Annotated in this window: 247 protein-coding genes, 1 other RNA gene, 3 pseudogenes and 5 riboswitches (1 of these 256 running past the window's edge); of the genes and pseudogenes, 121 read left to right on the forward strand and 130 right to left on the reverse strand. The window is 41.9% G+C overall.

Features of this window, described 5'->3' with window-relative positions:
- The first annotated feature begins 303 nt into the window (after window positions 1-303).
- The 3 genes from NQ095_RS02390 to NQ095_RS02400 all read left to right on the forward strand — a co-directional run bounded on the left by NQ095_RS02390 (window position 304) and on the right by NQ095_RS02400 (window position 3,425).
- The gene (locus NQ095_RS02390) at window positions 304-486 is read left to right on the forward strand and encodes a YkvA family protein (protein ID WP_309137599.1); all 183 of its coding nucleotides are present in this window, start codon (window positions 304-306) and stop codon (window positions 484-486) included.
- A gap of 145 nt (window positions 487-631) precedes the next feature.
- Entirely contained in the window at window positions 632-1,060 is a 429-nt protein-coding gene (locus tag NQ095_RS02395) for a DUF4395 domain-containing protein (RefSeq protein WP_258261916.1), read from the forward strand.
- Between the two features lie 433 nt (window positions 1,061-1,493).
- Window positions 1,494-3,425, forward strand: a complete 1,932-nt coding sequence (locus NQ095_RS02400) for an endonuclease MutS2 (protein ID WP_258261917.1) — start codon at window positions 1,494-1,496, stop codon at window positions 3,423-3,425.
- Window positions 3,426-3,491: 66 nt separating this feature from the next.
- Here the strand turns inward: NQ095_RS02400 and NQ095_RS02405 are convergent, their stop codons facing one another.
- Window positions 3,492-4,220 carry a ZIP family metal transporter gene (locus NQ095_RS02405; RefSeq protein WP_258261918.1) on the reverse strand — a complete coding sequence of 243 codons (729 nt, stop codon included), beginning with the start codon at window positions 4,218-4,220 and terminating at the stop codon, window positions 3,492-3,494.
- Window positions 4,221-4,348: 128 nt separating this feature from the next.
- Between NQ095_RS02405 and NQ095_RS02410 the strand changes: the two genes are divergently transcribed.
- Complete coding sequence (locus NQ095_RS02410; RefSeq protein ID WP_258261919.1) at window positions 4,349-4,864, forward strand: YhcN/YlaJ family sporulation lipoprotein; 516 nt, start codon at window positions 4,349-4,351, stop codon at window positions 4,862-4,864.
- A 110-nt stretch (window positions 4,865-4,974) separates the two neighbouring features.
- The gene (locus tag NQ095_RS02415; RefSeq protein ID WP_375162804.1) at window positions 4,975-6,195 is read left to right on the forward strand and encodes an MFS transporter; all 1,221 of its coding nucleotides are present in this window, start codon (window positions 4,975-4,977) and stop codon (window positions 6,193-6,195) included.
- A 665-nt stretch (window positions 6,196-6,860) separates the two neighbouring features.
- Here NQ095_RS02415 and NQ095_RS02420 read toward each other — a convergent pair.
- A complete protein-coding gene (locus NQ095_RS02420) occupies window positions 6,861-8,153 on the reverse strand; it encodes an NCS2 family permease (RefSeq protein WP_258261921.1) in 1,293 nt (430 codons plus the stop codon).
- Window positions 8,154-8,234: 81 nt separating this feature from the next.
- A riboswitch (purine riboswitch) is annotated at window positions 8,235-8,335 on the reverse strand.
- 215 nt (window positions 8,336-8,550) lie between these two features.
- Between NQ095_RS02420 and NQ095_RS02425 the strand changes: the two genes are divergently transcribed.
- Entirely contained in the window at window positions 8,551-9,408 is an 858-nt protein-coding gene (locus NQ095_RS02425; protein ID WP_258261922.1) for a CvfB family protein, read from the forward strand.
- Between the two features lie 54 nt (window positions 9,409-9,462).
- Here NQ095_RS02425 and NQ095_RS02430 read toward each other — a convergent pair whose 3' ends face one another.
- Window positions 9,463-10,686: an MFS transporter gene (locus NQ095_RS02430; protein WP_258261923.1), complete on the reverse strand. Its 1,224-nt coding sequence runs from the start codon at window positions 10,684-10,686 to the stop codon at window positions 9,463-9,465.
- Between the two features lie 224 nt (window positions 10,687-10,910).
- Between NQ095_RS02430 and NQ095_RS02435 the strand changes: the two genes are divergently transcribed.
- Window positions 10,911-11,972 carry a C45 family autoproteolytic acyltransferase/hydrolase gene (locus NQ095_RS02435; RefSeq protein WP_258261924.1) on the forward strand — a complete coding sequence of 354 codons (1,062 nt, stop codon included), beginning with the start codon at window positions 10,911-10,913 and terminating at the stop codon, window positions 11,970-11,972.
- 172 nt (window positions 11,973-12,144) lie between these two features.
- On the opposite strand, the gene NQ095_RS02440 is transcribed toward NQ095_RS02435, so the two are convergent.
- Window positions 12,145-13,260 carry a glycosyltransferase family 2 protein gene (locus NQ095_RS02440; protein ID WP_258261925.1) on the reverse strand — a complete coding sequence of 372 codons (1,116 nt, stop codon included), beginning with the start codon at window positions 13,258-13,260 and terminating at the stop codon, window positions 12,145-12,147.
- A 172-nt stretch (window positions 13,261-13,432) separates the two neighbouring features.
- Window positions 13,433-13,954, reverse strand: a complete 522-nt coding sequence (gene msrA, locus NQ095_RS02445) for a peptide-methionine (S)-S-oxide reductase MsrA (RefSeq protein WP_258262200.1) — start codon at window positions 13,952-13,954, stop codon at window positions 13,433-13,435.
- Window positions 13,955-14,183: 229 nt separating this feature from the next.
- A riboswitch (cobalamin riboswitch) is annotated at window positions 14,184-14,383 on the forward strand.
- A 137-nt stretch (window positions 14,384-14,520) separates the two neighbouring features.
- Between msrA and NQ095_RS02450 the strand changes: the two genes are divergently transcribed.
- From NQ095_RS02450 to NQ095_RS02500, 11 genes are all read left to right on the forward strand, one after another.
- Entirely contained in the window at window positions 14,521-15,486 is a 966-nt protein-coding gene (locus tag NQ095_RS02450; protein ID WP_258261926.1) for an ABC transporter substrate-binding protein, read from the forward strand.
- Window positions 15,449-16,507, forward strand: coding sequence for a FecCD family ABC transporter permease (locus NQ095_RS02455; RefSeq protein WP_258261927.1), 1,059 nt, complete (start codon window positions 15,449-15,451; stop codon window positions 16,505-16,507). Before NQ095_RS02450 ends, NQ095_RS02455 begins: the two co-directional genes overlap by 38 nt.
- A complete protein-coding gene (locus tag NQ095_RS02460; RefSeq protein WP_258261928.1) occupies window positions 16,504-17,973 on the forward strand; it encodes an adenosylcobinamide amidohydrolase in 1,470 nt (489 codons plus the stop codon). The genes NQ095_RS02455 and NQ095_RS02460 overlap by 4 nt, the downstream gene beginning before the upstream one ends.
- Window positions 17,974-18,004: 31 nt before the next feature.
- Window positions 18,005-18,559, forward strand: a complete 555-nt coding sequence (locus NQ095_RS02465; RefSeq protein WP_258261929.1) for a bifunctional adenosylcobinamide kinase/adenosylcobinamide-phosphate guanylyltransferase — start codon at window positions 18,005-18,007, stop codon at window positions 18,557-18,559.
- A complete protein-coding gene (gene cobS, locus NQ095_RS02470; protein ID WP_258261930.1) occupies window positions 18,556-19,344 on the forward strand; it encodes an adenosylcobinamide-GDP ribazoletransferase in 789 nt (262 codons plus the stop codon). The genes NQ095_RS02465 and cobS overlap by 4 nt, the downstream gene beginning before the upstream one ends.
- Complete coding sequence (locus NQ095_RS02475; RefSeq protein ID WP_258261931.1) at window positions 19,314-19,931, forward strand: histidine phosphatase family protein; 618 nt, start codon at window positions 19,314-19,316, stop codon at window positions 19,929-19,931. The genes cobS and NQ095_RS02475 overlap by 31 nt, the downstream gene beginning before the upstream one ends.
- Window positions 19,883-20,311 (forward strand): bifunctional adenosylcobinamide kinase/adenosylcobinamide-phosphate guanylyltransferase, encoded by a 429-nt coding sequence (locus NQ095_RS02480; RefSeq protein ID WP_258261932.1) that lies wholly within the window; start codon window positions 19,883-19,885, stop codon window positions 20,309-20,311. The genes NQ095_RS02475 and NQ095_RS02480 overlap by 49 nt, the downstream gene beginning before the upstream one ends.
- 14 nt (window positions 20,312-20,325) lie before the next feature.
- On the forward strand, window positions 20,326-20,913 hold the full coding sequence (locus NQ095_RS02485) for a cob(I)yrinic acid a,c-diamide adenosyltransferase (protein ID WP_258261933.1): 588 nt from the start codon (window positions 20,326-20,328) through the stop codon (window positions 20,911-20,913).
- The gene (locus NQ095_RS02490; protein WP_258261934.1) at window positions 20,906-21,391 is read left to right on the forward strand and encodes an ECF transporter S component; all 486 of its coding nucleotides are present in this window, start codon (window positions 20,906-20,908) and stop codon (window positions 21,389-21,391) included. The genes NQ095_RS02485 and NQ095_RS02490 overlap by 8 nt, the downstream gene beginning before the upstream one ends.
- Window positions 21,388-22,116 carry an ATP-binding protein gene (locus NQ095_RS02495; protein WP_258261935.1) on the forward strand — a complete coding sequence of 243 codons (729 nt, stop codon included), beginning with the start codon at window positions 21,388-21,390 and terminating at the stop codon, window positions 22,114-22,116. Before NQ095_RS02490 ends, NQ095_RS02495 begins: the two co-directional genes overlap by 4 nt.
- Before the next feature lie 163 nt (window positions 22,117-22,279).
- The gene (locus tag NQ095_RS02500) at window positions 22,280-23,233 is read left to right on the forward strand and encodes an LCP family protein (protein WP_258262201.1); all 954 of its coding nucleotides are present in this window, start codon (window positions 22,280-22,282) and stop codon (window positions 23,231-23,233) included.
- A gap of 14 nt (window positions 23,234-23,247) precedes the next feature.
- Here NQ095_RS02500 and NQ095_RS02505 read toward each other — a convergent pair whose 3' ends face one another.
- The gene (locus NQ095_RS02505) at window positions 23,248-23,520 is read right to left on the reverse strand and encodes a hypothetical protein (protein WP_258261936.1); all 273 of its coding nucleotides are present in this window, start codon (window positions 23,518-23,520) and stop codon (window positions 23,248-23,250) included.
- A gap of 172 nt (window positions 23,521-23,692) precedes the next feature.
- Between NQ095_RS02505 and proC the strand changes: the two genes are divergently transcribed.
- The 3 genes from proC to NQ095_RS02520 all read left to right on the forward strand — a co-directional run bounded on the left by proC (window position 23,693) and on the right by NQ095_RS02520 (window position 27,116).
- Complete coding sequence (proC, locus tag NQ095_RS02510) at window positions 23,693-24,538, forward strand: pyrroline-5-carboxylate reductase (RefSeq protein WP_258261937.1); 846 nt, start codon at window positions 23,693-23,695, stop codon at window positions 24,536-24,538.
- Window positions 24,539-24,660: 122 nt separating this feature from the next.
- A complete protein-coding gene (gene proB, locus NQ095_RS02515) occupies window positions 24,661-25,770 on the forward strand; it encodes a glutamate 5-kinase (protein WP_258261938.1) in 1,110 nt (369 codons plus the stop codon).
- 83 nt (window positions 25,771-25,853) lie between these two features.
- Complete coding sequence (locus tag NQ095_RS02520) at window positions 25,854-27,116, forward strand: glutamate-5-semialdehyde dehydrogenase (protein ID WP_258261939.1); 1,263 nt, start codon at window positions 25,854-25,856, stop codon at window positions 27,114-27,116.
- Between the two features lie 58 nt (window positions 27,117-27,174).
- Here the strand turns inward: NQ095_RS02520 and NQ095_RS02525 are convergent, their stop codons facing one another.
- From NQ095_RS02525 to NQ095_RS02560, 8 genes are all read right to left on the reverse strand, one after another.
- Complete coding sequence (locus NQ095_RS02525; RefSeq protein ID WP_258261940.1) at window positions 27,175-27,921, reverse strand: 3'-5' exonuclease; 747 nt, start codon at window positions 27,919-27,921, stop codon at window positions 27,175-27,177.
- Window positions 27,921-29,837 (reverse strand): DUF294 nucleotidyltransferase-like domain-containing protein, encoded by a 1,917-nt coding sequence (locus NQ095_RS02530; protein ID WP_258261941.1) that lies wholly within the window; start codon window positions 29,835-29,837, stop codon window positions 27,921-27,923. Before NQ095_RS02530 ends, NQ095_RS02525 begins: the two co-directional genes overlap by 1 nt.
- Before the next feature lie 166 nt (window positions 29,838-30,003).
- Window positions 30,004-32,160 (reverse strand): MMPL family transporter, encoded by a 2,157-nt coding sequence (locus tag NQ095_RS02535; RefSeq protein ID WP_258261942.1) that lies wholly within the window; start codon window positions 32,158-32,160, stop codon window positions 30,004-30,006.
- A gap of 152 nt (window positions 32,161-32,312) precedes the next feature.
- Window positions 32,313-32,849 carry a D-glycero-alpha-D-manno-heptose-1,7-bisphosphate 7-phosphatase gene (locus tag NQ095_RS02540; RefSeq protein WP_258262202.1) on the reverse strand — a complete coding sequence of 179 codons (537 nt, stop codon included), beginning with the start codon at window positions 32,847-32,849 and terminating at the stop codon, window positions 32,313-32,315.
- Window positions 32,850-32,994: 145 nt separating this feature from the next.
- On the reverse strand, window positions 32,995-34,188 hold the full coding sequence (locus NQ095_RS02545; RefSeq protein WP_258261943.1) for a class I SAM-dependent rRNA methyltransferase: 1,194 nt from the start codon (window positions 34,186-34,188) through the stop codon (window positions 32,995-32,997).
- A gap of 110 nt (window positions 34,189-34,298) precedes the next feature.
- Window positions 34,299-35,135, reverse strand: coding sequence for an alpha/beta hydrolase (locus NQ095_RS02550; protein WP_258261944.1), 837 nt, complete (start codon window positions 35,133-35,135; stop codon window positions 34,299-34,301).
- A 225-nt stretch (window positions 35,136-35,360) separates the two neighbouring features.
- The gene (locus NQ095_RS02555; protein ID WP_258261945.1) at window positions 35,361-36,593 is read right to left on the reverse strand and encodes an aminopeptidase; all 1,233 of its coding nucleotides are present in this window, start codon (window positions 36,591-36,593) and stop codon (window positions 35,361-35,363) included.
- A gap of 709 nt (window positions 36,594-37,302) precedes the next feature.
- Window positions 37,303-37,470, reverse strand: a complete 168-nt coding sequence (locus tag NQ095_RS02560) for a hypothetical protein (RefSeq protein ID WP_258261946.1) — start codon at window positions 37,468-37,470, stop codon at window positions 37,303-37,305.
- 220 nt (window positions 37,471-37,690) lie between these two features.
- Between NQ095_RS02560 and NQ095_RS02565 the strand changes: the two genes are divergently transcribed.
- On the forward strand, window positions 37,691-38,725 hold the full coding sequence (locus NQ095_RS02565) for a threonine aldolase family protein (RefSeq protein WP_258261947.1): 1,035 nt from the start codon (window positions 37,691-37,693) through the stop codon (window positions 38,723-38,725).
- Between the two features lie 48 nt (window positions 38,726-38,773).
- Here NQ095_RS02565 and NQ095_RS02570 read toward each other — a convergent pair whose 3' ends face one another.
- Entirely contained in the window at window positions 38,774-39,115 is a 342-nt protein-coding gene (locus tag NQ095_RS02570) for a YckD family protein (protein WP_258261948.1), read from the reverse strand.
- A gap of 132 nt (window positions 39,116-39,247) precedes the next feature.
- Between NQ095_RS02570 and NQ095_RS02575 the strand changes: the two genes are divergently transcribed.
- The 12 genes from NQ095_RS02575 to NQ095_RS02630 all read left to right on the forward strand — a co-directional run bounded on the left by NQ095_RS02575 (window position 39,248) and on the right by NQ095_RS02630 (window position 49,845).
- The gene (locus tag NQ095_RS02575) at window positions 39,248-39,652 is read left to right on the forward strand and encodes a sporulation protein (RefSeq protein WP_258261949.1); all 405 of its coding nucleotides are present in this window, start codon (window positions 39,248-39,250) and stop codon (window positions 39,650-39,652) included.
- A gap of 203 nt (window positions 39,653-39,855) precedes the next feature.
- Window positions 39,856-41,595 (forward strand): carbon starvation CstA family protein, encoded by a 1,740-nt coding sequence (locus NQ095_RS02580; RefSeq protein ID WP_258261950.1) that lies wholly within the window; start codon window positions 39,856-39,858, stop codon window positions 41,593-41,595.
- Window positions 41,596-41,665: 70 nt separating this feature from the next.
- A complete protein-coding gene (locus NQ095_RS02585; RefSeq protein WP_258262203.1) occupies window positions 41,666-41,923 on the forward strand; it encodes a cory-CC-star protein in 258 nt (85 codons plus the stop codon).
- Window positions 41,924-41,942: 19 nt separating this feature from the next.
- Complete coding sequence (locus tag NQ095_RS02590; RefSeq protein ID WP_258261951.1) at window positions 41,943-42,902, forward strand: ArsA family ATPase; 960 nt, start codon at window positions 41,943-41,945, stop codon at window positions 42,900-42,902.
- A 131-nt stretch (window positions 42,903-43,033) separates the two neighbouring features.
- Window positions 43,034-44,287 (forward strand): M24 family metallopeptidase, encoded by a 1,254-nt coding sequence (locus tag NQ095_RS02595; RefSeq protein ID WP_258261952.1) that lies wholly within the window; start codon window positions 43,034-43,036, stop codon window positions 44,285-44,287.
- A gap of 674 nt (window positions 44,288-44,961) precedes the next feature.
- Window positions 44,962-45,222, forward strand: a complete 261-nt coding sequence (locus NQ095_RS02600) for a metal-sensitive transcriptional regulator (RefSeq protein WP_258261953.1) — start codon at window positions 44,962-44,964, stop codon at window positions 45,220-45,222.
- Between the two features lie 76 nt (window positions 45,223-45,298).
- Window positions 45,299-45,526: a sulfurtransferase TusA family protein gene (locus tag NQ095_RS02605; protein ID WP_034759045.1), complete on the forward strand. Its 228-nt coding sequence runs from the start codon at window positions 45,299-45,301 to the stop codon at window positions 45,524-45,526.
- 49 nt (window positions 45,527-45,575) lie between these two features.
- Window positions 45,576-46,055, forward strand: a complete 480-nt coding sequence (locus NQ095_RS02610; protein ID WP_034759048.1) for a DsrE/DsrF/DrsH-like family protein — start codon at window positions 45,576-45,578, stop codon at window positions 46,053-46,055.
- A gap of 48 nt (window positions 46,056-46,103) precedes the next feature.
- Complete coding sequence (locus NQ095_RS02615) at window positions 46,104-46,676, forward strand: sulfurtransferase TusA family protein (RefSeq protein ID WP_229592770.1); 573 nt, start codon at window positions 46,104-46,106, stop codon at window positions 46,674-46,676.
- Window positions 46,677-46,700: 24 nt separating this feature from the next.
- Entirely contained in the window at window positions 46,701-47,828 is a 1,128-nt protein-coding gene (locus tag NQ095_RS02620; protein WP_258261954.1) for an MBL fold metallo-hydrolase, read from the forward strand.
- A gap of 78 nt (window positions 47,829-47,906) precedes the next feature.
- Entirely contained in the window at window positions 47,907-48,683 is a 777-nt protein-coding gene (locus NQ095_RS02625) for a sulfite exporter TauE/SafE family protein (protein WP_034759056.1), read from the forward strand.
- Between the two features lie 241 nt (window positions 48,684-48,924).
- On the forward strand, window positions 48,925-49,845 hold the full coding sequence (locus NQ095_RS02630; RefSeq protein ID WP_258261955.1) for a DUF1002 domain-containing protein: 921 nt from the start codon (window positions 48,925-48,927) through the stop codon (window positions 49,843-49,845).
- Window positions 49,846-49,882: 37 nt separating this feature from the next.
- On the opposite strand, the gene NQ095_RS02635 is transcribed toward NQ095_RS02630, so the two are convergent.
- On the reverse strand, window positions 49,883-51,286 hold the full coding sequence (locus tag NQ095_RS02635; protein ID WP_258261956.1) for a sensor histidine kinase: 1,404 nt from the start codon (window positions 51,284-51,286) through the stop codon (window positions 49,883-49,885).
- Entirely contained in the window at window positions 51,283-51,963 is a 681-nt protein-coding gene (locus NQ095_RS02640; protein ID WP_258262204.1) for a response regulator transcription factor, read from the reverse strand. The genes NQ095_RS02635 and NQ095_RS02640 overlap by 4 nt, the downstream gene beginning before the upstream one ends.
- A gap of 227 nt (window positions 51,964-52,190) precedes the next feature.
- Here NQ095_RS02640 and NQ095_RS02645 point away from each other — a divergent pair, with 227 nt between their 5' ends.
- The 5 genes from NQ095_RS02645 to NQ095_RS02665 all read left to right on the forward strand — a co-directional run bounded on the left by NQ095_RS02645 (window position 52,191) and on the right by NQ095_RS02665 (window position 55,862).
- Entirely contained in the window at window positions 52,191-52,568 is a 378-nt protein-coding gene (locus NQ095_RS02645) for a hypothetical protein (RefSeq protein WP_258261957.1), read from the forward strand.
- A gap of 951 nt (window positions 52,569-53,519) precedes the next feature.
- Window positions 53,520-53,831, forward strand: coding sequence for a rhodanese-like domain-containing protein (locus NQ095_RS02650; protein WP_258261958.1), 312 nt, complete (start codon window positions 53,520-53,522; stop codon window positions 53,829-53,831).
- Between the two features lie 36 nt (window positions 53,832-53,867).
- Window positions 53,868-54,164, forward strand: coding sequence for a rhodanese-like domain-containing protein (locus tag NQ095_RS02655; protein WP_258261959.1), 297 nt, complete (start codon window positions 53,868-53,870; stop codon window positions 54,162-54,164).
- Between the two features lie 128 nt (window positions 54,165-54,292).
- Window positions 54,293-55,420, forward strand: coding sequence for an MBL fold metallo-hydrolase (locus NQ095_RS02660; protein WP_258261960.1), 1,128 nt, complete (start codon window positions 54,293-54,295; stop codon window positions 55,418-55,420).
- 85 nt (window positions 55,421-55,505) lie between these two features.
- Entirely contained in the window at window positions 55,506-55,862 is a 357-nt protein-coding gene (locus tag NQ095_RS02665; protein WP_258261961.1) for a YidH family protein, read from the forward strand.
- A 43-nt stretch (window positions 55,863-55,905) separates the two neighbouring features.
- On the opposite strand, the gene NQ095_RS02670 is transcribed toward NQ095_RS02665, so the two are convergent.
- On the reverse strand, window positions 55,906-56,166 hold the full coding sequence (locus NQ095_RS02670; RefSeq protein ID WP_034759080.1) for a DUF92 domain-containing protein: 261 nt from the start codon (window positions 56,164-56,166) through the stop codon (window positions 55,906-55,908).
- Window positions 56,167-56,335: 169 nt separating this feature from the next.
- Here NQ095_RS02670 and NQ095_RS02675 point away from each other — a divergent pair, with 169 nt between their 5' ends.
- Window positions 56,336-57,217 carry an NAD(P)-dependent oxidoreductase gene (locus NQ095_RS02675; protein WP_258261962.1) on the forward strand — a complete coding sequence of 294 codons (882 nt, stop codon included), beginning with the start codon at window positions 56,336-56,338 and terminating at the stop codon, window positions 57,215-57,217.
- A 1,072-nt stretch (window positions 57,218-58,289) separates the two neighbouring features.
- Window positions 58,290-58,811 carry a type 1 glutamine amidotransferase domain-containing protein gene (locus tag NQ095_RS02685; protein WP_258261963.1) on the forward strand — a complete coding sequence of 174 codons (522 nt, stop codon included), beginning with the start codon at window positions 58,290-58,292 and terminating at the stop codon, window positions 58,809-58,811.
- A gap of 62 nt (window positions 58,812-58,873) precedes the next feature.
- Here the strand turns inward: NQ095_RS02685 and NQ095_RS02690 are convergent, their stop codons facing one another.
- Window positions 58,874-59,170, reverse strand: coding sequence for a phage holin family protein (locus tag NQ095_RS02690; RefSeq protein ID WP_051758260.1), 297 nt, complete (start codon window positions 59,168-59,170; stop codon window positions 58,874-58,876).
- Window positions 59,171-59,359: 189 nt separating this feature from the next.
- Here NQ095_RS02690 and NQ095_RS02695 point away from each other — a divergent pair, with 189 nt between their 5' ends.
- Complete coding sequence (locus tag NQ095_RS02695) at window positions 59,360-59,797, forward strand: peptidylprolyl isomerase (protein ID WP_258261964.1); 438 nt, start codon at window positions 59,360-59,362, stop codon at window positions 59,795-59,797.
- 102 nt (window positions 59,798-59,899) lie between these two features.
- A non-coding RNA gene (gene ssrS, locus NQ095_RS02700) (6S RNA) lies at window positions 59,900-60,088 on the forward strand.
- A gap of 252 nt (window positions 60,089-60,340) precedes the next feature.
- Here ssrS and NQ095_RS02705 read toward each other — a convergent pair.
- Both NQ095_RS02705 and NQ095_RS02710 read right to left on the reverse strand, forming a co-directional pair.
- Window positions 60,341-60,991, reverse strand: coding sequence for an MtnX-like HAD-IB family phosphatase (locus NQ095_RS02705; protein ID WP_258261965.1), 651 nt, complete (start codon window positions 60,989-60,991; stop codon window positions 60,341-60,343).
- 144 nt (window positions 60,992-61,135) lie between these two features.
- The gene (locus NQ095_RS02710; RefSeq protein ID WP_258261966.1) at window positions 61,136-61,432 is read right to left on the reverse strand and encodes a DUF948 domain-containing protein; all 297 of its coding nucleotides are present in this window, start codon (window positions 61,430-61,432) and stop codon (window positions 61,136-61,138) included.
- A 151-nt stretch (window positions 61,433-61,583) separates the two neighbouring features.
- On the opposite strand from NQ095_RS02710, the gene NQ095_RS02715 reads away from it, so the two are divergent.
- The 4 genes from NQ095_RS02715 (at window position 61,584) to NQ095_RS02730 (ending at window position 66,536) form a co-directional block, all read left to right on the forward strand.
- Entirely contained in the window at window positions 61,584-62,375 is a 792-nt protein-coding gene (locus tag NQ095_RS02715; protein WP_258261967.1) for an HAD family hydrolase, read from the forward strand.
- Window positions 62,376-62,540: 165 nt separating this feature from the next.
- Entirely contained in the window at window positions 62,541-62,987 is a 447-nt protein-coding gene (locus tag NQ095_RS02720) for an SRPBCC family protein (protein ID WP_258261968.1), read from the forward strand.
- 164 nt (window positions 62,988-63,151) lie between these two features.
- Window positions 63,152-65,731, forward strand: a complete 2,580-nt coding sequence (locus NQ095_RS02725) for a helicase-related protein (protein ID WP_258261969.1) — start codon at window positions 63,152-63,154, stop codon at window positions 65,729-65,731.
- 85 nt (window positions 65,732-65,816) lie between these two features.
- Window positions 65,817-66,536 carry a DsbA family oxidoreductase gene (locus tag NQ095_RS02730; protein WP_258261970.1) on the forward strand — a complete coding sequence of 240 codons (720 nt, stop codon included), beginning with the start codon at window positions 65,817-65,819 and terminating at the stop codon, window positions 66,534-66,536.
- Window positions 66,537-66,650: 114 nt separating this feature from the next.
- Here the strand turns inward: NQ095_RS02730 and NQ095_RS02735 are convergent, their stop codons facing one another.
- Window positions 66,651-67,781, reverse strand: a complete 1,131-nt coding sequence (locus NQ095_RS02735) for a CAP domain-containing protein (protein WP_258261971.1) — start codon at window positions 67,779-67,781, stop codon at window positions 66,651-66,653.
- Window positions 67,782-67,971: 190 nt separating this feature from the next.
- Between NQ095_RS02735 and speD the strand changes: the two genes are divergently transcribed.
- The 5 genes from speD to NQ095_RS02760 all read left to right on the forward strand — a co-directional run bounded on the left by speD (window position 67,972) and on the right by NQ095_RS02760 (window position 72,646).
- Window positions 67,972-68,784, forward strand: a complete 813-nt coding sequence (gene speD / locus NQ095_RS02740) for an adenosylmethionine decarboxylase (RefSeq protein WP_258261972.1) — start codon at window positions 67,972-67,974, stop codon at window positions 68,782-68,784.
- 140 nt (window positions 68,785-68,924) lie between these two features.
- A complete protein-coding gene (locus NQ095_RS02745) occupies window positions 68,925-69,722 on the forward strand; it encodes a TIGR00266 family protein (protein WP_258261973.1) in 798 nt (265 codons plus the stop codon).
- Window positions 69,723-69,903: 181 nt separating this feature from the next.
- Window positions 69,904-70,998: a PRK06851 family protein gene (locus NQ095_RS02750; protein ID WP_258261974.1), complete on the forward strand. Its 1,095-nt coding sequence runs from the start codon at window positions 69,904-69,906 to the stop codon at window positions 70,996-70,998.
- Window positions 70,999-71,262: 264 nt separating this feature from the next.
- Complete coding sequence (locus tag NQ095_RS02755; RefSeq protein WP_258261975.1) at window positions 71,263-72,015, forward strand: exodeoxyribonuclease III; 753 nt, start codon at window positions 71,263-71,265, stop codon at window positions 72,013-72,015.
- A 43-nt stretch (window positions 72,016-72,058) separates the two neighbouring features.
- Window positions 72,059-72,646 carry a branched-chain amino acid aminotransferase gene (locus tag NQ095_RS02760; RefSeq protein ID WP_258261976.1) on the forward strand — a complete coding sequence of 196 codons (588 nt, stop codon included), beginning with the start codon at window positions 72,059-72,061 and terminating at the stop codon, window positions 72,644-72,646.
- A 37-nt stretch (window positions 72,647-72,683) separates the two neighbouring features.
- Here the strand turns inward: NQ095_RS02760 and NQ095_RS02765 are convergent, their stop codons facing one another.
- Entirely contained in the window at window positions 72,684-73,238 is a 555-nt protein-coding gene (locus tag NQ095_RS02765) for a hypothetical protein (RefSeq protein ID WP_258261977.1), read from the reverse strand.
- A 97-nt stretch (window positions 73,239-73,335) separates the two neighbouring features.
- Here NQ095_RS02765 and NQ095_RS02770 point away from each other — a divergent pair, with 97 nt between their 5' ends.
- Complete coding sequence (locus NQ095_RS02770) at window positions 73,336-74,250, forward strand: phosphatidate cytidylyltransferase (protein ID WP_258261978.1); 915 nt, start codon at window positions 73,336-73,338, stop codon at window positions 74,248-74,250.
- Between the two features lie 56 nt (window positions 74,251-74,306).
- Here NQ095_RS02770 and NQ095_RS02775 read toward each other — a convergent pair whose 3' ends face one another.
- Window positions 74,307-74,615, reverse strand: a complete 309-nt coding sequence (locus NQ095_RS02775; RefSeq protein WP_258261979.1) for a hypothetical protein — start codon at window positions 74,613-74,615, stop codon at window positions 74,307-74,309.
- 173 nt (window positions 74,616-74,788) lie between these two features.
- On the opposite strand from NQ095_RS02775, the gene NQ095_RS02780 reads away from it, so the two are divergent.
- From NQ095_RS02780 to NQ095_RS02970, 39 genes are all read left to right on the forward strand, one after another.
- Window positions 74,789-75,070 (forward strand): DUF6509 family protein, encoded by a 282-nt coding sequence (locus tag NQ095_RS02780; RefSeq protein ID WP_258261980.1) that lies wholly within the window; start codon window positions 74,789-74,791, stop codon window positions 75,068-75,070.
- Between the two features lie 198 nt (window positions 75,071-75,268).
- A complete protein-coding gene (locus tag NQ095_RS02785; protein WP_258261981.1) occupies window positions 75,269-77,797 on the forward strand; it encodes a cyanophycinase in 2,529 nt (842 codons plus the stop codon).
- A 158-nt stretch (window positions 77,798-77,955) separates the two neighbouring features.
- Complete coding sequence (locus NQ095_RS02790; RefSeq protein ID WP_258261982.1) at window positions 77,956-78,153, forward strand: hypothetical protein; 198 nt, start codon at window positions 77,956-77,958, stop codon at window positions 78,151-78,153.
- Between the two features lie 136 nt (window positions 78,154-78,289).
- A complete protein-coding gene (locus tag NQ095_RS02795; RefSeq protein WP_258262205.1) occupies window positions 78,290-79,426 on the forward strand; it encodes a sensor histidine kinase in 1,137 nt (378 codons plus the stop codon).
- Window positions 79,423-80,022, forward strand: a complete 600-nt coding sequence (locus NQ095_RS02800) for a response regulator (protein ID WP_258261983.1) — start codon at window positions 79,423-79,425, stop codon at window positions 80,020-80,022. The genes NQ095_RS02795 and NQ095_RS02800 overlap by 4 nt, the downstream gene beginning before the upstream one ends.
- 265 nt (window positions 80,023-80,287) lie before the next feature.
- A riboswitch (TPP riboswitch) is annotated at window positions 80,288-80,395 on the forward strand.
- Between the two features lie 118 nt (window positions 80,396-80,513).
- Window positions 80,514-81,221, forward strand: coding sequence for a thiaminase II (gene tenA, locus NQ095_RS02805; protein WP_258261984.1), 708 nt, complete (start codon window positions 80,514-80,516; stop codon window positions 81,219-81,221).
- On the forward strand, window positions 81,214-81,792 hold the full coding sequence (locus tag NQ095_RS02810) for an ECF transporter S component (RefSeq protein WP_375162797.1): 579 nt from the start codon (window positions 81,214-81,216) through the stop codon (window positions 81,790-81,792). The genes tenA and NQ095_RS02810 overlap by 8 nt, the downstream gene beginning before the upstream one ends.
- A gap of 13 nt (window positions 81,793-81,805) precedes the next feature.
- Window positions 81,806-83,233: an ABC transporter ATP-binding protein gene (locus NQ095_RS02815; protein WP_258261986.1), complete on the forward strand. Its 1,428-nt coding sequence runs from the start codon at window positions 81,806-81,808 to the stop codon at window positions 83,231-83,233.
- Window positions 83,230-84,033 (forward strand): energy-coupling factor transporter transmembrane component T family protein, encoded by an 804-nt coding sequence (locus tag NQ095_RS02820; RefSeq protein ID WP_258261987.1) that lies wholly within the window; start codon window positions 83,230-83,232, stop codon window positions 84,031-84,033. The genes NQ095_RS02815 and NQ095_RS02820 overlap by 4 nt, the downstream gene beginning before the upstream one ends.
- Window positions 84,023-84,664, forward strand: coding sequence for a thiazole tautomerase TenI (gene tenI / locus NQ095_RS02825; protein ID WP_258261988.1), 642 nt, complete (start codon window positions 84,023-84,025; stop codon window positions 84,662-84,664). Before NQ095_RS02820 ends, tenI begins: the two co-directional genes overlap by 11 nt.
- Window positions 84,648-85,760 (forward strand): glycine oxidase ThiO, encoded by a 1,113-nt coding sequence (gene thiO / locus NQ095_RS02830; protein ID WP_258261989.1) that lies wholly within the window; start codon window positions 84,648-84,650, stop codon window positions 85,758-85,760. The genes tenI and thiO overlap by 17 nt, the downstream gene beginning before the upstream one ends.
- Complete coding sequence (thiS, locus tag NQ095_RS02835) at window positions 85,751-85,954, forward strand: sulfur carrier protein ThiS (RefSeq protein WP_258261990.1); 204 nt, start codon at window positions 85,751-85,753, stop codon at window positions 85,952-85,954. The genes thiO and thiS overlap by 10 nt, the downstream gene beginning before the upstream one ends.
- A 1-nt stretch (window position 85,955) precedes the next feature.
- The gene (locus tag NQ095_RS02840) at window positions 85,956-86,720 is read left to right on the forward strand and encodes a thiazole synthase (protein ID WP_258261991.1); all 765 of its coding nucleotides are present in this window, start codon (window positions 85,956-85,958) and stop codon (window positions 86,718-86,720) included.
- Window positions 86,717-87,739: a thiazole biosynthesis adenylyltransferase ThiF gene (locus tag NQ095_RS02845; RefSeq protein ID WP_258261992.1), complete on the forward strand. Its 1,023-nt coding sequence runs from the start codon at window positions 86,717-86,719 to the stop codon at window positions 87,737-87,739. Before NQ095_RS02840 ends, NQ095_RS02845 begins: the two co-directional genes overlap by 4 nt.
- A gap of 17 nt (window positions 87,740-87,756) precedes the next feature.
- Window positions 87,757-88,560: a bifunctional hydroxymethylpyrimidine kinase/phosphomethylpyrimidine kinase gene (gene thiD, locus NQ095_RS02850; protein ID WP_258261993.1), complete on the forward strand. Its 804-nt coding sequence runs from the start codon at window positions 87,757-87,759 to the stop codon at window positions 88,558-88,560.
- A complete protein-coding gene (thiE, locus tag NQ095_RS02855) occupies window positions 88,557-89,201 on the forward strand; it encodes a thiamine phosphate synthase (RefSeq protein ID WP_258261994.1) in 645 nt (214 codons plus the stop codon). Before thiD ends, thiE begins: the two co-directional genes overlap by 4 nt.
- Before the next feature lie 108 nt (window positions 89,202-89,309).
- Entirely contained in the window at window positions 89,310-90,695 is a 1,386-nt protein-coding gene (locus tag NQ095_RS02860; RefSeq protein ID WP_258261995.1) for an L-cystine transporter, read from the forward strand.
- Between the two features lie 176 nt (window positions 90,696-90,871).
- Window positions 90,872-91,645 (forward strand): SDR family oxidoreductase, encoded by a 774-nt coding sequence (locus NQ095_RS02865; RefSeq protein WP_258261996.1) that lies wholly within the window; start codon window positions 90,872-90,874, stop codon window positions 91,643-91,645.
- A gap of 36 nt (window positions 91,646-91,681) precedes the next feature.
- Window positions 91,682-92,911: an acyl-CoA dehydrogenase family protein gene (locus NQ095_RS02870; RefSeq protein WP_258261997.1), complete on the forward strand. Its 1,230-nt coding sequence runs from the start codon at window positions 91,682-91,684 to the stop codon at window positions 92,909-92,911.
- A gap of 15 nt (window positions 92,912-92,926) precedes the next feature.
- Complete coding sequence (locus NQ095_RS02875) at window positions 92,927-93,676, forward strand: SDR family NAD(P)-dependent oxidoreductase (protein WP_258261998.1); 750 nt, start codon at window positions 92,927-92,929, stop codon at window positions 93,674-93,676.
- A gap of 46 nt (window positions 93,677-93,722) precedes the next feature.
- Entirely contained in the window at window positions 93,723-95,318 is a 1,596-nt protein-coding gene (locus tag NQ095_RS02880; RefSeq protein WP_258261999.1) for a long-chain-fatty-acid--CoA ligase, read from the forward strand.
- 34 nt (window positions 95,319-95,352) lie between these two features.
- Window positions 95,353-95,919, forward strand: coding sequence for a TetR/AcrR family transcriptional regulator (locus NQ095_RS02885; RefSeq protein ID WP_258262000.1), 567 nt, complete (start codon window positions 95,353-95,355; stop codon window positions 95,917-95,919).
- A 78-nt stretch (window positions 95,920-95,997) separates the two neighbouring features.
- A complete protein-coding gene (locus NQ095_RS02890) occupies window positions 95,998-96,414 on the forward strand; it encodes an acyl-CoA thioesterase (RefSeq protein ID WP_258262001.1) in 417 nt (138 codons plus the stop codon).
- Window positions 96,415-96,430: 16 nt separating this feature from the next.
- A complete protein-coding gene (locus NQ095_RS02895; RefSeq protein WP_258262002.1) occupies window positions 96,431-97,513 on the forward strand; it encodes a phosphotransferase family protein in 1,083 nt (360 codons plus the stop codon).
- 13 nt (window positions 97,514-97,526) lie between these two features.
- Window positions 97,527-98,300, forward strand: coding sequence for an enoyl-CoA hydratase/isomerase family protein (locus NQ095_RS02900; protein ID WP_258262003.1), 774 nt, complete (start codon window positions 97,527-97,529; stop codon window positions 98,298-98,300).
- 88 nt (window positions 98,301-98,388) lie between these two features.
- Window positions 98,389-99,564 carry an acyl-CoA dehydrogenase family protein gene (locus NQ095_RS02905; RefSeq protein ID WP_258262004.1) on the forward strand — a complete coding sequence of 392 codons (1,176 nt, stop codon included), beginning with the start codon at window positions 98,389-98,391 and terminating at the stop codon, window positions 99,562-99,564.
- A 21-nt stretch (window positions 99,565-99,585) separates the two neighbouring features.
- Window positions 99,586-100,344 (forward strand): 3-oxoacyl-ACP reductase FabG, encoded by a 759-nt coding sequence (gene fabG, locus NQ095_RS02910; RefSeq protein ID WP_258262005.1) that lies wholly within the window; start codon window positions 99,586-99,588, stop codon window positions 100,342-100,344.
- 15 nt (window positions 100,345-100,359) lie between these two features.
- Entirely contained in the window at window positions 100,360-100,809 is a 450-nt protein-coding gene (locus tag NQ095_RS02915) for a MaoC family dehydratase N-terminal domain-containing protein (RefSeq protein WP_258262006.1), read from the forward strand.
- Window positions 100,806-101,216, forward strand: coding sequence for a MaoC/PaaZ C-terminal domain-containing protein (locus NQ095_RS02920; protein ID WP_258262007.1), 411 nt, complete (start codon window positions 100,806-100,808; stop codon window positions 101,214-101,216). Before NQ095_RS02915 ends, NQ095_RS02920 begins: the two co-directional genes overlap by 4 nt.
- 190 nt (window positions 101,217-101,406) lie before the next feature.
- Window positions 101,407-101,512, forward strand: a riboswitch (SAM riboswitch).
- 84 nt (window positions 101,513-101,596) lie between these two features.
- Complete coding sequence (locus NQ095_RS02925; RefSeq protein ID WP_258262008.1) at window positions 101,597-101,752, forward strand: YezD family protein; 156 nt, start codon at window positions 101,597-101,599, stop codon at window positions 101,750-101,752.
- A gap of 103 nt (window positions 101,753-101,855) precedes the next feature.
- On the forward strand, window positions 101,856-102,554 hold the full coding sequence (locus NQ095_RS02930; protein WP_258262009.1) for a phosphoadenylyl-sulfate reductase: 699 nt from the start codon (window positions 101,856-101,858) through the stop codon (window positions 102,552-102,554).
- A 57-nt stretch (window positions 102,555-102,611) separates the two neighbouring features.
- On the forward strand, window positions 102,612-103,634 hold the full coding sequence (locus tag NQ095_RS02935) for a sulfate permease (RefSeq protein WP_258262206.1): 1,023 nt from the start codon (window positions 102,612-102,614) through the stop codon (window positions 103,632-103,634).
- Window positions 103,635-103,677: 43 nt separating this feature from the next.
- Window positions 103,678-104,835 carry a sulfate adenylyltransferase gene (gene sat / locus NQ095_RS02940; protein WP_258262010.1) on the forward strand — a complete coding sequence of 386 codons (1,158 nt, stop codon included), beginning with the start codon at window positions 103,678-103,680 and terminating at the stop codon, window positions 104,833-104,835.
- 1 nt (window position 104,836) lies between these two features.
- Complete coding sequence (gene cysC, locus NQ095_RS02945) at window positions 104,837-105,436, forward strand: adenylyl-sulfate kinase (RefSeq protein WP_258262011.1); 600 nt, start codon at window positions 104,837-104,839, stop codon at window positions 105,434-105,436.
- Window positions 105,437-105,448: 12 nt separating this feature from the next.
- Entirely contained in the window at window positions 105,449-107,059 is a 1,611-nt protein-coding gene (locus NQ095_RS02950) for a nitrite/sulfite reductase (RefSeq protein WP_258262012.1), read from the forward strand.
- 14 nt (window positions 107,060-107,073) lie between these two features.
- Window positions 107,074-107,298 carry a DUF3906 family protein gene (locus NQ095_RS02955; RefSeq protein ID WP_060672015.1) on the forward strand — a complete coding sequence of 75 codons (225 nt, stop codon included), beginning with the start codon at window positions 107,074-107,076 and terminating at the stop codon, window positions 107,296-107,298.
- An 11-nt stretch (window positions 107,299-107,309) separates the two neighbouring features.
- Window positions 107,310-108,074: a uroporphyrinogen-III C-methyltransferase gene (cobA, locus tag NQ095_RS02960; RefSeq protein WP_258262013.1), complete on the forward strand. Its 765-nt coding sequence runs from the start codon at window positions 107,310-107,312 to the stop codon at window positions 108,072-108,074.
- A complete protein-coding gene (locus NQ095_RS02965; RefSeq protein WP_258262014.1) occupies window positions 108,075-108,830 on the forward strand; it encodes a sirohydrochlorin chelatase in 756 nt (251 codons plus the stop codon).
- Window positions 108,811-109,380 (forward strand): precorrin-2 dehydrogenase/sirohydrochlorin ferrochelatase family protein, encoded by a 570-nt coding sequence (locus NQ095_RS02970; RefSeq protein ID WP_258262015.1) that lies wholly within the window; start codon window positions 108,811-108,813, stop codon window positions 109,378-109,380. Before NQ095_RS02965 ends, NQ095_RS02970 begins: the two co-directional genes overlap by 20 nt.
- 52 nt (window positions 109,381-109,432) lie before the next feature.
- Here the strand turns inward: NQ095_RS02970 and NQ095_RS02975 are convergent, their stop codons facing one another.
- Entirely contained in the window at window positions 109,433-109,681 is a 249-nt protein-coding gene (locus NQ095_RS02975; protein ID WP_258262016.1) for a hypothetical protein, read from the reverse strand.
- A 245-nt stretch (window positions 109,682-109,926) separates the two neighbouring features.
- Window positions 109,927-110,028: riboswitch (purine riboswitch) on the forward strand.
- Window positions 110,029-110,140: 112 nt separating this feature from the next.
- Between NQ095_RS02975 and NQ095_RS02980 the strand changes: the two genes are divergently transcribed.
- The 3 genes from NQ095_RS02980 (at window position 110,141) to NQ095_RS02990 (ending at window position 113,767) form a co-directional block, all read left to right on the forward strand.
- Complete coding sequence (locus tag NQ095_RS02980) at window positions 110,141-110,731, forward strand: xanthine phosphoribosyltransferase (RefSeq protein ID WP_258262017.1); 591 nt, start codon at window positions 110,141-110,143, stop codon at window positions 110,729-110,731.
- Window positions 110,728-112,032: a nucleobase:cation symporter-2 family protein gene (locus NQ095_RS02985; RefSeq protein ID WP_258262018.1), complete on the forward strand. Its 1,305-nt coding sequence runs from the start codon at window positions 110,728-110,730 to the stop codon at window positions 112,030-112,032. Before NQ095_RS02980 ends, NQ095_RS02985 begins: the two co-directional genes overlap by 4 nt.
- Before the next feature lie 172 nt (window positions 112,033-112,204).
- Window positions 112,205-113,767: a long-chain-fatty-acid--CoA ligase gene (locus NQ095_RS02990; RefSeq protein WP_258262019.1), complete on the forward strand. Its 1,563-nt coding sequence runs from the start codon at window positions 112,205-112,207 to the stop codon at window positions 113,765-113,767.
- Window positions 113,768-113,915: 148 nt separating this feature from the next.
- On the opposite strand, the gene NQ095_RS02995 is transcribed toward NQ095_RS02990, so the two are convergent.
- The 12 genes from NQ095_RS02995 to NQ095_RS03050 all read right to left on the reverse strand — a co-directional run bounded on the left by NQ095_RS02995 (window position 113,916) and on the right by NQ095_RS03050 (window position 128,412).
- On the reverse strand, window positions 113,916-114,455 hold the full coding sequence (locus NQ095_RS02995) for a hypothetical protein (RefSeq protein ID WP_375162798.1): 540 nt from the start codon (window positions 114,453-114,455) through the stop codon (window positions 113,916-113,918).
- Window positions 114,456-114,687: 232 nt separating this feature from the next.
- Window positions 114,688-115,170, reverse strand: coding sequence for a ribonuclease H-like YkuK family protein (locus NQ095_RS03000; RefSeq protein WP_258262020.1), 483 nt, complete (start codon window positions 115,168-115,170; stop codon window positions 114,688-114,690).
- Window positions 115,171-115,972: 802 nt separating this feature from the next.
- Complete coding sequence (locus NQ095_RS03005) at window positions 115,973-116,431, reverse strand: staygreen family protein (protein ID WP_258262021.1); 459 nt, start codon at window positions 116,429-116,431, stop codon at window positions 115,973-115,975.
- Window positions 116,432-116,498: 67 nt separating this feature from the next.
- Window positions 116,499-117,263, reverse strand: a complete 765-nt coding sequence (locus NQ095_RS03010; RefSeq protein WP_258262022.1) for a hypothetical protein — start codon at window positions 117,261-117,263, stop codon at window positions 116,499-116,501.
- Window positions 117,264-117,396: 133 nt separating this feature from the next.
- On the reverse strand, window positions 117,397-118,821 hold the full coding sequence (locus NQ095_RS03015) for an alanine/glycine:cation symporter family protein (protein WP_258262023.1): 1,425 nt from the start codon (window positions 118,819-118,821) through the stop codon (window positions 117,397-117,399).
- A 260-nt stretch (window positions 118,822-119,081) separates the two neighbouring features.
- Window positions 119,082-121,520, reverse strand: coding sequence for a DNA topoisomerase IV subunit A (gene parC, locus NQ095_RS03020; RefSeq protein ID WP_258262024.1), 2,439 nt, complete (start codon window positions 121,518-121,520; stop codon window positions 119,082-119,084).
- A gap of 3 nt (window positions 121,521-121,523) precedes the next feature.
- On the reverse strand, window positions 121,524-123,494 hold the full coding sequence (parE, locus tag NQ095_RS03025; RefSeq protein ID WP_309137601.1) for a DNA topoisomerase IV subunit B: 1,971 nt from the start codon (window positions 123,492-123,494) through the stop codon (window positions 121,524-121,526).
- Window positions 123,495-123,784: 290 nt separating this feature from the next.
- Complete coding sequence (locus tag NQ095_RS03030; protein ID WP_258262026.1) at window positions 123,785-124,192, reverse strand: CoA-binding protein; 408 nt, start codon at window positions 124,190-124,192, stop codon at window positions 123,785-123,787.
- A 204-nt stretch (window positions 124,193-124,396) separates the two neighbouring features.
- Window positions 124,397-125,296 carry an ABC transporter substrate-binding protein gene (locus NQ095_RS03035; protein ID WP_258262027.1) on the reverse strand — a complete coding sequence of 300 codons (900 nt, stop codon included), beginning with the start codon at window positions 125,294-125,296 and terminating at the stop codon, window positions 124,397-124,399.
- Between the two features lie 24 nt (window positions 125,297-125,320).
- The gene (locus NQ095_RS03040) at window positions 125,321-125,977 is read right to left on the reverse strand and encodes an ABC transporter permease (RefSeq protein WP_258262028.1); all 657 of its coding nucleotides are present in this window, start codon (window positions 125,975-125,977) and stop codon (window positions 125,321-125,323) included.
- Window positions 125,974-126,957 (reverse strand): ABC transporter ATP-binding protein, encoded by a 984-nt coding sequence (locus NQ095_RS03045; RefSeq protein WP_309137602.1) that lies wholly within the window; start codon window positions 126,955-126,957, stop codon window positions 125,974-125,976. The genes NQ095_RS03040 and NQ095_RS03045 overlap by 4 nt, the downstream gene beginning before the upstream one ends.
- A gap of 174 nt (window positions 126,958-127,131) precedes the next feature.
- Window positions 127,132-128,412: a purine/pyrimidine permease gene (locus NQ095_RS03050; protein ID WP_258262029.1), complete on the reverse strand. Its 1,281-nt coding sequence runs from the start codon at window positions 128,410-128,412 to the stop codon at window positions 127,132-127,134.
- A gap of 199 nt (window positions 128,413-128,611) precedes the next feature.
- On the opposite strand from NQ095_RS03050, the gene plsY reads away from it, so the two are divergent.
- Entirely contained in the window at window positions 128,612-129,196 is a 585-nt protein-coding gene (gene plsY / locus NQ095_RS03055) for a glycerol-3-phosphate 1-O-acyltransferase PlsY (protein ID WP_229595253.1), read from the forward strand.
- A 228-nt stretch (window positions 129,197-129,424) separates the two neighbouring features.
- Window positions 129,425-130,582, forward strand: coding sequence for a CapA family protein (locus NQ095_RS03060; protein ID WP_258262030.1), 1,158 nt, complete (start codon window positions 129,425-129,427; stop codon window positions 130,580-130,582).
- Window positions 130,583-130,648: 66 nt separating this feature from the next.
- On the opposite strand, the gene NQ095_RS03065 is transcribed toward NQ095_RS03060, so the two are convergent.
- A complete protein-coding gene (locus NQ095_RS03065; protein ID WP_258262031.1) occupies window positions 130,649-130,909 on the reverse strand; it encodes a hypothetical protein in 261 nt (86 codons plus the stop codon).
- Between the two features lie 122 nt (window positions 130,910-131,031).
- Here NQ095_RS03065 and NQ095_RS03070 point away from each other — a divergent pair, with 122 nt between their 5' ends.
- On the forward strand, window positions 131,032-131,322 hold the full coding sequence (locus NQ095_RS03070; protein ID WP_258262032.1) for a HesB/YadR/YfhF family protein: 291 nt from the start codon (window positions 131,032-131,034) through the stop codon (window positions 131,320-131,322).
- Between the two features lie 48 nt (window positions 131,323-131,370).
- Here NQ095_RS03070 and NQ095_RS03075 read toward each other — a convergent pair whose 3' ends face one another.
- The 7 genes from NQ095_RS03075 to acnA form a co-directional block, all read right to left on the reverse strand.
- The gene (locus tag NQ095_RS03075) at window positions 131,371-131,676 is read right to left on the reverse strand and encodes a hypothetical protein (RefSeq protein ID WP_258262033.1); all 306 of its coding nucleotides are present in this window, start codon (window positions 131,674-131,676) and stop codon (window positions 131,371-131,373) included.
- A 63-nt stretch (window positions 131,677-131,739) separates the two neighbouring features.
- Window positions 131,740-132,156 carry an acyl-CoA thioesterase gene (locus NQ095_RS03080; RefSeq protein WP_258262034.1) on the reverse strand — a complete coding sequence of 139 codons (417 nt, stop codon included), beginning with the start codon at window positions 132,154-132,156 and terminating at the stop codon, window positions 131,740-131,742.
- A 197-nt stretch (window positions 132,157-132,353) separates the two neighbouring features.
- On the reverse strand, window positions 132,354-132,581 hold the full coding sequence (gene tlp, locus NQ095_RS03085; protein WP_258262035.1) for a small acid-soluble spore protein Tlp: 228 nt from the start codon (window positions 132,579-132,581) through the stop codon (window positions 132,354-132,356).
- A 74-nt stretch (window positions 132,582-132,655) separates the two neighbouring features.
- Window positions 132,656-132,799: an acid-soluble spore protein N gene (locus tag NQ095_RS03090; RefSeq protein WP_034759295.1), complete on the reverse strand. Its 144-nt coding sequence runs from the start codon at window positions 132,797-132,799 to the stop codon at window positions 132,656-132,658.
- 104 nt (window positions 132,800-132,903) lie between these two features.
- Window positions 132,904-133,050, reverse strand: coding sequence for an FbpB family small basic protein (locus NQ095_RS03095; protein WP_079532604.1), 147 nt, complete (start codon window positions 133,048-133,050; stop codon window positions 132,904-132,906).
- A gap of 144 nt (window positions 133,051-133,194) precedes the next feature.
- On the reverse strand, window positions 133,195-133,782 hold the full coding sequence (locus NQ095_RS03100) for a peroxiredoxin family protein (RefSeq protein ID WP_258262036.1): 588 nt from the start codon (window positions 133,780-133,782) through the stop codon (window positions 133,195-133,197).
- Window positions 133,783-133,921: 139 nt separating this feature from the next.
- The gene (gene acnA / locus NQ095_RS03105) at window positions 133,922-136,633 is read right to left on the reverse strand and encodes an aconitate hydratase AcnA (RefSeq protein WP_258262037.1); all 2,712 of its coding nucleotides are present in this window, start codon (window positions 136,631-136,633) and stop codon (window positions 133,922-133,924) included.
- Between the two features lie 320 nt (window positions 136,634-136,953).
- Between acnA and sspO the strand changes: the two genes are divergently transcribed.
- Window positions 136,954-137,103, forward strand: coding sequence for a small acid-soluble spore protein O (gene sspO / locus NQ095_RS03110; RefSeq protein WP_258262038.1), 150 nt, complete (start codon window positions 136,954-136,956; stop codon window positions 137,101-137,103).
- 172 nt (window positions 137,104-137,275) lie between these two features.
- On the opposite strand, the gene NQ095_RS03115 is transcribed toward sspO, so the two are convergent.
- Window positions 137,276-137,533 carry a hypothetical protein gene (locus NQ095_RS03115; protein WP_258262039.1) on the reverse strand — a complete coding sequence of 86 codons (258 nt, stop codon included), beginning with the start codon at window positions 137,531-137,533 and terminating at the stop codon, window positions 137,276-137,278.
- Between the two features lie 118 nt (window positions 137,534-137,651).
- Here NQ095_RS03115 and NQ095_RS03120 point away from each other — a divergent pair, with 118 nt between their 5' ends.
- Entirely contained in the window at window positions 137,652-137,789 is a 138-nt protein-coding gene (locus NQ095_RS03120) for a small acid-soluble spore protein P (RefSeq protein ID WP_098352048.1), read from the forward strand.
- Between the two features lie 44 nt (window positions 137,790-137,833).
- On the opposite strand, the gene selA is transcribed toward NQ095_RS03120, so the two are convergent.
- Entirely contained in the window at window positions 137,834-139,246 is a 1,413-nt protein-coding gene (selA, locus tag NQ095_RS03125) for an L-seryl-tRNA(Sec) selenium transferase (RefSeq protein ID WP_258262040.1), read from the reverse strand.
- 100 nt (window positions 139,247-139,346) lie between these two features.
- Between selA and NQ095_RS03130 the strand changes: the two genes are divergently transcribed.
- The gene (locus NQ095_RS03130; RefSeq protein WP_258262041.1) at window positions 139,347-139,739 is read left to right on the forward strand and encodes an Hsp20/alpha crystallin family protein; all 393 of its coding nucleotides are present in this window, start codon (window positions 139,347-139,349) and stop codon (window positions 139,737-139,739) included.
- A 62-nt stretch (window positions 139,740-139,801) separates the two neighbouring features.
- Here the strand turns inward: NQ095_RS03130 and NQ095_RS22535 are convergent, their stop codons facing one another.
- Window positions 139,802-140,041, reverse strand: a complete 240-nt coding sequence (locus tag NQ095_RS22535) for an Rdx family protein (protein ID WP_375162799.1) — start codon at window positions 140,039-140,041, stop codon at window positions 139,802-139,804.
- 177 nt (window positions 140,042-140,218) lie between these two features.
- Between NQ095_RS22535 and selD the strand changes: the two genes are divergently transcribed.
- Window positions 140,219-141,271: a selenide, water dikinase SelD gene (selD, locus tag NQ095_RS03135; RefSeq protein WP_309137603.1), complete on the forward strand. Its 1,053-nt coding sequence runs from the start codon at window positions 140,219-140,221 to the stop codon at window positions 141,269-141,271.
- Between the two features lie 30 nt (window positions 141,272-141,301).
- On the opposite strand, the gene NQ095_RS03140 is transcribed toward selD, so the two are convergent.
- The 4 genes and pseudogenes from NQ095_RS03140 to NQ095_RS03155 all read right to left on the reverse strand — a co-directional run bounded on the left by NQ095_RS03140 (window position 141,302) and on the right by NQ095_RS03155 (window position 146,336).
- The gene (locus tag NQ095_RS03140; protein WP_258262042.1) at window positions 141,302-143,542 is read right to left on the reverse strand and encodes a DEAD/DEAH box helicase; all 2,241 of its coding nucleotides are present in this window, start codon (window positions 143,540-143,542) and stop codon (window positions 141,302-141,304) included.
- Window positions 143,543-143,663: 121 nt separating this feature from the next.
- Entirely contained in the window at window positions 143,664-144,305 is a 642-nt protein-coding gene (locus tag NQ095_RS03145) for a lytic transglycosylase domain-containing protein (protein WP_258262043.1), read from the reverse strand.
- Window positions 144,306-144,452: 147 nt separating this feature from the next.
- Window positions 144,453-144,533 (reverse strand): annotated as a pseudogene (locus NQ095_RS03150) (YjcZ family sporulation protein); the annotation flags it as partial.
- Window positions 144,534-144,806: 273 nt separating this feature from the next.
- A complete protein-coding gene (locus NQ095_RS03155; protein ID WP_258262044.1) occupies window positions 144,807-146,336 on the reverse strand; it encodes a glycine betaine uptake BCCT transporter in 1,530 nt (509 codons plus the stop codon).
- A 574-nt stretch (window positions 146,337-146,910) separates the two neighbouring features.
- Between NQ095_RS03155 and NQ095_RS03160 the strand changes: the two genes are divergently transcribed.
- Window positions 146,911-147,033: a hypothetical protein gene (locus tag NQ095_RS03160; RefSeq protein WP_258262045.1), complete on the forward strand. Its 123-nt coding sequence runs from the start codon at window positions 146,911-146,913 to the stop codon at window positions 147,031-147,033.
- Window positions 147,034-147,087: 54 nt separating this feature from the next.
- Here NQ095_RS03160 and NQ095_RS22490 read toward each other — a convergent pair whose 3' ends face one another.
- Window positions 147,088-147,660 (reverse strand): 3D domain-containing protein, encoded by a 573-nt coding sequence (locus NQ095_RS22490; RefSeq protein ID WP_309137604.1) that lies wholly within the window; start codon window positions 147,658-147,660, stop codon window positions 147,088-147,090.
- A 296-nt stretch (window positions 147,661-147,956) separates the two neighbouring features.
- Window positions 147,957-148,769 (reverse strand): LysM peptidoglycan-binding and 3D domain-containing protein, encoded by an 813-nt coding sequence (locus tag NQ095_RS03170; RefSeq protein ID WP_258262046.1) that lies wholly within the window; start codon window positions 148,767-148,769, stop codon window positions 147,957-147,959.
- A gap of 393 nt (window positions 148,770-149,162) precedes the next feature.
- Between NQ095_RS03170 and NQ095_RS03175 the strand changes: the two genes are divergently transcribed.
- Window positions 149,163-149,318: a DUF8096 family protein gene (locus tag NQ095_RS03175; protein ID WP_098440347.1), complete on the forward strand. Its 156-nt coding sequence runs from the start codon at window positions 149,163-149,165 to the stop codon at window positions 149,316-149,318.
- A 46-nt stretch (window positions 149,319-149,364) separates the two neighbouring features.
- Here the strand turns inward: NQ095_RS03175 and NQ095_RS03180 are convergent, their stop codons facing one another.
- The 8 genes from NQ095_RS03180 to NQ095_RS03215 form a co-directional block, all read right to left on the reverse strand.
- Window positions 149,365-150,651: a globin-coupled sensor protein gene (locus tag NQ095_RS03180; RefSeq protein WP_258262047.1), complete on the reverse strand. Its 1,287-nt coding sequence runs from the start codon at window positions 150,649-150,651 to the stop codon at window positions 149,365-149,367.
- Window positions 150,652-150,971: 320 nt separating this feature from the next.
- Complete coding sequence (map, locus tag NQ095_RS03185; RefSeq protein ID WP_258262048.1) at window positions 150,972-151,715, reverse strand: type I methionyl aminopeptidase; 744 nt, start codon at window positions 151,713-151,715, stop codon at window positions 150,972-150,974.
- 161 nt (window positions 151,716-151,876) lie between these two features.
- The gene (locus NQ095_RS03190) at window positions 151,877-152,563 is read right to left on the reverse strand and encodes an LrgB family protein (protein WP_258262049.1); all 687 of its coding nucleotides are present in this window, start codon (window positions 152,561-152,563) and stop codon (window positions 151,877-151,879) included.
- Window positions 152,547-152,927: a CidA/LrgA family protein gene (locus NQ095_RS03195; protein ID WP_258262050.1), complete on the reverse strand. Its 381-nt coding sequence runs from the start codon at window positions 152,925-152,927 to the stop codon at window positions 152,547-152,549. Before NQ095_RS03195 ends, NQ095_RS03190 begins: the two co-directional genes overlap by 17 nt.
- A gap of 112 nt (window positions 152,928-153,039) precedes the next feature.
- Entirely contained in the window at window positions 153,040-153,678 is a 639-nt protein-coding gene (locus tag NQ095_RS03200; protein WP_258262208.1) for a type 1 glutamine amidotransferase domain-containing protein, read from the reverse strand.
- 169 nt (window positions 153,679-153,847) lie between these two features.
- On the reverse strand, window positions 153,848-156,010 hold the full coding sequence (locus NQ095_RS03205; protein ID WP_258262051.1) for a DNA topoisomerase III: 2,163 nt from the start codon (window positions 156,008-156,010) through the stop codon (window positions 153,848-153,850).
- 180 nt (window positions 156,011-156,190) lie between these two features.
- Window positions 156,191-156,634 (reverse strand): DUF6376 family protein, encoded by a 444-nt coding sequence (locus tag NQ095_RS03210; RefSeq protein WP_258262052.1) that lies wholly within the window; start codon window positions 156,632-156,634, stop codon window positions 156,191-156,193.
- A gap of 164 nt (window positions 156,635-156,798) precedes the next feature.
- Window positions 156,799-157,896 carry a M24 family metallopeptidase gene (locus NQ095_RS03215; RefSeq protein ID WP_258262053.1) on the reverse strand — a complete coding sequence of 366 codons (1,098 nt, stop codon included), beginning with the start codon at window positions 157,894-157,896 and terminating at the stop codon, window positions 156,799-156,801.
- A gap of 253 nt (window positions 157,897-158,149) precedes the next feature.
- Here NQ095_RS03215 and NQ095_RS03220 point away from each other — a divergent pair, with 253 nt between their 5' ends.
- Window positions 158,150-158,245, forward strand: a complete 96-nt coding sequence (locus NQ095_RS03220) for a putative holin-like toxin (protein WP_224940763.1) — start codon at window positions 158,150-158,152, stop codon at window positions 158,243-158,245.
- Between the two features lie 227 nt (window positions 158,246-158,472).
- On the opposite strand, the gene NQ095_RS03225 is transcribed toward NQ095_RS03220, so the two are convergent.
- From NQ095_RS03225 to NQ095_RS03260, 8 genes are all read right to left on the reverse strand, one after another.
- Window positions 158,473-158,916, reverse strand: coding sequence for a DUF4064 domain-containing protein (locus NQ095_RS03225; protein WP_258262054.1), 444 nt, complete (start codon window positions 158,914-158,916; stop codon window positions 158,473-158,475).
- 28 nt (window positions 158,917-158,944) lie between these two features.
- On the reverse strand, window positions 158,945-159,358 hold the full coding sequence (locus NQ095_RS03230; RefSeq protein ID WP_258262055.1) for an NUDIX hydrolase: 414 nt from the start codon (window positions 159,356-159,358) through the stop codon (window positions 158,945-158,947).
- Between the two features lie 493 nt (window positions 159,359-159,851).
- The gene (locus tag NQ095_RS03235; RefSeq protein ID WP_258262056.1) at window positions 159,852-161,516 is read right to left on the reverse strand and encodes a glycerol-3-phosphate dehydrogenase/oxidase; all 1,665 of its coding nucleotides are present in this window, start codon (window positions 161,514-161,516) and stop codon (window positions 159,852-159,854) included.
- Between the two features lie 173 nt (window positions 161,517-161,689).
- Window positions 161,690-163,180, reverse strand: a complete 1,491-nt coding sequence (glpK, locus tag NQ095_RS03240) for a glycerol kinase GlpK (RefSeq protein ID WP_258262057.1) — start codon at window positions 163,178-163,180, stop codon at window positions 161,690-161,692.
- 18 nt (window positions 163,181-163,198) lie between these two features.
- On the reverse strand, window positions 163,199-164,029 hold the full coding sequence (locus NQ095_RS03245) for an MIP/aquaporin family protein (protein WP_258262058.1): 831 nt from the start codon (window positions 164,027-164,029) through the stop codon (window positions 163,199-163,201).
- Window positions 164,030-164,358: 329 nt separating this feature from the next.
- Entirely contained in the window at window positions 164,359-164,916 is a 558-nt protein-coding gene (locus NQ095_RS03250) for a glycerol-3-phosphate responsive antiterminator (protein WP_258262059.1), read from the reverse strand.
- A gap of 114 nt (window positions 164,917-165,030) precedes the next feature.
- Window positions 165,031-166,272 (reverse strand): aminopeptidase, encoded by a 1,242-nt coding sequence (locus NQ095_RS03255; protein ID WP_258262060.1) that lies wholly within the window; start codon window positions 166,270-166,272, stop codon window positions 165,031-165,033.
- Between the two features lie 11 nt (window positions 166,273-166,283).
- Complete coding sequence (locus NQ095_RS03260; protein WP_258262061.1) at window positions 166,284-166,715, reverse strand: HIT family protein; 432 nt, start codon at window positions 166,713-166,715, stop codon at window positions 166,284-166,286.
- A gap of 128 nt (window positions 166,716-166,843) precedes the next feature.
- Between NQ095_RS03260 and NQ095_RS03265 the strand changes: the two genes are divergently transcribed.
- Window positions 166,844-167,347, forward strand: a complete 504-nt coding sequence (locus NQ095_RS03265) for a GNAT family N-acetyltransferase (RefSeq protein WP_258262062.1) — start codon at window positions 166,844-166,846, stop codon at window positions 167,345-167,347.
- An 84-nt stretch (window positions 167,348-167,431) separates the two neighbouring features.
- On the opposite strand, the gene NQ095_RS03270 is transcribed toward NQ095_RS03265, so the two are convergent.
- The 4 genes from NQ095_RS03270 to NQ095_RS03285 all read right to left on the reverse strand — a co-directional run bounded on the left by NQ095_RS03270 (window position 167,432) and on the right by NQ095_RS03285 (window position 170,788).
- Window positions 167,432-167,932 (reverse strand): CBO0543 family protein, encoded by a 501-nt coding sequence (locus tag NQ095_RS03270; RefSeq protein ID WP_309137605.1) that lies wholly within the window; start codon window positions 167,930-167,932, stop codon window positions 167,432-167,434.
- Between the two features lie 83 nt (window positions 167,933-168,015).
- A complete protein-coding gene (locus tag NQ095_RS03275; RefSeq protein WP_375162800.1) occupies window positions 168,016-169,050 on the reverse strand; it encodes a serine hydrolase domain-containing protein in 1,035 nt (344 codons plus the stop codon).
- Window positions 169,047-169,592, reverse strand: a complete 546-nt coding sequence (locus tag NQ095_RS03280) for a GNAT family N-acetyltransferase (protein ID WP_258262065.1) — start codon at window positions 169,590-169,592, stop codon at window positions 169,047-169,049. Before NQ095_RS03280 ends, NQ095_RS03275 begins: the two co-directional genes overlap by 4 nt.
- 182 nt (window positions 169,593-169,774) lie before the next feature.
- A complete protein-coding gene (locus NQ095_RS03285; RefSeq protein WP_258262066.1) occupies window positions 169,775-170,788 on the reverse strand; it encodes a S66 family peptidase in 1,014 nt (337 codons plus the stop codon).
- Window positions 170,789-171,049: 261 nt separating this feature from the next.
- On the opposite strand from NQ095_RS03285, the gene NQ095_RS03290 reads away from it, so the two are divergent.
- Both NQ095_RS03290 and NQ095_RS03295 read left to right on the forward strand, forming a co-directional pair.
- Complete coding sequence (locus tag NQ095_RS03290) at window positions 171,050-172,363, forward strand: D-alanyl-D-alanine carboxypeptidase family protein (protein WP_258262067.1); 1,314 nt, start codon at window positions 171,050-171,052, stop codon at window positions 172,361-172,363.
- A 103-nt stretch (window positions 172,364-172,466) separates the two neighbouring features.
- Window positions 172,467-172,859: an SET domain-containing protein gene (locus NQ095_RS03295; RefSeq protein ID WP_258262068.1), complete on the forward strand. Its 393-nt coding sequence runs from the start codon at window positions 172,467-172,469 to the stop codon at window positions 172,857-172,859.
- Between the two features lie 122 nt (window positions 172,860-172,981).
- On the opposite strand, the gene NQ095_RS03300 is transcribed toward NQ095_RS03295, so the two are convergent.
- From NQ095_RS03300 to NQ095_RS03330, 7 genes are all read right to left on the reverse strand, one after another.
- Complete coding sequence (locus NQ095_RS03300; protein WP_258262069.1) at window positions 172,982-173,803, reverse strand: EcsC family protein; 822 nt, start codon at window positions 173,801-173,803, stop codon at window positions 172,982-172,984.
- Between the two features lie 63 nt (window positions 173,804-173,866).
- Window positions 173,867-175,135 carry a hemolysin family protein gene (locus tag NQ095_RS03305; RefSeq protein WP_258262070.1) on the reverse strand — a complete coding sequence of 423 codons (1,269 nt, stop codon included), beginning with the start codon at window positions 175,133-175,135 and terminating at the stop codon, window positions 173,867-173,869.
- Between the two features lie 42 nt (window positions 175,136-175,177).
- Window positions 175,178-175,588 (reverse strand): MerR family transcriptional regulator, encoded by a 411-nt coding sequence (locus tag NQ095_RS03310; RefSeq protein ID WP_258262071.1) that lies wholly within the window; start codon window positions 175,586-175,588, stop codon window positions 175,178-175,180.
- 187 nt (window positions 175,589-175,775) lie between these two features.
- Window positions 175,776-176,258 carry a YjdJ family protein gene (locus NQ095_RS03315; RefSeq protein WP_258262072.1) on the reverse strand — a complete coding sequence of 161 codons (483 nt, stop codon included), beginning with the start codon at window positions 176,256-176,258 and terminating at the stop codon, window positions 175,776-175,778.
- A gap of 115 nt (window positions 176,259-176,373) precedes the next feature.
- A complete protein-coding gene (locus NQ095_RS03320) occupies window positions 176,374-176,892 on the reverse strand; it encodes a nucleotidyltransferase family protein (RefSeq protein ID WP_258262209.1) in 519 nt (172 codons plus the stop codon).
- A gap of 252 nt (window positions 176,893-177,144) precedes the next feature.
- Window positions 177,145-177,309: a hypothetical protein gene (locus NQ095_RS03325; RefSeq protein WP_258262073.1), complete on the reverse strand. Its 165-nt coding sequence runs from the start codon at window positions 177,307-177,309 to the stop codon at window positions 177,145-177,147.
- 81 nt (window positions 177,310-177,390) lie between these two features.
- The gene (locus NQ095_RS03330) at window positions 177,391-179,523 is read right to left on the reverse strand and encodes a peptidoglycan D,D-transpeptidase FtsI family protein (RefSeq protein WP_258262210.1); all 2,133 of its coding nucleotides are present in this window, start codon (window positions 179,521-179,523) and stop codon (window positions 177,391-177,393) included.
- 382 nt (window positions 179,524-179,905) lie between these two features.
- On the opposite strand from NQ095_RS03330, the gene NQ095_RS03335 reads away from it, so the two are divergent.
- On the forward strand, window positions 179,906-180,286 hold the full coding sequence (locus NQ095_RS03335) for a sporulation protein (RefSeq protein ID WP_258262074.1): 381 nt from the start codon (window positions 179,906-179,908) through the stop codon (window positions 180,284-180,286).
- A 40-nt stretch (window positions 180,287-180,326) separates the two neighbouring features.
- Here NQ095_RS03335 and NQ095_RS03340 read toward each other — a convergent pair whose 3' ends face one another.
- From NQ095_RS03340 to NQ095_RS03355, 4 genes are read right to left on the reverse strand one after another with little or no spacing between them, the layout of a single operon-like run.
- The gene (locus NQ095_RS03340; RefSeq protein ID WP_258262075.1) at window positions 180,327-181,037 is read right to left on the reverse strand and encodes a nucleotidyltransferase domain-containing protein; all 711 of its coding nucleotides are present in this window, start codon (window positions 181,035-181,037) and stop codon (window positions 180,327-180,329) included.
- Window positions 181,015-181,779 (reverse strand): HAD family hydrolase, encoded by a 765-nt coding sequence (locus tag NQ095_RS03345; protein WP_258262076.1) that lies wholly within the window; start codon window positions 181,777-181,779, stop codon window positions 181,015-181,017. Before NQ095_RS03345 ends, NQ095_RS03340 begins: the two co-directional genes overlap by 23 nt.
- 54 nt (window positions 181,780-181,833) lie before the next feature.
- On the reverse strand, window positions 181,834-182,004 hold the full coding sequence (locus NQ095_RS03350) for a tRNA U-34 5-methylaminomethyl-2-thiouridine biosynthesis protein (RefSeq protein WP_258262077.1): 171 nt from the start codon (window positions 182,002-182,004) through the stop codon (window positions 181,834-181,836).
- A gap of 15 nt (window positions 182,005-182,019) precedes the next feature.
- Window positions 182,020-182,223: a hypothetical protein gene (locus NQ095_RS03355; RefSeq protein ID WP_258262078.1), complete on the reverse strand. Its 204-nt coding sequence runs from the start codon at window positions 182,221-182,223 to the stop codon at window positions 182,020-182,022.
- A gap of 350 nt (window positions 182,224-182,573) precedes the next feature.
- Here NQ095_RS03355 and NQ095_RS03360 point away from each other — a divergent pair, with 350 nt between their 5' ends.
- Window positions 182,574-183,086 carry a CAP domain-containing protein gene (locus NQ095_RS03360; RefSeq protein WP_375162805.1) on the forward strand — a complete coding sequence of 171 codons (513 nt, stop codon included), beginning with the start codon at window positions 182,574-182,576 and terminating at the stop codon, window positions 183,084-183,086.
- A 64-nt stretch (window positions 183,087-183,150) separates the two neighbouring features.
- Here the strand turns inward: NQ095_RS03360 and NQ095_RS03365 are convergent, their stop codons facing one another.
- The 3 genes from NQ095_RS03365 to NQ095_RS03375 form a co-directional block, all read right to left on the reverse strand.
- On the reverse strand, window positions 183,151-183,336 hold the full coding sequence (locus NQ095_RS03365) for a hypothetical protein (RefSeq protein WP_258262080.1): 186 nt from the start codon (window positions 183,334-183,336) through the stop codon (window positions 183,151-183,153).
- A gap of 122 nt (window positions 183,337-183,458) precedes the next feature.
- Entirely contained in the window at window positions 183,459-184,094 is a 636-nt protein-coding gene (locus NQ095_RS03370; protein WP_258262081.1) for an FMN-dependent NADH-azoreductase, read from the reverse strand.
- Window positions 184,095-184,291: 197 nt separating this feature from the next.
- Complete coding sequence (locus tag NQ095_RS03375; RefSeq protein WP_258262082.1) at window positions 184,292-184,717, reverse strand: DUF1801 domain-containing protein; 426 nt, start codon at window positions 184,715-184,717, stop codon at window positions 184,292-184,294.
- 348 nt (window positions 184,718-185,065) lie between these two features.
- Between NQ095_RS03375 and NQ095_RS03380 the strand changes: the two genes are divergently transcribed.
- Together NQ095_RS03380 and NQ095_RS03385 are read left to right on the forward strand one after the other, a co-directional pair.
- Window positions 185,066-185,203: an FbpB family small basic protein gene (locus NQ095_RS03380; RefSeq protein WP_258262083.1), complete on the forward strand. Its 138-nt coding sequence runs from the start codon at window positions 185,066-185,068 to the stop codon at window positions 185,201-185,203.
- Window positions 185,203-185,589 (forward strand): sporulation protein, encoded by a 387-nt coding sequence (locus NQ095_RS03385; protein WP_258262084.1) that lies wholly within the window; start codon window positions 185,203-185,205, stop codon window positions 185,587-185,589. Before NQ095_RS03380 ends, NQ095_RS03385 begins: the two co-directional genes overlap by 1 nt.
- A 34-nt stretch (window positions 185,590-185,623) precedes the next feature.
- Here the strand turns inward: NQ095_RS03385 and NQ095_RS03390 are convergent, their stop codons facing one another.
- The 9 genes and pseudogenes from NQ095_RS03390 to NQ095_RS03430 form a co-directional block, all read right to left on the reverse strand.
- Window positions 185,624-185,761 carry a hypothetical protein gene (locus tag NQ095_RS03390; protein WP_258262085.1) on the reverse strand — a complete coding sequence of 46 codons (138 nt, stop codon included), beginning with the start codon at window positions 185,759-185,761 and terminating at the stop codon, window positions 185,624-185,626.
- Window positions 185,762-185,786: 25 nt separating this feature from the next.
- The gene (locus tag NQ095_RS03395; RefSeq protein ID WP_258262086.1) at window positions 185,787-186,230 is read right to left on the reverse strand and encodes a GNAT family N-acetyltransferase; all 444 of its coding nucleotides are present in this window, start codon (window positions 186,228-186,230) and stop codon (window positions 185,787-185,789) included.
- A gap of 154 nt (window positions 186,231-186,384) precedes the next feature.
- On the reverse strand, window positions 186,385-186,849 hold the full coding sequence (locus tag NQ095_RS03400) for a GNAT family N-acetyltransferase (protein ID WP_258262087.1): 465 nt from the start codon (window positions 186,847-186,849) through the stop codon (window positions 186,385-186,387).
- 19 nt (window positions 186,850-186,868) lie between these two features.
- On the reverse strand, window positions 186,869-187,699 hold the full coding sequence (locus NQ095_RS03405) for an alpha/beta fold hydrolase (RefSeq protein WP_258262211.1): 831 nt from the start codon (window positions 187,697-187,699) through the stop codon (window positions 186,869-186,871).
- 261 nt (window positions 187,700-187,960) lie between these two features.
- Window positions 187,961-188,830 (reverse strand): cation diffusion facilitator family transporter, encoded by an 870-nt coding sequence (locus NQ095_RS03410; protein ID WP_309137606.1) that lies wholly within the window; start codon window positions 188,828-188,830, stop codon window positions 187,961-187,963.
- 351 nt (window positions 188,831-189,181) lie between these two features.
- Window positions 189,182-189,733, reverse strand: a complete 552-nt coding sequence (locus tag NQ095_RS03415; RefSeq protein ID WP_258262089.1) for a hypothetical protein — start codon at window positions 189,731-189,733, stop codon at window positions 189,182-189,184.
- Between the two features lie 363 nt (window positions 189,734-190,096).
- Complete coding sequence (locus NQ095_RS03420) at window positions 190,097-191,779, reverse strand: acyl-CoA dehydrogenase family protein (protein ID WP_258262090.1); 1,683 nt, start codon at window positions 191,777-191,779, stop codon at window positions 190,097-190,099.
- 130 nt (window positions 191,780-191,909) lie between these two features.
- Window positions 191,910-192,262 (reverse strand): annotated as a pseudogene (locus tag NQ095_RS03425) (MerR family transcriptional regulator).
- 321 nt (window positions 192,263-192,583) lie between these two features.
- Window positions 192,584-193,132, reverse strand: a complete 549-nt coding sequence (locus NQ095_RS03430) for a 2'-5' RNA ligase family protein (RefSeq protein ID WP_258262091.1) — start codon at window positions 193,130-193,132, stop codon at window positions 192,584-192,586.
- A 239-nt stretch (window positions 193,133-193,371) separates the two neighbouring features.
- On the opposite strand from NQ095_RS03430, the gene guaC reads away from it, so the two are divergent.
- Window positions 193,372-194,355 (forward strand): GMP reductase, encoded by a 984-nt coding sequence (gene guaC / locus NQ095_RS03435; RefSeq protein WP_309137611.1) that lies wholly within the window; start codon window positions 193,372-193,374, stop codon window positions 194,353-194,355.
- Between the two features lie 51 nt (window positions 194,356-194,406).
- On the opposite strand, the gene NQ095_RS03440 is transcribed toward guaC, so the two are convergent.
- Complete coding sequence (locus tag NQ095_RS03440) at window positions 194,407-194,961, reverse strand: STM3941 family protein (RefSeq protein ID WP_258262093.1); 555 nt, start codon at window positions 194,959-194,961, stop codon at window positions 194,407-194,409.
- Between the two features lie 211 nt (window positions 194,962-195,172).
- Here NQ095_RS03440 and NQ095_RS03445 point away from each other — a divergent pair, with 211 nt between their 5' ends.
- From NQ095_RS03445 to NQ095_RS03455, 3 genes are all read left to right on the forward strand, one after another.
- Window positions 195,173-195,499, forward strand: coding sequence for a hypothetical protein (locus tag NQ095_RS03445; protein WP_258262094.1), 327 nt, complete (start codon window positions 195,173-195,175; stop codon window positions 195,497-195,499).
- 97 nt (window positions 195,500-195,596) lie between these two features.
- Complete coding sequence (locus NQ095_RS03450) at window positions 195,597-195,791, forward strand: hypothetical protein (protein WP_258262095.1); 195 nt, start codon at window positions 195,597-195,599, stop codon at window positions 195,789-195,791.
- A 45-nt stretch (window positions 195,792-195,836) separates the two neighbouring features.
- Window positions 195,837-196,019 carry a twin-arginine translocase TatA/TatE family subunit gene (locus NQ095_RS03455; protein WP_258262096.1) on the forward strand — a complete coding sequence of 61 codons (183 nt, stop codon included), beginning with the start codon at window positions 195,837-195,839 and terminating at the stop codon, window positions 196,017-196,019.
- 90 nt (window positions 196,020-196,109) lie between these two features.
- On the opposite strand, the gene NQ095_RS03460 is transcribed toward NQ095_RS03455, so the two are convergent.
- Window positions 196,110-196,910, reverse strand: a complete 801-nt coding sequence (locus tag NQ095_RS03460) for a methyltransferase domain-containing protein (protein ID WP_258262097.1) — start codon at window positions 196,908-196,910, stop codon at window positions 196,110-196,112.
- Window positions 196,911-197,092: 182 nt separating this feature from the next.
- Entirely contained in the window at window positions 197,093-200,176 is a 3,084-nt protein-coding gene (locus NQ095_RS03465; protein ID WP_258262098.1) for a GNAT family N-acetyltransferase, read from the reverse strand.
- Window positions 200,177-200,443: 267 nt separating this feature from the next.
- Here NQ095_RS03465 and NQ095_RS03470 point away from each other — a divergent pair, with 267 nt between their 5' ends.
- On the forward strand, window positions 200,444-200,788 hold the full coding sequence (locus NQ095_RS03470; RefSeq protein ID WP_309137608.1) for a DUF3889 domain-containing protein: 345 nt from the start codon (window positions 200,444-200,446) through the stop codon (window positions 200,786-200,788).
- A gap of 81 nt (window positions 200,789-200,869) precedes the next feature.
- Here NQ095_RS03470 and NQ095_RS03475 read toward each other — a convergent pair whose 3' ends face one another.
- A complete protein-coding gene (locus tag NQ095_RS03475) occupies window positions 200,870-201,415 on the reverse strand; it encodes a helix-turn-helix domain-containing protein (RefSeq protein WP_258262099.1) in 546 nt (181 codons plus the stop codon).
- Between the two features lie 300 nt (window positions 201,416-201,715).
- Here NQ095_RS03475 and NQ095_RS03480 point away from each other — a divergent pair, with 300 nt between their 5' ends.
- Window positions 201,716-202,540 (forward strand): STAS domain-containing protein, encoded by an 825-nt coding sequence (locus tag NQ095_RS03480; RefSeq protein ID WP_258262100.1) that lies wholly within the window; start codon window positions 201,716-201,718, stop codon window positions 202,538-202,540.
- A 186-nt stretch (window positions 202,541-202,726) separates the two neighbouring features.
- Here the strand turns inward: NQ095_RS03480 and NQ095_RS03485 are convergent, their stop codons facing one another.
- From NQ095_RS03485 to NQ095_RS03550, 14 genes are all read right to left on the reverse strand, one after another.
- The gene (locus NQ095_RS03485; RefSeq protein WP_258262101.1) at window positions 202,727-203,515 is read right to left on the reverse strand and encodes a serine hydrolase; all 789 of its coding nucleotides are present in this window, start codon (window positions 203,513-203,515) and stop codon (window positions 202,727-202,729) included.
- 19 nt (window positions 203,516-203,534) lie between these two features.
- Window positions 203,535-204,539: an ABC transporter ATP-binding protein gene (locus tag NQ095_RS03490; RefSeq protein WP_258262102.1), complete on the reverse strand. Its 1,005-nt coding sequence runs from the start codon at window positions 204,537-204,539 to the stop codon at window positions 203,535-203,537.
- The gene (locus NQ095_RS03495) at window positions 204,526-205,458 is read right to left on the reverse strand and encodes a C40 family peptidase (RefSeq protein ID WP_258262103.1); all 933 of its coding nucleotides are present in this window, start codon (window positions 205,456-205,458) and stop codon (window positions 204,526-204,528) included. The genes NQ095_RS03490 and NQ095_RS03495 overlap by 14 nt, the downstream gene beginning before the upstream one ends.
- 17 nt (window positions 205,459-205,475) lie before the next feature.
- Window positions 205,476-206,555, reverse strand: a complete 1,080-nt coding sequence (locus tag NQ095_RS03500; protein ID WP_258262104.1) for a mandelate racemase/muconate lactonizing enzyme family protein — start codon at window positions 206,553-206,555, stop codon at window positions 205,476-205,478.
- A 6-nt stretch (window positions 206,556-206,561) separates the two neighbouring features.
- Window positions 206,562-207,491, reverse strand: a complete 930-nt coding sequence (locus tag NQ095_RS03505) for a S66 peptidase family protein (protein WP_258262105.1) — start codon at window positions 207,489-207,491, stop codon at window positions 206,562-206,564.
- Window positions 207,492-207,584: 93 nt separating this feature from the next.
- Window positions 207,585-209,210: a peptide ABC transporter substrate-binding protein gene (locus NQ095_RS03510; protein ID WP_258262106.1), complete on the reverse strand. Its 1,626-nt coding sequence runs from the start codon at window positions 209,208-209,210 to the stop codon at window positions 207,585-207,587.
- A 42-nt stretch (window positions 209,211-209,252) separates the two neighbouring features.
- Window positions 209,253-210,266, reverse strand: a complete 1,014-nt coding sequence (locus NQ095_RS03515) for an ABC transporter ATP-binding protein (RefSeq protein ID WP_258262107.1) — start codon at window positions 210,264-210,266, stop codon at window positions 209,253-209,255.
- A 5-nt stretch (window positions 210,267-210,271) separates the two neighbouring features.
- Entirely contained in the window at window positions 210,272-211,225 is a 954-nt protein-coding gene (locus NQ095_RS03520) for an ABC transporter permease (protein ID WP_258262213.1), read from the reverse strand.
- Entirely contained in the window at window positions 211,225-212,157 is a 933-nt protein-coding gene (locus NQ095_RS03525; RefSeq protein WP_258262108.1) for an ABC transporter permease, read from the reverse strand. Before NQ095_RS03525 ends, NQ095_RS03520 begins: the two co-directional genes overlap by 1 nt.
- A gap of 15 nt (window positions 212,158-212,172) precedes the next feature.
- Complete coding sequence (locus tag NQ095_RS03530) at window positions 212,173-212,997, reverse strand: M55 family metallopeptidase (RefSeq protein ID WP_258262109.1); 825 nt, start codon at window positions 212,995-212,997, stop codon at window positions 212,173-212,175.
- Window positions 212,998-214,086: 1,089 nt separating this feature from the next.
- Window positions 214,087-214,623 carry a histidine phosphatase family protein gene (locus tag NQ095_RS03535; protein WP_258262110.1) on the reverse strand — a complete coding sequence of 179 codons (537 nt, stop codon included), beginning with the start codon at window positions 214,621-214,623 and terminating at the stop codon, window positions 214,087-214,089.
- Window positions 214,624-214,715: 92 nt separating this feature from the next.
- Window positions 214,716-214,913 (reverse strand): hypothetical protein, encoded by a 198-nt coding sequence (locus tag NQ095_RS03540; RefSeq protein WP_258262111.1) that lies wholly within the window; start codon window positions 214,911-214,913, stop codon window positions 214,716-214,718.
- Window positions 214,914-215,009: 96 nt separating this feature from the next.
- Complete coding sequence (locus NQ095_RS03545) at window positions 215,010-216,182, reverse strand: TraB/GumN family protein (RefSeq protein WP_258262214.1); 1,173 nt, start codon at window positions 216,180-216,182, stop codon at window positions 215,010-215,012.
- 278 nt (window positions 216,183-216,460) lie between these two features.
- Window positions 216,461-217,048, reverse strand: a complete 588-nt coding sequence (locus NQ095_RS03550; RefSeq protein ID WP_258262113.1) for a vWA domain-containing protein — start codon at window positions 217,046-217,048, stop codon at window positions 216,461-216,463.
- A gap of 217 nt (window positions 217,049-217,265) precedes the next feature.
- On the opposite strand from NQ095_RS03550, the gene NQ095_RS03555 reads away from it, so the two are divergent.
- Window positions 217,266-217,607 (forward strand): hypothetical protein, encoded by a 342-nt coding sequence (locus tag NQ095_RS03555; RefSeq protein ID WP_258262114.1) that lies wholly within the window; start codon window positions 217,266-217,268, stop codon window positions 217,605-217,607.
- Between the two features lie 35 nt (window positions 217,608-217,642).
- Here the strand turns inward: NQ095_RS03555 and NQ095_RS03560 are convergent, their stop codons facing one another.
- The 10 genes from NQ095_RS03560 to NQ095_RS03605 all read right to left on the reverse strand — a co-directional run bounded on the left by NQ095_RS03560 (window position 217,643) and on the right by NQ095_RS03605 (window position 225,498).
- Window positions 217,643-218,332, reverse strand: coding sequence for a hypothetical protein (locus tag NQ095_RS03560; RefSeq protein WP_061809293.1), 690 nt, complete (start codon window positions 218,330-218,332; stop codon window positions 217,643-217,645).
- Window positions 218,333-218,530: 198 nt separating this feature from the next.
- Window positions 218,531-219,604 (reverse strand): NAD(P)H-dependent flavin oxidoreductase, encoded by a 1,074-nt coding sequence (locus NQ095_RS03565; RefSeq protein WP_258262115.1) that lies wholly within the window; start codon window positions 219,602-219,604, stop codon window positions 218,531-218,533.
- Between the two features lie 151 nt (window positions 219,605-219,755).
- The gene (locus NQ095_RS03570; RefSeq protein ID WP_258262116.1) at window positions 219,756-220,430 is read right to left on the reverse strand and encodes a serine/threonine protein kinase; all 675 of its coding nucleotides are present in this window, start codon (window positions 220,428-220,430) and stop codon (window positions 219,756-219,758) included.
- A 188-nt stretch (window positions 220,431-220,618) separates the two neighbouring features.
- Window positions 220,619-221,887, reverse strand: a complete 1,269-nt coding sequence (locus NQ095_RS03575; RefSeq protein ID WP_258262117.1) for an MDR family MFS transporter — start codon at window positions 221,885-221,887, stop codon at window positions 220,619-220,621.
- Window positions 221,888-221,926: 39 nt separating this feature from the next.
- The gene (locus tag NQ095_RS03580; RefSeq protein WP_258262118.1) at window positions 221,927-222,202 is read right to left on the reverse strand and encodes a helix-turn-helix domain-containing protein; all 276 of its coding nucleotides are present in this window, start codon (window positions 222,200-222,202) and stop codon (window positions 221,927-221,929) included.
- A 641-nt stretch (window positions 222,203-222,843) separates the two neighbouring features.
- Complete coding sequence (locus NQ095_RS03585) at window positions 222,844-223,506, reverse strand: HAD family hydrolase (RefSeq protein WP_258262119.1); 663 nt, start codon at window positions 223,504-223,506, stop codon at window positions 222,844-222,846.
- A 62-nt stretch (window positions 223,507-223,568) separates the two neighbouring features.
- A complete protein-coding gene (locus tag NQ095_RS03590) occupies window positions 223,569-224,063 on the reverse strand; it encodes an NUDIX domain-containing protein (RefSeq protein WP_258262120.1) in 495 nt (164 codons plus the stop codon).
- 71 nt (window positions 224,064-224,134) lie between these two features.
- The gene (locus NQ095_RS03595; RefSeq protein WP_258262121.1) at window positions 224,135-224,320 is read right to left on the reverse strand and encodes a hypothetical protein; all 186 of its coding nucleotides are present in this window, start codon (window positions 224,318-224,320) and stop codon (window positions 224,135-224,137) included.
- A gap of 38 nt (window positions 224,321-224,358) precedes the next feature.
- On the reverse strand, window positions 224,359-224,844 hold the full coding sequence (locus tag NQ095_RS03600; protein WP_258262122.1) for an NUDIX domain-containing protein: 486 nt from the start codon (window positions 224,842-224,844) through the stop codon (window positions 224,359-224,361).
- 363 nt (window positions 224,845-225,207) lie between these two features.
- Window positions 225,208-225,498: a hypothetical protein gene (locus NQ095_RS03605; RefSeq protein ID WP_258262123.1), complete on the reverse strand. Its 291-nt coding sequence runs from the start codon at window positions 225,496-225,498 to the stop codon at window positions 225,208-225,210.
- A gap of 261 nt (window positions 225,499-225,759) precedes the next feature.
- On the opposite strand from NQ095_RS03605, the gene NQ095_RS03610 reads away from it, so the two are divergent.
- Window positions 225,760-226,248 carry a sigma-70 family RNA polymerase sigma factor gene (locus NQ095_RS03610; RefSeq protein WP_258262124.1) on the forward strand — a complete coding sequence of 163 codons (489 nt, stop codon included), beginning with the start codon at window positions 225,760-225,762 and terminating at the stop codon, window positions 226,246-226,248.
- 90 nt (window positions 226,249-226,338) lie between these two features.
- Here NQ095_RS03610 and NQ095_RS03615 read toward each other — a convergent pair whose 3' ends face one another.
- The 4 genes and pseudogenes from NQ095_RS03615 to NQ095_RS03630 all read right to left on the reverse strand — a co-directional run bounded on the left by NQ095_RS03615 (window position 226,339) and on the right by NQ095_RS03630 (window position 229,520).
- Entirely contained in the window at window positions 226,339-226,797 is a 459-nt protein-coding gene (locus tag NQ095_RS03615) for a GNAT family N-acetyltransferase (RefSeq protein ID WP_258262125.1), read from the reverse strand.
- Window positions 226,798-226,920: 123 nt separating this feature from the next.
- A pseudogene (locus NQ095_RS03620) lies at window positions 226,921-227,664 on the reverse strand (ABC transporter permease).
- A 16-nt stretch (window positions 227,665-227,680) separates the two neighbouring features.
- Window positions 227,681-228,592, reverse strand: a complete 912-nt coding sequence (locus NQ095_RS03625; RefSeq protein ID WP_258262126.1) for an ABC transporter ATP-binding protein — start codon at window positions 228,590-228,592, stop codon at window positions 227,681-227,683.
- 280 nt (window positions 228,593-228,872) lie between these two features.
- On the reverse strand, window positions 228,873-229,520 hold the full coding sequence (locus NQ095_RS03630; RefSeq protein WP_258262127.1) for a pentapeptide repeat-containing protein: 648 nt from the start codon (window positions 229,518-229,520) through the stop codon (window positions 228,873-228,875).
- A gap of 215 nt (window positions 229,521-229,735) precedes the next feature.
- On the opposite strand from NQ095_RS03630, the gene NQ095_RS03635 reads away from it, so the two are divergent.
- Window positions 229,736-230,248 (forward strand): GNAT family N-acetyltransferase, encoded by a 513-nt coding sequence (locus tag NQ095_RS03635; protein WP_258262128.1) that lies wholly within the window; start codon window positions 229,736-229,738, stop codon window positions 230,246-230,248.
- A gap of 116 nt (window positions 230,249-230,364) precedes the next feature.
- Here the strand turns inward: NQ095_RS03635 and NQ095_RS03640 are convergent, their stop codons facing one another.
- Window positions 230,365-230,686: the 3' portion of an NUDIX hydrolase gene (locus NQ095_RS03640; RefSeq protein WP_258262129.1), read on the reverse strand. 188 nt of this gene lie beyond the right edge of the window; only the last 322 of its 510 coding nucleotides appear in the window; its start codon lies beyond the right edge, outside the window — the gene reads right to left on this strand; it ends in the stop codon at window positions 230,365-230,367.

The following is a 230,686-nucleotide window of genomic DNA, read 5'->3' on the forward strand; positions in this document are numbered from 1 at the left end:
ACGGCCCGGGCCAAAGAGGATTTTTGCCCCGGGCCTTTGTGTCACTTGGGGACCTTTCAGCTTTTGCTGAAAGGCGAGGGAAACGTTCGTTTCCCTCGAATGAGCCAAAAATCGATGCTGAATAGTAGTAGCCAAAGTTTACTGGTAAGGTTCTTTCTCTTATTTTTTGTGCTATGATAACGAAAAAAACAGACAGGTGATAATGTTATGATAAGGTTTGTGAAGCGGGTGCGGTTTCTTTTTAATGTTCGGAGATCGGTCCCGTTTTTGGTTGATTTTTTTCGTTCCAGTGATGTTTCCGCAGTGAAAAAGGGTTTATCGGTGGGATTGGTTGCTTTTTATTTCTGGCTGCCGGTGGACCTGATCCCGGATATGTTCCTATTATTGGGGATTGTCGATGATCTGGCGGTGTTCACCTTCATCCTTCAACTGATGGTAAAGTTGGCTCCAGAGGAGTTACAAAAAAAATATGGGTTAATGAAATGAAAGAAATAAATAGAGCAGACGTTTCTCTAAGAACCGAAACCGGCCAAAAAATGGGCAAAAGGTTTCGGTTTTTTCTTTTGATTTTTTCATCTCTATCCCATACACTATAATTACACTAATTCCAATCAGAAAGGTATGAATTAATATGAGTTCAGCTCCAGCAAATTCCATACCAAGACCATTAGTTCAGCTGAACCAATGGTTCATCGTATCAACTGTTGCTACTTCATGGTTATTCCAAATAGAATTTCTCTTACTGCTTCCGTTCTTAGTCGGAATGTCAGCTCTACTTTTTAAATATAATCCCCTCATGAAAGCAGGGAGGTTATTCTTAAAGAAAGAAACTTCCTCATATCCACCTGAGGATGCTGAGCAGCAAAGGTTCAATAATATCATTGCAGTGAGCTGTTTAGGTGGCGCCATCATAAGTTTCCTGACAGGATGGGATACGGGGGTTTATCTCTTCTCAGGAATGGTCTTTGTGGCTGCATCGGTCGCTCTTGCAGGATTCTGCATAGGATGTTTCATCCGCTTTCAATGGAAAAGGTTTCAATATAAACGTTCATTACAGTAACCCATTGACAATAGATGGAATCCATCGTAAACTAATCTAGAATTTAAATAGTGTATACAAAGGGAGTATGTTATATGTTAGGTGTCGTTCTTAACTAACCGTGAAATGAATACGGACATTTTGCAGGCAGTGGCCTTTTAATTCAGGCTATTGAATCAGCTTATTTAGCTATGCCTTCAAAATGTAGTTAAGAACAATGGTCATAGCATACTCAACCCTTAATCAGGAGAGCTGTGTCTTTGTGCACAGCTCTTTTTTTGTGCATAATCCCGCAAATCAGGACGTCTTTTCACATAGTTGGAGGGGAAGGATTTTTTTCGGTTTGCGTTTACACGTGCGCTTATATGATGGGGAGGATTGTATACGAGTGAAGGAAGACCACGATGGACATTGTTCGTTGTGGTCTATTTTTGTATATTCGGAGGGAAATAGAATGAATGAAAAAACGTTTCAAACACTTGAATTTAACTTAGTGAAAGAAGAACTAATGGGGTTTGCTCTGACGGAAGAAGGTAAAAAGGAATTATTGAACTTACGGCCGTCGACAAATATCCGTCAAATTGAAATGCGCCTGGACGAGGTAACGGAAGCTGTCCACATCTTAAAGAAAAGTGCCAGTGTACCGATTCACGCTTTGGACGGGGTGGAAAGCATCATGGCAAATCTGAATAAAGGGGTGCCGCTACGGCCGGATCAGCTCACAAGTTTATATTATTTCCTCGATGCGTGTAAAAAGCTGAAAAAATACATGGAGGATAAACAATGGCTGGCGCCGAGAGTTTCTTCCTATGTTTATTCGATTGAAGATATCCCCGATCTCGGAGAGGAGATCAACCGATGCATCAGAAACGGCAGAGTCGACGATTATGCGAGTAAAGAATTACTGAGGATACGTAAGCAATCAGGAATCCAGGAAGAACGGTTAAAGGATAAGATACAATCGATTGTGAAATCGGCTAAATACAAATCATATCTTCAAGAAGCGATCGTAAGTCAACGAAACGGGCGATATGTCATTCCGATCAAGAAAGAATTCAGGGGGAAACTGAAAGGTGCCGTTTTGGATTCTTCAGCATCGGGTTCAACCCTGTATATCGAGCCGGAGGAATTAAGCAAACAACAAGATCAGCTCCTCACTTTAAGACTCGATGAAGATCATGAAGTTGAAAATATACTATGGGCATTGACCGGAATGGTGCAAACCTACGAGCCACAATTAACACTTGCGGTTGAAACGATGGTCCATTATGATGTATTGTTTGCCAAAGCAAAATATAGTCGCGCCTATGATGGAGTGAAGGCTGTTGTAAATGAAGAACAAAGGATTCACTTGATCAATGCCGTTCATCCTCTCTTGGGGAAACAGGCTGTCCCACTATCCATCAAGATGGGGGAAGGATTTCATGCATTAGTCATCACCGGTCCTAATACCGGGGGGAAAACTGTAACCATAAAGACGGTTGGGCTTCTTACCCTCATGACCCAATGTGGTTTGCATATTCCCGCAGCTGAAGGCAGTGAAATCAGTTTGTATCAACAAATCCTTCTGGACATCGGGGATGGGCAGAGTCTTCAACAAAACTTGAGTACATTCAGTTCCCATATTAAAAATATTATTGAAATATTAAAGGATACAAATGACCGGTCCCTTGTTCTGTTGGATGAACTTGGCTCCGGTACAGATCCTATGGAGGGAATGGGCCTTGCCACGGCTATCCTGAACCAATTATATGAAAAGGGTGCCACGCTTATTGCCACTACTCACTATAGTGAAATCAAATATTTTGCAGAAGAGCATGAAGGCTTTATGAATGGAAGTATGGAATTTAACATCGACACCTTGCAGCCAACATATAAACTGATTGTCGGTCAAGGCGGGGACAGTCAGGCATTCTCTATAGCATTGAAGCTTGGGATGCACCCGGAGATCATTGGAAAAGCACATGAAATCACCTATAAAACGAAGAAAACATATAGTCTGGGAGAGATCGATTACGGTGTGAAAAAGGAGATGGAGAAGCAGATCATCGTAAACAAACATAAAAAAAGAAATCACAGAAAATTCCAGAAAGAAAACAGAAACATCATCTCCTTTACAAAAGGAGATAATGTCAAGATCTCCCCTGAAGGAGAATTTGGAATTGTATATGAAGGTCCTGATGGTACAGGGAATTACACCGTACAGATAAAAGGGGAAAAGAGATCTGTGAGTCATAAACGGCTCCGTCTGTATGTATCTGCCCTGGAGCTGTATCCAGATGATTACAATTTCGATATTATCTTCAACAGCAAAGAAAATCGTAAAAAGGATAAACTCATGGGAAAACGGTTTGTAGAAGGCTTGACCATCGAACATGAGGAGTAATCGAAAAAAACGCACTCGAGGTTAAACTTGAGTGCGTTTTTTCATCTGATGTATTCTCTGAAAATTCTAAGACATATGCGTCAAAACAAAGGAAAGAATGATTCCCAGGGAAGAAAGGAAACCGACAATGGGTCCGCCTTCCTCAAACGCTTCCGGCATCATCGTAGAAGAGGCCATAGCGAGCAGCCCTCCAGCCCCAAATGCTCCTATTATGTAAGAAGTGCTTTCAGGGGCATCCTGCAGTAATACATACCCGAACAAAGAACTGAGAGAAGATAGAATGACAACACTTCCCCATAAATAAAGGATTTTCTTCGTGCTGTAATGATCAAGCTTTAACCCTATACTGCTTGATAAGGATTCAGGTAAATTACTGATGAAAATAGCGATAATGAATACCCATTGCATGGATTGACTTTCAATAAAGCTGACACCGATGATGATGGATTCCGGTATGGCATCCATGATGGTACCGACATAAATGGCAATCCCAGAATGGCCATGAGGATTTTTCTTAGATCGTTTTCTTTCGCTTCCTCCTCTTTTTGAAATGAACATCTCAAATAAAGTAAAGAGGAGAGCACCCAGAAGGAACATGGAAATGAGGTATATCATGTCCGCTTTTCCTTCCGCTTCACTTAACAAATCAAAAGTGGCAGATCCGATGATCAGTCCTGTACCTAATGCCATGATAAATGCTACTACTTTCTTAGGTATATGAAGAAATATCGCCATAATTGCCCCGATCAAGAGGGAGAGACTGGCTATCCCTCCCCATAAAGCTGCCTGGAACAATGATCCAACCTCCCTTAATCGTTTTCATATCGAGTTTTCCCTAGTTGAGTAATGGATTAAACATTCACTGTATAGAATTCAGGAGCAGCGGGGATAGTAAGATTGAATAAATTTTAGGAGGCGAAAAAATGAAGAAATATCTCATGATTTCAACGATTGGATTCATGTTCATGATCACTGCTGCCGGTTGCGGAACAAGTAAGAACATGAATGAAGAAGGGCAACAAATGAACAATGGCAACCTGGAGAGAGTGAATTACAAGAATGATCAAGCAAACCGGGATTATGTGAATGACGGGACCATGAGAGAAAATTACTCGCTTGCTGACAGGGAAGCGGATAAAGTGGCCGAACTTAAAGAAGTGAAAAGTGCTTATGTTCTGACGACTGATCAAAATGCATATGTTGCTGCAGTATTAGAAGACCAGAAGAATGGAAACGTTTCAAAGGAATTGGAAAAGAAAATCTCGGATAAAGTAAAAAAAGAAAATGGCAGTATCAATAATGTGTACGTGTCAACAAATCCTGATTTCGTAGACCGCATGAGAGGGTATGCTGATAAAGCCAGAAACGGGAAACCGATTGAAGGATTTGGTGAAGAAATAGCTGATATGGTGAAACGAGTATTCCCGAACAGAGGATAATACTTTAGTGAAAAAGTCGAAATGCGTTTCGGCTTTTTTTATTTGTCCATAGGAAATGTTTGAATTTTTCAGTATACTATTTAGAGTGACGAAATAGATTGAAGGGAGAGATGTACGTGGCCCAAACAGCATCAAAAACGGCAGTAAACCCTACTATATATGGAATTCTATTAGCCATCAGTTCCGGTCATTTTATCAATGACACACTCCAGGCTGTCGTACCGGCTATGTTCCCTATCATAGAGAAGTCATTGGAGCTGAGTTATATGCAAATTGGCTGGATTGCCTTCTCGCTCAATATGACGTCTTCTTTATTACAGCCGGTTTTTGGATTTTATGCGGATATACGTTCAAAGCCGTACTTACTTCCATTGGGAATGTTGTCCAGCTTAGCAGGGTTGATTGGTTTTGCCCTTTCAGGTCATTTCATATGGATTATCGTTTCGGTATTATTTATCGGATTCGGTTCTGCCATTTTTCATCCTGAAGGCTCAAGAGTAGCTTATATGGCTGCCGGAAATCGAAGGGGGCTTGCTCAGTCGATTTATCAGGTCGGTGGAAATACCGGTCAGGCGCTTGCCCCGTTGATAACTGCTTTTATATTTGTCCCTTTTGGTCAAATAGGAGCCTTATGGTTTACCATTGTGGCCATTATTGGAGTCGTGGTCTTGTTCCGGGTATCTAATTGGTATTCAAATCAGTTACGATTCAATGAAAGGAACATGAGAAAAAAGACTGAAGATGGAAGAAAAACACCTATTAACCCGAAAATTAAGTGGGCGATGGTGCTTGTTGTATTCCTCGTGTTTGCTAGGTCATGGTACGGAGCAGGGTTATCAAATTATTACCAGTTTTATTTGATTGAAGACTACGGACTAACCATTAAAAAAGCACAGGCATACATATTTGTCTTTATGTTTGCGGGAGTCATCGGAACCTTCCTGGGGGGTCCGCTTGCCGATCGTTTTGGTAAGCGAAATATCATCTTCTTTTCTATGCTCGGTGCTGCGCCTTTAACACTTACATTGCCTTATTTACCGTTGGGCGTAGTATTTCCGTTTATTTTTTGCATTGGATTTATTTTATCGTCAAGTTTTAGTGTTATCGTTGTGTATGCACAAGAGCTGTTGCCGAGTAAAATCGGGATGGTTTCCGGTTTGACCGTTGGTTTGGCTTTTGGCATGGGTGCTGTCGGGGCAGTCATCTTTGGAGGAATGGCCGATCTTTACACCATCCGATTCGTGATGATCCTATGCAGCTTCCTACCTCTACTCGGAATGATGACATTCTTCCTTCCCGCAGATGAAGCGGTAAGAAACTTCCATAAATAACAAAAGAGATTGGGACATTACTAAATCCATGTCTTAAGACATAAATAGATAATTTGGTTTGGATCTCTTGTTACACCTCTGCCCGATTTCCGTGCAAGATTTCGCTTTCCTCGGGCGTTCGGCTAGCCTCCTCGTCACTGACGCTCCTGCGGGGTCTTACCTATTCCGCTTTTCAAGTAGGAGTCTGCGTCTAGCACTCCAATCAACAGCTAGAACCATTTAAATACACTTCATGATTTAACAGATACAAAAATCCGAACGAATTCGATATTCAATAAAGAATTTCGAATTCGTTCGGATTTTCTTTGACAATACACTTTTGTCCCAGTCTCTAAATCTAAAAGTAGTTAAAAACGCACGCTTGGATAGTTGATTGGAGCAGAAGGTGCTCGACTCCTGCGGGAAACGCGGGAAAGCCTGAAAAGCGGAGGTGGCTTGCTCAGCCCCGACAAGCATAAGATGAATGGGCTAAGAAGGCGTTCTTGTGCCTTCTTGGACCATTTAGCTTATGACCTCGAGGGGCTAGCCACCGTAGCTGGATCTTGAGACCCCGCAGGGCTTTAGCCCGAGGAGGATCACCGCCAGCCCCGCGGAAAGCGGGCACCTGGAGCGGAAATCAACCACTACACGCTTGTTTAAAAGCACAAAGTATACAAACACAGGCTTTAAGAAAATGCAAAGTAAATAATGAATAACCCACAAAGAATGTACATAATTGGATGAACTTCTTTCCATTTTTTCAGCGAAATCATCGCAAATGGATAAAGAATGAATCCTAATGCGATCCCCGTTGCAACACTGAAGGTTAAAGGCATCATAATAATAGTGACAAAAGAAGGGATGACGATTTCAAATCGATTCCAATTGATATGTCTGACTTCCGTAGCCATCAATGCACCTACAATGATAAGTGCAGGGGCGGTCACCTCTGGAGTGATAACCGATAAAATGGGTGAAAAGAACAAAGCGATCGAGAAACAAATTGCAATCACGACAGAAGTGAATCCGGTTCTTCCCCCGACAGCCACGCCGGCAGAAGACTCCACGAAGGATGCTGTCGTAGAAGTTCCGAATATTGCTCCTGCCACACCTGAAGCGGAGTCGGCAAGGAGAGCCCGGCCTGCGTTCGGGATTTGATTATCCTTCATGATTCCTGCTTGACTGGCAACGGCTATCAATGCACCAGCTGTATCAAAGAAAGCCACAAACAAAAAAGTAAAGATGACCGCCAATATTTCAATAGTGAAAATATCACCTAAATGGTTGAATACTACGCCGAATGTCGGCTCGAGACTTGGGACACTCCCAATAATGGAATGAGGCACGGAGATTTGCCCGGCGACCATCCCGATGATTGTCGTTGCAACCATTCCATAGAATATCCCGCCATTAATTCCCTTCACTAACATCATCAAAGTAATGATAAAGCCAAACACAGCAAGTAGTGTTGGGGGAGAAGAGATATTCCCGATGGAAACAAATGTCTCAGGGTTGGCAACAACGAGTCCCGCGTTTTTAAAACCAATGAATGCCACAAAAAAACCGATTCCGCCGGCGATGGCAAATTTTAAATCCTGAGGGATGACATTGATGATTTTTTCACGAATTTTCATGACACTTAATATCATAAAGATGATGCCTGCAATAAATACTCCTGTCAGGGCGATTTCCCAGTCCACTCCCATGCCGATACATACTGAAAAGGTAAAGAACGAGTTGAGACCCATGCTGGGGGCGATCCCGATCGGAAAGTTTGCCAGTAGACCAATTAACAGGGAGCCAACAATCGCTGATAGAGCGGTGGCTGTAAATAGTGCCCCTTTATCCATTCCGGCCTGACTCAGGATGATGGGGTTCACAACAAGAATATAAGCCATTGATAGGAATGTCGTGACACCTGCTAACGTTTCTCTTCTATAATTTGTTCCTCTTTCAGCAAATTGAAAGAATGTTTTCATACTTAACCCTCCGTATAGATAAAATAAAAAAACTCCGGTGACAGAATCAACCAGAGTATATCTACAGGATAAAATAATTCCATTGATCTTACTTTATCTTGTAGACAAGCCATTTAAGGTAGCTGGTAGAAACGTTCAAGCCATATTCTTGAACTTATACAAGGTGCATATATGTTTGTTATAATTGAATTAGGAGAATCATAACAACTGACTATCATACGGTCAATGGAACCGTTAAAAGTTCGTGAATTCACTATTTTCTAAATTGATGATTTATTATTAAAAACGGCATACGCCCTATACATCATTCCTGAAAAAAGCTATATTTAGTGAATACAAACAATGAGTAGAGAAAACGTAAGTGAATACGTGAATGAATATTGGAGGAATAAATATAATGTCTTCTTTAAAACCAGGTACAGTAGAGGATTTATACGTTGATCATGAAGTGCCATACGGTTTCTTTCTAACGAATGATATCGATCGTGTACTTCTGCATCACTCTGAAATAACAGAAGAAATCCAAGAGGGAGATACAGTGAAGGTATTTCTTTATCATGATAAAGACGTACGCTTGACAGCGACCATGCGAATTCCTAAGGTGCAAGTCGGTGCATATGGTTGGGCGGAAGTAGTGGATAAAAGGGAAGATTTAGGCGTATTTGTGAATATTGGGTTGCCTAAGGATATTTTGGTCTCATCAGATGATCTTCCGAAATTTCAGGAGCTTTGGCCGAACGCTGGCGATCAGCTGTTCCTTACCTTAAACCGTGATAAACAAGACCGTTTATACGGAAGATTGGCCACTGAAAATATCATTGAACAGGTGTCAAGAAGAGCTTCCGCTGAAATGATGAATGCTAAAGTTCAAGGTCGGGTGTATCGACTTCTGAGAGTAGGAACCTTCTTCTTATCTGATCAAGGATATCGCTGCTTCGTTCACATGAATGAGCGTAAAGCGGAGCCGAGACTCGGGGAACTCGTTGAAGGCAGAGTCATCGACGTGAAGGATGACGGAAACTTAAATGTTTCGTTCTTACCATTGAAGCAGGATAAAATGCAGGATGATGCTGAAGTCATCCTTGAGTATCTGGCAGTGCGGAACGGTGCGATACCATTTTGGGATAAGAGTCAGCCCGATGAAATCAAGGATCGATTCAATATGAGTAAAGCATCCTTTAAACGTGCTCTTGGGAAACTGATGAAAGATAATCGGGTGTACCAGGAAGAAGGTTGGACGTATTTAAAGAAATAAAAGATCTCAACATGAAGAAGAGTGCTGACAAGTTGTCAGCACTCTCTTCTATGTTCAGTACGATCTGCTTTGATTGACCTTTTGACTTTCCTTCTTTGTGTGGACCGATCTAATCGGTAAAAGTGTTCCAACAAGAGCGATTAAGGCACATCCAATGAGTACGTGTGAATAGCCATTCAAAGCAATCGTAGAAAGCACTCCGAACACAACAAGATCCAAGCCTGAATCCACAATGGAAAGCAAGGAGATGGTCGTTGCCCTGATCCCGGACGGAATTAAATCATTGCTTAATTGTGAATAAATGGGGTAACGGATCGCCCGGACAAGCCTTAATAAGAAAAATGAACCTAATACAATCCATAAAGAAGACCCGAACAAGCCGGATATGAGTAACCCCGCTGCCGCTGATAAACCAGAAATATTCATGAGCATCACCCTGGAAAAGCGTGCTGTCATCCAACCGATGGAATTCGATGCAAAATAGCCAAGAATGGCAGAAACAGCATAAAAGATCCCAATCAAGTAGACAGGCACTCCTGCATCCTGTAGGAGTGGTTGGTCAAAGTATTGGTAAACGGCACCAGCCGGAATGAAAACCAATGTTACGTTTAAAAACATCAACAATAACTGAGGTGCCTGGCGTATTACACGGATACCACTCTTTATTTGTGAAAAAGGATTTTCTTTTTGAAATGAATCAACAGTCGGCTGCTTGACCCAAAGGATTAAGAATAGTTCTATTAAGTGAAAGACTAAACCCAGTAAGATGAGCAGAGTGAATTGACTGTCCACCAGATCCCTCGCTATATAGGAGCCGAAAAGGACGGCTATCAGCATACTGATAAACGAAGCTGATTGAATCTTTCCCATCGCATGATCCATTCGATTTTCTTCATTTGACTCTTTGAGTGAATCATAGATTAACGCTTCATCGGCTCCGGAAAAAAAGGTTACACTGAAACCATTGATGAAGCTGTATAAGAAGAACATCCAAGGTTCATAGGCGAATAAAAGCAGGATGATACTAAGGAATTTAAGTAAAGAACCGAATAGAAAAGAATATTTCGCACCAAACCGATCTGCAAATATTCCAGTCGGTACTTCCCCGAGTAAGACGGCACCGCTCCAGAACATGAGCACAATTAAAATATCAGAAGAGGTTAACCCTCTTTCGAAATAGAATAACGTCAAAACGGGTTGAAGAAAACTGATTGTACCAAAAAAAGAAATCCAAAATAGTACCCGAATATTATGGGCTGCAAGTGTTTGTTTCGTCATAATTTGTCTCCTGCTTCCTGATTTTTATATATTGCCCGGAAGAAGGAGCGTCGTTTGGTTAATTCAGAACGTTCACTCCTTCTTGAAATAGTGAAAGTGTTTTGAATGTTTTTTGCATGATATTTCCTCCTAGTGTTTGATGAATCAAGTGTAGCATAAGAAGGAGAAAATGAAGAAGTTATTATTCGAAAATCTCCTGTTATTTGCAGAAAGGGTGTGGGTCAATGAAAGAGGTTGTAGTAGACGTATTGCAGTCCAGAGGGACCTATTATGAGATTGGTGTTCAATTCGGGAAGGAACTTCGGCAGTCGCCACTCTATTCCCACCATCAAAAGAGAAGAATGAAGTCATTGAGGGATTACAATATAAAGATGGATGAAGTCGAGAGACTCCTCCGACAATTCGCACCCGGATTATGGGACGAATTGAATGGACTATCAAATGGTTTACAGTGGTCATTGGAGGAAACCATACATGAATATTCGGGCTTTCAACAGGAGTGGGTGAATTCAGGTTGTTCGTCTTTGGCGAAGGATGGTATTTATGTGAGGAATTATGATTATCACCCGAAAACGTATGAAGGCAGGCTTCTACTTGTGAAGCCGGCTGGTGGATATGCATCCATCGGATTTTCCGGAAGAGGAATCGGACGAATTGATGGGTTGAACGAAAGGGGATTGGCAGTTGGTTTTCATTTCGTGAATCGAATAAAGCCGGGAGAAGGATTCATTTGTACAACAATCGCCCGCATCCTTCTAGACACATGCAAAAATACAGATGAGGCAATCGAAGTGTTGCGCAGGCTGCCTCACCGACACAGTTTTAACTATTCTTTATACGACCAAAGCGGCAAAGCTGCTGTAGTTGAAGCTTCCCCTAGGGGTATAGGAGTGTATCACCATTCAACTTTAAGTTGTACCAACCATTTTCAGATGAATCATATGAAAAAGGATAATCGACATTATTTAAAGGACTCTCAAAAGAGGCTGGACATATTACGTTCAAGCCAGAAAAAGGAATTAACCATGAAGGGGGCATTCAACCTGTTTAACCGAGGAGAAAGCCCGATTTTCAAGAAAGCGTATGATGCGTGGGCAGGAACGATTCATACATGTGTCTTTCAATGTGAATCGCTGCGATGCTTAATCGGATTTGGAGAAAGTTCCGATGGATTGGTGGTGGACTTCCAAGAGTGGATCAGGGGAAGAGATATTCCCATCCGAAAATTTTCAGGGAAGTTTGATACAAACGTGCCGTTCTTATTTATGGAAGAAGTGAAGGGATAAGGGGGGGAACCGAGCAAATCAAGGGATTAACGGCTTATCATTGTGGAGGACTTCCTCGGTTCTTATATTTAAAATGTGCATATTCATAAAAATGTATGTGCGATTTGTAGCATTCCTAAAAACGTGGTGATCATATGTACACTTACCCATGCAAAAATACTTAAAGAGAGGATCATTTCATCTTTTCATCCTTTCCTTTCTCTAAATATACATAACGTTCTTTCCAAATGGTCTTTTTTCTGAAAAAGGTATTCAAAAATGAATGAAGAAAGGTCACTAGGAAAAATACGATGTGAACGGGAAATAATAATGTTTCAAACAAGTTGAAATGACCGATCCTTCTCACTAAGAAATAGAAATATCCCCCTAAGAGGAAGTATTGGATTATGAATAAATAGGGGTGTTTCCAAATCATTTCCGGTGTATGGATGACCAGCGTAATAAGTGAAGAAACCCATAAAGAAGAAATCCCCAAGAGCAGGAAATTTGTCGACTTAGCTCCTGAAGCGAAGCTCTTTGACCACCCGTGGAATAAATCACCGATTCCTTCCCCGTACATCCTCATGGAAATGGCATCCCTGCCACTTGCCGCTTCTACCGATTCCCCGCACTTCTTCGCCCATTGACTCAAGGCAAAATGTTCCACCATTTCCCCTTTAATGGCTTCATGACCTCCAATTCGCTCATAAACGGCCCTTGAACATAGTAAAAATTGCCCGAAACCACCTGAAGGCTTGCACAACCATGAAAAGAGATGGGTGATACTGGTTGAAGCAAACACAATTAAATGAAACAGCATTGAGAATGTTTCATAAAAGGATTCCGTTTTATGATACGGATGGATGGTCAATACTCCTTGACATTGTTGAAGCTTATACGTTTCGCATATCTTGAGCAGGCCAGCTTGCTCGAACCAGGTATCGCTATCCACAAACAACAGGAATTCTCCTCTAGCTGCTTTCGCTCCATACCAGCATGCCCATGATTTCCCGTTCCATCCATTTGGCAAAGGGGGTGCATCAATTACATATGCTCCCGCGTTTTCGGCTATAGCCTTCGTTTGATCTGTTGATCCATCATTCACTACAATGACTTCCAATGGTTGTATGAACTGCATCCGGATACTGGATAGCAATCTACCGATCGTCTTTTCTTCATTTCTTGCAGGAATTATGATGGAACATTTCTTGACCAGGTAACTATTCCGTACATGAACGGAATTCTTCACGGTCGGAATTCTTGTAAAAAGGAAAATGGTGAGACTCAATGCGACAATCCAGATATACATATGTTTTCACCTTCTTAGACAAATTGTGTTGTATCGCCATTCTAACCATAATAGTTAACCGTGATACGCCAAGGAAAGAAATCCATCGCCAATTATTATGTGAAATATCGGTTCTAAATCAAAAAAACTCCTTTCTAGCCATTAGTTTGGCGAAAGGAGTTTTTACATGCTATTAATTGTTTTTCCAATGACCATCTATGAAGTCATCCCGGCCCGATTTTGCACGATCATGTTTGTATTCCTCTGGATTCGATTTGTAGAATTTTTGATGATAGTCTTCTGCCGGATAAAAGGTTGAAGCAGGAAGGATTTTGGTGACGATCGGCCTCTTGAATCGCCCACTTTCTTCTATCGTGTTTTTTGACAATGCAGCTAATTGTTTCTGGTGTTCATTGTGATAGAAGATTGCGGTTCGGTACTGGTCGCCGCGATCGTGGAATTGTCCACCATCATCAGTCGGGTCGATCTGTGGCCAGTATAACTCCAATAACCTTTCATAGGGAAACAGAATGGGATCAAATGTGATCTGAACCACTTCATAATGCCCGCTGTCACCGGCTTTAATATCCTCATAGGCAGGGTTCTCAAGATGACCGCCCGAATATCCCGATACGACATCAATAATCCCTGGCTGCTCATCAAACGGCTTTACCATGCACCAAAAACACCCACCTGCAAAAGTAGCGACTTCTATATCATTCATTTTAGCAAACCTCCTGTACCATATGTACTCCTCTAAAGCAGTAAAGCGATAGCTTGAACAGATTCTACCACGAAATCATCAAAGGAACAATTATAATATCTTGTCTGAAACAGATGTGATTCGTTTTGGTAGTAGCTAATTCTACAATTTTCAACAATTTCATAAAAATTCATTTCCTAACCAATGGAATTTGTGTATAATTCTTTTGAACGGAACAATTTCATACGTTACGAGATCAGGTGAAGCCTAAGATGTGATTCCTCTTAGCTTCTTAATAGGGAAGTTGGTGTAAATCCAACGCGGTCCCGCCACTGTAAATGGTAGTGAGCTGAAAAATTTACCACTGTGCAATCAAGTACGGGAAGGTGTCAGCAAGCTATGACCATGAGCCAGGAGACCTGCCTGATTTTAATCGCACCAAATCTACGCGGATAGAAAGGTGTAATATGCATGGTTTACGGTTTGAATTCCTATATATGCATCTTACACAACATCTCTAGTCCACTGGAGATGTTTTTTTGTCTGGCAAAATGTTAATCTACAGGGGGAATAAGGAAATGAAACACACAGTAAAGGCATTACTTATTTTGTTAGTAGCCATCGGATTCCTGACAGCATGCGGAATGAATGATGGGGAACAAAAGAATAAAAAAGAAACAACAGAAGTTCATCAGAGTGAATCCGGGTATCCTTTATCAGTGAATGACGCGCTCAATAATAAAGTCACCTTGGAAGAACAACCTAAACGTATCGTTTCGTTAATTCCGAGTAATACTGAGATTTTATTCAAGCTTGGCCTAAATAAGGAAATCGTCGGGGTCTCCGACTTTGATAACTTCCCGAAAGAAGCCTCTGATAAAGAGAAGATCGGCGGAATGGAGTTTAACGTAGAGAAAATCGTCGGCTTAAAGCCGGACCTGGTGCTGGCCCATGAATCCACTGCAAAGTCGGCAGAAGAAGGTTTGAACCAACTGAAAGATGCAGGTGTGAACGTATTCATCGTTCACGACGCTAAAAGCTTTGAAGAAGTATATAACACAATTCAGGACATCGGGACACTTGTCGGCAAGAAAGATCAGGCAGATTCCGTTGTTGCTGATATGAAATCAGATTTGAATTCCATTCAGGAAAAAGCAAGTGAAGTAACTGAAAAGAAAAGGGTCTATGTGGAAGTCTCACCTTCCCCTGACATTTATTCAACAGGTAAGAACACGTTCATCGATCAAATGCTTTCTATGATCAATGCTGAAAACGTCATGAGCGGGCAGGAAGGCTGGGTACAGGTGAACCAGGAAGCGGTCATTTCGTCTAACCCTGATGTGATCATCACTACATATGGTTATTATAGTGAAAATCCGAAAGAACAGATAGTGGGTAGAAAAGGATGGGAAGATGTGACGGCAGTTAAGAATGGAGATGTTCACGATGTCCATTCAGATTTAGTCACTCGGACCGGTCCAAGATTGGTTGAAGGAGTAGAGGAAATTGCAAAGTCGATCTATCCAGAGGTATTTGCAGAATAAAATAGGGATCACATACGGATTGGCAGGGCTATTTATACTCACAGCAATGCTTGCAGGCATTTCGATCGGTACGATATCGATTCCACCGAAGGATATCATATACATCGTCGGTTCGAAGTGGTTCGGGTTCCGATTGCCTGATACGGTCGATCCCATGTTTTCGAACATCGTATATTCCATCCGACTGCCCAGAGTGTTATTGGCTCTATTGGTCGGCAGTTCCTTAGCTATTGCAGGGGCTTCTTTCCAAGGGCTATTACGCAATCCACTGGCTGATCCATATACGCTGGGTGTGTCTTCAGGAGCATCGGTCGGAGCTGTCATCACATTGTTTTTTCATTGGAGCATTCCGTTCATCGGAAAGTTTACGCTTCCCTTTTTCAGTATTGTTTGTTCGATCATCACTGTATTTCTCGTTTTATGGTTCGCACAAAAAGTTGAAAGGACCATGAAGGTCGAAACCATTATATTGACAGGAATCATCTTCAGCTCCTTTTTGGGCTCGCTGATTTCATTGATGATCGCACTCACAGGTGAGGAACTGAGGCAGATCATCGGCTGGCTACTTGGAAGTGTATCCATGAGAGGATGGGATTACGTTGCGATCATCTTGCCTTTCTTCCTTATCGGGGTAGTGTTGCTCATACTAAACAGCAAGGAATTGAACGGGATGAGCTTCGGTGAAGAACAGGCACGTCATATCGGTATCTCCGTTCAAAAAAGGAAGCTGATGATTTTGATTGCCGGAAGCATCCTGACGGGGGCAGCAGTGGCAGTGTCCGGAACGATCGGATTTGTCGGCCTTGTGGTTCCTCATTTCTTGCGAAGAATGATCGGACATGATCACAAGCATCTTCTTCCCCTATCAATCCTTGTAGGTGGAGGGTTCCTCGTTCTCGCCGACCTGCTTTCCAGAACGATCATCGCTCCGACCGAACTTCCGATTGGCGTGATCACCGCCTTGATCGGCGCACCGATGTTTGCTTATATTCTTTTAAAGAAAAGGGGTCTTTCAACATGATCGATGTAAACGGGGTGTCAGTAGGATACGGCGATCAAAAGATTGTGGAAGACATGAATTTTCATATTGACAAGGGAGAGTTCTTTGGAATACTTGGTCCAAATGGAAGTGGTAAGACGACGTTACTGAAAGCGATGACGGGTCTCCTTCCTTTAATGGATGGAGTAGTTACATTGAAGGGAAAGCCACTTCATCAGTTTTCTTCGAGAGAATTGGCTACCCATGTCGCGGTATTACCCCAGATATCAACTGAAGCATTTTCATATAGAGTGAGGGAAACGGTGATGCTTGGAAGATATGCTCACCAGAAAGGTTTCTTTAAGGGTACGACCGACCGGGACAAAGAGATGGTGGACAAAGTGATGGAGCAGACAGGAATTTCTTCGTTTCAGAACCGCTACCTTCATGAACTGTCTGGCGGTGAGCGTCAACGGGTGTTCCTGGCGCAGGCTCTTGCCCAGGAACCTCAAATCTTACTTCTGGATGAGCCAACCAATCATCTTGATCTTTCCTACCAGAAGTCACTATTGGATCTGATTAAAAGTCAAACAGACCTGGGGAAATTAACGGTTGTCGCCATATTTCACGACTTGAATTTAGCGAGCTTATACTGTGATCGTCTGCTGCTGTTAGACCAGGGTACAACGAAACTTCTTCATCACCCGGAGGAAGTGCTGAAGGAAGAACATATCGAAGAAGTATATCATACTAAGGTTCAGAAGCATGCTCATCCGTTGGTGGCCAAGCCTCAGATGGTGATCGTACCCGAAGGAACCGTCACTGAAAACCTGGTTTTAGATGAAAGGTATATGACTTTGACCGAAGAATGCATCTTTTTTTCTGCACCATTTCCATTGAAATGTATGTCGTCGGGTATTATAGGTGCAGGAATTGGTTGGTACTCTCATTTTTTGAACCGTCGTGTACCGGTTGATTATGACTGCCGGGATTACAAAAAAGATATGCATGAGTATCTTGTTTCAAAAGAACTGGATCCGTCTTATTCTGTCGGTATGATGACGGCTCTGGATTTGTCTAACATGATATGCGAGCGTTTTGAGATGGAGGGGAATTCGGTTTTCGTCGTCGTGACCGCCGGCGTTGGAAATGCCATGGATGTATCAACAAGTTTTCAATATGATATTGATTCTAAACCGGGTACGATCAATACCTGGGTTTTCATTAATGGGAATTTATCTGATGAGGCGTATATCGAAGCCCTCGTCACATCCACTGAGGCAAAGGTGAAAGCACTGAATGATATGGATGTAAGGGACAAAAGAAACGGAAATATTGCGACTGGAACGCCTACTGACAGCATTCTGATTGCATCCAGTCAAAAAGGGGAACTTGAACCATTTGCAGGACCGATCACTCCAATAGGTAAGTTGATTGGTCGAGGAGTCTATGAAGTAACAAAGAAAGCCATCCAACGGTATATCGGTAAAATAGAGGAAGGTTTATAAGGCTTTCATGGTAAGGAGGGAGAAGTCTGTCATGGGAAAACTCTTCTTCATAACCGGAGGGGTAAGATGCGGGAAAAGTTCATATGCAGAAAGTCTTGCGTCGGAACTACGAACATCGAATGAGGTGTTGATTTATCTTGCGTGTGGGGTAAATACCGACAGTGAGATGGAAAAAAGGATTTTGAAACACCGACTGGATCGCCAGCATTCAACTGAAAATTGGACGACCATTGAAAGGCCACTGGCAATCCAGGGCATCATCGATACTATACCGTCTAATGCCATTGTTGTTTTGGATTGTCTCACGACTCTGTTGACAAACGAATGGTTCGATGGGGAAATGGAGGGCGGAAGGGATGTAGAGGACTGTATCTATGAATCTGTCCTCCAGTTAAAAGATAAAGTAAAAGCATTACTTGTTGTAAGTAATGAATTGTTTTATGACATTCCACCGAACACCGACGAAATACTCCAATTTCAAAGGACACTCGGAAGATTACATAGAAAATTGGTGAGGGAATCGTTTATAGCGATCGACATGTCGGTTGGAATCCCGGTTATGAAGAAGGGAATCCCAAAGCCATGAGATTTGGAAAAAGTTTTCTCCTTAATATACAATTTTTCACGATTCTTCCAGTGCGAAAAGAATTCTCACTTGGTAAAAGTGAAATGAGATGGATGGTCCGTACATTTCCTTTATTCGGTTTATTTATCGGAACGCTGCTCTCAAGTGGCTTTGTATTACTGGCATCCTATACACCCATGAGCCCATTGGCATTATCATTTTATATTTGGGTGATGCCTATCATGCTGACCGGTGGTATTCATTTGGACGGTTATATGGATGCAAGCGACGCCTACTTTTCTTATCGGGATCTACAGAAGCGTCTCGAGATTATGAAAGACCCCCGCATAGGTGCATTTGGTGCTCTATCCCTGGTCATATTGCTCTCCTCCCGTTTTTTATTCATATATGAATCCGTCCACTATTCTGATACTGTTACGATTTGTTTTATTCTGCTTTCGATTCCCATTTACAGCCGTATCGTCATGGGAGCGAGTCTCATACTTATCCCCCCGGCACAAAAAGCCGGTATGGGGTATAGCTTCAGTAAGTATTTGAAATTGAACGAAATTTTGTGGACGCTTGCCTCTTTCATATTGATCATGGTCGCTTTCGTCTTTCTGAATGGCTTTTTTCTTTATGTTACATTCACTATTGTAACGATCGGCTTTTTCCTTTTTGTATACTCGAAGAGCATAAAGTGGTTTGGAGGCATGACTGGTGACACGGTCGGAGCAAGTGTAGAAGGGAGTGAGTCAATTCTATGGATGACTATATGGCTATTGCTTTTATTCGACATGGTTTAACAGAAGGAAATGAGAAGGGGAAATACATCGGTTGGTCAAACCCGGGCTTAACACCAGGAGGGATCGAAATGCTTAAACGGACTATGCAATCCTTCGAACCATATGAGGTATGTTTTTCAAGCGACCTCAACCGATGTTTGGAAACTTCCCATTTTTTATTCCCTGAAGTTTCAATCATTTCCACTCCACTGTTAAGAGAATTACATTTTGGAAAGTGGGAAGGCTTGACCTACGATGATATGAAGGAGAATGAAGAGTATCAGTATTGGTTAACCGATCCCTCCATATCACCTCCAGGAGGGGAGGGGATGAATCAATTTATCAAGCGAGTCGAAGTTGCCTGGGAGCAAATCAAGGCACACGTCGAATCACTTAATGGAAACCGGTATTCAGTCATAAGCCATGGTGGAGTCATACGGTATTTGTTAACCTCTCTGTCACCCATGAGTGAGCATCAATCCTTTTGGGAATGGAAGGTTGCATATGGAGCAGGGTATGAATTGGCTTGGAAAACAGAAGAAGATTGGAGGGATCAGAATTGTACTTCATTACGGGTGGTTCCTTTAATGGGAAGGGAAAATGGGTAAGAAAGCATTTTGGGTTGAAAAGCATTGATACAGAGTGGGTCCGGTTATTTAATAAAGGTATGGAAGAAGTCCGCCCTTCAATGCCGATCCTCGTATTGGAGGGGCTTGAGTATGCTGTTCGATTTGCCCTTTTACGTGGGGGCTGTGACATTAGGGAAGAATTCTTCCACCGGATAGAGGAGTTGAAGAAGTGGGAAGAAGAACATCCAGAACGAAAAGTGATCTGGATTGGGTCAGAAATAGGGAAAGGAATTGTCCCCATCGATCGAATTTCCAGGGAATGGAGAGATGTGACTGGGTGGATTTATCAGGACCTTGCCGAAAGATCGCATCATGTATGGCTTGTTTGGTACGGCATGGCGACATCAATTAAAGGGTAGGAGGAGAAGTTAAAGTGCAACTTTATACAAGAACCGGAGACAAAGGTCAGACAAGCTTAATCGGGGGAAGGGTCGATAAGGACGATATCCGGGTCGAGGCATACGGGACACTGGATGAAGTAAATTGTTTCGTCGGTCAGGCTATTTGTGAATTAAATCATGAGCGTTTTGACGATATCGTAAACGACTTAGTCACTATTCAGCATGAACTCTTTGACTGTGGGGGAGATTTATCCAATGTTTCAAAAAAGAGAAAGAGCAAGCTTCAAATGGATTCCGTACATGCTCTGGAAGACAAAATAGACGGTTTGGTCAGAGAAGCCCCACCTCTTGAAAAATTCATACTCCCGGGTGGTGCAAAGGCTTCTGCGAGTATTCATATTGCACGGACCGTTGCGAGAAGGGCAGAGAGATGCATTGTTTCCCTTTCAAAGACAGACGGGGACTTTCCTGTTGTGACGTTGCAATATATCAATCGATTATCAGACTATTTTTTTGCTTTGGCACGCGTGATCAATCACCGAAGTAATGTCAAAGACGTTGAATACCTTCGCAGCGCCAACGTATTCTCTACCGGTAAAATCCAGAAAAACAATGAGTAGTAGCTTAAAGTCCATTTTGTTACTATCAATGTTTTTGGCTTTTGTTGCAATTGGAGGATTGGTGAAGATTCCGGCGATCATCGGGACCATCGCCCTTGACAGTATGCCTGCATTATTAATCGCTTCTTTATACAATGGAAGGAAGGGAGCGCTGGTGGCAGGGGGTGGACATTTACTTTCAAGCCTTTATGCAGGTTTCCCACTCGGTCCGTTCCATTTTCTCATTGCCGCGGAAATGGCTCTCTTTGTCTCGCTTTTCGGCTATGTGTTTTCAAAGGGGCATCGTGTATTAGCAGGTGTCCTTTTTTTGATAGGAAATGGTGTATTGGCAGCTTTGCCTTTTATATTTATCCTGAATTTTTCTTTTTATGTCGCAATCTTTCCTTCCTTATTAGCAGGAAGCTTCATTAATTTAACAATTGCTCACTTTCTTTATCCCCCTCTAGCTTCCAGATTAGGAAAGGTGGAAATGAGATGATTCAACTTAGGGATGCTTTATCGATTTCTATTAACGAAGAAATTGAACTGATTCTTGCGTCTGACTGCAGCGGTGGGATCGGAAATAAGCCGGATGACGTCGTGCAGGTTGATCATGAGACTGTAGGATACTACAGCTTTCGAGTCGCGGTGATGGAATGTTTATCAGCCGGTGCCCGCCTCATGGCCGTTCAATTATTGAACTTCACAGGAGACAGCGTATGGGATAGGTATGCCTCGGGGGTGCGGTTGGGTTTGAGTGAACTCAATATGAATGATATTCAACTAACCGGAAGTTCAGAATCCAATTTTAATCTCAATCAGTCTGCACTCGGCGTAACCTGTATCGGTATGAAGATAAAGGAGCGGCATCAGGTTTCCCAGCTGGATCTCTCATATGCTCTTATCGGTATTCCTTTGGTCGGTGAAGAAGTATTGATACATGAATCGTCCATCGCTCCATTGAGTCTGTTTCATACGTGCATTCAACATCCTTCTATTGTCGATATATTACCTGTAGGTTCAAAAGGTGTGCGTCATGAACTGTCTTTGCTTGTAGGGAAACCGTTGAAAAGGGGAGATGTATACTCCTTGCATGACTTGGATAAATCCAGCGGGCCGGCAACTTCATTTATCATTTCGTACAAAAAGGAAGAAGAAGAGAATATAAGGAAACTTACCGATGGCCATTATCAACCATTGATCGTTTTTGACAGGAACAACTAAATACTTTTATAGATATTTGTGGTAAACTATATTCTCGGGGTGGACCGGTATGGAGAAAAGTGTTAGTTTATCCAGTATTCTGTGATTGTCAATTCCAATTGTATAGAGTACTATTTCATACTATCATCGGTTCATCATGAATGTCATAAAAGTAGGTGAAGAAATGGAGTCACGACTAGATCGAAAGACCAAAAGGAAAAAACGTGGAAGAAAAGTGATTTTGGTATTATTAATCCTTATTTTCAGTTTGATCGGTTACGCTGCTTTTCAATTTTACAGTGGTTATAAAATGGCTGGTGAAGACCAGATGCAGAAAGATTATAAATTCAACGGAGTAAAAGATGAAAACGGGAAAGTTAACGTTTTGTTATTGGGAGTCGATAGCAGGGGCGAGGAGAAATCAAGGACAGACACCATGATGCTCGCACAGATTGATCCGAAAACGAATGAAACCAAGCTCGTTTCGTTTATGAGAGATATTTATGCAGAAATCCCTGGTTATAAAAATTATAAACTGAATACGGCATTTTATTTAGGTGGTCCTGAGTTGCTGCGCAAGACGATTAAACAGAATTTTGATTTGGATATTCAGTACTATATGATTGTCGATTTTAAAGGTTTTGAACAATCAGTCGACATCCTGGCACCAAAAGGAATTGAAATGGATGTTGAAAAAGCCATGTCAGAAAATATCGGTGTTTCTCTCCAACCAGGTGTCCAAAATCTGAACGGAAAGGAATTACTCGGTTATGCCCGATTCCGTCATGATGGAAATGGTGACTTCGGAAGGGTAGAAAGACAGCAAAAAGTGATTGCAGCTCTTAAAGATGAAGCACTATCCATCGGAGGCGTAACAAAGCTTCCTAAGATGGCAGGATCCATTCAACCCTATATTCAGACGAATATGAGTAAACTGGATCAAATCTCAATCGCGAAAGATATACTGCTTAGCAACAGTAGTGACATGGACAAGCTTACCCTGCCAATAGATGGTTCATATACGAATGGAAGTTACAGCGGAGTTGGTTCGGTTCTTGAAATTGACTTCGAAGAAAATATTCAAGCTTTAAAGGACTTCCTAAGTGGAAAAGGTTCAGACGAAGCTTCAACCGAATAAATCTGAAAATCCCGTTAAGCTATTGAATGCTTAACGGGATTTTTTGATTTAAGTATGGACTTGTTGAAACGCTCTTTGGAACTGAGCTGATAGGAGTCACAGCTAAAAACCGCATCATTTCCAATCAAACCCCAAAAGTATAAATTCTGATTATACGCTCTCTCAGCCAATCTAGAGCCTTCAGAAGGAATCTGAATAACATAAATGGTAATGATAACGCTTCCACTAGCTATTTCGGCATATTCCTTACTACTTCCTTTATTGCTCTTGATATCATTCTTCAGCATGTTACGATAATAAACGTTGTGAACAAAACCCACGTCAATCAAGGGTTTTGGCAACATAAAACAACCATCATCTTAAAATTTTTCTTAAACTTTACATTAAACGTTCAATTAAAAACGAAAAAAATGTTATGAGAACAACTTACGATAAAATAAGGAACGGGAGTGGATATGATTGTTAAATAATAAAACGATAGCATTTCTGGGTGCAGGTAATATGGCAGAAGCAATGATTTCAGGGACGGTACAGAGTGGAAAGATTCCAGCCGACCAAATCATTGTCTCCAATCGAAGCAATTACGGAAGGCTTCAAGAAATGAAAGCTAAATATGATATCTCGGCAATTACAAAAGACGATCTGCCCTTTAATGAAATAGATATCCTCATTCTTGCCATGAAGCCAAAGGATATCGATAAAGCGCTGGATTCGATCAATCACTTGGTCAGAAATGATACGGTGATCATGTCGGTACTGGCAGGGATCACGACTTCTCATATGGAAGAACAATTACCTGCAGGTCAGCCTGTTATCCGTGTCATGCCAAATACGTCAAGTATGCTGAAGGAATCTGCAACGGCAATTAGTGCCGGAAGGTTCACTTCAAGAGAAGATATGGAGAATGCAGAAGAATTATTATCAAGCATCGGAGAGGTTTTCGTCATTGAAGAAAGTCAGATGGACATTTTCACCGGAATTGCGGGAAGTGGTCCAGCATACTTCTACTATTTAATGGAACACATCGAAAAGACGGGTGCTGAAGCAGGATTAGACCCCAAATTGGCACGTAAAATCGGAGCTCAAACCATTTTCGGCGCGGCCAAAATGATGCTGGAGCGAGAAGAATCACCAACTCAACTTAGAGAAAATGTAACATCCCCAAACGGTACTACGGCTGCAGGACTTGATGCATTAGCTCAGTTCGGTGGAGGTAAAGCCATCTCAGAAGCTGTCAAGGGGGCAGAAAAGCGTTCGAAAGAAATCAGCTCATCCTTACAGTCTAAAGAATTAGTTACAAGCTAATCACCCAACGAAAACCATACACCTCATATATATTACGTTACCAACCAATACAAGAAATCCAGGTCTGTCCCTGCATATAGAAAGAGGGGCAAGGGACGGACCTTATTACTAGGAGTGATTGAATGTCCCAAGATAAGAAACGTATCGTGATTAAGATTGGAAGTAGTTCATTGACAAGTTTGCACGGAGAAATGAGTCGCAGGAAGCTTGAGCGCCTTGTGGATGAGGTTGTCCGCTTAAAGGATGACGGCCATGAAGTCTTGCTTGTTTCGTCAGGAGCTGTCGCTGCAGGTTATCGTAAATTGGGTTGTTTGACTCGCCCTAGTTCGTTACCGGAGAAGCAGGCCGCAGCAGCCATTGGTCAAGGGCTATTAATTGAAGCATATTCTGATCTGTTAATTTCAAATGGATATGTGGCTTCTCAAATTCTGATCACTCGTAGTGACTTTTCTGATGAAGATCGATATAACAATGCCAGAAACACAATTAATGTCCTGTTGGAGAGAGGGATTATTCCGATTGTGAATGAAAATGATACCGTTACGATAGACCGTCTGAAATTTGGAGATAATGATACACTATCCGCAAAAGTCGCAGCACTTGTGGATGCAGATCAGCTTATCATTCTATCTGATATTGATGGACTATATGACTCAGATCCTCGTAAAAATCCAGATGCGGAACTGCTTGAGAGTGTGACTGAAATCACGGAAGATATTGAAGACATGGCTGGAGAGCCGGGAAGCTCCGTCGGTACTGGCGGCATGAGATCAAAAATCGATGCATTTAAGATTACAATGGCATCAGGTATCCCTGCTTTCCTTGGTAAATCCGGACATTCTAATATCATTTATGATGCGGTTCAGCATACGGCTAAAGGAACCTATTTCGAATCGACGGAAGATTCCGTCAATCTGGATTCCAAAAAGCAATGGATTGCATTCAATTCGGGTCCTGAAGGTGAAATCACAATCGATGCAGATGCGAAAGACCGCATCTTGGAGCAGAAAGAAAGTTTGACCATCGATGATATTTATACTGTGAAAGGCCGCTTTGATAAGGGTGCAGTCGTACGCATCCTCGATAACCGCAACGAAGAAATCGGTCTTGGAATGGTTAACTATCGTTCAGGCCAATTGAAGAACCCTACAGACATAAAAGCCGATGAAATCGCGGTAGAAATTGATCAACTTGTGTGTCATGTTGAATTTCCCATTCCAGTAGGGGTGTAATTGATTCCAATATATTAATACTGTAGTTGACTTAATTGATTTATTTAAGCATATAGCTTTTCAAAATTATCAGGAGGTATTTGATGACTTTAACTGTAAAAAAAACCGATGTAAAAAAACAGGCGATTTTGGCTAAAAAAGCTTCTAAAACGCTAAGCATGCTGACAACGGAACAAAAAAATAAAGCCCTTCATACTCTTGCAGACCATTTAGAAACAAACTACGGTTCAATTCTAAAACAGAACGAAAAAGATCTTGAAAGAGGCAGGGAAAAAGGGTTTGAAGCGGCATTTATGGATCGCTTATCTCTCTCTAAAGAACGGGTTGAAGACTTTGCAAATGGTCTTCGCCAAGTGGCAGACCTGGAAGATCCGACTGGTAAAGTGGTTTCTGATTGGACCCTGGAAAATCAGCTGCAAGTTCAAAAAGTGACCGTTCCGCTTGGTGTCATCGGGATGATTTATGAAGCACGCCCGAATGTGACGGTGGACGCTACAGGTCTTGCATTAAAATCAGGTAATGCCATCATCCTTAAAGGTGGATCGAATGCCATAACGTCTAATAAAGCCATTGTGGACGTTATGCATGAGGCTTTGGAGCAAACAGATATTCCTAAAGATGCCGTACAATTCATCAACACAACAGATCGTGAGGCAACAAGTGAATTATTTACAATGAAAGAATATATTGATGTGCTGATTCCCCGAGGCGGCGGAGCATTGATCAACGCCGTCGTCAATAATGCAACGGTCCCTGTCCTGGAGACAGGTGTAGGGAACTGTCATATTTATATTGATGAGGAAGCTGAACTGGAAAAAGCATTGAACATCATCATTAATGCAAAAACGGATAGACCGGCGGTTTGTAATGCGGCTGAAACCGTCATTCTTCATGAGAAATGGTTCGATGAACATAAGGACGCCTTTGTTGAAAAACTGAAAGATCATAAGGTTGCCATTCATGGTGACGAAAAAGTGGTTGAGGTAATCAAAGATGCAAAACTTGCAGGGGAAGAAGATTGGGCAAACGAATATTTAAGTCTTGATATTGCCGTTAAAGTGGTGTCTTCACTAGACGAAGCTGTGGATCATATCGAACAATACGGGACTAAACATTCAGAAGCGATTGTGACTGAAAATAATGAAGCGGCGAAAAAATTCATGATGCTCGTGGATGCCGCTGCACTATATCATAATGCATCCACACGTTTCACAGATGGAGGAGCATTAGGATTCGGTGCTGAAATTGGTATTTCAACTCAGAAGCTACATGCAAGGGGCCCAATGGGTCTACCAGCATTAACAACAGTGAAGTATATGATGCATGGAACTGGACAAATTCGATAATATCCAAAAAAACGCATGAGGTATTTTCCTCATGCGTTTTTTCATGTTTCATCGAATGTCAGCCCGACTCCTGAAGCAGGAATTCATGTAATCCACGGATCGTATGAACTTCTTGTTGATAACAGAGTTTCAAAAGTTGTTCAAAAATCTCGGCCGTCATGATCGCATCATTTAAAGCATGATGGCGAGCACGATCTTGAATATCGAATTTCTTTATGAGAACATCCAAATAGCAGTCATCCCTGCCAAGTAAGCTATTGGCAAGTGAAAAGGAATCGACAAATTCAGGATCGAAAGAGGGAAGCTCCCATTTATTGATCCTTTTTTGAAGAAAATTAATGTCGAAACTCGCGGGATGGGCCACCAGGATGGTCCCTTTGCTGTACTCTAAAAATCTTTCCAGACCAATGGGGAGCGTCACACCATTTAGAAAATCTTTACGCCTCAGGCCAGTGAACCGCTTCGTTTCCCTGGACACCGTTTGAAGGGGGTCGATCACCTGATAGAACGAATCGTCCTTTTGAACTTTTCCTTCTTTTACCTTTACAGCACCTATCGATATGATTTCATCTCCAACTTCAGGGAAAAATCCAGTGGTCTCAAGGTCAAAGATCGTAAAGGTGCAATGGAAGAGATGTTTTTTTTGAAGAGTCGGTTTTTCTTCTTCAAATTGTTTAAGGCCACGGGACAGTTTATGGTAGGAAAGCTTTTCTTTTTCCCGCTTGACTTGATGGCGGAAGATGAATTGCTGCCATGTATAGTACTTTAATATCCTATAGCCTACGTTAATTCCTATATTATTCATTAAACCACCCGGTTCCTATTGAAACTGATTTCCATCACCTGCTGCAGTCGATTGGCAATCTGGATGGATTCTTTTAATTTTTGGCGATCCTCTTTCGAAAGGGTGCGGACATCGATGTCATTGCTTAAAGGTTTTCCCTCACTAAGTTCACGCAGGTTCTGTTTCGTTCTCAAGGAAAGGAGGATATGCATGGCCGTTTTTACGTTTTCTGCATCCCTGGGGTGAAAGGCTTGTAACTTTTTCAGTGCCTGTACCCTTTTGATTGTGTTCACTTCTTTTATCCCATACTTTACCGAATGGATCCTGATCATATTGACGATTTGTAAGAGCCCTGACTTTTTGATATTGAATAGATGATTTTTCGGCTTCAAGTTCACCCGGCCCAATGGACCAACGGGGAGTTTGAAACGAAGGGCATCTTTTCGTAAGAGTTGCTGCATATTCAGGGATCGTTTCGATTTGTCAGTCAAGTAATTCCGAATTTCTTCAGCGATGGAATAATCTCCGTAAATTGGACGGAAGTCATAAAACATCGTGATGTTCTGGATTTCCTGTGCATCCATTTCGTGGAGCCACTCATCAATCGCTTTTTTCCAGTCCGTATAAGACCTCTTCCATTTTTGTTCCTTCGCCATGATTCCGCCTGTACATTCAGGAAAACCACATGCAGCAAGCTTTAAATTCAGCTTTTCGGTGAAGGCCTGAAAATAGAGATCAACTTTTTTAAGATCTGATAAGTGATTATAATCATCAAGGATGATCCCATTATCCTGATCTGTATGGAATCCCTGCTCACTGCGTCCCTGGCTGCCCATGACAATGAAACAATAATTGATCGGAGCGGAACCGAACCCTTCCTGCCTCATTTCTTTCTCGCTCAATTGAATGATTTTCCGGTGAAGGCGATCATTGTAGTTTGATATCACTTCACAAATATCGAATCCAAAGCTGTCTTGTGCTAGAAGGTCTTGAATGAATTGTTGGAACGTCTCGCTCTTAACAGTAGCCAGTTCGACCAGTTCTTCATTCGTCAATGCCTTTTGGATTTTATAAGAAAGGTCCAGGTAATTCGAATCCTGTATATTGAGAAATGATGTACTGGTTAGAATCCCAACCACTACATCATTGCGAATGATGGGGACGAAATCCACTTCTTCATGTTTAAAGTAGGATAGGGCCTCATAAGCGAAGGACTCATCCCTGATCCAGAAAGGCTTTTCCTTCATCCAGTCTTTCACCTTATCAGAGGTGCTTGGATTGGTAATATAAGACAGGATTTCCCGTTGCGTAAGGATACCAAGCATTTTTTTGTCCTGATCCACTACGACTAACCCATATGTGTCCTGTTCTTTCATCTTTGTGGCTGCATCAATGATTGTAGCATTTCCATCAATGAAAATAGGGGTATCCATGAGAGTATGGACTTTTGTCCGAAATAGATTGATGTTTTCATCATCGTTTTCAGTGGCTGACTTTACTTTAATCTCATCGTATAGGGTTTTCATCCGATTGCCGATGCTTTCAAATATGATTTTTGAAAAATCATTGTTTTTCGTCATGATTTCCAAAATCCGGTCTTTTTGAATCCGGAAAACCGTACAATCTTCTATTGCCTGGACTGAAAACGTCATTTGTCCGCTCGTAAGCATGATCATGATCCCAATCAAGTCACCCGGGTAATAGAAGCGGAGGGAATATTGCTTTCCACTGGACCGATGGAGGACATTCTTGGCAAGCCCGGAGACAAGGAAATAAATATCCAGTTCTTCCACCGTTTCATCTTCATGAAAGAGAAATTCCCCTTTCTTGAAAGTTGTGTATGTAGAACCGGAAATAATATAATCCAGCTGTTCAGCTGTTAGGACATCAAATGGATAGTGATCCTGAATAATTTGTAGTAATTCCTGCTGGTTCATCTAATACCTCCCGTTCATGCTGGCTCCATAGTACTTTATCATAGAATTCCCTAATTTAAAACGATAAAACAGGCCTGCATTCATAAAAAGACACCCTGATGTCAGGGTGTCTTGTTTAACATTCAGTTTGGTCTCAATCAGGAGGGGAAATTTCATAAGTCACAGGTCAAGAGGCTTTATCTGCGTTTACCATTTGTTTTTCCTTCCTCCTGAAAGGCATCCACCAGTTCCAGTCACCAAGGAGCTTCATTAACGAAGGGACCAAAATCATTCTGACGATGGTTGCGTCAATAAAAATGGCGATGGCAATCCCAACTCCGATCTGTTTGACGGGCATCACACCCGTGAAGGCGAAAGCCCCCGTTATGACAATCATGATAAGAGCTGCCGAGGTGATGATTTTACTCGTTGAAGTAAGTCCTTCAATGGTAGACAGTGTGTTGTCACCGGTTTCTTGATAAATTTCATGAATCCTGGAAATGAGGAATACCTCATAATCCATGCTAAGGCCGAAAACAAGGCTGAATACAAGCACCGGAAGCACTAGGGCAATATCCGATTCAGGGATTCCGAAGTGTCCTCCCTGGAAAATCCATACTAAGATTCCGAATGTCGATGTAAGACTGATGATATTCATCAATATGGCCTTCAATGGAATGATGATGGAGCGGAATGCGATCATCAGGATCAGGTAAGTGGAACCTAAAATGATGAACAGGCATAATCCTACTTTTTGATAGATTTCATCAAATATTTCCTGATTGAATTTCACCTGTCCTCCAAACTGGAGCGGGTGTGACCACTCTTTATGACTCCATTCATTTACTAGTTCCTGAGCAGCGGATGATGATGAATCCAATGACAAGTGAACTGGAATCAGTGCTTTGTCTCCATGGATGAATCGATTCAGTGCAGGATCAATCTTCTCCTTGGTTTCCGGCTGCTGAATGGCCCCGAATAAATTCTCCGGAGAGTCGATATCTGTTGCTTCGAAGAGAGAGTCCACTGAAGTCACAGCTGATTCCTGATTGAATTCTGAAAGGAGTTCATTCAAATCTTCCAATCCGTCTTTGGTGGTCCAGCCATTCTCACGTTTGGCAATCACATAAACCGTACTGCCTTCATCTGTCTTAAACTCCTCCTGAATGGTATCCATCGCCTGACGGGATTCAAATGTAGCAGGTAATGCCTCTGTATCAGGAATGGCAAGTTTCATAGACCGAACAGGCAAAATGCCGATCACTAAGACAAACAGAGCGAAGAAGGCAAGAAACACAGGTCTTTTCATGACAAACCCGGCAAACACCCTCCATTTTCCGTGGGCATTTTTCTTCTGTTTGATCAGCATCCATTTATTTATGGACTTTCCGAGGAGCAGAAGAACGGAAGGGAGGAGTGATAATGCAGAAACCACTGCTAGCATGACGACTACCATGCCCCCGATGGCAATAGTCTGAAATATATCGATTTCAATGAGCAACATCGCTCCCAAACCGATGAATACACATAATGCAGAGAAAATGATAGATTTTCCAGCAGTTTGAATAGTGGTATGGATCGCTTCCGGTATTGACCTCGTGGCCAGTTCTTCACGATAACGGTTAATAAATAGTAGAGAGAAGTCAATGCTTAGGGCAAGCCCGATCATTGGGACTACATTCAGCAGGAAAACGGATAATTCCATGCTGCCGCCAATCAGAGCGAGAATCCCGAATGCCGTTACAACCGTTACCACTCCAATGATTATGGGAACAATGGAAGCAACAACCGAGCCGAATGCAAATAACAGGACAAGCAGAGCGAAAGGTAATCCTATCAATTCGGCCCGTTTTAAATCATCCTGACTGGCCTTATTAATATCTGAACTAATAATGGATGCCCCGGTCAATGATTGGCCAGGATTTTCTTTCACTAGTGCTTTGATTTTATTTGTTTCGTCGGTGATATCAGACTCATCGAAGGATAAAACAGCGTAAGCCACGTCATCCTTCACTAATTTTTCATCTTGTAATGGTGACTGTATAGAAGAGGTGACACCCAAGTTTTCTATGCTCTCAATCGTTTTCTTAATGGATGCCTGGAACCCTTCTGCAGATTGGGAATCCTGCTTTTCCATAAGCAGCAAAATGGATGATTTGGGAAAATCAAACGAATCGGTCAATTCGTCGTTCACTTTTTCAAACTGTCCGTCAGTTCTAAAACCATCCCCGCCTAATATGGTGGGTAAGTCTGTTGCAAAATAAGAGAATATCCCCGCGATCATCACCCAAAGTACAATGATCAATTTATACCAACGGATAATCCCTTTACCGAGCAGGTCCATCTCATCACACTCCTTAATTGAAACTCTTAAACCCTAATTTAATTATATTTACATGACTTCTTACAATAAAAAAGAATCACTCATTCAGTTTAATAGCTGGAGTCAGGAGGTGCAATCACTAAATGTTCGAATAGATGATAATTGAACGATCATTAAGATTCCTTCATGGTGAGGATGAATGTAGAAGCGCTCAATAAATCAGAAAATATGTAGTCAGCGTTATACGTTGGAGAGGAGCTGCCATTTAGTAAGATGGTGGTGCATCCAGCTTTGCTGCCTGCTTCTATGTCTACCGCACGATCCCCAATCATGAAGGATCCAGCAAGATCAATGCTGTATTTTTCCGCCAGTTCAAGAAGCATCCCGGGTTCCGGCTTTCTGCATGAACAACCCGCATGGGGTTTGTGAGTGCAACAGGAAACTTCCTGAATGAAACCGCCTGCTTGTTCAATTTCATTTACCATATAATCATGGATGGAGTCCAGCTCATCATGGGAAAGATAGCCTAACCCAACACCACCTTGATTTGTAACGACAAAAAGAAGGAACCCCGATTGGGACAAGGCCTTTATAGCTTCAGGTACTCCTTCCAGGAAATAAAATTGCTCTGGTGTGTTCACGAAGCCGACTCTTTTGGTTTTCACCTCGTTGATTACCCCATCACGGTCAAGAAAAACAGCTTTATTCATCATAAATCCTCCTTATTCGATAACTTTCATCAGGAAATACCGTGTATATGTCGCTTCTTGCGGTTTCCGAGGAAATAATGACAGAGTATTCTGTCATTTATTCTTATCGAGAGGGACGGACCTTTAGATGGTCCGTCCCTTTCCTTTATAGTTTGCGGATAAAAGCGACTTTTAAGTAGTCGCTCTGCTTGTATTGACTGAGGGTTTTAAAATCTTCAGGAAGAGAGTATTCTTCGAGTATTTTATATTTCCCATTGGTTTCCTTGAATGCCGTATCTATAAAACCTTTGAATTTTTTCATATTGAAGGTGCTGCAATTTGTGGAAGCCACGATGGTCCCGTTCTTTTCAGTGATGGCAATCGCTTCTTTCAACAAATCCTTATAATCCTTCGCAGCACTGAATGTGTGTTTTTTTGAACGGGCAAAGCTTGGTGGGTCTAATATCACCACATCGAATGAAAGCTGTTTTTTAACAGCATATTTGAAATACTTGAAGACGTCTTCCACAATGATGTCTTGAGCCTCATAATCGATTCCGTTTATGCTGAATTGTTCAATCGTTTTGCTTAGACTGCGATTTGCAAGGTCTACACTCGTGGTGAGGGAGGCACCGCCAAGAGCAGCACATACAGAGAATGCACCGGTATAAGAGAAGGTATTCAATACCCTCTTGCCTTCTGAGTATGAGTCACGAATCCTTTTCCTCACTTCGCGTTGATCGAGAAATACCCCCACCATCGCTCCATCATTTAAATAGATGGCAAATTGTACGCCGTTTTCTTTCACGAGGAGAGGGAAGGAAGGACGTGTACCCTCGACAAAATCATCTTCGTCAACGTATTTCCCTTCCTGTGCGAACCTTTTCTTCTGGTAAATCCCTTTATATTCTGTTAATTCCCGTAACGATTCCATCACTTCTTCATGAAAAGAATAGGCACCCTTTGAATACCACTGAATGAGATAATATCCATCAAAGTAATCAATGGTTACACCCCCGAAACCGTCACCTTCTCCATTAAACACTCTGAAAGCCGTCGTATCTTCATTATAGTAGAAGTGAAGACGTTGATTAATGGCGGCTTGAATCTTTTTATAAATGAACTCCTTATCTATCTCTTCATGTTCTTTCCAGCTTAGAAGCCAGCCGATTCCTTTATTCTGAAGTCCAAAGTATCCTTTTGCAATAAAGCGATCATGGGTATCTACCAGTTTGAGGATGCCACCGTCTTGTACATTTTCAATCGATGTAGTGACATTTTCTTTATTTAAAAGAGGAAACCCTTTTAGGAAATGTTGTATGTATTTGGGGCTTGCTTTTACAATTTTTTCTTTTGTCATTCCACTCATCCTAACCTATTGGTTTAGTCTTGTGTAGTATAGAACGTTACGGACGTTTACGCAACTGCATGAAAAATCCCCTCAATCCGAAGAGGGGATAGGCTTTTGAATTATTTACTCCATAGGTAATCTCCTACAAGACGGTCCACTTTCATCGTTTCATGTAATCCGCTATGAGAAATCGTTGGATCATACACTATTTTGGACTGAAAAGGATTTTTTTCGAAAAATGATCGACTCTCCAGTGCACTCTGTACATTTACCACGTCGTCACCTGACCCAGCGATGGATAACACTTTTATTTCAGAAGGAATCAAATGACGATTGAGATACATTTTCTTCAATGCGCGAGATCCAGGCTTTAAATCAATCACAGCTGCACCGGTATTGATTTGACCATAAGACTCTTTCGTGACTCCCTGAAAAGGAGTGGCAATCGTAATGAATTTATGGGTTTCTGGGACAAACGATTCATTACTGGTATTTTCTAAATATTGGGTTGAAGCAAGGCCACCCATAGAGTGTGCGACAATATTGACAGTAGATACATTGAATTGGTGATGCAACAGCTTCATGGCATTTTCAAGCCAAATGGCCTGTTTATCCAAGGAAGCACGATTGTCTTCAAAAATGACTTGAACAAGTGGGGGAGAACTCGGGTTTTTAGGGAGAGCCCCTTTGTATCTTATACTGCCGGAATCAGATACCGAAATTTCCAGCGTTTTTTGACCCCACCCATGCCGGTTCTCAAAACGGTCCAACATCGTCCTGAAGGAATTGTATGTACCTTTATACCCGTGCACGAACACTGTGGGATATTTCTCCTCGGCGGTTAATGGTTTTTCACTGGACTGAACATTCGTCGTGCGGAAAATAGTATATAAAGTGAAGAAGGCAACGATGAAGAGCCCGCTCCAGAAAAATGATTGTTTTGACTTTACTGACAAGAAAATCGCTCCTTTAAAAGGTATACTTCTATTGTAAGGGATTCGTGAAGTATTGAATATGTTAAAAAAGAAATTTATTTGTCATATTATATGTAATTTTTACCTCTTTTGGTGCTATATTCTGTTTCTTCATTTAATCCTAGTCAGTAAAAGCAATGGCCATAAGAAAGAGGCTTAAATGAACTATTTAAGCCTCCAACGTTATTCTGCCATTAAAATTAAAAATTAAACCCAATCACCAGCTTTAAAAATCGGTTCAATCGTACCATCCGCCTTTTCACCGTCAATATCCAATTGTGATGATCCGATCATGAAGTCCACGTGAATCATGCTTTCGTTAAAGCCAATTTCCTGTAATTGCTCAGGCGTCATCGTCTTACCATCCTCAACACATACAGACAGAGCCCTGCCCAATGCAATATGACAAGACGCATTTTCATCAAAAAGGGTGTTGTTGAAAACGATATTTGTATTGGAAATTGGGGAATCGTGCGGTACCAATGCAACCTCACCCAAATAAGATGCACCTTCATCCGTTCCAAGTAAGTTCTTTAGTGTTTCATAGCCTTCTTCAGCCGTGTAGTCAATGACTTTCCCTTCCTTGAAGGTCAGTGAGAAATTCTTGATAAGGGTCCCGCTATAATTTAGAGGCTTTGTACTGGATACTAAACCGTTCACACCATACTTATTGGGAATCGAAAACACTTCCTCTGTCGGAAGGTTCGGAACGAAAGGAATTCCTTTATCATTGGTGAATTGGGCACTGATCCATTTTGTTTTAGGGTGGAATTCGATGGTCAGATCTGTTCCCGGTCCTTTATAATGAAGCTTTTTGTACTTCCCTTCATTTAACCGTTGAGCGTTTTTGTTAAGGTCATCGATATGCGCTTCCCATAATTCGACGGTATTTTCCTGGTCCGTTCTGGTTGTATAAAAGATGTTCTCCCACAGTTTGGTGAAAGCGTCTTCTTGAGACAGGTCAGGAAAAACGGTTTGAGCCCATTCCACTGTTGGTATCGCAGCGATCAACCAGCTGATTTTTCCGCCTCCGATATAAGCTGAAAAGTCTTTCATCGCTTCTGCAGAGGTTTTGTTCAACATAGCGACACGCGTAGGGTCTGAGTCCCTTAACAGAGAAGGATTCGGGGCAGCTAAGTTCAATAATGCCACATTGTTCTCTGCCATCTCAATATATCCTTTCGCTTTCCATTCAGGAAACGCTTTCAATCCTTCCTCGGCAGATTTCTCCAAACGTATTTTTTTCAGTTCATCATCATAGAAATCCGTTAGTACATTCAGTGCTCCTGCTTCATATGCTTTCTCTGTAATCAGGCGAACAAATTCGTATGATGTAATAGGCGCTGATATCATCAGTTCCTGTCCCTTTTGCAGATTCAATCCGACTTCTATGATCAGATCTGCATATCTTCCTAAGTTTCTCTCAAATGCTTGATTCATTTGTAATCCCCCTTATATATGTATTCAATCATAACTATATCTCTTTTTTCAGAAAATTTCATTGATTAAGAGCATTTTTAATGAAAAAGACAGAGACTGTGACAAAAGTGTTTAGTTAAAAAATATCAGAACGATCAATCGAAGTTCTTTTTTGAAATTCGAAATCGTTCGGATTGGTCATTTGGCTGTTTACGTAAATATTACTAATTTTGGATGTAGTAAGTAGTGGTTGATTTCCACTCCAGGTGCTCGCTTTCAAGCGGGGCTGGCGGTGAGCCTCCTCGGGCCTTGCCCTGCGGGGTCTCACCTGTCCAGCTTTTCCCGCAGGAGTCGAGCACCTTCCGCTTCAATCAACTGTCAAAGCGTAAGTCTTTCACTATAACATTGTAATGGCGAGATTGCTTCATTTCATACACTAACAGGTATTCTATTAGGGAAGTGACAGATAACCATTAATTATATAAATACTCTTTCTTATCTGATGTGCATGACTCATTCTGCTCCGAGACAACCCAAATGATCGAACATACGAAAACTACAATTTGTGTATGAATAACAACCTCAGTGCTGATTATGTTTATAGTTTAGTTGAGAACGGTGGGAATTCTTCTTCATTTGAGTGAATGACTACCACGCCGGCAATGGCCATAGCTGTGAGGCTGGTGATGATCAATAATTTTCTCAGCTTTTTCATTTTTTAACCACCTCCTTATAAAGGCAGCATTTCTTCATAAATGATATTGGCTTCATTTAGGTAGAATGCAGCACGTTTGTATTTTCCCATTCTGTGATAATATTTGCCAAGGAATTTAGAATACTCAGCATATAATAGAAGAGAGCCGTTTTTCTTAAAGTAAGCCAGTGCATGCTCTTTCATGGAATTCTCAAATCCATTAGGAAATTCATTCAGTGCAAATTGATAATAAGAACATAAATAATGATGTGAAATCGGAGTATTACTACAATTATAATTTTAATATTAATGAATTTTAATGAAGTATTATGGTTACTTGAATGGGTTTACTTCAAAATGATTCACCGATTAATATCCTTTGTTATAATGAATCTAGTGAAAGTTATAGAGGAGGATGGTCATTGTGATTGACTTACGAAGTGATACGGTAACAAAACCAACGGCGGAAATGAGAAGGGCAGCTTATGAGGCTGAAGTAGGGGATGACGTGTATGGTGAAGACCCTTCTGTCCTAAGGCTTGAAAAGGAAGCAGCCAGTATTCTTGGGAAAGAGGAAGCATTATTTGTCACAAGTGGTACCCAGGGGAACCAAATTGCCGTATTGACCCATACCAGACCGGGAAATGAAATTATATTAGAAACGAATTCGCATATCTTTTACTACGAATCAGGAGCAGTTGCGGCTTTGGCCGGTGTTCAAACCCGTACGATTACAGGGAACAATGGGGAAATGGATCCTGGTGAAATAGAAGCTGCAATTCGTACGGAGGATCAGCATTTTCCTGAAACGGGATTGATTTGTCTGGAAAATACCCACAACCGTGCGGGAGGGGCGATCGTTTCACCGGAAAACATGCAAGCCATCCATACCATTGCCAGGAAACACTCCATCCCGGTGCATGTTGACGGAGCCCGGCTCTTTAATGCGGTTGCCGCAAGTGGTCGCGACGTAAAGGAATTTACTGATCATTGTGATACCGTTCAAATATGTTTATCGAAAGGCTTGGGCGCACCGGTAGGTTCAATCATTGCAGGTGACAAGAACTTTATTAAGAAGGCTCGAAAGTGGAGAAAACGCTTGGGCGGGGGACTTAGGCAAGCCGGGGTGATTGCGGCTCCAGGATTGGTTGCCTTGAACACGATGAGAGGACGTTTGTCAGAAGATCATGAGAAAGCAAGAATCCTCAAAGAAACCTTTCAAGCATGTAACGGGATTGAAACCATCAATGAAGTGGATACTAATATTGTAGTGGCTGATGTATCCGGCACAGGAATGACAGCAACACAATTTGTAGAAGATTTAGAGAGAAAAGGTATATTGGCCGTGACGTTTGGACCGACCCTGGTCCGTTTCACGACTCATTATGATGTGTCGATGGAGGATATATGGGAAGTTTCCCGCATATGTAAGGCTCAGTTTAGCCAATCTGCTATTTAAAATGGTTCGGGAAAACAGAATAGGGCAAGATTTGCCCTATTTCCTTATCTATTCTTTGAGATCAAGTTGCTTTCCGTGATGAGGATGTGGATGCCATCTCATCATATAACCATTTTCTTTCAGCTTTTGATGTTTTGTTTCCATCATGTTCAGCACTTGGTCGCCTTGTTCTTTGGTAAAGACACCGTACTCGACGTATTTCTTCACAAGTTCTTTTTTCGTTGTATACATCTGTTCGTGCAATTTTCCAAGCTCTGCTTTTTGGTCTTTTGTCAGATTCACTTGTTGTCCCGGCGTCTGGCCTTGACTTTGACCTTCTGCAGACACGATTGAATTGAATCCAAAGCTGATGATGAGGGCAGCTGCAAATGATACCACTATTTTTTTCAATTTATTTCCTCCTTCCTGAAGATTCCCTTATATTCTTTGCAGAGTATTAGAAGAATATGTAAGAATGGACGAATCGGCGGGGGAATTGCTAGTATGTCAAGGAGTAGAAACAGACTAAGGGGGCTTTAATCAATGTTAAACAAGTTTTTGTCAAGTATCGGTATAGGTCATGTGAAGGTGGATACCATCGTGCACACGACAGAGATTTCACCCGGAGATCACATCAAGGGGGATGTCGTATTAAAGGGGGGGATGGCCGATCAGCCGGTAAATGAAATTCAACTATTACTTCTCCTAAAGTATGAAGAAGATAAGCAGGATAGTGATTTTCCATACCATGAAAAAGATCTAGATACGATTACACTAGACAGTATAGGGACGATTATGGCCGGGGAGGAAAAAAGGATACCATTTGAATTCCCTACAAATGCCCGACACCCTAAAACGACTGATACGGAACAAACGATTTTAAGGACAACGGTAGATATACCCCAAGCCGTTGATCCCACAGACGAGGACAGCATATTCGTCCGATGATTTCAGAAAAAGGGCCGATTCCCCAAGTGAATCGGCCTTTTTTGAATGTTTTAAGAGATCCAGGAGTGATGAATGTAGTAACAAAGAGTACTAAGTTCTCATTGAAATCCAGAAAAACCAAATGTAAAATGTAGTAAGCGCATACATTCAAAAAATTCAGAAATTTAATGTATGTAAAAATCATTGGATTAGGGAGGAATTTGATGGGAGGAATATGGTTAGCGGTCATAGGGGGTATTGTGTTTCTAGTAGGGTATAAATATTATTCAACTCTTATCGCGGAAAGAGTGTACAGGCTGGATCCGAATTATGTGACACCCTCTCACCAGTATAAAGATGGAGTCGACTTCGTACCAACGAATAAATTTGTCCTTTGGGGTCACCATTTCACTTCCGTTGCTGGTGCTGCTCCTATCGTGGGACCGGCTATCGCTGTGTATTGGGGATGGCTTCCTGCTTTCCTTTGGGTGATTTTCGGTACAGTGTTCGCTGCAGGTGTCCATGATTTCGGGACCCTGGTGCTGTCTGTTCGAAATAAAGGACAATCTGTTGGTTCCTTAGCCAATAAGTTGATAGGAAAGAGGGCAAAAGTACTTTTTTTATTCATTATTTTAATTCTTGTGTTAATGGTTAATGCGGTTTTTGCCTGGGTCATTGCGAATTTATTCATTACATTCCCAGCAAGTGTTTTATCTGTGTTTATCCAAATTCCGCTGGCTGTCTGGATTGGATATTCCGTCTACAAACGGAATGGAAGTATGTTATTACCGTCAATCGTAGCTCTCGGAGTCATGTACGCATCAGCGGTCATTGCAAGTCGGATAGATTTTCTGCAAATTGATCTGGTCCGATACTTTGGAGGTCAGGATGCGACCTCACTTTTTGGATTAAGTTCCACGAGCATGGCTTTCCTTGTGTGGATCGTTATCCTGATGATTTACGTGTACATAGCTTCCATTCTTCCCGTATGGAAACTATTACAGCCTCGTGATTATATCAACTCACATCAATTGATCGTGGGTCTTGGGTTATTATATCTCGGTCTACTGTTCACTAATCCAGAAATCACTGCACCGATGACAAATGGATCTGCAGATGTATCATGGTTCCCATTATTATTTATTACGATTGCGTGCGGCGCCATTTCCGGTTTCCACGGACTGGTGTCATCCGGGACCTCTTCTAAGCAGCTGAATAAAGAAACAGATGCCCGCTTCGTCGGTTATTTAGGAGCGGTAGGGGAAGGGGCACTTGCCCTGATTGCCATCATTGCCTGTATTACATTTTTCCCTAACGTGGAAGAATTCCAGGCAACCTACAGTGGATTTGCAGCAGCAAGCGGAGCGGGATTGGGCGTGTTCATAAAGGGCGCAGGACAACTTGCCACGGGAGTGGGGATCCCAGCGGATATTGCTGCAACGATCGTTTCCGTCATCATTGTAAGCTTCGCGGCCACAACCCTGGATTCATCTGTTCGTCTAATGCGCTATATCATTTCTGAATTGGGAGAGGAGTACAAAGTACTTTCATTAACTAACGCACACGTTGCGACTACGATTGCAGTGGTATCAAGTGCGGCTTTGACACTATTGCCTCAGGGCCCTAAAGGATTCGGATCAGGTGGATATCTTCTTTGGCCATTGTTCGGGACATCGAATCAGTTGTTGGCGGGGATCAGTTTACTCCTTATTACCATATGGCTAAAGAGACAGGGGAGGAATTACCTGGCTACATTGATTCCAATGTTGTTTCTCATGTTTATGACGCTTTGGGCAATGGTCAATCAGGTTGTATTTGAATGGTCAGGAGCAGGGGAATCCGAAGGGAATATGCTACTTTTCATTTTTGGAAGCATCATATTGATTTTTACCCTCTGGATTCTCATCACAGCAGCATCTTCACTGTCTAAAAAAGGTGATGATCCTTCTCAGTTCTCGGTGTAAGCATGGAAGTATGGGGACTCGAATCGGGGTCCCCTTTTGATTAGGAAGGAGGGATCACTTGGATACAACGATGATGGATAAATTCAAAAGGGTAATGAAATTATATGATGATATGATCCGTCTTCCTCACAAAACGGAAATAGCCAGGGAGTTGAGGGACGAAGAGGATTTATTCTTATTGATGCTCTATTCGGATATGCTTGGAATACCTAACCCTGTATTTTACTACACGCTTGAACTCTATCCATATATGATAGAGAAATTTCATGATTGGCACCTAAGAATGGGGATGGAACACTCGCCACTGGATGGAATCAGATGTTGTTAGAGCGAAAGGAAGGGAATTCATGGATGATTTATTGAAACAGTCTATTATATTTGTGGGGGGAAAAGGAGGGGTTGGAAAATCGACAACGGCATCTGCCCTGGCAGTCATGTTTGCAAAAATGGGTAAAAAAACGCTGATCGTCTCAACGGATCCTGCTCATAATCTTGGAGATATATTTCATCAGGAAATAAATGGGTACACGACCCCGTTAACGAAACTACTATGGGGAATCGAAATTGATCCAGAGGCAGAAACGCGTCAATACATCAATGGAGTGAAAGGGAACCTTAAAGGTATGGTAAAGTCCAATATGGTGAGTGAAGTCCACCGGCAAATCGATATGGCTGCTTCAGCACCAGGGGCGGAAGAGGCTGCCTTGTTTGATAGGATTGTATCGATCATTCTGGAAGAAGGAAATGGATATGACAAAATCATTTTTGACACAGCGCCTACAGGACATACGATCCGCCTATTATCTCTTCCCGAATTAATGGGAGTATGGATGGATGGCATGCTTGAAAGAAGAAAGAAAACAAATAAGAATTATTCCCAGCTTTTGAATGATGGTGAACCGGTTGAGGATCCAATATACGATGTCCTTCAAAAACGCCGTGAAAAATTTTCAAAAGTCAGAGATATACTGCTTAACCGGCACAAGACAGGTTTTATTTTCGTACTAATACCAGAAAGATTACCGATTCTCGAAACGGAAAAAGCGATTAAGTTGATGTCATCGCATTCCCTTAATATTGGGGGGCTGGTTGTGAATAAAATCCTGCCGAATCAGGCGGATGGCGGGTTCTTACAGAAAAGAAGAGAGCAGGAAAAAGTCTACTTGCGTATGATGCAAGAAAGATTTACGGACCAATCTCTATACGAAGTACCTTTATTAGAAGAAGATATCTGTACGCTTTCTCACCTGGAAGGATTTGCATCTCATCTTCAGAAAGCCATTTACCAAGAAGAGGGAATCTACTAATTCGGGCGATATACATAAGTGGGGAGAGTGACCATTGGGGAAGTTATTCAATGGTCATTTTTGTGTTGGGAAGGGGAAATAGGTGATTTTGTCGAAAGTGTAAATATCAATAAAACAAGGGAGTCGTTCAAATGGAAAGTGAGAATATATATCTATCTGCCATTCTCCCCTTAAAAAAAAGGGAAGAAACCAAAAATCGTTGGCTGTTTCATCGCCTGAATACACTGTTACCTGCTTTAATGAAAAAACACAAGGTAGACATGTGGATCACGGCAGGGAGGGAATATAATGAAGATCCTGTCCTGAAGAGCCTTTACCCAACATCAGTTGACGGTTCGAGAAGGTTGACCATCCTTGTATTTTATTTGGATCAGGATGAGCATCTGAAAAAATGGGTTTTGCATCCCAATCCGAATTTTGAGCCTTTTTATGAAAGAGCATGGAATCCTGAAGAGTGTGATCAATGGGAATGCCTTAAACGTCTTGTGGATGAGCACGACCCTGATACGATCGCATTGAATTATTCATCGACTTTTGCCGTAGCGGATGGTTTGAGTCATTCATGTTATCAGCAGCTAAGCATGCTGTTAGACGAGCACTCACATAAATTTGTATCTGCTCAACATGTCATTGTGGATTGGCTATCCATTAGAACCACCAAGGAATTAGTGGCATACCCTGCGATAGCCGAGCTTGGCAGGATGATTGCGGAAGAAGCGTTATCCCTGAGAGTGATTCATCCTGGAATCACAACTACAGAAGATGTTGTTGACTGGATACGACAACGGGTGTTAGACGCTGGTTTGGATACCTCCTTTTATCCTACTGTGGATTTGCAAAGAAAGGGTTCTGTGATGGATCGATTAGAGGGAGAGATTATTCGTTTTGGAGATATCGTGCATTTGGATTTTGGTATTCGATATCTTGGCCTCGCAACGGATACCCAACAGCTGGCATATGTCCTTTATCCAGGTGAGGAAGAAGCTCCTGAAGGACTTCAATCTGCATTACAAACCGCCTTGAGATTCGAAGATATCATAACCGGGGAAATGAAAGTCGGAAGAACGGGGAACGAAGTGTTTCAAAGAGCCATGATAAAAGCAAGAGAGGAAGAAATCGAGGCGATGCTGTATTCTCATCCATTAGGGAATCATTGTCATGAAGCCGGTGCCTTAATCGGCCTATATGATCAACAAAATGATATTCCCATCAAAGGCGATCTCCCCCTTACAGCCAATACCTGTTATGCACTGGAGTTCAACATACAACAATATATTCCTGAGTGGGATCAAATCATCCCCATATATCTGGAGGAGCCGGTTGCATTCATCCAGCATCGACTGGAATATATGGCGAAAAGGCAAATCGCGTTTTATCTGATCTAATCATTTTCCCTTACTGCATTTATAAGACTGATTGTACGCATTGATTGTAATCAGTCTTATATGCCACTTCCAAACATGATTATTTTGAAAGGCGGTTTTCGCAAAGGTTGTTGCTATTCACATACAATCTAAGATTTACGGTGCTCTGTCATTTAGGATGTGGTGCAGGGAACTGAGCCTCCTCAGCAAAAAACGCTTCCGGGGTCTCGCCACGCCCTTTTTCCGTAGGAGTCTACGCAGTTCCCTTCACCCTCTAACGTAGTAAGTGTTGACAGAGTAAAATAGATCGTGAACATCGGTTATGAAAGGTTAAAGTAAGTAGGATTAAATAAAATCGTTCACTACAACGAATGAAAAAGCAGCGGCATAAGCAATCTATTTCCTTTATGATAGTAAAAGTTTTGTATAGTTGATTGGAGCGGAAGGTGCTCGACTCCTAGGGGAATAGCTGGACAGGTGAGACCCCGCAGGGCGAAGCCCGAGGAGGCACACCGCCAGCCCCGCGGAAAGCGAGCACCTTGAGCGGAAATCAACCACCACCCGCTACATCCAAATGCAACAACGAATGAAAACAGCCTTTTGAAAAAATGTGATTCTCCCCTTGACTTAATACCTGCCAGGGTATAACATAGTGAATGTAGCAAGAAATCAACAAGCCAACAGGAGGTGTCTTGATGGAATACAATGCACAAATTAAGAATCGAATAAAACGTGTGGAAGGGCAGCTCCGTGGGATTGTAAGAATGATGGAGCAAGCGGAAGATTGTAAAGACGTCATCACGCAGCTTTCCGCAGCCAAAACAGCTCTTGACCGATCCGTAGGTTTAATTGTTAGTATGAATCTTGTTGAGTGTGTCAGGGACTCGCATGAATCCGGGGAAAGTACAGAAGCACTCGTGAAAGAAGCGGTAAATCTATTAGTGAAAAGTCGATAACGAAAAAGGTTGACATCTTTTTTTATATTGTATATTATACCCTCATGGGTATTTAAAAAACGAGGAGGAAACACACATGAACGCAGATAAAGTATTAGATGCAAAGGGACTTGCTTGTCCGATGCCAATCGTAAAAACCCGAAAGGCTATTAAAGAAATCGAATCCGGCCAAATCCTGGAGGTTCAAACAACAGATAAAGGTGCAAAAAGTGATCTTACAGCATGGGCTAAGTCTACAGGACATGAATTACTCGATTCGAATGAAGAAAATGATGTATTTACATTTTGGATAAAAAAAGGCTAAATTTTTTTGAGGGGGAATATACCCCCTGTAGTAAATAGGAGGGGACACAATGTCAGAGAGAAAAACAACCAATATTATTCTATTTAGTGGCGATTACGATAAAGCGATGGCAGCCTATATCATTGCCAACGGTGCTGCAGCATATGATCATGAAGTAACGATCTTCCATACGTTCTGGGGATTGAATGCTTTGAGAAAAGAAGAAATGGTACCCGTTAAAAAAGGATTCATGGAAAAAATGTTTGGAAAAATGATGCCTCGTGGAGCTGATAAAATGGGGTTGTCAAACATGAACTTTATGGGCATGGGTCCAAAAATGATCAAAGGTGTCATGAAAAAGCATAATGCCATGCCTCTGCCTGATTTGATCGATATGGCAAGAGAACAGGAAATTAAATTGGTTGCATGTACCATGACCATGGATCTGTTGGGGTTACACAAGGATGAATTATTGGAAGAAATCGAATACGCTGGGGTAGCAGCTTATTTGGCAGATGCCGAAAATGGAAACGTGAATTTATTCATTTAATTTTTTTTGAAAACAAATATACCCTATGAGGTAAATGGAGGTTTCTATATGAATAATCTTGAATCGAACTTCGTATTGGATGCAAAAGGACTCGCTTGTCCGATGCCGATTGTAAAAACAAAAAAAGCGATGAATAACCTGGAAGCAGGACAGGTGATTGAAATTCAGGCTACCGATAAAGGATCAAAGGCGGATCTTCAAGCATGGGCAAAGAGTTCCGGCCATGATTATCTAGGTACCATCGAAGAAGGGGACGTCCTTAAGCATTTCGTCCGAAAATCAAGCGGTGAAGAGACAGTTGAGCGTAAACACGAGGCTGTTACAGACAACGCCACACTGGCAGGGAAATTAAGCGATGAAAATGTGATCGTTCTGGATGTCCGCGAAAAAGCGGAATATGCCTTTAATCATATACCGGGGGCTGTTTCGATACCCCTAGGGGAACTTGAAAACCGTGTGAATGAATTGAATAAAGACAAAGAAGTTTATGTTGTATGCCGTACAGGAAACAGAAGTGACATGGCAGCTCAACTATTAGATGAAAAAGGATTTGCGAATGTATTCAATGTGGTTCCGGGTATGAGCGATTGGTCTGGGGACTTGGAGTCGGATATTAAATAATTCATTTTTCAGGAGGGTTAAATAATGGCGGTAAAACCAATGAATTCAAGAGAAGTAGCACAAAAAGTAATGAAAAAAGAAGAATTATTCATCTTAGATGTTCGTAACGTGGATGCATTTGAAGATTGGAAAATCGAAGGTGAAAAAGTTGAATATTTGAATATTCCTTATTTCGACCTTTTAGACGGCGTGGAAGAAATCTTGGATAAGCTGCCTGAAGATAAAGATATTCTTGTGGTTTGTGCTAAAGAAGGCTCTTCCATCATGGTTGCAGAAATGCTTTCAGATGAGGGGAAGGACGTGTCTTATCTGGAGGGTGGCATGAAGGCTTGGAGTGAACATTTAGAGCCGGTTAAGGTAGGGGACCTCTCGAATGATGGAGAGCTTTATCAATTTGTGCGTCTGGGTAAAGGGTGTCTTTCCTATATGGTCGTATCAAATGGTGAAGCCGCGATTGTAGATGCCACACGTATGGCCGATGTGTTCATCGATTTCGCTAAAGCAAAAAATGTAAAGATCACTAATGTATTCGATACACACTTACATGCGGATCATATTTCTGGTGGCCGTACCATTGCAGAAAGAACCGGAGCAACGTATTGGTTACCATCCAAAGATGCTGAAGAGGTAACATTTGAATATGCGGCACTGGAAGATGGAAATAAAGTACAGATCGGAAATACAACCATCGATATTAATGCTCTATACTCACCAGGGCATACAATTGGTTCTACCTCATTCGTGATTGATGAGAAATATCTATTATCAGGTGATATTTTATTTATTGACAGTATCGGACGCCCTGACCTTGCTGGAAAAGCAGAAGACTGGGTAGGGGACTTACGAGAAAGTCTGTACAAACGCTACAAAGATCTTTCCATGGATCTGACCGTTTTACCCGCTCACTTCATGATTATTGAAGAATTAAATGAGGACGGTTCTGTAGGTGAGAAACTTGGCACATTATATGCCAAGAATCATGGACTGAACATTGAGAGCGAAGATGAATTCAGAAGTCTTGTGTCTGAAAATCTGCCTTCACAACCGAATGCTTATCAGGAAATACGTGAAACCAATATGGGAAAAGTGACGCCGGATGAAGAAAAGCAGCGGGAGATGGAAATCGGACCAAATCGCTGTGCTGTTCGATAATTGACGATGATGATATAAATATTTCCAATGGGAACTTGCATGAGCGGTTCCCATTTTATTAGAAGAGGAGGGCTCAAAATGGATTTGGCATTTATTTTAACTATATTTCTAATCGGCTTCGTCGGTTCTTATATATCAGGAATGGTTGGAATCGGAGGAAGTATCATTAAATATCCAATGCTTTTATATATTCCGCCTTTGTTGGGAGTAGCTACATTTTCCGCTCATGAAGTTTCCGGCATCAGTGCCGTTCAAGTATTCTTTGCAACGCTTGGCGGAGTGTGGGCATACCGAAAAGGGGGCTACCTGAATAAATCACTCATTACGTATATGGGGGTAAGTATATTAATCGGTAGTTTCATCGGTGGGTATGGATCAAAATTCATGAGTGAAGCGGGAATTAACATCGTGTATGGAATTCTTGCTCTTATTGCAGCCATCATGATGTTCATTCCTAAAAAAGGGATAGATGATGTGAAGCTGGAAGATGTTTCTTTTAATAAATGGCTCGCTGCCATACTAGCCCTCATCGTGGGAGTGGGTGCAGGTATTGTAGGTGCAGCAGGTGCCTTTCTATTAGTTCCCATCATGCTTGTTGTGCTGAAAATACCTACGAGAATGACGATTGCTTCCTCTCTTGCCATTACGTTGATTTCTTCCATCGGGTCGACTGTGGGGAAAATCACCACCGGGCAAGTGGATTACCTGCCAGCCATGATCATGGTAGTGGCAAGTCTGATTGCCTCTCCACTTGGAGCGATGGCAGGGAAGAAAATGAACACCAAGATTCTACAAATGATATTAGCACTATTGATTTTAGGAACGGCTATTAAGATCTGGATAGATATCCTTTAGAATGCTGCTTAGCACTGTATACCATGACTCTTCTTACAGAAGAAGAATCGTGGTACATGGAGCTAAGCTTTTTTTTGTGGTAATGTATCAATGGGCCTTGTAACTTTCTGAAGGTCTCTTTCGTCTAATGAATAGATAGAAATAAGACTCTGGATGGATGAACGTATTCATGAGTAGCGGTACAATGTAAGAATGAATGTGTTCTAAGATTTTATCCATCATGAAAAAAGGGAGAATACACATGAAAAAGATTATTGGAATCATCTTACTATGTTCATTAATGGTTAGCGGACTTCAACCGGCATCGGCCGCGGATAATGATAAAGCAAGCATTAATGAAAAATTCGGACTGCCCATCGTTGTATATGGAGAAACACTCTCCAGCCAGCAAAAAAAAGAGGTTCAAAAACAATTGGGTATGGATGAGGGAACTGAAGTGGATGAGTTTACGGCCACTGGTGAGGATCTTGTAAAATATATTGACGGAGAAAACAGGAACGCCCGCATGTTCTCTTCAGCCATGATCACCCGTAAGGAAAAGGGTGAAGGATTAAAGGTTAATATTGTGACTCCGGAGAATATTACCGAGGTTACGAATTCCATGTATTCAAATGCACTATTAACAGCGGGAGTCGAAAATGCAGTAGTGGATGTTGCCTCCCCGGTTAAGGTGAGCGGTCATTCCGCTTTAGTAGGTATTTATAAAGCGTATGATGTGAGTGGAGAGAAGCTTGATACGGTTCGGATGGAAGTGGCCAATGAAGAATTATCCGTTGCTACTGAACTCGCGAAAGAGTCAGGTATTGATAAGGAAGAAGTCAGTAAATTGTTAACCGAGATCAAAAAGGAAATTGCTGAACAAGATCCTGCGACGAAAGAGGAAGTCGAGAAGATCGTCGAAGACAAGCTCCAATCATTGAACATAGAACTAAGTCCAGAGGATCGTCAGTTGTTGATTGATCTATTTGAAAAGATGAGATCCCTTGATATAAATTTTGATAATGTTCAACAGCAGCTGGATGACTTAACGAAAGATATCCAAACGACCATTAAGGAAATTGTGAACGATGAAGGTTTTGGACAGAAAGTGTCAGATTTCTTTACCGGGTTATTAGAGGCAATTGGGAATTTCTTTAAATCAATCAAAAATTTATTTGGATAATGCGAAGATAAAAGACTGAGTCATTCGACTCAGTCTTTTATAATTCCAGCAAAGGAAACGTTAGATATACCGTCGTTCCTTTGCCTTCTTCACTTTCGATGGAGAAGGAACCTTTATGCTTATGCATGATTTCCTTGGCGATGGATAAACCAAGTCCATATCCACCGGTGTTCCTTTGCCTTGACAGATCAGATCTGTAGAATCGTTCACCTATTTGGGATAATGAGTCGCCCGGAATGCCAATCCCATGATCCTTAATCTTCACAACCGCCTTACCATCTTTCTCATAGGAGTGGATGGAGATAGAGGTCCCTTCCGGGGAATATTTCAGGGCATTGTCCAAAATATTGTAAAACACCTGCATCACTCGGTTTGGATCTCCGTTAATGATCGATTCCTCATTTAAAGTATGTTTAATATCTATATGCTTCAATTCTGCTTGTGGACGGATCAGTGTTAAAGAGTCCATAATGAATTGGGACAGCACCATCGGTTCAATATCCAATGAAAATGCAGCATCTTCCAATTTATTCAATTCAAGGAGTTCCGTAATTAATTTCTGCATCCGCACCGACTCTTTTTGAATCAGGTGTAGGCTTTTTTCTATTTCTTCCGGATTTGTTTGTACCCGGTCGGTCAACGCTTTTGCATACCCTCCGATGTACGTGAGGGGAGTCCTTAGTTCATGGGCGACATTCGAAAGGAACTGTCTCTTACGATCCTCCTGGTGCTGCAAAGAGTCAACCATACTGTTGAACGTGAGTGCCAGTTCAGCCATTTCATCTTTAGTGGTGACCTCCAGACGCTCCGTAAAGTTTCCGTTGGCTACTTGATTAGAGAACCTTTGCATTTCCCTGACAGGTTTGAACAAGGAGTCCAGTGAAGACTGAATGATCAAAAAAAGCACGAAATAAAACATGACCCCTGCCAATATTAAAATGGGGATACCTTTGCTGAACACTTCCGTCATTTCAGCAAGAGGGATATAAATAAACAAATATCCCATTAACTTATCCTCATTCATAAGTGGAAAGACGGCTCCTATCACTTTCCGATTGAATTCGTCTACATATCCTTCTTTCATGACATGATTGCCCTTCACCAATTCTTTTCTATCCATGCGGTTGATGAGGGGCTTTTGATCAATTAGAAAAGGGAAGCTCTTCCCTAATTCATCAAGGTTCTCCACAACCGAAACTTCATAGGGAGAGATGACGTTATACCAGAGGATCTTGTCCTTGATATTTCCGCTTACATCCCCATAATGATAGTGGGCAGCGGTCCTCTGCCCCTGATAAAGGAGTGAATCCTTCACGGTCCCTATATAGAGGTCTTTGTAGAGATAGTGAATGAAGAGAAACGAAAAGACAATCGTTAAAAATAGACTGCTTAACAACAGGATAGAGACTTTTTTATTGAGGGTCAGGTTTACGTTTTTCAAAGAGATCCCTCATATTTATAACCAAGTCCCCATACCGTCTCGATCAACGGCCCGTAATTTTTTAATTTCAGCCGCAATGTTTTTATATGGGTATCAACCGTTCGATCACTTCCTTCGTAATCTCTTCCCCAAACTTGATCCAGAAGTTGATCCCTTTTATATACTCGTCCCTGATTCCGTGCGAGAAATAAGAAAAGTTCATATTCCTTTAAAGTCAAACGGGGAGAATGATCACCGACGGACACGGTCCTGGATGCCAAATTAAATGTAACAGGCCCAAACCTTTCGACCATGGAACGTGTCTGTACACCATATGATCTTCTTAGAATGGTTTCAATGCGCGCCACAAGCTCATCAGCGTTGAAAGGTTTAACCATATAATCATCACTACCAAGTTTAAGCCCCTTTACCTTGTCCAGGTCATCCCCCTTGGCAGATAGGAAGATAAAGGGGATTTGACTATGATCCCTTACTTCTTCCAGTAATCGGAAACCATCCATGAACGGCATCATTATATCCACGATCATCAGATCGACATGTGTTTTATTCAATTGATCAAGAGCAGCCAAACCGTTTTCGGCTTCAATACAGAAATAATTCTCCCTGTTTAAATACAATGAGATCAGCTGTCTCATTTCCGGTTCATCATCTACAATCAGTACATTCCATTTTTTCATCATCTTCACACCCAGCCTTATGACATAAGAATTGCATCAAATTTTATTATAGAGAAAAATAGTGAATTATTTGTGAGATTCCAGATTTTTTTGATTTGTATTTCTTCCAACATTTTAACATGGAAAACTTAGAGGTTGAACTTTTGCCGCTTTGTCCTATACTTTTCCGAAAACAAGGGCATTTGCCCTTCCCCTTTTTCCTTTTCATAATAGGCTAATAAAGAGGAGTGACGAACATGTATGAGAGGAGTACCATATACAGAAAGAATTTAATGCCCTTTTTTAACTCAGGCTCTTTCCCTAACCTTGGGAACGGAGGGGATTATCTCAGCGGGGCACAGGGATATGGTCCTGTGGGGGCTCAAAACACACCCTATTTTCAAGGACCTTATGCCACACCGCAAGTTTACGGTCCACAGGGTTATCCGCCGCAAGGATACCCGCAGGGCTTTGGTCCTGTCCCCTATGGTCCGGCGGGTGGTTATGGGTATGGTATAAACCCAATCGGAGCAGGATTGATTGGACTGGGCTTAGGGTTTCTCGGGGGACAGCTCGTGAACACCCCGCTTAAAGGTCCCCATAAACGCTACTATTATTATTGGTAAAGTGATTAAACCGACTCATCTTATTGAGCCGGTTTTTTTAATTGTTCATGTCCAACTTAATGAGGCTGGGACATAACTATATCCAGTTCCTCTAAAGACAAACAATTAAACAATTAGTTAGTATCGCTTGTTACGCCGCTATTGATTTCCGTGCAAGACTTCGCTTTCCTCGGTCGGAAGGCAAGCCTCCTCACAGCTTTCGCTCCTGCGGGGTCTTACCTATTCCGCTTTTCCCGTAGGAGTCTTCGTCTTGCACTCCAATCAATAGCTAGATCTTGTTTAAACACTAAATATGCTTTAACAACAATAATAATAAAGCACCATATCACCAAAGTTATACAGACTATAGTTTCCAAATGTCTACTCAGTTTGAGGGATTCTGAGCAGAATGAGTCATTCACGTCAGATATGAAAGGGTATTTGTATAATTTAACAGTAATCGATCACTGTAACTAATAAAATTAGAATTGATATATATGATGGTGTAGCAATTTACATTATATTGTTATAGTGAGACACCTATGCTTGGTAAGTTGATTGGAGCGGAAGGTGCTCGACTCCTGCGGGAAACGCGGGAAAGTTGAGACCCCGCAGGGCAAAGCCCGAGGAGGCTCAACTCACGCCCCGCGGAAAGCGAGCACCTGCAGCGGAAATCAACCACTACTCACTAATCCAAATGATTAATCCGAACGATTTCTATTTTGAAGAAATTTTGAATGACCGTTTTGATTTTCTTTTTTACTAAACACTATTGTCCTTGCCTTTTTAATTGTTTTCGTGCAATTAAGCACATTAAATAATTATAATTATCTTCCTTGACACAATACCTATAGGGGTATAATATAGACGTAGGAAGCAAGTGGACATTGTCCATGCTTATCAAGAAATGAGGTGCTTATGTTGGAATTTTTCGGATTAATTATGTTATTCATACTTATTTATGTGTATGTAATGATCAAGAAACCAGGTAAAAATATCAAGCAAATGACTACAAGTGAATTGAAAACGACTTTAGGAAAAAAGAACAAGCAATTTATTGATGTACGTTCACCAGGGGAATTCAATAACAGTCATATTAAACAATTTAAAAATATGCCGTTACAATCGTTGCATCAAACCGCTGACACTCTAAACAAAGACAAAGAAATCATTGTCATTTGTCAAAGTGGTATGAGGAGTGCAAATGCATGCAAAATTCTTAAAAAGAAAGGATTCACCTCTGTAACGAACGTTAATGGAGGAATGAATTCCTGGTCCCGTTAGTTTGATGAAAACCATTATTGAAAGAGAGGAATTTATATGAAAACGATCCTGGGCAATGAAGTAAACCGGAGATTATCGGCTGGGGAACAAGTTAATATCATCGATGTCCGTGAGGTGGCTGAAGTGTTGAATGGGAAAATCCCTACAAGTACCAATATTCCTTTAGGGCTGCTGGAATTTCGTATGAATGAATTGGATAAGGAAGAAGATTACATCATAGTCTGTCAATCAGGGGGCAGAAGCAGCCGTGCCGTGAAATTTCTCGCTTATCATGGCTATGATGTTACCAATATGGAAGGCGGCATGCTTGCCTGGGAAGGGAAAGTCGAATAACCCTTTTCCTTTCAACTCTTTTTGTTTTGATTTTGCAACGTTTAATACCCCTATAGGTTTAAAAGTTGAATATGAGGATAATGGATATACGAAGAGAAAATAATAAAGATAAGGGAGGAAAATATGTTATGTCAACTTCAGTGAAAAATTTGACAGCAGGGGAACTTACCCAAAAAATCATGAATGAAGACAGAATGTTCATTTTGGATGTTCGTCCCAAGGACGCATTTGACGATTGGAAAGTGGAAGGGGAAAACGTTACGATCATCAATAAACCCTTTTCAGAGTTGAAAGATAATCTGGAATCGGTAAAATCCATTTTACCTGACAATGAAGCCATTTATGTCATTTGCGCAAAAGGAAATTCTTCGACCAAAACGGCTGAGATGCTGGCTGGTGCAGGAATGGATCATATATATTCTGTTGAAGGCGGTATGCAGGCATGGAGCGAATACCTTGAGCCTGTTAAAGTCGGTGATGTGTCTGGGGGTGTCCTTTATCAATTCATACGGATAGGGAAAGGGTGCTTATCTTATGCGATTGTATCCAAAGGCGAGGTTGCGTTCATTGATCCCAGCCGCTTGACGGATCCATATAAGAAGTTCATTCAACATCACGGTTTATCAGTAAGAGCAGTACTGGATACTCATCTTCATGCAGATCACATTTCCGGTGGACGATCCTTAAGTGACGAATTTGATGCACCATATTATTTGCCTCCCAAAGATGCCGAAGAAGTTCAGTACCCCTATAAAGAAGTTAAGGATGGAACAGACATTAAGGTGGGGGATACAGTGATCGAAGCAGTCTACTCACCAGGTCATACGATCGGAAGTACCTCTTTTATTGTCGATCGGCATTATTTACTCACTGGGGACATTTTATTTATTGATTCCATTGGGAGACCTGATTTAGCTGGTAAAGCAGAGGACTGGGTAGGTGACTTGCGGGAAACATTGTATTCAAGATATAAAAACCTTAACGATGATTTAATTGTTTTGCCAGCTCACTATATGACGATAGATGAAATGAATGACGATGGTTCAATCTCACATCGACTGAGTGATTTGTATGAAGAGAATCATGGTTTGAACATCGAGGATGAAAATGAATTCAGAAAAACGGTCACAGAAAACCTTCCTCCACAGCCAAACAGCTATGAGAAAATACGTGAAACGAATATGGGTAAAATAAATCCAGATGAAGATGAAAGACGTGAAATGGAAACAGGCCCAAATAGATGCGCTGTGCGTTAAATTTATAGGGGATTTATAAAAAAGGCAAACATCCCAACTTAATGGGATGTTTGCCTGCATTGGTAGAATTGAGGAAGTGAATAATATGAAAGAAATAAATGAATCAAAATATATACAGCAGCACCTGGCTAATGAACGGACGTTCCTTGCTTGGATCCGTACAGCCATTGCCATTATCGGAATTGGATTTTTAACGACAAGTTTACATTTTAATTCCCTTCAAGGGAACCCTGTTCAAGACAGGATTGCCGCAGGAATAAGTGTGATTTCGATTTTCATCGGGTTTGCCATCATCATTGGCTCTACCATCAATTATTACAGAACAAGAAGACATATCAATACACAAACATTCGTGTCAGCAGATGTCTTTATCAAAATGATGACAGTAGTGGCCACCATCGTTCTTTTACTTGTGACTGTTTATTTCTTTTCATTAAATTAAATAAGCTGAACGCAAAAGGATAAATCCCTGCGTTCAGCTTATTTTAATCCTGTTTTTGTTCATTGTAGTATTGAACGGATGTCATGGCTCCTTCACTTACCATGGAGTTGTCTTCTATATTTGAAGGATCCGGATTTCCGCCTTTTTCAACGGGTAGATCTTCTTTTCTTTTCTTTTTAAACTTCGTAACCAATCCTTCTTTCACATTGTGCAGCTGATTGCGCTTTTCTTTCGATGATAGAATCCATCCAAGTGAACCAGCCGTAACGGTTGCACCAACAAGTAACGTTTTATTTACTTTCATATTCATTCTCCTCCATTCAAGTGATTCGTTTATTTAGTATGTTCTTTGTATTCCCGACGCACATGAATTTAAACATAGGGGAGGGGTGCCAAAATAATGAATGAGTGGACAATCCTCTAAATATGGATGAAAATAAACATGGATGGTAGACAAAGAGAGGGTGGATGGAATGAAAAGACTGACGAAAGAGACGGTCATCGGATTTATTGGAACAGGAGTAATGGGTAAAAGTATGGCTGGTCATATTCTGGAGGCAGGATTTCCGCTGGTTATTTATAACCGCACAAAACATAAAGCCTCGGAACTCATAGATCGTGGTGCAAAATGGGCAGACACACCAAAGGAGCTTGCTGAAGCTTCAGATCTCGTGATCACGATTGTAGGTTACCCTTCAGATGTTGAAGAACTGTACCTGGGTAAGGACGGTATACTGCACCATTTAAGACAGGGATCGGTTGCCATTGATATGACCACTTCTTCACCGACTCTGGCAGATACAATCTTTACCATTGGTAAGGAGAAAGGGGTATCGACATTGGATGCTCCCGTTTCGGGAGGGGATATCGGAGCTAAAGAGGCCAGGCTTTCCATTATGGTTGGAGGGGAAGAAAACACGTTCAATCTGGCAAAACCACTTTTGGAACTCCTGGGTACGAATGTTGTCTATCAAGGAAAACCAGGAGCGGGTCAGCATACGAAGATGTGTAACCAAATCACCATTGCTTCGAACATGATGGGAGTCAGTGAAGCATTACTTTATGCGAAGAAGTCCGGTTTGAATCCAGAAAATGTCCTAAAAAGCATTACATCGGGGGCAGCGGGCAGCTGGTCCCTCAGTAACCTGGTTCCCCGCATGATAGAACAAGATTATGCTCCAGGGTTTTACGTTAAACATTTTATCAAGGACCTTAAAATTGCCCTGCATTCAGCGAAAGAGATGGAACTCAGGACACCCGGTCTTGAACTTGCCCTCTCATTATATGAGCAGCTTGCTGCAGAAGGAGAAGAAAATAGTGGCACTCAAGCATTAATCAAACTATTGGAAGCCTAGGATTAAAAGGCTGGGAAATATCTAAATTCATTCCCTCTAAAGATGAACATTCAAAAAAATAGTTAGGATCACTTGTTACACCGCTTTTGATTTCCGTGCAAGACTTCGCTTTCCTCGGGCGTTCGGCTAGCCTCCTCGTCACTGACGCTCCTGCGGGGTCTTGCCTATTCCGCTTTTCCCGTAGGAGTCTTCGTCTTGCACTCCAATCAAAAGCTAGATCCTGTTTTATACAGTGTATATGATTTAGCAATAATATTAAAAGTCCCGTTTCACCATGTTTGTAGTAATTCATACAAAGACTATTGTTTTCTAATGTTCGGCAATTGGGGTGGATCTTAGCAGAAGGGTCATTCACATCAGGTAAGTAAAAGTATTTGTTTTATAACTCTAATCTGTTACTGCAACTAAAAGGATAAGAGTCGTTGTATGCCAATGGTGAAGCAATCTCATCACAACACTGTTATAGTAAATCACTTACGCTTAGAAAGTTGATTGGAGTGGAAGGTGCTCGACTCCTGCGGGAAACGCTGGACAGGTGAGACCCCGCAGGGCTTTAGCCCGAGGAGGCTCACCGCCAGCCCCGCGGAAAGCGAGCACCTGGAGCGGAAATCAACCACCACTCGCTACATTAAAAGCAACAATATTTTCATAAACTGATAAATCCGAACGAATTCGATTTTCAAAAAAATGAATCTCGAATGATCGGTCGGATTTTCTTTTAACTATAGATTTTTCCGATGAAGTCAGATTCTTATTGACTACGCTATATGCCTGAAAGCAATGTCCACTTCCCTTTATATTTCCATCCAATATGGGAATAATAGGTGAGCATGCATAAATTTACTGAAAGTATGGTGATTATCTTGAAAAAAAAATCATTCAGACAATTTTCCAGGTTGATATACATATTTGGTACCATGATGACCGTGGTTGCCTTCTTTGTCTCCTACTTCCAAACGAAAACCATCATTAAAGCAATAAAGAAATATAGTCCATACAATTAAGGTTATTAGTTGCAATATGTGCTGATTCCTTAGACAATAATCGTGTACATAATAGAGGAGGGATTCAAATGAAGTTAGTCGGAAAAAAAATCATTCAATTGGTCAGTGCCGACTTCGAGGACCTGGAACTGTGGTATCCGGTCCTGCGTTTGCGGGAAGAGGGGGCGACGGTCCATATTGTCGGAGAAAAAGCAAATGAGGAGCATATCGGAAAATATGGAGTGCCGATTGTTTCTGAATACGCATTTAAAGACATAACGCCCGACGACTATGATGCCATACTTGTTCCGGGAGGCTGGTCCCCCGATAAACTTCGTCGGTATGAAGAGGTCATTGCCATGGTGAAATCCATGGATGAACGTAAGAAACCGATCGGCCAAATCTGCCATGCCGGTTGGGTGTTGATTTCTGCAAAGATCCTTCAGGGTGTAAAAGTCACAAGCACACCTGGAATAAAGGATGATATGGAAAATGCAGGGGCTATCTGGATAAATGAACCGGTCGTGACAGACGGCCATATCGTTTCCAGCCGCAGACCACCGGATCTGCCTGATTATATGAGAGAATTTATTGACGTACTCGCTAAATGATGAAAAAAGGACTGGCCAAGGAAACTGTCTGATCGTTACCTGTGGACCAGTCCGTTTTTCCTTTATTTTTTCTTGTCTCTTTTATTCCGATCATTCACCCTTTCGAAAAAGGTCTGCTTCACAGATTGATGAGTGGTGATGGCAGCCCCCGTTGCGATAAATCCGTTAGCAATCCCATTAAAGTCAAACCCGAGCGTCCAACCGCTCGCTCCAACCCCTACCAATAGGAGAATCCAGATGATGAGCCAGTCCGGAATATGGGGGGTCCTTTTTAATGCATACCCGAGTACCCATAACACGGGAACGAGCACGGTGACTTGTGGGTCAATGGAAATGCCGCTTAATAAGTTTTCGATCATGTTGTCCACTCCCTATAATGATAAATGACTTCTGTATAGCTTATTCACAACCATGGGAGCTTAATGACAACCAGTTTGGATGTATCGCAAAAAAAAAACGATAGGGTGCAGACTAACCTTTAAAGTGACACGAGAAATGTTCAATGATATTATATTGATTGACCTATAATAAAAAAGGAGCTGTTAATTATGGCGAAAAAAGGATACATACAATTCCAAACAGGCGAAAAAATTGAATTTGATTTATTTCCAAATGAAGCACCTGGAACAGTGGCGAACTTTGAAAAATTAGTAAACGAAGGTTTTTACAACGGTTTAAGCTTTCACCGTGTCATCCCTGGTTTCGTAAGCCAAGGAGGATGCCCTAACGGTAATGGTATGGGTGGCCCTGGTTACACCATCAAATGTGAAACAGAAGGGAATCCACATAAGCATGAAGAAGGTTCTTTATCTATGGCCCATGCTGGTAAAGATACAGGAGGCAGTCAATTCTTCATCGTACATGAGCCACAGCCTCACCTAAACGGCGTTCATACTGTCTTCGGTAAAGTGACTTCAGGGATCGACATCGCCAAATCAATGAAAAACGGCGACGTAATGGAAAAAGTCGAAGTATTTGATGCTTAATAGTTGAGGGACGGACCTTCGTTCGCATCTTCCTGCAACAACCCTTTCATCTTAAAGGAAAACAACAGTTGAAATAATTCAATCGATGTTGTATTATACTAATACAGGCTGCGTTGTACGTAATCATAACGAAGTTTTAACCTTTAAACTGTAATAGGGAGTTTTACATCGAAGTTGGAATGTCAAGCCTCCACGACCTGAGGACGACAGGAAACCTTCTGCAAACACCCACTTTGAGGAGTGGTGGTTTAAAACTTTCTTATATCAAATTACGGCAACTGTGGCTCATAATCTTAGTATCTCAAGTCAGTTCCCAATCGGGGGCTGGCTTTTTTATTTTGTATTTATTGCTTAAATTCAAGCATCATCATTTTACGAAGACATTCAAACCAAAAAGACTGAATCCCAAAATGATGGATTCAGTCTCTGCATGAATATATCGAGGCCCCTCCCGTCCGTACATGGTTAAGTGTCCCGCAACAAGCGAATGTCCGGGAGAGGCAAATTAAGTGTATCATGCATGATATAAATGCGCAAAGTGATTTACTTTAACGCATCTGCCTCTGTTAAGTAACGGTCTATGTCATGAAAGTCATTTACTTTAATAAACGGGGTTCCGCGTTCTTCAAGGATGCTCTGTAATGCCCCCATGGCAAAGGTGACATCAGCCACTTCAGCGGGGTGGCTATCCGGCTCGCTATCACCGGCAAAATAAATCGTAACATACTCTTCTTTTAGCTCAGCAACCACTTTGGACTTGTCAATCCCATATCGCTCTGAGTAATGGGGGTGATCAGGGTCGATGTTCATATGTACATTGTTGTCCTGATAATAGCCTTCATTTGAGTATACTTTCACATCTGTGATTCCGTGTTTCTGAAGGATATGGTGGATATAATAATCCGTTCCCGCACTGAGGATGTAGAAATCTCCTCCTTGGGCTTGGACTTTACGAATGAAGGCAGTGACGTGTTCATCGATTTCTAAGGAATGGATATCCTCTATGATTTGAGTTTCGTCTTGATGAATCGATGAAAAGACGGTAGTCAAAAAATCGATGTCCTTCATTTCGCCTGCCTTCCATTTGGTATATAAGGCAGCTCCTTCATGAAAATATTTCTCCAGGACGAGATGGTAAAAATCCTTTTTAGAAATGGTTCCATCGAAGTCTGAAACAAATGCCCATTTTTTCATAGCTTTTCCTCCTTGTAACTAATGTAGTCGATTGTATCATGAATAAGTTATAGGAAGAAAGGTATGTTAATAACCATAATTAAATTATGTAAACTTAAACTTCTTATTAAAAAATCACCCTGCCTACAGCAAGGTGACAGAACACTACTTTTTCATACTCTTTACAAATTCTTTCAATACTTCAGGCGTACGTTTCACCTCTTGAATGGTGCCTGTGAAAGTGGTCTTTTTATATTCGATATCACTCTGGATCTCTCCCTGTGTTTCTTGAAGCTGAGTTGCTTCTGAAGAGATATTATCCATCCTCAATTGAATGTTGGCTACCGTCTGATTCATTTCATTCACAATCGGACGGGTTGCCTTGACAGTCCTCATTACTGCTACACCAAGCATAATCAGGGCAATGACAAATAAGGCAATACTTGCATATACAATCCACATATTGATTTCACCTCGTTTTACTCTGTTTTTAGTTATATTCCCTAATCGTATTGAAAATAACGCAAGAATATATTTTATCCTTCTGGTTTACTATTTCACATATAGCTAGTAATCTAAATTATAAGTTGAATACTTCAAAGGAGAGATGAGAGTGATCAAAGCGATCCTGTTTGATTTAGATGACACTTTATTATGGGACTCGAAAAGCATTGAAGAAGCTTTTAAAGCAACATGCCACTATGCACACCAGAAGGCAGGGGCAAATCCACAAGCACTTGAGGCAAGGGTCAGGGAAGCTGCCAGGGAGCTCTATGCAACATATGATACATATGAGTTCACACAGAATATTGGAATCAATCCTTTTGAAGGGCTTTGGGGAGATTTCCTGGATGAACATGATGAGAATTTCCTGAAAATGAAAGAAACCGTCCCTTCATACCGCAAAGAATCGTGGATCAGGGGCTTGAATTCTTTGGGCATAACCGATTCCGTACTTGGTGAAGAATTAGCCGAGAAATTTCGTCAGGAACGAAAACAAAGACCATATGTATATGAAGATACGTTCCTTGTATTAAATGAAATGAAGGAAAACTACCAACTGTTGTTATTAACGAATGGTTCCCCTCATTTACAAAATACGAAGCTGGATAAAACCCCTGAACTTCTCCCTTATTTTCAAGAAATCATCATCTCCGGGGATATAGGGAAAGGAAAACCGGATCCTGCTATGTTCCATCATGCATTAGAGAGGCTGAACCTTCATAAAGATGAAGTCATCATGGTTGGAGATAACTTAAATACAGATATCCTTGGGGCTTCAAGGCTGGGTATCAAAACAATATGGATTAACCGGCGGGGGTTAAGACCTCAAAAGGTTGTCCCGGATTATGAAGTGAAGGAACTGCGGGAAGTTCCCCGGATTGTCAAGAACATCAACAAATAGCAGCGAGAGAGGCTTCGATTCGTCGGTGCCTCTATATTTATTAGGATCATCACTCATAAGAGTCCATTCCCATTCATACTATTCACCTAAGTCCCACCCGCGGACAGATAGGGGAGAAAGCAGGTGGAGGAGGAAACGGTCTCATTCTAAGGGGAGGTATTTCTAATGGGAAAAGGAATACACCAGGTGAATGTCCATGCATCGCGATCTGATGTATGGAGATTTATTCAAGATATAAATGCTTGGGCTCCACTTGTGCCGGGATACAAGGAGCATACCATTTATTCCGATAATCAATCGACGTGGAAATTCACCGTTCATTATGGGATGGTGACAAAAAAGATTCATGTGAATGTGATAATTACAGATTGGAAGGAACCATCTGAAGTGAAGTTCACGTTACATGGTATTAATCAAAGGTTCACGGGAGCAGGATTTTTCAAAGCGGATGAAGGAAACACGGATGTTACGAGAATGACAGGAAGCTTAGCCATTGAATCCACAAGCCCAGTGGCAAAGTTCCTGCAACATGCATTCGATAAAATGGTAGCTGAACTTACCAGGGAACTAACGATTGCTATGGGAGAGGCCATTGAAAGAAGTCAAATCTGATGCATGTTCAATCTTAACCGATGCTCCCAAATATAATGATGGAAAATTCGCTTGTGTGATATAATATCTTATTTGAGCAAGTGAATTGTTAGTTGGAGAAGAAATACATACACTATAAAGTACATAGTAGAGGAATCTGTATCACGATAAAAAGGGGTCTAACCATGCAAAAGCTTCACATACTTCGAGAAGAAGCAATAGAGGAAACGAAACAGAAAATCCAGGAAGATATCATACTTTTCCTGGAGAAACACGAAAAGTGTCCTTCCTTAAAGGATTATTTGAAGGAAAGGAGTGCTTCCTTTCACCAAATATGGCTGAATATTTGGCTTAATAAAGTAACCAATGATGTCTTGCGGAGTCATAAAAAAGCTTTTCTCAGAGAGAAAGGCTACGATATTGAGGGTACGGATAAGAAATTGATCAACAAATTGTTCAGAAATGAAATCAGAGAATATCAACCTTTCCATATTTCAAACTGGCTACAGGACAACCCCATATCCGAAGAAGATTGGAAAGAACGCCATCGAGAGGTTCGAAAGGCATTTGTTAAGAGTAAAGAAGAAAAAAAGCAGGCCTTTCTTCAAAAAGAGAGTCAAAAAAAGATTCTTTCTTTCATCAGCCAACAAATGGATAAGTTAGAGACTCACTGGTATGTGGAATTGCGATGCATATTCGCTAATAAATGCATGCAAGATATCAGAACCAAGACCAAATACCGATCGGTTGAACCGTATATGCTGGAAGAGAAATTGGAAGAAGAAGGACGCCATATAAAGGAGTCCTTTATCACCGTTTCTGATTTTCTAACGGAATTCACCGGATCAATTCATAAAAAAAGTGAGCATTGGGATGGGCATGTATGGGAATATGAAACGTATCACTATCCTTATGAACGCTTTGTCTATTACCACACAGAGCAGGTGGTTTATCGGTCTCTATCAGAGCACATGCCCGAAGAATTGAAGAAGGAATATTTGGCGGTGTACGGTGAGGAACTTACAGAAGAAAGGCTGAGCAGACTCAGTCATCACGTTCTTTTGACGCTGAAATCGAACTTTTTCATCCTTATTCAAGAGGAGTATATGGAAGATTTACACAGACTTACAGAAATCCCTTTTCAAGCAGCTGTTCACCTTTCCTTATATGAAAAGGATCTCAAGAAACGGGAGGCAAGAAAAGCAGCTGAACTGGCTGAATTAAAACGGAAGCAAGAGGAAGAGGAACGAATACTGGAAGAAATATTTGGTCGGGAATATAGTCCTTCGTTCAGAGGTGACATCCATTATATCCTCCATATCGGTGAAACCAATACAGGAAAAACACATCATGCAATCAGCCGGATGAAAGCAGCCAGGAGCGGTATGTATTTGGCACCACTTCGTTTACTCGCTCTAGAAGTATTCGATACATTGAATGCAGATGGCGTCCCATGTAATTTGAAAACTGGGGAAGAAGAGAAAGAAGTGCCTGATGCACACCATGTTTCATCCACAGTTGAAATGTTCCGTGAAAAAGATGAATATGAAGTCATTGTGATCGATGAGGCCCAGATGCTCGCCGATCAGGATAGGGGCTTCTCCTGGTATCGTGCCATTACAAAGGCGAGAGCCAAAGAGGTCCATATCATCGGAAGTGAAAACGTCCGGGACCTTCTGATGGGGTTGGTCGGGGAAGGGAACGTCGAGATTCATCATTACAAAAGAGATATCCCCCTGGAAGTTGAATCAAAAGAATTTCAATTGAAACATGCTAAAAAAGGGGACGCAGTCGTTTGTTTTTCAAGGAAGAAGGTGTTGGATACCGCTTCAAGATTACAAAATAACGGACATAAAGTCAGCATGATCTATGGAAGCATGCCTCCTGAGACAAGGAAGAGACAGATGATGCAGTTCATTAAGGGAAAAACAAATATGATTGTTGCGACCGATGCAATCGGAATGGGACTGAACCTGCCGATACGCAGGATCGTTTTCCTGGAAACGGATAAGTTTGACGGGACGAGGAGGAGAAGGCTGACTTCACAGGAAGTAAAGCAGATTGCAGGCCGCGCAGGGAGAAAAGGAATTTACAATGAGGGGAAAGTGGCATTCTCAAAGGATATTAAAGTAATGAAACAGCTTCTTGAAAAGCCTGACCAATCCCTCGAAACGTTTGCCATCGCACCTACAAGAGGTGTATTTGAACGTTTTCAGAGACATTACCATGACATGGACACGTTTTTCTTTTTATGGGACAAGTTCAACAGTCCATTCGGTACGGAAAAAGCGACACTTTTTGAAGAAAGGGAACTATATGAATTAATCCGAGGAACGGATATTGAAGCAAAACTTTCATTAAATGACCTTTACGGCTTTCTCCATCTTCCTTTTTCCAAGAAAGAAACACAGTTAACAGAGCAGTGGCTCCAGTGTATGCATGCCATTGTAGAAGGTGAAGAACTGCCTGAACCACAGTTGAAGAGTACGAATCTGGAGCAAAAAGAAGTTTCGTATAAAGCAGTCGGTCTACATCTTTTGTTTTTATACCGATTGGGCAGACAGACAGAGGCTTACTATTGGGAGCGTATCAGGAGTGAAATTGCCGATGGCGTTCACGAGAGCCTACGGACAGAAGTCACAAGTTTAACACAAACATGTAAGCAATGCGGAAAAAAACTACCCCAGAACTTCGGATTTCCTATCTGTGATCGTTGTCATACTGCGAGGGTGAAAAGAAGGACGAAGGGGAAACCTCGGCATTAATAAATCCTGAGCAAATCTCATGTAAGATTAGTGGTTCTATGGTACGATCTAGTACGAATTGATAACGATGATTGAGGTGGTAGGATTGAAAATTGAAGTATGGTCAGATTATGTATGTCCTTTCTGCTATATAGGAAAACGTCATTTAGAGAAGGCACTGGAGCATTTCCCCCAAAGAGATTCGGTTGAAATTGAATTTAAAAGTTTTGAACTCGATCCGGGCGCTCCGGTCAATACGGAATATAGTATTCAAGAACTCCTTTCAAAAAAGTACGGAATATCTCTTGAGGAAGCTAAAAACATGACCGATAGTATGAGTCAGCAAGCAGCCACTGTCGGACTCGATTTCCAGTTTGATTCAAGCATACCGACTAATACGCTTGATGCTCACCGTCTGACTAAATATGCAAAAACATTAGGGAAGGAAGCGGATATGACAGAAATCCTGTTGTATGCTCACTTTACCCTGTCTAAACATATTGGTGACAGGGAAACTCTCGTAGAATTAGCAAAACAAGCTGGGCTAGGTGAAGAAGAAACGGTTGCCGTCCTTGAGGGAAGTGATTTCTCGGAAGAAGTTCGCAGAGACGAGGAAGAAGCGAGGCAAATCGGTGTACAAGGTGTGCCATTCTTTGTTATTAATCGTAAGTATGCCATTTCAGGGGCTCAACCAAGTGATGTATTCTTGAAATCCATACAAAAAGTGTGGGAAGAGGAAAATAAACCTTCAACTCTTCAGCCCCTTGGTAGTGATGGGTTGGCATGTGATGAAAATGGTTGTGAGATTCCTCCATCCAAGTCATGATCTCTAAGCGTTTATAACGAAACCAAAAAACAAGCGGGAGAACTTTATTCCGCTTGTTTTTTGGTTTTTTACTCAGCACCGGCGGCTAGAGGCTCGAGAACCCTGGTGCTTTTGTCAGTTACTATAAAAATTCTCTGTATAATAAGGCTGGGATTTTTCATTAAAGGCGACCCCTATACCTAAATGTTCGTAGTGTGGCTGAAGGATATTATCTCTATGCCCTTTGGAATTCATCAGTCCTTCGTGGGCGAAGATTGAACTTAGCTGGCCATATGCCAGGTTTTCACCTGCAGTGCGAAAGGCTACCTGATCTTCTTCCATACGATCAAATGGTGACTGACCATCAAGATTCGTATGACTGAAATAATCCTGTTCCGCCATGTCCAGGCTATGTTTCCTTGCAGTATCTCTCACTAGACTGTCCCATGAAAGAACGTTCAGTCCTTTCTCTACACGTGTGGCATTCGTAAGGTCGAACAGTTGGAATTCAAACCCTTCTTTCAATTCAGAATTTCCCTTAGTATAAAAGGCTTTCTTATTTGTTTCCAAGTTCCCGTCGATGATCTGGATGGCAGTGACTGTATCATTTTCATGCTTATCATAAAAGATGGTCACATAGCTTCCATCGATCTGGTATACATCCTGTTCCCCGTTATTTTGCAACTGATATAATGTCAGTCCCTTCCGGATATTGGTTAAGGGCTCACCAAGTTCTTTCTGTACCACCTTTTTGGAAACGCCCATCTTTATCCCTGAATCAGAGGAGAGAAGATCTTGATTGGTGAACAGCCCATTCACCTGTTGGTTTTGATCATAGGAGACCATTAGGAAGTTCCGGTAGTTTTCATGATAGGCATACCATGAAACTCCATATTCATTCCTTGATTTTCTCTTAGCTTCACCGACTTCTGACTGGACACTTTCTTTGGAATCCCCGATTTCAATATTATAGATAGAAAACGTTTGCTCACTTGGGACTGTTAAAGCAGGCTTCTCAACAGGGTCTTCTTTCTTCGTGTCAGTGGTGTTCTCGAGGTCACGGAATGACTCGTCCAGCTTTATAAGGAGCAGGTTCACTTCCTGGTAGATTTGATCAAAGGCATCCTGTACTTTAGGATTGTTCTTCATTTCTTCAATTTTAGAAAGGGCACTGTCAAAACCTGCCGCTTCAATTTTCTCTTCCCAGGCTGGTTTTGATATATAAGCAACCACAATAATCATGATTAGAATAAATAATCGTCTCAAACGCTAACACTCCATTCTATCTTCCATTGTATCCAAATTAATAAAGAAGTAAAAAGAGAAAGGCTACTCTCTTTGCTCAGTACCCATTCTACACCATTTTCAATCTGGTCTGCCTGTTTTAGTTTGAATGGCTGTGGGTAAGATAACTACATAGGATAGCTTCAACATTTACATAAAGGGGGAAAACGCAATGAAATTATCTCATGAAGAACGGATTCAACTGCATGAATTCAATAACTTAACGAAGTCGTTGAGTTTTAATATGTATGATATCTGTTATACAAAGACCCGTGAAGAAAGGGAAGCCTATATTGAATACATTGATGAGCAATACAACGCCGATAGACTGACGAAAATCCTCACCCACGTTTCCGATATTATCGGGGCACATGTACTGAACGTATCGAAACAGGACTATGTTCCCCAAGGTGCCAGTGTGACCATCCTGGTATCTGAAGGGCCGATCGTCGAAGTGCCGACGGAGCATTTTGATGAATCGCCCGGTCCATTGCCTTCAACTGTGACGATGCATCTTGATAAAAGTCATATTACGGTCCATACCTACCCGGAGTATCATCCACATGAAGGGATTTCTACATTCAGGGCAGACATCGATGTTTCTACATGCGGGGAAATTTCCCCCCTTAAGGCATTGAATTATTTAATTCACTCCTTCGACACAGATATCATGACAATGGATTATCGCGTGAGAGGATTCACCAGGGATATTAATGGAAGGAAACTATTCATCGACCATGACATCAATTCCATTCAGAATTACATTCCGGAAGAAATCAAGGATGAGTATGACATGATCGATGTAAATGTCTATCCTCAAAACATTTTTCATACAAAATGCAAATTGAAAGAGTTCGATTTAAACAATTATTTATTTGGTTATACAAAGGATAGACTGGAAGAGGATGAGGTCGATGAGATTACAGACAAACTAAAAATGGAAATGGATGAAATTTTTTACGGTAAGAACATTCCCCGAACGTAATAATTAAATTGAACCCCCTTCGTTGAGTGAAGGGGGTTTTCAGTATGAATTCTTATTATTATGAAAATGGGATTTGAGAAGGGAAATTCCTTCCTCTTGAAGAATAGGTAAATATGCGTGTAAATAGAGGAGGAAAAAGAATGAATTCACATGAAATTGAATACAAATTGCATGGGGATGATATGCAGTTTGTCGAGATAGAATTGGATCCGGGAGAAAGTGCAGTAGCCGAAGCTGGTGGCATGATGATGATGGAAGATGGTATCGGTATGGAAACGATCTTTGGCGACGGATCTCAGGGAAGCGGGAGTGGAGGGTTCCTCGGGAAGCTCGTTGGGGCAGGAAAACGTATAATAACCGGGGAAAGCTTATTCATGACCGTCTTCACCAATGACGGAATGGGAAAAAAGAATGTATCTTTCGCCGCTCCATATCCCGGAAAAATCATTCCTGTCGATTTAAGTGAACTAGGCGGTAAAGTGATTTGTCAAAAGGATGCCTTTCTTTGTGCGGCTAAGGGAGTCTCTGTCGGAATTGATTTTCAAAAGAAATTGGGAACCGGCTTCTTTGGTGGGGAAGGTTTCATTATGCAGAAGCTTGAAGGGGACGGTTTAGCCTTTCTTCATGCAGGTGGGACCATTTATAGAAGAGAGCTGCAGCCGGGGGAAGTGTTACGGGTGGATACTGGTTGTCTTGTAGCCATGACAAAAGAGGTGGACTATAATATCGAATATGTTGGCAAAATCAAATCGGCTTTCCTCGGTGGGGAAGGATTATTTTTTGCTACCGTTCGTGGTCCGGGTACCGTATGGATTCAATCCCTTCCTTTCAGTCGTCTGGCGGAAAGAATCTATGCAAATGCTCCAGGTGGCGGCCGTTCGACTGGTGAGGGGAGTATACTTGGTGGAATAGGGGATTTCCTGAACGGAGACGATTGATGTACGGATGAACGTAAAAAGAGCATTTCCACACAAGGAAATGCTCTTTTGCGTTCAAGCCGCCCGCACTTTTGATCCATCCAGCTCCAGCGGCTAGTGGCGCTTCCGCTTTAGGCGTGGGTATTCACCTATTTAGATTCCGCATCATATGTTTAAATAAATGATGTGAAAGGGTGATTTCATGACAGGAAAGATTCGTCATTATTATGCTGGAGGTAATACGGCAAAAGGATTTTACAGTCTATATGATTCAGTACTCGATGGGTTAGAGCGGGTATATATCTTAAAGGGTGGTCCTGGCACAGGGAAATCCTCATTAATGAAATCGATTGGAAAACGTTTTGAAGAAAACGGTTTAAACGTGGACTATTTACATTGTGCTTCCGATAATCAATCCATCGACGGTGTTCTCCTCCCTGAGTTCAGTGTAGGGATTGTGGATGGGACAGCTCCTCATATTATAGAACCAAAAGCACCAGGTGTGATTGAAGAGTATGTGAATTTAGGAGTGGCATGGGACCGTGATGAACTGTCCGGGCACAAGGAAGAAATTCTTGCCTTAAATGATAAAATTGCCTCACTCTTTCAGAAAGCTTACCGTACCTTCGCGTCATCCCTGAGTGCCCATGATGAGATTGAAGAAATCTACATTTCGAACATGGACTTCGCAAAAGCCAATGAATTAACAAACGAGTTAATTTCACTCTTTTTTGAAGATAACAGCCTTCCTAAATCGTCAACAGTCAAACATCGGTTCTTGGGTGCTGCTACTCCTGATGGGGCAGTTGACTACATTCAGAATTTAACGGAGGATGTTGGAAAGCGCTACTTCATCAAAGGGCGTGCAGGTTCAGGAAAGTCTACGATGTTAAAGAAAATTGCTTCTGCTGCAGAAGTGAAAGGCTTTGATGTAGAGGTCTATCATTGTGGATTTGACCCCAATAGTCTTGATATGTTGATCATCAGAGAAAAAGGGATCGCTATTTTCGATAGCACAGCACCCCATGAATATTATCCCGATCGTGAATCAGACGAAATCATCGATATGTATGAAAGGTGCATTACCGAGGGGACAGATGAAAAATATGCTGTCGATATCGAACGGACGACAAAAGCGTATAAGGATAAAATGAATGAAGCAATCTCATATCTTAAAGAAGCTAAGAAGCTTCGTGAACAACTCGAATCCATCTATGTCGGGGCCATGGACTTCTCAAAGGTGAATATGATTAGAGAAGAAATCTTTCAGGAAATAAGTGAGTATATAAAGAAGTAGTTTATTGAAGAAAGAACCATTCGTGGTGATCTTTCTTTCAAACATATAGATAAGAAAACGAGCATAAAAAATCATAGATGAACCTTCAAAACCATGCTCAGGCATGGTTTTTATTGTGCGATAATTCCGCTCAGTCAAATGAATTATATCGATATAATAAAAGAATTAACCATTCAGTATATTGATATAATGAATGGAAAAGCAGGTTTTATGTTAGGATAATAAAGGATGAAAGTTATGAATAAAGGAGTTAAATAGATTACTATGAAATTAGTATCATGGAATGTAAATGGAATTAGAGCCAGTGTGAAAAAAGGATTTTTAGATTATTTTCTTAGAGTGGATGCAGATGTTTTCTGCCTTCAGGAAACCAAGCTTCAAGAGGGGCAAATCTCCCTGGATTTAAAGGGCTACCACCAATATTGGAATTATGCGTTGCGGAAGGGGTATTCAGGAACGGCTGTTTTCACTAAAAAGAAACCTCTGGCAGTCTCGTATGGTTTCAATCAAGATCATATGGAACCTGAAGGGAGAATCATAACCTGTGAATATGATTCTTTTTACTTGGTGAATGTCTATACGCCTAATTCGAAAAGAGATCTTTCGAGGATCGAGGAACGACTTGAATGGGAGGATGTATTAAGGGAATATCTCGTTGGCTTGAATTTTCATAAACCGGTCATTCTATGCGGGGACTTAAATGTTGCGCATACGGAAATTGACCTTAAAAATGATAAGTCAAACCGTGGAAATTCAGGTTTCACCGATGAAGAAAGGGGGAAAATGAGTCTTCTGCTCCGGGAGGGCTTCGTGGATAGTTTTCGTTATCTATACCCCGATAAGGATGATGCCTTCAGTTGGTGGTCTTATATGAGTAAAGTACGTGAACGAAATATCGGTTGGAGGATTGATTATTTTATCGTCTCCGAACTATTGGCACCTTCCATAGCAAAAGCTGAAATTCACTCCGATATTCACGGCAGTGATCATTGTCCTGTATACTTGGAGTTGGAGTAGTACATAAAGGTAGTAAAGAAAGAAACCATATGGAGGGAATTGAATGTTACAGAAAAAAATACAGCAATATATCGATGAAACGAAAGGATCTGAAGTTCCTGTTCCTTTGTTTAAACAAGAGAGAGACTATGTGTTAACTCACGGTTTACTGGATGCTGACGAGGTTGCCACCCCGGAAGCCGATTCACGCTTTCTGGACGCATATATTGAGCGCTGTGATAAAGAAACCGAAGAACTGATTGGTGAAGAATCTGATGACTTTCTCAATCAGCCAATCACTTATTTGAAACAACACAAAAACGAGTTCATTTTCCTTGAATCCAAATGGTTCTCTATGATTGGAGTGGATGCCGTTTCTGTGGAAGTTGACGACGTATTTGGTACCTATGATGCGATGCTGGGGTTAAAACTGCAAAAGAAGTATCGGAGTCAGATAGAGAGTTATTTAGAAGAGTCTCTTGAAGGTGAATCTTCTTATGATCTGTTGTTCAATGGTGAAGATGGGTTGTGGGACTTGAATTTCACGTTGAATGACCACCGCGATTTTGATGAAAGCCAAACCATGCTTACGGTTTACGAGCTTATATATGATTTTCTATTCAACCTTCTTCAAGCTGTGGAAGAGTCCTAAAAGAACGATCCCCCTCGAACGAATCCGAGGGGGATTTTTATTTTGCCCATTTTTGTTTGACCGGCTCATAATCGAACAACTTTCCTTCATAGACCAGGTGGAAGTGGGGGTGCTTTCTGAAATCTTCCGGAGTGATCAGCGCAGGCAGCTTATCCCACAGTTTGATACCGGAACGTTGAAGAATCTCTGCTACGAACTGGGAACAAAAGTAGGAGTTGCTGAATTCGACGGGTTCATTCATGGATACACCGAACACCCCGAGAATATTATAGAGGAATTTTTTGCGGCTCCTTTTAAAAACGTTTAATACCCGCTTCATTTTCTCAATATCCCTATCCGTTACTTCTAATTGATAAATCACACAAGTGGTATGTGGATATTTGCTGTATGTTCCTTGAAAGATATCCTCTTTGACAAAACCTCCATTAATGGGGTTGTTAGGATGTTTCCGACCAAAGCTGTATAACTCAGTCAGTTCACGGTCGAAGGAAATGGACGCATGATTGTATGGGGCTTTCGTGTACTTTTTGATGGACTTTGTAAACAGGGTTCCCGTATCCGTCAGTAAAATAAAAATATATTTACTCTCCATAGCTCATTCCCTCTTTTAAAGTAGTAGAATTTCCCATATGCTTAATTATACAATAAATGCACCGTTAGAATATGGTCATTTGAGGAGGGTGAGGAAAATGGATTCGATCATTTGGACTTTATTTATTATTTTTATAGGGTTGGTCGTTGTCAACGTCTTGTTTTTGCAGATTAAAAGAAACCAAATGGAAAAAGACTTTTCCGGGATCTCCCTAAGGGTGAAAACCTGGTGGGGGATGTTTTTGGTATTTTGTATGGCGACTTTATTTAATCCCATCATATCTATGGTTTCGTTAATGGTTTTATGTTTCTTTTCCCTCAAAGAGTATTTCTCCATGATGAAGACACGGAAAGCCGACAGGAGGATTTTCTTATGGGCTTATGTATCGATCCCGATTCAGTTTTACTGGATATTTATAGGATGGTATGGCATGTTCATAGTATTTATTCCCGTTTATGTATTCCTACTACTTCCCCTGCCCCGGATTTTAGGAAAAGGGACACTGGGATTCCTTCGCTCCGTGAGCTCTACTCAATGGGGGATCATGCTGATGGTCTTTGGTTTAAGTCACCTCGCATATTACCAGATTGCGAGCCCTGAATATGGTTCTCATCTTGTTCTTTTCCTGGTCGTTCTAACCCAGGTGAGCGATATCGTTCAATTTGTTGTCTCCATGTATATCGGGAAGAAGAAGGTGGTGCCGACTTCCAATCCTTATATTACATGGGAAGGGTTTCTGTCGGCGATGGTGGTTACAACTGGAGTGTCGTATTTCTTGTATCCTTTTTTAACACCCCTTGACATTCGTTTTGGCATTCTGTCTGGACTTATCATCAGCATCAGTGGTTTTGTAGGAAGTTTGACAATATCCGTATTGAAGCGCGACCTTCTCATCGGTAATCAAGAAAGAGTGGCTGCGTTAAAAGAGAGCTACCTCAATCGTGTCGACAGCCTTGCTTATACTTCGCCGATCTTCTTTCACATCATTCGTTATTACTTTGATTTTATGTGAAGAAAGAAGAAGAAATAGGGACGGACCTTGTTCAAGGTCCGTCCCTCTATGTATATTTATCTTTTTTCTTTGGTCCGTTTATTGATTTCTTCTGTAACGACATGAGCCAGGTCATCATTTCCGAATAGGGATAGGACGCCGAGTATTGTGGAGTCTGGGATTTCTTCGGATTCTTCTTTAGTAACGGTCAAGTCGATTCCTTGCTTCAGGGCATGATTATCTCCTTGTTGGGGATAGGCCCTTTGATAAAGTTCAGCGGGATCGAGTTCGTGATTCACACACCATTGTGCAAATACAAGGATCATCATATGCTCGTCCTTCTGGTAATTTTGAATGATTTTTTCCTGCATTTCTTTAGAGTTCACTTCAAATCTCTCCTTAAACGATAGATCTAACATTATTATAGCGAAGTTTGCGAAGGAAGCCTATTCAAAACCCTTTTGGGTCAGATAGGGAATACATTTTTAAATGGGTGATGGAACGTGTATAATAGGAGGATGGACGTAAACTTGTTTGATATTGAAAGGAAGATAGATAAATGAATATTACTAATCATCATGTGGAAGAACTTAAAGACCCAACAGGTATTTTAAGCGGGGATCGATATGAAGTGATACTTGATATTGAAGTACCTGAAGACGATGAACTATATTCCGAACAGGGTATTTACATAAAAGCCATTTTTGTCCGGGACGAAAATGGAGCAAGGCTCGTACAATCTGCGATCATTGAAAGAAACACGGAGTCCTTCCTGGACTTTGAATTGGAAGAAGACGAAGAGAGGCTCCTTCTTGCTTACTGCGAGGAACATATTGCGTAAAGTGTATCGAAAGCATCATCCCCTTCATTTCTGAAGAAAGGGGATGGTGCTTTTTGTTATTGGGTAAAGTCTTGGTCACCAGAAAAATCCAATTAGAACCCATTCTTGCATTTTTAACTGATAATTCGGAGATTTCAGAGTTGGCATGAAATTTGCATGTTACCTTTATGAAAGAATGATTGGAAGGGAGAATGGTTGATGATTGGTTATTGGGGGAAAGTGAAGAAAGGAATCGTTGTATTGAGTGTTTTGGCTGTGATCGGCAGTATGGCTACTACTGGAATCATGGCCAAAAAGAATGAAAAGAACATTAAAGGGAACCTGATGATTGTCGGAGGGGCATTGGGGAGCAGTAACTCGGATGTGTATGAAAAGTTCATTGAATTATCCGGAGGAATGAAGGAAGCTAAAATAGGGATCATTCCATCCGCTTCCGGTTCTATGAAATCTTCCGTTCAATTCAAAGAAGATTTGATCTCATATGGAGTGGATGAAAAATCCATTGAAATCCTTCCTTTTTCTTCTCATGATTTCAAAGGGACAGAAGAGGATGAAAGTAAATGGAAGAAAAACGCTGAAAATCATCACATCACCAAAAGGATAAAAAAACTCACAGGTATTTGGTTTGTGGGTGGTGATCAGCTGAAAATCACCGATACATTGATGAAAGAGAATGGGGAAAGGACAAAAGCACTGGAAGAAATATGGGGGATTTACCGGAAAGGTGCCTTACTTGGCGGGACAAGCGCCGGAGCCGCCATCATGAGTGACGTGATGATAACGGGTGGAGACAGCTTAGGGGGCCTCCGTCAGGAATTTACAACAGAGGACGTTTCTAATCCGGAAGGCGAATATGCACCAGTTTATATTGAGAAGGGACTGGGATTCTTTCAATGGGGCATTGTCGATCAACATTTCAATGAACGCTCACGCCTTGGCAGGTTAGCCGCCACGGCCTTACGTTACAAAACAGCTGATGAATTAGCCTATGGAATCGATGAGGATACGGCGATGGTTGTGAACAATCAGGAAGAGACTATTTCCGTATTGGGCAGAACCAATGTGACCATTGTAGATGTTTCAGGCTCCACTACAACCGAAAACGGGATTCGTGATGTTGATATCAGTTATCTCTCCCCGGGTGATAAGCTACAGGTGAAAACGAAAGAATTCACCATAGCTGAGGATAAGCTTGAAACAAAGGACTATGAATATTACAACTTTAAACCTCTGCAGGCTACCGGGGTGTTATCGTCTTATGGGACATTGCCGCACTATCTTTCTTATTCTTTGGTAGACAATGAAGCGGTAGAAGAAGTATCCAGCTATCTTTATGATAGTAAAGGAAATGGTTTTGAGCTTACATTCAAACAAACGGATGAAACGAATGGCTACTGGGGTTATCAGGATGGTCAAAAAGATTCCTACTCCATCTTGCATGTGAAAATGGATGTATCTCCTGTGAAAGTCAACCTTAGTGGGAAAGATCGGCTGAAACATGACTTTAAGGAATCTACACTCGACGTTCCCAAGAGTTCTTTTGATCCTGAAACCAAAGGGAGCTTGGTGATCGTCGGTGGGGCTTTAGGAAGCAGCAATGTAGAGATTTATAACGAATTCATTAAACGTGCCGGTGAAAATGGAAAAATCGGGATTGTCCCGGCAGCAAGCTCCAGTTTAAAGTCTTCACATGCTTTTAAAGAGGATTTGACCTCATATGGCATGTTGGCGGAAAACATCGATATCCTTCCTATATCCAATCATGACTTTAAAGGGACGGAAGAAAATGAAGAAGATTGGATTGACAATAAGAATGATCCTGGTCTTGCAAAACGGATCCTGGAGTATGATGGGATCTGGTTTGTGGGAGGCGATCAAACGAATATCACACAATCTTTATTGAACGAAGACGGAACAAAATCACAGGCGCTCAGCAGTGTGTGGGAAATATACCGAAATGGAGCGGTCCTTGGTGGTACAAGTGCAGGAGCCGCCATCATGAGTGATGTGATGATTGCAGGCGGTGGAAGCTACGACACACTTTCAAAGGGATTTACGGAAATCTATGATGGCATGTCCCAGCAAGAAGGCGGCCCCGGGTACCTTGAGAAGGGTCTTGGCTTCTTCCCATATGGCATCGTTGACCAGCACTTTGATAAAAAAGCACGATTGGGCCGGCTGATTGCAACGACAGCAGTCTATGGAAAAGAAAATGAGTTATCTTATGGAATCGATGAGGACACTGCATTGATCTTGGATAACGTATCCAAGACGGTTGAAGTAAAAGGAAGAGGCGGTGTATCACTAGTCGATTTAAGTCAGTCAGATCTGTCACCATTTACTCATACGTATAAAGATATCCGTTTATCGTGGATCACATCAGGTGATCAATACAATGTTGAATCGAAAGAATTCTTAATCAGCGACCACAAAATGTCGACAAAAGACTATGAATACTATGAATATAACGCGGTGCCACATACGGGAGTATTAACTCCACATCCTGCACTTGCAAACTACTTAAGCTACAGCCTGATTGATAATGTTGGTCAGGATGAAGTGAAAAGTTTTAGCTTTTCACAAGGTGAAGGATTTCAGCTTACCTTCAGAAAAGGAAATCAGACAGAAGGTTTCTGGGGGTACCGGGACGGGAACAAGGATGATTATTCATTCCTCGAGGTTGAGATGGATATTGATCTCGTATCAGTCACGATTGAAGACAACTAACATGGAAAAACAGCTTGGGCGAAATTTGCCCGGGCTGTTTCGTTATTCTATGATTAATATGACATTTGAACTGTATTTATATCATATAGCATCTGATATACTTGTGATAACAAAGTGCTAGCAGTTGATATCATATTGATAGAGTGGGAGGGCGAACCTTGTCAGATCAAGGGAGAATGCAACTTAATGTAAGGGTTGATAAAGAAACGTCAGAGAAATTGGATGAAATTGTAGAATACTATCAGAAGAATACAAAAATTGGCAGGGTCTATAAAGGTGACGTCTTAACTGACATCATCCACAAATCCTATGAGGTCATGGAGAAGCAAAAAAGAATTCAAAACCGAAAATACTAGTATTCCCCACAGGATGAAGACACCTCTGGAGATAAATAAATCCTCATAGGCTATATGTGAAAATCAGGTCCATGTATGTCATAATATAGGAGACATATTCAAAACATTGAAAGCAAAAGAGGTATTCAGCGTGCAAATGCCGAAAAAATTCATCAACAACCAAAGAGGTTCAGGTATTTCTCCATACATATGGAGCATTATCAGCATTCTGCCATTTTACTTTATCTTTCAGTCTTCTTCTACGATTGAAATTGCGGTAGGGATATTCCTGACCATTACATTTTTTATTTCTTTACGTTTTGCATTTATCTCGAAGGATTGGCCGGTTTATTTATGGACATCGATATTGATTGCGATTTCCATCACCATGACCATCCAGTTTAATTTTATTTATTTTGCCTTTTACATTGCTTACTATAACGGGAATATAAAAAACCGGGTTGCATTTTTGACCCTTTACATCATTCATCTTGTACTGACGACGGCATCGATCAATTATAACTTCGTTCTGCAGGATGAATTATTCCTTTCCCAGTTTCCTTTCATTCTGATTATCTGGATCAGTGTCATCCTGCTACCATTCAATATTTATAATCGGAATAAACAGGTTCAGCTGGAAGATCAGTTGGAAGATGCTAATAAACGAATATCGGACCTTGTCAAACAGGAAGAACGTCAGAGGATTGCCAGGGATCTGCACGATACACTTGGTCAAAAGCTCTCGTTGATCGGACTGAAAAGTGACCTTGCCAGAAAATTGGTATACAAGGACCCTGAGCAGGCAAGAAGTGAATTACAGGATGTCCAGCAAACGGCAAGAACCGCATTAAGTGAGGTCAGGACGATGGTCTCCCAGATGAGGGGTATTCGTTTGAAGGATGAAATCGTCAGGATCAAGCAGCTCTTGAAGGCAGCTGAAATCGAATTCCTCATGATTGACGAAACCGCCCTTCCTCAAACCTCACTCTTTTTGGAAAATATCTTAAGCATGTGCTTGAAAGAGGCCGTGACCAATGTGGTGAAACATAGCAAGGCTTCCACCTGTGAATTGATCATTGAGGAAACGGATAAAGAGATGACCATTGTGGTGAAGGATGATGGTGTGGGTATCGGGAGTGATTACACACAGTCCAAAGGCAGTGGTCTGATCGGGATGAGAGAGCGGTTGGAATTCGTCAACGGAAGCCTTGATATTGTATCGGTGGATGGTACCACCTTGATCATGCGGGTTCCGAAAGTAATCAAGCAGACAGACAGGGAGGGAATGGAATGATTCGTATTGTGATTGCGGAAGATCAGCGGATGCTGTTGGGCGCATTGGGGTCCCTATTGAGCCTGGAAGATGATATGGAAGTGGTAGGAAAAGCAGGCAATGGAGAAGAAGCCATTTCCCTCGTTCATGAACTGAAGCCGGATATTTGTATCATGGATATAGAAATGCCTGAAAAGACCGGACTTGAAGCAGCAGAGGAATTAAAAGGGGATGACTGTAAGGTGATCATCCTTACAACCTTTGCCAGATCAGGATACTTTCAGCGGGCATTAAAGGGTGGGGTGAAGGGATATTTGTTGAAGGACAGTCCCAGTGAGGAACTGGCGAACTCTATCCGTCTTGTGATGGACGGTAAGCGTATCTATGCACCGGAACTGATGGATGATGTATACAGCGAAGAAAATCCCCTCACAGACCGTGAAAAAGAAGTACTCGAGCTCGTTGCCGATGGGAAGAACACAAAGGAAATCGCCGATGAACTAAAGCTTAAAACAGGTACTGTCAGGAACTATATCTCCACCATACTCGACAAGCTGGAAGTGAAAAACCGAATCGAAGCCATCACACAATCCAAAGAAAAAGGATGGTTTAAATAAAACGAGGGACGGACCTTTTCGAAGGTCCGTCCCTCGTTTTATAATATTGCATGGAATCGAATGTTTATTCGATTAGATAGAATGATAAAAATGAACTGATGAAATTAAGACAAAAAAATATTTCTTGATATGAACACCGCTCCACCTTTTGCTGTCACTGAATCGACAGCCATATGGAAACCGATTAAAAATCATGATATTGTTTTTTTGTGTTGACAACTCAATGAATCATGATACGATAACATCGAAAACAAAATTTCATAAGACGATCCACTAGGGGTGCCTTCTAAAAGGCTGAGATTAAAGTGCGACTTTAAGACCCTTTGAACCTGATCTGGTTGAGACCAGCGTAGGGAAGTGGTGTTTGACGGTCGCAAAGAATACAATTCTATTATTCTGATCTCAAGCCACTTTCTGTATGCTGTATGCATAATGGAAAGTGGCTTTTTTTGTTGCCCATTTCGGGTCGTCTGGAAAAGGAGTAGGAAATCATGACATTTTCAAGCGTATTACGAAACGAAGTCAACGACATTTGGGAGGCGAGCTTCCATCACCCTTTCGTCAAAGGGATCGGGGATGGAACGCTCCCCATCGAGAAGTTCAAGTACTACCTCTTGCAAGATGCCTATTACCTTTCACATTTCTCGAAGGTGCAGGCGCTTGGTGCATCCAAAGCATTGGATTTACATACGACATCACGAATGGCATCGCATGCTGTAGGAACCAATGAAGCAGAGCTTTCACTTCATGAAAATTTCTCCGAACGATTAGGCATCACGAAAGAGGAAAAAAAGAATTTCAGACCTGCCCCTACAGCATATGCCTATACATCGCATATGTATCGTTCGGCGCGTTATGGGGGATTAGCTGATATCCTGGCGGCGATCCTTCCGTGCTACTGGCTTTATTACGAGGTAGGAGAACGCTTGAGATCATGCACGCCTGCGGAACCGGTTTATGAGGAATGGATTAAGGCCTACGGAGGGGAATGGTTCAAGAAGTTAGTAGAAGAACAAATCAATCGGCTTGATGAACTGGCAGAGACCATGACTGAATGGGATAAAGAAAGAATGAAAGATAATTTTATACTGAGCAGCATTTACGAATTGCAGTTTTGGGAGATGGCTTACACCCTTGAAAAGTGGCCGTTCCAGCATGCCCTGGATGCCGGTAAGGAAATGAGTGGACAACATGTCTAAATTAAAACTGACGGACATTTTAGTGACAGTGGTCATTTCCATCATGTTCGGTGTCATCTATAAGCTTTGGGGGCCGTTTTATAACATGTTGAAACCAATCGGATTGCATGCGGATCAATTTATCTATGGAATGTGGTTCATGGCTGCCACAGTAGCATTCTTGATTATCCGGAAACCGGGTGTCGCCCTTTTAGCAGAAATCGCCGCTTCTTCAGGAGAGTTTCTGATGGGATCTGAATGGGGACTTGAGGTCCTTTTATTCGGTGTTATTCAAGGAGTGATGGCAGAATTGATTTTAATGCTGACGAGATATAGACGCTATAATCTTTCGGTTATATGTTTTGCAGCGGTAGGGTCAGCATGTGGCTCCATCTTCATGGATTACTTGAAAGGGTATATGGGGGATTTGGTCTTTTGGAATCTGTCATTATTTGTCGTTGCGAGATTACTGGGGTCCATTGTCATCGCAGGTGCAGGTTCATTTTATTTGGTCAGGGCGCTCGAGAAGACCGGAGTCACAAGCCTCGTCAGACGTGCCAGTCAGGATGATTACGATATATTGAACCATTAAAGGGGTGATGATTATGCATGTCGAAGACCTTCGACTTACATTTCCCGGATCGGAAAAACGGATGTTTAATGATGTCAGTCTGTCAATCAATGAAGGGGAGAAGGTATTGCTATTGGGTCCATCAGGATGTGGTAAATCAACACTTCTCCATGTTTTATCAGGGGTGATCCCCCGGTCTGTGGATGTTCCCATGAGAGCTGAAAGCATAGATGTATCTGATTCCTTTGGCTATGTATTTCAAGATCCGGACTCGCAATTTTGTATGCCCTTCGTGGATGAAGAATTGGCCTTTGTGCTGGAGAATTTACGTACTCCCCGTGAAGAGATGAAAGGGGAAATACGACGGCTGTTATCGGAGGTGGGACTGGAACTTGATGATCCCCATACGGAAATCTCAACATTATCAGGAGGCATGAAGCAGAAATTGGCCATTGCTTCTGCGCTTGCCTTGAGACCCGATACTTTGTTCCTGGACGAACCGACTTCATTATTGGATGAGGGAAGTACAAAGTCTGTCTGGAAAACACTCAAAGAAATCTGTTTAGATAAAACCCTGGTGATTGTAGAGCATAAACTTGATCACGTACTTAACATAATCGATCGAATCATTCTTTTCGATTCAAATGGAACCATTATGGCGGATGGAGCGAAAGAGTGGATCCTGAAACATTACAAAGAAACGTTGAAGACCTTGGGTGTCTGGTACCCGGGAGCGTGGGAGGAATATCTGTCATCCCGTCAAATGAGGGAGATTCCCTCGTTCGGGCCTGTGATTGCAAGAATGGAGCACTTCAAAGGCTTTATTCAAAAAAATGAGAAGATTCATCTTCCACATGCTTCGATTCGTAAAGGGGAATGGATTGCCATTACAGGTAGGAATGGTGCTGGAAAGTCAACGTTACTGCACAGTCTAATGAAATTCATTTATACAAGCGGGACGTACGAAATAAACGGAATACAGATGAAAGGGAAAAAGATTCCCCAAGAGTGTGCGTTTGTGTTTCAAAATCCCGAATTACAGTTTGTCACTCATACCGTTTATGACGAATCAGCCTATAGTTACCGGCTAAAGAACTTGAACGAAGAAAGTGTGGAAAGAAATGTTCATGAGCTACTACAGCGATTCAACCTTTGTTCTTTTAAGGAACATCATCCTTATTCTTTATCCCTGGGTCAAAAACGCAGATTAAGTGTTGCAGCATCCATCGTTCCCAAAAAGGAGATTCTGTTATTAGATGAACCAACCTTCGGACAGGACGCTCATAATACGTTCGAACTGATCGAAATGCTTCTAGAGTTACAGCGTGAAGGCGTAACCATATTGATGGTGACTCATGATGTTAGTATCATCCAACACTTCGCAACCAGGATATGGACAATTGAAAAAGGAAGACTGGTTCAAGATGTGGATGTAGAAGTAGTGAGGAGTGAAGCATTATGAATATGGAAATCGTTCATAAACACACGTGGCTCAATCACATTAACCCGAGTATGAAATTGATCGTGATGATCACACTTTTTCTATTTTTACTATTCGTTCATTACCTTAACTGGTTATTGTATTTGACCTTGTTTGCTTTACTCTTATTGTGGTCATTCTCCGGATATTCAAGGAGGTTAGTGCTATTGATGACCCTGCCATTTTTCCTTGTCTTTCTTTCTACGGCATCCTCGATGATCATGTTTGGGAAAGGAGAGACGACGTGGCTTACTTGGGGGATGATCCAAGTGACAGAGGAGAGCTTTTATAGGGGGGTTCATATTGGATTGAGGGCATTCCTATTCGCCGTTTTAGGACTCTTATTTGCCCTGACGACGAGACCGGTCCTGCTGTTTTATTCCCTGATGCAGCAATTTGGCCTTAAGCCGAAGTATGCTTATAGTTTTATGGCAGGGATAAGGCTGATCCCCATCATGATGGAAGAATTCACTACCATTCGGAATGCACGGAAAGTCAGGGGTACACGGGCACGAAAAGGCATTAAGAGACTAATCCATATCATACAGTCCTATTCCATTCCCCTACTCGCACAAAGTATCAGGAGGGCTCACAGAATTGCAGTTGCCATGGAAACAAAAGGATTTGAGGGTGATGGAGAGAGAACCTACTTCTACAAAATCGGATTTTCTAAATTTGATGGCTATTTTATCGGGAGCATCATCCTCATGATTTCTGTAAGTTACGTCCTTTCTAATTATCTACCAATATTTCCGACGGGAGATGTTCGTTATGGAAATTGAAAACAGAAGACGACTACATGTCATTTCCACTGGTCAGCAATCAAGGGAAGAATTGGTGAAAATCTCAAAAATTATTCACCCCTATATCGATATTCTTCATATTCGTGAAAAAAGCTGGACAGGTGCGGAATTGATTAAAACCGTTGATGAATTATTGGCTGCTGGTATTCCGATAAGGAAACTGTGCATCAATGACCGTGCAGACATCGCTTGTATGAAACAGGTGAGAGGAGTACAGCTGGGACATCATAGTGCTCCTGTTCGCATAGTGAAGGAAAGCTTTCCATCTTTGCACATCGGATCTTCGGTGCACAGCATGCAGCAAGCACTTCTTGCATATGAACAAGGGGCAGATTTCCTTCTGTATGGGAATGTATATGAAACAATGTCGAAACCCGGGAAACAAGGAACAGGGATTGCCAATTTGAAAGACATTGTTATGAACATTCCCCTCCCCATTATCGCCATAGGGGGCATTACACCCGGACGGGTTGAAGACATTGTGAGAACGGGTGCAAAGGGTATAGCAGTATTGTCAGGTATCTTCCTTTCTGAAGACCCTCTTGAAGCGGCAAGGGCTTATTATGAGGAAATCCATAAGGAGGTGAAACAGCTTGGCGAAACCATATGATGTGTTGATCGTAGGGGGAGGTGTGATCGGCTGCTCCATTCTGTATCAGCTTTCCAAACGAGGAAAAAAAGGATTACTGATTGAGAAGAATCAATTGGCATCCAGAGCCTCAAAAGCTGCAGCGGGAATGCTCGGGGTCCATACAGAGCTAGATGGGGGAAGCCCCTTCTATCGCTTGGCAAAGAACAGCCGGAATATGTACCCTGTCCTTGCACAGGAATTAAAAGAACTAACCGGTACGGATATAGAATATGAAGAAAATGGAATGGTCAAATTAGCAAGGACAGAGAAAGAGGCAAAGAATTTAATAAGTGCTGCTTCGACAATGGATCAGGATGAAGGGGTTGAATGGCTATCCTCTCTAAAACTTTCAACCTTCGAACCTTATCTTTCTAAGCAGGCGACAGGCGGTTTGTTCATTCCAGGTGATGGGAATGTGTCGGCACCAAAGCTGACAGAAGCTTTAGGGCTCGCGTCAGTCAGATTGGGGGCTGAAGTCATGGAGTATACGGATGTCTATGACTTCATCGTTGAAGGAAGCAGGGTATCGGGAGTCAACACGTCCCTCGGTCCCTATTATGCATCTGAAATAGTCGTGGCCGGCGGTGCTTGGAGTCAATCTCTGTTGGAGAGAATCGGAGTGACACTTCACTCTTTTCCTGTAAAAGGGGAATGCTTTTCGGTGAAATGTTCCCGGAAATTGGTGGAGAGGACCATTTTCACTGAAGGGTGCTACATTGTTCCAAAGGTGGGGGGGCGATATTTAATAGGAGCTACAGAACACGCTCATACCTTTGATGAAACCATTTCCGTTAGCGGGATGATGAGTTTAATGAAGAAAGCTACAGATGTTTTACCAGACTTGATTCATGCCGAGTGGGAAAAAGCATGGTCAGGTATACGGCCACAAACACAGGGAGGACTTCCAATCATCGGAAGGAGCGAAAGGTGGGAAGGGCTTTCCATTTCAACGGGCCACTACCGGAATGGAATTCTCCTTGCTCCCATAACAGGGGTCATGATGGCAGACCTGTTGGAAGGCAAGGAGAACCGAGTACTACATTCACACGTGGGGAGTTTTAGCAAGTGGAATTAAGGATAAATGGGCAGCTGGTGACAGTACCAGAGACAATCATGACGATAGACGATCTTGTACACCATTTCAAATTGAAGAATCGTACGATTATGGTCGAACATAATCACATCATTTTACGGGCATACGATCATGAAAAAGCTACAGTTGAAAATGGAGATACCATTGAATTGGTACAATTTGTAGGAGGCGGTTGATATGTTGAAAATCGGAAATTATACATTTCATTCGAGATTATTGTTAGGGACAGGGAAGTATCCTGATTTTGATATACAGAAGAAAGCGGTCGAGGTTTCTGGTGCAGAGATTCTTACATTTACGGTAAGGAGAATGAATATATTCGAGCCAACTCAACCTAACTTCTTAGAAAAACTGGACTTGGAGAGCTATTCGTTATTACCGAACACGGCAGGTGCAAAAACTGCGGGCGAAGCGGTGCGGCATGCACAGTTAGCCAGGGCCTCAGGTCTTTGTGACATGATTAAGGTGGAAGTGATCGGATGTGATAAGACATTATTACCCGATCCAGTCGAAACACTGAACGCAACGGAAGAATTGATTAAAGATGGATTCACGGTCCTCCCATATACTTCCGATGATGTGGTTCTTGCGAGGAAATTGGAGGAGCTTGGTGCTCATGCCATTATGCCCGGTGCATCTCCGATCGGATCTGGGCAGGGAATAGTAAACCCGGTAAACCTCCGTTTCATTATTGAGCAGGCAAACGTACCGGTCATTGTTGATGCTGGAATCGGATCCCCAGCTGATGCCGCTTATGCTATGGAACTTGGTGCAGATGCTGTGTTGTTGAACACGGCGGTATCACAAGCGAAAGATCCTGTTAAGATGGCCAATGCCATGAGGCTTGCGATCGAAGGCGGCCGTTTTGGTTATGAAGCTGGAAGGATTCCCCGAAAGCGCTATGCTTCAGCGAGCAGTCCGGTGGAGGGGATGAGTGTTTGAATGAGGAGAGATATTCAAGACAAGTCTTATTTTCACCCATTGGAAGTGAAGGTCAGGAAAGAATAAGGGATAAGCATGTACTGGTCATCGGAGCAGGAGCTTTGGGCACGGGGAACGCGGAAGTCCTCGTTCGTGCCGGCATTGGAAAGCTGACGATTGTGGACCGTGATTACGTCGAATGGAGCAATCTGCAACGTCAGCAGCTTTACAATGAGCAAGATGCAAAAATCCGGCTCCCAAAGGCGATAGCTGCCAAAAAAAGACTGGAGGAAATTAATTCAACAGTTGAGATCGAAGCACATATTCTGGATGTCATGCCAGAAGAGTTATTGAATATGAGTATGGCTGTGGACCTGATCATCGACGCTACAGACAACTTCGAAACGAGGATGATCATAAATGATGTATCGCAGAAATGTTCCATTCCCTGGATCTATGGAGCATGCGTGGGGAGTTATGGGATTTCATTCAGTATTCTACCCGATGTCACGCCGTGTCTTCAATGTTTAATCGAAGAAGTGCCGCTAGGGGGATTGACCTGTGATACTGCAGGAATCATCAGTCCAGCCGTCTCACAAGTGGTCGCCTATCAAACGACAGACGCACTAAAGATATTGGTGGAAGACTATGAATCTCTCAGCCATAGGGTCGTATCTTTTGATTTATGGAAAAATGAACATACTTCAATGGATGTGGGAAAGTTAAAAAGGAAAGAATGTCTTTCATGTGGTGATCATAGAACGTACCCAAGTCTTCGGTATGAGAATCAAACGAAAACGGCCGTCCTATGTGGCCGGGATTCAGTGCAAATCCGGCCTGCATCCAGGCACTCGGTGAATCTCTTGGACATTTCAAGGATACTTGAGAACCAAGGCAAGCAAGTGGAAAGGAATCCTTATTTGATCAGGTTCAAGGTCGATTCCCTCAAGGTAGTCTTATTTTATGATGGACGGGCGCTTGTTCATGGAACGAAAGAAATTAAGGAAGCAAAATCAGTTTATCATCGTTATTTTGGTTGAAAGAGGAGTGAACACAGATGGTGTATAAAGCGTTGACGATTGCAGGGTCGGATAGCGGTGGCGGAGCTGGCATTCAAGCGGATCTAAAAACGTTTCAAGAATGTCATGTCTATGGGATGTCTGCCATTACAGCCGTGACAGCTCAAAATACAAAAGGAGTGCAGGGCGTATATCCATTGTCAGCATCAGTAATCTTGGAGCAATTGACTTCCATCAATGGAGATTTGCCACCTCAAGCCGTAAAAACCGGAATGTTGGTGAATGATGAGATCATTGCTACTGTTGCAGATTTCGCCAGTTCCTCGGGATGGGAGAAGCTTATAGTGGATCCTGTGATGATCGCGAAAGGGGGGGCTTCTTTATTAGGAGAAAAATCCATTGGATCATTGATCAATCACTTAATACCGATTGCTTACGTCATCACTCCCAATATTCCAGAAGCAGAAGCATTAACCGGAAGGGAGATACTGAATGTTGATGATTGCAGGAGAGCTGCTGAGGACCTATACAAAATGGGGGCAAAGCATGTAGTCATTAAAGGGGGTCACCAGCCTGATACTTTAAATGCCACTGACACTCTTTATGACGGAATAGGATTTTATGAGTTTACGAGTCCAAGAGTCTCTACACCCCATACGCATGGAACAGGCTGTACGTTCTCTGCAGTCATAACGGCAGAACTGGCAAAAGGGAATACCGCCTATGATTCAGTCCAGACTGCCAAGGATTTTATCACAGCCGCCATCTCACATTCGCTCGGGATCGGGAGTGGTCACGGGCCAACGAATCATTGGGCTTACCATGAAGGTGTGAAAATATGAATCTTAGAAAATGCTTAAAGCTATATTTTGTGATGGGCAGTCAAAATTGTGAAAGACCTCCTGCCCTTGTATTGGAAGAGGCACTTTCATGCGGGGTTACCATGTTTCAATTCCGTGACAAGGGGATTCGCTGTTTGAAAGGGAAGCCAACGATGGAACTCGCTCTTGAACTCCAGCATTTATGTCAAAAGTACAGTGTTCCCTTTATTATCAATGACGATGTGGAGCTAGCTTTGTTATTGAACGCGGATGGTGTACATATAGGACAAGAGGACGAATCAGTTAAGGGGGTCCGTGAAAAAATCGGGGATAAAATTCTTGGCGTCTCTGCCCATAATGTTGAGGAAGCCAGGCTTGCACTAGAGTCAGGTGCGGATTATCTGGGGGTCGGCCCGATGTTTCATACGATAACAAAGAATGATTGTAGAATCGTTAAAGGACCCAGGGTGATTGAATCCATAAGGGCAGAGGGAATCCATCTCCCCTTGGTAGGGATTGGTGGGATCCATCCCGGGAATGTCCATGAAGTTATAGAAGCGGGTTCAGATGGTGTAGCGGTCATCTCAGCGATTTCGAAACGACCAGAACAAACTCGTTCTCTATTTCAATCAGTCGAGGATAGTCTTTTACAATCAATGTAGTTAAACTTTTAGCGGACAATGCAACATATCCTCCCCTCCCCAATCATACTATACAGTAGACCCCGGTCTAACTTGTATCATCATCAACGATAAGAGGGAGGGTTTCGAATGAATGTCTGGTTTGTTTTATTGAACATTTTGGTGTTTCTTGTTCTCATTGGTGTATTATTTCATATGCAAAGAAAAAATGTTTCCTTTTCAAAACGGGTGTTTGCGGCGCTGGGTCTTGGGATCGTATTTGGTTTCGGATTACAGTGGGTGTATGAGGCAGGGGATGAAAATGTCTCCCAATCGATTGAATGGTTTAATATTGTCGGTATCGGATATATCAAACTACTACAAATGATCGTTATGCCTTTAGTATTTGTATCGATCCTTTCTGCCTTTACAAAATTGACGCGCTCTCACAATCTCGGAAAGATATCGGTGCTTATCATTGGTCTGCTTGTAGGTACGACGGCTGTTGCCGCTGCTGTAGGAATAGCTACATCAGCAGGTTTCGACCTTCAAGCCATCCAAATCGATCAAGGAAATGCCGAAGCTGCCAGGGGTGCCCAATTGGAGGAGAGGGCGGCGGCCTTGGAGGGCCAGAGTTACCCGCAGAAAATACTGGAACTGTTACCTGCTAACCCGTTCCTGGATTTCACTGGAGAAAGAGCCACCTCGACGATCGCAGTCGTGATTTTTGCAGGATTTATCGGCATCGCTTATTTGGGAGTTCAACGTAAGGAACCTGAGGCGGCTGAATTTTTCAAAAAAATCGTGGATTCGATCTATGCTGTCGTTATGAGAATTGTGACGCTTGTATTAAGACTTACTCCGTTCGGCGTTCTCGCCATTATGGCTAAAACCGTGGCATTGAGTGATTTTGATGCCATCTTGAAGCTTGGTGAATTTGTAGGTGCGTCGTATATCGCATTGATCATCATGTTCCTGATTCATTTAATCATGCTGGCACTTGCTGGTCTTAATCCGGTCACGTATATGAAAAAAGTCTTTCCTGTGCTTGCTTTCGCCTTTACGTCAAGATCCAGCGCAGGGACATTACCTCTTAATATTCAAACCCAAAAGAATAAATTGGGTGTGTCAGAAGGAATCGCCAACTTCTCGGGATCTTTCGGCTTATCCATCGGGCAAAATGGCTGTGCCGGCGTTTACCCGGCCATGCTGGCGGTAATGATCGCTCCTACGGTCGGAATAGATCCTCTAACCCCATCCTTTATATTTACGCTTATCGCCGTTGTCGCCATCAGTTCTTTCGGTGTTGCAGGAGTTGGCGGTGGTGCCACCTTTGCTGCTATCCTCGTCCTTTCTGCCATGGATCTGCCGGTGGCGTTAGCGGGTCTTTTGATTTCAATCGAACCTTTAATCGACATGGGCCGGACAGCCGTTAATGTGAGTGGTGCCATGACCTCGGGTATCATAACAAGTAAAGTTACAGGAGAATTGGATACCGAGACTTATAATAAAGAAATAGTTGAAGCGGAAGCTTAAATGCCGGGCTGGCTCATTTTTTGATGAGCCAGCTTGTTTATTGGAAACGGGGAATTTAATTGTTTTGAGTATTTATGATTGAAAATTCAGACTATATTATTTACTATAGAAGTAACATACCGACCGGTTAGTATCTATGGTGTGTGAATGATTGTATGAAATAGGGAGGCAGGAATATGCATGTAAAGGACTTATTTGATTTATCTGGTAAGGTGGCACTGGTGACTGGTGGTGGCAGGGGTCTTGGGAAGCAGATCGCAACCGGTTTTGCTGAAGCAGGAGCAAATGTTGTCGTCTGTTCGAGAAATGTAGAAGCATGTGATGAAGTCAAAAAGGATTTAGAGGGTTTGGGCGTTCAAGCTCTTTCCTTTCCATGTGATGTCACGAATCCGGAAGACGTCGCGAAGGTTGTGGATGAAACCAAAAGAGCGTTTGGCCGCATAGACATCCTGGTGAATAACAGCGGAGCTTCATGGGGGGCTCCTGCAGAAGAGATGCCCCTTGAGGCATGGCATAAAGTCATCAACGTAAATGTGAATGGGACCTTCATTATGTCACAGGCCGTAGGTAGGCTGATGCTAGAACAACAGGAAGGGAAAATCATTAATATCGCGTCTGTTGCAGGTCTTCAGGGTACGGACCCAAGGTATATGGATGCCATAGGCTATAGTACAAGTAAAGCAGCAGTCATCAATTTCACGAAGGATCTTGCCGTGAAATGGGGATCTCGGGGTATCAATGTTAACACCATAGCACCAGGCTTCTTTCCGACAAAAATGTCAAAGGGAATCCTCTCCCATGCAGGAGAAGCCATTTTAGAAGGTACGCCGTTAAATCGATTCGGCAGCGAAGATGACTTAAAGGGAGCGGCTCTTTTCCTTGCTTCCCGTGCCTCTGATTTTGTAACGGGTTCGGTTCTTGTAGTGGATGGCGGCTCATCAGCTATGTAACGAATGCGACTAATTCAATAAGGAAGGATGGAAGTCATGGAGTTTTCCTATTCTCCAAAAGTACAAGAATATCAAAATAAACTTTCCCGATTCATGGAAGAGTTCGTATACCCTAATGAATCACTTTACGAACAGCAATTAAACAGCCATGACACCCGCTGGAGTTCAGTCCCGCCCATTATGGAAGAATTAAAAACCGAAGCAAGAAAACAAGGGTTATGGAATTTATTTCTACCAGACAGTGAGTATGGGGCAGGATTAAGTAATGTAGAATATGCACCGCTTTGCGAAATCATGGGCAGGTCATTGATCGGTCCTGAAGTATTCAACTGCAACGCTCCAGATACTGGGAATATGGAAGTGTTAGAGCGTTATGGCACCCTTGCCCAAAAGGAGCGATACCTGATCCCCCTCTTAAATGGTGAGATCCGCTCCTGTTTCTCGATGACGGAGCCGGGAGTAGCCTCATCCGATGCTACAAATATCATGGCAAGTATCGTTCGGGACGGGAATGAATACGTCATCAATGCCAGGAAATGGTGGTCTTCCGGAGCAGGTGATCCACGATGCAGCTTCTCAATCTTAATGGGGAAAACAGACCCTGATGCAAGACGCCATGAACAGCAATCCATGATCATCGTACCGTTGGACGCGGAGGGTGTGAAAATCGAACGGATGCTGCCTGTCTTTGGATACGATCATGCTCCTCATGGTCACGGGGAAATCACCTTTACCGATGTACGGGTGCCTGTGGAGAATATGATCTGGTCAGAAGGCAAAGGTTTTGCCATTGCACAGGGTCGGTTAGGTCCGGGCAGAATTCATCATTGCATGCGTTTGATCGGTGCAGCGGAAAGGGCGCTTGAAGAATTATGTAAGCGCGTTCAAAACAGGGAAGCATTCGGAAAGACGCTCTCAAGTCAGGGGGTCGTCATGGAATGGATCGCAGATTCACGAATAGAAATCGAGCAGGCACGCCTCCTGACCATGAAAGCCGCTTACATGATGGATACCGTCGGGAATAAATCTGCCAAACAGGAAATCGCGATGATCAAGGTAGTGGCGCCTTCCATGGCATTACGTGTCATAGACAGGGCGATTCAGGCATTTGGGGCAGCAGGAGTATCAGGTGATCATTTCATGGCGGCACAGTGGGCGAACGCCCGAACATTACGGCTTGCCGATGGACCTGATGAAGTACATCGGGCTCAACTCGCAAAATTAGAGTTGAGAAAATATCAAAAAGCCTCTCCGGTAGAGAGCTAGGAAGAGTGAGTGATTATGAGATTATCAGGAAAGGTTTCGATCATAACCGGGGCGGGAGGTGGAATAGGACGTGCAACCGCTCGGAGATTTTCCGAAGAAGGGGCGTCAGTCGTCGTAGCAGATCTGGATGAATCGAGCGGGGAGGAAACTGTAAGACTCATCAGGGAAAAGAATGGTCATGCAATGTATGTAAGGACGAATGTGAAAGACAGTGAAAGCATTCAAAAGCTCGTACATAAAACGGTCGAGCATTTCGGAAGTCTGGATATCCTCGTTAATAATGCCGGGATCGGGCAGTCGGAAGTCAGGAGTATCGATTTAGAAGAAACGGAATGGGATGATGTCCTTGATACGAACTTAAAGAGCATATTCCTTGGCATGAAATATAGCGTGCCGGAACTGATGAAAAAAGGCGGGGTCATCGTGAACGTTTCGAGCCTTCTGGGATTGAAGGGGAGGAAATACGTATCTGCCTATAATGCGGCAAAAGGCGGAGTGGTGTTGTTGACGCAAAATGCCGCATTGGAGTACGGAAAAGATCGTATACGGGTTAATGCTGTAGCTCCTGGTGTCATCGATACTAACATCATTGAAGGGTGGAAACAGGATGAAAGGAAATGGTCGGTGATTTCTCAATCGAATGCCCTCAGGAGGATTGGAAACCCGGATGAAGTGGCATCAGCGATCTTGTTCCTGGCATCGGATGAAGCATCCTTTATCACCGGATCCACATTATCTGTAGATGGTGGTGGATTGATCTATTAAGACCAAGCAGTGGCATCTGAATAATCAAAACGGAAGGAATGATTTTGTGACAACCAAATCCTGGCACGTTCATTATCCTGAATCGTTCGACACTGATATTCCAGCAATTGATTTCTCAATACCCCATATGCTTCAACAAACGGCTTCAAGGTACCCTGGGCATCCTTGTATAAGCTTCTATCAAAAGCGCATGACGTATAGTGAACTCCAAGATGCCGTTACATTGTTTTCCTCCTCCCTCCAACAAATCGGGACGAAGAAAGGAGACCGGGTTGCGATCATGCTCCCTAACTGTCCCCAATATGTCATTTCATATTATGGGATCCTTACCTGTGGTGGGATTGTTACTCAGGTTAATCCAATGTCAGTTGAAAGGGAACTCATTCATTTACTAAATGACTCCGGGGCGGAGACGATCGTTGTATTGGATCGCTTTTATCCAATGATTCAATCCATTCAAAAGGAAACAAAGGTGAAAACGATGATTGTCGTCAGTTTCCAAGGGGAGGAGCATGAGACTGATTACACGTTTGATGAATTTTTGAAGGTTGGACACGGTGGGGTTTCTCCCATTTCAATACAGCCAGAAGATGTGGCCGTCCTTCAATACACAGGTGGAACAACCGGAGTGTCTAAGGGCGTGATGCTCACACATAGCAATATCCTTTCAAATGTCATGCAAAGTCAGCGTTTTTTTAAAGAAAGCATTCAAACAGGGAAAGAAAGAAGTCTGAGTGTGATTCCCTTTTTTCATGTATTTGGAATGAATTCATGCATGAACCTTTCCATCTATACAGCAAATGAGATGGTTCTGCTGCCACGTTTTGAGCTCTCAGAAGTTTTATCAACCATTAAGAGGGAAAAACCCACATTGTTCCCTGGAGTGCCGACCATGTATGTAGCGATTACGAATCACCCCTCTGCTGAAGAGTATGGAATTCATTCGATCAAGCTTTGTAACAGCGGGAGTGCCCCCATGCCTGTTGAGCTATTAAACCAGTTCGAAAAGAAAACAGGGGCAAAAATATTGGAAGGGTATGGTTTATCCGAAGCCTCCCCTACGACCCATTGTAATCCCGCCTTCGCAGAAAGAAAGCCTGGAACTGTGGGAATCGGCCTCCCCTCTACAGATTATAAGGTAGTGGACTTAGCGACGGGTATGAAGGAAGTACCTCCAGGAGACATTGGAGAGCTGATCATCAAAGGCCCCCAAGTCATGAAGGGATACTGGAATTTACCTGAAGAAACCGCCAATGCCCTCCGTGATGGATGGCTATACACAGGGGACATTGCCCGGATGGATCATGAAGGGTATGTATCGATCGTGGATCGAAAGAAAGATATGATCATCGCTTCAGGATATAACGTGTATCCCCGGGAAGTGGAAGAAGTTATCTATGAACATCCCTGTGTACAGGAAGCGGTCGTGATCGGGGTCCCTGACTCTTATCGGGGAGAAACCGTGAAAGCCGTGATTGTGTTAAAGGCGGGTGAAAAGGTGTCAGAACAAGAATTGATCAGGTTCTGTCAGGAAAATATGTCTTCATTCAAAGTCCCAAGGATCATCGAATTCCGGGATGAACTTCCAAAGACAAGTGTAGGCAAGATTTTAAGAAGGGCCCTCCGGGAAAATGTGATATAATTCAAGTGATATTTGCAGATTGAGGGGACTTCATATGAGAGAAAAAATGACAGAACAAGCAGTCCGATTATTTGATCAAAAAGGCTTTACCGTCACTTCCATTCAGGATATCGTCGAATCGATCGGGGTGACGAAAGGAACATTCTACTATTATTTTTCCAGTAAAGAAGAGCTTTTAAAGGAAATTCATATGAGATATATAGATGGCTTATTGTCCAAGCAGGAAAAAATATTGGAAGATGACAGCAAATCTTTCCGTGAGAAACTTTTTGACATCATTCATCTTTCCATCTTGGATATCAAAGAACAGGGAGCCAGTGCCAAAGTCTTTTTCAGGGAAATGAGACACTTAAGCCATGAAAGCCTGGACCAAATCGAACCTAAACGGGATATGTACCGCTACAATATTGAAAAGCTCTTGAAAGAAGGAAGAGAGGCCGGGGATTTCAGAAGTGACTTTGACGTTTCCATTGTAGCCTTCGGAATACTCGGTATGATGAATTGGAGCTATCAATGGTATAAGCCTGGTGGGTCGAAAACGGATAAAGAAATAGCAGGAACATTTGTCGATATGGTCTTAAAAGGAATTGAAACAGAATAGAGGGGAGAAGTGGTTAGTGCTATCCTCTCCCCTTAACATACCGACTGGTTAGTATTTATTATGAAAGAAGGCGGATATATGGATTCTATCACCGTAAAGAGCAGGTTCTGCGAAACAGATGCGCTTGGGCATATAAACAATACCACCTATTTTGTCTATTTAGAAGAAGCGCGAATTAAATTCTTTCAAACAATCGGATTTGACATGGATGTGAAGGATTGGCGGTTTATTCTAGCCTCCACTAAATGTGATTTCGTATCACAGGGTTATTTCAATCAAGAACTCGTGATCACCTCCTATATTTCCAGAATTGGATCAAAAAGCTTTCAGTTAGAACATGATATTCTTTGTGCGGAGACTCATCAACTGATCGCAAGAGGAAATGCGGTGATCGTGTATTTTGACTTTCAGGAACAACGCAGCAAAGCAATCCCTGATCTGTTAAAAGCACAGTTAAACACTCATTTACGTTCCGAAAAAACAGAATATTCTTGAATTTAGGAGGGGTAAAATGACGGAACGGATGGAATATGGAACGGTTACAGTCCGAAAAGGAGAAGAATTAAATGAAGGCAAATTAAAGAAGTTCCTGGTTGAGCATTTTCCTGATCTAAAGCAAGAAGAGTTGAGCATTAAACAATTTTCTGCAGGTCACTCAAATCTAACGTATTTGCTTTCAATGGGGAAATGGGAAGGGGTTTTAAGGCGTCCCCCTTTAGGACCCGTCGCACCAAAGGCACATGATATGAAAAGGGAATTCAGGATCCTTTCAGAGATCCACCCTTTATTCGACGTTACACCAAAACCCTATGTATTCTCTGAAGATGAAGGGATAGTCGGAAACCCATTCTTTATCATGGAACGAAAAAGGGGGGAAGTATTTGATACATCATTTCCCCCGCATCTGGATGTGACAGCTGATGTATGCAAGAGAATCTCGGAAGAAATGGTTTCAAGATTGGTTGAGCTTCATTCCATTGATTATACCAAAACCTCACTACACGAAATCAGTAGACCCGAACACTTTATGGAGAGACAGGTTCACGGTTGGATCAATCGCTATGAACGTGCCAAGACAAGTGAGATTCGTGATGTAGATCATCTGACACGATGGTTGATCAAAAATGTTCCAGAAAATGCTGAGTCCACGATCATTCATTATGACTTTAAATTAAACAATAGTATGTTTTCTGAAGACCTGACATCCATGGTGGGATTATTTGATTGGGAGATGGCGACCGTCGGAGATCCCCTTGCAGATTTGGGTGTCGCCATGGGGTATTGGATTCAGCAAGATGATCCTGAATTGTTGAAATACGGCCTCGGGAAGCCTCCAGTGACCATCATGGACGGTTTTTATAGCAGAAGAGCGTTTATCGAAGAATATGCCAATAAAAGCGGCAGGGACGTGAACCACATTCATTTCTATTTGTCTTTTGCCTACTTTAAGCTCGCGGTTATTGTGCAGCAAATTTATTACCGTTTTAAGATGGGTCAGACAAGTGATGTGCGCTTTGCCGGGTTCGATCGGTTTGCCGAATCTTTAATTACCCTGGGTAATCAGGCAGCATTTGATTTCAGGGAAAAAATATAAGGGGATGAATAGGATGCAATCACTATTAGTCGAAAAGAATGACCGGGTTTTGACTGTAACCTTAAATCGACCAGACAGCTTAAATTCTTTTGATGAGTTCATGCTTACGGGATTGATTACAGCGCTGGAAGAGGCTGAACGGGATCAGGAAATCAGGGCTATCGTGATCCGCGGTGCCGGAAGGTCATTCTCCGCCGGTGGCGACGTGAAAACGATGGGAAGTGCGACATCTGCCCAAGTCTATGAACATATCGGAATTCTGAATTCATGTATTAAAGCCATCAAGACAATAGAAAAGCCGGTCATTGCCGCCGTCCATGGTTTCGCCGCAGGTGCCGGATTTAATTTAGCACTGGCTTGTGATTTAATCATTGCCTCCGAAACCAGTCAATTTGCCCTGAGCTTTTCTAAAGTAGGACTCATTTCTGATGGAGGGGGTTCGTATTTCCTCCCACGGTTGATTGGTCCTCATCTGGCAAAGGAGTTCTTTTTTATGGGAGAACCTGTGTCAGCCCGGAGGATGTATGAATTAGGAGTGATTAATAGACTGGTACCGGCTGAAAGTCTAGATGAAAAAACAAATGAACTGGCAGCTACATTAGCAATGGGTCCAAGCAAAGCCTACGGAATGATGAAAAAAATGATTGATCGTTCATTCACCACCACCCTGGATGAAATACTGGAACAGGAAAGAATCACTCAAACTCTGATGATTTCAACGGAAGATCATGTAGAAGGAGTTTCAGCGTTTAAAGAAAAAAGATCCCCGTCTTTTACAGGTTATTAGAAGGAAAGAAGATGAAGCGATCTTATATGAAACATAAGTCGGTCCCTATGTTCCGTAAATGGGGATTATTATAGGAGGGGGAAGCGATATGAACTTACGCTTATCAGATGAACAAAGAATGATCCAGAAGACCATTCGCCGATTTGTTGAGAAAGAATTGATTCCTTTAGAAAATGAAGTGCTTCGAAATGAAAGGGAAGGAAAGCCCAGCATCTCTCCAGAAAAGAGGAAAGAGTTGCAAATGAAGGCGAAGGATGCCGGATTCTGGGGGATCAATACTCCAGAGGAATACGGAGGAGCTGATCTCGGTCAAATGATGATGGCCATTGTCTATATGGAAATCTCCAAGACCTTTGTTCCATTCTCCTTTGGCGGATATGCCGATAACATACTTTATTACGCCAACGAGGAACAGAAGAAAAACTACTTGATCCCAACCATTAATGGAGCAAAGAAATCGTGTTTTGCCATGACGGAACCCGGAGCGGGATCTGATACCCGTAATATCCGGACCACAGCCGTGAAAGACGGAAACGAATGGATAATAAATGGAGAGAAAACCTTCATTACGGGTGGAAACGAAGCAGATTTTGTCATGGTCATGGCCGTCACGGATAAAGAAAAACATCGTCGTACCGGGAGAGATGGCGTCACCTGCTTCATTGCCGATCGAAGTATGGGCTGGAAATCCGAATATATCCATACGATGGGTGAATGGGGACCGGCGAGCCTTATTTTTGACGATGTGAGGGTTCCCGAAGAGAACATCCTTGGTGAAATCGATGGCGGCTATGATCTGGGCTTGGAATGGATCGGCTTTGCCCGCTGGATCGTAGGTGCCCAGGCGGTCGGAGCAGCAGAACGCCTTCTTCAAATGGCCATCGACTATTCCAAAGAAAGGGAGACCTTTGGAAAACCTATCGCTGACCGGCAGGCGATTCAATGGCAAATTGCGGACTCTGCCGTGGAGATTGAAGCCGCCCGCTGGCTCGTGTTAAATGCAGCCTTCACACTCGATCAGGGAGAAGACAACCGCCATGTGGCATCCATGGCAAAGCTCTATGGATCCAATATGGGAAATCGGGTGGTCGACCGTGTCCTGCAAATTCACGGGGGGATGGGCTACACGAGAGAGCTCCCCATCGAGCGCTGGTATCGTGAGGCAAGGTTATGGCGCATATATGATGGAACCGATGAAATCCAAAAACTGATCATCTCAAGAAATTTATTAAAAGGGCATGTAAAACTGGGGCAATTTGTATAATTTTACAAGGAGGCAAAAGGCATGGGAGAACGTTTCAGAGGAAAAGTGGCAATGGTGACGGGTGGAAGCAGAGGGATCGGCAGAGCGATTGCGGGGCTGCTGGCTGAAGAAGGTGCAAAGGTGGCCATCATCGACGTCAATGAAGAGGCGTTGAATGAAGCGGGTGAAGAACTTAAGCAGTATGAATTGTATACAAAAGTGGCCAATGTCGTAGTATCACAGGAAGTGGAAAATGCGATGAAGGAAGTGTATGAAACCTTTGGTTCCCTTGACATTGTCGTCAATAATGCGGGCGTTATCAGGGATAATTTGTTGTTCAAAATGAGCGAAAACGATTGGCAGACCGTCATGGATGTACATTTGAAGGGTTCATTTAATGTAGCGAAGGCAGCGCAGAAGTATATGGTGAAACAAAAGTATGGTCGGATCATCAATATTTCTTCCACCTCTGCCCTCGGGAACCGGGGCCAGGCAAATTATGCTACAGCAAAAGCGGGCCTTCAAGGGCTTACGAAAACCCTCGCCATTGAGCTCGGACCATTTGGAATCACGACCAATGCGGTAGCACCGGGATTCATCGAAACCGAGATGACGAAAGAGACGGCGAAACGAATAGGGATTACATTTGAGCAATTGGTAGAAGCGAGCCTGCAGGGAATCCCTGTGGGAAGAAGCGGAATTCCTGAAGATATTGCGAACGCAGTGGCCTTTTTTGCAGATGAAAAGTCTTCGTTCGTCAATGGACAGGTCCTTTATGTTGCAGGAGGTCCGAAAGACTAGAAAGGGGGGAAAGATATGTTTCAGTCATTTATCGGAAAACGTTCGGTCCACGTTGAGAATTGTGTGGAAAGAGGTGCAGTTCGGAAGTTTGCAGAAGCCATTGGTGACCCCCATCCCATCTACATGGATAAAGATATCGGGCAACGCTCGAGATTTGGTGGAAACATCGCTCCTCCCACTTTTCCAAGGGTGTTGGAGTACGGTACAATCGAAGGCTTTTATTTACCAAACGTGGGATTGATTCACGGTGAACAGTCGTTTCAGTATGAAAGGCCATTAAAGGTGGGTGAAAACATACGCTGTTACACGGAAATTAAAGATTATTATGAGCGAAACGGTTCAGGCGGGACACTGGGGTTCCTCGTTATAGAAGATGTGGGGGAAGATGTGCAGGGCAAACGGATTTTCACTTCCCAAGCCATTGTCATCATTACAGAAGCTGTTAGAAAGAGGTTGAGTAAATGACAACAACACTACGGTCACTCCAAGTAGGAGACTCACTTCCTCCTGTTGAATTAGACCCGGTATCGAGAATCGACTTGATCAAATATGCCGGGGCATCGGGGGATTATAATCCTATTCATACGATCGATAGCGATGCCCTGAAGTTGGGTCTGCCAGGAGTCATCGCCCACGGTATGTGGACGATGGGCAATGTGTCAAAACTATTCAGTCTCCATTATGAAGAAGGTTTTATCAAAGATTACTCTGTACGGTTTAAAGGAATGGTCATGTTGAACGATGTGATTACCTTACGGGCAGAAATGCGGGATAAACAAGATCACTTTCTTCATTTTGATATCACTGCAGTCAATCAGGTTGAAAAAAAGGTGATTGCGGGTAAAGTCGTCTTTGAGCTAATGGAACGTTGAAGAAGGAAAGGGCAGGAGTAAACGAAATCGTGCTTTCTGAAAATAGTGTTTTAAATCCCATTTCAATCGAATAAACATATAGAGATTGGACGTTGAAAGTAAAATAAGCCAAAAGACATAAATCCGATCGAAAAAGTCGGGTTGACTTCTTTTGGGAATGTGATATTATTTAGAATATTAAAATTAATAACTCTTATCCAGAGTGGTGGAGGGATCTGGCCCTGTGAAGCCCAGCAACCTACGTATTGTAAGGTGCTAATTCCAGCAAAATGTTAAGCCATTTTGGAAGATAAGGTATCCTTACCTGAACAACTTTCCAAAATGGAAGGTTGTTTTTTATTTGTGAGTGAACTGGATAAGACGAAAATTGGGGGAATCATGTGACAAGAGGAAAAGGTCAACAAGCACAGTTTGAGGCAGTGGCAGAGAAAATCCAGTCGATGCTTGAATCCATGAATTATGGTTCAATCACTATCGTCGTTCAAGACGGCAAAGTCATTCAATTAGAGAAAAATGAAAAAGTACGAATAAAATAAGCTGACTAGACAAACTAGAGGCGCGTAGCACAAATATAGGGACTCTCTATATTTTGTTACCGCCTCTTTTTCTTTGGATAAGCATCAGGGAAAGGGGTGTACTATGTTAACGTATCAGACTTGGAAACAGCCATCCGTGGATTTTGAAGTGGATCCGGTCTATAAAGGAGCGTTGGACGTCCTGAAATGGACATACGATCATTATGGTGACGAGGTTGTATATGCGTGCAGTTTCGGGATTGAAGGCATTGTGCTCATCGATCTCATATCCAAGGTACAACCGCAGGCGACCATCGTATTCCTTGATACAGGGGTACATTTCAAGGAAACATATGAAATCATTGAAAAAGTGAAGGAGTCTTATCCCGAGTTGACCATCCACTTGAAAAAGCCTAAGTTGAACCTCAGGGAGCAGGCAGAAGCATATGGGGATAAATTATGGGAAACCAAACCAAATCAATGCTGTCAAATACGGAAGCTTGCCCCGTTAAAAGAAACATTATCAAAGGGGCATGCATGGATTTCAGGATTAAGGAGGGAACAATCCCCTACAAGACAACACGTTGAATTCATTAATAGAGATGACAAATTTCAATCCGTCAAAATTTGTCCGTTGATTCACTGGACGTGGAAGGAGATCTGGCGTTATGTCCACAAACATAATCTCTCTTATAACCCTCTTCACGATCAGGGATATCCGAGCATAGGCTGCTTTCATTGCACCACACCGGCCATCGATATCAACGATCTTCGCTCCGGAAGATGGAAAGGAAAAGGAAAGACAGAATGCGGTCTTCATTAGAAAGGGTGACGATCTTTGCTTGAAATCACGGCCCTTCTAATCAGCTTGTTCTTCGCCATGAACATTGGTGCCAGCGGAGCGGCAGCATCAATGGGAGTTGCATATGGTGCAGGCGCGATAAAGAACATCAGGACAGCGCTATGGATATGCGCTGCAGGTGTCCTCGGCGGAGCGGTTCTGGGTGGTGGAGAGGTTGTAAAGACAATCAGTTCAGGAATCATTCCACAGAATCTATTGTCGATTAAGGTCGTTCTCATTATTTTGGTATCTGCAACGATCTCATTGTTCTTGGCGAATATAATCGGAATCCCGCTATCTACAAGTGAAGTAACGGTCGGAGCGGTAGTAGGAGTCGGGGTGGCTTACCAGGTTCTTTATGTGAAGTCACTTATGACCATCATGTCATTCTGGGTCATTGTTCCGATCATCGCCTTTTGTATAACATGGGTCGTCGGCTTAGGCTTAGTACGACTGGAAGAGCGGGGATACCACTTTGAAAAAAGGTGGCTGGCATATTTGTTGATCATCGCCGGATTCTTTGAAGCTTTCTCAGCGGGGATGAATAATGTAGCAAATGCCGTTGGTCCATTGGTTGGCGCAGGCTTACTCTCACCTTCTAGGGGGATTTGGCTTGGTGGTTTATTTGTAGCCCTTGGAGCTGTTTTACTGGGGAAAAGGGTCGTTGAAACAAACGGAAAGAAAATCACCCAGTACTCTAAAGCAGAAGGAATCCTAATTTCCTCTACAGGAGCCCTTCTTGTGATGGTAAGCTCCCTGTATGGGTTGCCGATCCCTCTTACACAAGTGACGTCGTCTTCCATCATTGGCATTGGCGTAGCTAAAAGCGGTAAACATATGCTGCAAAAAGAGATTGTGAAAAAAATCGTCAAAATCTGGGTGGTCTCTCCCCTGATTTCGCTCAGTATCTCATACTTTTTGGTTAAACTCCTGGTCGATAGCGATCTGTATTCAATTGTCGTCCCCATAAGCGTCATCATTGCCACGGTGGGAGCCCTATCTCTTATGAGGGTCATCAATGAAGAAAGAAGGTCTGTCCACGAGGATGGAGGAGGAATATAGACTTAAATCCGATTAAAACAATATGTCAAGGAGGATATATGAAATGAGTTTACAGCCACACGGAGGAAAATTGGTTCAATCTTATTTACCCCAAACATCGTATGAAAGCATTCAACAGGAAATCCCATTGGATGATATCGCGTTAAGTGATTTGGAGCTTATTGCCATAGGGGCTTACAGTCCAATCGACGGATTTTTGACAGAGGCGGATTATCAAGATGTCGTTGAATCATTGCGGTTGGAGAATGGATGTGTTTGGAGCATTCCCATCACCCTGCCCATCGAGAAAGATAAGGCTGTTTGCTTGAGGAAAGGGATAACGAGCAGGCTCGTATATAAAGGGGGTACATATGGCCTCATTGAAATAGAGGATATTTATACACCTGATAAACAAAAAGAAGCCCTTCTCGTATATGGAACGACCGATTCGGATCATCCGGGAGTGAAAAAATTATTCCAGCGGGGAGAGGTGTATGTGGGGGGCAGGATTACCCTCCTTAAGAGAATCCCAAAAGCATTCAATGAATTTACGTTTGATCCAAGTGAAACGCGAACAAGGTTCAAGAATAGAGGATGGAAGACGATCGTCGGTTTCCAGACTAGAAATCCAGTCCATCGGGCACATGAATATATTCAGAAAACGGCACTTGAAACCGTGGATGCCCTCTTTTTGAATCCATTAGTGGGTGAAACCAAAGCAGATGATATTTCAGCGGACATCCGAATGGAAAGCTATGACGTCTTATTAAAGAACTATTATCCGAAAGACCGAGTGTACCTTGGAGTCTTTCCGGCAGCCATGAGATATGCCGGACCCAGGGAAGCCATCTTTCATGCATTAGTACGAAAAAACTATGGCTGTACCCATTTTATTGTCGGGCGAGATCATGCAGGGGTCGGTGATTATTATGGAACCTATGATGCACAGAAAATCTTTGATCAGTTCAGCGAAGAAGAAATCGGGATTATCCCTCTTCGCTTCGAGCATAGCTTTTATTGTAATAGGTGCGAAGGGATGGCGACCACAAAGACGTGCCCACATGAAAAAGAAAGTCATGTCATACTTTCCGGAACGAAAGTCAGGGAGATGCTTCGGAACGGGGAAGTCCCTCCATCCACCTTCAGTCGACCAGAAGTGATTGAAGTATTAATCAATGGGTTGAAAGAAGAATCAAAACAGTCGTCAAGAGGAGGAGCATAGATTGAGTGAAAAACAAAACATCGTCTGGCATGAAGCAGCGGTAACGAAACAGGAGCGACGGACACGTAACGGTCATCAAAGTTTCATCCTTTGGTTCACGGGGTTATCTGCATCAGGTAAATCGACTGTAGCCAATGCAGTGGCTGCTTCCCTTTTTCAACAGGGGAAACAGGTGTATGTCCTTGATGGGGACAATATCCGTCATGGGTTGAATAACGATTTAGGCTTCAATGAAGACGATCGGAAAGAAAATATCAGGCGAATCGGGGAAGTGTCCAAACTTTTTGTCGATAGCGGCCAAATCGTCCTCACTGCCTTTATCTCGCCTTACAGGGAAGACCGGAATCTCGTACGTGAATTAGTCAGACCGAAAGAATTTCTGGAAGTATTCGTGCACTGCTCATTAGAGGAATGTGAAAAGCGCGATCCCAAAGGCTTGTACAAAAAAGCCCGTAACCAGGAAATCACTCAATTCACGGGAATCAGTGCACCATACGAAGAACCGGAAAATCCGGAAATCGTCCTCGATACAGAAAAGCATTCCATAAAAGAATGTGTGGAGTCTTTACTGCTTGAATTAAAACAAAAACAACTTATTTAAGGAGAGAAAATCATGGCTTATACAAAATCATGGAAGTCAAATGAGAAACTCAATAAAACGGAAAAATGGAAGCTTGAGAAAGATGGATTGGCCATTTTCAAGGATATACCCTTTTATGCCCAAAACGGTTTCTCATCCATCCCGAAAGATGAGTGGGATAAGTTCAAATGGGCGGGTCTTTACCTGCAAAGACCCAAGGAAGACGGATATTTCATGATGAGGGTGAATGTCCCATCGGGCATACTGAGCTATGATCAGGCAAGGGAGCTTGCTGCCATTTGTAAAGAATACGGCAGGGACGTTTATGATATCACGACCCGTCAGGCCATCCAGTTCCACTGGTTGAAGATTGAACAAATCCCGGATATCTTCAAACGTCTGGAAAAAGTCGGATTGTCCTCTGCAGGGGCATGTGGGGATATTACACGTAACATCGTCGGTAATCCCCTGGCAGGAATCGACCCGGATGAACTCTTTGATACAAGAGCCGTTGTGAAAGAAGTCTATGACTTTTTCCAGCATAACGAAGATTTTTCAAATTTACCGAGAAAGTATAAAGTTGCGATTTCAGCGAATGTCAACAATGCTGCCAATGCCGAAATCAACTGTGTTTCTTTCCTTCCGGCGAAAAAGCGGATAGACGGTCTAGAAGAAAACGGGTTTCACCTTAAGGTTGGAGGTGGGTTGTCTTCTAGACCACTTCTGGCACAAGAATTGGACGTATTCGTTCTTCCCCATCAAGTGAAAGATGTAACGGTTGCCCTTACGACCATTTTCCGTGACTACGGATATCGGGAGAAACGTCATTTAGCCCGTTTGAAATTCTTAATGGCTGACTGGGGGCCAGAGAAGTTCAAAGAAAAACTTCTTGAATATGTGGAGCTTCTTCCGGCGGGAACCAATGCTGTTAAAGGCTGGAATGCAGGATATTTCTACGGGGTTCACTCCCAAAAGCAGGAAGGGCTTAATTATATTGGACTGAATGTTCCAGTAGGCAGACTGAATTCCGATGAAGTATTTGAGCTAGCGAGGATTTCTAAGAAATATGGAAATGGTGAACTCAGAAACTGCAACTCTCAGAATCTCATCATTCCGAATATACCGGATGAGCATGTAGATGCTTTACTCTCCGAAAAGATCTTCGACCGGATTTCAACGAGCCCATTATCTTTCATCGGGTACTCTGTATCATGCACAGGTATCGAATATTGCAATCTTGCTTTAGTGGAGACAAAGGAGCGGATGAGACAGATCGCAAATGAATTGGACCGGGAATTGACGTTGGACGTTCCTGTCAGAATCCATATGGTCGGTTGCCCGAATTCATGCGGACAGCGACAAATTGCAGACATCGGTCTGCAGGGTATCAAAATGAGAACGAAAGATAAGAAAATGATCGAAGCCTTTGAAATCTATGTAGGGGGTACCCTCCAGGATGGCGGGAAATTGAATGAAAAGCTAAAGGGGAAAGTGGAAGCTTCCAATCTGTCCGAGGTCGTCAAGCAACTATTGATTCACTTCAAACAAACAAAGGAACAGGGAGAAACGTTTTTTGACTATATAAACCGTGTCGGTACCGCTCCACTCCAGGAATCGTTGGATCAACTGCTACAGGAAGCATAGGGAGGTAATGATTGATGAATCTGTATCGATTTGAAGTTACTGCCCGGGACTTTGTCACGATAGTCGTAGTAGCAGCTGACACAGATGAGAAAGCGTTTGACCTGGTTGAGGTCGAACTTGAGAAATATTTTTTGAAAAAGCCGGATGTCGAGGATATCTCACTTTATGAAAAAAAGAGAATCCGGGGAAATGGTGCAGGGTTTGTTCTGCACGAACAGGAAACAATCATTAAATCCTGAGGAGGGAAACAATGGGAAAGGTATATTTAGTCGGAGCGGGACCCGGGGATCCGGAACTGATTACGCTAAAAGCGTTGAAATCCATACAAAAAGCAGACGTCATTCTTTATGACCGTCTGGTGAATAAGGAACTTCTCTCCTATGCGAAGAAAGGGGCAGACTTGATCTACTGCGGGAAACTGCCAAACTATCATACGATGAAACAAGATACGATCAATCATTTTCTGGTGCGATATGCAGCAAGTGGAAAAGTGGTGGTCAGATTAAAAGGGGGAGATCCCTTTGTATTCGGAAGAGGCGGTGAGGAAGCAGAAGCATGCGCGAAAAAAGGGATTCCTTTTGAAATCATTCCGGGTATCACATCAGGGATCGCAGCAGCTGCCTACGCCGGAATCCCGGTCACTCACCGGGATGCAAGTTCAAGCGTTGCCTTTGTAACAGGTCATAAGCAAAACAATCAACTCGAAGATGAGAAATGGGAGAGCTTATCGAAGGGAATCGATACCCTGGCCATCTATATGGGAGTCAGCAACCTTCCTTATATCAAAGAAAAGCTGATACAATATGGCAAGTCCAAACATACCCCTGTGGCGCTTGTTCACTGGGGGACGACAGAAGTGCAAAAAACCGTCACTGGGACTCTTGAAACCATTATTGATATCGTGAAAGAGGAAAAAATTGAAAATCCAAGCATGATCATCGTAGGAGAAGTGGTACGGTTTCGTGAGAAAATTCAATGGTTTGAAAAGAAAATGCTCATGAGCGAGGCTTTATAGATGAAACGTGCGGTATTGTATGTGTGCCATGGCAGTCGTTTGGTGAAAGCCCGTGAAGAAGCTGTTGCCTTCATCAAGCGATGTCAGGAACATGTCGAGGCGGATATTCAGGAAATAAGCTTCCTTGAACTTGCCAGCCCTTCCATTGAAGAAGGATTCCGTTCATGCGTGGACCGAGGGGCAACTCATCTGACTGTCGTACCACTCCTTCTTCTGACAGCGGTCCATGCCAAGAAGGATATCCCTGATGAAATTCAAAGGTGCAAGGGCTTATATCCTCATATCAAGGTGAAATACGGACGTCCAATCGGCGTACATGATCGGATGGTCGAAAGTGTCATTAATAAAATCGAGGAGGCTGCCCCACTTCATTCATTAACAACGGTCATTTTAATCGGAAGGGGGAGTTCAGATCCGGATGTCAAGAGGGATTTCGGTGCAATAGCTGAGCTATTCCACCGAAAAACAGGGATAAGCGAGGTAAGAACATGCTATTTAACGGCATCCTCACCAAGCTTTAAAGAAACTCTGGAGTCCTTGAAAAATACTGATGGAAACGTCGTCTTCCTGCCTTATCTCCTATTCACCGGGTTATTGATGAAAGGGATCGAGAAAGAAATCCGCAGAATCAATAATAAACATATCCTCCTGGCGAACTATTTAGGGTATGACCCTCTTGTGATGCAGGCATTTCTGGAGCGGGTAAATGAATCTCTGTGGGTCAAAGGAGAAGCCTATGCTGCCGATCATGATTGATGTGAAGGATAAGCAAGTGACGATTATAGGTGGAGGAAAAGTGGCACGTCGTAAGCTCTCTATTTTTCTTGAGCAGGGAGCAAATATTACCATCATCAGCCCTGAGGTGGTCGATGAGATCAGAGTACTACATGAAGAGAAGAAAATTATGTGGATCAAGAGAGAAGTGCTGCCGGAGGATGTAAGTAAAGCGTTCATCGTCATTGCTGCCACGAATAAGCGATCGGTGAACGAACAGGTGAAAAAGTACTCCGACAGAAATCAGCTTCTATGTGTAGTGGACGATGGGGATTGTGGAAATATGCAGATGGTTTCCTTTACACAAAAAGGGACTTTCACCATCGCTGTTTCTACAGGCGGTGCTAGTCCATTCTTAGCAAAGAAGCTTACGAATCAACTGTCTCAACCATTTGATGATTCCTTCATTGAGAAGCTTGCAATTCTTTCATCTGAGAGAAAGGAAATCAAAGCATCGGATTTACCTGAATGGGAAAAAAGAAAGCAGTTAAAAGAACTTTCGTTAAAGCTTGAGGTAATTGAAAATGAGTAAAGCATGGGGAGTATAGTTTCCCCATGCTTTACTCATCTGTCATCTATGAAGATTATGATTGGCCCTCTACAAGGCTCTGATTTATTTTTTGCTGATTCAAATGTACAATTTCACTTAATCCCAAGAAAAACATCGTTGCTCCCAAGGAAAGAAGATATAGCAGCCAAATGGCAGATGTCATATCCTCGATCCCGAAAATACCGGATTTAGACACATCCAATTTCATTGCGGTAATGCTTCCGGCGAAAAATAAAAACCATGCAAATACTTTTAGACCTATGGCCACAGCATTTTGTTTCATAGAATCCCTCCCGTTATCCAATAAGGATGAAAAATCACTACATAATATGATTATAGTTCTGACCACTGAAGATATGACTTTTTATCTATATTATCAATGAGATATTTTCTGAACCTATTTCCCTTTGTAAAGGGAATCGTTATAAAACGATTCTTATTTCACGAACATTTAACTTTATATTAGTGTTAATGTTAAGAAATGAGTCTTTACAAAAGGCTGAGTTGTCGGTATACTAACCAATATCAATTCAATCTATAGTTTTCACTCATATAATAGCGGGGATATGGCCCGCGAGTTTCTACCGGATTACCGTAAATGATCCGACTATGGGTGAGCAATGATAGGTGAGTCTTTATGGACGCTCTTTGCCTAACCCAAAGGTCATTGTCTCACTCTGATGTGAGCACAATATCCTTTGGGTTTTTTAGTATCTACAACAGGTAAAGGAGCGGTTTATTCATGAATTTATTAAAAAATAAGATTAAAGCAGAGGGCGTCGTCCTATCAGAAACTGTATTAAAGGTCGATTCATTTCTTAATCATCAAATACATCCGGAACTGATGATGGAAATAGGGAAAGAACTTGCCTCTCGTTTCAATGGGGAAGGAATCACAAAGGTACTGACCATTGAATCATCAGGAATTGCTCCAGGTGTGATGGCTGCCCTTCAGATGAATGTACCACTGGTCTTTGCACGAAAAAAGAAATCGTTGACGCTAACAGAAGGAGTTCTTACTTCAAAGGTGTATTCATTCACAAAGCAAGAAGAAAATACCATTTCCATATCGAGGGAGTACATACAAAAAAATGATCGGGTCTTATTGATCGATGATTTCCTGGCAAACGGGCAAGCCGCATTGGGGTTGATCGACTTAGTGAAGCAGGCGGAAGCGGTTGTCGCGGGAATCGGAATAGTCATTGAGAAGTCTTTTCAAAATGGCGGTAAAATCGTCCGGGATACTGGCTATAGAGTGGAATCTTTAGCTGAAATAAAGTCCCTTGAAAACGGAAAAGTACAATTTAAGCAAGAGGAGGCGACTGTATCATGAAAAAACAGCCTCTTAAACTGGCTTCACTTGGTATCCAGCATGTTCTTGCCATGTATGCAGGTGCGGTCATTGTCCCCTTGATCGTCGGAGGGGCCCTTGGACTTTCGGGAGAACAGCTTACGTATCTTGTATCCATCGATATCTTCATGTGTGGAATCGCAACCTTGCTGCAAGTGTGGAGTAATCGATTCTTCGGGATCGGGCTACCGGTTGTCCTGGGATGTACGTTCACGGCAGTCGGGCCGATGGTCGCAATTGGAGGTCAGTATGGGATCTCCGCCATCTACGGATCGATTCTCGTTTCAGGTCTATTCGTCACTGCGATCAGTAAATATTTTGGGAAGCTCGTCCGCTTTTTCCCGCCTGTCGTGACGGGTTCGGTCGTGACCATCATTGGGATCACTCTGATCCCTGTTGCCATGAACAATATGGCAGGCGGTCAGGGGAGTGCCGATTTTGGTTCATTGGAAAATCTGTCTTTAGCGTTTGGAACGTTGGTATTCATATTATTCTTATATAAGTTCTTTACAGGTTTTGTCCGCTCAGTATCCATTTTACTCGGACTGATGGCAGGAACGGCTGTCGCTTTCGTTCTCGGAAAAGTCGATTTCAGTGCAGTCGGCGATGCTTCGTGGTTTCATATGGCTAAACCATTCTACTTCGGGATGCCGACTTTTGAAATAACAGCCATCCTCACGATGATTCTTGTAGCCATGGTCAGCCTGGTAGAGTCAACGGGTGTGTATTTCGCCCTTGGGGATATCACTGATAAGAAGATTTCAGAAGAAGATTTAGCAAGAGGGTATCGTGCAGAAGGATTGGCCATCGTCCTCGGTGGATTATTCAACGCATTTCCGTATACGGCGTATTCCCAGAACGTCGGATTGGTTCAGCTTTCGGGTGTGAAGCGGAATAATGTGATATATGCAACGGGTGCTTTCCTTGTGATTCTTGGTTTGGTCCCGAAAATCGGTGCACTTACCACCGTGATTCCAGCTTCCGTATTGGGTGGTGCGATGGTCGCCATGTTCGGTATGGTGGTCGCCTACGGGATTAAAATGCTTAGTACTGTGAATTTTGCTTCACAGGAGAACTTATTGATCATCGCGTGTTCTGTAGGAATGGGACTTGGGGTAACAGCTGTCCCTGAATTGTTCGCGCAAATGCCCTCAAGCATCCGGATCTTGACGGATAATGGAATTGTTGCAGGCAGTTTAACGGCGATAGGGCTGAATATCTTTTTTAATGTGTTATCTAAACGTAAGTTGAATGTCATCATGAGTGAGCAAAAAGCGTCATAAATAGTATGATCAAAAAAACCACTTTCTCAGTCAGTTTAATGAGAGGGTGGTTTTTTTGATCATTTATTTCTGAATTATCAGATTAATCAGAAGGGAAAACGTATATTCGTCACGAACCCTAATGTGTAGGGGTTGGAAAGTAAAGAGTTCGTTTTTTTAGAGGAGGAGGAACATGTACGCAACCACTGGATCTATTTTTGACCAAACGGTAATGAAATTCCGCAATAAGGAGGCAATTGTAGAAGAGAAGACTGGTAAACGGTTAACATTTGGAGAGTGGCAGGATGAAGTCCATCGTGTGGCCAATGCCCTCTTGGATGCAGGGGTAAGAAAAGGGGACCGGGTTTCTACGTATTTATTTAATACTCTGGAGTTAGCCAATGCCTATTTTGCATGCGGGAAAATCGGTGCCGTAATCAATCCGATAAACTTCCGGCTGAAAGGGAAGGAAATACACTTTATATTAGAAGATGCAGAACCTAAAGTCGTATTATTTGAAGAAGCACTTTCCCGCCCGATTGAAGGGATATCCAAGAACTTTCCCCAGACCCTTTTTTGGTATGTGGGGGACGATTCTCCAGAGTTTGCCCATAGCTATAATGAGGTAGTGAGTCCTTGTTCCACGTCACTTGCTGATTTTTCAGTCGAAGAAACTGACATTTATGCCATCATGTACACGAGCGGGACCACCGGCAGACCAAAGGGGGTTCTCCACAGACACCGGGATATGGCGGAGCAGAGCTTGATCTGTACATCGGTTAAGGGGCTTACACCAAACGATATCGGACTTGTGACTGCACCGATGTTCCATTGTGCCGAGCTTCATTGCTGTTTCCTTCCACGGGTGCAAGCTGGAGCGAAAAATATCATTGTTCATCAGTTCCAGCCTGATACCGTTTTGAAAGTCATCCAGCGTGAGAAGGTCACCACTCTTTTCGCAGCGCCGACCATGTGGAATATGCTCCTTCAGCATGGGGTGGAAGGATACGATACAACTTCCCTCCGGATAGGACTATATGGGGCGGCTCCTATGGCGCCTGTACTTGTCAGATCCCTTCATGAAAAGATGAAGATTGACCTTATCCAGGCATATGGTCAGACTGAAATGGGGCCAGCGGTTACGTTCCTGCTTCAGGATGAGCAGTTAACGAAGGCGGGTTCCGCCGGACGTGCCGCTTATAACCATGAAATACGAGTGGTAAGACCCAATGAGAACGGTCCTTCTGATCCTGAGGATATGTGTAAACCTGGTGAAGTGGGGGAAATCATTGTCAGGGGCTCATGCACGATGCTTGAATACTTTAACCGGAAGGAAGCGACGGATAAAGCGTTGTATAAAGGCTGGTACCACTCCAGTGACTTGGGTTACATGGATGAGGAAGGATATTTGTACGTGGCTGACAGGGTGAATGATATGGTGATTACAGGCGGGGAGAATGTGTATCCGCGTGAGGTAGAGGATGCCCTGCATGTTCATGAAGACGTGTTGGATGTCGCTGTCCTCGGACGGCCGGATGAAAAATGGGGAGAGCATGTTTTAGCAGTAGTGGTCTCGAAAAAACCTTCTCTTTCATCAGTGGATCTTGATTTATTTTTAAAGAATGGTGATCTGTTAGCAGATTATAAACGGCCGCGTGAATATGTCTTTGTGGAGGAACTTCCTCGTAATGCAAGTGGGAAAATTCAAAAGTTCCTGTTGAGAGAGAACCTGAGTAAAAGGGAAAAGCAACGCTAAGGAGTCTTGATTTTTGTTGTAAAAGCGAGTGACGGAACATATGTTCTATCATTGAAATTTAGACAGGTAAGGTAGCAAATGAAAGAAAAACGGAGAAATAACCAGAAAGTAAAAAGGTGCCTGGGATTTTTGTCCCGGGCACCTTTTGTTATTCTTCACAATTGGTGGAAAACAAGATCGAAACTCCACATACATTCTCTTTCATAACGGTGCCGAAGACTGTAGAAGCAACACCAGTGAAAGTATTGCAAAGGTTTGATAGATCATCGTTGAAAAATTGAATGACCTCGGCTGTAAATACCGGGTACACAGCGTTTGGTTCCCCCGGGAACGGTGGTTTCACCACCACCTGTTCAAAGTAAGGATTTCCTTCCAAACCGACTTGGACCAAATCTGCTACTGCAAACGGACGTAGGGGGCAGGGAACACCGGTGACGATTTTCTGTTCATTGTTTACGACAATAACGGTCAATGTGACGTTACCGAACTCAATGGCTGGCTTAAGAAGAGTTGCCAGGGCTATTGCTTTTTCGTTATTAGTTGTGTTCACTAATGCGATATATGTTGAATCAACCGGGATCAATGGTCCGACTGTCACTTCGGGGTCTTTACCAATTGTGTTTTTCATTTCATTAAAATATGTGATCCAGGGAGGAGAAAGCTGAACATTCATTTCATTTTCCATCATCAGACATCCTTTTATATCATTCTAGTAATCTTACATAATATAGTATTTTGATTGTTGAAAAATGTGAGGGCTGACAGTTGATATTTTCTATTCCAAAAAGCTGGATGTGAGGGAGGAGGGAATGGGGAGGGTGTTTCAGTCGATTCTCGGTGCTTTTCTATAAATCTATCACGATTATTTAAGAGGAAGTTTACAGGAACGAGCAAATCTGAGAATTCATAAATGAATGGCTTCATTTTGTATAACGGTTCGCATAACTGGAAGCCACGAAGGCATCAGGTTTAATTTTCGGTTCCACACCCATCGCTTCCATCCTTGCGACCATTTCCTTCACAAACTTACTCGTTTTATTCTGTTTTCCATTCCCAATATCAATATGACCCTCCATACTAAATGTAGCCCCCTCATAAATATAAGGAAGGACGATATGAATTAACTTATTTTTTCGTTCCTCTGTAAACAACGAAACAATTTCTCCGGATAAAGACAGCTCATATGAAATCCGCTCATGCAATTGCAGCATTCTCCTTGGGACTAACACTTTTCTTATACATGCCCACACACCATTTCCTTCATTTAATATCACAATTCCTGTTATGAAGGTGGTATGTGATCGATGAACTTGTGAATCAGTCCCCACCATTAATCGATAGTGACCGTTTGGCATTGAACGCATGAACTTTACAATATGTTCAAATACCTGGTCAAATGACATCCCGGTTTCCTGTAGATTTTGAAATGAAAAGAGATTATCCTTATCGTTTTTCATCTTGTCAATCACAGCTTTCTTAACCAATTTGTGAATGTAACAGTTAGATTTTATCTATATCTTATGATAAGGATTGATTTATTGTGAGATGAAATGATGGCATACGATTATGGTTTCACCTAACATTTCCATACAAATATGTTTTACTGATTATTGATGCTGAATGGGTACATTAGAATAATATAAAAAAGGAAAGAGAAAGGTAAACATTCATTTTTTTAAACACGTAGCAAAAATTTACTTATTAAGTAGGGGTGTTTCATATTGTATAAATAGGAAAGGGCTACAATAATCCATTTAAAGATTAGGTTTACATAATGTAAATTATAGGAACCTAAATGAAAATGTCAATTTCAGTCTCGTATCACAAGTATACTGTTTATAATGAGACAGAAGAAAAAATTAGGATGATCTATGATTATGATCTGTTGTCAGTTTTGAGTTATCATTTGAGTTATCAAATGATCAATCCGAATAATATTTGCCTGGCTGCTCACTCATTACACGTTATGAAGTTTCAGTTTTATCATATTTCATAAGCTATAATCTGATTATTTTAATTTGTAATCGAATAGTATCTAAGCTGTGTTCCATTCCTAATTCCTTGGTGTTGGCTGTACATCTACTTTAGTTTACATAATACGATCGTAATCACTCATAGTCCTACAAGATTTTTCATCAATTTCTGGTAAGTCACTCAATGAAAAAAAGCATAAAGAGTCCATCTGGTCCTCTCTATGCTTTTGCCTTATTTAATGAGATATTGTCTTGGTGTTCCGAAATAAAGCGTTTGCTGATATTCAGGAAATATGGATTCGAAGCAGATGATAATCGGCGCATCAAGGAGCCATGGATAATACGTGTAAAAGCCTTTATCCCCGTTCACCATTGCTGCGAGCGCTAATGGCAGCTCCTTCTTGAAAATCATGAATCGAACGTTGGAAAGCTGCTGATCGAATTCTCCCCCACTTACATATACTGTCCCGGTCAGCGTATATTGACCGAGGTTTCGCCTCCATTCTCCCAACACTTCGTCCCTCATGGTGATATTGATCTTTTCAAGATCATAGTGGCACCCGATACTTAAGTATAGTTCTCCTGTCGTATCGGAATGGGTTAACGTGTACTTCCTGTTATCGATCGGATTGAAGATGGATGCAGGCGGCAGATATTGAACAGTTAACTTTTCAGGCTTAAATTCACTCATCTATAAGCCTCCTTTACAAAAATGGGCTTACGACAGAGTATGACACTTGCCTAGAAACGGTTCCCTTTCAATGTTCTCTCCACTTGATTTTAATCAACTTCCATATACCTTTTTCATAATACCAGTAAGAAGTGGCAGTACCGATACCATCAGCATGATAGGCGCCACTGATTTGTTGATATCCCTTCAGCCCTTTACCGCGTTTTTCAAAGATTTTAACCGGTTCGAAAAAGACATACGGTCCCACCATCAATTCCATAGGTTCATTTAGATTTCCGTCGGTATAAATCCCCAGTCTTTCGTAATCCTCTTTCCGATCGCTTAAATCCACTGTATAGGATTGATTTGTATCCACAAACGTAATGGATGCCTTGTATTGATCTTCAAATTGAGCTTGAATCGTAAGGGGCTCAGGCAGTCCGATATCGACGAGTTTGTTGTCGGCCAATGTATGGAGAGCCATATTGTATAGGCCGCCGCTGCCACCTGTTGCAGCTGAATACAGCATATCCTTAATACCATCGTGATTTAAATCATCGAATTGAATTTTCGGTTCATATCCGCCCTCATAATCAATCCGGATGTCGCTTCCTTTGGACGTTTTGATATCTGCCCAGATTTGCTTGAGAAACAGTGCATCAGGAGAAAAAGGAATCGCCTTGAGTGTAATCGTATCTTTCTTACCATCACCGGTCACATCTTTTTTGTAAACTTTTACAATTATTTCGTTTACTGGTTGTTTTTCCGTAGGTTCAGGGGAAAAGTTACCGGCAATGGCATGGAGGGACATAATAAAAAAAGCACCGAATGCAAATAGTAATTCTTTTCTCATGATTCTCTCTCCTCAGTGGAAAATTATTCGTTATTATTTTCACCAGAGAAGATAATTCTATGTAATTATTATCCATCTTTTTATTCTTTATTAAGAAAGAAGACCAGCCCATCTTCAGGCTGGTCCATTCCTTCTATTGTTCTTCTCTTGTTTCAGGCTTTGCTTCCCAGCTTTCAATTCCTTTTAAGCCATCAATCGAATTAGAGTAGAAAACAGGATCTTTCCCCTGCCTTTTTTGTTCTCTATAATCCTTTAGTGCAGCAATGGCAATTTTGGCCAGTAATGTAATGGCTATCAAGTTGATGATGGCCATCAGCCCCATGAATAGATCGGCTAAGCTCCATACGATATCCAGTTTCACAACCGCTCCGAATATTACCATGCCAAGAACGGCGATTCGATAGATGAATAGGGAGACCGGACTGTATTTGATGAATTCGATGTTGGTTTCCCCGTAATAGTAGTTTCCGATGATCGAACTGAAGGCGAACAGGAATATGGCGACAGCTACAAAGGTATCCGCCCATGCCCCCACGTGGAAGCTTAGAGCTGCCTGTGTCAGTTGAATCCCATCGACTCCGGTCGTATATTGATCGGATAAGATGATCATGAAGGCAGTTGCCGTACAGATGAGCAATGTATCGGTGAAAACACCAAGCGTTTGAATGAGACCTTGCTTAACCGGATGTGTCACACCGGCAGACGCCGCTGCGTTAGGGGCACTACCCATACCTGCTTCATTGGAGAATAATCCACGCTTGATTCCCATCATGATGGCTGCTCCGACACCGCCGCTTGCTACCTCCCGGATACCGAATGCATTCTCAAAGATGACGACAAACATATCTGGAAGCATGGTAATATTGGTGACTAGAATATAGAATGCAAGAATCAGATAGAGGACGGCCATGATCGGAACAACGATTTGAGTGACACTGGCGATCCGCTTGACTCCGCCGAAGATTACAACGGCAGTCAGTACAGCCAGAATGATGCCGACTGTCATTCGATCGAAAGAATAGGCTTCTTCCATGGCAAGTGAAATCGTATTGGATTGGACAGAGTTAAATACGAGACCAAAACAGAACGTGATAATCACTGCAAAAAGGATTCCCATCCAACGGGCATTTAATCCTTTTTCCATATAGTAAGCAGGACCACCCCGATAACCGTCCTTACCGTCTTTCACTTTGTAGATTTGAGCGAGTGTACTTTCCACGAAGCTGGTTGCTCCACCCAGTAAGGCAATGAGCCACATCCAGAATACAGCTCCAGGTCCTCCGCCTGCGATCGCTGTTGCCACACCGGCAAGGTTACCGGTACCGACACGTGAAGCTGTACTGATCGTGAATGCCTGGAACGAAGAAATCCCCCGTTTTCCTTCTGAAGAAATGGTCGTTTTATCGGTTAATAGTCTCCCCATTTCTCCTAAATATCGGAACTGTGCGAATTTTGTTCGTAACGAGAAGTATAATCCCAGTCCGATCAGTGCGACGATCAGTATGTACGACCACATGTAATCATTCAAGGTGCCTACGATACTTGTTAATAACTCCATAAATGTACCCCCTAGATGTTTTGGTTTTGACAAATAATGTATGAACCTCTGTATGTTTACCCATTCAGACACTGTTTTAATCTATCAAAAAAAAGATTTACCTTCAACAGCTAGATTAATATTGGTGAAATAATATGAATTGTAGTACAATCATCTGCCGGTATTGTACTACAATGATGAATGAATATACATTTATCATTCATGCAAACCCCTATTATGGAAAAAGCGACCAGAAATGATTCTGGTCGCTTGAAGAATTTCTATTCTTTTCCTTCGGACGTCCGGGATTCTGCCCAGGTTTCACAGACAGAACCGCTCTCCCCTTCGTCAATCACAAATGAACCATTTGAATAGCGATCATTTGGTCTAAAGTCTGAGATATTTACCACTTCTGTTTTTCCTTTTGTTGTTAACAGTCCTACTTTATCTGAATCTTTTACAACTTCTATGCTCACCACTCGATGAGGATTGGCTTTCAATTCCCTGAGCATGATGACACCGCGTTTAGCGCGTGATGTTTTTTCGAATTCAATTAGTTTCATTTTCTTCACGGCCCCACGCTGCGTAGCCAGGAAGATGAAGTCTTTCGCCGAGTCTCTTACCATCTTACCGGATACGACAAAATCGTCTTCCTTTAGGTTGATCCCTTTTACCCCCGCTGCCCTTGGTCCAACGATGTTCACATCTTCTTCTGCGAACCATAGGCCGTAGCTTAAGTGGGTGGCAATGAAAACATCATTCGATCCATCTGTTATATGGACATCCACGAGCTCATCGTCCCCTTTAAGATTGATTCCTACAAGTGGACGGGAATAACGTTGTGCTTTGTATTGAGGAAGCTCCGACCTCTTTATCATACCGTTCTTTGTGACAAACAGTAAGTAGTGCGCCGGGGCAAATTCTTTTATCGGAATCGCTTTGAGTACTTGTTCATCCCGGTCGATCGGAACGATATTCCCTACATGCTGACCGAGATCCTTCCATCTGATATCCGGAAGCTCATGGACAGGACAATAAATATAATTCCCTTTGTTTGTAAATACGAGGAGTACATCTGTTGTATTCATTTCATATTGTCCCAGGAGCCTGTCCGTTTCTTTCATGGCAAGATCCTTGCCGTTTGATGCAGAATATGAACGAAGGCTGGTTCGTTTCATATATCCATCTCGGGTAACGGTCACCATGACATCCTCACTGGCGATCAGGACTTCCAGGTTGATTTTGATTTCTTCGATCTTTTCCTCGATTTGAGTTCTTCTGGCGTCCGCAAATTGCTTTTTGATTGCCTTTAGTTCTTTTTTGATTACACTGTAAAGTTTGCTTTCACTTTCCAGTATTGCTGTAAGCTCTTCAATTGTTTTCGCCAATTCTTCCGCTTCTGCCTGGAGGGCGGTAATGTCCGTATTGGTCAAACGATAAAGCTGCAAGCTGACAATCGCTTCAGACTGTGCTTCCGTAAACTGGAACTTCTGAATTAAGTTATCCTTTGCATCACGTTTATCCTTCGAAGCACGGATGGCTGCAATCACCTGATCTAATATAGACAGTGCTTTCATAAGACCTTCAACGATATGCTGACGGTCCTTTGCTTTGTTTAGATCATGCCTGGTACGGTTGGTCACCACTTCTTTTTGGTGCTGTATGTATGCATCCAGCATTTCACGAAGCCCCATCAATTTAGGGCGTCTGTTATGTATGGCAACCATATTGAAGTTGTACGTGATTTGGAGATCACTGTTTTTATAAAGATAGTTTAAGACGCCTGATGCATCTGCATCTTTCTTCAGTTCAATGACAATGCGCATCCCATCGCGATCCGTTTCATCCCGAACTTCTGCAATCCCCTCCACTTTCCGGTCCACCCGGAATTCATCCATTTTTTTGACGAGGTTTGCTTTATTGATTTCATACGGAATTTCCGTAATGACGATCTGTTGTTTGCTGCCGCGGATGTTTTCAATATCTGCTTTCCCTCTTACGACAATCTTCCCTTTTCCGGTTTCATAGGCTTTCCGGATGCCATCCACCCCTTGGATGATGCCCCCTGTCGGGAAGTCCGGGCCTTTTAAGACCTTCATAAGGTCATCGACTGAACTCTCCGGCTTATCCATCCGCATGATGGCTGCATCAATCACTTCACCGAGGTGATGAGGAGGGATATCGGTTGCATAACCTGCCGAAATACCGGTGGAGCCGTTGACGAGTAAGTTTGGGAATCGTGACGGCAATACAGTCGGTTCACTTGATGTGTCATCGAAGTTCGGAACAAACTCCACGGTTTTTTTATCGATATCACGAAGAAGTTCCATGGATATCGAAGAAAGACGGGCTTCAGTATAACGCATGGCAGCAGGCGGGTCTCCGTCGACGCTTCCGTTGTTGCCGTGCATTTCAACCAGGTAGTTGCGGACCTTCCACGTTTGACTCATACGTACCATGGCATCATACACAGATGTATCACCATGGGGATGATAATTACCAATAACATTACCGACGGTTTTCGCCGATTTCCGGAACCCTTTTTCCTGAGTGTTGCCATCCACATACATGGCGTAAAGAATCCGCCGTTGTACAGGCTTCAAACCATCACGTGCATCCGGTAATGCACGCTCCTGGATGATGTATTTACTATAACGTCCAAATCGGTCGCCAAGAACCTCTTCCAGAGGTAAATCCTGATATCTTTCTACAGTTGTCATCTATTACCCCTCCTCTGGCAACGTAATGTTTTCGTTTTCGAGAATGCTTCCGTCTTCTTCCAATCCAAAGGCTACATTGCTTTCAATCCATTTTCGGCGCGGTTCTACTTTGTCACCCATAAGAGTGGTCACCCGTCGTTCGGCTCGGGCAGCGTCATCAATGCGTACTCGGATCAATGCGCGTGTTTCAGGATCCATGGTCGTTTCCCACAGTTGATCGGCATTCATCTCTCCAAGACCTTTGTAACGCTGAATCATATATCCTTTTCCCACTTTGGAGATGGCCCCTTGAAGCTCATCATCGGTCCATGCATATTCAAGTTTCTGCTTCTTCCCAGTGCCCTTGCTCACTTTGTACAGCGGTGGAAGTGCAATATACACTTTTCCTGCTTCTAACAAGGGTTTCATGTAGCGGTAAAAGAAGGTCAGTAAGAGAACCTGTATATGAGCTCCATCCGTGTCGGCGTCGGTCATGATGACAATCTTGTCATAATTGATGTCGTCCACATTGAATTCAGGACCGACTCCGCCGCCTATGGCATGAATGATCGTATTGATTTCTTCGTTTTTGAAAATGTCCTGAAGTTTGGCTTTTTCCGTATTGATGACTTTTCCCCGAAGCGGAAGGATCGCCTGGAATTTGCGGTCCCGGCCTTGCTTCGCTGAACCCCCTGCTGAATCACCCTCCACCAGATATAGCTCGTTACGCTGAGGGTTTCTTGACTGAGCTGGTGTTAACTTCCCGGATAGGACGGTTTCAGAACGCTTACGCTTCTTTCCATTACGTGCATCTTCTCTTGCTTTACGTGCCGCTTCACGGGCTTGGGCGGCTTTAATGGATTTCTTGATAAGAAGGGAACTCGTATCAGGATTCTCTTCTAAAAAATAGAGAAGATGTTCCGAAACGACAGCATCAACGGCAGATCGTGCTTCGCTTGTCCCGAGTTTCCCTTTTGTTTGCCCTTCGAATTGAAGAAGGTGTTCCGGTATACGTACAGAAACGATACTCGCCAGCCCTTCACGAATATCGGTCCCTTCAAGATTTTTATCCCTGTCTTTTAGAATCCCTGCTTTACGGGCGTACTCATTAAAGACACGGGTCATGGCCGTCTTCGCTCCGGCTTCATGGGTTCCGCCGTCTTTTGTACGGACATTGTTTACAAAGGATAATATATTTTCAGAAAATCCATCATTAAATTGAAAAGAAAATTCCACTTCAATCGTATGATGCTCCCCTTCAAAGAAAGCTACGGTATGAAGGACATCTTTTTCTTCGTTTAAGTATTGAACGAATGCCTGGATCCCACTTTCGAAATGGAATACTTCTTTTTGATCATGACGTTCATCGATGATGTCAATCTTTAACCCTTTAAGCAGGAACGCAGATTCTCTAAGACGCTCACAGAGTGTTTCATAATTATAGGTGATATTACTGAAAATCGCCGGATCAGGTTTGAAATGGATACATGTCCCTGATTTTTTTGTCTTACCAATCTTTTCGAGGGTGGTTGCGGGCTTACCCCCATTGGTGAAACGTTGTTCATATTTCATGCCATCCCGTTCAATTGTGACGACAAGCCACTCGGACAGGGCATTTACAACAGATGCTCCTACACCATGGAGTCCGCCGCTTGTTTTATAGCCTCCCTGGCCAAATTTCCCTCCTGCATGAAGAACCGTCAAGATGACTTCAGGAGTCGGCTTCCCGAGCTTATGCATCCCGGTAGGCATACCCCGGCCTTTATCTTGGACGGAAATGCTATTATCCGTATGTATCGTAACAATAATCTCATTTCCGAAGCCTGCTAATGCTTCATCGACTGAGTTATCGACAATTTCGTATACTAAATGATGCAAGCCCCTTGAATCGGTAGAGCCTATATACATACCAGGTCTCTTACGGACGGCTTCTAAGCCTTCTAATACTTGTATGGCATCATCATTGTAATCCATGGTCTTATTCTGGTTGGCCACGAACATTCCCCTTTCAAAACTTCTCTAACCGTAATAGTGTGGTTCTTGTAAGCTATTATCGGTTATGTCTCTATTAACTATAACACAAGAACATCTGTTCGTTTACCTGTTTTGATCAATCTTTAGGGTAAACCACTATTGCTTATTGTAGCGTTTTATTTGATTTTCGCAAATGTAATTTCCGTGAACCTCTTAAAATATGCCCTGTTGTCCCCAGGTTTATTCCAATTGTTAACGTGCGTGTCAGACGAAAAAAACAAGCGGTCAGAGCCGCTTGTTACGAGTGAGAATTATTTGGTTAAAGCATGTTCAACCTTAATACAGCGATCCATAATAACTGTATACCCACGTTCCTTTAAAAAGCGATAAGCCTCTTCATTCATTACACCAAGTTGCGCCCAAAATACGTTTGAATCGATTTGATCAAACTCTTCCGCGATTTGAGGTAAAAATTCTGAGCGGCGAAATACATTGACGATATCAACAGGCCCTTCTATATCATGAAGGGAGGATACAGCCTTTATCCCTAATGCCGACTCGATGGTAGGGTTTACAGGGATGATGTCATATCCCAGATCCTGCATGGCCTTAGAAACCATATAGGAGGTGCGTTCTGGATTATCACTTAAACCAATCACTGCGATGCGTTTAGATTGTTTTAGAATGTTTCCGATTTCTTGTCGTGATGGATTTTCCATGGTTGATTACCACTCCTTCATTGATCCTTAACGATAAAGTCTTAGACTGTTTCTTAAGTCCTATTCTTCTTTTATACCATATTTCCCTTTAATTTTTCAAAATTTCATAAAATTATCTAAATAAAAGGAAGTGTCAAAAGAAAAGTCAGGGAGCGTATTGGCATTCCGCTGCACCTTCTTCCTAAGTTGACACTCCCATTATACTTATTTTTTGATCAACCCTTTAGATATAAGGAATTCACGTGCGACATCTTTGGGATCTTGCTTATCCATATCGACTTTAGCATTCAATTCGCTCATTTCTTCTTCTGAGATTTTGCCTGCTAATTCATTCAACACTTTTTTCACTTCAGGATGCTCTTTCAATACTTCTTGACGGATGACCGGTGCAGCATCGTATGGCGGGAAGAATCCTTTGTCATCCTTTGTCGTTTTTAGATTGTAACGCTGGATCCGTCCATCTGTTGTGAAAGCAGGAATAATGTCTACATCCCCGTTCTTAACGGCTTCATACATAATGTTTGGATCAAAGCTTTTCTTGTCTTTGAATTTGAATCCATATGCTTCAGTGAAGGCATCGTATCCGTCACCTTCCCGTTCATAGAACTGGTGAGGTGCACCGAAGCTCAAGTCTTTGGATAGTGGCACAATGTCTGAGAAAGTCTTTGCATCAAAGTCCTGATCCGGGGTATAGGCAAGCGTATACGTATTTTCAAAGCCAAGTGGCTTTAACCAGGTGACATCGAACTTTTTCTCATAGCCTTTACGCACTTGTGAAAGGATTTCATCTGCTGAAGCTCCTTCTTTTGCTTGTTCTTTCAAGACCGCTTCAAGACCAGTACCTGTATACTCTACATAAACATCAATGTCGCCTTTTTCAAGGGCGGGTGTGAGGATGGATACTTCCCCTAATCCCTCCTCGACTTTTACATCAAGGTCTGTCTTTTCTTTTAGAAGTTCGGCCATCATTTGTGTGAGGATGAATTGCTCTGTCCACATCTTTCCTGAAACGGTGATGGTATCTTTATCCCCGCCATTTCCGCACCCTGCAATGAGGATGGATATTACAGTGAGTATGATAAAACCTTGTAATTTCTTTTTCATTCTTACTCTCCTTTGGATTTTGCTTTATTTTCTTGCCTTCAGCCCTTTAGGTGTGGTCATTTTCTCCAGGATCTTTAATATGAAATCAAAACTTAATGCGAGTAGTGCTGCTGGAATGGCCCCTGCAAGGACCAGGGTATTATTCCATGTGGATAGTCCGCGGTAGATGAGATCACCAAGTCCTCCTGCTCCTACGAAGGTGGCTAGTGTGGCCACACCTACTGTCAGCACTGTAGCGGTCCGTATTCCCGCCATGATGAACGGCAGGGCAAGCGGCAGCTCCACTTTGAATAATAGCTGGGAGTTGGTCATTCCCATGCCTCTTCCTGCCTCGATAACCCCTTCATCCACCCCGATGATCCCTGTATATGTGTTTCTCAGGATCGGAAGAAGTGCGTATACCGTCAGGGCAATGATAGCCGTAATACTGCCGGTTCCCAAAAGGGGGATAAGAAATCCGAATAGGGCCAGACTTGGTATCGTTTGAAAAACGGCTGTAATGCCAATGAAAAACTCTGCAGATTGCTTCTTTCGTGATATGTATATACCTAATGGCAGGGAAATCGCAATCGCAATGAAAATGGATACAAAAGATAAATAAAGATGTTCAAATAATCCTGTTAAGATGGCATCGGACCGGTTTGAGATGGTATGGATGAACAGGATGGAAAATGTATTCATACAGAACTCGCCTCCCTATTCCCTTCTGAGGCTACTGTCTTAAGGATATCACTTGATGTAACGATTCCGATCTTTCTGTCGTCTTTCGTCACCATAAGGTAAGGTTTGCCGGATGACAGGAGTATGCTAGCCGCCACGTGGATGGTTGCATCAAAAGGTATCAATGAGTATTCCTGTTCCTCAAGCAAGAGGTGAAAATCGTTCCCATCATCCCTCATGATGTCTGCTACCTGCTTGGGACGCGTATGAACGTTCAGTCTGCTTTCACCGATGAAGGCACGGACAAATTCATTGGCGGGTTCTAATAGAAGGTCAGCAGGTGCTGAAATCTGTTCGATTTTACCATCACGCATCACTGCGATTACATCCGCGATCTTTAATGCTTCATCAATGTCATGAGTGACAAACACAATGGTCTTATGTATCGAATTTTGGATACTTTTCAGTTCATCCTGAAGCTGTTCCCTGCTGATCGGGTCCAGGGCGCTGAAGGGTTCGTCCATCAGGATGATCGGTGGTTCCGCTGCAAGGGCACGTATGACCCCGACCCGTTGCTGCTGTCCTCCGCTCAATTCGAGGGGATACCTTTTCTTGTATACGTCCGGTTCCAGTCCGACAAGATGAAGAAGCTCATCGACCCGTCCCTCATATTTTTCCTTCTTCCATCCTTTTAGACGGGGGATGAGACTGATGTTTTCTTCAATCGTCATATGAGGGAGAAGTCCGATCCTCTGAATGACATATCCGATGTTTCGCCTGAGTTCCACTTCATTCGTTTCTGAAATGTCTTTGCCATCGATCAGAATGGTACCCCCTGATGGAGCGATTAGTTTATTGATCATCTTCATCGTAGTCGTTTTCCCGCATCCACTCGGACCGATCAAGGCAACGAGCTTTCCTTTTGGGATCTTTAGGTTGATGCCCTTTATGGCTTCTGTCCCATCTTCGTAGACTTTCGTGACATTTTGGAATTCAATCATTTTTACACCTGCTTTATGTACTGAGAAATTTTACTAAACATAGAAGGGATACCCTCATTATACAAAAGGTAAACATGTTGTAAAAGAAAATGCCTTTGCTCCCATTAGTTTGTGATGAATGTGGCATGGACATACAGCTTACTTCCTTTTTCAACAGACAAAAAGACCAGCACCCTATTGGTTGCTGGTCTTTTTGATGATATATTGTTCCACTATGATTGCTGTTATCGTACCCAGTATCAATCCATTGTTCAAAATCGAAGCAACGACGACCGGCATGTCCTTAAAGGCCGCGGCCGGAACAAACATGGCTCCTACCCCGACAATGAGTGAGATCCCCGCCACAAAGTGAATTCTTTCTACATCTTCTTCTTTACGATATTCGGATAGTGCGAGCCCGACCATCTTGATGAAAATGACCGTCGTCACTGCATACCCGACAGGCGCAGGAAGACTTGCGAATAGATTCATGATCTTTGGGATCAGGCTGATAACCATGATGATCCCGCTGCCTATGATAAAGGGGATGATTGAATACATTCCCGTCGCAGTGACAAAACCTGCAGATCCTGAAATGGGAACTGAGCCAATGGCAGAAAACACACCCCCGAAAAGCTGATTCAGTCCTGATGCGAAGCCGCTCTTCGTATACCGTTCATATGTAGGCTGCCCCTTTGCTCTCATCACCTCTTCCATCACCCGTATGGAAGCGATCATATTGGTCGTTAACAGGAAGGTGATGAAAATGGAGGTCACAATGACACCCGTATCAAACACTGGTGCTCCGAATACGAACACATGAGGTAAAGAAAACCAGCTGTTTGAAACGGAAGTACTCTCAGAAAGCCCCATGATGATGAATATGAGCCATCCGGCGAGCAGGGCAAGGATAATGGAATATTGCTGGATCCACTTAACCTTATGACTTGAAAAGTATAATGCTGCAAGGATCGTCAGAATACTTCCCAGTAGGACAAGCGGCTCCATGGATTGTCCTTCATGCTGGATTCCGAACATCCCTTTAATGAATGATCCGCTTAATTGCAGAATTAACAGCATTAAATAAATGAACGTGATGGTTGGAGTGAATAAAGAAGATAACCGCTTTAAAAGTCCTGTGGAAGACAGAATGAAAAAAATCACCCCACTGACGATCATCCCGCCCTGCAGTACGGTAAGGACTTCTTCGTGACTGCTATAAAGAGTTCCTGAAAACCCTGCATAAATGGCAAAAACACCCCACCACAGTCCTGCCGGTCCTTCATTGATCGGAAGTTTATGACCAAAAAGTGCCTGGATCAGGCTGGCAAGCCCCAAAACAAATATGGTCCGCTGAATGAATCCGGCTGTATCGGCTGGAGACAATTGGAACAAGTCAGCAATCGCGATTGGTGCGGCAATGGATCCCGCCACCATGAAGGCAACCCATTGAAAAGCTGATAAAAGTATTTGCATCTGTGTACACCTTCATTTCAACTATGTAAAGTGTGTTCATTTTAACATATTTCGTTCATCAGGTGACGGTGATGGTGGAATTTAACGTTATAATATCTACTTTTATGAACAGGTACTAATTTTTTCGCTTATTTTCTCCCCTTTGCAGGGAAAACATGTTAAAATAAATAACGGATTAGTTATTTTCAAAGGAGCAGTGATGATGATTTTTGCCCTTATACTTATACTTTCTTATTTACTGGGTTCCATTCCATCAGGTTTACTGATCGGTAAGACGTTTTACGGTAAAGATATCCGTGAACATGGGAGCGGAAACCTCGGGGGAACGAACACGTTCAGAACCCTGGGTGTAAAAGCCGGAATGATTGTGACGATCATGGATATTCTAAAAGGAACCCTGGCCACTTTGCTGCCGTTGATGTTTGCAAGTGACGTACATATGCTGCTTGCAGGGGTATTTGCCGTAATCGGTCATATGTATCCCGTTTTCGCAAACTTCAGGGGAGGAAAAGCGGTGGCAACCTCGGCGGGTGTGCTTTTAGGGTACAATTACATCTTATTCTTAATTTTACTGGCTGTCTTTTTTATTTGCTTATATGCAACGAAGTATGTATCCCTTTCTTCTATGATTGCAGCGGTACTTGCCTTTACCTACTCGGTCTTCACTGGTGATATTCCACTCATCATTGTTGTTGGCATACTAACCATTTTTGTCATTTACAGACACAGGGCTAATATTGTCCGGATCAAAAATAAAACAGAACCCAAAATTAAATGGCTTTAGTGAAAAAGCGACCTATGCACCAGGTTCCGGACTCTCGGATACCTTCGCACAGGTGGCTTTTTTAATTGGTTGCATCCGGGTATAAGGATTGTTTCATCTGAGAAAAATGATGAATAATAAACCTGGTCCGATAAAATGATAATATTCTTTCGAATTCTCTAAAATTCTCCCCGTTTCTGCTTCTTTTTTTGTAAAATGGAAGTAGTGTAAAAATAAAGGATGATGAATATGAATAATAAGCGAATAATCACAGGGATCGTTCTCTGTACTCCGTTCCTATTGGTGATAGGGTTTCTACTAAACAGGCAGTATGCCGACTGGAACACATCTTCAAAAGAAGTTGAACTAAATTCTCTCCTGCATACGACCAGGGAAGTACAGGCATCGGGCAAATCGATCAAGGCGAGTACTTCCATCGCTGCAATCGGGGATATCCTCATTCATGATACCGTCTATAATGATGCAAAAAAACAAAATGGATATGATTTTACACCAATGTTCTCTCCCGTTAAAGATATGCTTTCTGCACCCGATTTTCTGATTGCCAACCAGGAATCAACCCCGGGTGGTGTGGAACTTGGCGTTTCGAGCTATCCTCTATTTAACAGTCCGCAGGAAGTGGTTAAATCCCTGCAGGAGGTTGGAGTGGATGCGGTGACGACTGCCAATAATCACTCGTTGGATCAAGGGGAGGAAGGTTTATTGAATGCCATTGATTATTATGGGGAGATTTCCATGCCGTATGTGGGCGCATTTAAAAGCCGGGAAGACCAAAGCCGCATACGTACTTTTAATGTGAATGGAATCGAATTTGCCCTTCTTTCTTATACCTATGGTACCAATGGGATACCTGTCCCAGAAGGAAAAGAGTATTTAGTTAATGTAATAGATGAACAAAACATGATCCGGGAAATCCAGAAAGCCAAAAATATGGACGTCGATTTGGTGATCATGAGCCTTCACTGGGGAAATGAATATCAACGTTTCCCTACTGAGGAACAAGAGAGACTTGCCAAGGTGTTGACGAATAATGGGGTCGACATCATCTTCGGCCACCATCCGCATGTCCTGCAGCCGATTCAGACCTACAAAACAAGCGATGGACGGGAAGCCATTGTCATATATTCACTTGGGAATTTCCTATCTGGTCAGAAGGATGATTTCAAGGATATCGGTGGCATGGTTACGGTTCAGGTTGAGAAGACGATGAATCCGGCGGGTTCCAAAATCAACTTTCCATCCATTGGATTCCAGCCGACCTTTGTTTCTGAGAATCATTACAAAAACTATCGGATCTACCCTCTCGACTTTGCCAGAAAGAATGGCATGATTGCATATACGGAAGAAGAGATGGTTTCCCATATGGTGAACGGGGTACCGGAATAGATAGCATGGTTATCGTATGAACAAGAAAGAACGAGCTTCCTTATACTCATAAGGAAGCTCGTTCTATTAATGTCCCCCAAATATCATTGAATTGAAGAATATGCCTGCTAGAGCTACAATAGCCAAAAAGGTATTGGCCAACAAGAAAGTTTTACGGGTTCCCTTAAAGTACAGAGTGACCATTCCATAATAAATCACTGCTGCTATTACAATGAAACTCCCTGCTTCGATCTGGTATTTGGCTTCATGCAATTGTAAAAAAGTCAATATACTTAATCCGGCAAAGATGAAGGCCCCTATGTAATATAATAATGCTTGCGTTTTCATCAAACTCACCCTTTATGCGTATTAGTAGATGTTCCGACTTCACTATGTATATAATATGAAATGAAACTTTCTTTGTCCAGAATCACTCTGGAAAATACCAAGTAGAGAAAGGAGTCTCACAAATGAACATACATATTTCAAAAGATGCTCTAACGTGGTTTAAAGACGAAATGCTTGTAGAGGAAGGTGAACAAGTTCGTTTTTATGTACGATACGGAGGTTCCAGTCCTTTGCACGATGGTTTTTCATTAGGAGTGAATAAAGACGAACCAGTCGATGCTGGTGAACGGATCGAAATCGACAAACGGGAATTTTTCATTGAAGAGGGAGATTTATGGTTCTTTGATGGTCATGATTTATTTGTTGAGTTTGACGAAAAGCTTCAGGAACCATTATATGAGTACAAGAAATAACGATTTTAGGCTGGCCAATGCCAGCCTTTTTACTTTTAAGTCTGCCCCTTAGTTTCTTACAAAGCGGGAAATATGCTCCTGAAGGCCTTCTTTCATCAGGATTTCATATTGGGTATCCCCTAACAAATCAAAATGTGGAAATCCGTCTTTCCTTTGATGGATCCATTCCTTTTTCATTCCATACTTCTCTCCCCAACGGGATAAAGCATCAATGTTACAGCAGCCCACTTTCGTCACGGAGCGAACATCGGGAAATCGGTCATCCAGCCAGTAGTGGGTAAGGAAGGCGATCTGCCCATTCCTCACCTTTCGTTTCCACGCGTTTAGCTCTTGTTTGGTTAATCCGAATGCCATGGCCCTCTTCCTTTCCATTCCCCTTTTAAAAAAAACCAATCGGGAAAAACCCCTAGGTAAGGATTATTTTTTTGCCTTTTCATAGGCATCGTGCCAATGGGGGAACATCTTTCGGATCGATATCGGACGGAAGTTCTCTTGCTTGACGCACACATGTTTCGACTGTCCGGTAATGGCCAACTGGTTCTGACCGTTATAAATTTCGTAGGCATATGTAATCCGGAGTCCATCATATTCTTCTACCCATGTTTTAATAAACGCTTTTTCGCCGTAGCGAACAGGTGACTTATAGCTTACATTAAGGTCAATGACCGGGGAAAGTATTCCTTCTTTTTCGATATCAGCATATCTGAAGCCCAGATCTTCAATCAATTGTGTACGACCAAGCTCCATCCAAACAAGGTAGTTTGCATGATAAACAACCCCCATTTGATCCGTCTCTGCGTAACGCACTTCAATGGTTTTTTCTGCAATTTGCATTCTCTACACCCTCTTCATCTAATCAGTATCCAATCTCATTTTATCATACAAGCACCAGGCTTAGAATTAATCGGCTTGAACTGACATCAGATATGATTTCTTTCCCGGAGAGGACATAGGTGTCCTTAACATTATGACCCGAACAGAAAGGCTTATATATAACAACCTTTTGTCCGGGTCATTGAAACCTTTATCCTTTATTGCTTTGTCTGGTTCGCTTCATCCTTTATTTCATTGCGGAATGCCTGTAGACTTTCCCGGCGGCGTTCATTCTTTGCCTGGATGGATTGAAGCTGGTCTTCACTGTCCGTACAGGCCATCGACTCCTCGGCCCGGTCCATATTCTCAATCGTATGTTGAACCATACCTTGAAGCTTCTCAACATTATCACTGCGATCATCCGGATTCGGTTTATCCCATGCCATCCTGCATTCCTCCTGTGTCAATAATGAGGGACGGACCTCTCTGGCAGGTCCCTCTTCAGACGGTTAGTGAAAAATTATTCCCCTTTGGTTTGGATCACTTGTGCATGCTTGCCTGATTTATCCTGCATTTGTTTCCCTTTGTTGCCTCCTGCGGATCTCGATTGTGTCCCGATATGGTTTGGTGCGAAGTGATTCGGACTTCCCTTTGAGTTACTCATGAATATCCCCCCTTACTAGTATGATTACCAAAATGACGAGGAAGAATAGGCGTAATAATTGGTAGGAATACTTTCAGGGCAAAAAAAATAAGCCTTGTAATTTCTTACTCGGCTTTGCTTACTGGACGTTTTATTTCAAGTCTTGCATCAATTCGTTCTTCTATGGCGTCAATGGCATCCTGATCCAACAGAAGCTGCTGTTTGTTTTCTTTCACCAGGTCTGCAAATGATTTTTTGCGTGGTCTCCGCAATTCAATCCCCTCGCTCTCTATTGTGGTTTGTATAAATAGTATATCCAAATGTCAGATATTTTAAACAAAGGTCACAATTGATGTTGGGGAGTGATTTGGGGCTGTCATGAGATATGCAATTCTCTTTTCTTTGAGGTCCGTCCCTCACTTAATCAGTGTCTTGAGGGAATCGATATTTGTGATCGCTCCTAATTGTTTATGGGAGATGATGCCTTGTTCGTTGATGACGAATGTGGTGGGGACGGTCAGGATGTCATAGGCATTATTGATTTTGTCATCAGTGTCCAATAGGATCGGGAATGAGAGTCCCAGTGATTTCTGATATTCTTTGACGTTGTATTGTGGATCGATGTTGATGGCGAGTACTTCAACATCTTTTCCGTATTTCGTATAAAACTCCTGCAAGACAGGCATTTCTTCTTTGCAGGGTGGGCACCACGTAGCCCAGAAGTTCACTATCACTTTTTTTCCCTTAAGTTCTGATAACGTAATGGATTTACCGTCGAGGGTATCTAGTTTAAAATCAATGGCCCGGTCTCCGACATTAGGTCCGGGTAAATTTTCCACTGAAGTGGCTTCAGAGACCTCCCCTTCTTCTATATCGATTAATTGGTCGAAAGCATCGGCTTGTTGAAATGCGCTTTCTGAAAATGAAGATGGATCAGATGTATTCTCCATATAGAATGAGAAGACTATTAAGGTGACAAGTAAAACGCCAAATACGGATTTCAAAGGAGTGCTCTCCTCTCAAATAAATGATTTTACTATCATCATATGTAGGCTTGTCTCTCTTTAGTCATACATTTTTTGCACTTATTTATCAGGAAATGAGAAAAAGCCCCGGGAATTTGCCGGGGGCTTTAAACTTGTATTATGCTTTTAATTTATTACGAAGAACCATTTGTAGGATACCACCATGACGGTAGTAATCCACTTCTACATCGGAATCAAAACGTGCCAGTACTTCGAATTCAGTTGAAGAACCGTCTTCAGCTACAGCTGTAACCGTTAGGATATCACGAGGTTTTACATCATTTGTTACATTTACGGAAATCGTTTCTCTACCCGTCAATCCTAATGACTCAGCGCTGTCACCCTTCTTGAATTGAAGTGGAAGAACGCCCATCATCACGAGGTTCGAACGGTGGATACGCTCATAGCTTTCAGCGATGACAGTCTTGATACCAAGAAGATTTGTACCTTTCGCTGCCCAGTCACGAGAAGATCCCATACCGTAATCTTTTCCTGCAAGAACAACTAATCCAGTACCGTCTTGTTGATACTTCATGCATGCATCATACATCGGCATCACTTCATCTTCTGGCCAGTAAGTGGTGAATCCACCCTCAGTCCCAGGAGCAATTTGGTTACGGATACGGATATTTGCAAACGTACCACGCATCATCACTTCATGGTTACCGCGACGGGAACCGTATGAGTTAAAGTCACGTGGCTCAACATTATTCGCACGAAGATATTTACCTGCCGGTGTATCTTTACCGATTGCACCTGCTGGTGAAATATGGTCAGTCGTGACGGAATCTCCAAATTTACCAACAACGCGAAGTCCGTTCAAGCCTTGGATGTCTTCAGGCGTTGTCGCAAGTCCTGTAAAGAACGTTGGATTTTGGATGTAAGTCGAATTTTCATCGAAGCTGTAAAGTGGCTCGTTACTTGTTTTAATTTCATTCCAGCGTTCGTTTTCAGAGAAAACGTGCTCATATTCTCTACGGAATAATTCAGGAGTAACGGTTGCTTTCACAGCATCCTTCACTTCATCCTGTGAAGGCCAGATATCTTTGAAGAATACATCATTTCCATCTTTGTCCTTACCTAGGGATTCTTTTTGAAGATCGATGTCCACAGTACCTGCCAGAGCATAAGCAACAACAAGTGGTGGTGAAGCAAGGTAGTTTGCTTTCACAAGTGGATGGATACGACCTTCAAAGTTACGGTTACCTGATAGGACGGATGTTAACAATAAATCTGCATCCGATACAGCCTTTTCGATTTCAGGGCGAAGTGGACCGGAGTTACCGATACAAGTCGTACAACCATATCCGACAAGGTTGAATCCGATATCTTCAAGATAAGATAACAGACCTGAATCTCTCAAGTAACCCGTTACAACTTTAGATCCTGGTGCAAGAGATGTCTTGACGTAATCAGGAACGTTCATTCCAAGTTCCACTGCTTTTTTCGCAACTAAACCGGCACCCAACATAACATATGGATTCGACGTGTTTGTACATGATGTGATGGCAGCGATTCCGATCGCACCAGTTGGCATCACAACATCTTTACCATCTTCTGTTGTATATTTGGCGGTTTTGTTGATTTCAGATGCATCCAGCCCAAAGCCTTGAACGCCTTCTTTAGCCGTGATGGATTTATGGAAAGATTCCTTCATATCAGAAAGAGGAATTAAATCTTGTGGACGTTTAGGTCCAGAAAGGTTTGGTTCCACTGCTGAAAGATCGATTTCCACTACATCTGTGTACGTTGGTTCTTCTTTTTCCGGAGTGAAGAACATTTCATTTTTCTTTAAATATTCTTCAACCATGTTGATATGTGTTTCGTCACGGCCAGTCAGACGAAGATAATCCAGTGACTCTGAATCAACCGGGAAGAATCCACAAGTTGCACCGTATTCTGGAGCCATGTTGGCAATTGTTGCACGGTCAGCAAGTGGTAATGTTGCTACACCAGTACCGAAGTACTCAACAAATTTTCCTACTACCCCTTTTTGACGAAGAACTTGTGTCACTTTAAGGGCTAAGTCTGTAGCGGTAGCTCCATTAGGAAGCTCCCCAGTCATTTTAACTCCGATAACTTCAGGGATCGGGAAGTATGAAGGTTGACCAAGCATTCCTGCTTCGGCTTCAATTCCACCTACACCCCATCCAAGTACACCGATACCGTTGATCATAGTAGTATGAGAGTCAGTACCAACCAAAGTATCAGGGTATGCTTCAAAATCGCCTTCTGTTGTTTCAACAGCATGAACGACATTTGCTAAATATTCTAAGTTTACCTGGTGAACGATACCTGTTGCTGGCGGGACAGCACGGTAGTTTTCAAATGCTTTTTGAGCCCAGCTAAGGAACTGGTAACGTTCAGCGTTCCGTTCAAATTCAAGGTCCATATTGGCCTGAAGTGCGTTAGCAGTACCATATTTATCGACCTGTACAGAGTGGTCGATTACCAGGTCAACCGGGATTTCAGGATTGATCTTTTGAGGATCTCCACCGATATCTGCCATCGCTTTACGTAGAGATGCTAAATCAACTACAGCCGGCACTCCAGTGAAATCCTGAAGGATAACACGTGAAGGTTTGAAAGGAACTTCTGCATCCTTTACTTCAGTTGATCCCCAATTTGCCAGGTTTTCAACATGGTCTTTGTTAATCACACGTCCGTCAAATTGACGAAGTACAGACTCCAAGAGTACCTTTACACTGTAAGGTAAGCGGTTAATTTTTGTTACTCCTGCTTCTTCAAGCGCTTTTAAACGATAATAATGATAACGTTTTCCTTCTAGTTCGAAAGAAGATCGTGCATTAAATACATCGTTCTTTGCCATTTCGATTCCCCCTCTAAACTGCATCAAACAATAAGTCGAAAAGTTTTCGTTCTAAACGAACTTTTCTCACATTTACATCTTAATACAAGCGATTACATAAGTAAATAACAATAAAGTTATTGTTTTTGATAAGTTTTACTTATCTAAATGATTAAACTCCTTAAGGTTTCCAGAAAAATAGTGGTATAACAACATTTCTGTCCTTGTCAAATCGTGTCAGCTCGTCTAAAACATTATTTTGAAAAAATGAATCTGTTAGCGATTCCCTTTCATAGATCGTCACAGAAGGTGGCATTCTATCCTTATGGAGGTGTTCTACTTTGACAAAACGTAAAGCGAACCATGTAATGAATGGAATGAATGCAGCAAAAGGACAAGGCCAGGGTGCCGGTTATAATGAAGAATATTCGAATGAACCATTGACTGCAGAACAGCGTCAGTTCAATAAAAAAAGAAAAACCAATCAGTAAAAAGTAAAAGGTGGCTATTACAGCTCTGCAAAAAATTGTGGGTATGGTCACCTTCCCTCCCTGCAACTATTTTCTTCTATTTTCCCCTACCCTCTTCGTTCAAATATAAAACCCACCCTTACCATTCAGCAGGGTGGGTTTTATATTACGCGGAGCCGCAACGTTGATTACGTTATTGTTCATTCACTTCATTCACAATGGATGACAAGTCGGATTTGAATTGTTGAAGTTGTGCACGTTGAGTATCCGATGCCACTTCAAGTGCATTTTCTATTTGTTGATAAGCCTCATTCACTTCATTTTTGAGATGAGCGAGTTGAGTGCCGTAGCTTGCTCCATCCAGTACCAGTTCATTAATGGTATGATGTACTTCCGTCACGCTTTGTTCAGCAGCTTGGAAGGCTTGTTGTTTATTTTTATTGTATGGCATTGGTGATCTCTCCTTATTCAGAAATTAGCTTCTTTAGTTTAACCAAAACACCAGGAAACTATACATATGAATAAACGGTTCACCAACTTAGCATGCTAAAGATTAGGAGGGATGATACATGAACAAAAATGATGGCAAAGATATGCGTAAAAATGCTCCGAAACAATCGGGACAGCCGGAGCCTTTAAGTGGTTCACATAAAGTGAAGAACCGTAATCATACCCGTCAAAAAAATAATAGTCACCACGATATGTAAGAGATGATACAGGGAGTGCCGGCGCATTATGCCTGCACTCCCTTTCAGTCTGCTCCTTGTATGCTCTTTAAAACGTGGAGGATTTCCCTCTGTTCATCCATGGAAACCGTCCGAAGATCAAAGAGGGCCACATTGTCCTGAATCCTTGTAAGAATGGAAGTCGTCCCCTTTCTAAGCTTTTCATGAATGTCCTGTGATGAAAAAAGAGAATGGGAGACTGCGACAATGTACGTGTTTAATTCAACATCCGGCATCGTCCCTCCACCGATTTGGCTTTGCCCTTCAACTATGGTGGATGAGTAACCGTTCCCGAGTTCCTGCACACCCTCAACGAACTTCCGTGACTGATGCAGGATTTCTTCTTTGGTCCGGGTGATGGCTCTGATGGTTGGATTTTTCTCTTGTTCCTCCCCCTTTCTGTAATGTAATAAAGTCATTTCCAGAGCCGCCAGAGTCATTTTATCGACCCTGAGGACGCGGGCAAGCTGATGCTTCTTTAATTGATCGATCAAATCCTTTTGTCCTGCTATGATTCCCGCCTGAGGTCCCCCTAATAATTTGTCTCCACTGAATGAGACGAGGTCTGCACCTTTATCCAGCACTGACTTAACCAAGGGTTCATCACCGATTCCCAATCGGGTGAAATCGTATAGAGCACCACTTCCTAAATCTTCATAATAATGGACATTGGAATGCAGTCGGGATAGTCCAGCCAGTTCTTCCGTCGGTACAGAAGCAGTAAATCCTTTCATGACAAAATTACTTTGATGAACCTTCATGATCATTCTTGTTTCATCGCTCATCGCTTCGTCATAATCCCTTAAATGGGTCTTGTTCGTTGTCCCTACCTCATGAAGGAGAGCGCCGCTTTCTTCCATGATAGAAGATATCCGAAATGATCCGCCGATTTCCACCAGTTCTCCCCGGGAAACAATCACTTCTTTTTGCTTGGCAAGAGCAGTAAGGATAAGAAAAACGGCTGCTGCATTATTATTGACAACCATGGCTGCTTCCGCCCCGGTCAATTCACAAATGAGGTTCTCTGCATGACTATGCCTCGAACCCCTGACACCTTCATCAATGTCGTATTCCAGATTGCTGTAATGACAAGATATACCCATGATATGATTCATCGTTTCCTGTCCTAATCGTGCCCGCCCCAGGTTCGTATGCAAGATGGTTCCCGTTGCGTTTATGATTCTCCTTAGAGACATGGAATGGGATTTGCGGGCCAATACTCCAGTTTGGCCAAACACCTCATCAATGAAATCTCTTGAAGATGGATGAGGTCCGTTCCATTCTTTATTCAGCATGGACGCCCTGCAAATCGAGATCACTTTTTTCAAGAGGTCCGTCCCTCTTTCCATCGAAAGGTTGTGATGATGGAGGAAAGTATGGAATTGGTTGGTTTGTTGCAGTTCGTGTATGGATGGAATATGTCTGAGAAGATGGTTCATGATTATTGCCCCTTCTTTGTTTTTCCTCATTATAACACCCTCACGATTTATAGTAGAAAGAATACAATATGTAAAAGATGTCGTTGGGGGTCAGGTGTAAATGTGTAAGGATAAGGAGGATTTCTATTTAGAGAATTGGGAGGAGAGTATGAAGGATTGGTTATTGGATCCTGCTACGGTTCAATTGGATGAACAAGAATTCCGTGTGGATTTTCTTGATACGACGGAATCGTTCATAGTGGAGATCGAGACAGAAAATATATGTCCAGAAGAATTGATAATTAAGAAGAAGGATACTCAATTGCTGATATTAATCATGGTGAAAGACGAAAGTAAAATGAGAAAACGCTCCATTCGTTTTCCTTTCTGCTTAAAGCAGCGAGCCATTACCTATTCCATTGAGCATCATACAATTGAAATCAATGTGCCTAAAAAGGCTTGTTCCACCCCCTCATCCATCGTGATCAGAGTTCAGGGATTGTCGAATGAATAACCGTCATTCTTTAAATAGAGGAAAAGGTCATCAGCATGTGCTGATGACCTTTTCTGCGGGTTTTAATGAGATTCAATGATCGAAATGGTCTCTTTGATATCAGGAAAAAAACCTGTATCGAGTTTGGAATAAATTTTTTCCCCGTTTACTGTAATTTCGAATGCCCCTCCAGAGGACGGTACTAACGTTAGTTCCTTCAATTCGGATCTAAAATGGTTGAATAACTGTTCCGCGAAACTCGCGGCTTTAGGTGCATAGTTTCACATCATACAGAATTCAATCGTCATCTTTACATCTTTCATCTAAATCATCCTCCTCCACAAATCATATTCAACGTGTATATTCATTTTATTAAAGGGGAAGTACTTGTGCAAATATTCAATTCTTTCCTTCATTTCTATTTCTCCTTACTTCTCCTTTGCTCAATTGTATTTTTATCCTGTACAATGAATTTATTCATACATAAAGAGGTGAATAGAATGAGCAAGGAAGAGATCATCCGTTTAACAGAACTTTCTTCAAAAGCTGGCTGAGGCTGTAAACTTAGTCCTAGTGACTTGACGCAAGTTTTGCGTCAACTACCTCCTCAACCATTTACGAAAGAATTATTAGTAGGAAATGAATCATCTGATGACGGCGGCATCTTTCAGCTGACAGATGACCTTGCCATGGTACAAACCGTCGATTATTTCACACCGATTGTGGACGACCCTTACCAATTCGGGCAAATTGCTGCAGCAAATGCTCTAAGTGATGTGTATGCGATGGGTGGAACGCCGAAAACTGTTTTAAACATTGTAGGCTTCCCCATCAAAAAGCTTGGAAGCGAGATGCTTGCCTCTATCCTTAAAGGGGCACAAAGCAAAGTGATCGAAGCCGGTGCAGTAACAGTGGGGGGTCATTCCATTGACGATCAAGAACCTAAATTTGGCCTTAGTGTTACCGGAATCGTTCATCCGAAACAGTATTGGACCAATACCGGTGCACTTGAAGGGGACGTCATTGTATTGACAAAACCATTGGGTGTAGGGATCCTGACAACAGGGATCAAACGAAAAGCTGTGACTCCCGCTCAGGAAGCGGCTGTAATCAAGGTTATGAGCATGCTGAATAAAACGGCTGCGGAATCACTGCGGAAATTTCATCCGAATGCGGTGACCGATGTAACGGGGTTTGGATTGATGGGACATGCATTTGAAATGGCGAAAGGCAGTAACGTATCAATTGAATTCTCTTATTCCTCCATCCCCCTTTTAGAAGGGACGAAAGATTTAGCAGATAAGGGAGTGATTCCTGGGGGATCGAAAGCGAACGCTACTTGGCTTCAAGACATGGTGCATTATGATGCGTGTCTAACCCAGGAAGAGCGTTGGATCCTCTCAGATGCCATCACTTCCGGAGGTTTACTTGTCAGCTTGCCCCTTTCAGAAGGGCAAAAATATGTAGAAGAACTTCAGCGCCACTCCATCTCAGCCGGAATCATTGGTCATGTCCGACCACAACAATCATGGAGTATATATGTAGAAAAATAAAAGCGGTGATCCCTTTGAGGAAGAAACAGCTCAAAGGGGCACCGTTTTTGGTTCTTCAATCATTTTGAAGAATTGGCGGGTTATTTTTTTGGATAAGATTCTCACCTGGAAAGGAAACCGATTTGATTCCTTTGTAAAAGAATTGAACCAGATTACTTTTTCATCGAATGCGATGAATGGTATCAAGGTGGTGGATTTTTTCATTTGGACCCTTGAAGACGACTGTGAACCACTGCCTGATTGTGTGAAGATCGTCACCTGTTTATCCTCTGCTGCCAATTGTAAGGCACGCATCATATCGTTTGGGATCATTTTTAAATCCTGGACATTCACCATGATTTGAGCTTTTGCGGCTGCCATATCTTTACCCAGCTTATGATGGTCATCGATTCTGAACCACTTCATTTTCTTTGTAGAAGTTGGAACGAGTGAAGCGCTCGTTTCATTATGGCCTTCCTGCTGAAGGTGGGAAATGAATTGATGGACAGGTTTAGAAGAATGAGTCTTTTCCCGTATGAATTGATCATTCCCCACTATTATAAGCTTCCCCTTGGCGCGGGTGACTCCTACGTTGATCAGTCTCTCGCTACCTTTACGGGTAATCAACGTACCCGGACTGCCATGTGATTCCCCATCGACTAAATCGAACAGAATCATATCATTTTCCGACCCTTGAAATCCATGAACCGTGGCGGCGTATAGATCGGCTGAAGGAGCAATACTTTTTACCAGTTCATCGAGTAAGAGGTTATACCATTTGGCTTGGGCCCGGTACGGGGTCACAATCCCGGTGGAAAGTAACCCATCACGTATGGATTGAAGGATAAGTTGGATAGTGACTAAGCTGGACAACAGATTCCACCTTGATCCTTTGTGGGTTTCCGCCCACTCCGTCCCTTCTCTCAGGGAAAATAGTACAGCTCCATGTGACGGGAATGGTTTTTTATTTGTGATGATCTCCCGAATCGTTTTGACCGAATGATGGTCCCCCACCCTTGAATGATAGATGTATCGATTGGTGAATGCCGAAATGCTGGGGTGCATCCTCCGTTGTTCCGGAAGTAATAAGAGGTGGGGGTGATCCAGCCCTTTCCCGACGGCTCCTGCCACTCCGGCTGCATGAAAGATGTCTTCCTTCAGCCACTTGGCGGTCAGGGGATGAAAGGAAGTTGAGATGGGTGGAAGCTGTTTGAAATCTCCACATATGATGATCTTTTTCCCCAGGGACGCAGCAAAGGCCACTTGAGGTATATAGGCCATGCTTGCCTCATCCACCATCACTAAATCGAACTCATCTTCATACAAAAGTCGGTCAATGGCCGCCTTTGAAAGGGTTGTCCCGATTACCTTAGCCTCCGTGATCAGCTCACCTTCCCTTCTCTTGAACGTTTCCTTAATTTTTTGATAGTGGACTTCGAGATGGGAGAGTCTCTCTGAATCATAGGAAGAATAGGTTCTCGACAGTTTCTTCTTTAACCTTCTTCTGTACTTTTCTACCTTCACTTTTTCTTCGGATAGAGTCGGATCCTGTTGTTCCAGTAATTGAAGAGCACTTAAATCAACCACATCTTCTCTATAGGTTTTCCTGCTTGTACCATACCGGATCACCTCTCCAGGAATCCAACGGTCATGGCTGCTTAGAAAATGATGCATTTCTTCTATTAATACATCCACAGCTGCATTACTATGGGAGAGAAGCAGCACTCTCTTCCCTTCTGAATAGTGATAAGCTGCCACTCTTGCAAGGGTAAAAGTCTTTCCTGTTCCTGGTGGTCCCCACAGGTACGTAACGGGATTATACTTACTTCTGACGTAAGCTTCATGCAAAGGGGTCTTGTATTCGTATTCAGGATGTCTTTGAGCCATTTCCGGAAACATCACCTTCTGAATGCGCTGGGTTTTCCCATGGCGTTCCCTTGCTTCATCCAACCGTTCCATTAGCTTCTCAAGGATATCCCATGGCTCGTGAAGGATCTGTCCGTATGATAGTGTGTCCCCAATGAACTGATCAAGCTCTATGATGCATTCTCGTTCTTCTGAATTAATCACGATTCCTTGGGTGGAAGAATGCTTCCGTTTAAACATCACACTTCCCCCTTCAGGAAGCGAAGCGGGATAGTAAAGGGTGAACCAATAAATATAGGCATCTTCTTCTTTTCGGATGCATCTCCCCTCTTCGATGAGGATCCCATTCGTTTCCCGTTTTTTTAACTGCAGGATCTCCATATTCAACGCAGATTTCCATTCTTCTAACATGTCTGTTGTCTTCATTTAAATCACCTTTGTCACTTAAGAAAATCAAAAAACCTATCATATCAATTTATTGAGTGAGTGTATAGGAATTCTAAAAAAGAACCATTTCCAAGAAACAATTCTTTTGCTGAGTCACCCATTACATTGGATGTCCTGTATTTTCCTTGCTCTCTTCCACGAATCGGTCAGCATAATACAGGACATCTTCAACATATTGTTCACTATGGTTGTATGCAAATACAGCTTCTTCGAGGTTTCCTTCAGCAGCTCCGTTATGAGCCAGATAGTTGGCGGCACTGAATATGGCGTCCTCAATCTGAAACGGATCTGCTTTTCCGTCCCCGTTTGCATCCACGCCGTATCCGCCATATTTCTCAATGACGGCAGGGTCCGTTTTTTGATCTGTAGGGATATCCCCTTTTCCGAGTCCGGAACAACTTGGGTGGGACCACCCTACAAATGTACAGGGCATAAACTGCATGGGGCCCTCTGCCCCCGCTGGAGATACGAGAGACTTCATAGTGGAGAATTTCGTTTCAACCCTGTGGTGGGCTGCTAGAAGATACCATGGTACTCCATATTCATCTTCAGCTGCCTTATAGATGGGGATATATTCAGATGGTATCTCATCTTTTCCAATGGATGAAAGGTTAAATGGTGGGTCATCATAATTGAGGGCATAATAAACAGCTAAAATGATGATGGGGATGAGAAGCATTCTAAAGGGTGATGACGACTTTCTTTTACTGGACTGCTTTTTTCTGGTCTGTTTTTTTGTCATTGTAGTCGATCCTTTACAAGGTTATGGCTGCACCTTGTATTCTAATATGAGAATTCAATTATGACAATCCATTATGTATAAAAAAAGATGCCCCTAAGCAGAAGGCTCTCTGCTTTTAAGGGACATCTATCCATTTTCTATTTATTGTTAACAAACAAACGCTGCTCCAACGATAATTAATAGGATGAATAAAACTACGATTAACGCGAAACCACCAGCGTAGCCACCACCACCACCGCAGCCATATCCATATCCAGGGTATCCATACATCATCAGTCACCTCCAGTTATCTTACTACGATATTAATGTATGTAGTGGACAAAATGTAGGTTAATTAAAATCATCAAGGACTTTCTATCCAGGTTCTGTAAACGGCTTGAATGTCGCGTGAATAAAGGATTTCCGGAAAATATATGAGAGATAAAATGAGTAAAACGTCTAGTCGAACCATATTGGGCCATAAATAAAGCGCCTGGAAGTTTCCAGGCGCTTTAAAGTCGTTTACATATGTTCTTTAGGTTCTTTTGTTTTTCTAGGCTTAGGTTTAATGTATAAGCCAAGTTCCTTTTTCTCCTGGTTCAATGACTTGTACAGAGAAACCATCATGAGTGCCATGATCACCGAAAATGGAAGGGCTGCGACAATCAATGCATTCTGTAAAGCCTGTAAACCACCGCTGTATAGTAAAATTAAGGCCACGGTAGACTGTGCAAGTCCCCAGGTTAATTTTACATAGTTTGGCGGGGTTAACGAACCATAAGTCGTTTGCATCCCCAACACGAATGTAGCCGAGTCAGCAGATGTGATAAAGAATGTTCCAATCAATGTGATGGCAATGACAGAAAGAATCGTTGACCATTCAAATCCGTTAAAGACGGCAAACAATACTTCTTCCGTTTTCAGGTCCGATAAAGCAGCACCGGCCTGTTGCACTTCAATCGCAGAAGTACCAAAGACGGCGAACCAAAAGAAGCTGACGAGTGCAGGTAACAGCAATACCCCTATCAGGAATTCTCGAATCGTTCTACCTCTTGATACACGTGCGATGAAGATACCCACGAACGGTGACCATGAAATCCACCATGCCCAGTAGAAAATGGTCCAACCATTGATCCATGTGCGGTGCTCTTCATTTAATGGAGCAATCCTGAAGCTCATTGCGGCGATATTTTGAATATAAGCGCCGATTGTATCAGTGAACATATTAAGGATTAATAAAGTAGGTCCAATAAAGAATACCAGTAGGAGAAGCAATACAGCGAGTACCATGTTTGTATTGGATAAGTACTTGATACCTTTACTTAACCCGGACCATGCAGAAATCATGAACAGGACGGTTACAATCCCGATGATGATTGCCTGGACTGTGAAGTTGTTTGGAATATCCAGCAGATAAGATAGTCCTCCGTTAATCTGTGCCGCTCCAAATCCGAGGGTTGTGGCTACCCCTACAACCGTAGCGAATACAGCCAGGACATCGATGATTGTTCCGAGTGGCCCATTCATCTTATCTCCAAAGATCGGTTTCAATGTCGCGGAGATTAAACCCGGCTCATCTTTACGGAATTTAGAGTATGCAAGTGCTAAAGCAACGATCGCATAAATCCCCCATGCGTGAATCCCCCAGTGGAAGAACGTATAACGCATCGATTCCTTGATCGCAAGGTCGGTTCCTCCTTCTGCCGTTGGCGGGGTCATATAGTGAGACAGCGGTTCTGCTGCCCCCCAGAATACTAAACCAATTCCCATTCCTGCACTAAACAACATGGCGAACCATGTTCCTCTTGTATACTCAGGTTTTTCATCCGGTTTCCCTAATCGAATCGTCCCCATCGGACTAAAGATCAAGAACACACAGAAGATGACAATCACTGTAACTAAAATAAGATAATACCAACCAAAAGTTGAAGTGATGAAAGTTTGCATTTTTGCTGTTACGGTTTCAAATGAATTTGGTGCGATTGCTCCATATGCAACGGAAGCAACAACCAAAATGACGGTAATCCAGAAAACATTTGATATTCTCTTCATAAAATTCTCCTTTCCATATTCTATTTTTGTTTGTTACAACTCTCTTCTGAATGAAGGGAACAACAGCGGGATTCGAGGTGTCTATCAAACGTATGTACACCTACTGAAAGTTCCCTACACGTTGAAAGAGTCTCAGTTAATGCAAATGGGAAAATGTGCATTCTGAGGATAAGGGAATGATTACTTATTACCTATTCCCTTGTCACTCTCTTATAAAACCAACATTTGTTACCCTATCAGAAAGAAGTTTAACTTTGCAAGTGATAACCATCAATATTTTTATTAGTCTTTGTCAATTTAGCGTTTTCATTCTAATTCTTTTTCAAGGATTTCCCCCTTTCACAAAGAATTTTTTAATAAAGAAATTTGGAAATGAAGGGTTGTGAAACCGAGGTTGCTTGATAGTCCTGTGGAGGGGTCCCTGCTTGTTTAATTATAGAAGGAACATGAATTAACAGTTGAACTTTAAAGAGGATGTCGAAGAAATGAATTGGTAATTTTGGCACGATTTACACGGGAGGAAGTGCAATTTGTCGGAGAGTATAAAAAAGAATCATTGCGAGGAGGGAATCTGATGAAAAATAAAAATAATCAAGGACAGCATGAAGCTGCAAAAAAATTGGCACAACAACAGATGGGTGAAGAAATCGAGTTGAAATCCGTTGCTCCATCCGCAAGGAAAAAAGAAAAAAACTAAAGGAATAAGTCAATATGTAAAAAAGGACGCCTTTACCGGCGCCCTTTTCATCATCTATTCTTTGATGATTTTGACTTTCACATCTCTTACCCCATATTGGAGGGCATCTTTTTCTTTTTCCATATAGATATCGATGCGGTTACCTTTGATGGCTCCGCCTGTATCTTCTGCACGGGCATACCCGTACCCTTCAATATATACCTTGGATCCTAGAGGAATGACCTTTGGATCGACAGCGATGACTCTCGCATCAGGGTTCTCGATCAGGTCTACCCCTGTCTTCGTGATACCGATACAACCTTCACAATGAGCCGTATAAGCAGTTGCTTTGATATCTATCTCTTTTACAACGTTATCAACTTCTTCATCAGTGGTCTTTGCTGCCTTCACTTCTTGCTTCTCTTCTGAATCCTTATTCACAGAATACCCTTCATCTAACAATTGTTTACGTGTGCCGACCTCGTCGACGGAAACATGATATCGATTGGCGATTTCCCAGAGGATATCTCCTTCTTCTATATTATGATAATCATTGATAGCAGTATCATTACTCTCTGCAGAAGCAGAGGCAAGTCCGATTGAAAGAAAAACTGCGAAGGAAAAAATGGAAAATAAACCTTTTTTCATCTTGTTAAATTCCTCCTTTTGTGTTTAGTCATTAGACCAACAGTTGAAATAGTAACATAGACTTACCTCAGGTACATAACAGACTGTTTATAAACCAATAACAATTAGATGACAAGCATGTAATATTTCTTCTATTCAGTCGACTATGGCGTGCTTAATCCTAGGTATTTCTTCTAAAGGGAAAAATTGAAATAAAATGAGGGAGAATAGATGAAGTGGGAGTATCATGATGAACCGTTATCCGAAAGTCAACTAAAAAAACCACTGAGAAGCAAGTCTCAGTGGTTTGGAATCTATTATTTTGTTTCAAGAATTTTTACGTTTACTGTTTTTCTTCCAAAATCAATGGCTTGGTCCTTTGATGGGATGAAAACATCAATTCGGTTTCCTTTGATTGCTCCGCCAGTGTCTGCTGCAGTTGCATAGCCGTAACCTTCAACATATACTTTTGATCCAAGTGGGATGACATTAGGATCTACTGCAATCACTTTAGCATCCGGGTTTTCTTTTAGATTCACACCAGTAGCTGTTGTACCTGAACAACCATCACAATCGGCAGTATAGGCAGTTGCTTCCACTGTAATTTCATTGACTGCTTTTTCTTCTGCAGCAGGTTCAGCTTGTGCAGGTTTTGCTTCAGCTGTTTGGGCTGCAGGTGCTTCAGCTTCTGGAGCTACTTCTGCTTTTTGTTCTGGAGTAGGCGCTTCTGCCTTCTCAGAAGTATTTGCAGTAGCTGAAGGTGCTTTATCGTCTAAGTTGATGACTAATTCTTGTCCAGGGACAATCAGGTCACTTTCAAGTGCGTTCCACCCTACTAAGCTGTCGACTGAAATGCCATATAGGGAAGAAATCCCCCAAAGAGTGTCACCTTTTTTCACTGTATAATATTCCTTTGAAGAAACCTGTAATTCCTGATCAGGATAAATGATGGATGAACCTAAGTTATTCCATGTCATGAGTTGATCTACAGATGTTCCGTATTCTTTTGCAAGTCCCCATAAAGTGTCGCCTTTTTTTACTTCTATGTCTTGTGCTGAAGCGCTAGCTCCACCAGACACTGCAAGAGTTGTAAATGCAGCCACAGAAATAATCGATTTTTTTAGTTTCATTGAAAAATTCCTCCTTATGTAGCTAGCGGTTTATTTATTTTTGCTAACAGGGAAAATACTAACATAGTAAAATCTCAATTCAATAACAGGAACTTTAACATCGTGCGTCAAGAATATTTCACTACTGTAATAGAAAACGATTTCCTGTATAAACTATCATGTAGAGGAATACTATGGAAAAATAGTTAGAATAATATAGATATAAAGGATATATATGGGTTAGATAGAAGTGGAATATTATATTGGCTTTTTGGACACGCATGGCCACTCAGCGTGTGAAAACTTTAAAGGAAACGCATTTATTAGCAGATCGTGACGATTTTTCCTTAACAAGCTTGTTTGTTCCCTCTATACTATAGAAAGAAGAATGATTTGTACTGGAGGTATAGTTGGATGGAAAACCAAGAGGAGATTGTAGTCCTTTATAAAGATGATCCTGACGAGCATAGTGGTCGTTGCGAGTGTGGAAATAATATTTTTAAATCAAGGGTACTGGATGGGAAGTTTTATCGTAAGTGTCAGGAATGCGGAAAAACCAAAATCGTATAGAGCGGAAAGAAAAGGGAAACCGGTTGAATCCGGTTTCCCTTTTCTTCTACTTGTTTATTTTCTTAATGATGGTGGAAGCAAATTGAACCAACTCGTCTGTTGTATGATTGATCTTCTTAATTGCCTCTACGATATGATTTAATTCTGATTGGTTTCGTTTAAACATATCCATATAGTTTTCCATTTCCATCTGGACCGTCATGATCCCGCTTTGAACATTCCCGATTTCCTTGCGTGAGTTTTCCGTCAGGTCTGTCATGTTGCGAACGCGATTTGAGACAACTCCGATTTGCTGATTGCTCTCATTCACCAATTGATGAATGGACGTGCTGAGTTCTTTGGAATCTTCTGCAAGCTTTCTTACCTCCGATGCAACGACTGCAAATCCCCTGCCCTCATTACCTGCACGCGCTGCTTCAATGGACGCATTCAATGCCAGAAGATTTGTCTGCTCGGCAATTTGCTGGATTGAGTTGGAGAGAGGCGTAATTTGTTCTGCAATGTTCTTAACACCCTGGATTTCCTTCAGGAGCGTGTTGATTTGCTCTGTGATGACTCCAAAGCTTTCTATCATGTGATCTGTTTGATCTTTATTCATTTTTGAAAGTTGAAGGAGATTTTTGCTGCTTTTCTCTGTGTTTTCAGATTCTGCCCGTATGCTTTCAGCTTTTTTGGCAGTCTCATTCAGGCTTTGTTCCGTTTGACTGAGCGATGAACCCAACTCTGTATTCATATTGAGCATTTCTAGTTGCAGTGCCTGGTTTTCCCTATGCAGCTTTTCAAGCTCGTCCATCCTGCTTTGAATATAATATTCTGAAACGATGCTTGCATCCAAATGGATACCATGATCGATTGCTACAAGTACCGATGCAAGCTTGGAAGGTTCGTTTTGGTACAATTCTACAATTTTGGGGATTAGTAAATGTTGAATGGTGGTGTACGTCGAAATAAACCAATCGATTGTAACGCCATTCCGATTATGGGTTTTTCCCATCCGCTCCCTCATTGAAAAATACTCGTCATTCAGCTCTCCTGAAAATAAAGAACGGAAATAATCGTTGAATACGGACTTTAATCGTTCCCTGCTTGAATGGTTCTCGGCAATCTCCACTAAACTGGGATGCTTGTATAAGTGATCGAGTACAGTATCCAGCAGTACATCCGATAATTGATCATAAACCGGGAGAATTTCTTTTAATTCCTGTAAATGGTGCTCCTGAAACTGCATGTAATGAAGCCTTTCATTCAGTTTCTGGTCGTTTAGGACAATTACATTAGATTCAGGTACCACTACGGATTCAGTTTTCGGTTTTCTTGAAAATAATACAGCCATTATGGGGGTGCCTCCGATAAGAATGTTTTTTATTGGTCGCTATGTATAAATTTTGTACAACCTCAATACCTTTACTTTACCCCAACTTTTTTCCTATGACAATCATTTTGTTTGTAAAATTTCAAATATTTCTATGTCTTGATATAGTGGATCCTTCTCTGTAGATCCACCTTTCATTAGAACCTCGAAAATATACTGGGGCAGGACTTTTCCCTTGCATCACGATCGCACGAAAAGTTATACAAAACATATACAAAGAGAGGGACGGACCTTGACTCCTAGGAGCTGCTCCTAGGAATCGAGGTCCGTCCCTCCTACCATTATTCTGTAATGATGATTGGTTCGTTTTGAGTGATGATGATGGTGTGTTCGATTTGGGCGACAAGGCTGTTGTCTGGTGTGATGTACGTCCATCCGTCACCTTTCTCCACTACATTTTGGGCTTTGGTGGAGATGAATGGTTCAAAAGCGATGACCATTCCCTCCTTCAAGAGTGCATTATCCCATGGGTCGAAGTAATTCAGGATATGATCCGGCTTCTCGTGCAGGGAACGCCCTACACCGTGACCAGTCAAGTTCATGATGACCGTATAACCATTTTTTCTAGCTTCATTATTCACGGCTTTTCCAATTCCGTTTTGTTTAGAACCGGCTTTTGCCTTTTGAAGTCCTGCCTGGAATGACTTTAATGCAGCGTCGCATAAATCTTTCAGCTTGGGATCACCCGTTCCGACAACAAATGAAATGCCTGTATCTGCATAATATCCATCTTTTGATCCTGAAACGTCTATATTGACAAGATCCCCTTCGTTTATCACTCTTTCTCCGGGAATCCCGTGGGCCACTTCTTCATTAACACTGATACATGTATACCCCGGGAAGTCATATTCTCCTTTAGGACCTGAAATCGCACCATTTTCTTCAAACATTTTCCCTGCGATATCATCAAGTTCCTTCGTCGTAACGCCTGGTTTAGTTTGAGAGCGTAATTCATCGCGTATCATTGCGACAATACGGCCTATTTCTTTCAATGCCTGTAAATCTTCCTCTTTTTTGACTATCATAATATCTTCCTTCTCTTTTTGAATTTCCTTCCCTTACTATACATAAACCTACTCCATTTTTAAAGGGAAAGCCCCTGTCTTTAATAATATGTAACCCTTCATATCCAGTACAAATTCCTTCATTCAGGTGTTATCATCAGTAGCTGTCCCTTAGTCGATGATCAAATCAACAGAAAGAGTACGGGAATGACAAATGACATGATGGTTGCTGTCAGCGCCATGGCGGCACCACTGACGGCCCCTTCTTTTTCCCCTTCTTTAATGGCTTGTGCCGTACCAACCCCGTGGGAGATGACTCCGAATGGGAGTCCCCTGGCAATAGGATGCTTAATTCCCGTCGCCTTCAGGAGCGAAGGAATGATCATTGCCCCTATCATCCCTGTAACGATGACGACCGTTGGAATGACCTCGATCTTTGCCCCGATTACGCTTCCGATGTCAACTGCGACAGGCGTCGTAATGGTCTTGATCAGTAATGAGCGGTTCCACTCATCCGGAATCCCCAACAAGAGGCTGAGGGTAAAGGATGCAAGCATGGACAAGCCGCTTCCAAATAGGATGCCCACCAAGATCGGCTGGAAGTTTCTCGAAAGCAGTTGTCGGTGCTGATAAAGGGGATACGCTAGAGATACTGTCGCAGGTCCAAGTAAATAAGTGATGAATGAAGTGTCTTCTGCAAATGTTGTATAGGAAATATCCATAGTGAGTAATGTGGCAATAATGGCAATCGTACTTAAAAAAATCGGAATCGTTAACGGATTGGGCCAACGTTTATGAATCTTGACACACATTGAAAAATATAGGAGAGTGACACCTATTGTAAGTAGAGAATTAATTAGACCGGTCATATTTCCGTTTCTCCTCCCATTTGATGAACCCTTCTGCTGAGACCGAAGTCGCCAAAAAACCAATCACCCCGCTGACAATGAGAACGATAACCAGCTTCCATCCATATTTGATAAAATAGGGACCGAGAACAATGGCGCTGACAGATAAGGGAAGGAAAAAGAAGGAGAAGTGTCTTAGGTAGAATCCCGAACCATCCAAGAGTAAACGCTCATTCAGTACCCTCGTTGATAATAATAGAAATAATAGCAGCATCCCGATGATACTTCCCGGAATCGGCAAATGAAAGAATGAGGTACACCACCTTCCGATTTCATAAAATAAACAAAGAATCGCCATTTGTATAATGATCCGAACAGCCTGCATGTGCTTCTCCCTTCAACTTTATTCTTCTCCCGATTTTATCACATTTGATGATGTGTTTGAGAGTAATAGAAAAGAGCATGGACCAGGTCCATGCTCTAAGAATGAAACAGTATTATAAAACGTTAATGAACGCTTCTGCTGCTGCTTGACTTGATTGTGGATTTTGTCCCGTCACAAATTTCCCATCGGTGATGACGTGATTGCTCCATGCATCTGATTTTTCGAATTGAGCTCCCTGTTCCCTCAATTTTGTTTCTAATAAGAACGGCATCAGTGAATCAAGACCAGTTTGCTGTTCTTCTTCATTCGTGAAGGCCGTTAAGCTTTTTCCTTCAACCAGCCATTTACCATTAGATAACTTCGTTCCGACAAATCCTGCCGGACCGTGGCAGACGGAACCGATCGCTTTATCGTTTTCAGCAAAATGGACTAACGCCTGTTGTAGTTCAGGACTTTCAGGCAGATCAAACATCGTCCCGTGTCCACCTGGTAAGAAGATCCCGGCATATTCATTCACATTTAATTGGGAAAGGACCAGCGTTTGATCCAGTTCTTTAGTGACCCCTTTCCACTTCTCCACTTGTTCATCATCAAGGCTGTTCGGATCCAACGGGATGCGTCCACCTTTCAAGCTTGCCACATCTACTCCAAAACCTTGATTCTTAAATTCTTCATAAGGTTCTGCGAACTCAGATAACCAAAGACCAGTTTCATGTTCATCATCAATTTTACTTTCGTTTGTTAAGACCATTAATATCTTTTTCAATGTATAACCTCCATTGTTTTCTCTGATTTCTTATCACTCTATTGTTTTATCCGTTTCACATAAAAATAAACTTCTTTCGAAGCATACGATCAAGTTGCAGTGGTCCGATATAAGAAAACGACCCTCGCAAGAAGAAGTCGTTTTAGCATTTACGTTAGTTTATATCAAATTGGAATTGGATTTTTTTTTGATTGGCATCCCAGCTCAGATAAGCGGAGAATTCTTTTTCGCCTTTCTTAAATCCGTCAATTCGGTCGGATTTGCCTTCAGTTAACACTTTTTTTACGATTTTCTGTGTGATTCTCTTTGATAAGATGGTTTTGGAAATGGTAAAGCTGCACTTCGTACGTTGATAATTGGAACACCCATAGAATTTTCCTTTATCAATCACTTTCCCGCCACATTTCAAACAGTTTCCGATACTTGTTTTGGGTGCTCTTTTTCCGCTTCGTCCCTTTGTTCTCTGGATAGAATCAGTATCCAGATCCTCAAACTTCCATGCGGTAGATTCCTGAAGGGCGTTTTGAACGAGCCGTTCACTTAATTTCTTAACTTGCTCCATGAATTCAGGTGCAGATGCCCGTCCTTTTCCTATTTCCTGGAGGCGCTGCTCCCATTTAGCCGTCATTTCTGCAGAAGCTAACACATTATCCCCTATGGCACGAATTAACACCTTTGCTTTATCAGTGGGAAAGACAATATTTTTTTGGATATCAATGTACTTGCGATCCTTTAGCATTTTGATGATACCTGCCCTGGTCGCTTCTGTCCCAAGGCCCTCTGTTTGTTTCAACACTTTTTCCAGTTCATCATTGTCCATATATTTACCTGCTGTCTTCATCAAGGTGATCAGTTGTCCTTCGGTGAATCGTTTAGGGGGCTGTGTTTTCCCTTCTTTTGTAACGACTTTCTTAACCATGCCTTTATCCTGTTCTTGTACTGGTGGAAGGAGAGGTTCTTCTTCTTTTTCGTTTTGCATGAGGACCTTACGCCAGCCTTCCTGCAAGATCTGCTTTCCTTTGGAAACGAACTCTGCCCTTTCATCCACAACCGTCGAGATGGTCGTATAATTTATGATCGCTTTATCATGGTGTGCCGCAATAAAGCGTTTCACGACGACATCATAGATTTTCCTTTCATCTTCTGATAGGGAATAGGGATCTGTTACTTGTTCAGTAGGGATAATCGCGTAGTGATCCGATACCTTGGCTTCATTCACAAAACGTTTATTGTTCAGCAAGCTTGAATGAGGAGTCGGTATCCACTGATTGTAAGGGTTGAATTCTTTCAGTTTGTTCAGTATTTCAGGAAAACTTTCAGCTTCACCTTTCGTGACATATTGGGAATCAGATCTTGGATAAGAGACGATACCTTTTTGGTACAGTTTCTGAAGCACATCCAATGTTTTCTTGGGGGAGAACTTATACATTTTATTGATTGTTGCCTGCAGGGCTGAAAGATTGAATAGTAAGGGTGGTGCGAATTCTTTCCTTTCTGTGTTCAGATTGCTTACAGTAGCCGGTTTGTTTTGACAAAAAGAAGCGATTCTTTCAGCAAGCTCCCGTGATTGAATTCGGCTCTCTCCATCTTTCTGCCATATCCCTTCATAAGTGTAATCGTCGATTTGAAAGGTTGCTTTCACTTCCCAAAAGGGCTCGCTCTTAAATCGGTCGATCTCTTCGTCCCTTCTCACGATCAGGGCAAGAGTCGGAGTTTGAACCCTGCCAGCAGAGAAAACATCGGACATACCCTGCTCTTTAAGCAGGATGCTGTATGCCCTTGACGCATTCATACCAACAAGCCAGTCGGCACACGCTCTGGAATAGGCTTCAAAATATAAGCTTCTCATTTCTGCTTCTTCTCGCAAACTCTCGAATCCTTGAATGATGGCTTTCTCAGTCAGGGAGGAAATCCACAGCCTCTTCATCGGTTTCTGAACCTTGGACATGGAGATAATATTTCGGATGATTAACTCTCCTTCTCGTCCTGCATCACCTGCATGAATGATTTCTGTGACTTCATTTTTTTTAAGAAGGTCTTTAATGACAGAGAATTGTTTCGCTTTAGCTCTTTGCAACTCATATTGAAATCTCAGGGGAATGATCGGAAGGTCGTCCAATGACCATTTCTTCCATTTGCTTTCATACTTTTCAGGGGCTTGAAGCTGAAAAAGATGTCCAACTGCCCACGTAATATAAGCACCTTTAGGGAATACATCGTTTGGATGAATCTCGATATATCCTTGACGTTTCCTATGGGAAAAAGGCTTGGCAAGGGTCGCTCCCTGGTCGGGTTTTTCAGCTATTACGACTTTCATAATATTCTCCTTTTCATTTTGTTGATTTTATCATTATACCATTTTCAAGAACTGTTGTTCTATCAAAACAAGAACTAGAACATATCTTTGATCTATAAGAAAATTATTTTCAAGTAGTTATACGTGCTCATTCAGTATGTAAAAAGGTGTTACAGACTTACTATCTGTAACACCCATCCATTATTGACCCAGATTTTCCAAGTTTCCTTTGATCTCCTGTAGTTGATTGAATGTATTCACAATTTCAAGATTCTTGAGATCGGAAATCTGAACTTCACCCTTATCAATTTCGACTATGGCCCGATCGATTCCTTCCAACGCTTGTTGATTATATCCCTCCACTTTTTGATGGATATCATTAGCCAGTTTAGGCGGGGTTAAGTCGTTGATTTCTTTGATTTCATTTTTCATATCAACAAGTCTCGTCTCAAGTTCCGGAATTGCAGATGAATCTGAAGCAGCATTTTCCATTAAACCCGGAAGATCATTGGCAAATTGTTCAGCCTCGTTCAGGTAATCGGTCATCTCGTCTACATAGGTTAAACTGTTGTTTGCTTCTTCCAATATGCCGCAGCCAGTCAGTGTAAAGAAACTGAATGCTATGAGAATCAGTAATTTTTTCATGTACTATGTCCTCCCTGTTGTGTTCCGTCCACTGTATATACGGACTATACCAAATAAAGTTTCACTTATTTTTTGAAAGCTCAATCTATGAAACTAATCTATATGGAGGTTGAGGGTTACGGTCTAAAAAAGAAGGCCAACGCTTATACGTTAGCCTTCTGTGTTTATTCAATGATTCGAAGTTCTTTTGGATAATTGGTTAACGTGGTATACCCGTCCTTGGTGATGAGAACGTCATCTTCAATTCTTACACCACCGATTTCAGGGATGTAAATACCAGGCTCTATTGTGTATGTCATGCCTTCCTTTAATATGCCATCATTTAAATGGCTCATTGAAGGGAATTCATGGACGTTGATACCTAATCCATGCCCGATTCGATGTGGGAAGTAGTCACCGTATCCTGCATCTGTGATGATGTCACGTGCGATTTGATCCAGATCGCCTATACGATTGCCTGGCTTGCTTGCTTCTAAGGAAGCGAGCTCCGCTTTTAAGACCGTATTGTAGATTTCCTTTTGTTTCTCTGATACCGACTTATATGCAAATGTACGGGTAATATCAGAAGTATAGCCTTCAAGGACAACCCCTAGATCAAATAGGACGAAATCTCCTGCTTTCAGTTTACGGTCTCCCGGATTACCGTGTGGATCTCCAGCTTTTTCACCGAAGAGTACCATTGTAGAGAATGACATTTCACGGATTCCTTTTTTCTTTAATTCAAATTCTATCTTCGCAAGGACTTCCATTTCGGTAATGCCTTCTTGAAGTGCACTTACACCTACTTCAACCCCAAAGTCAGCCATTTCAGCTGCTCGGCGCATGATCGCAATTTCACCTTCGTCCTTGACGACACGCATTTCATTTAATTTGTCTTCAACGTTCACCACATTCGGGGAGTCGAAGATGTTTAAAAACGCCTGACTGCGTCCATAAGTTACGACTTCATTCTCAAAGGCCACCCTGTTTCCATCAATTTTTCTAGCCAGAACAGCTTCTTTAATAAAGTCCCAAGGATTTTCATGGTCTGAGTAGCCAATCACTTCGTTGCCCCAACCGGCATCCTTCACTTGTCTCGCTTCCATTCCTGGCACGACTACAAATGGTTCGGCATCCGGAAATACGAACAGACCCATTAATCGCTCATGTGGATCTGTGTGGAAATTCGTTAAGTAAAATACGTTTTCAGTTGAATTGATAAATGCTGCGTCAATTTTCTCTTCTTTTAACCAATTTTTTAACATTTCTATTCGTTGTTTCATCGAGTATTCCTCCCAGAGTATCATGATGTTATGTAATCGTTTAATGTGAGCATATCTATGCTAACATATTTCAAGTGAAGTTTAAAATAATTGGAGTGTGTGGGGGTTCGCTTGGTGTGTATTTTTTTGACAAGGTAGGCTTTTCCTACCTCCTGCCTATAAAGGATGGAGTGTGTTTGTGATATAATCTGGAGTATACAGTGAATGTAGGGTGGGAGTGGCCACTTCCTTATAGAAGGAGGTGGTGCTTATAGTGACAACGTATGAGGCGTTAACGCTAATGATTACCTTTGGCTCTTTAATTGTCTCCATCATTGCCATAGTTATTTCAAATGACAAAAAGAAATAACCCCACCCTCATGAAGCGCCTAAACTTTGAAGGGTAGAGTTATGTTCCTTTCTCTATTGGGCCACTGCTTTCCTTGCAGTTTGCTGTGTAGCAAGAGACATTGGTTGCCGCCAGTGTCTCTTGTTTTTTATTATGCTCTCCTTTTAAGATAGTATATTTTCTAACGGAAAGCAAGATGTGGCCGAGCAAAAAAAGAAGCCTAGAGAAAATTCTCTAAGCCATACACATTAATAAACTGTTTCCGTTCTTTTTGGTTTACGAACAAAAGCCATGATGCCGGCGATTAAGAATAAAAGTCCAGGAATGAACCCGAATCCGATTGTTCCAAGTCCGATCACAAGCGCGGCAATGATAAACATGATACCGGATAGTACAGGCTTTTTATTTTTGACAATGGTCATAACAGCGATGATTCCTAGGATTGATGCAATTATGCCTAAGATTACGAGATAAGAACCCATCGATTCAGCTGTTTCCATGATGGCACTCATATCCCCTGCTGTCATCCCGGATTCCTGTAGATTCGGGTCACTTTCCATTCCCTCTTCGATTTGGGACATCACTTCCGGGCTGCTCGTGCCCATGTTCAATACAATTCCAATGATGGAAAATAATGCGGATAAGACAATTCCGATCACTCCCATAACGACTTCACCAGTACGCTTTACCATTCTAATCTCTCCTTAATAGTTGATTTCTCTATAGTATATTGTGTTTCTTACCCATATAGGCCTCGAGGATGGATTGATCCTCAGGAAAGCAAAGGGGCAGGTCATTTAACTCTCGGAGTGAGATCCATTCAATCTTATGTATTAATTGATCGGGATCTTGAAGTGTTGCTTTTCCTCCAAGAAGGTGAACTTCGTAATAGTGAATGGTTGTGGAAATATCCCCTTCACACCCCCATTTAGTGTAAAGATGTTTTCCTGCATCCACCCTATAGCCCGTCTCTTCCCACACTTCTCGCACACAACACTCCTTGAGGGTTTCTCCTTTTTCAAGACCACCTGAAGGGATCGACCATCGTTTCTCTTCCTCTTCTTTTCCCTGTAAAACCATTAATAAACGCCCTTCATTCATACAAAGGGCAGAGGCCCCTTTCCAATCGTACATTCATTCACCTCGCTTCTGGATAATTTTAACTTTTTCCCTTTTTCTAATGGCATCCCCTAAATGCATATTCGCTCTTTTGACAAAATTCTCCTTCAAGAGAATGAAATTCTTTATTTTCAGACTTCTATCGTATCCTTTTCAAGTTAAGATATCACGCCTCATCTCTTTTACTAATACAGCAATTACAACACCTTCTCCCGCATATTTTATAGAAAACAAAAAAAGGCTGGCTTCATCCCATTGAAGCCAACCTTTTAACGAGGAGTCGTGTCAATTTCTACTCTTACTCTACAGCAACGACCCCGTTCTCTCAACTTCCCTCAGCAGGGATATAAAGTTCTCTCAATAAATGAAAAGCACGGTTTAGGCAGTTTCAGCTTCATTTCATATATTTATATAATTGTAAGCATAATTCATCATGCATGTTTTGAGAAAAGTACATTACAGGAATGCATAAAAAAACCGGCAGAAAATTCATTCTGCCGGTTTCACCTTATGACTGTAAATCCACCGGTACAATTGCATTCTTCAATTCATTATTTAAATCGGTGGTGTATTTGTCTTTTTGTTCACTAGTCCAATTCAACAATTTAGACATCACCCCAATGACTGGTTCCTTCCACTTCTCTACCCACTCACGGTCAAAGAACAAAGCGCCTGTCCGTCTAATGAAGAAATCCAGAGGTGTCGCAGCCATCTCTTCCTGAATCGCATAAATCAGTTGGGCGTACAAGTAAGGAGGGACGGACCTTTCATCCGTGGATCCACTGTAAGCATGAGCAAGCTTAAATAGCTGATCCACATTGGAGCCATACATTCCTGCAAGCTTTCGTCCCTCTGACTCTGTTAATCCATATTGGGTGGCTTCTCCTGCCTTTTGGTCAATGAAAGATTGAAAATTCTTCGAACCTCCTACATGACCACCGGAAATCGGCATATGCTTTGTCGAGGACGCAGGGAACTTCTGCTTGTGTTCTTCTTTCAGCCGTGTAGATACAAGGTCAACGACATGTTCCCCCATTTTGCGGTATCCTGTCAGCTTACCACCTGCAATGGTGATCAGTCCGCTTTCCGCTTCCCACACTTCATCTTTACGGGAAATTTCAGAAGGGTCCTTCCCTTTTTCAAATATCAATGGACGTACGCCTGCCCAGCTGGATTCCACATCCTCTTTCCCAACTGAAACACCGGGGAACATGAAGTGAATCGCATTCAAGATATAATCCCTGTCTTCTGATGTCATATGAGGGGATGCTTTCTCAGAGTCAAAGAATGTGTCCGTTGTCCCTACATACGCTTTCCCATCACGAGGAATCGCAAATACCATGCGTCCATCCGGTGTATCGAAATAGACCGCTTGTTGGAGAGGGAATTTGCTTTGATCGATCACAAGATGCACTCCCTTGGTCAGGCGCAGCTGTTTATTATTCGTGCTGTAATCCTTCCCACGGACATCATCGACCCAGGGACCTGCTGCATTCACAATCTTTGAGCCGCGAATTTCAATCGTTTCACCTGTAATCAGGTCTTCTGCTTCGATTCCGACAACTTTTTTGTTGTCATAGAGGAATCGCTGGGATTTCATATAGTTTAGAACCGTTGCCCCATGAGCAACTGCTTCCTTCATGACTTCGATGGTTAAACGTGCATCGTCGGTTCGATATTCTACGTAGTAACCTCCGCCCTTCAACCCATCTTTTTTAACGAGAGGCTCTTTCGTTAACGTTTCCGATACCGATAGCATGGATCGTCTTTCACTTCTCTTGACACCAGCAAGATAGTCGTAAACCTTCAACCCGATCGATGTGCTGAATTTACCAAATGTTCCTCCTTTATGGAGGGGTAACAGCATCCATTCAGGAGTTGTGACATGAGGCCCGTTTTCGTATACGATTTCACGTTCTTTTCCTACCTCGGCCACCATCTTGACTTCAAATTGTTTTAAGTAACGCAGTCCCCCGTGAACCAATTTTGTGGAACGGCTGGATGTACCTGCGGCGAAATCCTGCATTTCCACCAGGGCTACTTTCAGTCCCCGTTTGGATGCATCAAGGGCAATCCCTGCACCAGTTATACCTCCCCCGATTACAATCAGGTCGAATTGGTCGGTAGATAGTGTATGTTTTACTTCTCTTCTTGCAGTACTTGAAAATGTCATAGTTGGTTCCTCCTAAGAATTAAAGAAATGATATCTGCTCTTACTCTATTGTTTAACCATAAAAAAAGAGACCGAAACTAACATCATGGTCGAAATGTGCCATAATGCAAGTTTGGTCTCTCTTGATCTCTAACCGTTTTATTAACTTGGATTCATTATATCATATGTTTCTTTTATTTAAAAGCCATAGCTGCTTTTACAGCTTTTTTCCAGCCATTATATAATTCTTCCTGTGTTTCCACGGCCATTTCCGGTTCGAATTGTTTCTCTTTATTCCACTGTTTGGAGATTTCTTCGCGATCTTTCCAGAAACCGACAGCAAGTCCTGCAAGGTAAGCAGCACCTAATGCAGTGGTTTCATTGACCACCGGACGCTCGACCGGTACGGATAGCAAGTCACTTTGGAACTGCATTAAGAAATCATTCTTGACTGCCCCTCCATCGACTCTCAGCTTCTTAAGGGAAATTCCGGAATCGGCTTCCATGGCGGTCAATACATCCTTTGTCTGATAAGCAAGGGATTCCAGAGTGGCCCTTACAAAATGTTCCTTCGATGTGCCTCGGGTTAACCCGAATACAGCACCGCGAACGTCACTGTCCCAATATGGAGTTCCCAAGCCCACAAATGCAGGGACAACATATACACCATCGGTTGAGTCCACTTTTTCTGCATAATCCTGGCTATCCTTTGCATCTTTCAGCATACGGAGGCCGTCCCGAAGCCACTGAATGGCAGATCCTGCAACGAAAATGCTGCCTTCAAGGGCATATTCCACTTTTCCATCGATTCCCCAGGCAAGGGTCGTTAATAGACCATTATCAGACTTCACCGCTTTCTCACCTGTATTCATCAGCATAAAGCAGCCTGTCCCGTACGTATTCTTAGCCATGCCTTTCTCATAACATGCCTGACCGAATAATGCAGCCTGTTGATCTCCCGCCGCACCTGCAATCGGTATTTCCCGCCCAAAGAAATGATACGGAACCGTTTTCCCATACACTTCTGATGAGGGACGGACCTCTGGAAGCATACTTGCCGGTACACCGAGAATATCAAGGAGCTCTTCATCCCATTTCAAATCATGTATATTGTACATAAGTGTACGTGAAGCGTTGGAGTAGTCTGTTACGTGAGCCGTTCCACCTGACATTTTCCAAATCAGCCAAGTGTCGATCGTTCCGAACAGGAGCTTGCCTTCTTCCGCCTTTTGCTTTACACCTTCGACATTATCCAGGATCCATTTCACTTTCGTGCCGGAGAAATAGGCATCAATCAACAAACCTGTTTTATCACGGAAGGTATCGTTTAGTCCTTGTGATTTTAATTCCTCACAGATCCCTGCGGTTTGACGGGATTGCCACACGATCGCATTATAAACCGGGTCACCGGTCTCTTTATCCCATACAACTGTTGTTTCACGTTGATTCGTGATCCCGATTCCTTCGATCTGATCGGGTTTCACACTTGATTCCGATAAAACGCTTGCAATGACGGCAAGGACAGAACCCCAAATTTCATTCGCACTGTGTTCTACCCAGCCCGGTTTAGGAAAATGCTGAGTAAACTCTTTTTGAGCAGTATGAGCGATTTCCCCTTTTTTATTAAAAAGGATTGCTCTTGAACTTGTGGTTCCTTGATCCAATGATAAAATGTACTTTTCCATTGATAACCCCTCCAAAGATTAATTTTCAGTAGATAATTGATGTACTTTTTTAGCTAAACTGGTCTTTCTGTCACTTGAGTAGGCAAGTCCAAGCACGGCTAGAAGAATCACAAGAACCACCCAGAAGCTTGTCGTGACTTGTCCAATGAAAACCGCTTTATAAAAAACGCCTCCAAAAGATCCCCCTAATACCGGACCTACTACTGGAACCCATGAATATCCCCAGTTGGATGGTCCCTTTCCGGGAATCGGAAGTATGAAGTGAGCGATACGCGGTCCAAGATCACGAGCCGGGTTAATCGCATAACCGGTTGTCCCGCCAAGAGAAATTCCGATCGCGATGATAAGAAATCCGACGATAAATGGATTTAATCCGTCTGTAAAGGTATTCGCCCCTATTGATAATAATCCTACTACTAATACAAAAGTTCCAATGATTTCACTTAATAAATTCGAAAAATAATGCGGAATGGCTGGACCGGTAGCAAAGACTCCTAATTTCACACCTGGATCCTTTGTTGCGTGCCAATGGGGTAAAAAGTGTAAATATGTGATGGTTGCCCCGATGATTGCCCCGATCATTTGTGCGAGGATATACTCAGGTACATCGCTCCATGGGAAATCACCATTGAACGCAAGTCCCAATGTAACAGCAGGATTTAAATGTGCACCACTAAACTTTCCTACTGCGTAAACACTCATCGCAACTCCCAATCCCCATCCAAATGTAATGACGATCCAGCCGGCGTTATACGCAAATGACTTCTTGAGATTTACATTGGCGCAAACCCCAGCACCGAAAATAATGAGCAATGCTGTACCTACCACTTCTCCTATAAATGCATTCATGCATCATCCCTCATTTCAATTTGATTTTGCTCTGAATCACTATGAGCTGATATCATCAATCGTTTCCATACACGTAGAGCTTGCGGTATCGATTTTCAGGCTATTATGGGGCTTTTTAGCTCGTTTACCCCATAAATGCTTGTGATAATCCTATCAGTCCAGTCCCACCATGCTATCAGAGCGCGTTGAATCAAAAATAAAGAGACTCACGGAATATGCCCATCTATTGCGGGCACTTCACGTGAGTCTCTTCATCTCTTTCACAACGTATTAACTTGTCATTCATATTACTCCACTATGTAAGCGGTGTCAATGGGTTTTCATTATTTTTATCTGTCAAAATGTTTCCATAGGACTCGATCAGAAGTTGTAATCGCCGTCGCTCCTGCCTCAAGTGCCGCTTCCACTTCATCCACTGTATCAATCAGTCCACCGGCAAAGATGGGCTTGCCAGTCTTGGTACCTATTTCCTTAATAATTTTGGGAACCACACCGGGAAGAACCTCAATGAAATCGGGATCCGTCTTCTGGATTAATTCAATACTGCGGTTCATGGCGCTCGAATCTATGACAAACATTCGCTGGGTGGCATACACTCCCTTTTGCCTCGCTTTCTTTATGACGTTTCCTTTAGTAGATATAATGCCAAAAGGTTTGATTTCCTGGCAGACATATTCAGCTGCGTATTCATCACTCGATAAACCATGAATGAGATCCAGGTGCAAAAACATCTTTCGATTCTCTTTACGGGCATATTCAAAAACACTTTTCAGCATCCCTACATGAAGGTCGAGGAATACACCGTATTGGAAAGATGTTTCAAGCATTTTATCAAAATCCTTCATTGATCTTATGGCAGGTAATATGTTTTGACCTTCAAAACTCAATGTCTTTCACTCCTTAATAGGTATATGCACGTTTATACAAGGAGAAATTATACCATAGTTTGTTCTATTCTTTTCTACTCTTCATTTTAAACCATCCCCATAACGAAAGGCCATTCAAATCGCCCAATTCCCATTTCGGAAAATGGCAATCTTTTTTCCATCGCGACAGATCCCTTCGATATTCATAGTAGCTGAACCGATCATGAAATCTTCATGTACGACACTTTCATTGAGTCCCTTTTCTTCCCGCTCTTCGTCGGATAAGATGTTCCCATCTTTTATACAAGTCGGATATGAGGAACCGATCGCTAAATGATTAGATGCATTTTCATCAAACAGCGTATTGAAAAATAGGACACCGGAGTTTGAAATGGGTGAATGGTGAGGAACAAGTGCCACTTCACCAAGGTAAGCTGCTCCTTCATCGGTTTCGATTAATTTTTTTAAGATTTCTTCCCCTTCTTCAGCGGACACTTCCTTAATTTCTCCATCAACGAATGTGAGGGTGAAGCCGTCTATCACATTTCCATTGTAAGCAAGGGGCTTAGTACTCCTTACTGTCCCGTTCACTCCTGTTTTTATAGGGACTGTATATACTTCTTCTGTCGGCATATTGGCAATGAAGTTGGTTCCCTGTGGGGTCTTGCTCGCACCGGTAAGCCAAATATGATCTTCATGCAGTTCAATTGAAAGGTCCGTCCCTGTCGCGCTGTAGCGAAGGCTTTCGAGATTAAGTGAGTTGAGTTGGGTGGCTTTATCGGTCAAGGTTTGGATATGGGATTTCCATGCAGAGACAGGGTCTGGTTGATCGATGCGCACGGAAGTGAAAATCCGTTCCCATAGACTGTCTACTCTTTCTGATGTCGGTAGATCAGGAAACACTTTATCCGCCCATTTCTGTGAGGGAATGGCGACGATGGACCAGCTGATTTCATCCTTCTCAATCGCTTCATAGAACCGATCAAGTGCATCCCCGCTCGCTTTCTCATAATTGAGTATCCTCTCGGGATCGATACCTTTCAGAAGATCCGGATCATTGGCCTCTATTTGCAGGAACGCTCCTTTAAGATCCACGACCCAATCATGCGCAGCGGCCAGCCAGCTCGGATATTCATAGAACACATCATCCGGTGCCATTTCATAATGCATTCTCATAATTTCTTCATCATACCATTGAACATGTACGATTCTTGCGCCAGCAAGATAGGCTTCCTTCACGACAATGCGAACAAAGTCTTCTGTTCCGAGGGGTGCTGAGATCCAAAGCGGTTGATCTGCTTGTATATTCACTCCGACCTTAATAGCCAGCTCTGCATATTGTTTTACTTTTTCTTGAAATTGTTTATGTATAGTCATTCTGAATTCTCCTATTCCAGTAATCTAGTGATGTAGGTCTTCATTTTTTTGTGAGTGTCCTCCAAGGATTCGGAGGGTTCATCTACCTGGGCTTGTCCATAATACATCTCACCAAATTGATCTGCTTCTTCATTACGTGGAATGACATGCATGTGATAATGAGTCAATTCACTATAGATTCCACCATTTTGGCAAATTGTCACTCCATTCGGTTCAAATAATGCATGAATCGTACGTGCAACCAATTGAGAAGCCCTCATAACTGAGAGACTTTCCTCTTCATCCAGTTCTGTCACTTCCACCTTATGTTTCTTTGGAAGGATCAGTGTGTGACCTGCATGATGGGGAACATGATCCAGTAAGCATGTGACATGTTCATTCTCATAAATGATATATACACTCTCTTTATCATTGCCAAGTCGGCAGCCGAGGCAATTTTTCATTGGAACTCCTCCGATAAAAAGTAGATTTTAAAGGGTTTATTAAAAATGTGTCGAACACTTTTGCATAGACGAAATCAAAGCGATTCTCCTATCATCATATCACGTAATGGAAAGGATATCAGAAAATAATGGAAATCAGATTGCTTAATGAGTCACATGCAGACGAATATTGGAACCTTAGGTTAGAGATGCTAAAACAGAGTCCCTCAAGTTTTGGCAGCAGCTATGAAGAGGCGTTCGAGCGTCCAAATCCAATTGAAATGACAGAAAAAAGGCTTTCAAGCGAAGACAGTTTCACGTTTGGCTGTTTTGTTGAGGGAAGACTGTCAGGGGCTGCTACGATGGTGCGGGAAGCGGCATTGAAAATGAACCATAAAGCTTCCATTTATGCTATGTATGTGACCCCGACACAAAGGGGGAAAGGATTGGCTAGGCGACTGCTGGAAGCGGCCATAAATCTTGCAAAGGAAACAGAAGGAATTGAACAGCTGATGATCACAGTCGTCACCACGAATGAAAAAGCAAAAGGACTTTATCATTCGTGTGGATTTAAACCATATGGAACTGAAAAGAGAGCATTGAAATATAATGAGGAATACTACGATGAAGAGTTGATGGTTTTGTTTTTATAGTTCTTCTTTGGTTGAATGTGTACCGGGAGTCATAATTTCATCATCCCAAAAACGGTGGTTCTCAAACGAGAGATTCACCGTTTTTCATAATACATGATAATCGAAGCTGAACAAAAGGAAAGTCACCACGAAAATGGATACAATAAATGCCTTTACAGGGTTGAGGTAGTGAAGTCGTAGCATTGGGAACATAATGCAATAAAAAAGTATCGTCCACCATAGATTCCATCCTTCAAAATATTCTATGGAATCGGTTTTCCCCGCAGCCCATTCAGTCAATGTGGCTACACCGATATATTTCAGATAATAGACGATCTTTATTCTCCATTCTTCAGGGTAATGGCTCAAAAAAAGAACGACAAGGCAAGGATAAGCAACCATTGTATAAAGCGTATCCGTCACAAACATATTGACAAAAAAACCGTCTAATTCCCACACGGCCTTCACTGTATAGCTGATATACTGATAAAACATATTGAAAAAACTAAAATAGTAGATGGTGGGAAGAAACTCCCTCCACCTACTCCAAGATCCCCATTTCAAGGAACTAAGAACAACCAATACAATCACGGCAATATGAAACATGGGATCCCCCCATAGTATGATACAAATGATTGGTCATAGTGTACCCTACTATATGGAAATTCATTCCCATATTTAGTATTCCGTTATAGCCATGGTTGCTGGCTATCCATAAATAAATCCGCTACTTTATTGCTGAACTCTCTTAAATAATGGAGATAGTCCTCCCCACCGTAGTTATAACGCTTATTATACATCTTTGCTACCACAACGTTTAAAGATGGGATGACAAGAAGCGTCGGGCCAGTAACTCCAAGTATTTGATACGAATCACGGGGTACCCTTTCCCCCATTTCACTTCTCGACCGCGCATCTCCTTGTACATACCAGAAAAGGCCGTTATCTGGAAGGGACGAGTCATGATAAACACCATTTTGAATCGAGGTGGATAACTCGATCACCTGGGATGGAACAATCTGTTCACCGTTCATCCTGCCCTTTTGCATGTGCAGTTGTCCCCATAGGGCAAACTCCCGCGCGGAAACGAATAAATTTTTTTCAGTACCATCATTGGTCGTCCCCAGTCCTGAAAGAGACGGTTCCGTTACTTCTCCGATAATGTTCACAAGGTTTGCGGCAGGTTCTGTCCGCCAGCCAGTTTCTTTTAATCCGATACGAGAGAATATCCGTTCTTCCAATAGCTGAGGAAACCCTTTTCCATAAAGTCGCTGAATCAATTCGGTCAAGATCTCCACGCCTATGTTACGATAAGCCCAGCCGGTCCCTGGCTCAAATTCTCTGTACCAATTGCCCTTCTCATCGATATGAAGTCCGTGGGAATGAGTGACAAGGTGCCGGATGGTCGTACCGATGACCATTTTTGAATCCATTTCAGGCATATATTCACAAATAGGATCGTCAAGACTCTCAATGTATTTATCATATAATGCAAAGGAAACGGCAAGTCCTAAATAGCTCTTTCGGGCAGATGCCACATTGAATTGTGAATCGGCTCGGACATTTCTCGCATCCACAGCATGGGAGTGACGTCCACTATAATGCTCTACCACTACATGATTATCTTTAAGAATATAGAGCGCGCCAGCAGAGCTTCCATTTTGATCTTTGATATCTTCCACCCAGGAAACCAGTTCCTCTGCCAGGTATCCCACTTGCTTCACGCTTTTACCCATTCCTCGGCTAACATTCCATAGACAACATGATCTACATAGTGATCGTAAAGCCACTCTCTTTGTCGGAGCTTCCCTTCTTCTACAAATCCGAGTCTTTCGGGGATGCTACGGCTCCGATGGTTAAATTCAGCAGCGGTTATCTCGACTTTATTCATTTTATAATAATCAAAGGCGTAGCTCGTCAACCCTTTAGCCACGGTCGTCATGATACCTTTCCCTTGATAGCCCTCACCCAGCCAATAGCCGATATAGGCGACTTTATTAGACCAATTCAGTTCATTGAAACCCGCAATACCTACGATTTCATTTTGATAAACGATTGCAGTCGTCAAACTCTTATTATTGGCAAAGCCCAAGCGGGTCGCCTTAATGAACTCCTTTGAATCCTCCAGTGTTTTAGAGTAGTCTACCCAAGGGAGCCACTCCCGTAAATAAGAGCGGGATCCATCTGTCAGTTCGAATAACCTTTCTGCGTCTTGTACATCAAGTAGTCTTAATTCCAGTTTATCGCTTAATTGATAGGTAAACATCTACATTGCTCCTTATCTTTATCTTTGATTTGTGAGATTATGGATATTCATGAAATTCTTTGAAGCGGTCTCCTTCTTCGTAATGCGGTGTGTGGCCGCTTTTTAAGAGGGACGGACCTTCATACTTATAATTATGGTAAACTGCTACTGCTCCATGAAGGTCCGACCCTCAAATGGAATGATTATCGGAAGGTTTGCGTTACCTTCCCTTTTCCATCATGGACTTCTACTTTTCCGTATGCCCCATTGATGAAGGTAATCTGGGGCGGCTGATGACCACAGTCGATATCATATACCACCGGGATTTGTAACTCGCTGGCGATTTCATGATACACATCTTCTGCTGAATAGCCATCCACTGGAGTATTAGCGGCACTTCTTCCGAAAAGCAGACCTGAAGAATGGTCTAACCATCCTGCAAGTTTCATTTGTACGAGTGTACGGCGTAAATCTGCCGTATTTATCTCACAGTTTTCGAAATACCAAATGATCGGTTCATCGACTATATATTTTTTCCTGAAAGAAGCCACATCCCCGAATGGTGTGCCGATAAGGTTTCTGATCACATCGATGCAGCCTCCGAGGACCCGGCCATCCATTTCTACCTTCCTGTCTCCGATGGTTTTCCAGACCGTGGGCTCCGTTAAATGAAACACTTGTGGTGAAGGCTCTCCATGATTCCATTCTTTTTGATACTTTTGGGATGATAATTGGGTTACTGTTGAGCCTTTTTCTGTGGAAAGGACACCTTCCCATTGTTTAGTCGTTGGATCAGTAACCTCTCCTCTCAAGTCAATGAGGTTGGTCCCATGTGCCGTGGCCATTCCTGTCTTTAAAGTTAATGCAAATAAAAGGGCACTAATATCGGAATATCCGAGCACCCACTTAGGCTTGATATGTTGATAGTCGATTAATTCGAGCACTTCTATGAGGAGTTCTCCTCCCCAGGGCGGAATGATGAGTGAAATCGAATCATCCTGAAGCATTCTATTTAATTCGGATGCTCTTTCCGTTGCCGGAGCAGACTTTGCTTTGTGCTGCTTCCAAACGGTTTCACCACACTCTATGCTGTACCCCTCTTCTTCCATTTTAGTTATCGCTTTCTTCAGCAAATCGTGGAGCTCATCTGGCACGCCTGAGGAAGGTGCGGTCAAGCCCACAGTAGAATGTCTCTTAAGTAATGGGTATGTAATCATCTCTATCCCCTCCCAGTGGTTTACCCGATTTTACCAGAATGGTAGAGTGGGGACAAGAATTATTTTCCATTTTGAGGGACGGACCTTCTCTAATCATATTATGGTAAACCCAGTTTGATAGATGGAGGTCCGTCCCTCAGTACAACAATTATTTACAATAATTTGAACGATTTGAAAAGGTTCATGGGATTTGGGGTGTTTGGGAGGTTTGTATGGTAGAATGATTTGGTTGCGTAAAATTGGGTTTATGGAGGTACTATTTTGGAAAAGAAGACGGTGAAACAAAGCCTGGCGGTTTTGATGATATCATTTATGGCGATGACGCCTTTTCAGCAGACGGCACATGGTAAATCAACAGTAGAAATCAATGCAGATGCTGCAATATTAGTAGAAGCAGATACAGGTAAGATTGTTTATAGTGAACATGAAGACAAGGCACTCGGTATTGCCAGCATGACGAAAATGATGACGGAGTACCTTGTGTTAGAAGCGATTGAAAAAGGGAAAATAACATGGGATCAAACGTATAAAGTAAGCGATAAGGTATATCAATTAGCCAATGCTCCCGGATTAAGCAATGTTCCATTAAGAGCAGGTGAAGAATATACGGTAAGGGAATTGTACGATGCGATGGTCATCAAGTCCGGTAATGGTGCCGCGATTGCGCTTTCTGAGGTGGTGGCTGGTTCGGAAGGGGAATTTGTGAAGATGATGAATGCCAAAGGGAAGGAACTTGGCTTTGAACATTATCAATTCGTCAATTCCTCCGGGCTCAGTAACTACGATATGCTGGGGATGTATCCTGAAGGAACCGATGTGAATGATGAGAATGTGGTATCAGCGGAAGATATGGCAACCCTTGCCTATTACCTCCTTCATGATTTCCCTGAAGTATTGGAAACATCAAGCCTCACTTCAAAAGTATTCAGACCCGGGACAAGTGAAGAACTGGTCATGAAAAACACAAATGGCCTATTAAAGGGTAAATCCTATCATTACAAAGGTGCAGATGGCCTGAAGACAGGCACGACTCCCTTCGCCGGTTCCACCTTTACCGGGACGGCAAAAAGAAATGGGGTCCGTTACATTACTGTCATTCTTGACGCAAAGGATGAATACGGTCAGCCAAGCAGTGCAGAACGATTTATTCAAGCGAGAGAACTCCTCGATTACGGTTTTGATGAATTTAAGACTGTAAACTATGACTTGGATAGCATCGAAAAGAAAAAGAAGCATACCATACCGGTTCCGAATGGGAAAGAGCAGGAAGTGACAATTAAGGTCGACAAACCTCTCTCTATCCGCTTAACGGATGAGGAAAAAGACAAGGTGAAAACCAAACTGAATCTCGATGAAAAAAAAGTCAACGAGGATGGGTCCCTTATTGCTCCTATTGAAAAAGGAGAAAAGATCGGGGAAATGGTTATCGATACAAAAGAAAAAGAAGAATATATCTTTGACAATAAGTCTTCAGCATATAAGGTGGATGTTTATGCGGCAGAATCCGTAAAGAAAGCGAGCTGGATTGTCAGAAGTGCGCGCGGCATTCAGGATTTTTTCGGTAATCTCTTCTAACGGATAAATCAATCGTTAATGATTGAGTTGGATTTAGGGTTTGCTTTTCTATCCCGTTCGTGTCAAACTTATTTAGTCAAGGATTTAGAAAGCAGGTGGCATAATGATAGAAGTAAAACTATCGTCTCTTAGCGACGGAGATCTTAATCGTGGAGTTTTTGCAAAAAGAGATATAACTAAAGGAGAGCTGGTTCATGAAGCACCAGTCATCCCATACCCTAACGAGGAACATGAGCATATCGAGAAGACGTTCCTGGCGGATTATGTATTTGAATACGGAATCAATCACACAGCACTTCTACTAGGATACGGAATGTTGTTCAACCATTCATATACACCCAATACGACTTACGAAATCAATTTTGATAATCATACTTTCGACTTTTATGCGTATAAAGATATTCAAGCCGGAGAAGAACTGCTTATTAATTATAATGGCGAAGAGGATAATAATGAGCCGCTTTGGTTTAATAAAGATAAGAATGAAGAAGAATAATGAAAAAAGGGACTTCCAAGTTGGAGGTCCTTTTTTCATTTATTGAGGGACGGACCTCTTTAAATGCTCCAGATGCGATTAAGAATCCGCATGAAACCTGAATTCCTCATGGAGATGGTATGTTAATTCGAGGTCCGTCCCTCTTCCAGTTTCGCGAGGATCCTTCTCTTACGGTAGAGCATGCGACCGGTCTCTCCTATGTCTTTGATCATGGATTTATTGATGAAGGATCCGAACAGGATACCGGCGATAGGAATCATTTGAAAGAGTTTTTTCCATCCGAAGTTGTCACGAAAGCTGATCATCACTTCCCTCCACCCCTGCAGCTGGGAAAGGGTTTGCTCTCTTTTATCCTTCTTTTCCCCATTAAAGTCCTCCAGTTCTTGTAATATAGCTTGTTTACCTACAATGTCTGATGAAACAAATTGGAGGCATTTGATGATAAAAATGCGCTCTTCTTGATCATTGGGATCATAACCGTAGCACAAGGCTATTTCTTGAAGGGTTTTAAGTGATATGCCCAGAATGAATGGGATATCGATACTTAATGTCAGAAAACCACCGATACCTGTAGTGGCACCTTGAGTCATCGCCACCTTTTTCCTCATACCCACGATTCCTTCGCTCACTTGATCCATATAGTTAAGGGGAAGAGCTTCAATTTTCTTTAGGGTTAAACCAGTCTCTCCCGTTTTTTGGATGAATCGATTTAAGACTTCCTTCTCACTTGTCAGGTGACTCCCGCCTTTTTGTATGTAGCTCCCTATTTCATCCAAGGCTTGTCCGATTTTATTATGTACCATTTGAGGGGTGATCCGATCAAGAATCATAAATGGAATCCTACCGAGTTTCTCCCAGAACCACAATCCTTTTTGATCATCTGTCCATTCATTGACAATCTTAAGTTCCTTTAAGAGAGCCTCTTTCGTTTCTTCTTGACGCATGTTACAGCTCCTTTCGATTGCGTATAAAAAAACAGGCTTAGAAGCCTGTTTTTTTAGCGTATTTTAAACCAGGTCTCCGGTTTTTTCTTCTAAGATTTCCACCTTAATTGTGCGTACCCGGCGGTTATCCACTTCTTCGACGCTCACCTTCAAGTTTTCATAATCGAAGCTGTCGCCTTCTGATGGGAGGTCTTCGAAGCTTTCAACGACCCATCCCCCAATTGTATGATAAGAGCTTTCAGGCTCTGGTACGTCGAGTAACTCTGTGAATTCATCCAATTGATATTGGGAATCGAATCGATATTCTTTATCGCTGATTTTCCTCATGGAATGAGTTTTCTCATCTTGCTCATCCCAGATTTCCCCTACAATCTCTTCCAGGATATCTTCAAGGGTGATGATTCCGGTGGTTCCACCAAATTCATCCACTACAATGGCCATATGCACATTGTTCTTTTGAAGCTTAGTAAGAAGAGAAGAGATTTTAACCGATTCAAATACAAACATCGGTTCACGGATCAATTCCCGGATGTTCACTTCACCGAACTTAATCAAGTGTGTGAAGAACTCTTTTTCAGAGAGAATTCCGATAATGTTATCGATATGATCCTCATATACTGGAACCCTCGAAAACCGTTCTTCAAAGAACATTTCTTTGATTTCTTCTATCGGCTGGTTCACCTCAACGGCCATCACATCGATCCTAGGCGTCAAAACCTCGGTAGCAAGGATATCATCAAAGTCCATGGAGCGGTGAATCAACTCCCTTTCTTCTTTATCGATGACTCCTTCTTCTTCACTAATATCGAGCATCACCTTTAACTCTTCCTCTGTGACAGACGGCATCTCGTGATCTTTTGAGAAGAATTTCGATACCAACTCCTTTAATTTAATAAAAAAGAAGTTGATCGGTGTAAGGACCTTGATTAAGAAAAATAGCACGCCGGATATGGTCAGGGAATATGTTTCTGCGTTTTCTTTAGCCAATGATTTCGGGAGAATTTCACCGAAAATCAGAATTAACAGCGTCATGACAAACGTACTGATGATAAGACCCGTGTTTCCTCCGAAAATATCTGTCGCAAGCTTTGCTGAAATACTTGCTGCCGCGATGTTCACGATATTGTTCCCGACTAATATCGTAGACAGGGCTTTATCAAAATTCTCAGCAATATAATGCGCTTTAATGCTTCCTCTTCTTCCTTCACTTACGAAATTCTTAAGTCTAATCTTATTGACGCTTGAGTAAGCCGTTTCCGCCGATGAGAAAAAGGCAGATAAAAGGATTAATGCTCCTAGTAATACTAATGAATTCAGTGGTATATCGTCCAAAAAAAAGTCACTCTCCTGTAATTGCTTATCTATTATGCTGGATCAACCAGAAAAAACCATTAATGTTTGAAATAAGGCCAAAGCCTGTGGGGAAACCTGCTTCAACATGCGCTTTCGATCTTCATCCCCTAGTGTATCCATCACCTGCAGGACTTCATGTAATTCATTATGCAAATGCTTCATTTCATTTCGTATATGCTTTACCTGCTTTTCAAGCACCGATTGATCGATCTGATGGGACTTCAATAAAATCATACGATCTTTGATTTCATGCAAGGTCATTTTCATTTGCTGACATTGTTCAATCAGTTTCAAGTCGGCTAATGACTCTTCATGATAGTATCGATAATTATTATGGGACCGGTCGCACTTCAATAATCCCATTTTTGTGTAATAGTCTATGGTTCGCTTGGATACTTCACTTAACTTCGATAGCTCGCCTATTCGATACAACTTCCCAAGTGATCACCTCTAGAGTAGTATACTGCATTTTAATAAAACCGTACAGTTAAACGTTACGGTTTAGGGACGGACCTCGAAAATCTATCTACTTCATGGGTGAAACGCATGCTGGTTAGGGATTCGCCCTGAAATATTGCGATGTTTTGAGGTCCGTCCCTCTAGTTCAAATGTATTCCTATTAATTTTGGTTGAAAGGTCTTCTTAATCGTAAGAATGGAACTACGTGAATGAGACTCGCTGCTACTATCATCAATGCCCCCGCCGATAGCAACAACCAAAATAATGCGTTGCCGCCTGTAGTTGGTGAAGAGGAAATGATAAAACTTAACGCAAGGTAGATCATGCCCATTAAAGCCAGGCAAATCCGGAATCCCGCTTGCTTAAATACTCTAAATCCAAACAATATTAATAGATAGCTGGCACTGATTATCATCATTCCAGGGTAAAGTGGCGAGAACTTAGCTGCATATACAAAGAAATCAAGGGTAACAATATCATTCGAATTCGTTACACTTCCATGAACCATCTCACTTAATGGAGCCGAATACCTCCATTCCCAGGAATGATCCAGTAATGCACTCCCCTCATACCAAGAAACCAAAGTCGAAAAACCGAGTACAAGCATTCCAATTCCTACTTGAGACCAATATTTAATAGACATAACCTACTTCTCTCCTTTGAGGGACGGACCTCAATAAATGCTCTATTTTTTGATTAAAATCTTTATTTATCAAGGGATCCACCCTTAAATAAGGTGTCAAATTGAGGTCCGTCCCTTAATTTATCCCTTGGACTTTCACCTTTGGCCATTTCTTATCCCACTGCTTTTCCTGCACCCTTTTTTCATATATGGAAGACAGTGCCTCTTTCTCTTTAAAGGGTGGGGTCGGCTTTATTTGAAGAGAGGTCAAGTCTTCTATCCCCCATGGTGCAACTAAAATAAGTTCATTCTTCTCGTTCAGCTTCAGTGCAATAGAGGTAGCAGTCTCCGGAAAACGGGAAACGGCATCGATTGTAGAGGTATATGGCTCTTCTCCATTAATAATATGCATCCTTGCCTGGTTTTTCACAGACCAGGGTTCGTCAGGAGCTTTATCCTTCAATTTGGATTCTAAATGTTTTTCAAATTGTTCATTTGTATTTGATGCATCAAAGTACACGACATCAATATCCGACAGGTTCGTTCTGTCGGAGTGCCCATGCAGTGCATCCCACACTTTCGTCCTTACAAACCCTGCACAAATCCACCAGTCGGGCAGATGAAGGGTTTGTGCGGTTTTAAGGATGTTCATCATCCAGGAATCATTACCTATTAAATCCAATATGTCCTGTTCGGATTTGATCACATTCTTCCCTCCTAATTCCTTCTGGGTTCAATCGAAGACATAATCCAAGATTTCTTCCATATTTAAATGGAGCATTTTAACTTATTTTACCATAGCTCACAGCGTATAATGGATTCTTTCCTGGTTCCTCTCGATTGTTCGACCAGTGGGGTTTGGATCCCACTAAAAAATGCCAGGAAGCTTTTTCCTGACATTTCCCATTCACTGTCCTCCGGTAAACCAGCTGCTAGCTTTCACACGTTCTTCTTCCTGTAGTTGACTTTCGTGTTGATTGCCTGCTTCAAATGTATTCTGAGAGAATTTCCGTCTTAGAAGACCACTTATTATACCGAAAATAATGGCAATGCCTATAATCCACCATAGCATGTGCATTACACCTCCATTAGGAATACTTTCCTTACATATACTTACGTTTAAAGAAGCAGTAGGTTTCATATTTGGCAAATATTATTCTTCTGTGGTATCCGGTTCTTCTGTGTTTTCAAGCTGATCGGCATTCCGGACTTTCTCTTCCGTTGAGGAGTTGTAGTATCCTTGTTTTTCATTTTGCTTTTTTAGTTCGAAGTATTTATCCATGGCTCTTTTGGCTATGGTCTTGTTTACATATGGGTCTTTATCCTGATGTGAATACGGGAGAACCACTGAGAATGCTACTTCAGGATTGTTATATGGTGCATAGCCGATTAAAGTCGTGTTAAAGGTTTTGTATTGTTTTTTTTTCGAAGGACTATAGTAAAATGCTTCTGCTGTACCGGATTTTGCTGCGGCATCATAAGGAGCTGTCCTAAAATTATTAGCTGTTCCATTTGCACCATGAGCAACTTGATAGAAGCCTCGCTGGACTTGTTGGATTTGTCTTTCCGTTGCATCAATTCGATTTAAGACCTGAACATCATTTTCGTAAATCAAAGGCCCAACCTTATCCCTCTCCTGACTTGGTTCCCGAACTTCTTTCATTAGGTGAGGTTCCATCCTGAAACCTCCGTTGGCGATTGTAGATGCATATTGCACAAGTTGCATTGGTGTATACAAATCGTATTGTCCAATGGCGAAATCCATTAACATACCGGGCTTTCTTCCGGTCCCTTTTAATCCTTCTACTTCCCCTGGGAGATCAATGCCCGTCTTCACACCAAGCCCGAATTGACTATAATAATTTCGCATAGTATCAAATGCTTTTGGATCCATATCAATTGGCTGGTCTTTTCTGTATACCCCACCTGCAATTTTGATTGCTGTTTTAAACATGTACGCGTTTGAAGAGATCTCCAGGGCATCTATATCATTTAAGTAAATAGGCCCTCTTGAAAGGTTAAACCATGATCGTTTAACGGGAGTCCCCTTTATTGCAATCGCTTCATCATACAAAACATCCCCAACATTCAACGCCCCAGTCATATACCCTGTCAACACAGTAGCACCCTTTACAGCAGATCCTACCCCATATTCAGAAGTATACGTTCCTAAAGCATAATCCTGTAGTTCCGTCTTTCCGTTTTCATCCTTACCATACTTCTTTCCTACCATGGAGAGGATCTCACCTGTGTGCGGATCCATCATGACGACAAATGCACGGTCCAAAAACGGAGATTCCCAATATTTCGACGCTTGTTTACTAAGCTCTTCTTCTACAATCTTTTCAATTTCTTTCTGAAGTTGCAGGTCAATTGTCAATACGACATCCTTGCCGCTATGACCCTCGCTGACGAGCTGAGTATCCAGTACGCTTCCATTTTTAGTAGTATACTCGATTTCCTCTTTTTGTCCTTTAAGGACGTTTTCATACTCTGATTCAAAATAACTCGTTCCAACCCGATCATTCAAAGCGTACCCTTGAGCTTTATATTCTTTTACAAGTTCGCTTGGCAACCCTTGTTGTGAGGTGGAAACCCTACCCAGAATGGTTCTCAGCGTACTATCATTCACATACTTTCTTTCCCAGTCAGTAGTCACGTTCACACCGGGCATCTCAGATAAACGCTCACTCACCCTCGCCATCTCTTCCATTGAAACATCTTTATTTTTGATGATCTGTGGACTCAAGGCATATCCCGTATTGAACTCACGGAAGATAGCCAGGACTTCCATTTGCTGTGTGGAAAAAGAGTTGATGTCTGCTTCGGTGATTCTCTCAAGCTGCATACCGTAAATCTTCTTGTTTCTCTCATCCTCGACCAATTCTTCATCATCTTCGAGCTTCTTGATTTCTTCTTTTGAAACAAGCTTTTCCGCTTTATCAGGATGAGTGAGAAGCCAAAAGTCCTGCTTGTCACGATCTGTAATTTTATTTGTATCCATTTCAATCAATTCAGCCAATTTCTCCGCTACCTTAAGCATCTCTTTAGGCTTAGTCGTTTGTGTTCGCGTGTACGTAATGGCATTGAGCGGTACGTTGTCGACAATGACATTACGGTAACGGTCATAAATTTTCCCTCTTGGAGGTGTTCCATTATGGGACTTCACATTTTCAGTTCTTGCGACTTCTGCTTCATAATGGTTTCCCTGCACGATTTGTACAATTCCAAGACGAAGAATCAGAAGTGAAAATAGAAAAAAGACCGAAATAAACAGTAAATTCATTCTCAATGGGACATGGGTTTTTTTCTTTTTCTTCTTTTCCTTCAAGTTGAATAACCCCTTTTAAGCTCGTATTTTACCAAAATATGATAATGTTCTAGTCCTATTTTATAGAATTTTCGACTATATTTCTACCTCTATATGGAATAAAACCCATTAATTTTACTTCATTGGGTATTGATGGTGAAAAGTGGATGGAATATAAGGAATATGAGATATATGTATGGGGTTTTTGAAACTGCGAAAAATGTCGAAGAAGGAGTATAGACAAAGTGGTTCCATTTCTTTTAGAATATAGTCGTATTCAAAGCAATAAAAAATGAAACCAAAGCTCTCTTTATTGCGTAGAATTGGTAACTAGATGATTGAGAGGTTGAAGGCTGTTATGTTTAGTAAATTGATGTGCAGGTTCGGTATTGGGGCAACAAAGATTGATTTGGTATTAAATAAGAAGGAGTTTCGACCAGGGGATGTCATCAAGGGTGAATATGAACTCACCGGCGGTCCTGTAGAGCAGAAGTTAAAAAGGATTGAGACAGATCTTTTACAGTACGACGATAATCGTTCTTCTATTCTTCATCAGAATACCATATTAAGCTCATCAACGATGAAAGCAAACGAACAACGCACCATTCACTTTTCGTGCAGACTTTCAGATGCATTTCCACCAAGCAGTGAAACAGTTTCATATAAGTTCGTCACCCGACTTGTCTTTGACGATGGCGTCAACAGCGTCGATCATGATGAATTTCAGATTTTGATATGAACGTAAGCCCTTCTATTTCGGAAGGGCTTTTATAATGTTGTTATCTCTTTCCTACCGAAAATCCTTCAAATAATCTTCCACCGTGAGCCTGGAGAACAGAATCAACCAGTCTCACTACTTTCTTCTTATCATCTTTTCGATAAAATTCTTCGAAAGCTTGCACATATTCCTTGGCAAATTGGTGATCATACTCTTTTAATGCACGGACAATCCATTTAGAAGAGCCTATCCAATGATGATTCGTCCTCAGCACAAACTCATGAAGTGATTCCCCTATGGAGTTCGCGATGAAGATGCTTTCTCCTCTATTCGTCGAGCCGATAAAATCTTCAAGGGCATCCGTAAGAAAATATCTTTTCATCCGAATGGTCTCCGCTGACCACTCAGGAGGTCCGTCCCTCAAAATGGTATTCGCTTCTTGTTTGATTGCGTCGATGGTTGGGTGGTCAGTGAGTGGAATTCCTTCAGACACCATCCTTGGTAAGGAAGGGCGAGCACGCTTAGAGTCTGATTGGAAGTAGTGACGGAGGGTTTTTAAATTGTGTACAAATACTTCTATCGGCCATCCGTAGTAAATAAGGGATTCCCGGTATTCAGTTTGGAGTCGTTCATCGATGACCACAATATCAAGGTCGGAAGTTGCTGTCTCTTCTCCTCGAACCACGCTTCCCCCGAGAAGTGCGGCTTGACAGGTGGGGAATTTTTCGTGGATGAATCGTTTGGCTGCTTCAGTTGCTGATGGTCTTATCATCGGATGTCTTCCTTTCTCCTCTGATGATTAATTCTTCCAGATCCAGCACATGCTTTATCATATAGGCAGGGTGAATCTCTCCTGGGGACTCACGGTCATATTTATTAATCCACAAAGTATCCATTCCGATCGAATGAGCCCCTAAAATATCAGTGAAATAGTTGTCACCTATAAAAAGGGTCCTGGCAGCCTCTGAATTAAAAACATCGAGGACATGTTGAAATATCCCTACATGTGGTTTGGAGAAACCGACTCTTTCAGAAATGATGACGGAGGACTCCGGAAAAATATCTGATAATTCCAGGCGCTCAACCTTTTCATACGCATTAAACGCAGTTCCATTTGTAACAATCCCAATCCTTACTTTTTTCTTTAAGTGGGATAGGAACCTATTAACCACTGTATCAGGTTTGATTGAGTGGACATAGGCCGCTTGAAAAGTCTTTACTATCTGTCGTAAAACCCAAGGAGTGGCGCTTACATTGAAATCTGCCAAAGTGTTCTCCATTCTCATGGTCGAAAATTGCTGAAAATTCAACTCGTTTGAGGAAAACCTCGGCCATAGACGATGATGATGATTTGAAAATGTTCTCAAAAACTCAAATTGATCAAGTTCCTTCAGAATAGGGAACTGACGGATGGTCTCATACACTCCTCTTTTAAAAGCAGCTGAGTGATCGAACAGCGTATCATCCAGATCAAATAACATTAAGTCATAGTTTTTCAGTAATAGTGGGCTCATGTGAGTATACTTCCCTTTCACTTCTAAAAACTCAATAAATGCTGGTCTAGCCTTTCAGGTTGACTCTGTGTATTCTTGTTTCTCCTTCTTCCTCCCTAGACTGTGTCCAATCACGATTCCTATGATCAGGATAAACAGATAGTCTGTTTCAAAACCTTTCGTGAAAAAACCTGTAATTCCCCATCCGAGGATAGCGCCAAATATGACTAAGAAAAGGGATTTCATATCATTTCCTCCTTCCTAATAGAATCCGACCATTGTGAGGAGTCCGACTCCGATGATGGTGGTCAATCCACCTGAGACAATTGCAAGGAAAAGGGTCCGTATTTGTTTGGTTTCAACCCAGATACTGAAGGCAACTACTACGCTGAGGATGATTCCGAAGAAAACAGCCGCATATGGGTTGGACGGAGCTAAAAGGTCGTTCCAATTCAACCAATTCATTTACTACACTCCTTTAGTGTATATCTCGCCTATCTAAACATCATTAAAACGTCTGTAATCATAAGTATATCAAAGGAAGACCATAATATGGGATTAATTTGTTCTGTTCTGATTAGAAAGTAACCGTCGAATGATCCTAGTAAAATTTACTATATGTTGATAACACGGGTTTCCCTCCATAGTGGTAACAACTACCTGTTTTAAAATTAACAGAATTATATTTCAATAAAACTATGAAAACTTTAAAACTTTTATCCATCTTATTATTGTCTGTCACTTTTGTCATTGGATTTGGACATTCTTCCAAAGTTGCCGCTGCTGGTACCTACACGGTCACTTATGGGGATACGATGTGGAAGATTGCCGTGAAACATCAGGTTGGAGTATCCGAGCTGATTTCAGCAAACCCCGGGATCAGTAACCCGAATATGATTTATCCTGGTCAAAGCTTAAATATCCCAGGAGCAAATGCCACTGCTGAAAGTTATACATATGAAGTAGTGAAAATCGTGAACATGGAGCGTTCAAGAGTGGGTTTACCCCCATTGAAGGAAAATTGGGAGTTGTCCCGTGTCGCTCGCTATAAGTCGGAAGACATGATCGCGGAGAACTACTTCAGCCATACATCCCCGACATACGGATCCCCATTCCAAATGATGAAGGATTTCGGGATTTCCTACCAGGCAGCAGGAGAAAATATCGCTGCAGGTCAAAGGACTCCATCTGAAGTGGTAGAAGCGTGGATGAACAGCGAAGGTCATAGAAAAAATATCCTCTCCCCGACTTATACAGAAATTGGAGTAGGATATGTGAAAGGTGGATCGTACGGTCATTATTGGACTCAAATGTTCATAAAAAGATAATGAATGATAATTGTAGACCCTGGTACTGTACCGGGGTCTCTTTTTAATGTTTTCCCTCTTTCATCTAGTAAGTACTGCGGCTGATTTCAAGAATAACCGTGAAGCCATTGTCATATGTAGAAACAATTTCTTGAACATAAACGGCATGCGTCCCTAATTCTTCCCTCTTTTGGGTCACGATCCTTTGCAACAGCGCTGCGAGTGATTCCTCTTCCCCTAACACAATATCAATAAATTCTTGATCCTTCATTTTTTCCACTCCCTTTCTTCTCTATACGAATGAAACGAGGCTGGAGTTTCATGTTTTTTTAAAAAAAGTTCAAATAAATGGAAATAAAAAAGAGCCAACACAATGGTTGACTCTCTCTATTATTAAAATGTTTGTGCTAAATCCTTTGCTCTTGCAATTGCATTCTCTTTGATTTCGGTTGCTTTATCAGGCATTGCTGCATGTCCTTCTACAAATAATCCTTCGAATGAAGGAACGCCATAGAATTGCATCATCACTTCCAGGTAGCGGTGTCCCATTTCCATTGCGGCTGCCGGACCCTCTGAGTAGATTCCTCCACGTGCTTGAATGTGAAGAGCTTTTTTATCTGTTAGAAGTCCAACCGGTCCCTGCTCCGTGTATTTGAAGGCTTTACCTGCCACTGAAACAGAGTCGATATATGCTTTCATTACTGGAGGGAATGAGAAGTTCCAAAATGGTGTAACGAAAATATATTTATCAGCGTCGACAAACTGATCGGATAATTCACCAAGTCGGCCAACTTTTGCTTGCTCTTCTTTAGAAAGTTCTTCGAATCCTTTCCCGGATTGCAATTTACCCCAGCCGCTGAATACGTCAGCATCGATTTGTGGGATGTTTTCTTTATACAAGTCCAAAGTAACCACTTCGTGACCAGGATTTGCTTCTTTATACGTATCGATAAATGCCTTCCCTACAGCCATGCTGTAAGATTGTGTGTCATCGTGTGGATGTGCTGTAATATATAATACCTTCGTCATGTTGAATCGTCCCTTTCTGTATGTGAAATGATCCTTATCAAGGTTTTGAAATGATTTGAAATCATTTATCTTGAACCATGATAGTCTTAATTCAAGATTAATAATATAGGATATTACTTCGAAACACAAATGAAAAGCTTCTAATCGAAAAAAATAGGGAATTAGTCGCAGAAACGGACTGATTCCCTATAAAAAACTTAGTCACTGTCAGGATACGTTCGTTGTAAAAAGGTCACAGACTGATGAATCAATTGCTTTAACACCGATTCATCAATGTCTGCTACTTTATTTATGTACACACACGCTTTACCGGATGTATGCTTCCCGAATGACTCCAAGAGTTTCTCTCTTTCAGAGTCACCTGTGGCAAAGTATAAGCTTATCTTGGCCTTTCTAGGTGAAAACCCCACTAATGGAGCATCTCCCTCGTGACCCGTTTTATATTTATAATGATAAGAACCGAATCCGATAATACTGGACCCCCACATCTTTGCTTCAAAGCCTGTTGCTTCACTGAAAATATCGAGCAGCCTATAAGCATCCTCCTTTTTATTAGGATTTTCCACTCCCTCAATAAATTCAATGACGCTCGCATCATTTTGTTTTGTTTTCAATTCATACATATGACCAGCTCCTTTTACCTTTTCTTCCTAACCCACTATTTCTCTTTTCATACTGCGGATTCCTGCATGGAGTCTGAAATGATGAAATGGTTTAATTTCCTCATATTCTTTGACATCTATCACCGTATCGATTATGATGGTTTCATAATTTAATATTCTCCTAAAGGGGAGTAGCTGTAACAATAAAGTCGTCATTACAGAGTGTATGCTCTCGGCTTTATTGACAACCATGTTGTTAGCGAGACCTTTACCAGTTGGTGAAGGCTGATATATGTCCAGAAAAGACCTTTACCATCATTGGTAAAGGTCTTTTCTTTATTTATTCACTTTGAAAGGAAGTAATGAACAATGAAAAAGTTAAAATCAAACCTCTCTCGATTAATAGAAGAGAACAAAAAAGAAATGATAAGAAGTCGACGGGAGATGGACAGAATCGAAGAAAAAATCGATAAGAAATATACAACTTCACAAAAGGAGCAAGCCTAATGTTACTGCGTAAATACATGTCCCTTTTCGGTGTCGGATCTGCGAAGATTGATCTTGTGCTGCCTAAAACTTCATTTAAACAAGGAGAGCCCTTGCATGGTTACTTCTTTTTAGAGGGTGGTATTATCGAACAAAAGCTGAAGCGGGTAGAATGTGATTTGGTAATGTTCGATAAGAATGGAAAAAAAGAGAAACTCATTGATTCGACCACGGTATTACAATCGGATATTATCCGGGCAGATGAACGCAATAAACTATCATTTACCTACCGAATTCCTGTGGGAGTCCCTCGTTCTCAAGATGGCGTCCGTTACTTGTTCAAGACTAAGCTGACGTTTGACCAGGGTGTTGAAAGCGTGGATGAGGACTTTATTTCAATTGTATAGAAGAATGGCTCGCTATCCTCTGCGAGCCATTCTTTCATGTATTTTCTTTCTTAATGTCCTCAAGTAGTGAAATGATTCTTTCATTCTGCTCGATCATCGTCTGATTCTGCTTCCTGAATTTCGTGAAATCATACGAGAAGATCAGAAGGAACACAGCTAAAACTATAATCATCAATATCGGTCCTCCAATATTATTACTATTTGTCCGGATTATACTTGTCTTCCTTATTCTTGAAATAAATCAGTTCGGGATCGCCGAGGTCCAGGTTTTCAATCATTCCGCTTGGAGTGTATCCATTTTTCTTGAAAACCTTTTGCATCTCGATGTTTGACTGATTAGTAGATGAAAAGATTTTTTCTGTTGGGGAAATCTTCTCAAAATAAGTCAACAGGGAAGACGCATATCCTTTTCTCCTCTCCTCAGGAGCGATGATGATAAGGGAGACAAATGTGTTCTCAAAAAACTGGGTATTGAATAGGAGGAAACCCGTAGCCTTTCCTTCCCTTTTAACCACTAGACATCCCTGCTCCCTTATCGCTCTTTGGATTTCTTCCCTTCTGTTTGGATGCCCGATGACTTGTTGATCAATCGCAACAATCGGTTGCAAATCCGATAATTGTGCATATTTAACCTCTCTCATCAAAGTCACTACCTTCTTTTCCTTAAAATATGTTATGAGAGCACAATCAGTAGCCATGAAGTTCCAATGAAAAATATATATCTATTACAGCAGACATGGCAAAAGATCCTCCTCTATGTGGAAAAGGACACCGAATGAACAGGTGCCCTTTTGTTTAAAGCGATTTGGACATTAACACATTTGTTACTTCATAACCTGTTTTTTGATACAAGGATATAGCTGTTTTGTTATGACCGAATACATGGAGGGATATTTTGGTAATACCTTTCTCTCTTGCAAATGAGTCCAACGCCGTTAAAGCTGCCTTCCCAAATCCTGAACCCCTTTTGCTCTCATGGATCTTAATATCATATATAAATATTTCCCGGGGTTCATTTTTTAAATGAAACCATAAGTTACCTACTATTTCCTTGCTCTCTTCATGAAACAGGATGAACAAATAATGATCTTTGGTTTCCCTTCCCTCAGGTAATAGCTGATTGAATTCCTGCTCTGCTTGTTCGTTTGACGTTTCTTTTTTGAAGTTACCTGCCTTTGTTTTTTCTTTTGCATATTCCTTGATGGACTCTTCTAGCCATTCACGATATGCGGTCTCTGTCATCGTTTTTAATAGAATCATAAAGTGATTCCTCCTTTACTTATTTCCAACGCTGTCTTATTTCCCTTACTACAATTTCAGGGCGGTCCCAATGAAGAAGATGGGTCGTACCGGGAATGCACTTTACTTCTCCCTTGGTCTTGAACATTAATAGGTCGGCTGTCTTTTTACGGATTTCAGAAAGGCTTTCTGGAAGAGATGCTCTTAATAATAAAGCGGGTTTTCTGATTTTGTGATAAATATCCTCAACCTCATCTTTGTGCACGGCACGGATGATGTGACCAGCTGTTTCTCCGCGGGCATGCCACTTATATTGCTGGTTATCATAAAGGAAAAGATCTTGAGCTGCCTCCATCTTTGATGAAGACCAGCTTAATGTTTCACTCTTAACGAGGGCGAGGAAATCTTCCCATGTGTCCCAAGCCTGCTCAAAGTCTTCTTCATAATAAGCGACTTCTTCTTCTACGGTTTGAATGGAATGACGTTTTCCCTGATAACCTCCATCGATCAACATCAATTCTCTGATCTTTTCGGGGTATTTGGCTGCATAAAAAAGAGAGACAAAGCTACCCCATGAATGAGACAGGAAATAGAATGTGTCAATATCAAGAATTTCAATCACTTCATTCAGCCATTCGGACATCCTATTCATTTCATATTCTTCACCAGATTTAAATGGAGTCGTCTTTCCATGACCAGGTGCATCGATGGAAATGATTCTATAGTCTTCCTTTAAATCGTGGGCTATTTCAATAAAGCTGAGGCATGTACTCCCCAAGCCATGAAGACAAAAGATCACGGGTTTCTCAGGGTTCCCCCATTCCGTAATGTGTATTTGCTGAAGTTGTTTTTGTATAAAATAACGGTTTATGATGATCATCTCCTATGTATTCAGGACTGCCGGGCAAGAAATATAGGGAAGTATACTAATCCCCCTATCCCCTATCTATTTTACCATTATCATCCAAGATATTCATGACCTTTCAGGAGAAATAGGTTGTAAGCACACTCCTCGAGTTAAAATGGAAACTAAAAAAAGACCCGAAACCGGATCTTTTTATGGGTATAGGTGAAATGAAATTAACTTGTATATTCGATAGGTGAATCGTCCGTCCATGTCTTCCATCAATTCTTAATTCGGTTCCACATGAACATGCACATCATACACCTCATGCTTATCCATCAATTCTTCTTCTACTTCACTTGAAATATCATGTGCCTGTTTTATATCCAGGGTTGACCTTACCAGGATCACAACATCGACAACGGTGTTATTTCCATAATTTCTTGCGCGAATATCTTTAACACCTTTAACTCCTGGGAGATTGAGGACAGTCTTTTCGTAAGATTCTATAAGCTCTTCATTGAATCCATCCGTTAGGTAATGGGAAGCTTCTATGAAAATGCCCCACGCGGTTTTACATATGAGAACACCGACAATGACGGCTGTGAGGGGATCCAACCAGGGCAGATAAAATTGAGCACCAATGATTCCGATCACCGTACCGATGCTTACCCAAGCATCTGAAAGATTATCTTTTGCTGCAGCCATAAGGGATTGACTATTGATTTTCTGTGCTAATTTTTTGTTGTATCTATAGACAAGATACATGACCACTGCTGCACCTATACCAGTCCATGCGGAAATAAGGTCCGGTGCCTGGGTTTTCCCATCAAATACCGATTGGATAGCATTGTAAAGTACCTGTATCCCCACCACCATCATAATAAAGGAAGCCAGTAAAGAGGCTACACTTTCCGCTTTCCAATGGCCATATGGATGATCTTGATCGGCTGGCTTCCTCGAATACCTTAGTCCGATAAATACCGCAACGGATGCAACGATATCCGTGGCATTATTCAATCCATCTGCACGTAATGCTTCTGAACCGGCTGTTGTGCCAATGAGAAATTTAATGATTGATAATATAATATAGGCAATGATGCTTATAACTGCACCACGCTCTCCCAATTTCAACTGATCATATTTTTCTTGATTCACTATCATAATCCTCCACATTTGATATGTACCTGAATATCATAGCAACCCCTTCCCATGTGGGTCTATAGCAACCTTCTTTAGTGAAGCAATCTTAATATGAAGAGGTGAACAATGTTTCCAAGAGCAAACTTTTATGAAGGCATAAAAAAATAGGACCGCGGATGCAGTCCTGTTTTTTATCGATTTTTGACTCATTTAGCCCGTGAGGAAAGGCAGGCAGGATCAAATGCATTTGATCCTGCCTGCCTTTCCTCACGGGCTACTTTCCAGCTTTGCTGGAAAGCGGGCGAAACCGAGGTTTCGCCCGAATGAGTCAAAGATCTGAGTTTTATCTATATTTTTTTTATGCTATTAATCTACAATATCAGCTGCAAAACTAGGCTTGCTCAATCCTGCTTCTTCGTAGATAGCAGCCATTTTTTCTTCAAATGACGCGAATTGTTCATCAGATGCTGTGTATTCTGCATTTGGTTCGTCTGAAAGATTGGCAGCTCTTGTTTCATAAGATTTTGCAAGGTCATCCAATGCCCCTTGAATTTCATCCTTCTTTGAATCGAGTTCTGAAGGTACTTCTAGTCCATTAACGTCTTCTGCTACAGTTTTAGCAGCTGTTTCAGCCTCGGTTTTAAGTTTGGCAATCTCTTCGGCACTTGGTTTATCTTCTTCTTTTGCTTTGGCTGATTCAAAAGTGTAAATAGCTGAATCATTGGCGTTCACTGTGTTGATGATCTCCTTTTGATAGTCTAATAGAGCGGATTTCATCTCCATCTCGTCCGAATTTGCCTTTTCTTCTGTTGCTTCGGTGTTTGTCTCTTTTTCTTCGGTACTACCTTCATCGCTACTGCACGCAGCAATAAACAAACTCATAGATAGCAAGAAAAAGGGTAATATCAATTTTTTCATCTACAATTCCTCCCCATTCATTCGATCCTACAATTACATATATTACCTTATTCTTTTTTATTTGTAAACAAATGGATATTTTTTGTCTTATTTGTAATTCTTTCATTGGACAGCCATTCCTCATTCCGTACTATGACCCTTTCAAATAAATCGAGGGTACTCTCTATCATATATGTATGGAATTCAGTGTTTTGGTAACGATGAATAATAACAATTGCTTAAAAGGAGGTGTCTTTTTTGGTAACGAAAGAATGTCCTTGTGAACGCTGTACGTGCAAGACAAAAAAAGAATGTGATTGTCCCTGCTGCTGTGAAAAATAAAAAGAAATCCCTGGACGTTGATTCCCGGGATTTCTTTTTTATTTAAACCTCTACGTTCAGCCCGACTATTTCGTCGAAGTATTGAACTGATTTCATTTCCTCATCGATCCATTCTGTTCTTTTCCATGTTTGCTCGATAAAAACATCTGCAATCATGCGTTTTCTTTTTCCGCCAAACGTATATGCATCTTTAAGTGCAATCACACTTTCAAAAATTCGGACCATAAGTTCTGCAATTCTCTTCGCATGATAGGTCTGTGTATCATGATTGGACGTGGTTACCTTTGCCAATAGTTGTTCCAGTTTTAAGATCCCTTCCGTTACGGGGATCGTTAACAATGTGAATTGTTCTGGAACAAGGGATAGCTCTTCTTTCATTTTGGCTAAAAAGTATTCATGAGCCCGGTGTTTATTCAATAATCTCAGAACTTCGAGACCTAAAATATTGGCTGTACCTTCCCATACCGTTAATACCTGGGCATCCCTGAGTAATCGGGGAAGGACGAAATCTTCAATGTACCCATTTCCACCATGAAGTTCGATTGCTTCATGAGAGAAGTGAATAGCCTGCTCCGCTGATTCTTTTTTCAGGATGGCAATTAGCAGCCGAGTTAGAACCGATTCTTCCTCTGTTGTGGGGACTTCATCGGAATCGACTTGATCAAACAAGTGAACGAGATGGAAAACGGCACTGGTTTCCACTTCCTGTTTAGCGGAAAGACGGGTCAAGGTTTCTTTAATCATCGGAAAGTGCGTCAGAGGCTTTCCGAATGCTTCACGATGGAAAACGTAATTTCTTGCTTCGAGATAAGCTCTTCTCATAATGCCGATCGAAGCAATGGCATTACAAATCCGGGATAGATTCAGTGCTTCCATCATATAGTAGATGCCTCTATCCGGTTCTCCAACAAGATAGGCGTTTGCACCTTTGAACTCCACCTCTGCAGAAGGCACTGCCCGGACACCAAGCTTGTCCTTCAATCTTCGAATGTAGATACCATTAAGTGAACCATCCTCCTTTCTCCATGGAACAGCAAATAAACTAAGTCCCTTTGTTCCCTTACCGGATCCTTCTATCCGAGCGAGCACCATGGTCACTCCGCACATGCCGGAATTGGAGGCAAAATATTTTTCTCCCCATAGCTGATAGGCTTCACCATCTTTAACTGCCTTTGTATCATTTGCTCCGACATCAGACCCACCCTGCCTCTCGGTTAGAAAGGTCGCCCCCTCATATAATTCGACTTCTCCCGTTGAAAGGACATGTGGAAGGAACCTGGCTTTCACCTCAGGAGACGCGTACCTCTCAAGAAGGAAGGCCGTTGCCATGGAAAGAGTGACAGGGCAATAGAAACCGGGCTCGGTTTGAGACAAAAGATATCCCTGGGCATAGGAATACATATAATTTCCTTTAGTCCCAAGCTCGGGTATCTCCTTATGAATATATCCGACAATTCCTTTATTGTAAGTTTGTTCAACAGTTTTCTTGTATCCTTCATTCACCCAGACTTCAGAAATCTCTTCTCCGAATCGGTCGTATTTAATAAGCTTAGGCTGTCCTTCACGATCCGTGTGGACGGCCCGTTCATCAATTTCCCTTGCACAAAGCTCGCCGAAAATGTTCAGCTCTCCATCGGCCCATGTAAAAAAATCTGAATCCAGATAGCCTTTAAGGATTTCTTTTAGATGAGGGTCTTCATGATAAAAATTCTCAATCTTTCTCATGGATTCAACTCCCGGTAAGTCATCTCTTCACCCTCGGTAACAACCGCTTGGCGTTTTGGATATTTCCTGGAATTTCGAGACAATAATTCTGAGATATTCATTAGTGCTTCTCCCCTGACTCATTTAATTTTTAGAGGAAGTCATCCCTAAGATCTTCCATTTCAGCTCTCATCGTTTCCAGTTCTTGAATGAAAATGGTTATCTCCGCTATTTTCATGTCCCATATTCGACTGTGCGCTCCAATTGCTTCCTTCCACTCCGATCTTGATCAAACAGGTGAATCATTTCCTTGATTTCCTCTAAAGTGAATCCAAAACGTTTTCCGCGGAAAATTAATTTAAGTCTGGTGACATCACTTCTGGAGTAAAGTCTTCTTCCTGATTCACTCCTTTCAGGTTGTAATAGATGAAGTTCTTCATAATACCGGATCGTACGTGTCGTTACTTTGAATTCCTTTGCTAATTGGGAAATCGTATAAGGCATATTGATCAGCTCTTTGTTAGAAAATTTCGATACTCTCATTTTATCATTGACGTTGACGTAAACTTCAACTGTTTTTTAGAAAATGCGTACTTTTCGATGGTGTTTATTTTCATAAGAAAAGTGGGAATGTACAAAATAATCCAATAGAAGGGAATGTGAATACATAATGCCGGTTCGCTATTGCCTTCGGGAGACCCCTTCACTGCCCAAAAGTGGATTCGTCATGAAGAAGGTACGCTTTATATAACGTTTGCGCATATGTAATCTATACGAAAAAACACTGAAAGGCGGGATATGATCCCGCCTTTCAGTGTTTTATGTCTATCTTAATGATTTAGTGAAAATGATAGGTGCCTCCATACAATCCTCTGAATCGTCAATTAATTCAATAATGGCTATATCCGTTATCTCTGCTTCAATCGTGTCTCCCTTTCCTAAACAATGCTCGAACCCCTCAGCTAATTTTTCAGGGGAAAGTTTATTGGCCAAAGTGCAGTGTGGAATCCAATTGTCAGGAAGATAAAGTGGATTAGCCTGATGATTAAAAGAATGAAAATGATCGTAATGTGATGCGTGAAATTCCAATAGCTCCCTCGTAACTGTCGGAGAAAGAAAAAGTGTGCCGAAGTTCAAAAAAGATCCTACAGTATTAAATGTGATGCTGAAGGGTGCCCTATGTTCATAAAATGTGTCTAAAGATTCTATATATGCCTCTTTGTCTAATTCTGTATAACTGCCTAATGTAATATGAGGACGGGCATCATTGATCTCTTCTTCATAATAAGAAATATTCTTAACCGCCAGTTCCTTCCAAATCCCTTTAATCTGCTCTTCCGTTTTATCATCGAATAGAGCGATGACCCAGTACATAGGCGAACCACCTTTCTTAACATACGGATTTAACATATCCCGTATATTTATACTCTAACACAGTCTCACTCAAGATGAACCTGATGTAAACGCTTAATAATTAACTGAATGAATAGTTTGTCCATAGCCAAAAATTTAATAAAAATCTTTGACATCGATAAGAAAATGATGTAAATTACCTTATGGACGAACATTTATAAAATAAACAAACTTTAATATTCGTGTTTAGGGGTGTAATGATGGATAATGTATTTGATTACGAAGATATTCAATTGATTCCTGCAAAATGTGTGGTTAACAGCCGTTCTGAATGTGATACGAGTGTAACCCTGGGTGGCCATTCGTTTAAACTGCCTGTAGTCCCAGCCAATATGCAAACCATAATTGATGAAAAAATCGCGGTCTATTTAGCTGAAAATAATTATTTCTATATTATGCATCGTTTTGAACCAGAAAAACGTGTGACATTCATTAAAGATATGAAATCACGTGGATTAATCTCTTCTATTTCAGTAGGTGTAAAGGAAGAAGAATACACCTTTGTCGAGCAGCTCGCTGAAGAAAAGCTTGTTCCGGAATTCATTACAATCGATATAGCCCACGGCCATTCCAATGCCGTCATCAATATGATTCAACATATTAAAAAACATGTACCTGAAAGCTTTGTGATTGCCGGGAACGTTGGTACCCCTGAGGCCGTAAGAGAATTAGAGCATGCCGGTGCAGATGCCACCAAGGTTGGAATCGGCCCGGGAAAAGTTTGTATTACCAAGATCAAAACAGGGTTTGGTACTGGTGGATGGCAGCTGGCTGCCCTGAGATGGTGCGCTAAAGCGGCAACTAAACCCATCATTGCTGATGGAGGCATCCGGACCCATGGAGATGTGGCAAAATCCATCCGCTTTGGTGCCTCAATGGTGATGATCGGATCCCTATTTGCCGGTCACGAAGAATCTCCAGGAGAAACGATTGAGAAAGACGGAAAACTTTTCAAAGAGTACTTTGGATCAGCTTCCGAATTTCAAAAGGGTGAGAAGAAGAACGTTGAAGGAAAGAAAATGTACGTTGAACATAAAGGGTCATTAGAACATACCCTGATTGAAATGGAGCAGGATCTTCAATCTTCAATCTCCTATGCAGGAGGAACAAAACTTGAATCCATCCGCACAGTAGATTATGTCGTGGTAAAGAATTCGATCTTTAATGGGGATAAGGTATATTAATCTTTTAAAAAAGGTGGGCATAGCTTGCTCACCTTTTTTTTAATGGTCATACTAAAGTGAATTCGTAGAAGACACAGTTTTCCCCTCAGTAACCATATTCTTATGTGGGATACGAATAGTTATTTCTTCAAGCAACTCTTGTGTCTCTTTTAAATTTCCTATTACAATATTGTATTGGGGATACCCCATTTTCACATTCATCTTTGACATTCGTTTAAGCTTATCAGGCATCTTGTCACGGTATTCCTCTTCATCGGTCAGAACCAGCCCAATAAAAGAATTCCGGTAAATTTCATAAGGAACATAGCTTTCAATATCTTCCCAGCGAATCTGAACCGGTTCATCCGGCAACACATACAAAATCAGATATTCCTTTGTCATACTTACATGAGGTTTATCATTAGAAAGCTTTTTAAAAATCTGAATCAAACAAAAGAAAAAGAACACTCCTCCTAACGCAGCAACCCCCCCAATCAAATAGTTCATTTCAACAAAGAAAAACTCATACGATAAATACATACACAGTAGAACAAATAAAATACAACCAACCGCTATCAAACTCAACTTCTTCTTAGATTCATAAAAATCAACAACATTCTCCTCCATCGCCAATCCCCTTCCATAAATATACATATCAAAACCCCTATACCCGAAAAACCAAGAAGCAAACCTTTATCTTGAGGGACGGACCTCTAAAAAGGTAGAATGCGATCTCTCACTTTCTATCATTCGAGGTCCGTACCCCTGAATTTTTATAGACACCAAAAGAATTATGGCTATAATTAAGTGTAATATGATCTTGGGAGGTGAAGGGGCAATGGCGAGACTTCTGTTAATGGTGCTTCTTTGTATGACATTTATGTCCAATCCGGTTCAACAACAGTCACATCAATCGATATTAACAAGTTTTGATGAAGTGCCTACCATTTCCATTCACTTGATTGTATCAGATGCATCCATGGTTCTCGACACGGTGCCTTCCCTCGTTCATAAACAGGATTGTATTCCCCTTAACAAAACAATCACTCCCCCTGACATGGACTTCGGCATTGAGCTCTTCGTACAAAGTCCATTTTGCTTTGAGGTTTTTCCCGATTCGTTGGGCTTTCTTGAAGTGGTCAGGTCCCATTCAAATTACCTCTGAACCATACATTCATACGCTATCATTATCGAAAATTTTTTCTTCTGCAGGGAAGAAGTTTATTTGTCTTGCATTTTAGGAAAATGGAGGCTCACTAGAAATGAAAGAATATGAATACCGTAAGGAATCCGCTGCTTGTTATCTATTCTGTTCTCTATACCTGATAAGTTTTATCGGGACCATCTTGTTATTTGCAGAATTGAGCGGGAATAGCCTTGTTTCTTCTTTCCCGCGATTTTCATGGGAGATTTTGATTAAATGGCAGGACATTAAGGGAATATTCGACTTGAGATAGTCTGGTGAAGCAAGATAAGACTTTAAATAAAGCGAGGGATTTAAGATGAATCTAGGATTCGGTGAAATAGCGATTATTTTGTTTGTTGCACTTTTGTTCTTTGGACCAAGCAAACTACCAGAGCTGGGTAAAGCCGCTGGTGCTTCCCTAAAAGAATTCAAAAAGGCAGTTAGCGGAATAATGGAAGACGAAGAACAACAAAGTAAGGAAGAGAATAAAAAACAATAGGTAACCATTACGAGGGACGGACCTCTGGAAGTGATGATTCTATCATCATGTATACTTTTTTGAGGTCCGTCCCTCTACCATTCCTACTGACTACTTTTTCTCTGCAATGATCGTGAATAAACCAGGTATGTTATTTTCAATCCCCAATGGAGCATTGGCTGGGAACGCCCATCTTATCCCTGCCTCCTCTTCTAATTGAGTAATGGTCAAGCCTGTAATGCCAATGGCTGTGATGATATCACCCAATGTCCACCTGCGAATTCTATTCTTAGTTGATGGGTGCAATAAATCAGACTTCAATAATTTCCAGAATGCAACATCCACTTCAATTTCACAGTTCCCAAAATAATCCCCTGCTGCCACCATTTTCGTACCCTCAACCGACAGAAGTTTAGTAAGCATCGGATGAAAATCCCTCAAGATGAAAGTCCCGCCTTTTTTAAGCATTTTATTGACGATAGTAAAGACAGGCACTAAATCCACAAAGTAATGTAGAACACCAAGTTCCAAAATGACAAAATCATAATCCTCTTTTTTCTCTTCACCGGGGATTTCTAACAAATCAGAAACGATATAATGAATATCGACCCCAGCAGCAGCTGCCAGTTCCATCGCGTAAATGCTATTTTCTTTCGAAATATCCACCACAGTAACCTCTGCACCCAATAAGGCAAGGGACACTGCCTTATTACCCTTTGACCCTAGTAAATTTGCAATTCTCTTCCCTCTAATTTCTCCCATATGATTTAAATATTTCAATACCTTTTGTTGGGGGTTCTTCATAAGTGTAAGAGCATAGTCCTTTGGCAATCCATGACGATTGACCCAGGCTTGATAAGCACCTTCATTCCATCCTGCCCTATTAATACTACTAAGCTCACTTTGCCTCAAAAATTCCACCTCCAGAATAAACGGTAGAGGGACGGACCTCCAATAACTCTCCAAAAACCCTCCCCGTTCTTTATATAATCAGGGTCTTCCATTGAAAAGTAACACCTTTTTAAGGTCCGTCCCTCCTCTTTAAACCAAAAAAAACGCGAACCTGCATGGAGTGCAGGCTGGTTCGCGCTGAGTTAACTAAATGTGATGTTTTGCAATGTCTTAAGGCTTTGGGTGTCTGTGTCCTTCAGTTCTCCGTAGAAGAGGATACTTGGCTCTATTTTAATGATTTCTCCTGTTGGAGCCGACCACTCTTTCGTTGAAGCTACTAAAAGTGCGTCTTGATTAATATACGCTTCTGACATCTTTCTATTAGCAGGATGAACAAACGTCATCATCTCTTCCCGTTCGTCAGATCCCAACGTTACAAATGGTGTATCTCTTAATACAAATTCTTCCGACCCCGCATAGTATTTATGGAAAACTCCTTCTGTTGGAAGTGTAATGTAACTGGATTGTAACGTCTCTCCCAGCTTGAAGAAAGCATCCAGATCCAGTATTTCTTTGTCGATCGTTTGCCCTGAATGTTGATGGATTTCCGCATAAACGGCAAGCACCGGTAGTTCCGACAGAGTCAAGGCGTATTGGCGTAGAATGACGCCTTTCATCTTCTCGTGTTGCTTAAACTCAGTTGTTATACTGAGGCCGGACCAATGGTGACCGTTATGATCCACTTTCGTCACTGATTCAATCGTTGTATTTTCTTTCAGCATGGAGTACGCACTGACATTTCGGAAGGAGTATGCGATCCCACCGCCCCAGGGGTTCCACCAGGCACGTGGACCCGGCGTCGGGTATTGATGATCAAGAACTTCATTTCCATTTAAACTTAATGAATAAATTCCCGGATAGTAATCTGAAGAGGCCTTAAACGAAACAATCCCATTGTCAACAGACCAAATATCATCATTTTGTACGATCTTCACATCACTGTTTCCTTTAACGAATTGCAAGGAGTCCATCCTCGCCGTTTGACTCTTAGCAATGAATTCACCTGAAATCCACTTTACTCCAGGAGAATAATGTTCAAGTTGAAGGTTTACATGAGTAAGGCCTTCGTCTTTCAGCACCTCTTTCACCAGTGTCTCATCATCGTGCTGAACGGTTAACGTTCCATGAATATAAGGAGTCATCATGGATTGGAATGAATAGTCCTCTTTAATCCCTAAGGAAGAGACAACGTCTCCATTTGTTTTTTCGAAAGCATAAAGAGGAAGCTCCTTCAATTCCACGTCTTCCCCTGTAATGAATTCGCGCCACTTGGACCAGTGATTAGAAACATTGACGCCTATCTGTATCGGACCTAAACATCGCTCCTCATGGGCTTGAAGCAAATCCATTTCATATTCCAAAGCCATCCGCCAATCATCTTTTCTGAAAGCCGCATTTTCCGGCCAGGCTAAACCGATCGTATCTCCTTTTGCTGCTCCTATAAACATCCACCGCTCGGAGATAGCTTTGTCATCGATATATTCAACAAATGGAACCAGAGACTCATTTCCAATTAAGACTCCATTGTTTTGAGGGACAGCCAGCCCTTCAAAATTTGTGAACACGGGTTGAATCAAGGAAAGATTTTTCTTATCCTCATTTCCTTTATTCACGACCTCATGCTTGACTTCCACTAGCCCCTCTCCATACAACTTGAAATATGAGTTGAGTAAAATGGATGGAAAGGCTTCTGATAACAGTGATGTTTTAATAACCAATGCCTCTGGTAACTCGATGAATTCAATGGAAGACGCTTCTTTCTTTGAAAATTCTTCATTGTATGGTTTGCCGAATTTAGGAGTGAAAAAAGCAATTGGATCCCTGGAAAATGCAGTGGAGCCAATTTTGACCATATGGTTTCTTTTTTCGATTTCGACAAAGTGTGGTCCATTATATCCAAACCAGTGCTCGTCTGTTTCTCCGCCGAATTTAGCCCCGAACCCTGGGAATGCAAATCTCAATGTAGTCGTAAAGGAGGATTGGTGTCCGTTTTCCCATTCGACCTCTACAACAATTTCCTCTGAAAAAAACCCATTTTTTAACAGTTGAACTGGGATTGGAATGGAAATTTTCCCTTTGGCGCCGATCCGCTCAATCACATCAGACTTTTCCCAACATATCATTTTATTCTCAGGCAGTTTCACTGTCCAAGTGGTATCTTCGCCAACCTGACTTTCGAGGTCGAGATAAACGGTTCCTTTACTAAGGGGTCTCCAATTCCTTTTCACAGACCTTACGTTCACTTTGCCTGCCTGCTTGGGAGATACACCCATTTTAAGTGAAAGAGCTTGTTTATTTATTTTGAAGTCAGCCCCGATCGTGTGGTGGGTTTTCCATGGACCCGGGTTACTTTCCGGCATAGAAACCGTTACAGGATAATCCTTCATCCATTTGTTTTCCACCAGAAAGGTATCTTCGAAATCATGTTCAGCTATCAGTGACGAAACACCTTTTAAAGAAACCTCAATAGGTTCCTTGCTACGGTTCTCAACATGATAGCTTACATAGTGCTCTTCATTCTCCAGAAGTTTGAATTCAGGCAGAATCATCTGAACTAAATAATCCTGGGTTTCAATTAACCGAATTCCCCGTCCCGTGCGTTCAAATTGAATACGGACAAATTCTTCGCCTGCTTCCCACTTGTATTCATAATACGTATGGTCATTAACCTTTAAAGCATCCGGTTTGATTTCAATCAAACGCTGACTGGTTTCATACCAATCATGTTTCTCGAAAAAAGACTTCAACAGGTCGATTTGAAGCACCATGGGGATGAAATTCATTAAATGGACCGTATCATCACGGTCTTCCCAGAAAAATCCGCATTTTTTATAAAGTGGCACTGCTTTTGTATTTCCCGGCCAGGTAAACAGGTCAAGTCTTGGCCATTGTAATTCCACCGTTTTCTCGACCGCTTTTAACACTAGCTGTTTGCCGATTTTTAACCCATGATACTTAGGGTGTACATTTAGTAACGGGATGTACAAAGCACCTTCATCTTCACGATATTCGGAAAGTCCGCAGTACCCTGCGACCTCATCGCCTATCATGGCTAAAAATAAATGAAGATTGGTGGAACTGGCTTCCTTGTCCTTTACATCCTGTTCTGTTGTAACGGTGGAATCCCCACCCCAATTTTCACGGCTTTCATTCCACATTTTCGCGATTCCATTTGCTAAACCTTCATGATATTCTACGATTTTCACTTGCTGAAGCGTTGTCTTCATAATATCCTCCCAGACTATGTTTTAATTGAAAGAACCTCATATTCATTCATTTTTAGACTTGCATTGACGATTGGAATCACCGTCATCGCCTCCTTTCGTTGTGTTGGAAAGATTTTCTTCCCACATCCACAGTTTAAGATTTTATGAGGGTTAAGTAAAGAATATTCTAACTTAAAAAATAATTCATTACCCCGAGATTGGATTGAATTTGTTAAACGGGAATAATTTCAGACAGGTAAGACAACCCTACAAGGTAAAAAGAGGGTAATGCTTTTGAAATGGATCCGGCTATTTTCAACTATTCTTTGTTTGATGCTTATGACGAATTTGTCAATCGGTGACGGCAGTCAGGTTCTTCATGCGCAACAGGAAATTCCGTCTTATGCCAAATGGGGAAGTTTTGCTGTTAGAAAAACGAAAGAAAGGTATCCTGATGCAGCCATCGTGGATTATCTTCACATTGGAAAAGAATATGGAACAAAGATTTCAACTGAAAAATTCAAGCTTTGGTTAAAGCAGGACGGAAAAGAATTCGGAGTGTATGTTGATATCCAGTTTAAAACTGAAACTGAAAAACTGATCGATATTAAGTTCAGGAAAACCGATCGATAGTTTTCAAAAAAAGAGATCGCAGGATTTATCATCCTTCGATCTCTTTAACACATTAATTAGAGTCGTTCTTTCTTTTGTATCTTATAGCTCTTCGTTTGATCTGTTTCTATGTATTTCCGTGGAAGCAGTGGCAACTCCAATGATGATTCCATCCTGATTTAAGAGGGGATGGGCGTAAACATTGTATGAGATTTCGCCAGATGTTAGTGGAATTGTAATGACACGACTGATTGGCATCTTTTCAGATAATACCTCTCTCTTTAACTTCATCAAGGCACGATTCCCTTCATTGTCCTCCAGTTCCACATCTGTTTTTCCTATATGATCGATTGGAATTAAATCAGGAGTATTGAAAATCCACGTATAGCGCAATTGAGTATCGCAATGAGCCAGGATGACAGGAGCATTTTGTAAGGCGATGGAGAATGGATTCTCCTCCAGGTTAAAACTTGATGCATGAAAATCTAGCACTTGACCTAACTTGATCGTCACTTCAGCGCTGGGTTTCCGGATTCCATTTTCTATTTGGGCATAATAGGATCTTTCAATAAAGGCTTTTGCGGCTACTTCCTGCTGCGTCATCTTTTTCCTTTTTCGCAACTTAGTGAGCCAAGTTCTTTTATTCAACCCTCAATCCCCCTCCTGAACCGTAATGACAGAAAAGCAACTGTATACTGCATGTTAGAAAGTGTCTGAACAGACACTTTTTCACGTGTTAATCTTCTGTATAATTAAATTGTAGGAATCTATCAGTCATCATTCCTTCACTTCTAATGGAACACCTTTTCACCTCAATAAATAACAATATATTTTTACTCTTTATTAAAAATCATAACATAGAATCCAACATTACCTCTATTCTTTTTTCCAAATATATTTACATAATTAGACATCCCTCAAAGTTGATTAAAAATAGGAGGTTATTATATGGAGATGAAGGCCATTCAGGGTGAAGATAAATATCTGGATTTCATTAATCGTATCATCGAATCAAAATCTGAGCTGATTCTGGAAAGAGCGAAAATAGACTCTGACTATTCGAATATTGTCGAAGTGTCCCTTAGAAAATGGAGAGGCGATTCCATCGAGGTGCTGGCTGATTCTTTGCGAATGGATAATCATCCCGAAAGCATCGAAAAGTGGGCAAGTTCTTCCGTTACGCTATTCAGGCAGTTGGACGTTTCTCTTGAAGTAACGATCAAAGATCTTCATTACTTTCGAAAGATGTTGGGAGAAGTGATAAAAACAGAGGCGATCGATAAAGAGCTGTCAATCGCAACTTTCTACGATTTACTTTCTCTCTTTCACACAGGGGTGGATCGGGCGATTTTCCGTATTACAATCGTTTATTCTCATCCTCTTTCGGATTCAATCAGTTCCGAGTTGTCCATTCCAATCGTCAAAGTGACCAATTCGATTGCCATTCTGCCCCTTATTGGAGACATAGACGCGTCCAGGTCTAAAGATTTAATGGAAAGGGCTCTTACAAAAGGGACGGCTTTGGGTCTGCAATATCTGATCATTGATCTATCAGGCGTTACGCTGGTTGATACGATGGTGGCAGATCAGTTGTTTAAAGTGGTGGCCGCTCTTAAATTAGCCGGGATTCAGGCAGTTTTGACAGGTATTCGACCGGAAATTGCTCAAACCATGGTCAACCTGGGAATAGTCATCACTCATATCCCAACATTCGCAAGTCTACATACAGCCCTCATTCATCTGCAAAAAAGCAAGGATATCCATAAGTATTAGGATGTCCTTTTTTTGATACTGCCTCACAGCCTGACGGAGATAGAATAATGGCAAGGAACGGTTTAATGGAACAGGCTCCAAGTATGGAGAACCGAAATAAGCTTTTTAAATAGCTAATATTATTATTTTTTGCCTAACACCAGACAAAAGCAGATGGGCCATCATTCATATGGCTCATCTGCTTTTTTAAATGTAATCTTTGATTAAAAAATCGCTTATCAATTTTCCGATCTGAGCAAAGGTGTCTATCCCAGATTCGTCTTCTTCAAGTTCATCGATGAGTACCGCTATATAGGCAGTTTTCTCTTGGAATTTTATAATGGCGCAATCATGCTCTACTCCGGGCAGTTCTCCTGTCTTGTTTGCAATATAGACTGCTTTCCGGTCCATCCGTGATGGGAGTTTGGTATCAAATTGTTGCTGATGTAAAATATGCAGCATTTTTTTCCGGTTCATCAGACTGTACTCCGTACCAGTGTCCAATACCTTCAAACAGGAAATGATATCGAGAGCAGAGGTATAGTTATTCAAACCCTGTTCCGCCGCTTTGAAATCCATCAATTTCCTCATAAGCCTGGTATGTTTTAATTCTAATGTATGGAAAAGTTCTTGTATGGCTTTCGCACCAAGTCGTTCTATAAGGAGGTTTGTGGCTGTATTATCGGAAACAATGATCATAAGAGTAAGGAGATCCTCTACAGTAAGGGTCAGATGATCAGATAGTGACACAAGTACTCCAGCCCCCCCAACTCTCCCCTCTTTAGGAATCGTAACCATATCACTAAGAGAGATTTTTCCTTGCTGGGCTTGACGGAAAGCTTCGAGTAAAATCGGGATCTTAATTAAGCTGGCGGCGGAATAAGTCCTGTCCCCGTTGATGTGGAAGGAGTGAGATGGAAGCTCCACGGCCACACTCACCCTCCCGTTACACCGAATCACTATTTCCCGGATTTTATTTTCTAATACATTCTCCATTTTATTTTCTTCATTCCCTTTACTTAGTGACTGCTACTTCATCATGTTCCCTTGTCATTTCCTTGTTGTAGAGGTGACAAGCTACAAAATGCTTTTCCTCTACTTCCTGCCATTTAGGTTTATGGGTGGCACAAGCATCCATGGCTGCAGGGCAGCGAGTTCTGAACACACATCCAGTCGGGGGATTGATCGGACTTGGGATTTCCCCCTGTATGATCATCCTTTCCCGGGAATCCTCCACATCCGGATCGGGAATCGGGATAGCGGAAAGCAAAGCCTGAGTGTACGGATGAAGAGGTTTCTTATATAACTCTTTACTCTCGGTAAGTTCTACAATATGACCTAGATACATCACACCTATGCGGTTACTGATATGTTTGACCATAGAAAGGTCATGTGCAATAAAGAGAAAGGTCAATCCTTTTTCTTTTTGCAATTTCGTTAATAAGTTTACAATTTGTGCCTGAACAGATACATCAAGTGCAGAAATCGGCTCATCGGCAATAATGAAATCCGGATCAAGAGCAAGTGCCCTTGCTATTCCAATACGTTGACGCTGGCCCCCGCTGAATTCGTGGGGATAACGATTGGCATGATCACGATTCAGCCCTACATCCTCTAAAAGTTGATAGATTCGTTCCATCTGCTTTCTTTTATCCTTGAATAAGCCATGTGCCTCCATAGGTTCAGCTATGATTTCCCTTACAGTTGAGCGGGGGTTCAGAGAAGCATATGGATCTTGGAAGATCATCTGCATATTCCGGTAGAATGATTGTTTATCCTTTTCCGAAAGTTCGTGGACGTTTTTACCGTCATATAAGACCTCTCCTTCTGTCCGGTCGTACAATCCGATAATGGTTCGTCCAGTGGTGGACTTTCCACAACCGGATTCCCCTACTAATCCGAAGGTTTCCCCCTTGAATATATCAAATGAAATACCATCCACAGCTTTTAGTGTCTTTCCTTTTTCCAGGTGGAAGTATTTTTTCAATTCTTTCACTTCGAGTAACTTATAAGTTGTCATGGGATCCCTCCGTTTCTTCCCAATAGCGTCTGGCAGCACATAACTCTTTTTCATAATAAGTTCCTTTCAATGACAGAATCTCGATCGTTTTACCAGTGTTGGGGGAGTGCATCATCTTGCCGTCACCATAATAGATGGCAACGTGATGAATGCTGCCTTTTCCTTCCTCGTACGCAAAGAACAAGAGGTCACCAGGCAATAATTGATCCAATGGTACCTCGCTTCCTTCCTTCGCCTGGTCATTTGCATCCCGGGGAATCAAGTACCCTTGAGTTTTGCACATCGTGTAGCTGAACCCAGAGCAATCAAACCCATAGCTTGACATCCCGCCCCATAAATATGGAAGATCAAGAAATAATTCTCCGGTTGAGACAATCTCCAGGCCACTTCCCCTTCGATCATTCACTTTCGATCTTGATACTATAATATCTGTCTGCCTTAAGAACCTTGTACCCAAAGGAGTCTCCACTTCTATCAAATCATCATGCTCTTTCACAATCGGTAAAATGGTTTGAAAGCTGAGTTTTAATTCAGCTTCATTTTCTATATTGATTAAGTCCGTGAATTTACTTATTACAATAGCATATGTGTCCGCTGGGGATGACTCTCCAGGTAAAAGCTGAACACTTGGGATCCAGCCGGGGTATCCACGATCGTCTTTTGAGGATGATTGATCTGGTATAAGGACGTGGGACCAACCATTCCTCTCTTCCAACACGAATACTTCCTGACCGAATAAGGCTTGCGATTGTATACGGTTCTCATCACAAAGGGCTAAGCGCGTATCATAAGTTAAGGAGTCCAGCCAATCTGTAATGTGAGCAGGATTGGTTATCGCCGGTGTATCCAAGGAACGTGCGGAATCCCGATTCGTCCACAAAGTTGCAACAGGCACTGCTATTTGAGCTTTCGTCGTCATTTGATTTCCCCCTCTATTCATACTTTTACCCTCTCTATGCCAAGACCTGGTTTGGTCGGCATAGTAATCTTCCTACCGTTATAATGTATTCCACCGACTACGATATCTTCAGCCAGCATGAGTGGTGCATCGAAATCAAAGCGAGTGACGTTTTTCCTGCTTGCCGCAAAGTGGGCCGCAGCCGTTATTCCCAGTCTGGTTTCAATCATGCTCCCAACCATACATTCGACCCCACAAACTTCAGCTAAATCATTTATTTTCTGAGCCTGGTAGATTCCACCCGCTTTCATGAGTTTAATATTGATTAGATCTGCACTTCGGGTCTTTAATACTTCAAAGGCTTGATATGGAGTGAACACACTTTCATCAGCCATGATCAGGGTTTCGACCTCATCCGTGACCCTCTTCAAGCCTTCAATGTCATGAGCAGGGACTGGCTGCTCAACTAATTCAATATTCAGGTCAAGGTTCTCCATCTTGCGAATCGCTTTAACTGCGGCTTTTGATTCCCATCCCTGATTGGCATCCAGGCGAATTTTGACATCATAACCAATCCGTTGGCGGATTTCATGAATTCTTTTTATATCTGTTTCAATTTCATCTTTGCCGACTTTCACTTTCAGTACATCAAAGCCTTTTTTTACATAAGTTACTGCATCCTCACCCATTTCTTTCGGGCTGTTCACACTTACCGTGTAATCTGTCTCAAGCTCCTCCCTGTACCCTCCAAGAAATTGATAGAGTGGCAAGTGACAATGTTGAGCCAGGCAATCATAAATTGCCATATCCACCGCTGCCTTTGCGCTTGTATTCCTGACGAGTAACGAATGAAGATGTTGAAAAAGACTTTCATGGTTTAATAGGTTCTTGCCTATTATCGCGGGTTTAATTACTTGTTGGATGCTTTGTTCGATGCTGGATAAACTTTCTCCCGTGATCACCACAGTCGGAGGTGCCTCCCCCCAGCCAATAATCCCGCTGTCGCAAGTCAGTTTGACAACGATGGCTTCCGCTACTGTCACCGTACGCAAAGCGGTCTTAAAAGGGGTATGTAAAGGGACGGCTGTCCTGAACGTTTCAAGTTGTTGGATCTTCATTCGCTCTTACCCCCCGCTTATGCCAGATTCTATTTTAAATGAATGATCAATTGTATTCATTGTTCCGATGCTGCCCACCGGAATGGCAATATTCGGTGAAGAATGTCCGATATTAAACCCTTTTAATGCAGGCTTTCCAGCACTACCGATATGTTCTGTCAGAACTTCGTCAAGAGTCAGGGAACGTTCGCGTTTCTTAGGCTCACAGTTCTTAAAGTCACCAATGATGATTCCTGAAGCATCTTTGAATTTATTGGCCATTTTCAATTGATTCACCATTCGGTCGACTTGATAGGGCTCCTCATCAATATCTTCAATAAAGAGGATCTTTCCTTTGGTGTTCACTTCGAATGGTGTCCCTAATGTGCTTACAAGCAAGGTGAGGTTCCCGCCGATCACTGGGCCGGTCGCTGCGCCTTCTGCGACCATCTCAAGTTTGGCGATATCATACGTATAGTCGATATCTTTCGTTTGAAACAACTGTCGGAACGATTCCTTTGAGGCTTCATGAACGTCCTCGAGTCCGATATCTGAACTTAACATCGGTCCATGGAAGGTCACGAGCCCCGTTTGTTGATGGATGGCCGTATGTAAAAAAGTAATATCACTATACCCCCAAAAAATTTTCGGATTTTGACGGATCAGTTCGAAATCCAATCTGGAAACAATACGTCCCGTTCCAAAACCTCCACATGCACAGAAAATGGCTTTCACATCCTGATCTTCAAACATCCTATGGATATCATCTATCCTCTCTGTGTCTTTACCTGCTAAGTACCCATATTGCTTATGTACTGACTTCCCTACTTTTACCTCTAATCCTAATTCTTCAAGGAAACGGATTCCTTTTTTTAATGGTTCCGTTTTTGGTGGGCTGGCAGGAGCTATGACCCCTACCTTATCCCCTTTTCTCAGTTTAGAAGGTTTCATCATCATACGTAACAGACCCCTTTCGTAGAAAAAGAGGGAGTGGGCGCATGGCCATAAAGTGTGCCGACGCGCCCCTCCACTCATCCTGTTTTACTATCCTTATTTTTTATCAGCCCATTTTAATTCCATGTAGCCGACCGGGTGACGGACGATGCCAGTCACATCCTCATTTTGGAGATACACATGATTGTAGAAGTGAATCGGGATGATCGGCATTTCATCCATTAGAATTTTCTCTGCTTCATACATCATTTCAAATCGTTTTCCTTCGTCTGCTTCATTCTTTGCTTGTTGGATCAACTTGTCATAACTCTCATTACCCCAGCCTGTACGGTTCATGGAATGCCCTGTCTGGAAGTTTTCCAGGAAGTTGATCGGATCTGCGTAGTCTGCTAAGAATGAACTCCGTGATAATTGGAATTTCAAAGCCTTTTGTTCATCTTGGAATACGTTCCATTCCATATTGGCTAATTTAACATCGACATCTAAGTTTTCCTTGAACATTTGTTGAAGCGCCTCGGCAATTTTTTGATGAGTATCACTTGTGCTGTATGTTAAGGTGACTTCCGGTAGTTTGTCGTATCCCTCTTCTTCCATTCCCTTTTCCAAGAGAGACTTTGCTTCTTCAACGTCCGTTTTCACCAAGTCTCCGTTTGCTTCACGGAAGTCCTTGCCTGAAGGATCTTTAAATCCTTTCGAAACGAATCCATAAGCTGGTTTTTCTTTATTCTTTGTTACAAAGTCAACCATTTGCTGTTGATCGACAGCCATGGTGAATGCCTTTCTGATATTCTGATTTTGGAAAGGCTCTTTTTCTAAATTGAAACGATAGAAGTATGTTCCAGCCTGGTCTTCAACATTCACTTTACCTTCCTCGAATAACTGTTTACTTAAATCCGCCGGTACGTCAGCTGTATCCAGTTCACCGGTTTTGTATAGTTGATAATCCGTATTTGTATCGTTTACCATTGCCCAGTGAACTTTATCCAATTTCACTGATTCTTTATCCCAATATTGATCGTTCTTTTCCATTACGAAATGGCTGTCATGTTCCCATTCCGTCAGTTTGAAAGGTCCGTTAGCCACGAACGTATCCGCTTCTGCAAACCATTCCGGATTCTCAGTAGCAACCTTTTCATTGATCGGGAAGAATGCTGGATTTGCAATGACGCTCAAGAAATAGGCTTGTGGACTTGTCAGTGTGACCTCGAATGTTTTCTCATCCTTCGCCGTCACCTTCACATCGTCAGCTGAACCTTTACCAGTGTTGAATGCCTCTCCACCTTCAATGAAATATCCGAGGAAAGCAGCCGGTGAGCCTGTGTCTGGATTTAATAGGCGTTTCCACGCGAATACAAAATCTCCGGCAGTGACATCATCACCGTTTGACCACTTGGCATTGTCCCTAATGTGGAAGGTATATACTTTCCCATCTTCCGAGACATCCCATTTTTCAGCCATGGCAGCTTCAGGTTCATGATTGGCATTTAGACGGGTCATCCCTTCCATTAAGTTGTTCAATGCTGTCCAGGAATAGGAATCAAATCCGATCGGTGGATCGAACGACGTTGGTTCTGCTCCATTATTCAAGTGAAGGACCTTTCCTGCGTCTTCTTTCTTAGTTTCCCCACTGCTTGACTCACTGCCTGCATCCTTCGTGGCCGTACAAGCTGCCAGCATGAACAGGAGCATCCCCACTAGAAAGACTGATAATAGTTTTTTCATGATTTTCCCCCTCTTATCCTATTTTTCTATCAAACGATCATTTTAACGAATGGTTAAGCTGACCGATGAGAGCTTGACTTTGTTGGCTCGTTTATCCTGAAGCCAGCAGTCGACATGGTGTTCGTTCGATAATTGTGTCTTTACGGGATACACTCGGTCGCATACTTCCATCGCTTTTTCACAACGTGGAACAAATGGGCACCCAACAGGCGGAGAAAATAGATCAGGCGGAGAACCGGGAATCGGTATCAGATCTTCCCCATCAAGATCAAGTCTTGGGACGGATCTCAGTAGCCCTTGGGTATACGGGTGTTGTGGGCGATAAAAAATTTCTCTCCTGTTTCCTTCTTCTACTATTTTCCCTGCATACATGACGGCAATTCGATCAGCCACTTGAGCAACGACACCTAAATCATGCGTGATTAATATAATCGACACACCCGTCTTCTTCTGAATCTCTTTAAACAATTCAAGTATTTGGGCCTGTATGGTGACATCAAGGGCTGTTGTCGGCTCATCCGCAATTAAGACATCAGGTTCACATACTAGTGACATGGCAATCACAATTCGCTGCCGCATTCCTCCGCTGAATTGGTGAGGATACTGCTTTAGTCTCTCCTCCGGATTGGGAATGCTCACAAGCTTAAGCATGTCGATCGCTTTTTGTTTCGCCACTTTCTTGGAAACATCGTTGTGTTGCAAAATCCCTTCCATGATTTGTTCACCAATGGTCAACGTGGGATTAAGTGCCGTCATGGGATCCTGAAAGATCATGGAAATATCGGCTCCCCGCACTTTCCTCATTTGAGGTTCGGTTACCTTTAAAAGGTCTCTTCCCTTAAACAGGATCCTGCCCCCAGTCACTTTTCCGGGTGGATTTGGGATCAGTCTCATAATGCTCTGTGAAGTCACACTCTTTCCACAGCCAGATTCACCTACAATCGCCAACGTCTCGCCCTTATGTAAATCAAAGCTTACTCCCCTGACCGCCTTGACCTCTCCTCCATAGGTTGTAAAGGAGACATGGAGATCTTGTACAGATAAAACGTTACTCATGGTGATTACCTCCTTAATTTCGGATCCAGTGCATCCTGTAATCCGTCTCCCAACACATTGAATGAAAACATAGTCAATGATATGAATAGAGCAGGAAAGAATAAACGCCACCAGTATCCTGATAGAATCGTAGATAACCCGTCATTGGCCATGACTCCCCAGCTTGCATAGGGTGCTTGAATGCCGAGTCCAAGGAAGCTTAAGAAAGCTTCAGCAAAGATCGCGCTGGGTATCGTCAATGTCATTTGTACAATAATCGGTCCCATAGTATTGGGAAGCAGATTCTTCCTGATGATTCTTGCGGTTTTTGTCCCGAATGTTTTTGAAGCTAAAATAAATTCATAGTTTTTAATCTGAAGCACCTGTCCCCTTACGATCCTGGCCATCCCGATCCAACCGGTCACCGTTAAGGCAACGATGATCGTCAAGAGACCCGGTCCCATTACTACCATCAATAGTATTACGACAAGCAGATAAGGTAACCCGTATAGTATTTCAACAATGCGCATCATGACATTATCTGTTCTTCCGCCTTTATAACCGGCAATGCCACCGTATACAATCCCGATTACAAAATCGATAAGCGCTGCCATAAAGCCTACGAACAATGAAATCCGTGCTCCATACCATGTACGGGTAAATACATCTCTTCCCATATCGTCCGTACCAAACCAGTGTTGACCAGAAGGTGGAAGATTTTGATTTGACAGTGTTTGCTTAGTGACGTCGTGTGGAGAAATAAGCGGGCCGACGACTGCCATTATGATTAATGCAGTTAAGAATACTAACCCAAGCATGGCCAGTTTATTTTTCATGAGGCGCTTCCAGGCATCCTGCCAATAGGAAAGACTCGGTCTCACCACTGCTTCAGCATCTTCTTGATTGCTCTTCTTGGGTACGAACCATTCATCCCTGACGTCTGGAGTCTCAAGTGGCTCTTGTTGATTTGGAACCCCCATCATTTTGCCTCCTTCTTATGTAACTTTATCCGTGGATCAAGGAAACCATATGCCAGATCGACTAAAAATAACATGACAATAAGGAAGGAACTATAAAATACCGTTGTTCCCATAATTACTGGATAATCACGTTGATTGATGCTTTCGACAAAGTATTTTCCCATACCCGGAATGGCAAAAATCTGTTCAATGACAAAGGTTCCTGTCAATATCCCCGCAGCAAGTGTACCCAGGACAGTGACCACTGGAAGCAGTGCATTTCTCAACGCATGCTTAACGACAATCTTGAACGGTGACAACCCCTTAGCGCGTGCTGTCCGTATATAATCCTGCGTCAACACTTCCAGCATACTCGATCGGGTAAGTCGGGCTATGATCGCCATCGGCCCAGTAGCCAAAGCAAGAGTCGGCAGAATCATATGACGCCAGCTCGTCCAAGTGGCAACGGGCAGGATCTCCCAATTCACTGCCACTTGTTGAATCAATAATGTCGCCATGACGAAATTAGGGATCGAAATTCCAAGTACGGCAAATGTCATCGCCATATAGTCAATGATTCCATTATGTCTAAGGGCCGCCAAAACCCCGAGTATAATTCCTGAAAGCACAGCGATGATGAGAGTTGTCATCCCGAGTTCAAATGAAATCGGAAATCCCCTCCCCAGCAAATCGTTCACAGTTTGCGATGGCTGCGTGATAGATGGACCAAAGTCCAATGAGATAAGCGACTTTAAATATAAAAGATATTGCACCATCAACGGCTCGTTCAAATGATAATGAGCTTCTAAATTTTGTTGTACCATTTCACTCGTATTCCGTTCTTCATTGAAGGGGGATCCTGGTATGGTATGCATAAGGAAAAACGTTAACGTCACAATCAGCCAGAGGGTTATGACCATGGCCAGTAGTCGTTTCAACAAATATGTACTCATTAAATCTCACACTTCCTAACAGAATGTTGTTCTCATCGCGAGTTCAGTCATGACCAGCATGGCTCTATAGGCTTCAAGGATATCTCTTGCCTCAAATCTCACAATCGTTGAATCTTCTTCATGAATGGTTCCCGGCATGAGACTTGCCCACTCCGCCTGTCCGTAATTTGCAAACTCAATACGTAAAGTTGGATGGTCAGGGGGCGTGAGTGGTTGTACATTTTTCTTATTATGTATTGCTTCTTCTGTTTTCTTTTTTAATAATTGTTTTGATTTCTCAGGGGTAAGGCTCTTCGCAACAGACCGGGAAATCGTGTCCTTCACCACGGCAGTTATCACATGCGGAATTAATGCTTCTGCCTCCTGTGCAGCCTGATCATCCCCGGCAACCATTAAGACGGGAACACCGTAGTAACCTGCAACGTATGCATTGAACCCCAGTTCACCTACAGCCACATCATTGATGTACATATTTCGCACCCCAAAGATCATGGAATGTGACATCACACCTTTCATGGAAGCCCTGGCGTGATAACCAACAAAAAAAGCCCCATCAAACGTCTCATCCAGTCCTTCAACCATAGAATATGGTTTCACTCCACCAGATATCAGTTTCGTTTCAGGGTGCAATTTTTCTATTAACAGATTGTTCATTTGTGAATGACTGTCATTCACCAATACCTCCTTGCAGCCTGAATCAAAGGCTGCAGTCACAACGGCATTCGCCTCTTCTGTCATAATGATTCTTCCGCGTTCATAATTATGCTTATCTGATGACACATGGGTATGATCCACCAGACCTGTTATTCCCTCCATATCAACCGACACATAGACGTTCATAGAGTGGTCCCTCCTTTCTTAGGAAATATTTATTAAATTTTCTTAATATTATAATTATTATAGCATTTAAATACAATAATTTTTTGAATAAAAAGGAATATATTCCTATTTTCTTAAAAAAAGGAATTATGGACTATAAAGGTTTATTTTTAAAAGGATCTCTCTCCTTAAAGGAAGGCAAAGTAGTATAATGGAATCATGAAATCGGATGGAAATGAAAAGATGCGATGGATATCCTAATCGAAATCACACCGCAATCTTTTTCTGTGCATATGACAAATATCATTGAAGTAAAGGAACTGGAGGAGGACATATGACTTAGCAATATTTTATTGAAATATTATTTATTTCGCTGAAAAAATGTCATTCTCATTAACACTTACATAAGAAAAAGACCTGGAGTACTCATCTCTCCAGGTCTTAAACTCGGTACATGTATGTTAGCTTATTTTATTCATCAATTTTTCTGAGTGTTGAGAGCCCATCTCTGCCACTAAATCAAGTAATTCTGCTTTCGTTGTCTCATCTAGGCCTTTATAAATAAGGAAAGCTTGCGTTGCATCAGAAGTAATTAACTTTCTGTATAACTTTGAGATTCTTTTACTCCTGTGGGTGTCCATTAGATCCTCCTCTATAAATCCTTTCTGTTATTATAATAAATATAAGCTTGTTTTTTCAATATATTCTTCAAAATTTAATTATGTAACAAAAATGAATAAAACAATGATAAGTCAACCTTGGAGGAGAAAATAATTTTCCTAGACCTTTACACGTAGGTGATTATCTTAAAGAAAAATCAGGTGATAACTTTCCGAACTCTAGTGCTTCGAGGATGATTTCCTCAGAGAATCCTGTGTACTGAGAGAGCATTTGAATGGTGATCTTCTGAGAAGTACGGGAAGCCTCGTTCTTGCCATATAGGTTTGATACAAAACAATGGAGTATCTGTCCTGTCATGTATATGGAGCAACGATCGTCACAGCTCCTATTATTCTCTCCTCACAAAGTCGCGGTTAAAGGTTAACTACTATTTACCCAAAGATCCATTTTGAAAACGAGGCTGTGCAGTTACATTTTAAGCTTTTTTGATCATCTTCTTACTGTGAATTCATACTCTTTATATTCGCCATTATTGGAAGAGAGCTTTAATATATTCCGGTCATCTGGAATTCCGTTAAAAAATGCCCCGATGGCCCCTGTTGTGCATCTGTGCCCCGAGATCAGGATGTTGGTATCTTCCTTACCATGTAATATTTCTATTTCTGCCATAAAGTGTTTTATCCTTTTCATGAACTCCCCGGGACCTTCCACCCCATCATAGAAAGCTGAATCAGGCAATGGTCCTGCCATTTTCACTTCCCTTTTTAAAAGTCCATCTGCTTCCCCCAAATCATATACATCCAACCTGGAGTCTGTGACGTATGGCATCCCTGTAGCAATTTCAGCAGTTTCTTGTGCTCTTTTCTGTGGAGATGAAAAGACATAATCGAAGCTGACATGACTCAGTTGCTGTTTTAAATTTTCGGCTTGTCTGACGCCTTCATCATTTAAAGGGAGTCCTTTTCTACCTTGCAGTCTCCCTTCTTTATTCCAATCCGTTTGCCCGTGCCTAATAACGTAGATCATACAGCTCCTCCTTGGGTTTGGACATAATTCAATTGGAAACTCATCTGCTCGAACTGTTCTATTGACTTACTTAGTCTGATTTATCAATTTTATTATTGCCCCTTCTTCCTCTTCTGCACTTCCATATGAATGACCAGATATGTAATACCCAAGAATCCCACTAATCCGAAGATGCCTGCGATGATTCCTTGGACCGAAGATGTCAGGATTGTATATCCCATCCCAATACTCAATCCTGTGATAACAAGAAGGAGCCAATGGGCGTATCGATTGATGAATTCAGTTATCATAATCCCCTCCACAGCTTTTGTATACCTATTTTAACATAATATCCCAATAATTACCCATAGAAAATAAGCCATCCAGGAGGATGACTCATTTTGTTTCTATATATTTTCCAGAAATAATCGTACAACGTCTGCTCCACCAATGACCGTTCCCAGTGTACTTCCCAAGTTGGCAAGTACGACAATGAGCAGGACGCGGGTTACTTTATTTCTCCAGAATCCTTTTATGCTCAGAACATCTTCAGGAAGGGAGTCAAAGTCACCGACATTGGGTCTGCGGAAATAGGCTTGAACGAACCCTGCAAACCAACCCGCAGCGAGGAGCGGATTCAATGAAGTGAAAGGTGCTGCGACGAATGCTGTTAATATGGCTAATGGATGGCCCATGGCGATGGCTACGCCCAGGGCAGAGAATCCCCCATTCCATAATATCCAACTGATACCCTGCTGTATGCCTGCATCAGGGTTTGATATGAACGTGTAGGCAATGACGGCCAGGATTATGATAGGGATGGTCCAGCCGATGATTTTAGGCCATTTTGATTTAGCAGGACGTTCATTTAGCTTATCTAAGTTATGTTCGTTATGGATTTCTTGCGTGATGCCAGGAACGTGTGCAGCGCCAAGTACTGCTACAATCTTATCGCCAGGTGCTTCCTTGATTTTTTGAGCCAGGTATTGGTCACGTTCATCAATCAAAGGTGTTTTCAGTTTAGGAAACACCTGGGTGAATTCATTCAACATTGAATCAAGCATATCCTGTGATTTGATTTTCTCAAGTTCTTCCTCAGTAATCGTATCAGTGCTGAAAATGCTATATATGATTTGGGTCAATAACTTGGCTTTCCCACTGAAACCGACGCTGTTCCAAATCCGGGAAAATGTCACCTGGATGTTGCGGTCAGCAAGGACAAGTTCTGCGTTAAGTTCTTTCGCGGATTCAATCCCCTGAATCATTTCCTGTCCCGGTTTAATGCCGAACTGTTTGGCCATTCTTCGCTGAAAGGATCCAATGGCCAGGTTCATGAGCAATAAGGTCGCTTTCTTATCCTTGATTACTTGAAAGATATCAGTGTCCCTCCACTTATCTCCTTCGACGATGGATTGATACCTCGGTTCGTCCAGTTCTACACAAACCGTGTCCGGTCGTTCTGCTTCTATTACTTCTTTTACCTGCTCAGCACTCTGACGTGACACATGAGCGGTTCCGATGAGAATAAATTCCTTCCCATCCATATGTATTCTTGTAATATTCTTTTCTTTTTCTGTCATCATTGTGTACCTTCCTTTAATTCCGTTGACTTGCGAATAAATTGAATCTACCTCACTATGATAAACTAGTTTTGGCAAAATTTAAATAAATACTGATCAGAATCGTGAAAGATCTTGAATCTGCTGTTTGGCTAATATGTATTGGCCAGGTGAAAGGTAGGGATTTGGATGAGTTGATTACTACCTGAATGAATTAAGGGTGAAATCATTATAATGAACAACATTATCTCTTTATAACGAAAAAACCCCATCAAAAAGATGGGACCCCAAGATCATGATTACGATTTGTTTCTCTTATCAAGCACAGCTTCACTTACCACATCATACATCGCCTCAACTCCTTTAGAAGAAGCTTTAAATTGATATGCATTCCCGATGTCGATGCCGATATTCATTGCTTCTTCAGCTGCATTGATATTCGCTCCCAGAAAGATGAACTCCCAATTGTATCGTTCCTGCTGATGACTGATAAGTTCCTTCACCTGGATTGCAGAGAACTCCACGCTGGCGTTTTCCATACCATCGGTTGTGATTACGAAGATGACTTTACCTGGTCTTTCCTCTTCAGCCATATGAGATAGGCGATGACCCACTTCGATGATCGTTTTACCAACAGCATCCATTAAAGCCGTGCACCCTCTTACGAAGTACTCCTCTCTTGTAAGCCGTACCTTACCAGCCTCCATTCCACTCCATAACTGCTCGACCTTATCATCAAAGAGGACGGTCGTGACAAGTGTTTGCCCGGTTAGCTGTCGCTGCTTCTCAATAAAAGAGTTGTAACCTCTAATCGTCTCTTGTTCAAGTCCTCTCATCGACCCGCTTCTATCCAATAAAAAAATGATTTCAGTGTGTTCTCTATTCATTTTTCTCATCCTCTCCATATTTTTCTGATATAATCTTAACCACAAAGAGTATGAGATGGGTCGCTTTGTAAGCGACATTTAGAGGTGATGATATGCTTAGCGAACAGATTCTGAAGGAGCTTCTTGGTTTTGTGGAGGAAAGCAGAGACGTCCTGATATATGATTTACAAATTTAAATGATGCAGTGTACACCAGTGAGCTGGAAGCGTTTATTGAGATGAAACATTCGGCATCTTTTTCAGAAAGGCTTTTTCAGCATATTGATGAACTGGGTTTGACAGATGCTTCCGTTTACAAAAATGCCGGGGTAGACCGGAAGCTTTTTTCCAAAATCAGATCGATTCCTGATTATAATCCCAGTAAGCGGACAGTAGTAGCCTTGTGTCTTTCTATGAAATTGCCTGAGGAAGATACTGTAGATATGTTGAATGCCGCCGGTTTTTCCTTGTCCAACAATGACCGTTTCGATCTCGTGATTCAATTTTGTTTAGAGAAGGAAATTTTCGACATTGATGAAGTCAACCAGGCACTGTATTCCCTCCGGTTAAAACCATTATGAAAAAAGTAGAGTGCTAGAAACAGCACTCTACTCCCCTAATATTTCTTTTCAATTCTCTCCTGTAATGTTTCAATTTTTTCCGGAAGTACATAAAGGTATTCGATCAAACCTTCCAATAACTCTATGAGCAGGCCGGCAGTTTCATCGTCTATTTCCCGTTCCAATTCCAACATTTCATAAAATGCTGATTTAGGATGAACAAGATGGCTGAGTGCCTGGATCGGTTTTGACAGATCTACATTCTTTGGCAGCTGATCGAATTGTTCCGACAAGGATTGACCTGATGATTGATCACCATTGAAATTCTTCAGGACACTCTCTAAAACTCGTTTTGACATTACGGCCGTTGCGGAGTTATCTTTGGACTGGCTAACATTCAATGCAGAACGGAACGAACGGACTAGGTCCTGGGGGATCCGTTTATTCCCCTGGATCTGATCCAAAGGCCCATTTGTAGCCAGTGGATCATAAATATAAAGACCCGCTTCCTCCTTGTGATGAATCGAATCATCATTCAACATGATAACGAAAACAGCCGGTTTCTTACACTCCGAACAGTTTGCTTCTGCGAACAGCCCTGTTTTATTCACTTGATAGAAGTTGGCTTTCAACACAAATTCACTGGTCTTAGAGCAACTTGGACATTGGCTTTTGACTTTCTTAGGAACTTTTTGATATCCGTACTGAATGTGAGACAATATAGATCCCGGTAAAATTTCTCTCATGCGTACCTCCTAGAAAATGCACCTCGAAAAATGAATTTTAATTATTATGAAAATTTCCGTTAAATAAAAAAACGCTTCCCTTATATCAAAATTATACCTTTGATAGAAAGTATTACAAGCTTAATTAAAGGGAAAACAAGAATTGTGATAATGGGACTAAAGATGAGTAAATGGTGTTGTAACCCACTATAACCGTCACTATCTGGTCAATCTGTGTATACCTTTTTCTACTTCCTGTACCAGGGAATCAATCAATTCATGTACATAAACGTCCTTACTTAGCCGCGGACTCTGGCCAGACCATAATGACATTAATTCAGGGTTATGTTGATTGCCGGCTTCCCTTCTTAATTCTTTCGTCAATGCGTTTTGCACAGGATAAGGAAGGATTTGATTCTCGTACTCTTTCATTATGTTTATGAATGAGTTTGTCATACCCCTTGCCGGTTTACCGCTGAATGCAGATGTGATGGTTGTACTTGTATCTTCACCTTGTAAAATGGCTTTTTTATGTATGGCTTTTGCTCCGCTTTCTTTATTTGTAAGAAAAGCTGTACCCATCTGAACGCCTTTTGCACCCAGAGCAAGGGCAGCTATCACGCCTCTTCCATCCATTACTCCCCCTGCAGCAATGACCGGTACTTCAACAGCATCCACTACTTGGGGAATTAGTGAGAACGTCCCAATCATTGATTCATCGTATGTACCAAGAAATGTACCCCTGTGACCACCAGCCTCGCTTCCCTGTGCGACGATCACATCCACTCCACACTCTTGATTGATCAGCGCCTCTTTCACCGTCGTCGCAGTTCCAATCACTTTAATGCCTTCTTTTTTCAGCTCTTTCATTATTTCCTTTGGTGGAATTCCAAATGTAAAGCTGCAGACAGGCACTCGTTCCTTTATGATCGATTCAATCTGTCTTTCAAGATCAATTTGTTCTAAACTGAATGCTTCATCATTAAATAGATTCAACTCTTTCATAAAAGGTGTCAGCAATTTCTGCATTTGGCTTACCTGTTCTTCACTATATTCCGGTACCTCGGGAATGAAAAGATTTACACCAAATGGAAGGTTCGTTTGCTTTTTTACTTGTTTGATCGATTCATTGAGGTCGGCGACAGACATATACCCCGCTCCAATCGTCCCGAGCCCCCCGGAGTTTGATACAGAAGCAACCAGTTTAGGGGTTGTGACCCCTCCAGCCATTCCTGCTTGGATGATAGGATATTTTATACCCAGGTTCTTTGAAACATCGTTTTGATACCACATATTTTCCCTCCTGTTTCAATCATATATAAGGTTATTCTATATTGAATTATGTCAAATGAAAGCATGTTCTACAACTCATTCGAGTTCATCGATGACTCTTCTTCGTCAAAAAAGCGTTCAAAGCAGCAGTGGCCTTGAACGCTTTAAAGACTTATTTAAAGGAAGTGAAATTTGATACTCTTTTCAGGAACTCCTCATATGAACTATAATGCTTATTCCATGAGTTATACCATTTTCGTATGGTCTCCAACAACCAAAATGGTACAGCCCGGCCTTCTATAAGATGGTAATGATCTTCGTAAGCTTTCTTTAAATGTTCCCATCTGAAATCATTTCCAGGTTGAATATATTCGGATACATCAATGATCTTTGCTCTCCCATTTTGCAATAAAATGTTTTTCAGATGAATATCTCGTGGATTCATTCCTTGATCACGAACATATTGTCTTGCATTTTCAACATCTTCAACCACTTGTTCAGGAATTTTAATCCCTTGCAGCAAACAATCAAAAAGGGTAGACCCTTCTTCGAAACTTAACACCAGCAATGTATCATAAGCTGCATAGCAGGTGGAGAAATAAGGAGAGTTTCCGATGGTTTGATAAACTTTTTCTTCATTTTTAATTTTAGATCTTTTATCATCAGCATACAACTTGAACGCAAATTCCGGTGCATAAATAGATTGAAAGACAGCCGCGTCGGTCCCGACGCCAATGCATCGTAAAGTTTCATCACTGCCATGGATTGTGACAGGCTCGTTATTTGCATTTGAAGAGACGGTCATTTGAGATAAAGAAGGTAGTACGACTTCCCATTTATTATCCATAGGCTCTCCCTTCGTCCGATTGAACTCTTTTAAAGGTATGAAAGTGATTCGTACCTTATTCAGGATAATATAGCATCAGCCCATTGCAAATTTCAACTCAAAGCCTTCTCATCTTTTTAGTAATTTTAAACAATCCCTGAATGAAACATCCTATTAAAGAATACCTTTTCTATATTCCTTCGAATAACCTAACCTGCTTTAACAACGTCCTGATTCTGCTTCAACTCCGCGCCTTCTTTTCGCCTATCCAATTCTGGAGAAATCATTTTTAAAATAATCGTACCAGAAAGTCCAATGGTGAGGATGATCCCCGCCATTACGTTCGATGGTAGAATCGCTCCGAGTGTAACGGTGACAGATGCAATCAACATGGATAGGTTAAACTTCAGCCCGTTAAATGCCATATAGGAACTGCGGGCATCATCAGGGGGGATGGCAGCCATATACGATTGCTCTACGGGCACCCGGAACACCTCTCCCATTGTGAGTACCCCCATCATCAAGAACAAAATGAACAGGTTATTTGAATAAGCAAGTACTGCATACCCTATCGAAAAGAAGAAACAACTCCACACAAGAACAGTTCTGTCTTTTAATGAATGAGGAATCCTCGTGACAAAAAGCATGAGGAAGACGACCAGGATTGTATTTTCACTTCGAAGAATCCCCATAGTCTGTACGCCGTCTATATCCCAGAAAAGAAAAGGTTGCGAAGGCATTTCTTCACTTAGTCGAATGCCTATGTAATTCGTGAGCTGGAACTCCATGGACAGAATAAGCACACCCGCAATGGTAAACAGAACAAACAGCTTGTCATGCATCACTTTGCCGTAGTTTGAAATAAGTTGTTTAACGTGCTGAGGGGCTGTCAACTCGGTTTCCGACGGAGAATAGCTCTCATCAATGAAGAGAGCCACCAAAGATGCGGTAACGGCGGAAGCAACACTCAGTGCCAGAAAGAGCTCGAAAAGGTAATCCTTGAATAAGAAAGCACCTATGATTCCTCCGATCGCGATGGATAGATTGTTTGCCCAATAGGTGATTGAGTACATGAGCTTTCGCTGTGGAGGTGTGCTGACGTCGATCATCATAGCTTGATTGGCAGGTCCTGCAAGGCCCCAGCAAATGCTGTTGACTGTCATCATGGCAAATGTGACCGTGGCAGATTCAAACCAGGGCGAGTTACAAACCATCATGGTGAGGAAAGCCAGAAACCTGAGCGATTCTGCGAATAACATAATTTTCTTACGGCCAAATTGATCGGCAAAATACCCTCCGAGAAAATTGATTCCTATTCCTACAAAAACATTAATCAAAAGTAATAGTCCGGCTACCTTTGCAAAATGAACGGCCAGGTAGATCGACATAAATGGAAAGATCATGCTCCCAATAAAGCGGCTCATAAATGTTTCAATGATACGTATTTTAATATTTTTATGAAAGTCTCTAAATCTCATATGTATTCCTTCTCTCTATCGTTTGGAAGGTCATTCTTTTCAGTCGTCTAGTAGCTTTGTCAGTTTAGAAATATTCACCCCCAGTGCTTCTAAAATTACTCGAGAAGTGATTTCACTTACTTTTTCCTTGCCTCCTTCAAGTCTTTTGATGGTTTGGGTAGAGACGTTTGCTTTTTTAGCCAGCTCTTCTTGAGTCAGTTGAGACTTTAAACGCAGTAAGGATATAATCTCCCCCATATTAAGTTTGTCAAAAGTCGAATGCTTTTTTGTGAAACAGGAGTTAATGGAGTTGCAAAATTTCTTCATGTCATTCATAGGTAGTTACCTCCAACATTTGGTAAAATGGTATTCACTAAATATAAAGAAAGTTCACCATATTATCAAGAGGGATAAGTCATTTCTATTTATACTATATTATTTTGATGAGAACATATCATGGTCATTTTAGATGAAAGGATATAAGACTTTAGGATGAAGGAAGGACTGGAAAGGAATGTTTTAAGGTGAGATTTTTATATAAAAGAAAAAAGCACCACGAAAGATGCTTTTTACTGTTTTTATAGGTATTTATAATGCAAGGAATAAATCCCATCTAAGTGAATAATAAACGGTGCCTATACCTACGAACACGACAATCAGGCCGATGATATTTTCTATGAACTTCTCTGGTAATTTAATGAATTTAAGTACCGTATATATAAGTGTGGTAAGAGATATGGTCACTAATGTAACAATCGCTATATTGATGGCAACTGTTTTTACTGGTTCTGTTAATAATTTACTGAATTCTATCAATTTAGACCCTCCTGATTTGATTCAATTCCAGTGCGCTACGCTGAATATGTAGTATCAAGAAGACTATTATACTAGAAATTCCATGAATTTAATAGTGGTAGCTTTGTCTAAAATAGTATGGTAGATGGGGGATTCCCCGCTTCAAAAGGTAGAATTAATAATTAAAAGCTCCTTATGCAGTGTGTTAATTCAGACAAGTCATCAATCACAGCATCTGCTTTCTTTGCACCGGTCCTACGAGGGTCTCTTTTCCAAACCCCCTTCATCCCTATTTTCTGGGCACTATATACATCATACTCAGGGTGGTCCCCGACAAAAATGCACTCTTCCGGTTTTACATGCAATCTTTTTATCGCCCTCTTAAAGATTTCAGAATTTGGCTTTTTCACGCCTTCCCACTCAGAGATAAGAATTTCCTGAAAGTAAGGCTCAATTTCAAGAGCCAGGATGTTGTCCATTTGAAATCTTCCGAAGCCATTAGTAATCATCCCCAATTGTATACCACCACCGTGTAATTCATCCAGCATATTATGTAAATGGGGAAATGGTACACAGCTGTGTTTAAATTGACTGATATAATCGTCGAGCAGTTCTTCCCACGTTAACCCTTCAATTGAAAACTCCTCGATAATCTGCTTATAAACCCTGTCTTTCCACACATAACCCCTCTGATCCAATTCAATGAATCTGGAAGTATATAAATCTTTCGGGATATGATGGAGCCAATGGTAGAGTCGTTCATATTGGTTTGTGATGAATACTTGGACAGATGCATCCCTGTTTAGCAGCGTTCCATCAAGGTCGAATAGGACAGCTTTAATCATAAATGTCCCTCTCCTCCTTTCTACATGATAATCAATGTTGATTTGCCTTTTTAAATAAAATCTTACAAAATTACTTTACGCGCCTGAGAAAGAATCTCCCCGTACACACCGTTCCATTCAGAGTAGTATGCAGCCACATGATCTGGATCGACCCAACATCTTTCAGCTGATTCAAATTCTGCTTTGAATGTATCTATTACTTCAACGTCCATTGCATAAAAAACTTGAAAACCTACTTTGGGATAATCGCTTTGTTCATTCCAGTGGGGATTATCATGATGATCCACTATCAGGTACCCTAATAAGTGGGAAGTGCCTGATACATAAGCTTCCTCCTTCACTTCCCTTTTTAAGCATTCTTCAGGGGACTCACCTTTTTCCAGATGCCCACCTGGAAAATCCCAACCTCGCTTTTGGAGATTCACCAGCAGCAGCTTTCCATCTTTAAAACAGAAACCATGCACACTGGTGACTCGTGATGTGTCAGGAAGAATAAAGTCTTGCCGCCATGTCAATTTCACTTTATCATTCCCCCAACGTACATATGTAGAATTCATCAATTTTCACTCCGTTAACTATAGACTATTAAGTATATTAAGTGCAGCATCTGAGCAATAAAAGAATTTGGTCAGGATTCACTCGATTTTTCTTTTAGCGGGAGCCTGTGCAATAGAAGCCCTGTCCCGATTGTTAATAGCGCTAAGATGAATGCACTGAAGAAGGAATTCAAACTGTAGTCCTGCTCGAAACCATCTAACACGCTAGAATAAATGCCTGCCATTATGCCGGTCAAAATAAACGTTCTTACTCTCAAAAATCATTCCCCTCCTTTTTAGAGTGTAATGAGTAGTACTAGTTAATGTCGCCGAGATATACCCTGGACGTTCTTTTGACTATATATGATTCTATTTCTCTAGGATAGAATCTATATTCATTCAGTTCATTTAAATCTATCCACTCTACACCGACTTGATGGCTATCGGGATTAGATGGAGTTTGCTCATTGTTCCATTCGTGGACTAGGGTACACGCAAAATAAAGCTCCATTTGATGCAAGTCAGAATCAAATGCTGCATGTTCATGGTTCTTACCTATATACTCCCTTACATGGATTAATTCTCCTACTGACACCTCACATCCAATTTCCTCAAGGCATTCTCTCTTTAAAGTCTCATGAAGTGTTTCACCATGGTCCTGTCCACCACCGGGGAAGAGGTAAAAAATACTGTCTTCGTCTTTGTTTCTCGTCAGAAGAATCTTGTTGTCTTTTATAATGATGGCTTTTGCAGAGTTGCGAATTCGCATCTGGCAATTATCCTCCCTTCTATTTCTCTTCATTTCTCATTGAATAAAACATTCTAGGACACTGAAATTATTTAGTGGATTTTTAACAGTCCTTTACTGTGCAATAAAAATCTTCTAAATATACTCTTTTCAATATTTAACATCTTAAATCCTGCTTATGTTATAAAGTGGCTCTACATGGAGCGTATTTTCTTTATTGATCCAACACCCGAAAGCATAACTTCTGAAGATAATATAGTGTATCAGCTGTTAGGAGGGAGTGTTAAGGAAAAAAAAACCTTCTACCCAAGGTTTTTCTTCCTTAACTCTTTGAGACATAACGTCTTCCACCATTTAATTCACATAATATTATTATGGTATATTTATTTACATTAGCTATGCGTAATAGGCTAGATGTTATCCATCTTTATTCTTTATTTGTTCCCGGATTTTTTCTAATTCCTCAAGAGATAATCTGTTTAAGGACTCTTTGATCTCATCTTCTAACCTCTTTTTATTTTTCTCCCTAAAGCTACCCCACCAGTCCCGGAGGTTATCCGTATTCGAAAGCAGGTATTCAATATCGATCTCTTCAATTTCATCATCTGATAAGTAGTGAAGGACGGCGGCTAACATTTGTTCGAGCTTCTCAATCTCTTCATTTTTCTGAAGCAGGACATCGGAGCGTTCTTCATTTTTCTTAGGCATATTATGACCTCCTTCTAGTGGATGGTCTTCTTAGTATTGCTAATGGTGAATATTGTTAAACACTTGCAGTTTACAACACTCATATGAATTTTAGCAAAACGATGAATTCCTTATCACGGAAGGATGATGATAGCCCTTGAGAAATCTCAGTTTCTCCTTTGAAAACAAGTATTACCCCTTTTTGTCTCAAGCCTTGTTCCTTTGTAAGGTTAAGATACCTGGGAATACAAAGAACGGCGCGCCGGTCAAAAGGATACTGAGTTGGAGAAATTTGAAGAACTTCATATTCAATATGACAGGATGATTCATAAGGTCATTCATTCTTTACACATTTACAAAAACAAACCTGAATATTATCAGACCGGCCTCATCGCACTTTGGGAGGCTCATCAAAAGTTCGATCCCGATAAAGGGTCATTTCCTGCTTATGCTTATTCATATGTACGTGGCAGAATACTTTCTCAATTGACAAATGAAAATCGGAATGAAGAAAAAAGTGTTTTCAAAGAGACGGAGTTTTTTGACATGATCGAGGATGAGCATGTAAATGAAGGGCTCGCTGAAGAATTGCTGTTCAGTTACTGTGGTGACTTAACTGAGAACCAAAGAAAATGGGTTGTGTATACTTGTCTGCATATGTTGACAGTCAGTGAAATTGCAGAGGTAGAGAATGTTTCCATATCCGCTGTAAAAAAATGGCGGAAAGGAGCGAAGGAAAGGGTTCAGGGGATATTGGATATTAAAGGGTAAATAATAAGGCGTTCAAGATGTTAGGTATTTTTAAATTCAAATGCAACCTCAATTCAAAGGGCCAAGCATTTTTGGCCCTTTCAAAATATGCTAGTTAAACGACACTTCTTTCACCACGGCCATTTCCCTTCCAAATCGGTCACCATGATCGACAAATCCCAAACTCTCATATAAGCGGTGAGCACCCTGATTTTCGGGATGGTATCCTACTACGATTCTATTAATATCATAGGTTTCCATCATTTCATTTATCATCAGATCTGTTGCAGATTTTCCGATTCCTTTACCCTGATAGTTTTTATCCACCATGATCCGGTATACCCAATAAGCATCCAATTCTTCAGGTTCAGAATTGAACATTAAAAATCCAACTACTATATCTTCATAATAAATAGCGAATGGTTTTAAGGTCGGCTCGAATTTCGATTGAGCGATTGATATGGCATTTGGCTCAATAAATTCCTGTTGCTCCCGGGAAAGTTCCAGCTGACAGCATTCGTACCAATTTTCGGCGTTTACTTCTGCGATTTTTACATTATATTTATTCAAATATGTGCCCCTTTCAATCTGTGATCATTCTCAGACTATTGAATCATACCATATATTGCAAGAAGGAGGAGGAATCGATTTTTATTTTTCAAAAAACAAAGAAAAAATTCATTTTATCTTTGTTCAGCTCTTGGATGACCGAAGAAACCGAGGATACGCAGCGATGGCGATCAAGCCACCAGCTATTCCGGCAATGACCATAATCAATATATTGAATAAAACATCTAAAGTGGCTCCCCCCTCTAGAATAATCTCCTTATAGCCTTCAATTGCCCAATATTGAGGCAGTAATTTACTGATCGTTTGCATGAAATCCGGCATAAGATCTACAGGTAGCCATAATCCTCCAAGCATCGCTCCACCTAAGGCTATGATCTGTGTCAGAGCAATACCCATATTCTCCGTCTTAACCAGTACGGCAAGTGCCATGCCCCATCCGGTCACTATAAATGCCAAAGAAAGTGATAAAATGATCAGTCCAAGGGGATCCCCTAAAGGAAGGTCATACACAAGGACGCCAAAACCAAATAATACAGCAATCTGAATCAAAACGATCACCATGAAAGGAATCTACTTCCCTATAAAATAGTTCATGATTGGAAGTGGCGTGCTGGCGATCCTTGCAACCATCCCTTTGTCCCTATCCTTCACTAGTCCAATGACCATGGAAATCATAATATAAAAAGCGAACATGATTGTATAACCTGGAATGATTTGAGTGACGACTTCTTTGTAACTTGTATTTTCATCACCTGAAAAAATGGATACAAAGGCAATAATGAAGACGATCGGTAAGATAAACGTCCAAAACCACAACCCTTTATCCTGTATATTTTTCTTTAATTCCATTTTGGCAATCGCCCACATAGCATTCTCCCCCTTTCTATGAATCCCGAAGCTGAGTTCCTGTTAATTTGAAGAAGATATCCTCCAGTTTCGGCTGATATAACTCGAGCCTTCTTGGCAGAATGTTTTGGATGCGGAACTCGGCAATCAATTTTTCCAGCGTCATCAATGGATCATCACTTTGCAGAAGAAAACCATTTCCTTTCGCTTTCACCTCTCCATGTGTGGTCAGAGCCACTTCATCTAAACCTTCTCCGGAAATAAACAATGACGGTTTATTGTATTTTTGCTGCAGCTCATCCATAGTCCCCCATTCGACAAGTGCACCTTTGTCGATCAGTCCGATGCTGTCGCATAACTGCTCTACTTCCTCCATATAGTGACTTGAATATATGATCGTACTCCCCTTCTCCTTTAGTTCCTGTATGATGGAAAAAATCGAGTTTCTTGATTGAGGATCAATTCCCACTGTCGGTTCATCCATGATGATAATGGAGGGGTCATGGAGTATGGCACAGCCAATATTCAACCTGCGCTTCATACCTCCAGAAAAGGTGGTGACTTTGTCTTTCCCCCGTTCTTCTAAACCGATTTGCTGTAGCACTTTCCCGGTGCGATCTTGAAGGTCTTTGCCTTTAAGCCCATAAAGGCTTCCGAAATACATTAAATTATCCTTGGCAGTCAGTGTTTCTTCCAAACAAATATCTTGAGGAATGTATCCGATGAGCTTCTTTACTTTTACTCTTTCTTTCTTGACAGATAGCCCTTGCACACTGATATCACCGTCAAAATTTTGCAATATTCCGGAGAAGATCTTCATTAGTGTGGATTTCCCTGCCCCATTGGGACCTACAAGTCCAAAACAAGATCCTTCTTGAATCGTTAATTGAATCTCCTTAATTGCTTGAAGTGAATCATATCGCTTGCTTACGTGATCAACCGTGATCATACATTAACCTCCCTTAAACAGTCCCTCATTATAAAATGTACGAATCAGGATTGGTAAAAGTTTCATTGGCACAAAAAAAAAGAAAAAGGAGTGGGATTATCTTCCACTCCTTTCGTGTGTTCGTTATCTTTAGATGAAAATTTAACATTGAAAGCAGGTGAATCCTTATAGATGAATATGCAGATTCGAATGGATTCATGCATTTTTTAGGATAAAGGGTTATGATTGGATGGTATGTAAACAAGATGACAGTGTGAAGGAACTGTACTAAGCCTCAAGGCTACTCCTTCACTTTCAATCCTAATAAGCTTGCGAAACCGATCGCCTGATCAGGAGAAACTTCACAACCAGAGAGATTTTCAAGCGCTACGTTGATGCGTGTAAACTTGCAGGTACTGATATCAATACCCTTGAGGTCAGTCTGAGTGAAGTCAATCTCATTAAGATTGCAATGATGAAAGTTGACCTTAAGAAGTTCACAGTCAGAGTAATTGGCATTTTGTAATAAGGTCTGATTAAATATCACTTGTTTTAATCTTGCTTCAACAAAGTCACTCATATTCGCCAGGCACTCTTCAAAACGGACATTTCCTAAATGGGCTCTGGAAAAATTCACACCCAATAATTTGCATTCTTTAAAGATGACCCGATGTATGATTCCATCACTGAAGTTTGCATTCGACAGGTCACAGTTCTCAAATATAACATCTGTCATGTCGATTCGAGGGAAAGATGCACCGGTGAACGAAACATTTCTGAATATCACTTTAGATATCACGAGCTGATCGATCTCTTCCTGGTCCAGCCCCGCATTTTCTATCGTACAATGGGATAGGAATGGATCTTCTTCATAATAAATATCTTGAAAATTGACCGGAACAGGACGAGCCGGGATTTTCGGGTCTTCGACTTTGAATGTATGCCCCATGATTACACCTCTATTATATTCATTCTGTATAAAGAAACTATAACATGATGAAATTTGAATAGTAGACTTGGATTTTTATTGAGTGTGTGTCTCGCGATGATTTTATTGATCAAGTTTAGATCTATTAATATAGTAGAGAGCAAATAATCGATTTACTCTATTTAATATTTCAAGTTACAATGAGATGAATGAATGATTAGAAATGAGGTGTTCGAATGAAAGTAACAGAAACAACCCGACTGACACTTAGGTGGGTGGAGGAATCAGATGCAGACTTCATAATGAAATTGTTAAATGAGCCAGGATGGCTCCAGTACATAGGAGACAAAGGGGTTCATACACTGGAAGATGCCATTCGTTATATTTTGACTGGTCCACGAGCCATGTATGAGCGGGAAGGATTTGGTTTGTTCTTGGCAGAACGTAAAGATGATCGTGCACCGATCGGTTTATGTGGACTGATCAAGCGAGAAGGTCTCGAAGATGTGGATATTGGCTTTGCCTTTCTATCGGATTATCAATCTCAAGGATACGCATTTGAAGCAGCAAGCGCTACGGTTGAGTTTGCTAAAGAACAGGGGATTAAACGTCTGGTCGCGATAACGACCAAAGATAATGATTCTTCCTCTAAACTTCTTGAAAAATTGGATATGAAGTTTGAAGGCTTTGTAACGTTGCCCAATGACACAGAAGAACTAAAAAAGTACGGAATTAAAATAGAACTATGAAGGAAATGTATTATATCGAAAAGAGCTGGGAAAAACGGACAGCTCTTTTCCTTAAAGATTATAAATAATTGGTTTTGCCTTTGTGAATAAGAAAGCACCAGGTAAGCCTCCACATCCTATTCATATAATTTCTTTAATTCTTCCAAAACATAGTTTTCCCTTTTAATCCATCGATTGTTCTCATACTTGTCCATCAGCACCTCATTCCCTTCAATAGCCTCATCCATAGTAACCCATCGGGGAGTCATTTCAAGCTCCAACTCATATTCTTCTAATTGTTGTGGTATTCTATCCCAGTCTGATAGTTCGCAATGAAAGTAATGTGAAGTCATTTCGAATAATGTACCAGCTTCATACATGTCCATATATCTTTGTGTCACGATACCAACAGGCTCTTTAACCAAACAATGTATGTAGCCGGTTTCTTCAGCAACTTCC

It is taken from the genome of Rossellomorea sp. SC111, assembly GCF_024733565.1.
Classification (GTDB): Bacteria; Bacillota; Bacilli; order Bacillales; family Bacillaceae_B; genus Rossellomorea.

Bases quoted from the DNA above. Each gene is read 5' to 3' on its own strand.
- NQ095_RS02395 (WP_258261916.1), top strand. From the start codon at position 632: ATGAGTTCAGCTCCAGCAAATTCCATACCAAGACCATTAGTTCAGCTG.
- NQ095_RS02400 (WP_258261917.1), top strand. From the start codon at position 1,494: ATGAATGAAAAAACGTTTCAAACACTTGAATTTAACTTAGTGAAAGAA.
- NQ095_RS02410 (WP_258261919.1), top strand. From the start codon at position 4,349: ATGAAGAAATATCTCATGATTTCAACGATTGGATTCATGTTCATGATC.
- NQ095_RS02415 (WP_375162804.1), top strand. From the start codon at position 4,975: ATGTACGTGGCCCAAACAGCATCAAAAACGGCAGTAAACCCTACTATA.
- NQ095_RS02420 (WP_258261921.1), bottom strand. From the start codon at position 8,153: ATGAAAACATTCTTTCAATTTGCTGAAAGAGGAACAAATTATAGAAGA.
- NQ095_RS02425 (WP_258261922.1), top strand. From the start codon at position 8,551: ATGTCTTCTTTAAAACCAGGTACAGTAGAGGATTTATACGTTGATCAT.
- NQ095_RS02430 (WP_258261923.1), bottom strand. From the start codon at position 10,686: ATGACGAAACAAACACTTGCAGCCCATAATATTCGGGTACTATTTTGG.
- NQ095_RS02435 (WP_258261924.1), top strand. From the start codon at position 10,911: ATGAAAGAGGTTGTAGTAGACGTATTGCAGTCCAGAGGGACCTATTAT.
- NQ095_RS02440 (WP_258261925.1), bottom strand. From the start codon at position 13,260: ATGTATATCTGGATTGTCGCATTGAGTCTCACCATTTTCCTTTTTACA.
- NQ095_RS02450 (WP_258261926.1), top strand. From the start codon at position 14,521: ATGAAACACACAGTAAAGGCATTACTTATTTTGTTAGTAGCCATCGGA.
- NQ095_RS02460 (WP_258261928.1), top strand. From the start codon at position 16,504: ATGATCGATGTAAACGGGGTGTCAGTAGGATACGGCGATCAAAAGATT.
- NQ095_RS02465 (WP_258261929.1), top strand. From the start codon at position 18,005: ATGGGAAAACTCTTCTTCATAACCGGAGGGGTAAGATGCGGGAAAAGT.
- cobS (WP_258261930.1), top strand. From the start codon at position 18,556: ATGAGATTTGGAAAAAGTTTTCTCCTTAATATACAATTTTTCACGATT.
- NQ095_RS02475 (WP_258261931.1), top strand. From the start codon at position 19,314: ATGGCTATTGCTTTTATTCGACATGGTTTAACAGAAGGAAATGAGAAG.
- NQ095_RS02490 (WP_258261934.1), top strand. From the start codon at position 20,906: ATGAGTAGTAGCTTAAAGTCCATTTTGTTACTATCAATGTTTTTGGCT.
- NQ095_RS02495 (WP_258261935.1), top strand. From the start codon at position 21,388: ATGATTCAACTTAGGGATGCTTTATCGATTTCTATTAACGAAGAAATT.
- NQ095_RS02500 (WP_258262201.1), top strand. From the start codon at position 22,280: ATGGAGTCACGACTAGATCGAAAGACCAAAAGGAAAAAACGTGGAAGA.
- NQ095_RS02505 (WP_258261936.1), bottom strand. From the start codon at position 23,520: ATGCTGAAGAATGATATCAAGAGCAATAAAGGAAGTAGTAAGGAATAT.
- proB (WP_258261938.1), top strand. From the start codon at position 24,661: ATGTCCCAAGATAAGAAACGTATCGTGATTAAGATTGGAAGTAGTTCA.
- NQ095_RS02520 (WP_258261939.1), top strand. From the start codon at position 25,854: ATGACTTTAACTGTAAAAAAAACCGATGTAAAAAAACAGGCGATTTTG.
- NQ095_RS02525 (WP_258261940.1), bottom strand. From the start codon at position 27,921: ATGAATAATATAGGAATTAACGTAGGCTATAGGATATTAAAGTACTAT.
- NQ095_RS02530 (WP_258261941.1), bottom strand. From the start codon at position 29,837: ATGAACCAGCAGGAATTACTACAAATTATTCAGGATCACTATCCATTT.
- NQ095_RS02535 (WP_258261942.1), bottom strand. From the start codon at position 32,160: ATGGACCTGCTCGGTAAAGGGATTATCCGTTGGTATAAATTGATCATT.
- NQ095_RS02540 (WP_258262202.1), bottom strand. From the start codon at position 32,849: ATGAATAAAGCTGTTTTTCTTGACCGTGATGGGGTAATCAACGAGGTG.
- NQ095_RS02545 (WP_258261943.1), bottom strand. From the start codon at position 34,188: ATGACAAAAGAAAAAATTGTAAAAGCAAGCCCCAAATACATACAACAT.
- NQ095_RS02555 (WP_258261945.1), bottom strand. From the start codon at position 36,593: ATGAATCAAGCATTTGAGAGAAACTTAGGAAGATATGCAGATCTGATC.
- NQ095_RS02560 (WP_258261946.1), bottom strand. From the start codon at position 37,470: ATGAAAGAGCATGCACTGGCTTACTTTAAGAAAAACGGCTCTCTTCTA.
- NQ095_RS02575 (WP_258261949.1), top strand. From the start codon at position 39,248: ATGTTAAACAAGTTTTTGTCAAGTATCGGTATAGGTCATGTGAAGGTG.
- NQ095_RS02580 (WP_258261950.1), top strand. From the start codon at position 39,856: ATGGGAGGAATATGGTTAGCGGTCATAGGGGGTATTGTGTTTCTAGTA.
- NQ095_RS02585 (WP_258262203.1), top strand. From the start codon at position 41,666: ATGATGGATAAATTCAAAAGGGTAATGAAATTATATGATGATATGATC.
- NQ095_RS02590 (WP_258261951.1), top strand. From the start codon at position 41,943: ATGGATGATTTATTGAAACAGTCTATTATATTTGTGGGGGGAAAAGGA.
- NQ095_RS02595 (WP_258261952.1), top strand. From the start codon at position 43,034: ATGGAAAGTGAGAATATATATCTATCTGCCATTCTCCCCTTAAAAAAA.
- NQ095_RS02600 (WP_258261953.1), top strand. From the start codon at position 44,962: ATGGAATACAATGCACAAATTAAGAATCGAATAAAACGTGTGGAAGGG.
- NQ095_RS02605 (WP_034759045.1), top strand. From the start codon at position 45,299: ATGAACGCAGATAAAGTATTAGATGCAAAGGGACTTGCTTGTCCGATG.
- NQ095_RS02610 (WP_034759048.1), top strand. From the start codon at position 45,576: ATGTCAGAGAGAAAAACAACCAATATTATTCTATTTAGTGGCGATTAC.
- NQ095_RS02615 (WP_229592770.1), top strand. From the start codon at position 46,104: ATGAATAATCTTGAATCGAACTTCGTATTGGATGCAAAAGGACTCGCT.
- NQ095_RS02620 (WP_258261954.1), top strand. From the start codon at position 46,701: ATGGCGGTAAAACCAATGAATTCAAGAGAAGTAGCACAAAAAGTAATG.
- NQ095_RS02625 (WP_034759056.1), top strand. From the start codon at position 47,907: ATGGATTTGGCATTTATTTTAACTATATTTCTAATCGGCTTCGTCGGT.
- NQ095_RS02630 (WP_258261955.1), top strand. From the start codon at position 48,925: ATGAAAAAGATTATTGGAATCATCTTACTATGTTCATTAATGGTTAGC.
- NQ095_RS02640 (WP_258262204.1), bottom strand. From the start codon at position 51,963: ATGAAAAAATGGAATGTACTGATTGTAGATGATGAACCGGAAATGAGA.
- NQ095_RS02650 (WP_258261958.1), top strand. From the start codon at position 53,520: ATGATCAAGAAACCAGGTAAAAATATCAAGCAAATGACTACAAGTGAA.
- NQ095_RS02655 (WP_258261959.1), top strand. From the start codon at position 53,868: ATGAAAACGATCCTGGGCAATGAAGTAAACCGGAGATTATCGGCTGGG.
- NQ095_RS02660 (WP_258261960.1), top strand. From the start codon at position 54,293: ATGTCAACTTCAGTGAAAAATTTGACAGCAGGGGAACTTACCCAAAAA.
- NQ095_RS02665 (WP_258261961.1), top strand. From the start codon at position 55,506: ATGAAAGAAATAAATGAATCAAAATATATACAGCAGCACCTGGCTAAT.
- NQ095_RS02670 (WP_034759080.1), bottom strand. From the start codon at position 56,166: ATGAAAGTAAATAAAACGTTACTTGTTGGTGCAACCGTTACGGCTGGT.
- NQ095_RS02675 (WP_258261962.1), top strand. From the start codon at position 56,336: ATGAAAAGACTGACGAAAGAGACGGTCATCGGATTTATTGGAACAGGA.
- NQ095_RS02685 (WP_258261963.1), top strand. From the start codon at position 58,290: ATGAAGTTAGTCGGAAAAAAAATCATTCAATTGGTCAGTGCCGACTTC.
- NQ095_RS02690 (WP_051758260.1), bottom strand. From the start codon at position 59,170: ATGATCGAAAACTTATTAAGCGGCATTTCCATTGACCCACAAGTCACC.
- NQ095_RS02695 (WP_258261964.1), top strand. From the start codon at position 59,360: ATGGCGAAAAAAGGATACATACAATTCCAAACAGGCGAAAAAATTGAA.
- NQ095_RS02705 (WP_258261965.1), bottom strand. From the start codon at position 60,991: ATGAAAAAATGGGCATTTGTTTCAGACTTCGATGGAACCATTTCTAAA.
- NQ095_RS02710 (WP_258261966.1), bottom strand. From the start codon at position 61,432: ATGTGGATTGTATATGCAAGTATTGCCTTATTTGTCATTGCCCTGATT.
- NQ095_RS02720 (WP_258261968.1), top strand. From the start codon at position 62,541: ATGGGAAAAGGAATACACCAGGTGAATGTCCATGCATCGCGATCTGAT.
- NQ095_RS02725 (WP_258261969.1), top strand. From the start codon at position 63,152: ATGCAAAAGCTTCACATACTTCGAGAAGAAGCAATAGAGGAAACGAAA.
- speD (WP_258261972.1), top strand. From the start codon at position 67,972: ATGAAATTATCTCATGAAGAACGGATTCAACTGCATGAATTCAATAAC.
- NQ095_RS02745 (WP_258261973.1), top strand. From the start codon at position 68,925: ATGAATTCACATGAAATTGAATACAAATTGCATGGGGATGATATGCAG.
- NQ095_RS02750 (WP_258261974.1), top strand. From the start codon at position 69,904: ATGACAGGAAAGATTCGTCATTATTATGCTGGAGGTAATACGGCAAAA.
- NQ095_RS02755 (WP_258261975.1), top strand. From the start codon at position 71,263: ATGAAATTAGTATCATGGAATGTAAATGGAATTAGAGCCAGTGTGAAA.
- NQ095_RS02760 (WP_258261976.1), top strand. From the start codon at position 72,059: ATGTTACAGAAAAAAATACAGCAATATATCGATGAAACGAAAGGATCT.
- NQ095_RS02765 (WP_258261977.1), bottom strand. From the start codon at position 73,238: ATGGAGAGTAAATATATTTTTATTTTACTGACGGATACGGGAACCCTG.
- NQ095_RS02770 (WP_258261978.1), top strand. From the start codon at position 73,336: ATGGATTCGATCATTTGGACTTTATTTATTATTTTTATAGGGTTGGTC.
- NQ095_RS02780 (WP_258261980.1), top strand. From the start codon at position 74,789: ATGAATATTACTAATCATCATGTGGAAGAACTTAAAGACCCAACAGGT.
- NQ095_RS02785 (WP_258261981.1), top strand. From the start codon at position 75,269: ATGATTGGTTATTGGGGGAAAGTGAAGAAAGGAATCGTTGTATTGAGT.
- NQ095_RS02795 (WP_258262205.1), top strand. From the start codon at position 78,290: ATGCCGAAAAAATTCATCAACAACCAAAGAGGTTCAGGTATTTCTCCA.
- NQ095_RS02800 (WP_258261983.1), top strand. From the start codon at position 79,423: ATGATTCGTATTGTGATTGCGGAAGATCAGCGGATGCTGTTGGGCGCA.
- tenA (WP_258261984.1), top strand. From the start codon at position 80,514: ATGACATTTTCAAGCGTATTACGAAACGAAGTCAACGACATTTGGGAG.
- NQ095_RS02810 (WP_375162797.1), top strand. From the start codon at position 81,214: ATGTCTAAATTAAAACTGACGGACATTTTAGTGACAGTGGTCATTTCC.
- NQ095_RS02815 (WP_258261986.1), top strand. From the start codon at position 81,806: ATGCATGTCGAAGACCTTCGACTTACATTTCCCGGATCGGAAAAACGG.
- NQ095_RS02820 (WP_258261987.1), top strand. From the start codon at position 83,230: ATGAATATGGAAATCGTTCATAAACACACGTGGCTCAATCACATTAAC.
- tenI (WP_258261988.1), top strand. From the start codon at position 84,023: ATGGAAATTGAAAACAGAAGACGACTACATGTCATTTCCACTGGTCAG.
- NQ095_RS02840 (WP_258261991.1), top strand. From the start codon at position 85,956: ATGTTGAAAATCGGAAATTATACATTTCATTCGAGATTATTGTTAGGG.
- thiD (WP_258261993.1), top strand. From the start codon at position 87,757: ATGGTGTATAAAGCGTTGACGATTGCAGGGTCGGATAGCGGTGGCGGA.
- thiE (WP_258261994.1), top strand. From the start codon at position 88,557: ATGAATCTTAGAAAATGCTTAAAGCTATATTTTGTGATGGGCAGTCAA.
- NQ095_RS02860 (WP_258261995.1), top strand. From the start codon at position 89,310: ATGAATGTCTGGTTTGTTTTATTGAACATTTTGGTGTTTCTTGTTCTC.
- NQ095_RS02865 (WP_258261996.1), top strand. From the start codon at position 90,872: ATGCATGTAAAGGACTTATTTGATTTATCTGGTAAGGTGGCACTGGTG.
- NQ095_RS02870 (WP_258261997.1), top strand. From the start codon at position 91,682: ATGGAGTTTTCCTATTCTCCAAAAGTACAAGAATATCAAAATAAACTT.
- NQ095_RS02875 (WP_258261998.1), top strand. From the start codon at position 92,927: ATGAGATTATCAGGAAAGGTTTCGATCATAACCGGGGCGGGAGGTGGA.
- NQ095_RS02885 (WP_258262000.1), top strand. From the start codon at position 95,353: ATGAGAGAAAAAATGACAGAACAAGCAGTCCGATTATTTGATCAAAAA.
- NQ095_RS02890 (WP_258262001.1), top strand. From the start codon at position 95,998: ATGGATTCTATCACCGTAAAGAGCAGGTTCTGCGAAACAGATGCGCTT.
- NQ095_RS02895 (WP_258262002.1), top strand. From the start codon at position 96,431: ATGACGGAACGGATGGAATATGGAACGGTTACAGTCCGAAAAGGAGAA.
- NQ095_RS02900 (WP_258262003.1), top strand. From the start codon at position 97,527: ATGCAATCACTATTAGTCGAAAAGAATGACCGGGTTTTGACTGTAACC.
- NQ095_RS02905 (WP_258262004.1), top strand. From the start codon at position 98,389: ATGAACTTACGCTTATCAGATGAACAAAGAATGATCCAGAAGACCATT.
- fabG (WP_258262005.1), top strand. From the start codon at position 99,586: ATGGGAGAACGTTTCAGAGGAAAAGTGGCAATGGTGACGGGTGGAAGC.
- NQ095_RS02915 (WP_258262006.1), top strand. From the start codon at position 100,360: ATGTTTCAGTCATTTATCGGAAAACGTTCGGTCCACGTTGAGAATTGT.
- NQ095_RS02920 (WP_258262007.1), top strand. From the start codon at position 100,806: ATGACAACAACACTACGGTCACTCCAAGTAGGAGACTCACTTCCTCCT.
- NQ095_RS02930 (WP_258262009.1), top strand. From the start codon at position 101,856: ATGTTAACGTATCAGACTTGGAAACAGCCATCCGTGGATTTTGAAGTG.
- NQ095_RS02935 (WP_258262206.1), top strand. From the start codon at position 102,612: ATGAACATTGGTGCCAGCGGAGCGGCAGCATCAATGGGAGTTGCATAT.
- sat (WP_258262010.1), top strand. From the start codon at position 103,678: ATGAGTTTACAGCCACACGGAGGAAAATTGGTTCAATCTTATTTACCC.
- NQ095_RS02950 (WP_258262012.1), top strand. From the start codon at position 105,449: ATGGCTTATACAAAATCATGGAAGTCAAATGAGAAACTCAATAAAACG.
- NQ095_RS02955 (WP_060672015.1), top strand. From the start codon at position 107,074: ATGAATCTGTATCGATTTGAAGTTACTGCCCGGGACTTTGTCACGATA.
- cobA (WP_258262013.1), top strand. From the start codon at position 107,310: ATGGGAAAGGTATATTTAGTCGGAGCGGGACCCGGGGATCCGGAACTG.
- NQ095_RS02965 (WP_258262014.1), top strand. From the start codon at position 108,075: ATGAAACGTGCGGTATTGTATGTGTGCCATGGCAGTCGTTTGGTGAAA.
- NQ095_RS02970 (WP_258262015.1), top strand. From the start codon at position 108,811: ATGCTGCCGATCATGATTGATGTGAAGGATAAGCAAGTGACGATTATA.
- NQ095_RS02975 (WP_258262016.1), bottom strand. From the start codon at position 109,681: ATGAAACAAAATGCTGTGGCCATAGGTCTAAAAGTATTTGCATGGTTT.
- NQ095_RS02980 (WP_258262017.1), top strand. From the start codon at position 110,141: ATGAATTTATTAAAAAATAAGATTAAAGCAGAGGGCGTCGTCCTATCA.
- NQ095_RS02985 (WP_258262018.1), top strand. From the start codon at position 110,728: ATGAAAAAACAGCCTCTTAAACTGGCTTCACTTGGTATCCAGCATGTT.
- NQ095_RS02990 (WP_258262019.1), top strand. From the start codon at position 112,205: ATGTACGCAACCACTGGATCTATTTTTGACCAAACGGTAATGAAATTC.
- NQ095_RS02995 (WP_375162798.1), bottom strand. From the start codon at position 114,455: ATGATGGAAAATGAAATGAATGTTCAGCTTTCTCCTCCCTGGATCACA.
- NQ095_RS03000 (WP_258262020.1), bottom strand. From the start codon at position 115,170: ATGTCATTTGACCAGGTATTTGAACATATTGTAAAGTTCATGCGTTCA.
- NQ095_RS03005 (WP_258262021.1), bottom strand. From the start codon at position 116,431: ATGAGTGAATTTAAGCCTGAAAAGTTAACTGTTCAATATCTGCCGCCT.
- NQ095_RS03010 (WP_258262022.1), bottom strand. From the start codon at position 117,263: ATGAGAAAAGAATTACTATTTGCATTCGGTGCTTTTTTTATTATGTCC.
- NQ095_RS03015 (WP_258262023.1), bottom strand. From the start codon at position 118,821: ATGGAGTTATTAACAAGTATCGTAGGCACCTTGAATGATTACATGTGG.
- parC (WP_258262024.1), bottom strand. From the start codon at position 121,520: ATGACAACTGTAGAAAGATATCAGGATTTACCTCTGGAAGAGGTTCTT.
- NQ095_RS03030 (WP_258262026.1), bottom strand. From the start codon at position 124,192: ATGGAAAATCCATCACGACAAGAAATCGGAAACATTCTAAAACAATCT.
- NQ095_RS03035 (WP_258262027.1), bottom strand. From the start codon at position 125,296: ATGAAAAAGAAATTACAAGGTTTTATCATACTCACTGTAATATCCATC.
- NQ095_RS03040 (WP_258262028.1), bottom strand. From the start codon at position 125,977: ATGAATACATTTTCCATCCTGTTCATCCATACCATCTCAAACCGGTCC.
- NQ095_RS03045 (WP_309137602.1), bottom strand. From the start codon at position 126,957: ATGATTGAATTCCAAAATGTCACGAAAGTCTACGAAGATGGGACAGAA.
- NQ095_RS03050 (WP_258262029.1), bottom strand. From the start codon at position 128,412: ATGCAAATACTTTTATCAGCTTTTCAATGGGTTGCCTTCATGGTGGCG.
- plsY (WP_229595253.1), top strand. From the start codon at position 128,612: ATGATGATTTTTGCCCTTATACTTATACTTTCTTATTTACTGGGTTCC.
- NQ095_RS03060 (WP_258262030.1), top strand. From the start codon at position 129,425: ATGAATAATAAGCGAATAATCACAGGGATCGTTCTCTGTACTCCGTTC.
- NQ095_RS03065 (WP_258262031.1), bottom strand. From the start codon at position 130,909: ATGAAAACGCAAGCATTATTATATTACATAGGGGCCTTCATCTTTGCC.
- NQ095_RS03070 (WP_258262032.1), top strand. From the start codon at position 131,032: ATGAACATACATATTTCAAAAGATGCTCTAACGTGGTTTAAAGACGAA.
- NQ095_RS03075 (WP_258262033.1), bottom strand. From the start codon at position 131,676: ATGGCATTCGGATTAACCAAACAAGAGCTAAACGCGTGGAAACGAAAG.
- NQ095_RS03080 (WP_258262034.1), bottom strand. From the start codon at position 132,156: ATGCAAATTGCAGAAAAAACCATTGAAGTGCGTTACGCAGAGACGGAT.
- tlp (WP_258262035.1), bottom strand. From the start codon at position 132,581: ATGGCATGGGATAAACCGAATCCGGATGATCGCAGTGATAATGTTGAG.
- NQ095_RS03090 (WP_034759295.1), bottom strand. From the start codon at position 132,799: ATGAGTAACTCAAAGGGAAGTCCGAATCACTTCGCACCAAACCATATC.
- acnA (WP_258262037.1), bottom strand. From the start codon at position 136,633: ATGGCAAAGAACGATGTATTTAATGCACGATCTTCTTTCGAACTAGAA.
- NQ095_RS03115 (WP_258262039.1), bottom strand. From the start codon at position 137,533: ATGCCATACAATAAAAATAAACAACAAGCCTTCCAAGCTGCTGAACAA.
- NQ095_RS03120 (WP_098352048.1), top strand. From the start codon at position 137,652: ATGAACAAAAATGATGGCAAAGATATGCGTAAAAATGCTCCGAAACAA.
- selA (WP_258262040.1), bottom strand. From the start codon at position 139,246: ATGAACCATCTTCTCAGACATATTCCATCCATACACGAACTGCAACAA.
- NQ095_RS03130 (WP_258262041.1), top strand. From the start codon at position 139,347: ATGTGTAAGGATAAGGAGGATTTCTATTTAGAGAATTGGGAGGAGAGT.
- NQ095_RS03140 (WP_258262042.1), bottom strand. From the start codon at position 143,542: ATGAAGACAACAGACATGTTAGAAGAATGGAAATCTGCGTTGAATATG.
- NQ095_RS03145 (WP_258262043.1), bottom strand. From the start codon at position 144,305: ATGACAAAAAAACAGACCAGAAAAAAGCAGTCCAGTAAAAGAAAGTCG.
- NQ095_RS03155 (WP_258262044.1), bottom strand. From the start codon at position 146,336: ATGAAGAGAATATCAAATGTTTTCTGGATTACCGTCATTTTGGTTGTT.
- NQ095_RS03160 (WP_258262045.1), top strand. From the start codon at position 146,911: ATGAAAAATAAAAATAATCAAGGACAGCATGAAGCTGCAAAAAAATTG.
- NQ095_RS22490 (WP_309137604.1), bottom strand. From the start codon at position 147,660: ATGAAAAAAGGTTTATTTTCCATTTTTTCCTTCGCAGTTTTTCTTTCA.
- NQ095_RS03170 (WP_258262046.1), bottom strand. From the start codon at position 148,769: ATGAAACTAAAAAAATCGATTATTTCTGTGGCTGCATTTACAACTCTT.
- NQ095_RS03175 (WP_098440347.1), top strand. From the start codon at position 149,163: ATGGAAAACCAAGAGGAGATTGTAGTCCTTTATAAAGATGATCCTGAC.
- NQ095_RS03180 (WP_258262047.1), bottom strand. From the start codon at position 150,651: ATGGCTGTATTATTTTCAAGAAAACCGAAAACTGAATCCGTAGTGGTA.
- map (WP_258262048.1), bottom strand. From the start codon at position 151,715: ATGATAGTCAAAAAAGAGGAAGATTTACAGGCATTGAAAGAAATAGGC.
- NQ095_RS03190 (WP_258262049.1), bottom strand. From the start codon at position 152,563: ATGACCGGTCTAATTAATTCTCTACTTACAATAGGTGTCACTCTCCTA.
- NQ095_RS03195 (WP_258262050.1), bottom strand. From the start codon at position 152,927: ATGCAGGCTGTTCGGATCATTATACAAATGGCGATTCTTTGTTTATTT.
- NQ095_RS03200 (WP_258262208.1), bottom strand. From the start codon at position 153,678: ATGGTCTTAACAAACGAAAGTAAAATTGATGATGAACATGAAACTGGT.
- NQ095_RS03205 (WP_258262051.1), bottom strand. From the start codon at position 156,010: ATGAAAGTCGTAATAGCTGAAAAACCCGACCAGGGAGCGACCCTTGCC.
- NQ095_RS03210 (WP_258262052.1), bottom strand. From the start codon at position 156,634: ATGAAAAAATTACTGATTCTCATAGCATTCAGTTTCTTTACACTGACT.
- NQ095_RS03215 (WP_258262053.1), bottom strand. From the start codon at position 157,896: ATGAAACAACGAATAGAAATGTTAAAAAATTGGTTAAAAGAAGAGAAA.
- NQ095_RS03225 (WP_258262054.1), bottom strand. From the start codon at position 158,916: ATGGTAAAGCGTACTGGTGAAGTCGTTATGGGAGTGATCGGAATTGTC.
- NQ095_RS03230 (WP_258262055.1), bottom strand. From the start codon at position 159,358: ATGTACGATTGGAAAGGGGCCTCTGCCCTTTGTATGAATGAAGGGCGT.
- NQ095_RS03235 (WP_258262056.1), bottom strand. From the start codon at position 161,516: ATGACATTTTCAAGTACTGCAAGAAGAGAAGTAAAACATACACTATCT.
- glpK (WP_258262057.1), bottom strand. From the start codon at position 163,180: ATGGAAAAGTACATTTTATCATTGGATCAAGGAACCACAAGTTCAAGA.
- NQ095_RS03245 (WP_258262058.1), bottom strand. From the start codon at position 164,029: ATGAATGCATTTATAGGAGAAGTGGTAGGTACAGCATTGCTCATTATT.
- NQ095_RS03255 (WP_258262060.1), bottom strand. From the start codon at position 166,272: ATGACTATACATAAACAATTTCAAGAAAAAGTAAAACAATATGCAGAG.
- NQ095_RS03260 (WP_258262061.1), bottom strand. From the start codon at position 166,715: ATGAAAAATTGCCTCGGCTGCCGACTTGGCAATGATAAAGAGAGTGTA.
- NQ095_RS03265 (WP_258262062.1), top strand. From the start codon at position 166,844: ATGGAAATCAGATTGCTTAATGAGTCACATGCAGACGAATATTGGAAC.
- NQ095_RS03270 (WP_309137605.1), bottom strand. From the start codon at position 167,932: ATGTTTCATATTGCCGTGATTGTATTGGTTGTTCTTAGTTCCTTGAAA.
- NQ095_RS03280 (WP_258262065.1), bottom strand. From the start codon at position 169,592: ATGTTTACCTATCAATTAAGCGATAAACTGGAATTAAGACTACTTGAT.
- NQ095_RS03285 (WP_258262066.1), bottom strand. From the start codon at position 170,788: ATGATTACATACCCATTACTTAAGAGACATTCTACTGTGGGCTTGACC.
- NQ095_RS03295 (WP_258262068.1), top strand. From the start codon at position 172,467: ATGATAGAAGTAAAACTATCGTCTCTTAGCGACGGAGATCTTAATCGT.
- NQ095_RS03300 (WP_258262069.1), bottom strand. From the start codon at position 173,803: ATGCGTCAAGAAGAAACGAAAGAGGCTCTCTTAAAGGAACTTAAGATT.
- NQ095_RS03315 (WP_258262072.1), bottom strand. From the start codon at position 176,258: ATGTCTATTAAATATTGGTCTCAAGTAGGAATTGGAATGCTTGTACTC.
- NQ095_RS03320 (WP_258262209.1), bottom strand. From the start codon at position 176,892: ATGATGAACATCCTTAAAACCGCACAAACCCTTCATCTGCCCGACTGG.
- NQ095_RS03325 (WP_258262073.1), bottom strand. From the start codon at position 177,309: ATGCTATGGTGGATTATAGGCATTGCCATTATTTTCGGTATAATAAGT.
- NQ095_RS03330 (WP_258262210.1), bottom strand. From the start codon at position 179,523: ATGAATTTACTGTTTATTTCGGTCTTTTTTCTATTTTCACTTCTGATT.
- NQ095_RS03335 (WP_258262074.1), top strand. From the start codon at position 179,906: ATGTTTAGTAAATTGATGTGCAGGTTCGGTATTGGGGCAACAAAGATT.
- NQ095_RS03340 (WP_258262075.1), bottom strand. From the start codon at position 181,037: ATGATAAGACCATCAGCAACTGAAGCAGCCAAACGATTCATCCACGAA.
- NQ095_RS03345 (WP_258262076.1), bottom strand. From the start codon at position 181,779: ATGAGCCCACTATTACTGAAAAACTATGACTTAATGTTATTTGATCTG.
- NQ095_RS03350 (WP_258262077.1), bottom strand. From the start codon at position 182,004: ATGAAATCCCTTTTCTTAGTCATATTTGGCGCTATCCTCGGATGGGGA.
- NQ095_RS03355 (WP_258262078.1), bottom strand. From the start codon at position 182,223: ATGAATTGGTTGAATTGGAACGACCTTTTAGCTCCGTCCAACCCATAT.
- NQ095_RS03360 (WP_375162805.1), top strand. From the start codon at position 182,574: ATGTGGAAGATTGCCGTGAAACATCAGGTTGGAGTATCCGAGCTGATT.
- NQ095_RS03365 (WP_258262080.1), bottom strand. From the start codon at position 183,336: ATGAAGGATCAAGAATTTATTGATATTGTGTTAGGGGAAGAGGAATCA.
- NQ095_RS03370 (WP_258262081.1), bottom strand. From the start codon at position 184,094: ATGACGAAGGTATTATATATTACAGCACATCCACACGATGACACACAA.
- NQ095_RS03375 (WP_258262082.1), bottom strand. From the start codon at position 184,717: ATGTATGAATTGAAAACAAAACAAAATGATGCGAGCGTCATTGAATTT.
- NQ095_RS03380 (WP_258262083.1), top strand. From the start codon at position 185,066: ATGAAAAAGTTAAAATCAAACCTCTCTCGATTAATAGAAGAGAACAAA.
- NQ095_RS03385 (WP_258262084.1), top strand. From the start codon at position 185,203: ATGTTACTGCGTAAATACATGTCCCTTTTCGGTGTCGGATCTGCGAAG.
- NQ095_RS03390 (WP_258262085.1), bottom strand. From the start codon at position 185,761: ATGATTATAGTTTTAGCTGTGTTCCTTCTGATCTTCTCGTATGATTTC.
- NQ095_RS03395 (WP_258262086.1), bottom strand. From the start codon at position 186,230: ATGAGAGAGGTTAAATATGCACAATTATCGGATTTGCAACCGATTGTT.
- NQ095_RS03400 (WP_258262087.1), bottom strand. From the start codon at position 186,849: ATGATTCTATTAAAAACGATGACAGAGACCGCATATCGTGAATGGCTA.
- NQ095_RS03415 (WP_258262089.1), bottom strand. From the start codon at position 189,733: ATGAAAAAATTGATATTACCCTTTTTCTTGCTATCTATGAGTTTGTTT.
- NQ095_RS03420 (WP_258262090.1), bottom strand. From the start codon at position 191,779: ATGAGAAAGATTGAGAATTTTTATCATGAAGACCCTCATCTAAAAGAA.
- NQ095_RS03430 (WP_258262091.1), bottom strand. From the start codon at position 193,132: ATGTACTGGGTCATCGCTCTATTCGATGATAAAACGGAAGAGCAGATT.
- guaC (WP_309137611.1), top strand. From the start codon at position 193,372: ATGGATAATGTATTTGATTACGAAGATATTCAATTGATTCCTGCAAAA.
- NQ095_RS03440 (WP_258262093.1), bottom strand. From the start codon at position 194,961: ATGGAGGAGAATGTTGTTGATTTTTATGAATCTAAGAAGAAGTTGAGT.
- NQ095_RS03445 (WP_258262094.1), top strand. From the start codon at position 195,173: ATGGCGAGACTTCTGTTAATGGTGCTTCTTTGTATGACATTTATGTCC.
- NQ095_RS03450 (WP_258262095.1), top strand. From the start codon at position 195,597: ATGAAAGAATATGAATACCGTAAGGAATCCGCTGCTTGTTATCTATTC.
- NQ095_RS03455 (WP_258262096.1), top strand. From the start codon at position 195,837: ATGAATCTAGGATTCGGTGAAATAGCGATTATTTTGTTTGTTGCACTT.
- NQ095_RS03465 (WP_258262098.1), bottom strand. From the start codon at position 200,176: ATGAAGACAACGCTTCAGCAAGTGAAAATCGTAGAATATCATGAAGGT.
- NQ095_RS03470 (WP_309137608.1), top strand. From the start codon at position 200,444: ATGCTTTTGAAATGGATCCGGCTATTTTCAACTATTCTTTGTTTGATG.
- NQ095_RS03480 (WP_258262100.1), top strand. From the start codon at position 201,716: ATGGAGATGAAGGCCATTCAGGGTGAAGATAAATATCTGGATTTCATT.
- NQ095_RS03485 (WP_258262101.1), bottom strand. From the start codon at position 203,515: ATGGAGAATGTATTAGAAAATAAAATCCGGGAAATAGTGATTCGGTGT.
- NQ095_RS03490 (WP_258262102.1), bottom strand. From the start codon at position 204,539: ATGACAACTTATAAGTTACTCGAAGTGAAAGAATTGAAAAAATACTTC.
- NQ095_RS03495 (WP_258262103.1), bottom strand. From the start codon at position 205,458: ATGACGACGAAAGCTCAAATAGCAGTGCCTGTTGCAACTTTGTGGACG.
- NQ095_RS03500 (WP_258262104.1), bottom strand. From the start codon at position 206,555: ATGAAGATCCAACAACTTGAAACGTTCAGGACAGCCGTCCCTTTACAT.
- NQ095_RS03505 (WP_258262105.1), bottom strand. From the start codon at position 207,491: ATGATGATGAAACCTTCTAAACTGAGAAAAGGGGATAAGGTAGGGGTC.
- NQ095_RS03510 (WP_258262106.1), bottom strand. From the start codon at position 209,210: ATGAAAAAACTATTATCAGTCTTTCTAGTGGGGATGCTCCTGTTCATG.
- NQ095_RS03515 (WP_258262107.1), bottom strand. From the start codon at position 210,266: ATGAGTAACGTTTTATCTGTACAAGATCTCCATGTCTCCTTTACAACC.
- NQ095_RS03520 (WP_258262213.1), bottom strand. From the start codon at position 211,225: ATGGGGGTTCCAAATCAACAAGAGCCACTTGAGACTCCAGACGTCAGG.
- NQ095_RS03525 (WP_258262108.1), bottom strand. From the start codon at position 212,157: ATGAGTACATATTTGTTGAAACGACTACTGGCCATGGTCATAACCCTC.
- NQ095_RS03530 (WP_258262109.1), bottom strand. From the start codon at position 212,997: ATGAACGTCTATGTGTCGGTTGATATGGAGGGAATAACAGGTCTGGTG.
- NQ095_RS03535 (WP_258262110.1), bottom strand. From the start codon at position 214,623: ATGATCTACGTTATTAGGCACGGGCAAACGGATTGGAATAAAGAAGGG.
- NQ095_RS03540 (WP_258262111.1), bottom strand. From the start codon at position 214,913: ATGATAACTGAATTCATCAATCGATACGCCCATTGGCTCCTTCTTGTT.
- NQ095_RS03545 (WP_258262214.1), bottom strand. From the start codon at position 216,182: ATGACAGAAAAAGAAAAGAATATTACAAGAATACATATGGATGGGAAG.
- NQ095_RS03550 (WP_258262113.1), bottom strand. From the start codon at position 217,048: ATGAATAGAGAACACACTGAAATCATTTTTTTATTGGATAGAAGCGGG.
- NQ095_RS03555 (WP_258262114.1), top strand. From the start codon at position 217,266: ATGAAACATTCGGCATCTTTTTCAGAAAGGCTTTTTCAGCATATTGAT.
- NQ095_RS03560 (WP_061809293.1), bottom strand. From the start codon at position 218,332: ATGAGAGAAATTTTACCGGGATCTATATTGTCTCACATTCAGTACGGA.
- NQ095_RS03565 (WP_258262115.1), bottom strand. From the start codon at position 219,604: ATGTGGTATCAAAACGATGTTTCAAAGAACCTGGGTATAAAATATCCT.
- NQ095_RS03570 (WP_258262116.1), bottom strand. From the start codon at position 220,430: ATGGATAATAAATGGGAAGTCGTACTACCTTCTTTATCTCAAATGACC.
- NQ095_RS03575 (WP_258262117.1), bottom strand. From the start codon at position 221,887: ATGAGATTTAGAGACTTTCATAAAAATATTAAAATACGTATCATTGAA.
- NQ095_RS03580 (WP_258262118.1), bottom strand. From the start codon at position 222,202: ATGAATGACATGAAGAAATTTTGCAACTCCATTAACTCCTGTTTCACA.
- NQ095_RS03585 (WP_258262119.1), bottom strand. From the start codon at position 223,506: ATGATTAAAGCTGTCCTATTCGACCTTGATGGAACGCTGCTAAACAGG.
- NQ095_RS03590 (WP_258262120.1), bottom strand. From the start codon at position 224,063: ATGAATTCTACATATGTACGTTGGGGGAATGATAAAGTGAAATTGACA.
- NQ095_RS03600 (WP_258262122.1), bottom strand. From the start codon at position 224,844: ATGAAGAGAAATAGAAGGGAGGATAATTGCCAGATGCGAATTCGCAAC.
- NQ095_RS03605 (WP_258262123.1), bottom strand. From the start codon at position 225,498: ATGCCTAAGAAAAATGAAGAACGCTCCGATGTCCTGCTTCAGAAAAAT.
- NQ095_RS03625 (WP_258262126.1), bottom strand. From the start codon at position 228,592: ATGATCACGGTTGATCACGTAAGCAAGCGATATGATTCACTTCAAGCA.
- NQ095_RS03630 (WP_258262127.1), bottom strand. From the start codon at position 229,520: ATGGGGCATACATTCAAAGTCGAAGACCCGAAAATCCCGGCTCGTCCT.
- NQ095_RS03635 (WP_258262128.1), top strand. From the start codon at position 229,736: ATGAAAGTAACAGAAACAACCCGACTGACACTTAGGTGGGTGGAGGAA.